Origin of the sequence: Vibrio coralliilyticus ATCC BAA-450 (assembly GCF_000176135.1) — a bacterium.
Classification (GTDB): Bacteria; Pseudomonadota; Gammaproteobacteria; order Enterobacterales; family Vibrionaceae; genus Vibrio; species Vibrio coralliilyticus.
Genome location: NZ_ACZN01000016.1, coordinates 692,058 through 919,232 on the forward strand (window position 1 = coordinate 692,058; position 227,175 = coordinate 919,232).

At 44.5% G+C, this 227,175-nt stretch carries 203 protein-coding genes, 3 tRNA genes, 3 pseudogenes and 1 riboswitch (1 of these 210 cut by a window edge); of the genes and pseudogenes, 116 read left to right on the top strand and 93 right to left on the bottom strand.

Annotated features, from left to right (window positions below; translation table 11 throughout):
• A protein-coding gene (locus VIC_RS14275; protein ID WP_006960688.1) for an aldo/keto reductase crosses the window boundary here: on the top strand, nucleotides 1-751 show its 3' portion. Its footprint begins 236 nt before the window's first position; the window shows 751 of its 987 coding nt (coding positions 237-987); its start codon lies beyond the left edge, outside the window; the stop codon is at nucleotides 749-751.
• Between the two features lie 37 nt (nucleotides 752-788).
• On the opposite strand, the gene VIC_RS14280 is transcribed toward VIC_RS14275, so the two are convergent.
• Nucleotides 789-1,604 carry a restriction endonuclease gene (locus tag VIC_RS14280; protein WP_006960689.1) on the bottom strand — a complete coding sequence of 272 codons (816 nt, stop codon included), beginning with the start codon at nucleotides 1,602-1,604 and terminating at the stop codon, nucleotides 789-791.
• A gap of 386 nt (nucleotides 1,605-1,990) precedes the next feature.
• Between VIC_RS14280 and VIC_RS14285 the strand changes: the two genes are divergently transcribed.
• Complete coding sequence (locus VIC_RS14285; protein ID WP_006960690.1) at nucleotides 1,991-2,911, top strand: DMT family transporter; 921 nt, start codon at nucleotides 1,991-1,993, stop codon at nucleotides 2,909-2,911.
• On the opposite strand, the gene VIC_RS14290 is transcribed toward VIC_RS14285, so the two are convergent.
• The 3 genes from VIC_RS14290 to VIC_RS14300 all read right to left on the bottom strand — a co-directional run bounded on the left by VIC_RS14290 (nucleotide 2,868) and on the right by VIC_RS14300 (nucleotide 7,187).
• Entirely contained in the window at nucleotides 2,868-4,181 is a 1,314-nt protein-coding gene (locus tag VIC_RS14290; RefSeq protein WP_006960691.1) for a sensor histidine kinase, read from the bottom strand. The two genes, VIC_RS14285 and VIC_RS14290, sit on opposite strands and share 44 nt — an antisense overlap.
• Nucleotides 4,178-4,861, bottom strand: a complete 684-nt coding sequence (locus VIC_RS14295) for a response regulator transcription factor (protein WP_006960692.1) — start codon at nucleotides 4,859-4,861, stop codon at nucleotides 4,178-4,180. The genes VIC_RS14290 and VIC_RS14295 overlap by 4 nt, the downstream gene beginning before the upstream one ends.
• Before the next feature lie 91 nt (nucleotides 4,862-4,952).
• Complete coding sequence (locus VIC_RS14300; protein ID WP_006960693.1) at nucleotides 4,953-7,187, bottom strand: cytochrome c peroxidase; 2,235 nt, start codon at nucleotides 7,185-7,187, stop codon at nucleotides 4,953-4,955.
• Nucleotides 7,188-7,652: 465 nt separating this feature from the next.
• Between VIC_RS14300 and VIC_RS14310 the strand changes: the two genes are divergently transcribed.
• From VIC_RS14310 to VIC_RS14325, 4 genes are all read left to right on the top strand, one after another.
• Complete coding sequence (locus tag VIC_RS14310) at nucleotides 7,653-8,342, top strand: response regulator (RefSeq protein WP_006960695.1); 690 nt, start codon at nucleotides 7,653-7,655, stop codon at nucleotides 8,340-8,342.
• Between the two features lie 2 nt (nucleotides 8,343-8,344).
• On the top strand, nucleotides 8,345-9,784 hold the full coding sequence (creC, locus tag VIC_RS14315; protein ID WP_006960696.1) for a two-component system sensor histidine kinase CreC: 1,440 nt from the start codon (nucleotides 8,345-8,347) through the stop codon (nucleotides 9,782-9,784).
• 73 nt (nucleotides 9,785-9,857) lie between these two features.
• The gene (gene creD, locus VIC_RS14320; RefSeq protein WP_006960697.1) at nucleotides 9,858-11,207 is read left to right on the top strand and encodes a cell envelope integrity protein CreD; all 1,350 of its coding nucleotides are present in this window, start codon (nucleotides 9,858-9,860) and stop codon (nucleotides 11,205-11,207) included.
• Nucleotides 11,200-11,685: a ribosomal maturation YjgA family protein gene (locus VIC_RS14325; RefSeq protein ID WP_236612181.1), complete on the top strand. Its 486-nt coding sequence runs from the start codon at nucleotides 11,200-11,202 to the stop codon at nucleotides 11,683-11,685. The genes creD and VIC_RS14325 overlap by 8 nt, the downstream gene beginning before the upstream one ends.
• Before the next feature lie 104 nt (nucleotides 11,686-11,789).
• On the opposite strand, the gene gloA2 is transcribed toward VIC_RS14325, so the two are convergent.
• Together gloA2 and VIC_RS14335 are read right to left on the bottom strand one after the other, a co-directional pair.
• A complete protein-coding gene (gene gloA2 / locus VIC_RS14330; RefSeq protein ID WP_006960699.1) occupies nucleotides 11,790-12,182 on the bottom strand; it encodes an SMU1112c/YaeR family gloxylase I-like metalloprotein in 393 nt (130 codons plus the stop codon).
• 11 nt (nucleotides 12,183-12,193) lie between these two features.
• Entirely contained in the window at nucleotides 12,194-13,120 is a 927-nt protein-coding gene (locus VIC_RS14335) for a LysR family transcriptional regulator (protein ID WP_039952063.1), read from the bottom strand.
• Between the two features lie 345 nt (nucleotides 13,121-13,465).
• On the opposite strand from VIC_RS14335, the gene VIC_RS14340 reads away from it, so the two are divergent.
• Entirely contained in the window at nucleotides 13,466-14,278 is an 813-nt protein-coding gene (locus tag VIC_RS14340; protein WP_006960701.1) for a helix-turn-helix domain-containing protein, read from the top strand.
• Here the strand turns inward: VIC_RS14340 and VIC_RS14345 are convergent.
• Together VIC_RS14345 and VIC_RS14350 are read right to left on the bottom strand one after the other, a co-directional pair.
• Nucleotides 14,268-15,875, bottom strand: a complete 1,608-nt coding sequence (locus VIC_RS14345; RefSeq protein WP_006960702.1) for a response regulator — start codon at nucleotides 15,873-15,875, stop codon at nucleotides 14,268-14,270. The two genes, VIC_RS14340 and VIC_RS14345, sit on opposite strands and share 11 nt — an antisense overlap.
• Nucleotides 15,872-16,606, bottom strand: coding sequence for an EAL domain-containing protein (locus tag VIC_RS14350; RefSeq protein WP_006960703.1), 735 nt, complete (start codon nucleotides 16,604-16,606; stop codon nucleotides 15,872-15,874). Before VIC_RS14350 ends, VIC_RS14345 begins: the two co-directional genes overlap by 4 nt.
• A gap of 315 nt (nucleotides 16,607-16,921) precedes the next feature.
• On the opposite strand from VIC_RS14350, the gene VIC_RS14355 reads away from it, so the two are divergent.
• The 5 genes from VIC_RS14355 (at nucleotide 16,922) to VIC_RS14375 (ending at nucleotide 22,263) form a co-directional block, all read left to right on the top strand.
• Nucleotides 16,922-18,118 (top strand): glycine C-acetyltransferase, encoded by a 1,197-nt coding sequence (locus tag VIC_RS14355; protein WP_006960704.1) that lies wholly within the window; start codon nucleotides 16,922-16,924, stop codon nucleotides 18,116-18,118.
• Complete coding sequence (tdh, locus tag VIC_RS14360; protein WP_006960706.1) at nucleotides 18,118-19,149, top strand: L-threonine 3-dehydrogenase; 1,032 nt, start codon at nucleotides 18,118-18,120, stop codon at nucleotides 19,147-19,149. Before VIC_RS14355 ends, tdh begins: the two co-directional genes overlap by 1 nt.
• Before the next feature lie 338 nt (nucleotides 19,150-19,487).
• Entirely contained in the window at nucleotides 19,488-19,919 is a 432-nt protein-coding gene (locus VIC_RS14365; RefSeq protein WP_039951967.1) for a BspA family leucine-rich repeat surface protein, read from the top strand.
• A gap of 26 nt (nucleotides 19,920-19,945) precedes the next feature.
• The gene (locus VIC_RS14370; protein WP_006960709.1) at nucleotides 19,946-21,286 is read left to right on the top strand and encodes a BspA family leucine-rich repeat surface protein; all 1,341 of its coding nucleotides are present in this window, start codon (nucleotides 19,946-19,948) and stop codon (nucleotides 21,284-21,286) included.
• Between the two features lie 254 nt (nucleotides 21,287-21,540).
• A complete protein-coding gene (locus VIC_RS14375) occupies nucleotides 21,541-22,263 on the top strand; it encodes a carbonic anhydrase (protein WP_006960710.1) in 723 nt (240 codons plus the stop codon).
• Nucleotides 22,264-22,291: 28 nt separating this feature from the next.
• Here the strand turns inward: VIC_RS14375 and VIC_RS14380 are convergent, their stop codons facing one another.
• Entirely contained in the window at nucleotides 22,292-23,176 is an 885-nt protein-coding gene (locus tag VIC_RS14380) for a hypothetical protein (RefSeq protein WP_253899455.1), read from the bottom strand.
• A gap of 170 nt (nucleotides 23,177-23,346) precedes the next feature.
• On the bottom strand, nucleotides 23,347-23,793 hold the full coding sequence (locus VIC_RS14385; RefSeq protein WP_019274394.1) for a hypothetical protein: 447 nt from the start codon (nucleotides 23,791-23,793) through the stop codon (nucleotides 23,347-23,349).
• A gap of 582 nt (nucleotides 23,794-24,375) precedes the next feature.
• On the opposite strand from VIC_RS14385, the gene VIC_RS14390 reads away from it, so the two are divergent.
• The 6 genes from VIC_RS14390 (at nucleotide 24,376) to VIC_RS26320 (ending at nucleotide 29,266) form a co-directional block, all read left to right on the top strand.
• On the top strand, nucleotides 24,376-25,584 hold the full coding sequence (locus VIC_RS14390; protein ID WP_006960713.1) for a NupC/NupG family nucleoside CNT transporter: 1,209 nt from the start codon (nucleotides 24,376-24,378) through the stop codon (nucleotides 25,582-25,584).
• A gap of 89 nt (nucleotides 25,585-25,673) precedes the next feature.
• The gene (locus tag VIC_RS14395; protein WP_006960714.1) at nucleotides 25,674-26,129 is read left to right on the top strand and encodes a DUF3429 domain-containing protein; all 456 of its coding nucleotides are present in this window, start codon (nucleotides 25,674-25,676) and stop codon (nucleotides 26,127-26,129) included.
• Between the two features lie 87 nt (nucleotides 26,130-26,216).
• Complete coding sequence (gene pepT / locus VIC_RS14400) at nucleotides 26,217-27,446, top strand: peptidase T (RefSeq protein ID WP_006960715.1); 1,230 nt, start codon at nucleotides 26,217-26,219, stop codon at nucleotides 27,444-27,446.
• Nucleotides 27,447-27,524: 78 nt separating this feature from the next.
• Complete coding sequence (locus VIC_RS14405; RefSeq protein ID WP_006960716.1) at nucleotides 27,525-27,992, top strand: DM13 domain-containing protein; 468 nt, start codon at nucleotides 27,525-27,527, stop codon at nucleotides 27,990-27,992.
• Nucleotides 27,993-28,134: 142 nt separating this feature from the next.
• Nucleotides 28,135-28,995: a mechanosensitive ion channel family protein gene (locus tag VIC_RS14410; protein ID WP_006960717.1), complete on the top strand. Its 861-nt coding sequence runs from the start codon at nucleotides 28,135-28,137 to the stop codon at nucleotides 28,993-28,995.
• Nucleotides 28,996-29,080: 85 nt separating this feature from the next.
• Nucleotides 29,081-29,266: a DUF1289 domain-containing protein gene (locus VIC_RS26320; RefSeq protein WP_006960718.1), complete on the top strand. Its 186-nt coding sequence runs from the start codon at nucleotides 29,081-29,083 to the stop codon at nucleotides 29,264-29,266.
• Nucleotides 29,267-29,295: 29 nt separating this feature from the next.
• On the opposite strand, the gene arsB is transcribed toward VIC_RS26320, so the two are convergent.
• Nucleotides 29,296-30,369 (bottom strand): ACR3 family arsenite efflux transporter, encoded by a 1,074-nt coding sequence (arsB, locus tag VIC_RS14415; RefSeq protein WP_006960719.1) that lies wholly within the window; start codon nucleotides 30,367-30,369, stop codon nucleotides 29,296-29,298.
• A gap of 88 nt (nucleotides 30,370-30,457) precedes the next feature.
• Nucleotides 30,458-30,799 carry an ArsR/SmtB family transcription factor gene (locus tag VIC_RS14420; protein WP_006960720.1) on the bottom strand — a complete coding sequence of 114 codons (342 nt, stop codon included), beginning with the start codon at nucleotides 30,797-30,799 and terminating at the stop codon, nucleotides 30,458-30,460.
• A 167-nt stretch (nucleotides 30,800-30,966) separates the two neighbouring features.
• Between VIC_RS14420 and VIC_RS14425 the strand changes: the two genes are divergently transcribed.
• Nucleotides 30,967-33,717, top strand: coding sequence for a M16 family metallopeptidase (locus VIC_RS14425; RefSeq protein ID WP_039951971.1), 2,751 nt, complete (start codon nucleotides 30,967-30,969; stop codon nucleotides 33,715-33,717).
• Nucleotides 33,718-33,747: 30 nt separating this feature from the next.
• On the opposite strand, the gene VIC_RS14430 is transcribed toward VIC_RS14425, so the two are convergent.
• The 5 genes from VIC_RS14430 to VIC_RS14450 all read right to left on the bottom strand — a co-directional run bounded on the left by VIC_RS14430 (nucleotide 33,748) and on the right by VIC_RS14450 (nucleotide 40,861).
• Nucleotides 33,748-34,449: a response regulator gene (locus VIC_RS14430; RefSeq protein ID WP_006960722.1), complete on the bottom strand. Its 702-nt coding sequence runs from the start codon at nucleotides 34,447-34,449 to the stop codon at nucleotides 33,748-33,750.
• A gap of 231 nt (nucleotides 34,450-34,680) precedes the next feature.
• Entirely contained in the window at nucleotides 34,681-35,388 is a 708-nt protein-coding gene (locus VIC_RS14435) for a response regulator (protein ID WP_006960723.1), read from the bottom strand.
• Nucleotides 35,381-38,692 carry an ATP-binding protein gene (locus VIC_RS14440; protein WP_006960724.1) on the bottom strand — a complete coding sequence of 1,104 codons (3,312 nt, stop codon included), beginning with the start codon at nucleotides 38,690-38,692 and terminating at the stop codon, nucleotides 35,381-35,383. The genes VIC_RS14435 and VIC_RS14440 overlap by 8 nt, the downstream gene beginning before the upstream one ends.
• A 167-nt stretch (nucleotides 38,693-38,859) precedes the next feature.
• Nucleotides 38,860-39,753 (bottom strand): cation diffusion facilitator family transporter, encoded by an 894-nt coding sequence (locus tag VIC_RS14445; protein WP_006960725.1) that lies wholly within the window; start codon nucleotides 39,751-39,753, stop codon nucleotides 38,860-38,862.
• Nucleotides 39,754-39,982: 229 nt separating this feature from the next.
• Nucleotides 39,983-40,861 carry a LysR family transcriptional regulator gene (locus VIC_RS14450; RefSeq protein ID WP_006960726.1) on the bottom strand — a complete coding sequence of 293 codons (879 nt, stop codon included), beginning with the start codon at nucleotides 40,859-40,861 and terminating at the stop codon, nucleotides 39,983-39,985.
• 150 nt (nucleotides 40,862-41,011) lie between these two features.
• Between VIC_RS14450 and VIC_RS14455 the strand changes: the two genes are divergently transcribed.
• Entirely contained in the window at nucleotides 41,012-41,590 is a 579-nt protein-coding gene (locus VIC_RS14455; protein WP_006960727.1) for a class I SAM-dependent DNA methyltransferase, read from the top strand.
• Between the two features lie 53 nt (nucleotides 41,591-41,643).
• Here the strand turns inward: VIC_RS14455 and VIC_RS14460 are convergent, their stop codons facing one another.
• Nucleotides 41,644-43,644 (bottom strand): acetoacetate--CoA ligase, encoded by a 2,001-nt coding sequence (locus VIC_RS14460; protein WP_006960728.1) that lies wholly within the window; start codon nucleotides 43,642-43,644, stop codon nucleotides 41,644-41,646.
• Nucleotides 43,645-43,870: 226 nt separating this feature from the next.
• Between VIC_RS14460 and phhA the strand changes: the two genes are divergently transcribed.
• The 6 genes from phhA (at nucleotide 43,871) to VIC_RS26750 (ending at nucleotide 48,917) form a co-directional block, all read left to right on the top strand.
• Nucleotides 43,871-44,662: a phenylalanine 4-monooxygenase gene (gene phhA / locus VIC_RS14465; RefSeq protein ID WP_006960729.1), complete on the top strand. Its 792-nt coding sequence runs from the start codon at nucleotides 43,871-43,873 to the stop codon at nucleotides 44,660-44,662.
• Nucleotides 44,655-44,987, top strand: coding sequence for a 4a-hydroxytetrahydrobiopterin dehydratase (locus VIC_RS14470; RefSeq protein ID WP_006960730.1), 333 nt, complete (start codon nucleotides 44,655-44,657; stop codon nucleotides 44,985-44,987). The genes phhA and VIC_RS14470 overlap by 8 nt, the downstream gene beginning before the upstream one ends.
• A 492-nt stretch (nucleotides 44,988-45,479) precedes the next feature.
• Nucleotides 45,480-45,938, top strand: a complete 459-nt coding sequence (locus VIC_RS14475; protein ID WP_039951973.1) for a cupin domain-containing protein — start codon at nucleotides 45,480-45,482, stop codon at nucleotides 45,936-45,938.
• 129 nt (nucleotides 45,939-46,067) lie between these two features.
• Nucleotides 46,068-46,132, top strand: a riboswitch (Fluoride riboswitch).
• A gap of 112 nt (nucleotides 46,133-46,244) precedes the next feature.
• Complete coding sequence (locus VIC_RS14480; RefSeq protein ID WP_006960732.1) at nucleotides 46,245-46,937, top strand: iron-sulfur cluster assembly scaffold protein; 693 nt, start codon at nucleotides 46,245-46,247, stop codon at nucleotides 46,935-46,937.
• Nucleotides 46,938-46,952: 15 nt separating this feature from the next.
• A complete protein-coding gene (locus tag VIC_RS14485; RefSeq protein ID WP_006960733.1) occupies nucleotides 46,953-47,927 on the top strand; it encodes a GGGtGRT protein in 975 nt (324 codons plus the stop codon).
• A 570-nt stretch (nucleotides 47,928-48,497) separates the two neighbouring features.
• Complete coding sequence (locus VIC_RS26750; protein WP_144397600.1) at nucleotides 48,498-48,917, top strand: hypothetical protein; 420 nt, start codon at nucleotides 48,498-48,500, stop codon at nucleotides 48,915-48,917.
• 14 nt (nucleotides 48,918-48,931) lie between these two features.
• Here VIC_RS26750 and VIC_RS14495 read toward each other — a convergent pair whose 3' ends face one another.
• Nucleotides 48,932-49,447 (bottom strand): hypothetical protein, encoded by a 516-nt coding sequence (locus VIC_RS14495; RefSeq protein WP_236612182.1) that lies wholly within the window; start codon nucleotides 49,445-49,447, stop codon nucleotides 48,932-48,934.
• Between the two features lie 95 nt (nucleotides 49,448-49,542).
• On the opposite strand from VIC_RS14495, the gene VIC_RS14500 reads away from it, so the two are divergent.
• From VIC_RS14500 to VIC_RS14520, 5 genes are all read left to right on the top strand, one after another.
• Nucleotides 49,543-50,211: a hypothetical protein gene (locus VIC_RS14500; RefSeq protein WP_171347296.1), complete on the top strand. Its 669-nt coding sequence runs from the start codon at nucleotides 49,543-49,545 to the stop codon at nucleotides 50,209-50,211.
• Between the two features lie 143 nt (nucleotides 50,212-50,354).
• Nucleotides 50,355-50,831: a hypothetical protein gene (locus VIC_RS14505; RefSeq protein ID WP_006960738.1), complete on the top strand. Its 477-nt coding sequence runs from the start codon at nucleotides 50,355-50,357 to the stop codon at nucleotides 50,829-50,831.
• Between the two features lie 235 nt (nucleotides 50,832-51,066).
• Nucleotides 51,067-52,905, top strand: a complete 1,839-nt coding sequence (secD, locus tag VIC_RS14510; protein ID WP_006960739.1) for a protein translocase subunit SecD — start codon at nucleotides 51,067-51,069, stop codon at nucleotides 52,903-52,905.
• 2 nt (nucleotides 52,906-52,907) lie between these two features.
• Nucleotides 52,908-53,810 carry a protein translocase subunit SecF gene (secF, locus tag VIC_RS14515; protein WP_006960740.1) on the top strand — a complete coding sequence of 301 codons (903 nt, stop codon included), beginning with the start codon at nucleotides 52,908-52,910 and terminating at the stop codon, nucleotides 53,808-53,810.
• A gap of 123 nt (nucleotides 53,811-53,933) precedes the next feature.
• Nucleotides 53,934-54,719 carry a phosphotransferase family protein gene (locus VIC_RS14520; RefSeq protein ID WP_039951975.1) on the top strand — a complete coding sequence of 262 codons (786 nt, stop codon included), beginning with the start codon at nucleotides 53,934-53,936 and terminating at the stop codon, nucleotides 54,717-54,719.
• A 6-nt stretch (nucleotides 54,720-54,725) separates the two neighbouring features.
• Here VIC_RS14520 and VIC_RS14525 read toward each other — a convergent pair whose 3' ends face one another.
• Nucleotides 54,726-55,457, bottom strand: a complete 732-nt coding sequence (locus VIC_RS14525; protein WP_006960742.1) for a dienelactone hydrolase family protein — start codon at nucleotides 55,455-55,457, stop codon at nucleotides 54,726-54,728.
• Nucleotides 55,458-55,996: 539 nt separating this feature from the next.
• Between VIC_RS14525 and VIC_RS14530 the strand changes: the two genes are divergently transcribed.
• Nucleotides 55,997-56,668 carry a winged helix-turn-helix domain-containing protein gene (locus tag VIC_RS14530; RefSeq protein ID WP_006960743.1) on the top strand — a complete coding sequence of 224 codons (672 nt, stop codon included), beginning with the start codon at nucleotides 55,997-55,999 and terminating at the stop codon, nucleotides 56,666-56,668.
• Nucleotides 56,661-57,119, top strand: a complete 459-nt coding sequence (locus VIC_RS14535) for a hypothetical protein (RefSeq protein WP_019274412.1) — start codon at nucleotides 56,661-56,663, stop codon at nucleotides 57,117-57,119. The genes VIC_RS14530 and VIC_RS14535 overlap by 8 nt, the downstream gene beginning before the upstream one ends.
• Before the next feature lie 116 nt (nucleotides 57,120-57,235).
• Here VIC_RS14535 and VIC_RS14540 read toward each other — a convergent pair whose 3' ends face one another.
• On the bottom strand, nucleotides 57,236-57,574 hold the full coding sequence (locus tag VIC_RS14540; protein WP_006960744.1) for a hypothetical protein: 339 nt from the start codon (nucleotides 57,572-57,574) through the stop codon (nucleotides 57,236-57,238).
• Between the two features lie 168 nt (nucleotides 57,575-57,742).
• On the opposite strand from VIC_RS14540, the gene VIC_RS14545 reads away from it, so the two are divergent.
• A complete protein-coding gene (locus tag VIC_RS14545) occupies nucleotides 57,743-58,657 on the top strand; it encodes a sugar ABC transporter substrate-binding protein (protein WP_006960745.1) in 915 nt (304 codons plus the stop codon).
• A gap of 63 nt (nucleotides 58,658-58,720) precedes the next feature.
• Here the strand turns inward: VIC_RS14545 and VIC_RS14550 are convergent, their stop codons facing one another.
• Nucleotides 58,721-59,632, bottom strand: coding sequence for a ketopantoate reductase family protein (locus VIC_RS14550; RefSeq protein ID WP_006960746.1), 912 nt, complete (start codon nucleotides 59,630-59,632; stop codon nucleotides 58,721-58,723).
• A gap of 287 nt (nucleotides 59,633-59,919) precedes the next feature.
• On the opposite strand from VIC_RS14550, the gene VIC_RS14555 reads away from it, so the two are divergent.
• Nucleotides 59,920-60,384, top strand: a complete 465-nt coding sequence (locus VIC_RS14555; protein ID WP_006960747.1) for a hypothetical protein — start codon at nucleotides 59,920-59,922, stop codon at nucleotides 60,382-60,384.
• Nucleotides 60,385-60,444: 60 nt separating this feature from the next.
• Here the strand turns inward: VIC_RS14555 and yiaY are convergent, their stop codons facing one another.
• The 4 genes from yiaY to VIC_RS14570 form a co-directional block, all read right to left on the bottom strand.
• Nucleotides 60,445-61,593: an L-threonine dehydrogenase gene (gene yiaY / locus VIC_RS14560; protein ID WP_006960748.1), complete on the bottom strand. Its 1,149-nt coding sequence runs from the start codon at nucleotides 61,591-61,593 to the stop codon at nucleotides 60,445-60,447.
• 298 nt (nucleotides 61,594-61,891) lie between these two features.
• On the bottom strand, nucleotides 61,892-62,542 hold the full coding sequence (gene elbB / locus VIC_RS14565) for an isoprenoid biosynthesis glyoxalase ElbB (protein WP_006960749.1): 651 nt from the start codon (nucleotides 62,540-62,542) through the stop codon (nucleotides 61,892-61,894).
• Nucleotides 62,543-62,612: 70 nt separating this feature from the next.
• Nucleotides 62,613-62,750 carry a hypothetical protein gene (locus VIC_RS26865; protein ID WP_006960750.1) on the bottom strand — a complete coding sequence of 46 codons (138 nt, stop codon included), beginning with the start codon at nucleotides 62,748-62,750 and terminating at the stop codon, nucleotides 62,613-62,615.
• A gap of 147 nt (nucleotides 62,751-62,897) precedes the next feature.
• Nucleotides 62,898-63,824: a LysR family transcriptional regulator gene (locus VIC_RS14570; protein WP_006960751.1), complete on the bottom strand. Its 927-nt coding sequence runs from the start codon at nucleotides 63,822-63,824 to the stop codon at nucleotides 62,898-62,900.
• Between the two features lie 95 nt (nucleotides 63,825-63,919).
• Here VIC_RS14570 and yjjG point away from each other — a divergent pair, with 95 nt between their 5' ends.
• Nucleotides 63,920-64,594, top strand: a complete 675-nt coding sequence (gene yjjG, locus VIC_RS14575; RefSeq protein WP_006960752.1) for a pyrimidine 5'-nucleotidase — start codon at nucleotides 63,920-63,922, stop codon at nucleotides 64,592-64,594.
• Nucleotides 64,595-64,884: 290 nt separating this feature from the next.
• Here yjjG and VIC_RS14585 read toward each other — a convergent pair whose 3' ends face one another.
• Nucleotides 64,885-65,571 carry a helix-turn-helix transcriptional regulator gene (locus VIC_RS14585; protein ID WP_006960753.1) on the bottom strand — a complete coding sequence of 229 codons (687 nt, stop codon included), beginning with the start codon at nucleotides 65,569-65,571 and terminating at the stop codon, nucleotides 64,885-64,887.
• A gap of 65 nt (nucleotides 65,572-65,636) precedes the next feature.
• On the bottom strand, nucleotides 65,637-65,957 hold the full coding sequence (locus VIC_RS14590; RefSeq protein WP_006960754.1) for an antibiotic biosynthesis monooxygenase family protein: 321 nt from the start codon (nucleotides 65,955-65,957) through the stop codon (nucleotides 65,637-65,639).
• Between the two features lie 236 nt (nucleotides 65,958-66,193).
• Between VIC_RS14590 and VIC_RS14595 the strand changes: the two genes are divergently transcribed.
• Nucleotides 66,194-66,796 carry a DUF1294 domain-containing protein gene (locus VIC_RS14595; RefSeq protein WP_006960755.1) on the top strand — a complete coding sequence of 201 codons (603 nt, stop codon included), beginning with the start codon at nucleotides 66,194-66,196 and terminating at the stop codon, nucleotides 66,794-66,796.
• A gap of 57 nt (nucleotides 66,797-66,853) precedes the next feature.
• Here VIC_RS14595 and phnX read toward each other — a convergent pair whose 3' ends face one another.
• Genes phnX through phnW form a run of 3 tightly spaced genes read right to left on the bottom strand, consistent with a single transcriptional unit; the run spans nucleotide 66,854 to nucleotide 70,192 of the window.
• Complete coding sequence (gene phnX / locus VIC_RS14600; protein ID WP_006960756.1) at nucleotides 66,854-67,675, bottom strand: phosphonoacetaldehyde hydrolase; 822 nt, start codon at nucleotides 67,673-67,675, stop codon at nucleotides 66,854-66,856.
• 16 nt (nucleotides 67,676-67,691) lie between these two features.
• Nucleotides 67,692-69,074: an aspartate aminotransferase family protein gene (locus VIC_RS14605; RefSeq protein ID WP_006960757.1), complete on the bottom strand. Its 1,383-nt coding sequence runs from the start codon at nucleotides 69,072-69,074 to the stop codon at nucleotides 67,692-67,694.
• Nucleotides 69,075-69,076: 2 nt separating this feature from the next.
• Nucleotides 69,077-70,192, bottom strand: coding sequence for a 2-aminoethylphosphonate--pyruvate transaminase (phnW, locus tag VIC_RS14610; protein WP_006960758.1), 1,116 nt, complete (start codon nucleotides 70,190-70,192; stop codon nucleotides 69,077-69,079).
• Nucleotides 70,193-70,491: 299 nt separating this feature from the next.
• On the opposite strand from phnW, the gene VIC_RS14615 reads away from it, so the two are divergent.
• From VIC_RS14615 to VIC_RS14645, 7 genes are all read left to right on the top strand, one after another.
• Nucleotides 70,492-71,502, top strand: a complete 1,011-nt coding sequence (locus VIC_RS14615; protein WP_006960759.1) for a putative 2-aminoethylphosphonate ABC transporter substrate-binding protein — start codon at nucleotides 70,492-70,494, stop codon at nucleotides 71,500-71,502.
• Nucleotides 71,503-71,626: 124 nt separating this feature from the next.
• Complete coding sequence (locus VIC_RS14620) at nucleotides 71,627-72,034, top strand: GNAT family N-acetyltransferase (RefSeq protein ID WP_006960760.1); 408 nt, start codon at nucleotides 71,627-71,629, stop codon at nucleotides 72,032-72,034.
• A gap of 127 nt (nucleotides 72,035-72,161) precedes the next feature.
• A complete protein-coding gene (locus tag VIC_RS14625) occupies nucleotides 72,162-73,274 on the top strand; it encodes a putative 2-aminoethylphosphonate ABC transporter ATP-binding protein (RefSeq protein ID WP_006960761.1) in 1,113 nt (370 codons plus the stop codon).
• A 25-nt stretch (nucleotides 73,275-73,299) separates the two neighbouring features.
• Entirely contained in the window at nucleotides 73,300-75,012 is a 1,713-nt protein-coding gene (locus VIC_RS14630) for a putative 2-aminoethylphosphonate ABC transporter permease subunit (protein ID WP_413788334.1), read from the top strand.
• A 9-nt stretch (nucleotides 75,013-75,021) separates the two neighbouring features.
• Entirely contained in the window at nucleotides 75,022-75,726 is a 705-nt protein-coding gene (gene phnR / locus VIC_RS14635) for a phosphonate utilization transcriptional regulator PhnR (protein WP_006960763.1), read from the top strand.
• A 60-nt stretch (nucleotides 75,727-75,786) separates the two neighbouring features.
• Complete coding sequence (locus VIC_RS14640; RefSeq protein WP_006960764.1) at nucleotides 75,787-76,689, top strand: EamA family transporter; 903 nt, start codon at nucleotides 75,787-75,789, stop codon at nucleotides 76,687-76,689.
• 358 nt (nucleotides 76,690-77,047) lie between these two features.
• On the top strand, nucleotides 77,048-77,398 hold the full coding sequence (locus VIC_RS14645) for a DUF3316 domain-containing protein (RefSeq protein WP_006960765.1): 351 nt from the start codon (nucleotides 77,048-77,050) through the stop codon (nucleotides 77,396-77,398).
• Between the two features lie 75 nt (nucleotides 77,399-77,473).
• On the opposite strand, the gene VIC_RS14650 is transcribed toward VIC_RS14645, so the two are convergent.
• Nucleotides 77,474-78,949: a peptide MFS transporter gene (locus VIC_RS14650; protein ID WP_006960766.1), complete on the bottom strand. Its 1,476-nt coding sequence runs from the start codon at nucleotides 78,947-78,949 to the stop codon at nucleotides 77,474-77,476.
• A 281-nt stretch (nucleotides 78,950-79,230) separates the two neighbouring features.
• Between VIC_RS14650 and VIC_RS14655 the strand changes: the two genes are divergently transcribed.
• The 3 genes from VIC_RS14655 to VIC_RS14665 all read left to right on the top strand — a co-directional run bounded on the left by VIC_RS14655 (nucleotide 79,231) and on the right by VIC_RS14665 (nucleotide 82,857).
• A complete protein-coding gene (locus VIC_RS14655) occupies nucleotides 79,231-80,355 on the top strand; it encodes a M14 family metallopeptidase (RefSeq protein WP_006960767.1) in 1,125 nt (374 codons plus the stop codon).
• A 148-nt stretch (nucleotides 80,356-80,503) separates the two neighbouring features.
• On the top strand, nucleotides 80,504-81,907 hold the full coding sequence (locus VIC_RS14660) for an FAD-dependent oxidoreductase (RefSeq protein WP_006960768.1): 1,404 nt from the start codon (nucleotides 80,504-80,506) through the stop codon (nucleotides 81,905-81,907).
• 56 nt (nucleotides 81,908-81,963) lie between these two features.
• Nucleotides 81,964-82,857 (top strand): LysR substrate-binding domain-containing protein, encoded by an 894-nt coding sequence (locus VIC_RS14665; protein WP_039952067.1) that lies wholly within the window; start codon nucleotides 81,964-81,966, stop codon nucleotides 82,855-82,857.
• Here VIC_RS14665 and VIC_RS14670 read toward each other — a convergent pair.
• Nucleotides 82,833-84,203: an L-serine ammonia-lyase gene (locus VIC_RS14670; protein WP_006960770.1), complete on the bottom strand. Its 1,371-nt coding sequence runs from the start codon at nucleotides 84,201-84,203 to the stop codon at nucleotides 82,833-82,835. The two genes, VIC_RS14665 and VIC_RS14670, sit on opposite strands and share 25 nt — an antisense overlap.
• Nucleotides 84,204-84,351: 148 nt before the next feature.
• On the opposite strand from VIC_RS14670, the gene VIC_RS14675 reads away from it, so the two are divergent.
• Complete coding sequence (locus VIC_RS14675) at nucleotides 84,352-85,203, top strand: YdcF family protein (RefSeq protein ID WP_006960771.1); 852 nt, start codon at nucleotides 84,352-84,354, stop codon at nucleotides 85,201-85,203.
• On the opposite strand, the gene VIC_RS14680 is transcribed toward VIC_RS14675, so the two are convergent.
• Both VIC_RS14680 and VIC_RS14685 read right to left on the bottom strand, forming a co-directional pair.
• Nucleotides 85,184-85,849, bottom strand: a complete 666-nt coding sequence (locus VIC_RS14680; RefSeq protein WP_050778625.1) for a hypothetical protein — start codon at nucleotides 85,847-85,849, stop codon at nucleotides 85,184-85,186. The two genes, VIC_RS14675 and VIC_RS14680, sit on opposite strands and share 20 nt — an antisense overlap.
• Before the next feature lie 224 nt (nucleotides 85,850-86,073).
• Complete coding sequence (locus tag VIC_RS14685) at nucleotides 86,074-86,331, bottom strand: putative hemolysin (RefSeq protein ID WP_006960773.1); 258 nt, start codon at nucleotides 86,329-86,331, stop codon at nucleotides 86,074-86,076.
• A gap of 201 nt (nucleotides 86,332-86,532) precedes the next feature.
• Here VIC_RS14685 and VIC_RS14690 point away from each other — a divergent pair, with 201 nt between their 5' ends.
• Nucleotides 86,533-87,465 (top strand): exopolyphosphatase, encoded by a 933-nt coding sequence (locus VIC_RS14690; protein ID WP_006960775.1) that lies wholly within the window; start codon nucleotides 86,533-86,535, stop codon nucleotides 87,463-87,465.
• A gap of 55 nt (nucleotides 87,466-87,520) precedes the next feature.
• Here the strand turns inward: VIC_RS14690 and VIC_RS14695 are convergent, their stop codons facing one another.
• Both VIC_RS14695 and VIC_RS14700 read right to left on the bottom strand, forming a co-directional pair.
• The gene (locus tag VIC_RS14695; RefSeq protein ID WP_006960776.1) at nucleotides 87,521-88,537 is read right to left on the bottom strand and encodes a GGDEF domain-containing protein; all 1,017 of its coding nucleotides are present in this window, start codon (nucleotides 88,535-88,537) and stop codon (nucleotides 87,521-87,523) included.
• 165 nt (nucleotides 88,538-88,702) lie between these two features.
• Complete coding sequence (locus VIC_RS14700) at nucleotides 88,703-89,638, bottom strand: chemotaxis protein (protein WP_006960778.1); 936 nt, start codon at nucleotides 89,636-89,638, stop codon at nucleotides 88,703-88,705.
• Nucleotides 89,639-89,832: 194 nt separating this feature from the next.
• Between VIC_RS14700 and ppiC the strand changes: the two genes are divergently transcribed.
• Nucleotides 89,833-90,111, top strand: a complete 279-nt coding sequence (gene ppiC, locus VIC_RS14705; protein ID WP_004745652.1) for a peptidylprolyl isomerase PpiC — start codon at nucleotides 89,833-89,835, stop codon at nucleotides 90,109-90,111.
• 396 nt (nucleotides 90,112-90,507) lie between these two features.
• Here the strand turns inward: ppiC and VIC_RS14710 are convergent, their stop codons facing one another.
• From VIC_RS14710 to VIC_RS14730, 5 genes are all read right to left on the bottom strand, one after another.
• Entirely contained in the window at nucleotides 90,508-91,050 is a 543-nt protein-coding gene (locus VIC_RS14710; RefSeq protein ID WP_006960780.1) for an outer membrane beta-barrel protein, read from the bottom strand.
• A 420-nt stretch (nucleotides 91,051-91,470) separates the two neighbouring features.
• Nucleotides 91,471-94,026, bottom strand: a complete 2,556-nt coding sequence (locus VIC_RS14715) for a glycosyl hydrolase family 18 protein (RefSeq protein ID WP_006960781.1) — start codon at nucleotides 94,024-94,026, stop codon at nucleotides 91,471-91,473.
• 598 nt (nucleotides 94,027-94,624) lie between these two features.
• Nucleotides 94,625-95,383, bottom strand: coding sequence for an SDR family oxidoreductase (locus tag VIC_RS14720; protein WP_006960782.1), 759 nt, complete (start codon nucleotides 95,381-95,383; stop codon nucleotides 94,625-94,627).
• A gap of 195 nt (nucleotides 95,384-95,578) precedes the next feature.
• A complete protein-coding gene (gene ltaE / locus VIC_RS14725) occupies nucleotides 95,579-96,583 on the bottom strand; it encodes a low-specificity L-threonine aldolase (protein ID WP_006960783.1) in 1,005 nt (334 codons plus the stop codon).
• 10 nt (nucleotides 96,584-96,593) lie between these two features.
• Entirely contained in the window at nucleotides 96,594-97,118 is a 525-nt protein-coding gene (locus VIC_RS14730) for an NUDIX hydrolase (protein ID WP_006960784.1), read from the bottom strand.
• A gap of 275 nt (nucleotides 97,119-97,393) precedes the next feature.
• On the opposite strand from VIC_RS14730, the gene VIC_RS14735 reads away from it, so the two are divergent.
• Nucleotides 97,394-99,058 carry an ATPase RavA domain-containing protein gene (locus VIC_RS14735; protein WP_006960785.1) on the top strand — a complete coding sequence of 555 codons (1,665 nt, stop codon included), beginning with the start codon at nucleotides 97,394-97,396 and terminating at the stop codon, nucleotides 99,056-99,058.
• 11 nt (nucleotides 99,059-99,069) lie between these two features.
• Nucleotides 99,070-100,515: an ATPase RavA stimulator ViaA gene (viaA, locus tag VIC_RS14740; RefSeq protein WP_006960786.1), complete on the top strand. Its 1,446-nt coding sequence runs from the start codon at nucleotides 99,070-99,072 to the stop codon at nucleotides 100,513-100,515.
• A gap of 69 nt (nucleotides 100,516-100,584) precedes the next feature.
• Here the strand turns inward: viaA and emrD are convergent, their stop codons facing one another.
• The gene (emrD, locus tag VIC_RS14745) at nucleotides 100,585-101,790 is read right to left on the bottom strand and encodes a multidrug efflux MFS transporter EmrD (RefSeq protein ID WP_006960787.1); all 1,206 of its coding nucleotides are present in this window, start codon (nucleotides 101,788-101,790) and stop codon (nucleotides 100,585-100,587) included.
• Between the two features lie 213 nt (nucleotides 101,791-102,003).
• Entirely contained in the window at nucleotides 102,004-102,312 is a 309-nt protein-coding gene (locus tag VIC_RS14750) for a cysteine-rich CWC family protein (RefSeq protein WP_080555938.1), read from the bottom strand.
• A 140-nt stretch (nucleotides 102,313-102,452) separates the two neighbouring features.
• Here VIC_RS14750 and VIC_RS14755 point away from each other — a divergent pair, with 140 nt between their 5' ends.
• Entirely contained in the window at nucleotides 102,453-102,713 is a 261-nt protein-coding gene (locus VIC_RS14755; RefSeq protein WP_019275165.1) for a hypothetical protein, read from the top strand.
• Here VIC_RS14755 and VIC_RS14760 read toward each other — a convergent pair.
• Nucleotides 102,706-103,629 carry a DMT family transporter gene (locus VIC_RS14760; RefSeq protein ID WP_201765499.1) on the bottom strand — a complete coding sequence of 308 codons (924 nt, stop codon included), beginning with the start codon at nucleotides 103,627-103,629 and terminating at the stop codon, nucleotides 102,706-102,708. The two genes, VIC_RS14755 and VIC_RS14760, sit on opposite strands and share 8 nt — an antisense overlap.
• A gap of 143 nt (nucleotides 103,630-103,772) precedes the next feature.
• On the opposite strand from VIC_RS14760, the gene VIC_RS14765 reads away from it, so the two are divergent.
• Nucleotides 103,773-104,228: an Lrp/AsnC family transcriptional regulator gene (locus VIC_RS14765; RefSeq protein ID WP_006960791.1), complete on the top strand. Its 456-nt coding sequence runs from the start codon at nucleotides 103,773-103,775 to the stop codon at nucleotides 104,226-104,228.
• Here VIC_RS14765 and VIC_RS14770 read toward each other — a convergent pair whose 3' ends face one another.
• Together VIC_RS14770 and VIC_RS14775 are read right to left on the bottom strand one after the other, a co-directional pair.
• Nucleotides 104,229-105,278 (bottom strand): GGDEF domain-containing protein, encoded by a 1,050-nt coding sequence (locus VIC_RS14770; RefSeq protein WP_006960792.1) that lies wholly within the window; start codon nucleotides 105,276-105,278, stop codon nucleotides 104,229-104,231.
• 78 nt (nucleotides 105,279-105,356) lie between these two features.
• Complete coding sequence (locus VIC_RS14775; protein ID WP_006960793.1) at nucleotides 105,357-105,833, bottom strand: MarR family winged helix-turn-helix transcriptional regulator; 477 nt, start codon at nucleotides 105,831-105,833, stop codon at nucleotides 105,357-105,359.
• A gap of 413 nt (nucleotides 105,834-106,246) precedes the next feature.
• On the opposite strand from VIC_RS14775, the gene VIC_RS14780 reads away from it, so the two are divergent.
• Nucleotides 106,247-107,824 (top strand): BCCT family transporter, encoded by a 1,578-nt coding sequence (locus tag VIC_RS14780; RefSeq protein WP_006960794.1) that lies wholly within the window; start codon nucleotides 106,247-106,249, stop codon nucleotides 107,822-107,824.
• Nucleotides 107,825-107,893: 69 nt separating this feature from the next.
• Here the strand turns inward: VIC_RS14780 and VIC_RS14785 are convergent, their stop codons facing one another.
• From VIC_RS14785 to VIC_RS14805, 5 genes are all read right to left on the bottom strand, one after another.
• Nucleotides 107,894-108,613, bottom strand: coding sequence for a 3'-5' exonuclease (locus VIC_RS14785; RefSeq protein WP_006960795.1), 720 nt, complete (start codon nucleotides 108,611-108,613; stop codon nucleotides 107,894-107,896).
• A gap of 7 nt (nucleotides 108,614-108,620) precedes the next feature.
• Entirely contained in the window at nucleotides 108,621-110,510 is a 1,890-nt protein-coding gene (locus tag VIC_RS14790) for a DUF294 nucleotidyltransferase-like domain-containing protein (protein WP_006960796.1), read from the bottom strand.
• Nucleotides 110,511-110,618: 108 nt separating this feature from the next.
• Nucleotides 110,619-111,005: a Cu(I)-responsive transcriptional regulator gene (cueR, locus tag VIC_RS14795; RefSeq protein ID WP_006960797.1), complete on the bottom strand. Its 387-nt coding sequence runs from the start codon at nucleotides 111,003-111,005 to the stop codon at nucleotides 110,619-110,621.
• A gap of 179 nt (nucleotides 111,006-111,184) precedes the next feature.
• The gene (locus VIC_RS14800; RefSeq protein WP_006960798.1) at nucleotides 111,185-112,219 is read right to left on the bottom strand and encodes a porin; all 1,035 of its coding nucleotides are present in this window, start codon (nucleotides 112,217-112,219) and stop codon (nucleotides 111,185-111,187) included.
• A 469-nt stretch (nucleotides 112,220-112,688) separates the two neighbouring features.
• Nucleotides 112,689-114,296, bottom strand: a complete 1,608-nt coding sequence (locus tag VIC_RS14805; protein WP_006960799.1) for a putative bifunctional diguanylate cyclase/phosphodiesterase — start codon at nucleotides 114,294-114,296, stop codon at nucleotides 112,689-112,691.
• 267 nt (nucleotides 114,297-114,563) lie between these two features.
• On the opposite strand from VIC_RS14805, the gene VIC_RS14810 reads away from it, so the two are divergent.
• Nucleotides 114,564-115,757, top strand: a complete 1,194-nt coding sequence (locus tag VIC_RS14810; protein WP_006960800.1) for an acetate/propionate family kinase — start codon at nucleotides 114,564-114,566, stop codon at nucleotides 115,755-115,757.
• A 71-nt stretch (nucleotides 115,758-115,828) separates the two neighbouring features.
• On the opposite strand, the gene VIC_RS14815 is transcribed toward VIC_RS14810, so the two are convergent.
• Nucleotides 115,829-116,704 (bottom strand): LysR family transcriptional regulator, encoded by an 876-nt coding sequence (locus VIC_RS14815; RefSeq protein WP_006960802.1) that lies wholly within the window; start codon nucleotides 116,702-116,704, stop codon nucleotides 115,829-115,831.
• A 112-nt stretch (nucleotides 116,705-116,816) separates the two neighbouring features.
• On the opposite strand from VIC_RS14815, the gene eamB reads away from it, so the two are divergent.
• From eamB to trpS, 3 genes are all read left to right on the top strand, one after another.
• Nucleotides 116,817-117,401: a cysteine/O-acetylserine transporter gene (gene eamB, locus VIC_RS14820; protein WP_006960804.1), complete on the top strand. Its 585-nt coding sequence runs from the start codon at nucleotides 116,817-116,819 to the stop codon at nucleotides 117,399-117,401.
• Between the two features lie 76 nt (nucleotides 117,402-117,477).
• Complete coding sequence (gene purU, locus VIC_RS14825) at nucleotides 117,478-118,410, top strand: formyltetrahydrofolate deformylase (protein ID WP_006960806.1); 933 nt, start codon at nucleotides 117,478-117,480, stop codon at nucleotides 118,408-118,410.
• Nucleotides 118,411-118,810: 400 nt separating this feature from the next.
• Nucleotides 118,811-119,836 (top strand): tryptophan--tRNA ligase, encoded by a 1,026-nt coding sequence (trpS, locus tag VIC_RS14830; protein ID WP_006960807.1) that lies wholly within the window; start codon nucleotides 118,811-118,813, stop codon nucleotides 119,834-119,836.
• A 91-nt stretch (nucleotides 119,837-119,927) separates the two neighbouring features.
• On the opposite strand, the gene VIC_RS14835 is transcribed toward trpS, so the two are convergent.
• From VIC_RS14835 to VIC_RS14845, 3 genes are read right to left on the bottom strand one after another with little or no spacing between them, the layout of a single operon-like run.
• The gene (locus VIC_RS14835; protein WP_006960808.1) at nucleotides 119,928-120,413 is read right to left on the bottom strand and encodes a hypothetical protein; all 486 of its coding nucleotides are present in this window, start codon (nucleotides 120,411-120,413) and stop codon (nucleotides 119,928-119,930) included.
• Complete coding sequence (locus VIC_RS14840; RefSeq protein ID WP_050778626.1) at nucleotides 120,410-121,528, bottom strand: cytochrome-c peroxidase; 1,119 nt, start codon at nucleotides 121,526-121,528, stop codon at nucleotides 120,410-120,412. The genes VIC_RS14835 and VIC_RS14840 overlap by 4 nt, the downstream gene beginning before the upstream one ends.
• A 52-nt stretch (nucleotides 121,529-121,580) precedes the next feature.
• The gene (locus VIC_RS14845) at nucleotides 121,581-123,083 is read right to left on the bottom strand and encodes a lytic polysaccharide monooxygenase (RefSeq protein ID WP_006960811.1); all 1,503 of its coding nucleotides are present in this window, start codon (nucleotides 123,081-123,083) and stop codon (nucleotides 121,581-121,583) included.
• Between the two features lie 1,180 nt (nucleotides 123,084-124,263).
• Here VIC_RS14845 and VIC_RS14850 point away from each other — a divergent pair.
• The 5 genes from VIC_RS14850 (at nucleotide 124,264) to VIC_RS14870 (ending at nucleotide 129,989) form a co-directional block, all read left to right on the top strand.
• Nucleotides 124,264-124,842: a hypothetical protein gene (locus VIC_RS14850; protein WP_006960813.1), complete on the top strand. Its 579-nt coding sequence runs from the start codon at nucleotides 124,264-124,266 to the stop codon at nucleotides 124,840-124,842.
• A gap of 232 nt (nucleotides 124,843-125,074) precedes the next feature.
• On the top strand, nucleotides 125,075-125,695 hold the full coding sequence (locus VIC_RS14855) for a substrate-binding periplasmic protein (protein ID WP_231115555.1): 621 nt from the start codon (nucleotides 125,075-125,077) through the stop codon (nucleotides 125,693-125,695).
• Between the two features lie 338 nt (nucleotides 125,696-126,033).
• Nucleotides 126,034-127,641 (top strand): EAL domain-containing protein, encoded by a 1,608-nt coding sequence (locus VIC_RS14860; RefSeq protein WP_006960815.1) that lies wholly within the window; start codon nucleotides 126,034-126,036, stop codon nucleotides 127,639-127,641.
• 188 nt (nucleotides 127,642-127,829) lie between these two features.
• Nucleotides 127,830-129,506: an LruC domain-containing protein gene (locus tag VIC_RS14865; protein ID WP_039951983.1), complete on the top strand. Its 1,677-nt coding sequence runs from the start codon at nucleotides 127,830-127,832 to the stop codon at nucleotides 129,504-129,506.
• A gap of 9 nt (nucleotides 129,507-129,515) precedes the next feature.
• Nucleotides 129,516-129,989, top strand: a complete 474-nt coding sequence (locus VIC_RS14870; protein WP_021455112.1) for a hypothetical protein — start codon at nucleotides 129,516-129,518, stop codon at nucleotides 129,987-129,989.
• A gap of 26 nt (nucleotides 129,990-130,015) precedes the next feature.
• On the opposite strand, the gene VIC_RS14875 is transcribed toward VIC_RS14870, so the two are convergent.
• Together VIC_RS14875 and VIC_RS14880 are read right to left on the bottom strand one after the other, a co-directional pair.
• Nucleotides 130,016-130,273, bottom strand: coding sequence for a hypothetical protein (locus VIC_RS14875; RefSeq protein WP_006960817.1), 258 nt, complete (start codon nucleotides 130,271-130,273; stop codon nucleotides 130,016-130,018).
• Between the two features lie 129 nt (nucleotides 130,274-130,402).
• Complete coding sequence (locus tag VIC_RS14880) at nucleotides 130,403-131,041, bottom strand: NAD(P)-dependent oxidoreductase (protein ID WP_006960818.1); 639 nt, start codon at nucleotides 131,039-131,041, stop codon at nucleotides 130,403-130,405.
• A gap of 128 nt (nucleotides 131,042-131,169) precedes the next feature.
• Here VIC_RS14880 and VIC_RS14885 point away from each other — a divergent pair, with 128 nt between their 5' ends.
• Nucleotides 131,170-132,060 (top strand): LysR family transcriptional regulator, encoded by an 891-nt coding sequence (locus VIC_RS14885; protein ID WP_006960819.1) that lies wholly within the window; start codon nucleotides 131,170-131,172, stop codon nucleotides 132,058-132,060.
• A gap of 49 nt (nucleotides 132,061-132,109) precedes the next feature.
• Here VIC_RS14885 and VIC_RS14890 read toward each other — a convergent pair whose 3' ends face one another.
• Nucleotides 132,110-133,660: an alanine/glycine:cation symporter family protein gene (locus VIC_RS14890; RefSeq protein WP_006960820.1), complete on the bottom strand. Its 1,551-nt coding sequence runs from the start codon at nucleotides 133,658-133,660 to the stop codon at nucleotides 132,110-132,112.
• Between the two features lie 482 nt (nucleotides 133,661-134,142).
• Between VIC_RS14890 and VIC_RS14895 the strand changes: the two genes are divergently transcribed.
• Both VIC_RS14895 and VIC_RS14900 read left to right on the top strand, forming a co-directional pair.
• Nucleotides 134,143-134,394, top strand: a complete 252-nt coding sequence (locus tag VIC_RS14895; protein WP_006960821.1) for a DUF6482 family protein — start codon at nucleotides 134,143-134,145, stop codon at nucleotides 134,392-134,394.
• A gap of 165 nt (nucleotides 134,395-134,559) precedes the next feature.
• The gene (locus tag VIC_RS14900) at nucleotides 134,560-134,811 is read left to right on the top strand and encodes a hypothetical protein (protein WP_006960822.1); all 252 of its coding nucleotides are present in this window, start codon (nucleotides 134,560-134,562) and stop codon (nucleotides 134,809-134,811) included.
• 64 nt (nucleotides 134,812-134,875) lie between these two features.
• Here VIC_RS14900 and VIC_RS14905 read toward each other — a convergent pair whose 3' ends face one another.
• Both VIC_RS14905 and VIC_RS14910 read right to left on the bottom strand, forming a co-directional pair.
• Entirely contained in the window at nucleotides 134,876-135,571 is a 696-nt protein-coding gene (locus VIC_RS14905) for a pirin family protein (protein ID WP_006960823.1), read from the bottom strand.
• 24 nt (nucleotides 135,572-135,595) lie between these two features.
• Entirely contained in the window at nucleotides 135,596-136,039 is a 444-nt protein-coding gene (locus VIC_RS14910; RefSeq protein ID WP_006960824.1) for a DoxX family protein, read from the bottom strand.
• A 334-nt stretch (nucleotides 136,040-136,373) separates the two neighbouring features.
• Here VIC_RS14910 and VIC_RS14915 point away from each other — a divergent pair, with 334 nt between their 5' ends.
• From VIC_RS14915 to VIC_RS14930, 4 genes are all read left to right on the top strand, one after another.
• On the top strand, nucleotides 136,374-136,967 hold the full coding sequence (locus tag VIC_RS14915; protein ID WP_039951988.1) for a LysE family translocator: 594 nt from the start codon (nucleotides 136,374-136,376) through the stop codon (nucleotides 136,965-136,967).
• 16 nt (nucleotides 136,968-136,983) lie between these two features.
• Complete coding sequence (locus tag VIC_RS14920; protein WP_006960825.1) at nucleotides 136,984-137,796, top strand: helix-turn-helix transcriptional regulator; 813 nt, start codon at nucleotides 136,984-136,986, stop codon at nucleotides 137,794-137,796.
• Between the two features lie 10 nt (nucleotides 137,797-137,806).
• On the top strand, nucleotides 137,807-138,517 hold the full coding sequence (locus tag VIC_RS14925) for an AraC family transcriptional regulator (RefSeq protein ID WP_006960826.1): 711 nt from the start codon (nucleotides 137,807-137,809) through the stop codon (nucleotides 138,515-138,517).
• Nucleotides 138,518-138,624: 107 nt separating this feature from the next.
• Nucleotides 138,625-139,566 (top strand): DMT family transporter, encoded by a 942-nt coding sequence (locus tag VIC_RS14930; RefSeq protein ID WP_006960827.1) that lies wholly within the window; start codon nucleotides 138,625-138,627, stop codon nucleotides 139,564-139,566.
• Here the strand turns inward: VIC_RS14930 and VIC_RS14935 are convergent.
• The 5 genes from VIC_RS14935 to VIC_RS14955 form a co-directional block, all read right to left on the bottom strand.
• Nucleotides 139,546-140,451, bottom strand: a complete 906-nt coding sequence (locus VIC_RS14935; RefSeq protein ID WP_006960828.1) for a hydroxymethylglutaryl-CoA lyase — start codon at nucleotides 140,449-140,451, stop codon at nucleotides 139,546-139,548. The genes VIC_RS14930 and VIC_RS14935 overlap by 21 nt on opposite strands.
• Nucleotides 140,448-141,260 carry an enoyl-CoA hydratase/isomerase family protein gene (locus VIC_RS14940; RefSeq protein ID WP_006960829.1) on the bottom strand — a complete coding sequence of 271 codons (813 nt, stop codon included), beginning with the start codon at nucleotides 141,258-141,260 and terminating at the stop codon, nucleotides 140,448-140,450. The genes VIC_RS14935 and VIC_RS14940 overlap by 4 nt, the downstream gene beginning before the upstream one ends.
• A 9-nt stretch (nucleotides 141,261-141,269) precedes the next feature.
• Nucleotides 141,270-142,874 carry a carboxyl transferase domain-containing protein gene (locus VIC_RS14945; RefSeq protein ID WP_006960830.1) on the bottom strand — a complete coding sequence of 535 codons (1,605 nt, stop codon included), beginning with the start codon at nucleotides 142,872-142,874 and terminating at the stop codon, nucleotides 141,270-141,272.
• 10 nt (nucleotides 142,875-142,884) lie between these two features.
• On the bottom strand, nucleotides 142,885-144,054 hold the full coding sequence (locus VIC_RS14950) for an isovaleryl-CoA dehydrogenase (RefSeq protein WP_039951991.1): 1,170 nt from the start codon (nucleotides 144,052-144,054) through the stop codon (nucleotides 142,885-142,887).
• Nucleotides 144,055-144,123: 69 nt separating this feature from the next.
• Nucleotides 144,124-144,501, bottom strand: coding sequence for a MerR family transcriptional regulator (locus VIC_RS14955; protein WP_006960832.1), 378 nt, complete (start codon nucleotides 144,499-144,501; stop codon nucleotides 144,124-144,126).
• Nucleotides 144,502-144,755: 254 nt separating this feature from the next.
• On the opposite strand from VIC_RS14955, the gene VIC_RS14960 reads away from it, so the two are divergent.
• From VIC_RS14960 to VIC_RS14990, 7 genes are read left to right on the top strand one after another with little or no spacing between them, the layout of a single operon-like run.
• The gene (locus VIC_RS14960) at nucleotides 144,756-145,967 is read left to right on the top strand and encodes an acetyl-CoA C-acyltransferase (protein WP_006960833.1); all 1,212 of its coding nucleotides are present in this window, start codon (nucleotides 144,756-144,758) and stop codon (nucleotides 145,965-145,967) included.
• 17 nt (nucleotides 145,968-145,984) lie between these two features.
• Nucleotides 145,985-147,478 (top strand): CoA-acylating methylmalonate-semialdehyde dehydrogenase, encoded by a 1,494-nt coding sequence (locus VIC_RS14965; protein ID WP_006960834.1) that lies wholly within the window; start codon nucleotides 145,985-145,987, stop codon nucleotides 147,476-147,478.
• A gap of 11 nt (nucleotides 147,479-147,489) precedes the next feature.
• Nucleotides 147,490-148,644 carry an acyl-CoA dehydrogenase family protein gene (locus VIC_RS14970; protein ID WP_006960835.1) on the top strand — a complete coding sequence of 385 codons (1,155 nt, stop codon included), beginning with the start codon at nucleotides 147,490-147,492 and terminating at the stop codon, nucleotides 148,642-148,644.
• An 18-nt stretch (nucleotides 148,645-148,662) separates the two neighbouring features.
• On the top strand, nucleotides 148,663-149,451 hold the full coding sequence (locus VIC_RS14975; RefSeq protein WP_006960836.1) for an enoyl-CoA hydratase: 789 nt from the start codon (nucleotides 148,663-148,665) through the stop codon (nucleotides 149,449-149,451).
• Nucleotides 149,452-149,459: 8 nt separating this feature from the next.
• A complete protein-coding gene (locus VIC_RS14980; protein WP_006960837.1) occupies nucleotides 149,460-150,590 on the top strand; it encodes an enoyl-CoA hydratase/isomerase family protein in 1,131 nt (376 codons plus the stop codon).
• A gap of 32 nt (nucleotides 150,591-150,622) precedes the next feature.
• Nucleotides 150,623-151,525: a 3-hydroxyisobutyrate dehydrogenase gene (gene mmsB / locus VIC_RS14985; protein WP_006960838.1), complete on the top strand. Its 903-nt coding sequence runs from the start codon at nucleotides 150,623-150,625 to the stop codon at nucleotides 151,523-151,525.
• A 12-nt stretch (nucleotides 151,526-151,537) separates the two neighbouring features.
• On the top strand, nucleotides 151,538-152,296 hold the full coding sequence (locus VIC_RS14990) for an SDR family oxidoreductase (protein ID WP_006960839.1): 759 nt from the start codon (nucleotides 151,538-151,540) through the stop codon (nucleotides 152,294-152,296).
• A gap of 64 nt (nucleotides 152,297-152,360) precedes the next feature.
• On the opposite strand, the gene azu is transcribed toward VIC_RS14990, so the two are convergent.
• Both azu and VIC_RS15000 read right to left on the bottom strand, forming a co-directional pair.
• A complete protein-coding gene (gene azu / locus VIC_RS14995) occupies nucleotides 152,361-152,816 on the bottom strand; it encodes an azurin (protein ID WP_006960840.1) in 456 nt (151 codons plus the stop codon).
• Between the two features lie 101 nt (nucleotides 152,817-152,917).
• A complete protein-coding gene (locus VIC_RS15000; protein ID WP_169312891.1) occupies nucleotides 152,918-154,585 on the bottom strand; it encodes an electron transfer flavoprotein-ubiquinone oxidoreductase in 1,668 nt (555 codons plus the stop codon).
• Nucleotides 154,586-154,802: 217 nt separating this feature from the next.
• Here VIC_RS15000 and VIC_RS15005 point away from each other — a divergent pair, with 217 nt between their 5' ends.
• From VIC_RS15005 to VIC_RS15015, 3 genes are all read left to right on the top strand, one after another.
• Nucleotides 154,803-155,552, top strand: a complete 750-nt coding sequence (locus VIC_RS15005; RefSeq protein WP_006960842.1) for an electron transfer flavoprotein subunit beta/FixA family protein — start codon at nucleotides 154,803-154,805, stop codon at nucleotides 155,550-155,552.
• Between the two features lie 10 nt (nucleotides 155,553-155,562).
• Nucleotides 155,563-156,501: an electron transfer flavoprotein subunit alpha/FixB family protein gene (locus VIC_RS15010; protein WP_006960843.1), complete on the top strand. Its 939-nt coding sequence runs from the start codon at nucleotides 155,563-155,565 to the stop codon at nucleotides 156,499-156,501.
• Between the two features lie 180 nt (nucleotides 156,502-156,681).
• Entirely contained in the window at nucleotides 156,682-157,761 is a 1,080-nt protein-coding gene (locus VIC_RS15015) for a GGDEF domain-containing protein (RefSeq protein WP_236612183.1), read from the top strand.
• Here VIC_RS15015 and VIC_RS15020 read toward each other — a convergent pair.
• The 3 genes from VIC_RS15020 to pdhA are packed head-to-tail and all read right to left on the bottom strand — an operon-like array spanning nucleotide 157,758 to nucleotide 160,961.
• Complete coding sequence (locus tag VIC_RS15020) at nucleotides 157,758-158,894, bottom strand: dihydrolipoamide acetyltransferase family protein (RefSeq protein WP_029236159.1); 1,137 nt, start codon at nucleotides 158,892-158,894, stop codon at nucleotides 157,758-157,760. The two genes, VIC_RS15015 and VIC_RS15020, sit on opposite strands and share 4 nt — an antisense overlap.
• On the bottom strand, nucleotides 158,891-159,874 hold the full coding sequence (locus VIC_RS15025) for an alpha-ketoacid dehydrogenase subunit beta (RefSeq protein ID WP_006960846.1): 984 nt from the start codon (nucleotides 159,872-159,874) through the stop codon (nucleotides 158,891-158,893). The genes VIC_RS15020 and VIC_RS15025 overlap by 4 nt, the downstream gene beginning before the upstream one ends.
• Nucleotides 159,867-160,961 (bottom strand): pyruvate dehydrogenase (acetyl-transferring) E1 component subunit alpha, encoded by a 1,095-nt coding sequence (gene pdhA, locus VIC_RS15030; RefSeq protein ID WP_006960847.1) that lies wholly within the window; start codon nucleotides 160,959-160,961, stop codon nucleotides 159,867-159,869. Before pdhA ends, VIC_RS15025 begins: the two co-directional genes overlap by 8 nt.
• Before the next feature lie 798 nt (nucleotides 160,962-161,759).
• On the opposite strand from pdhA, the gene VIC_RS15035 reads away from it, so the two are divergent.
• Nucleotides 161,760-164,072, top strand: a complete 2,313-nt coding sequence (locus tag VIC_RS15035) for a methyl-accepting chemotaxis protein (RefSeq protein WP_006960848.1) — start codon at nucleotides 161,760-161,762, stop codon at nucleotides 164,070-164,072.
• Between the two features lie 37 nt (nucleotides 164,073-164,109).
• Here VIC_RS15035 and VIC_RS15040 read toward each other — a convergent pair whose 3' ends face one another.
• Nucleotides 164,110-165,078 carry a sensor domain-containing diguanylate cyclase gene (locus VIC_RS15040; protein WP_006960849.1) on the bottom strand — a complete coding sequence of 323 codons (969 nt, stop codon included), beginning with the start codon at nucleotides 165,076-165,078 and terminating at the stop codon, nucleotides 164,110-164,112.
• 127 nt (nucleotides 165,079-165,205) lie between these two features.
• Here VIC_RS15040 and VIC_RS15045 point away from each other — a divergent pair, with 127 nt between their 5' ends.
• The 3 genes from VIC_RS15045 to VIC_RS15055 all read left to right on the top strand — a co-directional run bounded on the left by VIC_RS15045 (nucleotide 165,206) and on the right by VIC_RS15055 (nucleotide 166,188).
• Nucleotides 165,206-165,550, top strand: a complete 345-nt coding sequence (locus VIC_RS15045) for a HopJ type III effector protein (RefSeq protein ID WP_006960850.1) — start codon at nucleotides 165,206-165,208, stop codon at nucleotides 165,548-165,550.
• 44 nt (nucleotides 165,551-165,594) lie between these two features.
• Nucleotides 165,595-165,951: an MmcQ/YjbR family DNA-binding protein gene (locus tag VIC_RS15050; protein WP_006960851.1), complete on the top strand. Its 357-nt coding sequence runs from the start codon at nucleotides 165,595-165,597 to the stop codon at nucleotides 165,949-165,951.
• Between the two features lie 163 nt (nucleotides 165,952-166,114).
• Nucleotides 166,115-166,188: transfer RNA gene (locus VIC_RS15055), tRNA-Cys, on the top strand.
• Between the two features lie 86 nt (nucleotides 166,189-166,274).
• Here VIC_RS15055 and VIC_RS15060 read toward each other — a convergent pair.
• Together VIC_RS15060 and VIC_RS15065 are read right to left on the bottom strand one after the other, a co-directional pair.
• Complete coding sequence (locus tag VIC_RS15060) at nucleotides 166,275-166,814, bottom strand: hypothetical protein (protein WP_019276210.1); 540 nt, start codon at nucleotides 166,812-166,814, stop codon at nucleotides 166,275-166,277.
• Nucleotides 166,783-167,238, bottom strand: coding sequence for a hypothetical protein (locus VIC_RS15065; RefSeq protein ID WP_006960853.1), 456 nt, complete (start codon nucleotides 167,236-167,238; stop codon nucleotides 166,783-166,785). The genes VIC_RS15060 and VIC_RS15065 overlap by 32 nt, the downstream gene beginning before the upstream one ends.
• Nucleotides 167,239-167,952: 714 nt before the next feature.
• On the opposite strand from VIC_RS15065, the gene VIC_RS15070 reads away from it, so the two are divergent.
• Nucleotides 167,953-168,039 (top strand) — tRNA-Leu (locus VIC_RS15070).
• 12 nt (nucleotides 168,040-168,051) lie between these two features.
• Nucleotides 168,052-168,125: transfer RNA gene (locus VIC_RS15075), tRNA-Cys, on the top strand.
• Between the two features lie 104 nt (nucleotides 168,126-168,229).
• Here the strand turns inward: VIC_RS15075 and VIC_RS15080 are convergent.
• Nucleotides 168,230-170,629 (bottom strand): hypothetical protein, encoded by a 2,400-nt coding sequence (locus VIC_RS15080; protein ID WP_006960854.1) that lies wholly within the window; start codon nucleotides 170,627-170,629, stop codon nucleotides 168,230-168,232.
• A 127-nt stretch (nucleotides 170,630-170,756) separates the two neighbouring features.
• Nucleotides 170,757-171,992, bottom strand: coding sequence for an alpha-xenorhabdolysin family binary toxin subunit A (locus VIC_RS15085; RefSeq protein ID WP_006960855.1), 1,236 nt, complete (start codon nucleotides 171,990-171,992; stop codon nucleotides 170,757-170,759).
• Between the two features lie 825 nt (nucleotides 171,993-172,817).
• On the opposite strand from VIC_RS15085, the gene VIC_RS15090 reads away from it, so the two are divergent.
• From VIC_RS15090 to nirD, 9 genes are all read left to right on the top strand, one after another.
• The gene (locus tag VIC_RS15090) at nucleotides 172,818-175,415 is read left to right on the top strand and encodes a nitrate reductase (RefSeq protein ID WP_039951995.1); all 2,598 of its coding nucleotides are present in this window, start codon (nucleotides 172,818-172,820) and stop codon (nucleotides 175,413-175,415) included.
• An 11-nt stretch (nucleotides 175,416-175,426) separates the two neighbouring features.
• Nucleotides 175,427-176,308: a uroporphyrinogen-III C-methyltransferase gene (gene cobA / locus VIC_RS15095; RefSeq protein WP_006960857.1), complete on the top strand. Its 882-nt coding sequence runs from the start codon at nucleotides 175,427-175,429 to the stop codon at nucleotides 176,306-176,308.
• Entirely contained in the window at nucleotides 176,305-177,261 is a 957-nt protein-coding gene (locus VIC_RS15100) for a glycosyl transferase family protein (RefSeq protein ID WP_039951997.1), read from the top strand. Before cobA ends, VIC_RS15100 begins: the two co-directional genes overlap by 4 nt.
• A 93-nt stretch (nucleotides 177,262-177,354) precedes the next feature.
• Nucleotides 177,355-177,936, top strand: a complete 582-nt coding sequence (locus VIC_RS15105; protein WP_006960859.1) for an ANTAR domain-containing response regulator — start codon at nucleotides 177,355-177,357, stop codon at nucleotides 177,934-177,936.
• 261 nt (nucleotides 177,937-178,197) lie between these two features.
• On the top strand, nucleotides 178,198-179,571 hold the full coding sequence (locus VIC_RS15110) for a CmpA/NrtA family ABC transporter substrate-binding protein (protein ID WP_006960860.1): 1,374 nt from the start codon (nucleotides 178,198-178,200) through the stop codon (nucleotides 179,569-179,571).
• Nucleotides 179,572-179,633: 62 nt separating this feature from the next.
• Nucleotides 179,634-180,602: an ABC transporter permease gene (locus VIC_RS15115; RefSeq protein ID WP_006960862.1), complete on the top strand. Its 969-nt coding sequence runs from the start codon at nucleotides 179,634-179,636 to the stop codon at nucleotides 180,600-180,602.
• Between the two features lie 12 nt (nucleotides 180,603-180,614).
• Nucleotides 180,615-181,457 carry an ABC transporter ATP-binding protein gene (locus tag VIC_RS15120; RefSeq protein WP_006960864.1) on the top strand — a complete coding sequence of 281 codons (843 nt, stop codon included), beginning with the start codon at nucleotides 180,615-180,617 and terminating at the stop codon, nucleotides 181,455-181,457.
• 10 nt (nucleotides 181,458-181,467) lie between these two features.
• On the top strand, nucleotides 181,468-183,951 hold the full coding sequence (nirB, locus tag VIC_RS15125; RefSeq protein WP_006960866.1) for a nitrite reductase large subunit NirB: 2,484 nt from the start codon (nucleotides 181,468-181,470) through the stop codon (nucleotides 183,949-183,951).
• Nucleotides 183,948-184,274: a nitrite reductase small subunit NirD gene (gene nirD / locus VIC_RS15130; RefSeq protein ID WP_006960868.1), complete on the top strand. Its 327-nt coding sequence runs from the start codon at nucleotides 183,948-183,950 to the stop codon at nucleotides 184,272-184,274. Before nirB ends, nirD begins: the two co-directional genes overlap by 4 nt.
• Here nirD and VIC_RS15135 read toward each other — a convergent pair whose 3' ends face one another.
• Complete coding sequence (locus VIC_RS15135; RefSeq protein ID WP_021455888.1) at nucleotides 184,275-184,712, bottom strand: DUF4174 domain-containing protein; 438 nt, start codon at nucleotides 184,710-184,712, stop codon at nucleotides 184,275-184,277.
• Between the two features lie 108 nt (nucleotides 184,713-184,820).
• On the opposite strand from VIC_RS15135, the gene VIC_RS15140 reads away from it, so the two are divergent.
• Nucleotides 184,821-185,336: a GNAT family N-acetyltransferase gene (locus tag VIC_RS15140; protein ID WP_006960872.1), complete on the top strand. Its 516-nt coding sequence runs from the start codon at nucleotides 184,821-184,823 to the stop codon at nucleotides 185,334-185,336.
• The gene (locus tag VIC_RS15145; RefSeq protein ID WP_006960874.1) at nucleotides 185,336-185,728 is read left to right on the top strand and encodes a nitrous oxide-stimulated promoter family protein; all 393 of its coding nucleotides are present in this window, start codon (nucleotides 185,336-185,338) and stop codon (nucleotides 185,726-185,728) included. The genes VIC_RS15140 and VIC_RS15145 overlap by 1 nt, the downstream gene beginning before the upstream one ends.
• Nucleotide 185,729: 1 nt before the next feature.
• On the opposite strand, the gene VIC_RS15150 is transcribed toward VIC_RS15145, so the two are convergent.
• Together VIC_RS15150 and trxC are read right to left on the bottom strand one after the other, a co-directional pair.
• Entirely contained in the window at nucleotides 185,730-186,890 is a 1,161-nt protein-coding gene (locus VIC_RS15150) for an MFS transporter (protein WP_006960876.1), read from the bottom strand.
• A 200-nt stretch (nucleotides 186,891-187,090) separates the two neighbouring features.
• Nucleotides 187,091-187,524 (bottom strand): annotated as a pseudogene (gene trxC / locus VIC_RS15155) (thioredoxin TrxC).
• Nucleotides 187,525-187,699: 175 nt separating this feature from the next.
• Here trxC and VIC_RS15160 point away from each other — a divergent pair.
• From VIC_RS15160 to VIC_RS15175, 4 genes and pseudogenes are all read left to right on the top strand, one after another.
• A complete protein-coding gene (locus VIC_RS15160) occupies nucleotides 187,700-188,788 on the top strand; it encodes a ketoacyl-ACP synthase III (protein WP_006960878.1) in 1,089 nt (362 codons plus the stop codon).
• An 83-nt stretch (nucleotides 188,789-188,871) separates the two neighbouring features.
• Nucleotides 188,872-190,002, top strand: a complete 1,131-nt coding sequence (locus tag VIC_RS15165) for an exonuclease SbcCD subunit D (protein WP_006960880.1) — start codon at nucleotides 188,872-188,874, stop codon at nucleotides 190,000-190,002.
• A gap of 9 nt (nucleotides 190,003-190,011) precedes the next feature.
• A complete protein-coding gene (locus VIC_RS15170; protein ID WP_006960881.1) occupies nucleotides 190,012-193,053 on the top strand; it encodes an AAA family ATPase in 3,042 nt (1,013 codons plus the stop codon).
• Nucleotides 193,054-193,172: 119 nt separating this feature from the next.
• Nucleotides 193,173-195,229, top strand: a pseudogene (locus VIC_RS15175) (hybrid sensor histidine kinase/response regulator).
• A 34-nt stretch (nucleotides 195,230-195,263) separates the two neighbouring features.
• Here the strand turns inward: VIC_RS15175 and cqsA are convergent.
• From cqsA to VIC_RS15205, 6 genes and pseudogenes are all read right to left on the bottom strand, one after another.
• A complete protein-coding gene (gene cqsA / locus VIC_RS15180; protein ID WP_006960882.1) occupies nucleotides 195,264-196,445 on the bottom strand; it encodes an alpha-hydroxyketone-type quorum-sensing autoinducer synthase in 1,182 nt (393 codons plus the stop codon).
• A 216-nt stretch (nucleotides 196,446-196,661) separates the two neighbouring features.
• Nucleotides 196,662-197,636 (bottom strand): TDT family transporter, encoded by a 975-nt coding sequence (locus VIC_RS15185; protein ID WP_006960883.1) that lies wholly within the window; start codon nucleotides 197,634-197,636, stop codon nucleotides 196,662-196,664.
• Between the two features lie 118 nt (nucleotides 197,637-197,754).
• Nucleotides 197,755-199,157: pseudogene (gene clcA / locus VIC_RS15190) on the bottom strand (H(+)/Cl(-) exchange transporter ClcA).
• 407 nt (nucleotides 199,158-199,564) lie between these two features.
• Nucleotides 199,565-200,542, bottom strand: coding sequence for a CobW family GTP-binding protein (locus VIC_RS15195; RefSeq protein WP_006960887.1), 978 nt, complete (start codon nucleotides 200,540-200,542; stop codon nucleotides 199,565-199,567).
• A gap of 95 nt (nucleotides 200,543-200,637) precedes the next feature.
• Nucleotides 200,638-201,582 (bottom strand): ribosome biogenesis GTPase YlqF, encoded by a 945-nt coding sequence (gene ylqF, locus VIC_RS15200; RefSeq protein WP_006960888.1) that lies wholly within the window; start codon nucleotides 201,580-201,582, stop codon nucleotides 200,638-200,640.
• 413 nt (nucleotides 201,583-201,995) lie between these two features.
• Nucleotides 201,996-203,480 carry a lytic polysaccharide monooxygenase gene (locus VIC_RS15205; RefSeq protein ID WP_006960889.1) on the bottom strand — a complete coding sequence of 495 codons (1,485 nt, stop codon included), beginning with the start codon at nucleotides 203,478-203,480 and terminating at the stop codon, nucleotides 201,996-201,998.
• Nucleotides 203,481-204,016: 536 nt separating this feature from the next.
• On the opposite strand from VIC_RS15205, the gene VIC_RS15210 reads away from it, so the two are divergent.
• Both VIC_RS15210 and VIC_RS15215 read left to right on the top strand, forming a co-directional pair.
• The gene (locus VIC_RS15210) at nucleotides 204,017-204,484 is read left to right on the top strand and encodes a GrpB family protein (protein ID WP_039952017.1); all 468 of its coding nucleotides are present in this window, start codon (nucleotides 204,017-204,019) and stop codon (nucleotides 204,482-204,484) included.
• Between the two features lie 167 nt (nucleotides 204,485-204,651).
• On the top strand, nucleotides 204,652-205,104 hold the full coding sequence (locus VIC_RS15215) for a DUF302 domain-containing protein (RefSeq protein WP_006960891.1): 453 nt from the start codon (nucleotides 204,652-204,654) through the stop codon (nucleotides 205,102-205,104).
• Between the two features lie 255 nt (nucleotides 205,105-205,359).
• Here VIC_RS15215 and VIC_RS15220 read toward each other — a convergent pair whose 3' ends face one another.
• From VIC_RS15220 to VIC_RS15230, 3 genes are all read right to left on the bottom strand, one after another.
• Nucleotides 205,360-206,331, bottom strand: a complete 972-nt coding sequence (locus tag VIC_RS15220; RefSeq protein WP_006960892.1) for a sensor domain-containing diguanylate cyclase — start codon at nucleotides 206,329-206,331, stop codon at nucleotides 205,360-205,362.
• Between the two features lie 191 nt (nucleotides 206,332-206,522).
• Complete coding sequence (locus VIC_RS15225; RefSeq protein ID WP_006960893.1) at nucleotides 206,523-207,221, bottom strand: substrate-binding periplasmic protein; 699 nt, start codon at nucleotides 207,219-207,221, stop codon at nucleotides 206,523-206,525.
• 126 nt (nucleotides 207,222-207,347) lie between these two features.
• Nucleotides 207,348-208,877: a sensor domain-containing diguanylate cyclase gene (locus tag VIC_RS15230; RefSeq protein WP_006960894.1), complete on the bottom strand. Its 1,530-nt coding sequence runs from the start codon at nucleotides 208,875-208,877 to the stop codon at nucleotides 207,348-207,350.
• A gap of 246 nt (nucleotides 208,878-209,123) precedes the next feature.
• Here VIC_RS15230 and VIC_RS15235 point away from each other — a divergent pair, with 246 nt between their 5' ends.
• Nucleotides 209,124-210,686, top strand: a complete 1,563-nt coding sequence (locus VIC_RS15235) for a methyl-accepting chemotaxis protein (protein ID WP_006960895.1) — start codon at nucleotides 209,124-209,126, stop codon at nucleotides 210,684-210,686.
• 255 nt (nucleotides 210,687-210,941) lie between these two features.
• Nucleotides 210,942-212,135, top strand: coding sequence for a diaminopropionate ammonia-lyase (locus VIC_RS15240; protein WP_006960897.1), 1,194 nt, complete (start codon nucleotides 210,942-210,944; stop codon nucleotides 212,133-212,135).
• A gap of 58 nt (nucleotides 212,136-212,193) precedes the next feature.
• On the opposite strand, the gene VIC_RS15245 is transcribed toward VIC_RS15240, so the two are convergent.
• Nucleotides 212,194-212,685: an Lrp/AsnC family transcriptional regulator gene (locus VIC_RS15245; protein ID WP_006960898.1), complete on the bottom strand. Its 492-nt coding sequence runs from the start codon at nucleotides 212,683-212,685 to the stop codon at nucleotides 212,194-212,196.
• A 310-nt stretch (nucleotides 212,686-212,995) separates the two neighbouring features.
• Here VIC_RS15245 and VIC_RS15250 point away from each other — a divergent pair, with 310 nt between their 5' ends.
• The 6 genes from VIC_RS15250 to VIC_RS15275 all read left to right on the top strand — a co-directional run bounded on the left by VIC_RS15250 (nucleotide 212,996) and on the right by VIC_RS15275 (nucleotide 219,391).
• Nucleotides 212,996-213,778 (top strand): maleate cis-trans isomerase family protein, encoded by a 783-nt coding sequence (locus VIC_RS15250; protein WP_006960899.1) that lies wholly within the window; start codon nucleotides 212,996-212,998, stop codon nucleotides 213,776-213,778.
• Nucleotides 213,779-213,816: 38 nt separating this feature from the next.
• Nucleotides 213,817-215,013 carry a M20 aminoacylase family protein gene (locus VIC_RS15255; protein ID WP_006960900.1) on the top strand — a complete coding sequence of 399 codons (1,197 nt, stop codon included), beginning with the start codon at nucleotides 213,817-213,819 and terminating at the stop codon, nucleotides 215,011-215,013.
• Nucleotides 215,014-215,130: 117 nt separating this feature from the next.
• Entirely contained in the window at nucleotides 215,131-216,171 is a 1,041-nt protein-coding gene (locus tag VIC_RS15260; RefSeq protein ID WP_006960901.1) for a TRAP transporter substrate-binding protein, read from the top strand.
• Between the two features lie 117 nt (nucleotides 216,172-216,288).
• Nucleotides 216,289-216,831 (top strand): TRAP transporter small permease, encoded by a 543-nt coding sequence (locus tag VIC_RS15265; protein WP_006960902.1) that lies wholly within the window; start codon nucleotides 216,289-216,291, stop codon nucleotides 216,829-216,831.
• Entirely contained in the window at nucleotides 216,828-218,171 is a 1,344-nt protein-coding gene (locus VIC_RS15270) for a TRAP transporter large permease (RefSeq protein WP_006960903.1), read from the top strand. The genes VIC_RS15265 and VIC_RS15270 overlap by 4 nt, the downstream gene beginning before the upstream one ends.
• A 38-nt stretch (nucleotides 218,172-218,209) precedes the next feature.
• Nucleotides 218,210-219,391 (top strand): M24 family metallopeptidase, encoded by a 1,182-nt coding sequence (locus tag VIC_RS15275; protein WP_006960904.1) that lies wholly within the window; start codon nucleotides 218,210-218,212, stop codon nucleotides 219,389-219,391.
• A 34-nt stretch (nucleotides 219,392-219,425) separates the two neighbouring features.
• Here the strand turns inward: VIC_RS15275 and VIC_RS15280 are convergent, their stop codons facing one another.
• Complete coding sequence (locus tag VIC_RS15280) at nucleotides 219,426-220,391, bottom strand: hypothetical protein (RefSeq protein WP_006960905.1); 966 nt, start codon at nucleotides 220,389-220,391, stop codon at nucleotides 219,426-219,428.
• Between the two features lie 151 nt (nucleotides 220,392-220,542).
• On the opposite strand from VIC_RS15280, the gene VIC_RS15285 reads away from it, so the two are divergent.
• Complete coding sequence (locus VIC_RS15285) at nucleotides 220,543-221,013, top strand: Lrp/AsnC family transcriptional regulator (RefSeq protein WP_039952021.1); 471 nt, start codon at nucleotides 220,543-220,545, stop codon at nucleotides 221,011-221,013.
• A 48-nt stretch (nucleotides 221,014-221,061) separates the two neighbouring features.
• On the opposite strand, the gene tkt is transcribed toward VIC_RS15285, so the two are convergent.
• Together tkt and tal are read right to left on the bottom strand one after the other, a co-directional pair.
• A complete protein-coding gene (tkt, locus tag VIC_RS15290; protein ID WP_006960907.1) occupies nucleotides 221,062-223,053 on the bottom strand; it encodes a transketolase in 1,992 nt (663 codons plus the stop codon).
• An 83-nt stretch (nucleotides 223,054-223,136) separates the two neighbouring features.
• Nucleotides 223,137-224,087, bottom strand: a complete 951-nt coding sequence (gene tal / locus VIC_RS15295; RefSeq protein WP_006960908.1) for a transaldolase — start codon at nucleotides 224,085-224,087, stop codon at nucleotides 223,137-223,139.
• Between the two features lie 452 nt (nucleotides 224,088-224,539).
• Here tal and VIC_RS15300 point away from each other — a divergent pair, with 452 nt between their 5' ends.
• The gene (locus VIC_RS15300; protein ID WP_006960909.1) at nucleotides 224,540-225,520 is read left to right on the top strand and encodes a sugar-binding transcriptional regulator; all 981 of its coding nucleotides are present in this window, start codon (nucleotides 224,540-224,542) and stop codon (nucleotides 225,518-225,520) included.
• 50 nt (nucleotides 225,521-225,570) lie between these two features.
• Here VIC_RS15300 and VIC_RS15305 read toward each other — a convergent pair whose 3' ends face one another.
• Entirely contained in the window at nucleotides 225,571-226,470 is a 900-nt protein-coding gene (locus tag VIC_RS15305; RefSeq protein WP_006960910.1) for a LysR family transcriptional regulator, read from the bottom strand.
• Between the two features lie 117 nt (nucleotides 226,471-226,587).
• On the opposite strand from VIC_RS15305, the gene VIC_RS15310 reads away from it, so the two are divergent.
• Both VIC_RS15310 and VIC_RS15315 read left to right on the top strand, forming a co-directional pair.
• Nucleotides 226,588-226,878, top strand: coding sequence for an antibiotic biosynthesis monooxygenase family protein (locus VIC_RS15310; RefSeq protein ID WP_006960911.1), 291 nt, complete (start codon nucleotides 226,588-226,590; stop codon nucleotides 226,876-226,878).
• The coding region (locus VIC_RS15315) for a Rid family hydrolase (protein WP_039952023.1) at nucleotides 226,878-227,175 on the top strand (298 nt) is incomplete at its 3' end. The genes VIC_RS15310 and VIC_RS15315, both read left to right, overlap by 1 nt.

Below are 227,175 nucleotides of genomic sequence, written 5' to 3' on the forward strand. Positions count from 1 at the left end.
AACCAAGTGTGGCATTGTACGTGAGCCGGGAGAATACAAACGACGTATTGATAACAGCCCGGATTACATAAGAAAGGCCTGTGAAGGCTCACTGCGTCGGCTCGGCGTTGAGTGTATTGATCTCTATTACATTCACCGCTTAGATCCTAATGCATCTATTGAAACTACAATGGAGACGCTTAGTGATCTAGTTTCTGCTGGGAAAATCGCACATATTGGGCTCTCTGAAGTGAGCGCAAACACGCTGAGGCGAGCACATGCAATACATCCAGTAACGGCGGTTCAGACGGAATATTCACTTTGGACTCGAGATGTGGAAGCTGAAATTTTGCCCACTTGTCGTGAACTCGGTATTGGATTCGTGCCATATTCGCCGTTAGGACGCGGATTTCTGACTGGGAATATTCAGTCAGAAAAGGACTTCGCCCAGAGCGATGCTCGCAAAGCACTTCCACGCTTCACGTCTGAAAATTTAAAGGCTAATCAACCGCTATCCGACGCGGTAAAACAGTTGGCAGTTGAGAAGGAATGTTCTTCGGCCCAAATAGCTTTAGCTTGGTTGCTTGACCAAGGTAAAGACATAGTACCGATTCCGGGTACGAAGCGACTTAAATACTTGGAGGATAACTTTGGAGCCGTGAATATTGAGCTGACGACTCAGGACCATAAAATGCTGGAACGAGCCATCAACAATTTTAAACCTGTGGGTGATCGTTATACTTCTGAGGGTATGAAAGGAGTTAATGCCTAGCGCTACTCTTAATGCTATCAGCCACGTTTTTAATCGGTTAGGTGTTTAAAGTAAATCGACATTTAGGAAAAGAGGAGCAGCCATAAAATTGCTTGCCTGAATTCTTGCCTTTCCTTGCAGTCCGGAGTACTAATTCTGACTGGCATTTAGGACACAGGACGCTATCTTCGTCGTGTTTTGATGGTTCGGATGACGACCGGTCAATGAAGTAGCGTCCATCTTCTACCATGTTCACTAGTTCATCGCCGCATATTAACCAAAAGCGTTTGTCTGCGGCAAATCGGATGGCTTCAGAAGTGAAGTGGCCGGAGGTTACGATAATCATCTGTTTGCCCTGATTAGCCAGCATAACACCGTACATTTCTCTCAGTACCTGAACGCCAACCTTTCTACTTTTCCAATGTTTACACTGTACTAAGCTAACGTCTCCATTTTTGGTAAGCCATATATCGACTCCATCGTCGGGTGCCGAAGAGAGTGCTTGTTTTACGTGATAACCCTGGTGTTTAAAAAACTCTCCTATGTAACTCTCGAACTCAATCCAGCTCAAGTCATTTAATGCAGCAGTGGATCGTTGAGATTTAAGTTGTGCAGTGGTTCGGCTGTACCTCTGCTTTCTGTTACGTTGAGCAATCAATGAGATTGGAGCGGGTATCAGAAACAAAAAGCCAAACAAAGGCGCTAGATTTGGCAAGTTGGGTCCAATTGCATTCAGAATAAAGTTATCTGTGGATGCAAAGATTCTTGGTAAGACGCTGGCAAGTCCAAAATAGGTGATAAGAGACATTGTGACGCTGACCCACCAAGGTGCACTACACAAGTGAATCAGAATGCTGTCATTTCTTTTAGCCATAAGTTTATTAATGATTGTTGAAGCTTAAGAGTATATTCAACCACATGCACTATTGTGTGTCTGGCTATAGCACGCACAAAAGCGCGATACATTGTTTTTCACACGGTACTTTGAAGCTTGTATTGGATTGATTTATGTCTTTTGGTCGACATCTAAAGCAATGGTAATAATTAATATCCCTTTTAAAAATAATGATATTGCTGTGGTGTAATTATGTGGTATTTATTTCTAAATTATTCGATTATAAAAAATTAATTTCTCTATTTAAGACTATTTCTAGATTTAAAGGCAAAAAATTTCTCTGGTGAACTCCGTATACTGTGCTACGTCATTAATGCTCTACAAGCAGATGATTTACAACAATTATTAAATGAGTAGTAGTCACCATGAATTCGAAGTCTCTAACTTTTCTGCTTTTTGTTTCTGTTTGCTTGATATGGGGAACCACTTGGTTCGCTATGGAAGTGGCGTTGCACTCTATTCCGCCGATTTTTGCTACCGCGTTACGCTTTCTACTTGCCGCTCCACTGTTAGCTGTACTGGCTAAAGTGTTTGGTCAACCATTACTGTTTCCGAAAGGTAAGGGGCAGTGGGTGATCATTGTAGCGCTGATGTACTTTGCGATTCCTTTTACTTTGATGATTTACGGGGAGCAATATATCTCCTCCGGTTTGGCTTCGATCATCTTCGCTAACATGCCAGTTGCGGTGATGTTGATGTCTGGTCTATTCCTTGGGTTACGACTCGCAAAGCACCAAGTCTTTGGGCTTCTTGCGGCGGTGATCAGCTTATGCTTAATATTGGGTAATGAAATGCAGATGGGTGGTTCCGACTACCTGATTGGTACTGCATCTCTAGGGTTGGCAGTTGCGATTCATGCGGTTATGTACGTGCTTGTGCAAAAGCATTGTAAGGAGATCCAAGTACTTACCTACAATGCATTGCCGTGTTTGGTCGCTTCCATTTTATTGTTCGCCGTGTCTTCTGTGGGTGAGCATGTTGATGTGCAATCCTTTACTTGGGATTCGATCTATGCAGTTGTTTATTTAGGTTTGATAGCTAGCGTTGGCGGGATTGTCGCTTACTTTAAGCTTGGCCAGGTATCTACACCATTTCAGGCGTCAATCTGCTTTCTGATATTCCCTGTAGTTGCACTGTTTATTTCTGCATATATCAATGGTGAGATGTTGTCTCACCAATCACTGGCTCTGATGCTGCCCTTGCTGTGTGGCATTTTGTTGACGAAAGCACCTAAAACTTGGTTTAAAGTGCGCTTTGCTCGCAAAGAACGTCATCTAAACCTTTAGTCAACATAAGGTTTGGTTCCCCAATCGATAAAGATGCACGGCATTGGCCGTGTGTCTTTTCAAATCTGAAGCCCCACCTGAGTTGTCTACATAAGCGCTTAACAAGCATTAAACCAAGGCCAAAACCTGACTTGTCCGGATAGTGCTCGTAATAATCAGAGTACTCTTTGTTGATGATCTGAATGCTTCCTTGTTGCTGGATAATCGTAATTACACCTTCATGGGTGTGCTGTACGGCATTACGCAATAGATTGGCAGCTATCATCTGAATGGCTGCGTAAGGAAGGTTAGCTTTATAGCTATCGGTATGGATTTGAATTTCAATGTTTTTGGCTTGGGTTAAATAACTTAGGTTTTCTATTTCAGAATGCAGTACTGACGAGAGGGCAACAGATTGAGTGGTTAGCTGAGAATGCTCCGCTTTGTCGAGCCAAAGTAACGTGTCGCAGAGTTCAGCCATGCAGAGGCTCGCGTCCTTTATACGTTGCTTCGCATTGTGGCTCTTTTCTTCCCACTGTTTTTCGACTTTATCCATCAATTCTACACTGCTAAGAATAACCGCAATCGGTGTGCGCAGCTCATGGCTGGCGTAACGCACAAACTCCTGCTCACGTTTGAGCGAGGCTTCGGTTTTATGCAAGCTATCAAGAATAATCTGAGCAAGTGTATTTAACTCTTCATATTGGAAGTTTGGTGGTGCACTACTTATGTTGGCGGAATCCAGTTGTCTAGCCCACTGATAAAGGTGTTGAATGGGTTTAGTGGCTGAGTACATAAACATGAACAGCATCATTAGAAAGAAACTTAATGCGAAAGCACCGAAAAGAATGGCCTGAATTTCGGGTGTCTCAAACCAATTTTGCGGAGGAGCATTTGGTGGTTCTTTGAAATGATGAGCCACGTAATGCACTTTACCATCAGGTTTCGTAATCAACATCACATACACGGATTCGGTTGGTCTTGATAACGGACTAGTTCGATCTGATTTATGGTGGATCTGGTTTGGGGAGAGCAGGTCACGATCGAAGTGGCGGCGAATTTCTATGGGTAACTGATGCCACTTTGAGGTTTTTATGAAACGCGGGCTTTGCTCAACGCTTTCCGACTCACTTTTGTGGGCAACCTCAAGCAGAGCGCCTTTTATCATGTTGTCGTGACTATTAAAAAAGTGCAGCAACCATAGCGTAGACATTAGTGTCACGAGAATGAGCGCAGTGGCAAATAGCATGGCGATCATAGAGTGCTTTAAGCTCGATATTTTAAATTTCATTGGCTCTCACTATCTGTATCCTGCAACTTAAACCCTCTCTTGTTTACTGATACAACGCAGACGCTGCTACTGTGTTGAGATAATGCTTTGCGTAGATAGTGGATGTGGACTTTGAGAGAGTTACTGTTAGGTGCTCGGTCTTCCCAGATTGCTAGGTTAAGAGATTGACGTGTGATTGAGTGCGGATAAGCACGCATCAAGTGTTCTAGGATAATTAGGCTGGTGGGAAGAAGCTTGATTGGTTGGTTGTCGATATACGCTTGATTTTCTTGGGTGCAGAATACGATATTGCCCGCTTTGAATCGGATCAGTTGACCACTTTTTCTGGTCGCTAGTGCTTTGGTTCTGGCGACCAATTCTGCCATAGCAAAGGGCTTGGCGAGGTAATCATCAGTACCCACCTTGAAACCTGTCAGTTTGTCTTCGAGTAGATTTCGGGCGGTCAACATAATGATCGGAACTGCTACTCCTTGAGTGCGAAGTCGTTCACATACGCTAAAGCCATCGAGTCGAGGAAGATTGACGTCTAGGATGATGACCTGATACTGATTTTTTTCGATCAGGTTGAGTGCCGTTTCGCCATTATTGGCGTAATCGCATGTGATGTTTTCGAGCTCTAGAAAATCAATGATATTACCCGCTAAGCGTGAATCATCTTCAACTAGTATTGTGTTGATCATAAGTTTCCAAATTGAGATTAGTAGAATGAGTGAAAGCCAAGCCATTAAATGGCTTGGCTGTAGTTAACGTTACTGCCTACAAAGCAATGCTTTATTGTTGTGTGGATATATCAAGTTGCAGCGATGTGCCCTGATTGAGTCCATCTCCAGCCGCAAGAATGAAGTACCAGCCGGGTATGGGCGAATCTATTCTCAGGTATTCGCTACTGTCTGTGCTGCGAGATGAAAACTCGAACTGACTTGTACTTGGCCAATAAGGACCGACATATAAATCGGTATTACCTGAACCGTGTCTTGTTCTAATTTCCAGAGTGCTATTGGGCTCTGTAACCTTGATGAAATAGTAATTGTCACCTTGTGCAGTGCAGACTGGAGTACCGCTTTGTAATTCTCCAAGTGAAACAGGAGAAGAGGTCACACATTCATCTGAGATTGCTTTGGGATGCTCACCAGGCTCTTTACTGGCACGCCGTGTACCCAAAGCGATAGAAACCCCTTGATATCCTTGCTGTGAGATGGCGCTGACGTAGTGACGGCCCTGATTAAGTGTGATGATAAGAACTTGTTCTGTACCTTCACCAATCGACTCCGCTAACGCATTCTGTTTGGAGGCCCAACTTGTAGGGTGGTAATAGAGCTTGAGATCGCCTTGACCATCTCGGCTGCTCAGATAGACAGTAGTGTTATCTTGTTGAATATCAAAGTAAAAGTGTTCCATTGAGCCAGTAATGCACTCGCCTTGATCTCTTGTCAGCTTCCCACCAGACTGAAGGGTTTCACCTTCGGAACACTTGGATGGCAGGTAAAGAGGAACCCCTTGATAGTTAATTGCTGCCAGTTGCAGCCCATCAGGATCGGCTTCTTCTGGTTGAGGGAGCCAAGCTTGCAAGCACTCCGCGCTTTTCACACAGGGATCGGTAAGTGCTTTCATAAAATTAACCAGATCGGTCTTGGATTGAGCTGACAGGTTGAGCTTTTGCAAGACGGGTGCGCCATCTGCTATCTCATCGTCAATGATCTTCGCAGCTTTATCTGTGTTCTCTCTTGCGTCAGGAAACAAGCTGTTGCAATGTTCGATGTCTTTGAACTGAGGTTGTTCGCACCAGCCTAGCTCGTCAATATATTGGTCAAGTATTTGGTGGTAATCATCATAATGATCAATGACTTGTTCTAGAGTATCGTAGTTTCCTGCGTGCCCAAATGGGCCAGTGACTTCAATGTTTAGCAGGGTGCCTGAGCGAAAGCTATAGATATCGGCTTCACTTTCGTTTCGATGGGCTCGACCTAAGTCATTTGTTTCCATACCTGGCTCTCCGGTTCCGGGGCCGATTTGCGGGAAGGCTAGGCGGTGATAGTTTGAGTCTTTGGTTTGACTGAAAGTGTCTGTGTTGTGGCAGCCAATGCACTGTGTGGGTAAAAAGTCGGGCTCATTCCCTCCATCAGATGGGGGAGGTGGCATGTACAAATACAGGTAGGCTCCACGTTTCTGCGACGTCGTAAGTGCAGACGAGTCACCTTTCACGTACTGGTTCCATGCGTTGTCGGTAAAGTTCATCGACTCTTGGTACGCAGAGAGTGCTCGAGTAATGTTGGCAAAGGTTACAAGCTCCTGAGGTGACTTATCGTCTCCGTAAACAGAAGCGAATTTCTCCAGCCACTGGTTTCGAAACAATTCGCCTTTGGCGTCGCCATAATCGCCAATTCTTGCCGCTAGATGCGCTCTCACGGCCTCATTGGATGCATCCTGCATGAAATCAAAACCACGCATTTCAGATGCAGTAACTGGTGGAAAGCGAGCTTGAGCGGCTAAAAGGGTATCTCCAGAATTTGGGTCAGCTTCACCAAATGCAACATCGGGAGTACTGATCCCTTTTGATGGATCAAGCCAGTCAACAAACTCGACACGAGCATCACGGAACAAACTGCGTTTGTATAAACCAGCGTTGAAGATCGTTGGCGTGTTGCGTGCTACATAGAATTCACCGGTGGTTGTTTTTCGGCCAGGGCCAAGCACGTCTTCATTTTCAGCCAGTGTCCCTACTGCGAGTGATAATCCGTCGCCCCCACCAAGGTAAGGGTGATGACAACTGGCGCAAGCAACGTCTTTGTTACCACTCAGTGCTTTGGAGAAAAATAAGAGTTTTCCTAATTTCACTTCTTTTGAATCTACACTGGGTATTTCAAAGCCTTTGTTTGGCTCGCCTGAGAGACTGTGTTGCTCAATCAGTTTACGAAGTTCAGTATCCAGATCATCAGGGATTGGAATGGCCATCGCCTGGGATGCCAGCCCCAAAGTCAGGGTTAGTAGACAAGCATGTTTTCTCATTGTTCTCTTCCATGTGTGCAGTATTGGCCGGATGTTAGGAAAGGGAGGGTTAAAAAGGGGTTAAAATGGCTGGAACCGAGCGTCTTTTTGCTATGTGACTTTATTAAATGGGATGCATATCAAGGTTAAGCTATGCTGAATCCCGCTGGGAGTAGGAAAGTTTGTGGTGTTTGGTGCTCGAAATCTTAATGAGTAAAAGGTATAACGTGGTTCTTGTTTCTAGTTGTCTTATGAGCCGTTCTAGCGGCTATTATCCTGTTTAAGGAAGTACCTATGTTCATTGTTTATCGTCTTTTCAAACTGGCGGTTATTTGTGCCGTATTTTTCACCATTTATGATTTGATAGAAATGGGCAAAGTGACCTGGCCTATGCGCTTCTTTGGTTTTTAAACTATTCACAATAATGATTGTCTGTAATCATGTATCAGTCATAGTACGGAAACGTAGCTGCGCGGAGTTGAAACATTGAACGACAAAACAACGATCGTCATTATTGAGGATGAACCTGCCATTGCAGACAATTTAATTCATGTTCTCGAAATGGATGGCTATCAGCCGGCGTGGTTTTCAACGGCAGGTGAAGGGCTGACGTTCATGAAACAGAGTGAGCCCGCGCTGCTGGTACTTGATGTAGGCTTACCCGATGGCAATGGTTTCGAACTCTGCAAAACCATTCGTGAGTTTTCTGATGTACCCATTATTTTCCTGACGGCGCGAAATGACGAAATCGATCGCGTTGTGGGCTTAGAAATTGGCGCTGATGACTATGTCACTAAGCCTTTTAGCCCACGGGAAATGTTGGCGCGAATTAAACTACGTATAAAATCACGCCCAACCACAATCCAATCTGCGAATGAACAAGCGATTGAGGATGATTTAAAGGCAGACAACTTTGATTACAGCGTTGATGGTCAGCCACTGGGCTTGACCGCTGTCGAATTTAAGATCCTAAACAGACTCATTGCCGTATCCAGCTCTGTTTTAAGTCGTGAGCAATTGATGCTCGCCGCTGACATGACACCGCATGCATCTTACGAGCGTAATATCGATTCTCACATTAAAGCGATACGCAACAAGCTGAAGCCTTTCTCGATGGCTGATCGTATATGCACCAAGCGTGGCTTCGGTTACTACTTCGATAAAGCGGGTGAGTAACGATGCAATGGCCTAAAATCCCACTCGGATTAAGACTGTTTTTTCTGTATTTCGTTCTTGTCGGTATGACGGCCTACACCGTGAGTACCACTGTGATTCAGGAGCTTAAACCGACGGTTCGTCAAACGACTGAAGAAACGCTAGTGGACATGGCCAATCTCTTGGCTGTGCTTGCAGAAGAAGACGTGGCGAATGGTCAGATTTCAGAAAGTCGATTCTCTAAACTGCTTACTGCGTATGGCTTAAGAGAACCAGAAGCACGTATCTGGGAAATCGGCAAAAAGGCGATCAATCATCGTATTTACATCACAGACAAAGATGGGATTGTGATTGCAGACTCATGGCAACAAGATGTCGGAGAAGATTATTCGAGATGGAATGATGTTTATCTGACGCTGCGCGGCCAATATGGTGCGCGAAGCACTGCTGAAGACCCAGATGATCCTCTATCAACGGTGATGCATGTCGCGGCTCCCATCTATCACAAAGGCGAAATCATTGGCAGCGTGACAGTGGCAAAGTCCAACCGATCGGTTCAGCCATTTATTGACCTCTCAAAGCGAAACGTTTTGTTCTGGATGGTTTGGATGAGTGGCCTAGTGCTACTGGCCGGTGCTTTATTTGCTTGGCGCATTCACTCAGCACTGAATAAGTTGGAAAACTACGCAGTGAAAATGGGTCAGGGTGAGAAGGTCACTAAGCCAACATTTCGCGTGTTTTATGAATACGGCACCTTGAGTGATGCGTTAGAAAACATGCGTAATCAACTCGATGGCAAGCAGTATGTCGAAGAGTATGTGCAAACCTTAACCCATGAACTCAAGAGCCCGCTTTCTGCCATTAAGGGAGCCAGCGAAATATTGCAGATGCCTTTATCTGGCGAAAAAGTGGCACGATTTGCGACCAACATAGAGCGTGAAAGTGATCGGGTGCAGTCTTTGATCGACAAGCTACTGGAGCTGGCCCGACTGGAGAAGCAACCACATTTAGATAAGCAGGAATCAATCAACATCAAGGCTATGCTCGACGAGATCGTATCGGCTTCAGATGCGCGGCTCAATGCCAAAGGGGTGGCATGTGAAGCGTCAGTTAGCTCTGACTTTGAGCCTGTCGGTGATAGCTTTATGTTCCAACAGGCGCTGTTTAATCTCATGGACAATGCGCTTGATTTTGTTGAGTGCAACGGTTTGATTCTTTGGCAGTACTCACAGTCAGATGAACAAGTCGCTTTGTCGATATTTAACGCAGGCCCACCGATTCCCGATTACGCAATGCCTCGACTCACAGAACGGTTTTATTCGCTTGCGCGTCAAAATGGCGTGAAAAGCACCGGGCTTGGGCTCAATTTTGTTGAGCAGGTCGTCAAGCTACACAAAGGTTCGCTACTGATTGAGAACGTAGAACAAGGCGTCAAAGTGACCTTGAGCTTTCCTTCTCCATAAAAACTCCATAAACGCTCCATCTTTTCTCCAACTTGCTGTTTTACAGTTAAAACATCAGTTAAGGAGAAGAAAAATGAAGAAAATCCTCAATAATCAAATTGGCATGAAGTTTGGCTTTGTGCTGTTTTTGTTTGTCTTGCTACAAATTCCGATGTCTATGGTCAGTGGCCTTGTTTCTGAGCGCTCATATCGCCAACAAGAAGTTAGAGATGAGATCGCACGCAGCAGTAGTGGCGAACAACGCATTATTGGCCCCTTTATCGCGATTGATTTTACGGAAACCGTTCGTCGTGAAGACAGAACTTACAACGTTGAGCGTCAGGCTTACATTTTGCCAAACACTTTTGATATGTCTGCTCATCTGGAAAGTTTCGAGAAATATCGTGGTATCTACAAAGCGCGCTTGTACAAAGCGCAAAGTGCGCTCAAAGGATCCTTTGATTTGTCAGCATTGAACGAGTTTGAGCAATATAAAATCGAACAAATTAAAATGGTGGTTGGCGTAAAAGACAGCCGTGGGCTAGTGAAATTGGACGAAACGAAGCTTGGAGGCGAGGCATTTGGTGTTGTGCCGGGAACCGGTATCAAGCAACTAGCTCAAGGGTTTCATACTCAGCTAAATGTAGCGCATTTAGACCTTTCTCAGCCCCTCGATTTTGATCTTAACTTCTTATTGCAGGGGATGGGGAAGCTTCAGGTAACCCCTATCGGGAAAACCACAACCGTGGAATTGTCTTCAGAGTGGCCGCATCCGAGCTTCATCGGTGATTACCTGCCGATAGAATCCGCCGTGTCTGAATCTGGGTTCAGCGCACAATGGGCGAGCAATAACTTTTCATCCAATATCACGCAGCTGTTTAAAAACTGCATGGAAGAAGAATCGTCCTGCTATGAGTTGGAACAGCGTCAAATGGGTGTTGACCTGATTGATCCGGTCGATCATTACCTCAAGTCGCATCGTGCCATTAACTACTCGCTTCTTGTCATTACACTCGTGTTTGCCAGCTTCTTTTTGCTCGAATTGTTTCAGGCTCGCCCTGTCCATCCTGTTCAATACGGTTTTGTGGGTCTCGCTCTGGCACTGTTCTATCTATTGCTGATTTCACTCAGTGAACACACTGGGTTTAACTGGGCCTATGTTATCTCAGTATTGGCTTCTACCTGCCTACTGAGTGTCTATGTAGGCGGTATGTTGGACAGTACCAAGCACGGTACAGTATTTGGTGTGAGTTTATTGTGTCTATACGGACTACTCTTCGGGCTACTTCAGGCTGAAAGCTACGCACTCCTGATGGGGACGCTATTGTGCTTTGTGATTCTCAGTTTCGTGATGGTGATAACCAGAAACGTAGATTGGTATGAACGCAGTAAAAAAGCCGTAGATAGAGCGAACGACGAACAAGCGGGTAGTACAGATGCGTAACACGAAGTCGCATGAAATTAGTCAGAGCCGTAATTGCGGCTCTTCTTCCCGCATTAATGTCCGTTTTTCGAAATATCATGCTCTGGTGAGTTTGATGATGCTTGTCGTGCTGATTTTTATTGCTGGTTATGTTCGGGACAGTTTCATCAGGCCGACGTTTGGAGATATCCTGGTTGTGGTGTGGCTCTACTACACCATAGCGTTAGTGATTCGAATTGATCCTAAGGTTTTAGCAATGCTGGTGGTCGGGATTGCAACTTTGGTTGAGCTTAGTCAGTACTCTCAGTTGGCACAATGGTTGGGGGTTGACCCTACTTCTCCGCTTTACGTTGTTCTGGGAGCGACTTTTGACTGGAAGGACTTGTTTGCGTATGGCGTGGGAGGTGTTCTTTGTGTGATTTTGGAGAGCGGATTGTTCTACAGGGATGGCGCTCTATCATCTGACGTGAAAAGAGGGAAAGTTGATGAATCATCTTAAACCTCGCCGGATCGTCAAAAAGCGAGTCCGGCGCAGTTTGCTTGAGAAAGTGTTTATATGGTCTCGTAAGCAAGGGCATCGTGAGCGAGTAGTCGCTAATCGAGCTATTTAGTTTGTGCCTGATAAATCTCAAGCGGCAACCCGTCTGGATCTTGGAAAAAAGTAAAGGCTTTTCCGGTGAATTCATCAATGCGCACAGGCTCCACCTCAATCCCTTTGCTTTCGAGATAGCTTTTGACGTCTTCAACACTATCGACTTCAAAGGCGAGATGGCGAAGGCCTTGCGCTTCTGGGAAACTTGGCCTTTCTGGAGCGCCGGGAAAGCTGAACAGTTCAATTTGCGATCCATCTGGGAGCTCTAAATCGAGCTTGTAAGAACTTCTCGCCTCTCGGTAGTTTTCGGCTAGGATTTTTAACCCCAATACTTGGGTATAAAACTGCTTAGATACTGGGTAATCAGAGCAAATAATCGCAACGTGATGAATTTTATTAAACATTGGTATTCTCGTTAACTGTTGGCGAGTTTATCGCCTAATGCTTGGCTGATGTAGTCAATAAAGACACGTAGACGAGCGGGCATATATTTGGTTTGCGGGTACTGCATAGCGACTGCGCCATGGTAGTTACTTTTGATCGTCCAATCTGAAAGAACGGGTACAACTTGTTGCTTTTCGATGGCTTCCGCAATAACAAAATCATGAAAGATGCCAATACCGAGCGCATTTTTGACACCAGTGAGACGCATTTGTGAGTGGTTCACCGCATATCGACCTGAGACCGTCATCGAATGGAATTCGTCGTCTTTAAAGAAGTCCCAGATATTATCTCGCTCAGTTTCGGCCAAATAAAGGCAGTCATGATGTTGCAGATCAGTTGGGTGGGAAGGCATACCACGTTTATGTATGTATTCAGGGCTGGCACAAAGGACAAGGTTCGTTTTTCCAACTTCTTTAAGCACTAAGTTTTCATCAGGTTTGTCAGTAAGTTTGAACGCGACATCGATCCTGTCTTTGAGTAGATCGATCTCGCCATCAGCGACACGTAGCTTCAGCTGAATGTCTGGATATTGCTGCAAAAACGGAACAACAAAAGGCTGTAAAACGGAGTTGAGAAAAGCTTCTGGTGCTGCAATGGTAAGAGAGCCTGTCGCTTGTTTGTGATCGGTTGTTGATAGCTCCCAAGCTTGCTGGGCGGCGTTTACCATCACAATCGCCTGATCATAAACTTGCTGCCCAGTGGGCGTGATAACGAGTTTTCGTGTCGTGCGCTCAAACAGCTTTACGGACAGGGCAGACTCAAGTCGAGTGATCAATTTACTCAGTGCGGAAGGAGTTACATCGAGCTTTTTTGCGGCAGCAGTAAAGCTACCCTCATCAACGATCAAAATGAAGGATGCAAGATCTGGGAGCAAAGCGATAAGTTTTGAATTAACCAAATTGAAACCGTGATATGTCTTTAAATTGAGAATTAAATCGGTTGTTAATGAATTGTTGAATCGATAAGGTGGCGAAATGTTAAACAGCAAGAGGTACTCAAAATGCAAGAACCAGGCTTTCTTCTTGACTTGGGCTCAATGATGCAAGATATCTTGCTGGCCGCGTTCGCTGTCGTATTGCTCACCATAGTCACCTTAGTGTTAGAAAAGTAACACGCGCATTCTTTTATGTCACCAAAACAGGCGGATAGGTTAGATTAACCAGCGCCTGTTTTGTGTTTCTTCCATGTCTCCAATTCATTTCCAGTATAAACTACACTAAAAATAAACTTCGGTAAGTTGGCGATGAATAAAGAAAATTTCAGCGAGCGTTTGAAGCAGTTACGCGAAGAGCGACAATTGTCTCAAGAAGAATTAGCAGATCTACTTTCCAGTTCCCATCGCGCCTTTTCTGGTGTCAATCAGGTGATGATCAGTCAGTGGGAAAGGGGGAAAACCACACCGAGTTTCGTCCGTCGCGTCGGCTTAGCGAGTTTCTTTCAAGTTGAATATGACTTTTCCGTTGAAGAAATGTCTCAAGTAAAGTCGGCAACGAAACTGATGAATCGCCCCTTCAATTCAGACGTTGCCTATGACTACGAGATTACTCAGGTTGATACGTATAACTTTTCCTCTTTACCGGAAAAAGAACTGGCGTTGATACGCTCTATGCACGCAAAACTTTATGGTTTTGATTTTCTTGATACGACTCAGCGATTTGGGTTTTCTCGGGAAGGTATCGTCGTGATTTGTTTTCGAAGTGAAGGGTTGTTGGTCGGGCACTTTGCTTACACGACAGAGGCCAATATGTTTCTTAGTTTGGGCGCTTCTAGCATTATTATTCGCCGACAAATCTTCGATTATTTATCAAAGAATTTAGAAGATACGTTTGTCAGTTTCCCAACCATCGACCCTGCAATGAGCCAGTTTTTGTACGACTTGTACTTTGAGCCTTGCTGCCATCAGCACGGTTTTATCTTTTATCGTGCTGACATTAAGAAAGTCATTGAGAATCCTTTCTCTCAAACGATACAAAACAGACACGATGTCTACTTTAAGTACATTCGTTACCATGACCTGAAGCAAAAGAAGAAAAGTGTTGAGTTCCTTATAGGTTGATCTTAATTAATTCATACTCTGATCTTAGTCTCATCAGATCCGATGTAAGACCCAGCGATTCGTAGCTGTCTTTGAGAAAAGCAATACTCGACTCAATATGGGATATGATCTCTTTGGTTCTTTTCACTTTCCGTCGTTTCACTATGTCGGAGAGCTGAGATATGAACCCTTCATGATACCGAGTATTTAAAGGTGATGAGTGAGTCATTGACACCAATGCCGAGAGGTCGTCATCTCGATTGGTATCGTAATACAATTCCCTTTTGTCACTCATTTGAACTAATTGGCCAAGAATTTTTGAGGTTAAAATGGCCAGATAATCTTTCTCTATGAAACTCATCCTTTGCTGATAAAGCTTTTGGAGCTTCGAATATAAGCCTAATTGATAACAAGCAAGAGCCAAAAGTATCAGCACTAGATTATCTTTTGCATACAGCGCCTTATCAAAAAAGGCATCAATCCGTTGACCAGTCAGAAATAAGCTCTTCCTGTCGTAGTGTTTGAGAATATATACAAACAAAAAATAGAGCTGATGTTGCGATTCTTTGCTTGGCGCTATTTTGTTTAGATCGTTGACTTCCAAGACTTTGTTTTTATTTTCAAAAGTACTACTTAGAGAGACGAGCCCCTGTAGAAATACAAACAGACGCTTATCTAACAACGGGTTGGTTTTGTTACTGCGTAGAAAATGACCAAGTGAATCTAAAGTTGCATCGTAGTCTAGTGCTAGCAGGTGTACGAGAGCGGCTTTAACGGACTTCTCATGGTCGTCATTCACTTTAGAGTAATGTGATAGCAGATACTGGTAATCGTCACCTTCAAGCTGACTTTCATTTAATACCCAATGGACTCTGGGGTGGTCTTTGAGCGTCGTTGTGGTGTAAAGAATATCACTGATTTTTTGACTATCGTTTTGCAGGCTATAAAGCTCAATTAAGAGGACTGAAGGCCACTCCTGTTGAGCTCCAATAAATGGTTGGCAAAGCTCAACAGCTTCTTCAAAGCGGTCCAATTTAATGAGTGATAGGCAACGAAGACGAAGCATGTCGTTAGCGACTTTCGGGGGTAGGCATTCGTCTTGTGTTAGTTCCAGCACATCATGATAACGCTTTTGAAAGTAGGCATTTTTAAGCGATTTTAGCCGCAATGCTTTCTCCGTAATCTGCCCAAACTTAGATAGAAATTGATTGTGGTTGAAGGGCTTAGCAATGAATCCGTCAGGCAAAAATGCATCGATTTGACGAACTGTATCAATGTCTGTCGCGTTGTCAGTAATGATCAATGCGGTCAAGTGAGCGCGAACCTGCTCTTTCTCAAGGTATCGAAAGAATTCACGGCCTTGAGGTTGGCTCTTAAAATTGAATGAACAAATAATGACGTCAAAGTATGAACCTGAATCTTTGCTCTCTCTTAGGTATTTCGCTGCAAGTTTGGTGTCGGAGGCATGAGTAATGCTTTTGTCATCGACCTTTAGTTGCATCAACATCTTTTTGATGCTTTGCGCAAATAGAGTGCTTTCATCAACCACTAAAACTCGAAACTGAGCGATAACATTTTGGTGCTGCAGTGGCACTGGGTTTGATGCTCGAATTATCATGCTGCAATCTGCCTTAGTTCGTGGATTCGTACCGGTTTTGAGAAATGAAAGCCCTGATAGGTATCAAACCCCAGATTGCGAATGTAAATTCGAGTGTCAGAATCTTCCACACCCTCCGCCACAGAGGTGATGCCAAAGTCACGGCAAAATTGAAGAATGTTTTTGATGAGTGCCGCACTGCGCATCTCATTATTGTTGATAATGGAACGGTCGAACTTTATTTCATCGATGTTCAGACTTAGCACTTTATTGAAGTTTGAATAGCCAGCGCCAAAGTCGTCGATAGAGATTTTAATCCCCATGTTCTGGAATGCTTTCACTTGTGGCGAAACTTGCTCATCCAACTCTTCACTCTCACTCAGTTCAAAGGTCAGGCGTGCAGCCGGGATTGAATACTCCCAAAGTAGCTCTCGGACGCGCTCGATGTTTTCTGGGTTGATGAGCACCTGATGGCTGATATTGATCGCTAAGCCAATATTGGCACCAATGCCTTTCACGTCTTTCAGAGATTGCTCCAAGACGATGAAAAATATCGCTTCTTCATAACCAAGCTCAAAAGCTCTCTCAATGAAGTGCGAAGGCAGATAGATGCCTTGGCCCGGAATGTCGAGCCTGAACAGTGCTTCCACGCCTTGGATCTTTTCGAAGCTCGGTTCCACTTTTGGTTGATAAACGCATGTATGCCAACCGTTCGAAAAAGCGTCACGGATTAGCTGATCAGATAAGGTCATGTGCAATGCTCGTTAGTTAAAAGTTAAGGGCGGGCATTGTGAGGGCTTGTGATTTAGGGCTCCATATCGTTTTCAGATAGAAATTTTCTATTTGATATGAAGCGCGAAATTTCATCACACAAAACATGGATTGTGATTGCTATCATAAAAATTCTTTATTTGTGCCTGGAATTCACTAATGTTTTTCCATCTGGTGGGATAATGAAAATAGCGTGCTTGAATTACACTTAGGGCAACTTTTGACGCCTTCGAATTTGAAAACGAAGGTGATGAATAAGCAATGTGCTTAACATAATAACTAGGAAGGAATTTGAAATGTCTTCTGCATTCTACGAACAGATCAAACAACAGATTGAAGAAGTAAAGGCTGAAGGTCTTTACAAGTCAGAGCGCGTTATCACTTCTCAACAGCAAGCGGCTGTGAAAATTTCTACAGGCGAAGAAGTGCTTAACTTCTGTGCTAACAACTACCTTGGTCTTGCTAACCACCCAGAGCTAATTGAAGCGGGTAAAGCAGGCATGGATAAGCACGGCTTTGGTATGGCGTCTGTTCGTTTCATTTGTGGTACTCAAGATATCCACAAAGAGCTGGAGCAAAAGCTTTCTACGTTCCTTGGTAAAGAAGACACAATCCTATACACCTCTTGTTTTGACGCTAACGCTGGTTTGTTCGAAACGATTCTGGGTAAAGAAGACGCGATCATCTCTGACGCGCTTAACCACGCTTCAATCATCGATGGTGTTCGCCTATGTAAAGCAATGCGCTTCCGTTACTCAAACAACAACATGGAAGAGCTTGAGCAGCAGCTAATCGCAGCTAAAGAAGCGGGCGCTCGTAACATCCTTATCGTTACAGACGGCGTATTCTCAATGGACGGCGTAGTAGCTAACCTGCCAGCTATCTGTGACCTTGCTGACAAGTACGGCGCACTGACTATGGTCGATGACTCTCACGCGGTGGGTTTCATGGGCAAAACAGGCGCAGGTACTCACGAGTACCACGATGTGGTTGACCGTATCGACATCATCACAGGCACGCTAGGTAAAGCTATGGGCGGCGCTTCAGGTGGCTATACTTCAGGTAAAGCAGAAGTGATTGACTGGCTACGTCAGCGTTCTCGTCCATATCTGTTCTCAAACTCGGTAGCACCAGCCATCGTTAATGCTTCTATCCGAGTTCTTGATCTTCTAGAGCAAAGTGGTGACCTACGTGACCGTCTATGGGAAAACGCAGCACATTTCCGCACTCGTATGGAAGCCGCTGGTTTCACTATGGGTGGCGCTGACCACGCGATCATTCCAATCATGCTTGGCGATGCGAAAGTTGCGGCTGAGTTCGCAGAGCGTGCCCTAGAAAAAGGCATTTACGTTATTGGCTTCTCTTTCCCAGTAGTACCAAAAGGCCAAGCACGTATTCGTACACAAATGTCTGCGGCACACTCGCGTGAGCAACTTGATCGCGCCATCGACGCCTTCATCGAAGTGGGTCGTGACATGGAGATCATTAAGTAATGAAAATTAAAGCGCTATCTAAGCTAAAGCCTGAAGAAGGCATCTGGATGACTGAGGTTGAAAAACCGAAAGTTGGCCATAACGACATTCTGATCAAAATTAAGAAAACTGCGATTTGTGGTACAGACGTTCATATCTACAACTGGGATGAGTGGTCTCAGAACACGATTCCTGTTCCTATGGTTGTTGGTCATGAATACGTGGGTGAAGTGGTTGCTATTGGTCAGGAAGTTCGCGGATTCGAAATCGGTGACCGTGTCTCTGGCGAAGGCCACATCACTTGTGGTCACTGTCGTAACTGTCGCGGCGGCCGCACTCACCTATGCCGTAATACCATTGGTGTGGGTGTAAACCGTGAAGGTGCATTCGCTGAATATCTAGTGATTCCAGCGTTCAATGCATTCAAAATCCCTGAAGGCATCTCAGACGATCTAGCGTCAATCTTTGACCCGTTCGGCAATGCTGTACATACGGCGCTGTCTTTCGACCTTGTGGGTGAAGACGTACTGATCACAGGCGCTGGCCCAATCGGTATCATGGCGGCGGCAGTTGCTAAGCACGTAGGTGCTCGTCATGTTGTGATTACAGACGTGAATGAATACCGTCTTGAACTTGCGCGTAAAATGGGTGTGACGCGCGCAGTCAACGTTGCGGAAGAAAAGCTTGAAGACGTAATGGAAGAGCTGGGCATGACGGAAGGCTTTGATGTGGGCCTTGAAATGTCAGGTGTTCAGGCGGCATTTAGCACCATGCTGAAGACAATGAACCACGGTGGCCGAATTGCACTGCTGGGTATTCCGCCATCAGACATGGGTATCGACTGGAACCAAGTGATCTTCAAAGGTCTGGTGATTAAAGGTATCTACGGCCGTGAGATGTTCGAAACTTGGTACAAGATGGCATCATTGATTCAATCGGGCTTGGATTTGACACCAATCATCACTCACCACTTCAAGGTTGACGATTTCCAAAAAGGCTTTGACGCAATGCGCAGCGGCCAATCAGGTAAAGTGATTCTTGACTGGGAATAATGGAATCTAGATTACTGAATAGTAAAAGGCGACAGGTTAACCTGTCGCCTTTTTTGTTATTTGAGTCACCTAATACTTCTTAGCCAATGTTCAAGCTATATCAGTGAACTGTCTGGTTAGATAATGAGCATATAGCGGGAAGGGTTTAAATTAAATAAATGATAATAAAAACAATAGATGTCACTAATAATTATTTAAATCAATAATATCAAGGAATATTATATTGAATGTCTCAATTAAAATTATTGGTTTAAATAATAAAACAACCCTGACTTATATAATAATCAATTTATAAATATAATCTCACGCACTATTCATTGATAAGAAAAATATCTTAAATGCAATTAAAACTTATCGTGCTTGCGTGTGCGTTACTTGGCAGCGCCTGTTCCTTTGCTACAGAAAGTATCACCTGTGAATCGAACGCCCCGGGAACCGTGCTGATCGAAGAAGAAGAGTTGTTTGTGGTCGTGAATGACCAACTTATTCGCAACTCTGATTACTGGCAAAACTTCCTTGCTGGCAATATCCAACTCTGCACTAGCCATGTCACGGATATGAGCCATTTATTTGCTAAAGACGAGTTCTTTAACCAAGACATCAGCCGATGGGATACTCGCCGCGTCATCAATATGGACGGCATGTTTTTAGGTGCTAAGCGCTTTGACCAAGATTTAACCGTTTGGGATGTTAGTAAAGTCAAACGACATACGGACTTTTCTAAAGACAGCGGTCTGTCTGAAAACGACCTTCCACAGTTTCCTCAATAACGTCTATTCAATTCTAGGAAAATACAATGAAACGTACACTTACGTCACTTTTCGTCGGCGCGTTAGCGCTCGCTGGCAATTCCGCTTTTGCCGCTGATATCTCAGTAAAATGCCCAGACCAAGCTGTCAACTCTGTGATACTTGAGAACGGGCAGGTTTACGTTGTGGTCGACAACACACTTATCAGAGACAAGACCATGTTGGATTATCTTGAACGTGGCCAGATCCGCTTTTGTACCACGCAAGTTACAGATATGAATACGGTTTTTTATAATCGAAAATCCTTTAACGCCGATATCAGTGATTGGGATACTTCAAACGTAGTAAACATGAGAGGCACGTTCCTATGGGCCGAAAAATTTAACCAGGATATTGGCCATTGGGATGTGTCAAATGTAACTAACATGTCAGCCATGTTTAGTTATGCTAAAAATTTCAACCAAAATATTGGCGATTGGAATACTTCGAGCGTTACAGACATGGAGGACCTGTTTCGATTTGCCTTAGTATTTAATCAAGATATCAGCTATTGGGATGTGTCCAATGTAACAGACATGTCAGCCATGTTTTATAAGGCGGAAGAATTCAATCAAAATGTTGGCTATTGGGATGTATCAAATGTAACAGACATGTCAGAGGTGTTTGCTTTCGCAAAGTCTTTCGACCAAAATGTTGGCTATTGGGATGTGTCAAATGTAACAAGTATGTCGGGCATGTTTAGTTGTGCCTATGAATTTAACCAAGATATTGGCCGTTGGGATATGTCTAAAGTACGTAACATGGCATCCATGTTTCATACAGCAAAAGCTTTTGATCATGATATTTCTCAGTGGGATACCTCCCAAGTAACGAATATGTCCTGGATGTTTTCACAGGCATTCACGTTTAACCAAAGTATAGCTGATTGGAACACATCAAATGTAACAAATATGTCCTATATGTTTCGCGAAGCAAACGACTTTAATCAGGATATTGGCAATTGGGATACGTCCAAAGTGACCAATATGTCCCATATGTTTCGCGGTGCATCCAACTTTAATCAGGATATTGGCAATTGGGATACGTCCAAAGTGACCGATATGCAATGGATGTTTAACAAAGCATACGACTTTAATCAGGATATTGGCAATTGGGATACGTCCAAAGTAACCGGTATGAAATGGATGTTTCGCGAAGCATATGACTTTAACCAGGACATTAGTCACTGGGATACATCAAGCGTGAAAAACATGGAACTCATGTTTGGTTCGGCAAAGGCATTTTCACAAGACCTGACTAATTGGAATGTGAGCAGTGTGACGGAGCACGCTGTGTTTGCTGAGGGCAGTGCCTTAACAGAAGATCAACTGCCTTACTTCGTTGATTGATCTCTGATCTCTAGTGTTGCTCAAAAACCAGTGTTGGTGATTCAACACTGGTTTTTTGTTTTAGGGCAAGATCAAACTGGCAATGTTAGAAAGACAAAGGCAGCTTCCAGTGAAATTGATAAAACCATAATTTTCACTTCTTTTGTATCCGGTTCCAAAATTCGCAGGTAATCAAAGTTTTCCTACTACTCATGGATTTGTTCATGGACTTATGATGGTGGCCGATCAGTTGGTGACGATAATAAGGAAATAACATGAAAAAAACATTTATTGCCGCAAGTTTGATGATTGCGATGGCGGGTACGGTTCAGGCCGCTGAATGGGGATACAAAGGTGATAAGGGACCTGAACATTGGGGAGACGTTGCAAAAGAGTGTGCGACTGGCAAAAACCAAAGCCCGATTGATATCAAGGATGTGGTTGATGCGGAGCTGATGCCACTGAACATTGAGTATCAGGGCATGGTTACTGGGCTCACTAATAATGGACACACACTTCAAGCGGTTGTTGAGGGGAATAACGCCGTGACAGTAGATGGAGTTGAGTTTAATCTGGCGCAGTTCCACTTCCATACTCCTTCAGAAAACCACATTCGTGGTCAAAACTTTCCATTGGAAGCGCACTTTGTAAATGCGGATAAAGATGGCAACCTAGCGGTCGTCGCTGTGATGTATAACGCTGCACCAGGGGAAAATAACCAGATCACACAGTTGACAGCAACCATGCCTGAGCCAGGTGAAACGGTAAGGTTACAAACGCCTTTTGCTGTAAAAGATATGCTGCCTGCAACAGGGGAGTACTACCGCTTCAATGGTTCTCTGACGACGCCACCTTGCTCTGAAGGCGTACGCTGGTTTGTTCTTAAATCCGCTCAAACATTGACGACGGAACAGGCAAAACAAATGCAGATGGTGATGGGTAACAACAACCGACCAATTCAGAAACAGAACGCTCGTGTCGTTCTAACCAACGATTAAATAATGAGGCCGGGATATCCCGGCCTTTTCAGATGTTGTGGAACAACACTTCCAATCTCAACGTGGCTTTTGCTTCTCCTTCACGCTGAGTATCTTCTTCTCGATTCCAGTTGTACTCTGGTATCACTTCATAGAATAACCACGGCCGCCAGAAGCTCTGGCGATAAGTGATAGAAACATGGGTATTTGGGATGTAATGAAAGGGGCGATTGGTTCCGGTCGTGCTAATTTGATAACTCAGTGCCTGATGGTCTGAAATGTGCTGGTATAAGGTAAACCCAGTGCCTAATTCCCAACCTTTGATATCGTCTTCATAGCTTGCGAATGAACTCCAACGAAACAAAAAATCTGGACTAATGGAATAGTCTAAATCGACTTCTGTAGATTCACCTGTGACACGCTTTCTCTGATAAATCTTTTGTGTCGCTCTGAGGACTATGTCGTCGCTAATTGGGTAGGTGTAGCTAAAGCGACCTTCAATCCCCGGCTTAGCAGTAAGCTTTATATTGAAGCTGGTTCTGGCATTGCTTAGCCAGTCATATCTCATCGCAAGCGTGCTTTCCGCATCACTGGAGTTTTGTGGAAAGAGATCGCGCAGATCATCTTCATCATCGGACTCAAAAACTACCTTGAGGCGCTTTGTGACTTTAGGCAGGTGAAAGCGCGCCTTGAAACGTGTTTTGAACTCATAACCCTTCGCTTCAACATAGGCAAAGTCATTAGTCCAGCGAACGATACTACCCGCGTTAGCGTCTTCATCGGTACGGTCATCGACAAAGAAATTATCAAACCAAACAGCGGGCTCACAAAGACGGGCATTTACATAGCTGAATGCTGAGTCGAGTATGCCTGCGCTGTCTGGTTGACTGTGGCAGGACGAGTAATCAATTTCATCTTCGGCATATGCACTCAATGAAATGGTGCAAGCAAGTAGAAGGCAATAGCGCAATTAGGCTTAATTTATAGGTTAGTTAGTGTAACTTTGAGTATGTCTTGAATCGATAAATCTTGCCAATGTATCAGGCTCAAAAAATGAAAAATGCCAGACAACTCTGGCATTTAACTTAATCAATGATGAGCGCATTAGCTACTTTGGCTAATTTTCGCGTACTGGCGGAGTAAATCCGTTAAGGTTGTGACCCATTCTAGCGCATTAGTTGGTGCCTGTTTAAGGAGTACTTCTACATGTTGGCAATGGACCTCAAGTGGTATTGCCTGTTCGAGGTGAAAGGAAACCGAATAGAAATGCCAAAGGAGCAAGCGTTGCATGCGCAGCGTGTTTTGCTGTTGATTGTCTGATTCGCTGAAAAGGGCAGGCAGTTCACTCAGTGCGATAGCGCTCATCCTCAACATGGCATCAAACTGGGCTTCTTGCAGTTTGTCTTCGGATTCAGTCTCGTCTGCATCGAACGTAAACAGTTCAGTCATTGATTCTTCTGCGATCAGTCGATGGATCATTCGTAGACTCAGTTCTTCCAGCTCTTCTCTAGGGATACTTTGTAGGGAGGAGAGGGTGTAATCGCGTTGCATAGTGATCTCTGGCGTCTGTTTAAGGGCGGGTTATTTTATACCGCTAATGGCATAAATCTAGCTCAAAATAACGCAGATCTTGTTGTGTGCTTATGCGATGCGTCTTTTCAACAGGAGGATAAACAAAACAGCCCCACCAAATGGTGGGGCAATATGTAGTTGTGTTTGCGTTGTTAGCTGCTGACGTTGTTAGAGAATCTGTCTTTGTCACTAGTACGTTAGTTGACACTTTTATAAACCTAGATGCCAAATGGTAAGTTGCCAAACTTTTTGAGTAATTGAATTCGATTACATGTTTGAAAATGTGATCTTGGTTCATGGTTTTATAGCAATGAAGTGCATATATTGGGTTTCTGTACTCAATTTTCGTCTTCTCAATTTAGCCAGTTTCAGAAGAACCTGTTCATAGAGTGAACGTTTGAACGTTTGCGTTAAAATATGTGATGAATATCTCACTCTGTACGCTATACTCTCCGCCCGGTTAAGAGCACTCGCTCTGCCAATACAAGCCGTCACATGGAATGGTGAATGACCCCACGGACCGGACCAGCTATTTTCCAATGCTTGTAGAGGTTATCTTTAATGAATGTCCTATTCGGATTAATCGGTGTTGTGGCACTGTTATTGTGTGCTGTGTTGCTGTCAGAAAGTCGCAAAGCGATCAACTGGAAAACAGTATCTCGCGCGTTGTTACTTCAGGTTGGTTTTGCAGCCTTAGTGTTGTATTTCCCTTGGGGACAAACCGCACTAACCAGTTTAAGTAATGGTGTTTCCAGCCTGTTAGGCTTTGCTGATGAAGGCATTGGATTCTTGTTTGGTGATCTAGCCAATACAGGGTTTATCTTTGCGGTTCGTGTACTTCCTATCATCATTTTCTTTAGTGCGCTTATTTCTGCACTTTATTACCTTGGCATTATGCAAAAGGTTATCGAGTTTATCGGTGGTGGTATTCAAAAGTTCCTAGGAACCAGTAAAGCTGAGTCTCTGGTTGCCACAGGTAATATCTTCCTATCTCAAGGTGAGTCTCCACTTCTTGTTCGACCTTTCCTTTCGCGCATGACTCGCTCTGAACTGTTCGCTGTGATGGCTGGTGGTATGGCTTCTGTAGCCGGTAGTGTACTGGGTGGTTATGCTGGGTTGGGTGTTGAGCTGAAGTACTTGATTGCCGCAAGTTTTATGGCCGCACCAGGCAGCTTGATGATGGCTAAGATCATTGTGCCTGAGCGTGAAACGCCAATCGATCAGTCTGATATTGAAATGGACAAAGCGCAAGACAGCAACGTAATTGACGCCCTGGCAAGCGGTGCGATGAACGGTATGAAGGTCGCTGTCGCCGTCGGTACAATGCTGATCGCGTTCGTGAGTGTTATCGCCATGGTCAACACGGGTCTGGAGAGTTTGGGTGAAGTAGCAGGTTTTAGCGGAATTACTCTGCAAACCTTGTTTGGCTACCTATTTTCTCCTCTGGCATGGGTGATTGGTGTACCGGCAAATGAAATGCTGATGGCGGGTTCTTACATTGGCCAGAAAATTGTGATGAATGAGTTTGTTGCTTTCATCGACTTTGTTGAGCACAAAGCGCTGCTATCTGAACACACTCAAGTGATCGTCACATTTGCACTGTGTGGCTTTGCTAACATCGGTTCAATCGCCATTCAGCTTGGCTCTATCGGTGTGATTGCGCCAGAACGTCGCTCTGAAGTCGCCAATCTCGGTATCAAAGCGGTGCTTGCAGGTACGCTGGCGAACCTTATGAGTGCTTGTTTAGCGGGTATTTTCATCCTGCTTTAATGCTTGTTTAAGTTCCAGACTAAAAGCCCGAATAGGAAACTATTCGGGCTTTTTTGTCGTAGTAAACAAAAAACGCTTAAGGATGCATTATGAACAAAGCAACATCGTCAACTTCAATTATGTTTAGATTGGGTTACTTAGGGCTATTGCCGTTCGCGTTGAGCCTAATTTGTATCGTCACTGGTGCGAGTCTTTTCGGGCTCACAGGCGAAGAAATGTTTATCTCATACAGTGTGGTGATCTTGAGTTTCTTATCAGGGGTGCTCTGGGGTAATGGCATTGACCATTCTGTAGACAAAATCAGTCGCAACGCGCTTTTACTCAGTAACTTGTTTGCTGTTATGACATGGGGCGTCTTATTGCTTTCACGTCAGAATATCGCCTTGGCACTTATATTGTTGGCAATTGGCTATTTTCTGGTTTGGTTTTCAGAAAGAGCGGTCAGAATAGCGGAGAAAGAGCGCAAACCAGCAGGCTACAAGATTCTTAGAGCAAGGCTGACTACTAGTGTTGTTATTATGCACTGCATTGCTCTCATTGCTTAAAAACTGATTTACAGCAAAACCTCTTTGTTTGGAAGGCGTAGGATAAGCGCCAGTATTTTAAAAATCATAATACAAAGAGATACCGCTATGAATGAACTGGTTCAACGTTTTCTGCGCTACGTGACCTTTAACACGCAGTCCAACCCTTCCAACCCCGCATGCCCAAGTAGTGAAGGGCAGATCACTTTTGCCCAATTCCTGAAACAAGAATTGCTGGAACTGGGTTTGAGTGAGGTGTCACTTGATGATAACGGCTATTTGATGGCGAAACTGCCAAGCAATGTTGACTACGATGTCCCGGCTATTGGCTTTGTGGCTCATATGGACACTGCACCTGATGCGTCAGGAAAAAACGTCAAACCTCAGATTGTTGAGGATTATCAGGGTGGCGATATTGCATTAGGTAAGGGGGACGAAGTACTGTCCCCAGTTCAGTACCCTGATCTACGTAGGCTTCTTGGCCACAACCTGATCACGACGGATGGAACGACACTTCTCGGTGCGGATAACAAAGCCGGTATCGCGGAAATCATTTCCGCCATTGCTGAGTTGAAAACAAATCCAGACATTCCACATGGCGATATTTGTATCGGATTTACTCCGGATGAAGAAATTGGTCGCGGTGCAGATCTGTTTGATGTGGAGAAATTTGGTGCGAAATGGGCCTACACCATTGATGGCGGCCCTGTTGGCGAACTGGAATATGAGAACTTTAATGCAACCAGTGCTGATGTGATCTGCCATGGTGTGAATGTTCATCCTGGAACGGCTAAAAACAAAATGGTGAATGCGATGAATATCGCTGCCCAGTTCCAAATGATGATGCCTGCTGATGAAACACCGGAGGCGACGGAAGGCTATCAGGGTTTCTATCATTTGAAGTCTGCAGAAATGGCTGTAGCACGTTGTGAGCTAGGTTATATCATTCGAGATTTTGAGCGTGATGGGCTAGAGCAACGCAAGGCCTTCATGCAGAGCAAAGTGGACGAGCTTAATGATGCATTGACCAAAGGGCGTGTGGAACTGAAACTGTCAGACAGCTATTTCAATATGAAAGAAATGGTTGAGCCTCATCCACATATTATTGAGCTGGCAAAACAGGCGATGATTGCCTGCGATGTTGAGCCTAAAATTAAGCCAATCCGCGGTGGTACGGATGGAGCAAGATTGTCATTTATGGGCTTGCCTTGTCCGAATATCTTCACAGGCGGCTATAATTTTCATGGTATTCATGAGTTTATTAGCATTGAAGGTATGGAGCAGGCTGTGAAGGTTATTGTGACCTTGTCTGAGAAAACGGCACTTCACTACAGATAAAATTTCGATATGTCCCTGTTATCTCATTGATTATCGTGTACATTTACTATGTATGCTTGATAAACAGAGGTTTCGGGGATGAAAAGGATTTTTTTACTGTTTACACACCTTATTTGTGGTGCAATCGGCTTTGCTGTCGGGATATATGCATTGCCTATTCTTATCCAACCAGATTCTCCCTCAATGAGCTCTGTTGAGAGTGTGACCAATAACGCGGTTTACACTGCAACGTTCCAGCGTGACCGAAAAGACAGTGACTTCCTCCATTGGGGGGAGGGCTCTGTCTCTATTAGCAATGACCAGATTGCTTTTGTTGGTGAATTGGCACCAGGGCCTGATTATAAACTTTACCTATCGCCTCAGTTTATTGAAACTGAAGTCGATTTTAACCAGCAAAAACATACCATGGTAAAAGTAGGTGAGGTGAAAACGTTTGACCGCTTCGCCCTCAATTTGCCAACAGACGTTGATTTGGGTGAATACAATACCGTGATTGTCTGGTGTGAAACGTTTGGTGAGTTTATTACATCTGCTCGATTCAAGTAGTATATGAACGCTATCTAGTTTGCATTAATAGAAATGTAAACTAGATCCTTCTCAATAAGTATGGGAAGTTATTCTCGTTCAAAGCGAATTTCTTCAGAGGGGCGTTGGCCCCTTTTATTTATCATAACAACAGGAGCCGAGAATGGAGAAAGTACAAGCTGTAATCGATTTTCTTCTGACTCATAAGTTTATTTTTACGGCGTTGATTATCGTTCTGATAGCGATAATTCGCCGAATTGTTTTATCTAAAATTCGTGGTGATGTTGCTTTTGTATCAGAAGAACAGCGTAACTGGATGTCGCGCACTAAGAACGGTGCATTTGCTATTACCGTTCTGTTACTTTTCATTCTGTGGAAATCTGAGATCAATGAGTTTGCTCTGTCAGTGACAGCCATTGCTGTTGCGATTGTCGTTGCGTCGAAAGAGATCATCCTCTGTTTCACTGGCTCTATCCAAAGAGCGAGCTCACGTTCATTTCGAATTGGTGACTGGATTGAAGTCGGCAAATTGTGCGGTGAGGTAATTGAGCACAATATGATGGCAACCGTGATTCAGGAAATTGACCTTCATCACGGCCAATACCACTACACAGGAAAAACAGCGACGTTGCCAAACAGTATGTTTTTTACCTATCCGGTGAAAAACCTTAACTTTATGAAGCGCTACGTCTATCACAACTTCTCGATTGTCGTGAGCGAATTTGTCAATTTATACCCTCTGGTTCCTGTGATGATCGAAAAGATTGAAGGGCATTGTCACTACTTTAGTGATGTCGCAACTCGGTACAATGCAATGATCGAGAAGCACGCAGGCGTCGATTTACCTGGTGCAGAGCCTCACATCCACATTACCAGCGGTTCGACAGGTGAACAGGTCGTTCACTTTATGATTTTCTGTCCGACTGATAAGGCGACGCACCTTGAGCAGGAAATCAGGAAAGATTTTATGGAGCTATACGAAGATAGATTCCAGTCTGAGAAAGAAGAAACGAAAGAGAGCTGAGGCTCTCTTTTTTGTACCTTTTAAAGAGGTGTGTGAGTTCGACAGTTTGAGCCTCTACCGCTAGCTTTAAACTGAGAGGATGATGATGACAACAGATGTAGAAAAGGTGCCTGTTCCGTGTGTGAGAAACTGCTGTTTGGATGGTGAGGATGTTTGTTTAGGGTGCTTCCGTACCCTCAATGAGATTCTAGAATGGCGATCTTACACTGATGAGGAAAAACAAGCGGTATTGGTACGTTGTGAACGACGTAGAAAAGAGAAAGGGCAATAATGCCCGCCATTTTTGGCGGGCGAGAAACGCTATGCGTGTTGAGCTCTTAGCTTGTATTTTTGTTTCATTTTTAGGGCGACGTTAACCAAAGCGATAAGCACAGGCACTTCAATCAGTGGGCCAATTACTCCCGCGAACGCTTGGTCGGAATTAAGGCCAAATACTGCAATCGATACTGCAATCGCCAGCTCAAAGTTGTTGCCTGTAGCGGTGAAGGCAATCGAGGCATTTTTATCATATTCGATGCCCATTTTCTTACCAATAAAGAAACTGACAAAGAACATCAAGACAAAATAGATTGCCAGTGGAATGGCGACACGAACCACGTCCATCGGCAGTTCTAGAATCATCTCTCCCTTTAAACTGAACATCAGTACAATCGTCGCCAGTAGGGCAATCAGAGTGATAGGTGAAATGCGAGGAATAAACACTTCGTTGTACCATTGTTCGCCTTTAGCCGCGACTAACCATTTACGGCTGAGGTAACCTGCTAGAAATGGAATGCCAAGGTAAATCATTACGCTTTCTGCAATATCCAGCATTGAGATGTCGACTTCGAATCCCTGATAGCCGAATACTGGAGGCAGTACAGAGATAAATAGCCAAGCCATGAAGCTATAGGTCACGATCTGGAAAGCGCTGTTCAGTGCAACTAGAGCGGCACCATATTCTTTGTTACCACCACCGATATCATTCCAGACTAAAACCATGGCAATACAACGCGCTAAACCAATCAAAATGATGCCAACCATATAGCCTGGGTGATCACCAAGAAATGTCAGTGCCAGAATGAACATCAGAATAGGGCCAACAATCCAATTCATAACCAATGAGAGTGTGATGGCTTTCTTATCCTGACGAACTTTACCCAATAGACTGTAATTCACCTTCGCTAAAGGTGGATACATCATCAGTATCAAGCCAATGGCTAAAGGAATATTGGTACTGCCAACAGACATGGCTTCATTCCAATCAGCTACCTGAGGAAATAGGGCGCCTATGGCGACCCCAACGGCCATGGCAACAAAGATCCACACGGTAAGGTAGCGATCGAGGAAGCTCATGTTGTTTGCGGCGTTGTTTACTGCAGTTTCAGTTTTCATTGTTTGTCTCTCTTTCGTTTATCGTCGAAAGGCGATTGATGAAGGTATAAAAAATCTGAGTAGTAGCGTTACATACTCAGATGTCAGTTCAGTTAAAGATGGTATTAAATGCTTGGTTAAATTCGGAAATTGCTTCCCGGTTAACCTTGTAACAAACCTTAGGTGGGTTGGGTTCCGCGATGATGAACTCAGCCTGCTTTAGGATACGCAAGTGTTCAGACACTGTTGATTGAGCTAGACCTAACTGGGACACCAAATCACTGTTCAGACAGCCGCCAAGGTTATCCAATGTCACCAAAATCTTAAGGATTCTGACTCGGGCTGGATGTGAAAGCGCTTTTGCCTTTAAAGCAAAGGCCGTTTCTAATGCGATTTCAGCGTCTGTCGTCGAGAACGCCTGCTGGTTTGCGAGACTACATTGGTTTGTCATGAGATGTTTATTAATAGTTAATCGTCGAATTGCGATTAAATATACGCCTGCGATTTTAACGGTGCAACTAAAAAGTACCAATAAAAGAAAATGTGCTTGGTTTTATATATAAAACATAGCTTTGAAGTATAGTTTTATTAGGTTTCATACGAATAAGTAGCCTGATTATGCGAATCTTTCTGTTTTTCATTGCTGTTGTAATTTCTGGCTGTTCCTCATTTTCTAATGATCCACCGATTGAAGCGGATAAGGGATGGATTGAAGGAGCACTGGATAACGGGTTGAAATACCACATATATCCCGTTTCTGGCGCTCCTGTTTCTGTCCGATTATTCGTGCGAGTTGGATCATTACAAGAAACGGATCAGCAACGCGGCTATGCACATTTTCTTGAGCACATGGCGTTTAATGGCAGCCGCCATTTTTCTTCAAATGAAATGGTCAGCCTTTTTGAACAAGCGGGGCTCACTTTTGGTGCCGATATCAATGCCTATACGGCCTACTATGAGACAGTCTATCAACTCGATCTTCCCGACAATACACAGTTGAACAATGCGCTGTTGTGGATGCGAGATATTGGCGATGGCTTAACAATTGCGCCTGCAGAAGTTGAAAAAGAGAAAGGTGTCATACAGGGCGAAATACGCCGAACACGACCAGAGAATAAAAGTCTGGCCGACAAATATTATGATTATTTGCTAAAAGGTACCGCTTTAGAAGATTTGGACCCCGTAGGCGATTCGTTATCTGTTCAAAGCGCGACACCAGAGTCTATTATTGCCTTTTATCAAAAGTGGTATCACCCAGAAAATGCTGAGCTGATTGTCACAGGGAATATTGACACAACAACGATTGAAGCTTTGATTGAATCTCAGTTTGCTTCTTGGAAAGCTGGTGCTGGCATAAGTAAAACTCGCATTGACTATGTTCCTATTGAATTGAGTGATTTCGTCGATGAAGTTGGAGAGTATGAAGCGCCGAGTATCACTTTTATGGTTCAACGGGGCAAAACTGCGATTACAACGCAAGGCGAGCTGATGGAAAGCTGGTTGGATGAAGTCGCATTGCATCTGATCAATCAGCGCATGGAGCGTATGTACAGTGATGCGGCGATCCCACTTCATGATCTGTACATCTCAAATTACTACATTAACTTCAATCGCTATGGAATCTTGTCGGCTTCATTTCCTGCTACTGAACGCGACGATGCGCAAGGGATATTTCTTAGTACATTAGCGTCAATGCGAGACTACGGTGTCACTCAAGAAGAAGTGGATGTTTCACTTGCTTACTATCAGCAGTTGCTCAACGATGTGGACTATCACTGGCGACACAAAGAAGCACTAGATTTTGCTGAGTCTAAGGTAATGAGTTTATCTTTGCAGCAACCGATACAATCGCGTGAAGGCTATAGACAAAGCTTAGAACGCTTTTTGAATCTGGCGACGCTCGAAACGGTTAACGAACAGTTGCGTGATTTGCTTGCAGCGAAGTATTCGGTTGTTATTGGTGTTGAACCAGGTGACTCTATTGCAGCATGGCAGGCGAAGATACCAGAAATCAGAACACAATATGCGAAGCCGGGCACTCAACCGATGATATTGTCGGTGGCGGAAAACGAGCTGGCAGAGCCCAGTCAAAATGGTGCGATTTTGTCACAGGAAAAGAATGATCTGGGGTTTGAGGTCTGGACTCTGTCAAATGGCATTGAAGTCTGGTTTCAGCAAGACCCGAATGCAGGTGACTGGGTAAATGTAGTTTATGGTAGTCAGGGAGGAAAAGCGGCGCTTGATCCTTCACTTTACCCTGCCGTTGAGCTAACCATACCTGTCATAAGTCGCAGCGGGCTGGGGGACTTTAATGGGCCTCAATTGGACACCTTCTTACAGCGTAATAGCATTGAGGTTTACCCGTTTATCAGTTTCAGCCATCACGGTGTGGAAGTGGGTGTGCCCAAAAACAAACTCCAGCAAGGCTTTAAGGTATTGTTTAACTTTGCTAGCGATGTGAATGTCGAATCTCGCCACCTCAAAACAGTAAAACAAGAGTATCAACAAGAGCTGAAAACCTACCTATCTACGCCATTAGGTCAATGGAATCAGGCGATTAATCACAATAGTTATTTACCCTCTAGCCGACACTATATGTCGTCTGCTTCTGGTTATCAGTCTGTCTCTGAAGCCCAAATTCGCTCCGTACACGAACAGTTATTCGGTCAGTTTCGCGGTAATAAGGTTGTGATCATAGCGGACTTAGAGGCCAATGAGCTTAATGAGGTTTTGCGCCAATATTTAGCTTCGATCAACCTTGAAACGGCTGAGCCGATGGACTTCGAGGTCGGTTACAACCAGAACGTGGATAGTGTGATTGATCTTGATATATATAATGAACAGAACAGTTTCTACCTGATTCGGCTTACTAACCCTTCAGCCTCTCAATCAAGTGTTCGCAATGCCTACATTGACGATATGATTCAACGAATATTGTCGAAGCGTCTAACGGCGTATATTCGTGAAGAGTTGGGGCTGGACTATGCGCCAGAAGCATACTCTGCTCAGCAAGATCAGGAGCCGGTTACGGATTGGTTTGTTGAAGCACAAGTAGCGCCACAGGACATTGATCGCATCGAGCAGGCTATCGGTAAAGTATTAAATGACTTGCTGACGGATGTTAAGCAGTCAGATGTTGACGCAGCTGCTCGTCAGCTAGCCGTGGCTCTTCAAGCGTTGGAAAATCAACCAGTAGACCGCACTTGGTTTTATGCTCGTTACTTGGTGCATGGCTATGGTGTGGAATCGTTACTAGATGTAGATGCGATGACGAGTACCATCACACTTGATGATGTTCAGAAACGAATAGGTGAGTCGTTTGGCCACAAGGTCATAAGAAGCAAGTACACTCTGACACCGAAGCCTTAAGAGAGATAAATATCCTAGAAGCCTGAGCAATCAGGCTTCTTCCGCTTGGCTTTCTTCTAGGTGAACTTGTATCGGGTGATCGTCAATGATTGAACTGAGTTCTCTTAACCTTTTCACTAAGCGGTTATCGAGAAGAGTCCCTGCTTTTAACAGACAACCTCCATTATTCGCGAAGATATCACCGACCAGAGTCATACCTGCTTGTAGCTCATACAAGTTTTGCAGAGTGGTGATTTGACTGGCGTCTGGGATCGGTTTCGCCAGTGTGTCTGTTTCATTGCCACTGTTCAGTTCAGTATCGACGTCATTGTATAAGTGTTGCTGATACAACTCAGTGTGACCAGTGACGGCTTGCTCTATTTGCTCGCGAGCGTCTTTCACAGTGATTGGTTTAGGCAAAAAGGCGTCAATCTCAAAGCGCATACAAGTAGAAATAGTTTCTGTATCTGATAGGGCGGTAACCGCGATGACACTTGTTTCGGGTACTGCTTTGGTTTGGCCCATGCGCACGGACTTGATCAGCTCCAGACCATTAATGTGAGGCATATTGATATCTGTAATAATTAAATCGATATGATTATGTTCAATCTTCTCTATCGCGCTTCGACCATCTGGTGCACTCAGGATGTTCTCATAGCCACTTTTGAACAGCATGCCTATTAACGCTTTGCGAGACAAGTTGTTGTCTTCTACAACCAGAATCGTAAATTTGCTAGGTTCGAATGTTGCCATAAAGCTCTCCTTCACAACGAGATTAAGCTGAGAATAGTGTTGTCTAACAATAAAATAGCAAATATCGAACCAATTATTTATTTCGGATGGTACTTGAGTTATTTTTGTGTTAAATCAATATTTTATTGTCTTTTTGCAAAGCGCTTTCGTTACTAGAGAGTTATCATTTTTCTCTCAGAGTCGGAAATGTTTGCGAGTTCTCATTTTGATTCTCAATTTTAGAAAACAAGCTTAAACAGCCATTTGGGTCTTATCTTCTCGCACGACAATACTATTTGTATCGACAATCTTACTCAGTTCAAACAAACGTAAAATGAGCTTTTTGTTGAGTATTGTTCCTGCTCTTAGTAAGCAGCCTCCAGAAACCGCATTGATATCGTAGACCAGTGTCATTCCTTCTTTGAGTTCAGAAAGTTGTGACAACTCATGAACTCGACTATCAATGGAGCGAATACGTTTGGTTGTATCGGGCTCGTTTGGCTGAGGCGCTAAATTAATACTTGTACTGACATCACTATAAAAGTGCTGTTGGTACAAACATTTTGGTTCGGTGATCGCGCTCTGGATTTTTTCTTTGGCGGATTTGATATTAATAGGCTTCACGAGAAATGCATCGACTTCTAATGTCATGCAAGCGGAAATCGTCGCAGTATCTGATAGTGTTGTCACCGCGATTATCCTAGTGTCACAGGCGATTTGAGCCTCATTTGTTCGAATGGCCTTAATGAGCTCTAGCCCGTTGATGTTAGGCATGTTGATGTCGGTGATGATCAAATCTATCTTGTTTTCAGCGCATTTTGTCATGGCTTCCATACCATCTTTCGCGCAAAGCAAATTTTCGTAACCACCTCTCACTAGCATTCCAACGAGTGCTTGGCGAGAGAACTTGTGATCTTCTACGACTAAAATCGTAAAATTGGTCGGGTCATAGTTACTCATATATTACTTCCGTGTCTTCGATAATTGAGTGCTCAACTAGGTAACTCTGTAAGCGTTTCAGTTCTACCTTAGCGCTGCTTAGTGTGTCAGACAGTTCTGGCCAGTTTTTCAGGTGTGCCGTGTTTTGCAGCACTTCAAATTTGTCCGCGAGCTCTTCTGCTCCCGCAGAACGAGCGGCACCTTTGGCGGCGTGGGCGATCTGTTGGAGATCACCATCGTTCTTATCGGTGAGCGCAATCTCCGCTTTTTCAATGTCTTCGTTAACAGACTCCCAATACCCTTCGAGCAAAGGTCCCACGATAGACAGTTCTTTTGTGCCCAATATCTGCTCTAGAGTGGACATGCAGATTGGATCATGTGGAGGTTTTGCTGTCGGCACTTCAACGTCTTCAGGCTCTAAAGATGGATCTTCAGACGGTTTTTCTTCTAAGGGGATAGGGGAGAGCTGCATCCATTTCTCGATCGATTGATCAAGAGTTTTGAGTTCGACTGGCTTGGTTAAATAGTCGTCCATACCTGAAGCAATGCATTGCTCAGAGGCTTCAACCATTGCATTGGCGGTAATTGCGACGATTGGTGTATGGCCTAAGGTTTTGTCCTTCCTTTCGGATTCTCTGATTTGTTTTGTAAGTTCATACCCATCCATTACTGGCATGTGGCAGTCGGTGAGGACTAAATCAAACGAACCATTTCTCCATTTGTGTAATGCCTCCTGACCATGAACTGCCATTTCACATTGGTAGCCTAAGTGATTCAACTGCCTCTGTATTACATCACGGTTGGTGGGTTGATCATCGACAACTAAGATTAGCCCAGTTTTGTTTTCACGAATGTCTTGATTTGGTTCATTTACGATAGGCTTTATGTTCCTCTCACAACTAATGAGTTCTCGCATGACGCCTATCGCAGTGGTGAGCTCACTGGGTTTGAAAGGGCTGCATGGCATGACGTAATAGTTAGATTTTGTTAGGCCGGACTCAATGCTAGGGTCGCGAGAGAGAAAAATGAATTTTTGCTCTTCAAGTAGTGCTGAGTTGAACTGGGAGAGCGGCTTTTCCTCATAATAGTGATATAAGTCAGGGCCAACGATAATCAGGTCGATGGTTGCGCCGGCCTTCTTCGCGTAATCAAGTACCGCAATAGCTCTTTGCATATTAGCTACACAGTTGGTTTTGCAGCGGAAGTTAGCTAAGTTGATATCACAGAAAGTGGCTATGTTCTGATCATTGGTGACGAATAAAATTCTAGAACCGTTCACATAGTTTGGGGTTGGATCTTGAGGTGGCTCTTCCACCTCAATGAAAGGAAGTTCAACGGAGAAGCGGCTTCCAACACCAAAGCGACTATCAACATGGATATCACCTCCCATCATTTCTAGCAGAGAGCGGGTTATGGATAGACCTAAACCTGTCCCGCCATAAAGTCTGGTTGTACTGGTATCCGCTTGACTGAATGCTTTGAACAGCTTTTCGATCTGCTCTTCTGTCATACCGATACCATTATCCTCAATGATAATCTCGACGTAGGGGGCAATGTCGTGCTGGTTTAATGTGGCTGAGACCCACACCTTGCCTTTCATCTCATCGGTGCTGTCTGTGAACTTGACAGCATTGCCAACGAGGTTCAACAACACTTGGCTGAGCCTGACACTGTCACTCATTATGACTTTCGGCAGGCTAGCATCGTAAGTTAAATAGAGCTCTATACCTTTGTTGTTTGCTTGTAAACAGAGGACATCCAATGTTCTTTCTATAAGTTTTTGCAGTTCCACAGGGACACTTTCCAGTGACATTTGGCCGGCTTCGATTTTCGAAAAGTCTAAGATGTCGTTGATAATGTGCAGTAGAGTTAGAGCAGAATCTTTGATGGTTGTGACCATACTTTTCTGTTCACCATTGAGCTCTGATTCACTAAGGAGGCTTAGCATACCTACTACGCCGTTCATCGGTGTTCTTATCTCATGACTCATGTTGGCCAAAAACATGGATTTTGCTTCACTAGCCGCTAAGGCGATTTCACTTTCATGCCTTAGATTTGCCTGTGCATTTTTCTCTTTTGTTACGTCAATATTGATGCCGCCCATACCAATAGGGGTGGTTCCATCTTGATCAAATAAAACGTTTGCCGCGGCCTTTATCCAACGTATCTCCTTGTCGGGTAGTTGTATTCTGAATTCAGAGTTGAACTGAGTGAGGTTTTCTCTGGCTTTGTTGAGGGCTTCTTCAGCAGTAAATATATCTTCTTCCAATACTCTCTCTTGCCACATGGTGTAGTTGTTCTTGCAGTTGTCTGGGTCAACGCCATATATCTCGTACATGCGGTCATCCCAAGAAAGCTCATTGGTTGTAAAATCCCAACTCCATATACCGATGCCACCAGCTTGCGTAGCCAGATTCAAACTTCTGACGACTTCTTCTAGCTCACTCTGGCTTCTTCTCAGTTCGTTCTGAGCCATTTGTTCTTTGCTGATGTCTCGCAAAGTTAGAACAATATACTTCTGCGTTTTCATTGTGATGTATCGGACGGAACCTAGTAGGCTTAGCACATCGCTGGTTCGACTGACTTTAATCACTTCGTCCAGTGGTACTTCTTGATACATTTCGACACTTGAGAGCTTGTCTTCAATGTTGTTCTCTGTGAACTCATAGAGGAGTGACGTCAGTTCTAATCCAAGTAAGTCAGACTTGCTGTGCTCAAAAAGGGAAAGTGCCGAGTCATTAACGTCGAGAACTTTCAACTCAGCATTGAGAAGCAGCATATTATCGACTGCCTGTTCAAACATAACCCCCATTTGTACTTCTTGTTCATTAATTCGCTGGTTCTGATTGGATACTAACTGCTGAAGTTTTTGGTTGGATGTTTTCAGTTCTTGACGAACCTGCTTCATTTGGCTGATGTCGGCCTGATTGAGAATTAGGTAATGGTTGCCCCCTCCTTGTTTCCTCATTGCTTCTAAGTTGATACGCAGCCAGCCTTTCTTTGTTTCTTGATTGACACAAATTTCAGTGGTGTGAGACGTCGCCTCGTGAACGGCACTATGAAGCTCAGCAATATGATCATCATTCAGGTAGTGCGAATAGAACTCAATGATATTGCGACCAATAACTTGGTTGGACGGAAGACCGTAGTATTTGAGAAAGGCTGGGTTGGCGTAGAAAATAGCGTTGGAGCCGACTTGCCCATCGAAGATCACCATACCGTCAGACAGTAAATCTAACACACTGGTTTTTATACTGTCGTCTTGCTGAGGTGCTGTTTTCTTTGATTGTTTATCTGCCAGTAATGCTGTAAATGGGTTCTTCATAGGCGCCAACCTTGATGTATCTCGTGGTACTGCCTCTCCATCTTGGCGTGGAGATGTTCAATATGAAATCATATACATAATAATAGAACTAACTGGCGCTTTTTGTAGGGTTATAAATAAAAACGCCCTCTAAAGAGGGCGTTTAAGGTATATAAACAACAGCTTGATTAGCTGGCAATATTCAAATTAAGCCTTAGATCGAGTGGTAGCTTAGCCAGTTTATTTTTCAAAATACGGCGAGTTCGTTCGAGATCGGCCACAGCCACCTGTTTTTCTGTGGAGTGGACATCTAGGTTAACTCTAAGCTCACGGCCTACCTTAGTAACGGCGGTGAGCTCGATGTGCTGCTTAACTTCTTTATCTAGCGCTAACACTTCTTGATCAACGACATCGCAAATTTCATCACTTGGCGACATCATTAATAACTCTCTAATGGCTTCTTTCAGCATGTCGAAGGGTACTTTAATAAAGTAAAACGACATAAGAATCATCATCATAGGGTCGGCATAGACGGAGTACTCTGCTAGGGGGGATAGAGCGACACCCCATGCGACAATAAAGCCCAATGTGACTGCTACGCTGAGCAGGGTATCCATCTGCCATTGTTTGGCTTCCGCCTCGATCAGGCCTGACGAAAAGCGCTTTGACTTACGAGCAATGTGCCACCATGCATAGCCACAACCTAATATATTGACCACACCAAACAAAGTTGCGATTGAAGCATCAACCTCACGTCCTCCATTGAAAACGGCGATAAGTGCAGAGTAGAGTGAGTAACTGACGACTGCGAGGATGACACTGCCTTTAATGGCAATGACCACAGGTTCAAGTACGGCCTTACCAAACGGGAAGTGGCTTCGAGAAGGGCTCTGAATGTATTTAGAAGCGGCGAGCGACAATAAAGTTAGCAGCAGACTGACAGATGAATAAACACCATCAAATACAATAACCAGTGAACCAACAAGCATCCCGAGTACTAATCCACCACCTGCAAAGCCTGAAGCTAAAAGGGCTGAGAAAATCAGTATTCGTTTTTCATTTAAGCTTGTCCTGTCACACATAGAGTATTCTCTTCGCTATACATACTCTTATTCTTCTCGCACTGAACGTATTTGACAAACTTGATCTGTGCTAAAAATAGACGGAAATAGACGCGTTACATACCTTGTTCTTTAAATTCAATGAGATAGTGTTAAATTTCGGTGCCATTAAAATTGACACTGACTGTCGTATTGTAAAGCTGGAAGGAGTATAGTGCCACCGTAGCCGCAGAAAACGATGGCGAAACAGTTAGAAATCAAACAAGTATTCGTTAAGCTTATCCGCCAGCCACGACATGCCTGGGTGCTCTGCCATGCCAGCTGCAGTGAACATACAATAGTCTTCCTGTGTTAAGCCGTAAGTATGCTTGATGACGGCAAGTTCTTGTTTACGTAAATGATGACGGATCAGCGGTTCAGGCAATACGCCCCAAGCGTCTTCTGTGAGAATAGTACTTAGCATGTAATCAAAGCTGGAGAAACCAATATGGCGCAGGGAGAACGGCTGTAGTTCAGGGTTGTCTTTTTCGTTGAGATAGACCATAACCGCTTGCATCGCATTACGTAATTCATCATCCGAAACGCGTCGAAGCTGGCTGAGACGATGATCAGCCTTACATACCGACATGAGGCGGATTTTGCCTAAAGGGTGATAACTAATATGCGGGTCATCGATGCGTTCATAGTCAACGCCAAAAGCAAAGTCGACTTGTTGAGTGGCAACTAGGTTTGCTAGATCTCCACTAGACGCAAGGACGATGTTAAACGAAGTAGCAGGAAACTTATTATTGAGCCGGTGTGAAAGGTCCTGCCACATGTCATCTGGCAGTGAATCATCGCGAGCTATCCAGACTTCTGCGTTGAATTCACCGGAAACTTGAGCACAGGTCTGACGAATGCGTGAAACCGTGACTAACATATTCTGGCAGTCTTTATAGATGGCTTTACCCGCTTCAGAGAGAGAGACATGGTTGCCTGTTCGGACAAACAGTTCGATATTTAGGTCCTTTTCCAGGGCTTTAATCGACATGCTTAACTTTGTGCGGTTGCATTCGAGTTGTCTGGCAGCTTCAGATACTGACCCAGTGTCAGCAATGGTACAGAAGGCTTCAATCTGCGATAGGTTCATCTGGGGTATTCGCGTATTTGGTGCTTATATAAGCTAATGTTATAAGAATACACTACGCTTGTCTGTTTTCTGGCGCCAAAAGCTATGAATTTCATGTAGTTTTGATACTCTTGTTTGACGCCAAATGAATGAGGTAACAGGGAGATCATGATGGCTACTAATTGGGATGATTACGCAGCAGAGTGGGAAAACGAGCCTTCAGCAGTATTGTATGCACAGAAAGCGTTTGACTCTCTACAAGAAATTGTCGGTGTCCAAGGGAAGCGCATTCTCGATTTTGGTTGTGGTACAGGACTACTTAGCCAGAAGCTTTCTCCTTTCGCGAAAGATATCGTAGCATTAGATAGCTCAGAGGCTATGATCGAGCAATTAGATAAGAAAGAGCTCGACAACGTAGAGCCAGTCGTTGACCTTCTGTCACGGGGCTTAGTAGCAATGCACCCCGCATTCCGGAATCAATTTGACTTGGTGGTTGCATCGTCAGTATGTAGCTTTCTGCCCAACTATTCTGATGTCGTTGATATTGTCTATAGCCTGCTCAATAAAGGAAATCACTTTGTTCATTGGGACTGGCTATCGGATAAAGACGAAGAGGGTGGAATGACACCAACCCATGTATTGCAAGTACTCAGCAGTGTTGGGTTTGATGAAGTTGAAGTGACGACACCATTCAGTATCGATTCGCCTCAAGGGAAATTGACCGTATTGATGGCAGTGGCCAAAAAGTAATACTGGTTTAGCAGATTTGGAAAGCCCGAACTTAATCGTTCGGGCTTTTTATTTTAGGAAACCGTTTGTGTTGCATACTGAGCGATTTCGTCAAGAACCTGAGGGTTCGCGATAGCACCTTTATTCTGTACATCTTTACCATGCAACACTTGTTTTACGGCCAGCTCAACGAGCTTACCAGACTTGGTTTTCGGGACTTCACTGATGGCGTAAACTTCTGCAGGTACATGCCTTGGGGAGCATTGGGTTTTCAGTTGCAGCTTGATGGTTGAAATCAATTCATCACTCAGCGTCTTATCGCTATCGAGTTGAACAAAAAGTACGACTTTTTCATCCCCATCAAGCACACGGCCAACTGCAATAGAATCTTTAATCTCAGAGAGTTGATTTACTTGCTGATAAATCTCTGCAGTTCCGATTCTTACTCCGCCAGGGTTGAGTGTGGCATCGCTCCGCCCATAGAAAACCATGCCGCCGTTGTCGGTCATTTCTACGTCGTCGCCATGATGCCAGGTGTTGTCAAACTTGTCCCAATAGGCGTTGTGATAACGCTCGCCATCATCGTGCCAAAAACCGACTGGTTGATTCGGAAAGCTATTTAAACAGACCAATTCGCCCCGTTGATTAACAACGGATTGTCCTTTCTCGTCAAAAACGCGTACATCCAATCCAAGGCCGGGTGCCTGGCACTCGCCACGATAGACAGGAGAGATCGGGTTACCAATCACAAAGCAGCCACAGATATCTGTGCCGCCCGAGATAGAAGCCAGATGCAGATCTGCCTTGATGCGGCTGTAGACATAATCAAATTGCTGAGGGTACAGAACTGAACCAGTGGAGCAGAGGGTCTTAAGATTATCCAGATTGTAGTAATGACTCGGATTAAATTCGGCTTTTTGTAGAGCTTCAAGGTATTTGGCTGATGTCCCGAACAAACTGACTTGAGCTTCTTCCGCTAGCTCCCAAAGCACGCTTGGCATTGGATACATCGGACTGCCGTCGAAAATAACCAGTGTTGCACCGCTGGCAAGGGTTGAGACGTGCCAGTTCCACATCATCCAGCCGCAGGTGGTGTAGTAAAACACGCGATCACGTGGTTGGATATCGCAGTGGAGTTGATGTTCTTTTAAGTGGTTAAGTGTGGTGCCACCAACCGAGTGTACGATGCACTTCGGCTTGCCTGTTGTTCCTGACGAGTAAAGAACGAACAGCGGATCGTTGAAACCGATTCGCTGATATCGGAGGCCGCGAGGGATGTAACTAGCGAGAATGGATTCCCAGTCTGAAAATTGTTCATTGCCAAATGGGCTCTCTTGACCAATTTGCAGATAATCAATATGGCATGTGTTCTGGATGCTGGATATCGATTGCACAATCTGATTGTTTTTTTCATCCATTTTGAACGTTTTGCCATTGAAACTATAACCGTTACAGCAGAACAAAATCTTAGGCTGAACCTGACCAAAGCGCTCCTTCACGCTCTCAACACCAAAGTCTGGTGACGTCGACGTCCATATCGCACCTAAGCTGGTCGTCGCCAGCATCGCGACCACTGTCTCGGGCATGTGTGGAAGATAGCCAGCGACAACATCGCCTTTTTCGACACCATTTTGTTTTAGCCATTGCTGTAGTATGGAGACTTGATCGCACAGCTGTTGCCAGGTGAGCTTACGGCTCTGGCCTCTCTCGTTTTTGAACCAGATAGCGATACCTTCTGGCTCCTGAAACGCATAAGAGAGCAAGTTTTCAGCGTAATTGAGTTGAGATTGAGGAAACCATATTGTGTCGCGGCTAGATGAAAATTGCCCCCAACGTGCGACACCTTCGCCGTGAATGCAGTCGCCTTTAAAGCCGATAACATCACAAAATTGCCAGATTTCCAGCCAGAAATGCTTTTTGTTTTCTACAGACCATTGATGCAAATCGCTGTAGCTCTCAATGGCCTCACCCTGCATGTTGATATGCTGAATAAACTGGTACAGATTAGATGACGCCATTCTTTCTTCGCTGGGATCCCAAAGAGGGGACAGCTCAACTGACTCTTGAGTGGACATGACTTCCTCGTCTTACACACTTTTCCTTAACTATGGCTAAGTTTTGTTGCAAATACAGCCAAAGTCAAACAATCAGGGAAGAAACATATCGCTGATAAATAAGCAAAAAACAGTTAAATGTAAAAAATATGTTACAGGTGTTTGGCCGAGGATGTCCGTAGGTGAATTGTCACCAATTTCGTGAGGCGATAGGCTTAATGTAAAGGAGTTGTTAAAAGGAAAAGTGATGACTCAGTACGTATCTAAACCTATTAATAAACAAGGATTTGTCGACTGGAGTAGCGAGGAAGATCAGATCTGGCACGATTTGGTTTCTCGTCAGTTGGACTTAGTGAATGAACGTGCCTGTAAGGAATATTTGCGCGGTTTGGAGTTGCTTGATTTACCAATAGATCGAGTTCCACAACTGCCTGAAATCAATAAAGTTTTGTTAAAAGAAACTGGCTGGCAAGTTGAGCCTGTCCCAGCGTTAATCAATTTTGACCGTTTCTTTGCCCTATTAGCGGATAAAAAATTCCCGGTAGCGACCTTTTTGCGTTCTCGTGAGGAGTTTAATTATCTGCAAGAGCCGGACTTTTTCCACGAAATTTTTGGTCATTGCGCCATGCTTACCAACCCAGAGTTTGCCGAGTTCACTCACACTTATGGGCAACTCGGACAAAAGGCCAGCAGTAAAGAACGTGTTTATCTAGCAAGACTTTATTGGTTCACGGTTGAGTTTGGTTTGGTTAAAGAAGGCTCTGAAAGCAAAATTTACGGTGGTGGTATCCTGTCTTCTCCTGGCGAAACACTGTATGCATTGGACGATGAACGTCCATTGAGAGAAGGATTCGATATCCTGACGGTGCTACGTACCCCTTATCGCATCGATATAATGCAGCCCGCCTATTTTATTCTCAAAGATATCAAGCAGCTGTACAAACTGAGCAAGACAGATTTAATGTTTCATGTACACCAAGCGATGAAAGAGGGGTTGTTGCCTCCATTGTTTGAACCTAAGGAAATAACACATGCTTAATGAACTACGTTGTGAAGCTTGCAGCAGTGACGCTGTAGCACTAAATAAAGAAGAACAAAGACTCCTGCTTACTGAGCTTAACGACTGGCAGCTTATAGAACGTGATGGTATTCCTCAGTTGGAAAAAGAATACAGGTTTAAAAACTTTAAACTCGCGTGGGCGTTCGCTGACAAAATCGCTGAGTTGGCCGAGGATGAGTTCCACCATCCATCCATTTTATTGGAGTGGGGGAAAGTGACCGTAACGTGGTGGAGCCATTCTATAAAAGGCTTGCACCGCAATGATTTCATTTGCGCCGCTAAATGTGACAAATTGACGGACTAATTCTGAATAGGCCTGAAGCTCTCCCTCCCTATTTGGGGTTTCAGGCCGCTTTTGTTGTAATGAAAAGGTGTCATAGATTCTCACTATGGTTATCCTACTCAATAAAGCCTCTCCACACAGAGTAATCTTTGCTCAAATTATAATTAATATTAAGTAAGAGCGGAGTTTATTTTAATAAATTACATCGTCAATGTTGGTTCATAATACTGTCATATTTGCTTTTGATGCCGATTTTAACTATCCATTTGGCTATTTTTTGTATGATTGTGCTGATTTTGGTTTTATTTTTGGAGACCTTGTTTTGTGAATATTTGTAATTTAAAGTTATGATTTCAAATGTAAAAGTAAATTTTTGAGTTTAACGAATATTTGTTTGACAGGTTTTTGTTCTGAAATATATTCTGTCGCCGTTGCGAATAAATGGTATTTAATACGGCTGGTCGCAATCAATAGAATGCTAAATAACAAACAACTAATTCTCAGGATGAAATGATGAAAAAACTACTTGTAGCAGCGTGTCTTGTAGCCACTTTTTCTGGTCAGGCTTTGGCGAGCGAAGAGCCAAGCCTAAGTGATAAACTAGCGCCTAAAGTTGAACAGCTAGCAAAATCTACGTTGAGTTGGGAGGGCACGGAACTGCCTGCGTATGGCAAGGGAACACCTGAAATTACTGTCCTGAAGATTACTATCCCAGCCAAAGCACAGCTTCCATTACATGAGCACCCAGCAATCAACGCTGGTGTTTTAACCAAAGGTCAATTGACGGTTATTACTCAAGATAAGGTTGCAGGCAAGAAAGAACTGAAAATGAAAGCGGGTGATTCACTTATTGAAGTGGTGAACACCTGTCACTACGGTCGCAATGAAGGCGATGAGCCAGCTGAAATCATCGTATTTTATGCAGGTACCAAAGATCAGGTTGTCACCACGCCTAGTAAGCGATGTGTGTGATAAGAAAGGCTGCTTTTAAAGCAGCCTTTCTTTTTGTGTTAATTCTCGGGAAAATCTAAGGCGGCCTTTTTTAATATATAATTGTTCTAAGCGAGCGCTTGTCATCAAATGTGATAGAGATCTATTCTAATTACGCAAGGTGATGGGGTTCCACCTACTTAACCGCCACTCTGGCTGATGACTCCTACAGAATACGAAAACAAGTGATTCGTCGATAGACAGTCTGCTTATACGCAGGTCGTCGGTTCTGTAGCAGTTAAATACACAGCCAAATCTCGCTTGTTTTCCGAAATAAAGGAAAACGCCATGCAATACTCTTCTGAAATTCAATCCATGTGCCCGATTCAACGCGGGGAATTACATCCATCAGCTCCTATTCCCGTGGAAGGCAAGATGATTCGTCCGAAAGAAGTCATTGCTATCTCAGGCCTGAGTCATGGGGTTGGTACTTGCGCCCCGCAACAAGGGGCCGCAAAGCTAACGCTCAATGTGAAGCAAGGGATTATTGAAGAAGCGTTAATCGAAACTATTGGCTGCTCAGGCATGACGCATTCTGCTTCTATGGCAGCGGAAATTCTCACAGGCAAAACCATTCTGGAAGCACTGAATACTGACTTGGTGTGCGATGCCATTAACGTTGCAATGCGAGAAATTTTTCTTCAGTTTGTCTATGGACGGACACAGTCGGCTTTTTCTGAAGGCGGATTAGAAGTCGGAGCGGCACTTGAAGACTTAGGCAAATCACAGCGTAGCCAAGTAGGTACTAGCTACTCAACGATCGCTAAAGGGGTCCGCTATATGGAACTGGCTGAAGGTTATGTTACTAAACTTGCACTAGATGAAGGAAATGAGGTTATTGGGTACCAGTATCTGAACTTGGGCAAGATGATGGCAGACATTGAGCAGGGTCTGGATGCGCAAGAAGCCATGATACTGGCGATGGGCAGTTATGGCCGGTTTGAAGAGGCCAGTAAAGTCATCAACCCACGTACTGCTTAATAGGAGCTTGCCGTTATGAATGTTTCAATGACTCAATTACTTCAAGAGATGAACTTATCTTCCATCGAGCAAGCTCACGACTACTGCATGAGCTTTGGTATTGACCCTAAAAAAATCGTGTTGGAGACTCAGCCCATAGCCTTCGATAATGCTTGTGACGCCTATACTTTGGGGTCCGCACTTGCTATTAGCCGAAAAGCTCAGACAGCGGTAGAAGCAGCAAATATCATAGGAGAGGGTTTGCAGGCATATTGCAAACCAGGCAGTGTTGCAGCGCAGCGAGAAGTTGGGCTTGGGCATGGAGCGTTAGCTGCTCGCTTGCTCAGTGAAGAAACCCAGTGTTTTGCATTTTTGGCGGGGCATGAATCATTTGCCGCTGCAGAAGGGGCGATTAAAATAGCGCTCAATGCCAATAAATCTCGACAAACACCGCTGAAAGTTATCCTGAATGGCCTAGGTAAAGATGCAGCTTATCTTATTTCTCGTATCAACGGTTTTACCTATGTTCGAACAGAGTTTGATTACCAAACCAATCAACTGATCGAAGTTGAGCGTAAGCGTTTTTCTGAAGGCGCACGAGGCGATATCTTGTGCTTCGGTGCCGACGAAGTACGTGAAGGTGTTGCCATCATGCATCGAGAATTGGTAGATGTCAGTATCACGGGCAATTCAACCAACCCGACACGCTTCCAGCATCCTGTCGCTGGTATCTATAAATCGGAATGCAATGCTCTGGGTCGCCACTACTTTTCAGTCGCCTCGGGTGGTGGTACAGGTCGAACTCTTCACCCAGACAACGTTGCAGCAGGTCCTGCGTCGTATGGTATGACGGATACAATGGGAAGAATGCACGCAGACGCCCAGTTCGCTGGCAGTTCTTCAGTACCTGCCCACGTCGCAATGATGGGTTTTATCGGAATGGGTAATAACCCTATGGTGGGAGCAACCGTTGCATTAGCTGTGGCAGTGGAACACCAACTTCATCGTTAGGTTGAGCTCATGGTTGATCTGTTCTGAGGCTTTAGTGTTGATGCTGAGCTTACTTGTTTATATCCCAAGAGGTGTTCAACTTGAAGAATGTTTGTATTGGTTAAGCCAATCCGTGAGTTGTTCATAGGGCATAGGTTTAGCAAATAGAAACCCCTGTTGTTGATGTACATCTCTTGACAGTAGATACGCCGATTGCTCAGCAGTTTCTACTCCTTCAGCAGACTGGTGAGGTGATGTTTGTTGAACGGTGTCTAAGTCTTTGACGCATTTGATACCTGAACAAAAAATTGTGGTGAAAGGATTGAAGTCGGCAGTGGCGGCGAACCATTATTCACCAAACAGGTGTGATTTTCCTTAAAAGTGGTGTTCAGAAAACTTCATAATGTTCAGGGGTTATCATTGTTGGTTTTACTAAGGTACTGATATTAAGTGGAATTGTCTCTCATTGGTTCATTGTTGAGGTTTAATGTTAATTAATCATTTGTAATCTGATTGAAGTTTGTGGAATCTCGTCGCCCTTGTCACGTTTACGGTGGCAGCTTAATTGGTAGGAAATAGGGGCGATGAGCGTTGGATGTATTAATCATCAGTGAATATCCGCTGATATGTACGACAATACGAAATACGATAGTATCGATTTGCGAAGATCCAAAGATCTTGGCGTGTTCCCACCCTCAAGCCTCTAAACTTTACAGGCGCCATCAAGTAAAACATTTTTGGAGCCAAGGCGCGCCAGACTTAATCTTGTTGGATACTGATAGCAAACTTAGTTCAGAACGTGATATCGAAGTACTATGTTCTCAACTTTATACGGGTTCTTTGTTCGAAAAGGGTGGTCGGCTGGTACTGTTGGGTAACGACAGAAAACTAGGAGACGTCTTTGGCTTAGAGTGTTTGGATAAGCCTTTCTCTATCAATCAGCTTAGGGAATTTGTGAAGCCTCAACTTAAATATGTCCGTGAAGTTGACCTGCGTAAATTGGCGAGCTGATCATCCAGAATGTTTCATAGTTTGAGTTCTTCTATAACCTCGATTTCTCTTTGGTAAGTTTTAATCATCACATCAATTTTCTTTTGGAGGCTTTCGGTCTCTTTTTTCAGAGTAACATTTACGTTCATATAATGCTGACTGGAAGAGCTGTTTATCTTGAGTTCAGCTTGGTTGCAGTGAGTGTATATGTTTTTCCATTTGTCGTAAGCTCGATCTATGATCGAAGACTGTTTGTGAATGGCAACACTCTCTTCTCGAAGGCGTGCTACAACAATAGTGGCAGCCTGTGAATGATTGAGGATTCTCTTTTGGTGTAGCTCGTTTTTGGAGTCCCACAAAGCAGACAGTTCCTCTGTGCTAAATTCTTGATACAGAAAAGCTTGTTGTTTGTGGAAAGCTAGGAATTTATTGAATTTACTGGCTTTTTTGTTGTACCAGGACTCTACCTGCTTTTGAAAGTTGAGGGCTTGATTCCACGTATCTTCACGACAATGCTCACTTACACCTTTAATTGGTAAAGTGATCAGCATAAATGCCGCTACAGTGAGATATAGCCCGTGCCATTTCATATTAGCTATATTGTTCATGAAAGATGGCTTAAGTATAGATAAGACACTAACACGATATGAAAAAGATACTCATGGTTGTTCTTCTGCTGCTTGGCATTGCGTGTGCGGGTGGTGGTTATTACATCTTCTACTTAAAGCCGCAACAAGATGCGGCTGCTGCGGCTGCAATGATGGAAGAAAATAAAGAGCCACCACCAGAACCGGTAAAAGAGGAAGCGCCACCACCACCGAAACCCGAAGTGACGGACTTTTACGTCAGCCCTCCTAAACTCGGAATTAGAGAATATCCGAGGTATGACGCATTCGTCGAAAGTGTGGCCTATCGCGGAGATAAACTGCATATTCTTGAGAAAAAAGACGGCTGGGGAAGAATTTCTCCTTACTATGTCTATGAAGAGGGTGGTGAAGAAGTGGCTGAATGGGTGCCAATGGAAGCCCTGCTGGAAGTGGCCCCAACCATTACCAAAGAGGAGCGGGTTGAAACCGTCAGCAGCTATATAGAAAAATCAGACGATTTCAAACAGCACTTTGAAATGTTTGTGAAAAAGACAGATCAATTGCTCAAAGAAAAAACGTGTGAACCAGAGGACTTTGAAGAAACCAGTGGTTGGATTCGTTCTTTGACGTTTGAGCAAAGAGATGTCTACTTTGTATACTGCGGTGGGTTAAAGCAAGCAAACAAGATCTATCTGGACGCACAAACCGGAGAGATATTCTATCGCTAGCGACAGATAACTCAGGTGTTTTACTGATTTTAATCAGTTTGGTTTAGCGGTTAAATGTGCAATATTAGGTTTTAGAACATTTTAGTTGTTTGTAGACAGACTTGGACTTACCATCCAGTCGTCCTCTAGTATTGGTGTCGTGAATGGCTCAACGTTTAATCAAATTTTTCTGGCTTACTTTGCTTACGATGGTGTTACCAACGCAAGCATTGGCGTATTTTGCGCAAGCTGAAAATGAAGCCAGCGCACGCTTAAATCGCCATACAGCTCATGCTTTACCTCAATCCCAAGCGGATTATCAGACTCTGTTTGAAGAGTCACAACAAGAAGAAACATCTGAAAGTCCGGTGTCACAGTCTGAAATTGACACCGATGTTTTGGCCATTGTTCAGTTTAATCGCTGGAGCTTATCTGATCGTAATTCAGAGGAAGGAGAAGCTCCGGGAACCAGCGATGGCCATTATTCCAGTCAGGCGTCTCTGCCTCTAAATAGTCTTTACTCTTACCCACTGGGCCAGAATGGCTGCTGGGTCGAAAACTCTTTCACTTCAAATCATCGCATCTCGGGTTGGAAAGAATCCAACGCGCTGTATGTGGCCCTGAACGCTCAATTCGTCTAACGACTTCTATCAAATCTGTAAGACAGGTGTGGTTAGTTTTATCGGCTAGCTTTAAGCCCTTTGGCACCTCACTTATCACCTCTGCTGTTTAGCCATCTTACGCATTGGCACAAAGTAGTCACCTTCTTACAGATTCGATCCATTGTTTTACGACTGACCAAACTTAAGAGTCAGATGACTTTCTGTACCTATTCAGCTAAGACTTTGATTGGGTACTGCATGTAAAGATATAACTATGAAGAAAAATACGCCTAAAACGAAACATGCGAGAGTGATGAACCGCTACTCCGCATGGAAATACGCAGTTCTGATCGTGACAGTTATTGTGCTTGCACTCAGTGCGATCCCCACATGGTACGGTGAGCAACCTTCCATTCAGGTGACAACGTCACAAAAAAATAAAGTTATCGACAATCCAGTCGAACTAAACCGCTACTTGGAACAACGAAACATTCACGCTAACGAGATTACTCAGCAAGAGAACTCAACCACATTGGTGTTCGATAACGAAACCGATCAAACCCATGCACGCGAAGCACTGAATGGTTTATTGGGTAAGCAAGACGCCATTAGCTTCTCTTACGTGTCTGTCGCACCAAAATGGCTAAGTGATATGGGTTTCAGCCCAATCAAGCTCGGTTTGGATTTACGTGGTGGTGTGCAATTCTTATTGAATGTAGATGTAGACAAAGCCTTCGAAGAGCAGCGCAACACTATCGTTGATGAAATGCGAGACATGCTACGCCAAGAGCATATTCGAGGCGTTAAGTTTGCCCAAGTCGGCGTGGATGGGTTCGACCTGAAAAGTAATTCAGGTGAGGCTTTAACTAAGTCTGCGAACTATATTCGTCAAAACTATCCAGGTTGGGACATTAAGCGTCATTCAGACTACCTAGCAGTTAAGCCGACAGTGCAGAACAAATCTGAGTTTCAAACTGTCACTATCAAGCAAAACCTGAAAATCATGCGTGATCGTATTGAAGAGCTTGGGATCACGGAAGCTTTGGTACAGCGTCAGGGTGAGCACAGCATCCGCATTGAACTGCCGGGTGTGCAAGATCCCTCTCAGGCGAAGAACGTCATTGGCGCGACGGCGACATTAGCCTTCCATGAAGCGAAATCGCCATCCGAAGGTGTGTCCTATGGCGACATTGTGCTTAAGGACAACGATGGTCGTGATGTTGTGCTGTCAAAACGCCCTGTGTTAACCGGTGAACACATCGTTAATGCGCGTGCTGGCGTGGACAAAATGGGTTTCTCAGAAGTTAATATTTCGCTGGATCACTCGGGTGGTAAAACCATGAGCGACTTCTCCGGCAAGCATATTGGTAAGCCAATGGCGACCGTGTATCGAGAGTACACCACCAATGCTAATGGCGAGACAGAACGTAGCGAGAAGGTCATCAGTGTTGCAACCATTCAATCCCAGCTAGGTAGTCAGTTCCGAATCACAGGAGCGGGTTCTTTAGATGAGGCACAGAACTTAGCATTACTGCTGCGTGCAGGTTCATTAACTGCTCCTGTCACGATTGTTGAAGAGCGTACCATCGGTGCATCGCTAGGTGCAGAAAACATTGAAAATGGTTTTGCCGCGTTAGCCTTGGGCATGGCGATGACACTGACGTTCATGGCATTGTGGTACAGACGTTTGGGCTGGGTGGCCAATGTTGCACTTGTGGTCAACATGATTAGCCTGCTGGGCTTAATTGCTTTACTACCGGGCGCTGTATTAACACTACCGGGTATCGCTGGTTTGGTATTAACCGTGGGTATGGCGGTTGATACCAACGTCCTGATATTTGAAAGGATAAAAGATAAATTGGCGGAAGGGCGAACTTTTGCTCAATCCATCGATTTGGGCTTTGGGAGTGCGCTGAGCACCATTCTTGATGCCAATATCACAACGATGATCACCGCGGTGGTTCTGTATTCAATCGGTAACGGCCCAATTCAAGGCTTCGCTCTGACGTTAGGGCTTGGACTGCTAACCAGTATGTTCAGTGGCGTGTTTGCCTCTCGTGCAATTATCAATTTAGTTTGGGGACGCGATAGCCGTCGTGATGTAAGGGTTTAATTATGGTTGAATATCTAAAACAAAATATCCGTCGTATCCGTTACATCACCAGCTTTGTTTCGGTTGCACTCATGGTTATCTCTCTGGGGGCGTTCGCAGTAAAAGGCCTCAATATGGGGTTGGACTTCACCGGAGGCATGGTGACAGAAGTTCAGGTGGACAAGAACCTGAATAACAACGACTTACTTGAAGTTCTTCAGCCTTCATTAGGTGAATTTACTTCAGTGACGCATTCTGATCAGGATGGTCGTTGGATCATCCGTTACCCAATTCCAGAAGATGAGGCGACGGCACCAGACATCACATCTGTACTGTCTGGGGTCTCTCATCAGGTTGATGTAGTCAGCAATAGCATGGTGGGTTCGCAAGTCGGACAGGACTTGGTAGACCAAGGTGGACTGGCTTTGCTGATTTCGATGCTGTGTATTCTGGGCTATTTGTGTTTCCGATTTGAATGGAGGCTTGCGAGTGGCTCATTGCTTGCTCTACTGCATGATGTCGTATTGGTATTAGGTTTCTTTGCTGCGACACAAATGGAATTCAATTTGACCGTGTTTGCCGCGATTTTGGCGATACTGGGCTACTCATTGAATGACTCCATCATTATCGCAGACCGAATTCGAGAGTTATTGGTAGCAAAACAGAAGACGCCTACAGACGAAATTAACGACCAAGCGGTAATCGCGACGTTCTCTCGAACCATGGTGACTTCAGGCACAACCTTGCTAACGGTGTCCGCTTTATGGATTATGGGCGGCAATGCACTTGAAGGGTTTGCAATCGCGATGTTTATCGGCATTCTATCGGGCACTTGGTCTTCTATCTCTATTGGTACTGTGCTGCCAGAGTGGCTTAAACTTGAGCCTAAACACTACCTTCCAGTCGAAGTGGATTCAGCGCCTTAACACTCATTGAAAGTGAAACTTACACGCCCTGTAACAAAGTTATGGGGCGTTTTTGTTTTGGTCACTACTGAAAGTCAGGTAGTGTATGAATATAGATTAATAACGTTCTCGGCGATTGAGAGTATGGGTACAGACAACGAACTGTCACAAATGGGCAGCGCGAAAGTCCGTTTGATAGAAAGGCAAGGGCAGAGATACATTCAGAAACAAGGCGTTAACGAAATAGAGCGAGGTTTCTATTTTACTGCTGCTAAAGTGTTGAGTGAACGAGGAGTGCATTCACCTTCTCTTGTCCAAGCCGAAGGTGATTCCATCGTCATAGAGTACATTCCTCATGCTGTAACATTGGAAGAACTAACCCGTTCAAGCCAAGTGTTTAGTCAGATCGCGGCTATACACCAAACTCCAATTGATTCAGACTGGACGCTTAAACAGCATAGCTGGAGTGACGCGGCTCTACGTACAGCGTTTCGGCTCCTATCTCTCAACTCTCAAGAACAGAGCGTGCTGAAAAAGTTGCAGTCCCAAAGTGACATCATTTTTGATTACCCAACGCTCTTATCTGGCGATACCAACGATGGTAACTGGGGGCGCAGAGAGAATGGGGAATTGGTGTTGTTTGACTGGGAACGCTTCAGCACGGGTAGCCCAGCGATAGATCTCGTTCCTTTAATTAAAGGGTTAGGGGATGAAGAAGCCATGCTGCGTATTGTAGATAGGTATATGGATGTACATAAAGCGATGCCAATAGAGGAATTGTTCCGGCATGTGATCATTGCTAAAGCTTGGATAGTGGTAGAAGTCACGAATCTGCTGTATGAACGCCAAAAGCCTCAACTTCAAAAATATCTAGATTGGTTCAATGCGAATCTACCCAGATGGATTCGAGGCGTTGAGGCTCTGGTCTAATTGAGATTAGTTTGTTGAAGAGGCAAGGAACTCTGTAAAGCGCTGCCAAGATTTTTCATCTGCTTCTTTTCGATAACGTTCACTGCCAAATACAGTAAAGGCATGAGGAGCACCGCTGTAGGTGATCATCTCATGGGCTACGTTCTGGGCTTCTAACTCGCTTGCCAATGCTGCGAACTGTTCCATTGGGATCGCACTGTCAGCAGTACCATGCAAAACCAGTATCGGAGCGGTTGTCTCTTGGTAAGATTGACCTTGAGGTGTCTTTAACCCGCCATGAAAAGTTACAAAACCTTTGGCATTCATCCCAGCTCGTGCAGATTCCAATACTGCAGCGCCACCAAAGCAATAACCCATAACAACGGTATTATTGGCATTGCCGCCAAGAGTGGTAGCATAATCTAAACTACCTTGCATCAAAGCTCTTAGTTTGTCTCTATCTTTATACAGCTCACCTGTGTGCTGCTTTTTATCCTTTACTTCGGTTGGTCGAACGCCTTTCCCAAATAAGTCTGCAGCGAAAACGTTGTAGCCTAAATCATTGAGCATCTTAGCTCTCTTCATCTCGTAGTCGGTTAAACCGTCCCAGTCGTGAACGAGTAAGACTAATGGTGCATCGTCACTGACTTTTGCCCAGTAACCTTCATAATCATTACCATTTACATTGTAAATTTTATTTTCGCCCGCAGTAGCAAATACGCTGACAAGCGCGAGAATAACCGTTAACTGTATCTTCATAACTACCTCCGTTAGTTTAGGTAGTGTAGTCACAAAACGATGCATTGGTGTTTTTAATAAGTTTATTTTGTGATGATGTGTCAGCGCTTGTTTTGAAGCAGCTTAAAGTTAACTGACACTGCTTTATTGACTTGATGGCTTATAGAGTGTTTTACAATTAATATTAATTCTATTGCTTTTATCTCGATAGTTTATTTTTATAATATTTAATTTCCTATATTTATTATGTATGTTTGGTGGTTTTTTATACGGATATAATGCTTTTTTACGAATATTAAAGATATATAAACCTTAATTAGATTATTAACCATCGGTTTTTGCTCACGCTTTTAGTATTCTGTACAGTTGCTGTACTCATTGTTGTTATTGCCATGCTGTCGGCATCAATAAATGTTTAAAGTGAAGAAAAGGTCATAAAAACTCCGTTTTTATCCCTAACTTATGTGTAGAAAGAGGCATAAATATAAAGTGCCCATTATCGAAATTCTAAACTGATTTCGAAATTATAAATAAATACAGAAATAAAATTGGCAAGGATAATGATTACAATTAATGGATCTTTCGAGGTTGATCTTGAAAAAGGAATCGTAAAAAACACAGAAACAAATTACATCGTTAGCTTAGGAGTAAATGAAATTGAATTACTAAACTACTTTATAGATAACTCTAATACTTTACTGTCCAAGAAGGACTTGTTGGACCATGTATGGACGCGTAAAGGTGTGTTTGTCGAAGAAAGTAGTTTAATGAATGCGCTGTCTTATTGTAGGAAAGCGTTTGACGATAAATATGGTAAGGTCATTAAAACTGAGCGTGGTAAAGGCTATCGATTTGTTGGCGAAATTGATAGTGCCGAGCCTCAGCAAGTCATTGAGCATGAATGCTTGAAACCTATAGAGAAAGATACGAGCAGCTTTGTAGGAAAACTGAACGTTCGGTGGACCATATTTTATATCGCTCTCTCAGGTGTATGCTTCTCAGCGGGTATGTACGCCAGTGCAGCTTTCAAAGGGTTCAAAGGGCCAGATACCGCAAAAGATTACTCGTATCGGATATATGATTCGTGTGCGTACATCTCTAAATCTAGCGGCAACAGGAAAGACTTTGGTCGTTCTGCGGTGATAACAAATGATGGTATCTCTATCATCATAAATGAAGAGCTGGAATCACTGAGTTTTCCATCGAATATTGCTGAGGTGATCTGTGAATAAGGCGGTGCTCGCGTTGGTTTCAGCGCTGCCATTCATCACAGGCTGGTATTATCACTCAGAAAGTTACGGGCGTTTATCTGGTGTTTACTATTCAGATACTGAGTCTCATGTAGCGACCAAGAGTAAAACAGAAGATTTGATGCTGAGGCTGCGAACTGAGTTAGAGTTAAACTCGAATAGTATGTATGAGCTCAATCTGTATACAAGAAAGAAAAGTGGCTCTTTTACAAAAGGAGTCTACGTATATGACAATTATCGTTTATCGCTTTATGAACAAGAGCATGTTTCGTTTCAGCCGTCGGATCGAGACATTCCATTTAGTGAAAAAGTGGTCATTGGTCCAGGTACAATGGGCAGAGAAAATATGACTGTTGTTCCAATAGAACGAGCCAACAATGGTTTTATATTGTTCACAGAAAGAGCAGCGTATCTATACCACAAAGTCGACTAAAGGCTCAGGCTCTGGGTAATATGCCCAGAGCAGGCTGCTCACAATAAAAATCCCTTCTTCTGTAAACCTAATCTCACGAACAAATCACAACCTTTAATGACGTGTTGGGTTCGCTGCTAGAACTCTTGAGTTCTTTTCATGTATTTGTTTTTTAGACCGATGATGATCCTGTCGACAAAGAACGCAATCGGCATAACGAATGCTAAGAAGGCGATCCCACGAGTTGACGGCGATAAATGATGCTGGGCGAGGATTAGAGCCAGTAAAACGATAGAGCCCAAAAAGGATATGACTACCATAAAGCGATATTCGTTTTCTCTGCTAAACAGTAGAAGCAAGCCCAAGCACAGTGGGCTGAAAAGGATAGCTGCGGTTATCACTAGCTCTCGAATCTCGGGAACAAATAAAGACACTCCTGCGTAAATTGCCACCAAGTACAACACCCAAAAAATCATGACTACTCCTTATCTTAGATTGGGTGGATATTGTTTTAGTTTTAGACAGCTAAGACAATTTACATAAGATTAATTAAGTTTAAATGTCTTGATTAAACTTGAGTTTGTTGAACAGGTTGAAGAGCTTGATATGTTCTTGATATAAGTCATTAAATTAAATGGAAGAAAATGAAGCTACTCAAGTTATCTGCCTTGCTTGCACCTATGTTGCAACTGAGTAATATCGCCTATGCAAGTGATACAAAAGACATCCTTCTTTATACCCCTTGGATCGAAGAGCCCGGAACCAGAATTATGGTCGACAAGCTTAAGGAGGTGTCATGGGATAATCACTGGAACGTCAATCTTGTCTCGGACCCTGTTGAACTTGGTGAAAGTCTTTATGCTAAGTCCAAACCATCGGCCATTGTCGTTAACGCAGACCCAAGCTCAATCGAAGAATATTTAATGATAGCGAAAGAGCAAGGCGTTCCTGTCGTCGGTATGGACTCTGCTCAATCAAGGTATTTTGTCGCTAACATTACCAGTGACAATACCGCTATGGCACGTGAAACGGCGGCCTACCTAGCGAAAGATATGAACTTTCAAGGAGAGGTAGTGATGGTGAGTTATCGAGCCTACCCACCTGTTTACGAGCGCGAATTAGCGGCAAAGCAAGAGTTTGAAAACCATCATCAAATTCGAGTACACAGCACTATAGAGCCAGATGTTGCTAAATCTGATTACCAAGCTTTTAAACAAAAACTGGCAAAAGTTCTAACCGCTGATAGTGAAGGAAAAATCCGAGGAGTTTGGTCGGCGTGGGACAGACCGGCATTGGTTGCTGCCAAGGCGATAGACGAACTAGGCTACTCTGGCCGCATCAAAGTGGTGGGAATAGACGGAACAGCCCCTGCATTGGAAGCGCTACAATCGTCTAACTCGTTTATTGCAACATCTTCTCAAGACCTAGAAGGTATTGCTCAGCAAGTGGCTCAGACTGTTTTTCAGGCAATGGATGGAGAGATTATCGAGCAACAACGTATAGAACTGCCAGCGCAGTTGCGTACTAAGTCGGATTTGCTTGAAGATCTCAGCATCTAGAGACCTTTTCAAAATGATCGATGTAAGCGCTACGCACCTATTGCGATAGCGCTTCACGTCATTCTACTTCCTCAGCAAGTTCTCCAGCGTGTGACAAACTTGATTACCACGAGTGAACGACACGTGGTGAAGGGCGGCTAAGCTTCGCGTAGCTTGGAAAATGGTTTCAAACTCGACTTGTTTTCCACTGTCGAAATCTTCTTTCATGCTGAAATAGGCATCCTTGTAGCTGGGAGAATCCAGCAAAGAGATCAGCTCAGAAATAGTGAGCTTGGGATGCGGAATAGACAACGCATCAAACAGTGCCAAGAACTCTTGTTCAATTTCTAGCATTAATTCGCGACACTTGGCGTTATTGGCTAGGCCATACATGTCTGCATCAAAGATAAACGACGCAGCGTTAGCAGCGAAGCTGATCATAAGTTTTGGCAGCCTCGCATGGTAAGTGCTTGTTTCTCGTTTTACCTCATCAAAGGCGTGACTCAATATTGAGTCTAGATACGGGTTAGCTTGGCCTTGATGAACGGCGTAAACACAGTCCAGTAACTGATTGTGCAAAGTGACCTGATAAGGGGCGGTGGTGTAACTGGCTTTTAAATGAGTGATTGCGCTGATGATAGCGTTACTTGAATCGAGTGCTTGAGCGAGTTTTTCATCTTCCCCAATACCATTTTGGAGTAAAACGATCGTTTTGTTTGTCCAGCCTTTGGCTTGCTCGAATAGGGCTCTGTTATCGTGCGCCTTGGTTGTGATAAACACGACATCACCTGTCACCTGTTCTAACCCGTAGCTGGTGGCGTGTGCTTGACCGATTAGTGGCTCATCGGTTTCCGGATAGGTGAGTAACACCTGTTCGTCCTGCCTGATGGAACTCTTTCTATAAACCCATTGGATTTGAATATCGGGAAAAGAAGACAGTCGAGCGGCGAGAAATCCTCCAAGACTGCCTAAACCAACAATACTCACTTTCATCATTCCACACTCCTTGCTTGAATCGATAGCAGCATTCTACATTGCTTAAGAGTCTTTGCTAACCGCTTGGTTTTAATAAAGTAAGTATCAATAACCACATGAAATGATTACGTTCTTGGATGTTTTGTTCTCTTATATATTTGGCGTATTTTTCGATCAAATATTTTGGGTTGCTTTTATGAGATCTTAACTCGTTAATGAAGGCAAATTAACGTCTGATTGACAAATGTTAATAGGTGTTTCTTAAACTTGTGCGCCGCTGAATTTTAACAACACAATTAGGATACGTAATGCTAGCTCGCTATTTACTCATGGTAATCGCCTCAATAGGCTCTTTTTCTGTTTACGCTGCGGATAATGGTGATGACATTGGCCTGGGAGATATTAAAAACAGCATCGAAAAGTCTCAAGATACGATGCACTATGTTCGAACAATGGATGGCTCGGTTTATGTTCCAGAACCAAAGCAAAATCGCGATAAACCTGCACACAGCTATTTCAGTTTAGAATCTTACGACATTTATAGCAGTCAAGGTGGCAAGCGCATGGTACAAGCGATGGTGACGAACAACTCTGGTGGCGGGATCACTTTAAAGCCTAAGCAAATCAAAGCTTATTTTGGTAATGAGCACTATGTGTCACCAACGCGTATTGATCAAGATGCTAGTTTTGCACAAGGCGAGACCAAGTCGGTGACCTTGTATTTTGGTGAAACTGATGCCTCAATACTGGGTCTTTTAACCCGCGCATATTGAACTTTTCTCTGAATAAAAAAGCCTCCCGAGGGAGGCTTGAGTTAGGAAAAGAAAATGGTATTACATGGCGGCTTCGAAGATTGAAGAGATTTCTTCGTGAGTCGCCTGTTTCGGGTTAGTAAAGCCACACGCGTCTTTTAGCGCGTTATCAGCAAGTGTTGGGATGTCTTCAGATTTCGCCCCCAGTTCTTTGATACCTGCTGGAATGCCCACATCTTTCGCAAGCGCTACGATCGCATCGATTGCGGCTTCAGCGCCTTGTTCTGCCGTCATGCCCTCAACGTCAACACCCATTGCTTTAGCCACATCACGTAGGCGCTCAGGACACACTTGTGCGTTGTAGCGCTGTACATGTGGTAGAAGAATCGCATTACATACACCGTGTGGTAGATCGTAAAAGCCTCCTAATTGGTGAGCCATCGCGTGAACGTAGCCTAGAGAAGCGTTATTGAACGCCATGCCTGCCATAAATTGCGCGTAAGCCATTTGTTCGCGAGCTTCGATATCTTCACCGTTTTCGACAGCGGTGCGCAGATGAGCCTGAATAAGCTCAATAGCTTTGATGGCGACGGCGTCAGTGATTGGTGTTGCAGCGATAGAAACATACGCCTCAATAGCATGTGTTAGAGCATCCATACCTGTTGCTGCTGTCAATGAAGCGGGTTTTGCCAGCATCAGCTTTGGATCATTCACTGAAATCAGTGGAGTGGTGTGCTTGTCCACAATGGCCATCTTAATGTGACGCTCTTCGTCAGTAATGATACAGAAGCGAGTCATTTCAGACGCAGTACCGGCAGTTGTGTTGATGGCAATGAGTGGCAGCATTGGTTTTGCAGATTGATCAACACCTTCATAGTCACCGATCTTGCCACCGTTTGAAGCCACTAATGCAATACCTTTAGCGCAATCATGCGGTGAACCACCACCTAGAGAGATAACGAAATCGCAGTCATTATCTGTCAGTAAAGCCAGGCCGTCGTTTACATTGCTGATGGTTGGATTAGGCTGAGTCCCGTCAAAAACTACAGTTTGGACGTCACGTTCTGTCAGTAGATCTTGAACCTGTTTTACTACACCGATTTGGTTAAGAATCTTGTCTGTAACGATCAGACCTTTTTTGAAGCCCTGAGACTGCACGCTGTCTGCTGCGTCCTTTAAACAGCCAGCACCCATTAAGTTTACAGTAGGGATAAAAAATGCACTTGTCATCGACTTGCTCCGAATATATTTAGAATAAAAACTACAAATAGATTGGCATATCCAAGGTCGTAGCAATTTTGATCTCAAACAATTTGCCTACCCAAAAGTGGTAGGTGTGCACTGGATTTGTGAGCTTGGTCAGATGAGTATTCGGGTAGTGATAAAAATGTTAAATATTAGTGGGTTATCGCAACCGTTTGTTCAACAGGAATCGTGATTGTCGTAATATTCTTCAGCGATGGCTTTGTGTGGAAAATTAAAAAAAGCCCTCTGATTGAGCAGAGGGCTGTAGTGTTGAATGGAGAAATTAAGCAATTTCTACAAGTTTGCTTACTAGCTTTTCGATGCCACTGGCTGCCTGAGAAATATTGCCCGCTAACATATATGCAGGTGTTGAAAGCACTTTGTGTTCTTCATCGAAGACGATATCGTCCACCTCGCAAGTGATATGTTCGCCTCCCAATGCATTGAATGCAGAAGCAGTGGCGTCATCATTGCCGATTGTCCCTTTGACGCCATTGTCGTAAATCATCGGAATGATAGCTGGTGCAATGCACAGATAGCCGGCTGGCTTTCTGGCTTGGGCGAAAGCTCGACAAGCAGAAGCGACGTGAGTATTGATGCTGCATTCTGCTCCGTTGACTGCAAAATCAGTCAGGTTTTTTGCCGCACCAAACCCGCCGGGCAGGAGGATGGCGTCAAATTCTTCAGCATTGAGTTTCGCCACATCTTCAATGTTGCCCCTTGCTATACGAGCGGCTTCAGTCAAGACATTGCGTGTCTCCGCCATTTCTTCCCCAGTAATATGGTTTATCACATGAAGCTGCTCAATGTTTGGCGCGAAGCAATGCCAGCTTGCTCCTTGTTTTTCGATGGCATGTAGCGCAAGTACGGATTCATGAATTTCAGCACCATCAAATACGCCTGAGCCGCTGAGGATAACTGCAACTTTTTTCATTATTTGTTTCCTTATCGAACTGACGCCAATAGGTTAGATGAAAATATGCTACTTGGACCGGAAGTGGGTCTCATTCTTTCTCTTCCGATTCGCTGCAATCGTCAAAGTCATCACTGGGTTCAATATCTGTATCGTCTTGTTCTGGCTGAGAATAATGTTTTACCACGAAGGGGGTGAGCATCACACTGGAAGGAAAAAATCGTTTCATAAAGACCTCGGATACAACGGAACAATGAGTCGCTCGATTGTGTGCCTGTATGGTGTTCTCGCCTTTGTTTTAGGTCATGAAATCGAGTTAGAGTCGAGTAATTCACAGCTATATGAGGACAGAGTCACATCTTGATTGACTCATTGTTCAAGGTTTATGTGCTGGTGGAGTCAAATCCCAATAGGGGACATCTGACCCAAATTTCTCGGCGATAAAATCCACAAACACGCGGACTTTTAGTGGTAGGTGCTTTCTTTCTGGAAAAACAGCATAAACCGAGTGAGGAGGGAGTGTGTATGCCGTCATAATGGGTTTGAGCTTACCAGCGGCAATATCTTTTGCCACGATGAATGTGGGCAATTGACCAATCCCTAAGCCTTCCAACAGAGCTCTGCGGATTGCTTCACTGTTGTTTACGACCAGTTTACCTTTAGGCACCACACTAACTGGTCCTGTAGGGCTTTCAAAGGTCCATTCGCTACCGCCACGAAAATAGGCGTAACGTAGACAATTGTGAAGGCTCAGATCGCTGGGTTTTTCTGGCTCTCCATGTTCGTCTAAGTAAGATTGAGAGGCGCACAGAATACTACGACAAGTGGCTAGCCTTTTAGCAACTAGGTTAGAAAGTGGTAGATGACCAATGCGAATGCCTAAATCAAATCCGTCTTGAACCAAATCGACCATTTGATCTTCCAGTTGCAGGTCGATTTCTAAGTCTGGGTATAAAGCCAGAAATTCGGCAACTAAAGGAGCGACATGTAAAACACCAAATGACATTGGTGCCGTAATCTTGAGCTTACCCGTTGGCTTTCCTTGCAATTCGGTAACCGCATCAATGCCTTGTTGCGCAAGGCTAAGAGATTGAGCGACGTAATCGTAGTAGCGTTGCCCGGCTTCGGTAAGGCTTAATTTGCGAGTGGTACGATTAAGCAGGCGAATACCCAGCTCATCTTCCAGTTGGTTAATGCGCTTACTGACAGCGGATTTGGTGATATGAAGCTTCTCAGCTGCAGTGGAGAAGCTGCCACTTTCTACCACGGCGACAAAAACAGGTATCGATGAATAGGCTTGCATTGGTTGAGTAATAGTAAACAATCAGTTTCTTGATTAGTAGATTATCATCTTGAGGAAAACAATCTACACTAGCGACGAAAATTGAGGAGAGAAAAATGAAATACGATTGGATCTTATTCGATGCTGACGAAACCCTGTTCCATTTTGATGCCTTTAAAGGGATGCAGCTGATGTTCTCTCGCAAAGGGATTGAGTTTACCCAAGAAGACTATAGTCATTACCAAACAGTAAACAAACCACTTTGGGTGGATTACCAGAATGGCACCATCACTGCACATGAATTAAAGCACACCCGATTTAAAGGCTGGGCTGAGAAGCTTGAGACAACGACCTCAGAGTTGAACAGTGCCTTTCTCGAGGCAATGGCCGACATTTGTACTTTGCTACCCGGAGCAAAAGATCTCATGGAGGCTTTGCAAGGCAAAGCCAAGCTAGGGATCATTACCAATGGCTTTACTGAACTTCAGGCGATTCGATTAGAACGAACAGGAATGACAGATTACTTCGAGCATGTGATTATTTCTGAAGAAGTCGGTATTGCTAAGCCAGATGTGGGGATCTTTTCTCACGCACTAGAAAAGATGGGTAACCCTTGTAAGAGTAAAGTGTTGATGGTTGGAGATAACCCTCATTCTGACATCTTAGGTGGAATTAACTTTGGGATTGAGACGTGCTGGTTAAATACAACCCAAGAAGATGAAGTGGAAGGGATTGAACCAAACTACACGGTTGAATCACTACTTGAACTGAAGAGTATTCTACGCGCTTAATTACTGTGTGATCCATTATTCCCTGCAGTGAGTATCTATTATCAATATAGGCGGCAGATATGTGGCACGAATATGCAGGGAATAATCGTAAAGTATGATGCCAAACGTGGCTACGGTTTAATCTCTTTCAAGAGAAACTCACATCAGACAGTCTTCTTTCACGTCAGAGATATGAGTAGAGAGAACGGGCCCCCGTACATAATGGAATACGTTGAGTTTGACGTGGTTAATGACTTTAACGGGTGTATGATGGCGGTAAATATATCTCCTGTTATATTTAAGCTTGCTGGTTAATCTTTTGGTGAGTAAAGCGTAATAAAGTGCTCTAGAGACTTAGTTTTATTGGTCTCAAACTGCTGGTCTAGGATGCTCAGCTTTTTAATTCGATCCAACCTGAAATGACGATAATCGTCTCTTAGTTCGCACCATGCGACTAGCGTCCAGACTTTTCCCCAGAACATTTGTCCGAGAGGTTGCAGAGTACGCTGCGTTCTAGACTCACTTTCTGCGACGTAATCAATGTCTATCTTCAACTTTGCATCAATTGCATGCCTGAGCATTTGTCCGTGGCGAGAGGATTCTGTCTGCGTGTAAAAGTCAGGCACCAATATCGGAAAGCTCTCAACCTGCTGTTTGAGTTTGTCTGGCAAGACGGAGAGGATTTTGTTTGATGCGCTGATGGAAGCATCTGCTAGATCACTGTCTGACCAAGCTCGAACCATCCTCATTCCGAGTTCCAGTGCCATCATTTCTCGTTCTGAGAACATCAATGGTGGCAAATGCGCGCCCGCCTGTAAGATGTAACCAACGCCTGCTTCGCCCTGAATTGGAACCCCGGAATTCATGAGTGATTGAATATCCCGGTAGATAGTTCGTTCGCTCACTTCCATAGTTTGGGCTAGCTCAGAAGCTGTGACTGCATAACGTTTTGAGCGTAGCAAAGTCAGCAGCTCAAACAGTCGTTCAGATTTACTCATCTTGTTCCTTTCTCCTTACAGGAGGGCACATTATGCACCCTCCTTAAGCTAGCGTTAAGTCAATCCTACTGGTACTTAGCGGCCAGATCACTCATACGTAGAACTTGATGTTGCATGTTGACCGATTCAGAATCAATTAATGCCATTAACGGCTGACACTCTGCACAGTTTACAAACTGTTCGCCCGCCGACTTAGCGTCTTCCATTGAGTCCCAGTAAACCACATCGGTCCATGTATCGTTATCTGCATTATGGCTTAAAGAACGATATTGGAAGCCTTTTAATGTCGCAACGAATTTTTGGCTTTGATTAGCCGCTTCGATAAAGTCTTCAGATGTTGTTCCTGCCAGTAGCTTAAAGCTAACCATTTCAATAACGTTTTCCATTGTATTACTCCTTTTCTATTGGTGTTGAGTTCGAAACTGAGTTTATGGCAGGAGAGTGTCAGAACCTGTCAGTATTGATTTTTGATCTGAATATTAAGTGGAGGATGCATTATCGAGTGTTTTATTAGGCGACTTGTTGATTATGCAACTAAACTGGAACTAAAAAGTAAAACGAGAATACGTTGTGTTTGGCTAAGGAATCTTAGGCAGGGAGCCTGAGAGAGTGAGGGACCATAATGGCGATTCAAGGAACCATTAGTGAGTGGCACGATACTAAGGGCTACGGGTATATTTCGGTTGATGATCAGGAAGCACAAATCAAGTTTCATCTTTGTGACCTAGAAGCATACGGTCATCCTCCAAGAATCAGTGAGCGAGTTCAGTTTCGATTGGCGAAAGATGCCCAAGGTGGTATCCGTGCTGTCAATGTCGAAAGGCAAGTTGTGTTTAATTTCTCTTTGTCTATTGCGATTTGGTTTTTTACCACGCTAGTAGCAAGTGTGTTTCTTCTTGATTATCCACCGCTGTCGTTTGTCCTTTATATTGCGTTAAGCACGATTGCTTATATGGTTTATGCACTGGATAAACATGCACTTCACACTGGCGGGTGGCGTGTTCCTTCGTTGACTTTTCACGTTTTGAATATTGTCGGAGGCTGGCCGGGAGCTTTGCTTGCTCAATCTGTGTTGCACCATAAGTACAATGACATTGGCTATAAGAGTTTATTCTGGCTAACGCTGTTTGCCAACTTTGGCCTGTTTTGCTGGACACTCACTAAGGAAGGCACTGTGGTAATGGTTGAGTTCCTTGCTGAAATGCAACGCTTGTTGTCTTTTTAAAAACAAAAGCCAGTAGCAAAGGGCTACTGGCTTTTCTACTATGAACGAACTGCTGGGTTAAGGACGCTCACCCGCTTCCAGACGGCGTTCAATATCTTTAACCACGTCAGGTAGCTCAGAGATTGTGTCAATCAAGTAATGTGGCGCGCTCTTCATCAGTTTTACTTTCGCTTTTTCTCGAGCAGCATTTAATGTTGCTTCATCAGCTTTCTGATATTCTTCATACGTTAAACCTGCTTCATTGCCAGACAGCAGCAAACCTACCGTCCACATACCTGCATTGTGTCCTTCGTCGATGCCCGGTGCCGCGTCATCCACTTTAATGCATGCCTTTACATCCGTTACGTTCAGCTCGATGACGTTTTTTAGCGCCATATAAGGTGCAGGGCGACCGCCTTGAGGGAGGTCGTCAGTAGCAACAACATAATCAGGTTTATAACCATAGTCAGCAGCAACAGGGATTAACACATCCATGACTTCACGAGGGTAACCAGAGCAAGAACCAATCTTGATGCCTTGAGCTTTTAAATCATCGACGACTTGAATCGCGTTCAGGATGGGTTCTGCGTGGTCAGCGACTTTTGCTTTTTGCAGAGGCATAAAGGCTGCGTAAATGCGGTCAATGTCATCGCTATTCATGGAACGACCAAACTGCTCATTCCAACGTTTATCTACAGCAGGAAGGCGACCTACCGCCTGAATATGGTCCCATTTGCCAAGCCCCATTGGCTCGCGCGCTTCTGCTAAGTTGATATCAAAGTCAAAACCTTGTTTGAATGCTTCAACAAAGATGCTGGTTGGTGCGAATGAACCAAAATCTACAATGGTGCCAGCCCAGTCAAAGATGACAGCCTGAATCGGTGAGTGAGAGTGAGTCATAATTGATATCCTGTTATCAGTAGTTGTGTTCATTACATACATTGGCAATCGCTTCTTCAAAGATAGCCAGCGCTTCGGTAAGTTGTTGACGTGAAATAATTAATGGTGGGCTGAGCTGAATAACATTGCCTTGAGAAACTTTAAAGCTCAGGCCATTATTCAGACATTGATAAAGCACGGCTTCCGCTTCATCAAACGCTCTTTGTTTGGTTTGCCTATTTGTCACGAGTTCTACGCCCCAAAGTAAACCGATGCCGCGAACGTCTCCGATTACTGGGTATTTCTCTTTCATTTCCAGCAACTTTTCACGTACAAATTCGCTATCGTCTTTTACTTTTTCCAGTAAACCTTCTTGCTCTATAGCTTCCATAGTTGCGAGTGCAGCGGCGCAGCCTATTGGACTCTTCTCGTGGGTGTAATGACCCATAGAAATTTGCTCTGCAGTGTTATATTTGTCTTTGGTTACCATCGCGGCAATGGGAACCAATCCACCACCAAAACCTTTACCAATACACAATATGTCAGGTTCGATGTCATAGGCTTGATACGTGAACCATTCTCCGCTGCGCCCCATGCCGTTAGGAATGTCGTCAATAATGAGCATGACATTGTGCTTATCGCATATCTCACGAATACGTTTCCAGTAGGCTTTGCTTGGCACCTGAACATCGGTATTTCGCACAGCTTCGGCAATAAAAGCGCCAATGCCACCTTCTTTTTCAATCACATATTCCAGATAGTCGGCATAGTGAACATCGCTACCATCAGAAGAGACATTTTGGAAAGCACCGCGGTAGGATACAGCTGGCGGAATACGTTCTACTCCTGCCATTAAAGGGCCCATACCTTCACGGAAACAGGCTTCACCGCCAACAGAGATTGCGTCCAGAGAGGCACCGTGAAAAGAGTCCCACAAAGAGACCACTTTAAAGTTGCCAGTGACATGACGAGCTAACTTGAGTGCCATGCCTATTGCCGATGTGCCGCCCGGGGCGAATAAGACCCTGTTGAGCTCTCCACCACAGATCTGCGTGAGTTTTTCAGCACATTGAATCGCGGTATCGTTGGTGAAACGGCGAGGCGAAAATGGCAGATTCGCAATCTGTTCGGTGACACGCTTAATCACATGTGAATGACCGTAGCCGAGCTGGTGAACGTTGTTGCCATGAAAATCCATGTACTTTTTGCCTGTGGCATCTTGAAGATAGATTCCTTCGGCTGCTTCAAGTGCGTCCAGACACGGTGTAGACATGGCCTGATGCAGAAAGACGTCGCTATCGCGCTGTAGCAGTTCTTGCGTACGTTCGTCGTTTAGGGATGCGTTCCAAGCCTGTCGAGCAGGCGTGGTATTTACGTCTCCTTCACTGCGGAAGTGGGTTAGTTTTATCGACTGAGTCATGATTAAGCTACCGTTTGCGCTTCTTTCCAGTACATGGCGTTCTTGATTGCATCGATCAAACGCTCAATATCCTGCGGGTATACTTCGCCAATATTGCCAATTCGGAAACAATCTGCGTTAGATACCTTGCCCGGATAGATGACAAACCCTTGCTCTTTCAGGCGGTCATAAAACGCCTTAAATTGATAGTCCGGATGAGTCGGGGAGTAGAAAGAAGTAATAATTGGCGAGTGAAGATCATCGCTTAACAATGGTTCAAAGCCTAATGAACGCATGCCTGAGACTAAAGTTGTCTGGTTGGTATTATAACGAGAGTGACGTGCCTGAACCCCGCCTTCCTGTTCAAGTTCTAACAGAGCTTGGTAGAAAGCGCGTACGGTGTGCGTTGGAGACGTGAAACGCCATTTGCCATGGTTCACTTCCATACACTTCCACTGATCATACAGATCTAGGCTCAATGAACGGGCTTGTCCTTGGCATCTTTCCAGTTCGCTTTGCTTTGCTATGACAAAACCAAACCCTGGTACACCTTGAATACACTTGTTGGCAGAGCTGATCATAAAGTCGACGCCCATTTCGCCAATGTCCATCGGAATACCGCCAAAGCTAGACATCGCGTCTAGGATGACAACTTTACCGTGTTGTTTTGCCAATTGAGTAATAGCCTCAATTGGATTCAGCATGCCAGTGGTAGTTTCGCAATGAACAATGGCAACGTGAGTAATACTTGGATCCGTTGCCAATGCAGTTTCCACCTCGTTCAAGTGTGGCTGTGATGTTTCGCCTGGGGAAACTACATGGCAAGGGATATTCAGGTATTGCGCGATTTGTGCAATTCGAGCGCCGTAGGCACCGTTGTCAACAACAAGCAGTTTGCCTTCTTTTGCTATCGCACTGCCAATGGTTGCTTCAACTGACGCTGTTCCACTGCCTTGCATAAGTACACTCGTATAGCCCTGGTGTTGAGTCGCCAGCTTTGTCAATTTAATACGAATCACTTCTACGATGTCTTTGTTGTATTCATCATCCCAAGTACACCAGTCTTTTAACATAGCTTCACGGACCGTTTCTGATGTCGAAAGTGGTCCAGGAGTTAGCAGTAAGTATTCGTTTTTCATCCTAATATCCATGATTGTTGTTCTTGGTATACACCAGAATTTGAGCTCACTCTAACAGGGCAGAAAACGATGAGTAAATAGACAAAAACTCAAATTCATAAAACTTTAACATCACATTGTTGTGGGATTTTAACTTGGTCAAATTTTTGGATAGGTTTCTAAAAAGTGCCATTTTTTATTCATAGAATCGTCACAAAGCCATTTTAGGGTGTATATCGTCAACTGGTACAGACCAATCGATTTTTGCAAAGAGGATGCAATGTCAATCGGTCTCAAACAAATAGTCTTAATTGGAGAAAATGATGAAAAACCGTTTGATGAAAGGATCGCTGGCTGCGCTTGTCTCTCTGCTAGCAACGAATGCAATGGCGTCTCAGGAAGTAACGGTTTACACCGCTTTCGAAACAGACATTCTTGCAAAGTACAAGTCTGCGTTTGAGAAAGAAAACCCAGACATCAAGATCGAGTGGGTTCGCGATTCTACAGGTATTATGACTGCTAAGTTACTGGCAGAAAAAAACAACCCACGTGCAGAAGTTGTATGGGGCCTGGCAGGTTCTTCAATGGCATTATTGAAAGACCAAGGTTTGCTTAAGCCATACACGCCTAATGGTGTAGAGTCCCTACATGCGAACCTTAACGACCCGCAATCGAATCAAGCTTGGTTTGGTAATGATGCATTTTTCAACGCAGTTTGTTTCAATGAAGCGGTGGCGAAACAGTTGAACCTACCTAAACCTACGTCGTGGGAAGACCTGACAGATCCGGTTTACAAAGGTCATATTGCTATGCCAAACCCTGCGTCTTCAGGTACAGGTTACATGCAGGTTTCTGCATGGCTACAAAACATGGGTGAAGACAAAGGTTGGAACTACATGAAGGCGCTGGATAAAAACATCGCACATTATACGCACTCAGGTTCTAAGCCATGTGTACAAGCGGGTATGGGCGAAGTAGCGATTGGTATTTCTATGGCTAGTCGTGGGGCTAAGCTGAAGACTCAGGGCGCCCCTTTGGCTGTGATCACACCTAAGGGCATTGGCTGGGAGTCAGAAGCAGTAGGCTTGGTCAAAGAGTCTGAAGCAGCAAAACGTGTTGTTGATTGGTCTATTTCTAAAGCAGCGAACGAGCTGTATGTAGAAATGTATCCGGTTGTTGCTCATAAAGATGTCAAAGCGACCGTCTCTAACTTCCCTAATGTACAAGAGAACATGGCAGAGATGGACTTTGCTCAAATGGGTAGTAAGCGAGCAGGCATTCTTGCAACTTGGTCTGCGAAATTTGATGCTAAATCAGAGCCAAAATCATAAGGTCTAGATAACCTTACTGGTTTTTTACGACTGAGTATTTGAGGGAGAGCATAGGCTCTCCCTTTTGCATTTTGGCTTCATCACAGGCAAATTTGTTCAAAGGTTATTCGAGGTAGAAGAAGTCATGGACGTTAGAGAAATATCAGCAGAAGAAACGCTTGCTTTACGGCATCGGGTACTCTGGCCAGAAAAGAGTATCGATTTTTGCCGTGTAGAAGAAGATGACGTGGGTTTACATTTTGGTGCGTTTGTCGACGATGAGTTAGTCTGTGTCGCTTCTGTATTTGTCTCTGACAATGTCGCTCGATTGAGAAAGTTTGCTACCTCTCCGGAGTATCAAGGGCAGGGAATAGGTTCAAGCGTACTCAAGGCTATAATTAGTGAATTGCAAAATACTGGCGTTATCATTTTTTGGTGTGATGCTCGCGAAAGTGCATTAACGCTGTATAAAAGATTTGGTATGACAGAAGAGGGTGAGCGCTTTTACAAAGGGGATATCCCATATTATAAAATGTCTGTCGCTTGGGATTAGTCCGAGTCGGTCCTTGTGGCTAAATCATCCTGCCTTTCATGCTTTTGTCATCTTTGGTCTATAAATTTGTAATGCGTCTGAAATAAACCAGATTTAGAGTTGGTATATACCATTTGGAGAGTGTGTTATGCCAACTAACCAACCTTATCTACAGATTGAAAACGTTGTGAAGCAATTCGGGCAATTTACAGCGCTTAAAAATATCTCACTTGCCATTGAAAAAGGCGAGTTTGTTTGTTTCCTTGGGCCATCTGGCTGCGGTAAAACGACGTTACTGAGAGCCATTGCTGGGCTCGATCTTCCAACTTCAGGTACAATTTCTCAACACGGTGAAGAGACGACTTTCCTGCCGCCTGAAAAGCGCGATTTTGGCATTGTATTCCAATCGTATGCTCTGTTTCCCAATCTGACTGTGCAGGAAAACATTGCTATTGGCCTGAAGAACCAAGGCATGTCGAACCAAGAAGCACTGGAGAAAGTCGATTACTGGCTGGAGATGATTGGACTTCCTACATCTGGGCAAAAGTATCCAAATCAGTTATCTGGTGGTCAGCAGCAGCGTGTCGCACTTGCTCGTGCTTTAGCCCTTTCTCCAGGCCTACTATTACTTGATGAACCTTTATCTGCACTTGACGCCAAAGTACGTGTTCACTTGCGTGATGAGATTTGTAAACTACAACGTAAGCTGGGTATTACAACCATTATGGTGACGCATGATCAGGATGAAGCCCTGTCGATGGCAGATCGCATTGTGGTGATGAATCACGGCGTAATTGAGCAAGTTGGCACGCCACAGGAAATCTATCAACAACCAGCAACCCGATTTGTTGCTGAGTTTGTTGGTAGCATGAATTTTATTGGTGCTTCGGTGGCAACTGACAGTCAGCTACGCATTGCAGAGTCCCTCATTCAAGCCCCGGTGTTGGAAAACAGAAATCTGGTCCGTGGTGATCGTTTTGACTTAGCAATCCGTCCAGAGAATATTCGCTTTTCCGAAGAAGTAAAGGATGCGTTGCCAGTCCGTATTCGTACCTATGAATTTTTAGGGTCGTTCTGCCGATATGAGTGTGAGTTGCAGCACGACAAGCTCGCCGCTCCTATCTTTGTTGACGTTTCCGGTGAACAAGCGCAAAACATGAAGTTGCGTGTTGGTGACATTCGCTACATTCAGTTTGCCGAGCGAGGAGCCAGAGCCTACCCAGCGTTGAGCGCAAATGGCGACAAAGCGATTGCGGCTTAGGATGAATGCAATGGACAGTAATACAATGAATAGTTCGACGCTGATTGCTCTGAAGAATCATTCTACCAGCCACTTAAAACGTATCAGCCGCGATAACATCGTCTTGTTTAGCTTACTTGCGCTTCTATTTTCGTTGCTGGTGATTTTTATCGTCATGCCTCTATGGGCGATGTTGGCGAAAAGCGTGCAGGGTACGGAAGGTGAATTTGTTGGTTTAGCCAATTTTGCCAGCTATTTTTCACAGGCGAGCCTGTGGCAGTCTCTCGGGAATACATTGACGGTTGCATTGTTGGTAACCGCTATTGTTGGTGTACTGGCGTTTGGCTATGCCTACGCATTGACTCGCTCTTGTATGCCGATGAAGGGCTTGTTCCATGTGTTGGGTGCAGCGCCTATTCTTGCACCTTCGCTGTTACCTGCGATCAGCCTGATTTTTTTGTTTGGTAATCAGGGAATAGCGAAAGAAGTGCTGGGCGGTCATTCTGTGTATGGTCTAATTGGTATTTCGTTAGGTTTGATTTTCTGGACCTTCCCCCATGCGTTGATGATACTGACTACCTCGCTTCGTACGTCTGACGCGCGTTTGTATGAAGCCGCTCGCGCGTTGAAAACATCTCCACTGAAAACGTTCTTTATGGTGACTTTACCCGCAGCGAAATACGGATTGATCAGCACGCTGATCGTTGTCTTCACTTTAGTTGTGTGTGATTTTGGTGTGCCAAAAGTCATCGGTGGAAGCTATAACGTTCTTGCTACGGATATCTTTAAGCAGGTTGTCGGGCAGCAAAACTTCTCTATGGGTGCAGTGACCAGTATTCTGTTGTTGATTCCCGCTTTGTTAGCATTCGCGGCAGACCGTTGGGTGCAGAAAAAACAAAAGAGCTTGTTTGATACGCGCTCCGTACCTTATCAACCTGAACCGAACAAAGTTCGAGATGGCGCTTGCTTCCTGTATTGTTCACTGATCTCATTAGCGGTCATTACGGTATTGGGCATGGCGGTTTATGGTTCCTTGGTGACCTTCTGGCCTTGGAATAAAGCACTAACGCTGAATAACTATAACTTCGCCGAGATGAGTACTTATGGTTGGCAACCGTACTTCAACTCATTATCGCTGGCGACATGGACTGCCATTATTGGTACCGCATTGATTTTTGTCGGAGCATATTGCATCGAGAAAGGACGCGCCTTTGCTCCTGTAAGGCAGGCAATGCAAATGCTGAGTGTGGTACCCATGGCCGTGCCGGGCATGGTGTTAGGCTTGGGCTATATTTTCTACTTTAACGATGCCAATAACCCACTGAGCTTCCTCTATGGCACGATGGCCTTTCTGGTAATCAATACAGTGGTTCACTATTACACTGTCGGTCATATGACAGCCGTGACGGCGCTGAAGCAGATCCCAGCAGAAATCGAGGCAACAGCAGCTTCCGTCAAGTTGCCTCAATATAAGCTGTTCTTTAAAGTAACTTTGCCCGTCTGTGTCCCTGCGACATTGGATATCGCAGCGTATCTGTTTATTAATGCATTAACCACCACTTCTGCGGTAGTATTCATCTATTCAACTGAAACCATCCCGGCTTCTGTTTCTGTATTGAATATGGACGATGCAGGTCAGACGGGCGCTGCAGCAGCGATGGCGGTGATGATCATGATTTCAGCTGCGGTCGCAAAGCTAGTGCACATGACGCTAGGGAAATGGTTGGAAAACAGAACGCAAGCGTGGCGTAAAAGGTAAGGACAACGGGTGCAGTACGTAAAAATTAAAGATTCTATTGTCGAGCAGATTGAATCCGGTTTACTTTCACCGCGGCAAAAATTGCCAGCGGAGCGTAAACTGTCAGAATCGTTTGATACCACTCGTGTGACATTACGTGAAGCCTTGTCATTGCTGGAAGCAGAAGGTCGTATCTATCGCGAAGACCGCCGTGGTTGGTTCATTTCTCCAGAGCCTTTGAAGTATGACCCTACGCAGACGTTGAATTTTACCAATATGGCGCTGGCGCAAAACCGTTCCCCACAGACTGAACTGATTGCGGCAAAGGGCATTCTCGCCAATAAGCAGGCTGCTAGCCTTCTTGGGCTTCAACCATTCTCCGATGTGTATAAGGTGGATAGGGTGAGGTATCTGGAAGATCGCCCTGTGGTGTTTGTCACTAACTATATTCGCCCTGAGCTGTTTCCTAATCTATTGGACTTCGATTTATCTAAATCGCTCACCGATATCTATCGTGACCATTTCGGTATGGTCTATCAGAAAATTCGATATCGCATCAGTACCAGTAGTTTGCTCGGAGACACCGCTCAGGCGTTAAGAGCCACGTCTGGCACTCCAGCTATGGTCGTCGAGCGTATTAACTACAACCAGCATGGTGAGCTTATCGATTGTGATATCGAGTATTGGCGCCACGATGCAATCAGCATCGAATCTATCGCTGTACTAAACCACTAATCTCTTCTCTTAATTTGATGGGCTTCCGTTTGTGGGAGCCCTTTTTTACAAGGATTTTCTATGTCTGTTTGGGCTATGTTTCTGGTTGTTATTTCTGCTTTTCTTCATGCAGGATGGAACTTGCTCAGCAAAAGCAATAAAGCTTCGGGACCAGCTTTCTTTCTCGCCAGTAGTTCAGCGGCGGCGTTGCTGCTCACTCCTTATATCGTCTGGTACATTGATCAAGTTGGTGTCGATTCATTCCCTCAAACCTTCTGGTGGATTCTATTGGCAAGTGGTATTGCCCAGATGGTTTACATGCTGGGTCTTGGGTTCGCATACAAGCAAGCGGATATTGGCGTGATTTATCCTATTGCTCGGGCACTACCTGTATTGATGGTAGGCGCAGGTACGGTTGCTCTTGGTTATGATCTGTCAACGCTTAGTTGGGTTGGCTTCTCTCTGATCACACTCGGTTGTCTATTTGTTCCGTTAGAATCATTCAGGCAGTTTAATTTGCAGGGCTACCTCAATGCTGGTGTGTTGTTTGCTCTTATAGCTGCACTTGGAACCACGGGTTATTCGATTCTTGATAAAGAAGCTCTAGTAATTTTGGGTGATGCTTTTAAACAAGTAGTGAGTGATAAAGCCTCTGCGGTTTTCTATTTGGGGATACAGTTTTGGTCAATTGCGTTGTGTATCGCGAGCTATCTAGTAGTTGCTAAGCGATTTGATGACTTTAAAGATGCTTGGGCTATCAAGAAGCCTTCAGCCATCGCAGGCACAATGATGTCAACCACTTATGGGCTGGTGCTTTACGCAATGACAATGACGGAGAATGTGAGTTATGTGGTCGCGCTGCGTCAGCTTAGTATTGTGTTTGGGATGATATTTGGAATTATTTGGCTATCTGAAAAGTTTTTAGTTACTCGCCTATCAGGGACGATGTTGATCTTAGGTGGCTTAGTTTTGACCGTGCTTTGACAGGCTACAACTCATGTATTGGGTGGTTTGTTCTCAATAGTTGAGTAATTTTGTCAGCTTTTATTATGACATTTATTACTTATTTTATGAGAAATGATTATAAATAGTAAAAGTCTTCCGCTTTCTTCGTTCTAGACTCGAAATAATAAGTGATTGAAGTCACATAAATTTTTATTACTAGCATATCTTAGACCACTAAAACCCTAATTTTTATACAACAATCAGTTTTAAATAATCGTCGAATTTGTTGAATAACAAGTGCAAGATTTTCTAATCCCTATCGGTCTTCTTTTACGTACCATTTAGGTATTCGAGCAAGGTAATAAGGCTCGATTTTAAGGTAACTAAGGAGTCAGTTATGATTAAAGTAGTAAGTATTGCAACCATCTTAATGATCGCCTCAACTGCAGCTACAGCTGGTGGTTATCGTATGTATTCAGATACAAAAGTAGTTAACGGTGATTCAGCGATTTCGAAAGAAGCGGCTTATGCTCAAGGTCGAGATATCATTAGCGATATTGATTCAATGTCCTCGCAAGAGTTAACTCGTCATTTAAGTCTAGGATTATGGCACCCAGAAGTAACGCGCTCACTCGAAATTAAAGATTCAACTGTCACTTTGACAGAAAAAATGGGTGCAGATGGTCAGATTACTTATCAACCAGTTGTCCATGTTGATTATAACTACCGAGCATTCGATAGAGATTAAGTTCCTAAATTTATCTCGCTAGCACCTAATAAAAAGCCCCGGATATAAACCGGGGCTTTCTGTTTCATGAATCTATTAGCTTTCAGCTTCAACTAACTCAGGCTGCTCATCTGCACGAGCTGCATCTAGCATCTTACGAATGATGACAGAAGAAATCAGAGCAATTGCAACCATGACTACGGCTAGTACAGTTAGCAACTGGAAGTAATCACCGTAAACGTTTTGTACGATCTCTTGCGTTATTTCCTGGCCTTTTTCGAGTGCGATTGAGGTTGAGAATACCGCGCCCACGATACCACTCAATGCCATCGCCACTGAGAAGAGCGACACCGAGAAACCTTCAATGTGTTTTGGAGCGACTGAAAGGATAAAGGCGACTACCAAGCTACCAACGATAACTTCGGCAAATGCTTGGAAGAAGTGAATCGCTAAGAAGACTTCAGGACGAATCACAACGTCTTCACCAATGTTCATTACAGCCATTGTCAGAATACCAAAGGCGATAGCGGTGAAGATAAACGCAAAGCCGATCTTTGTCGCAGTGGAGAAGTTGATGCCTTTTTTCTCCAGAGAAGAAAACGTCATGGCAATCACAGGGCCCGCAACAATACACCAAAGTGGGTTCATTGCCATTGATGCTTCCGGAGCGATAGGGATGATGTTGAACAGGTCACCACGCATGGTGTTGATGGTTACCATGGTCATAGAGGTCATCATTTGACCGTAGTACACGAAGAAGCAGGTCGTGAGTACAGTCATGATAAGGATTGTGCCCATTTTCAACGCGTCTGACTTACCTGACTTGATCATTAATGTGATGAAATACAGGATAGCTGCAGCACCGATGGCGTAGACAATGTTCTGGCCAATATCCATGTTTGAGAACATGAAGAACACTAAGCCAACCATTGCTGCCGAAAGGGCAAAGAACGACAGCCAGTTTTTAAGACTCACAGAGTTCTTGTCGATATCTGCACCCACACCAACTAACTGTTTGTTGAAGATGACTAGAGTAACAAAAGCGAAACCAGCCATTACCGCAGACAGCATGAAGCTACCATGGAACCCGATTGCCAGGACAAACATTGGGAACAGATATTGGCCGAGAAGTGCACCGACATTGTTGACTGAGTAGTTGACGGGATAGCCGTTTTCGAAGTCTTCTTCAGTAGAAAAAGTGCGTTTGTATAGACTTGGGTAAGAAGGAGACATCAAACCACGCGCGTAGCTCGCCAGTGCGATACCGACAAGGCTCATTGGCACGTTCGTTGTTGATGCACCTAGCACGAGTAGCGTATAGCCAGTTGCAAAAGTGCCGTAAGCAATAGTGAGTGAACGGTAGGCTCCAAGGAATTTATCTGCTATGAAGCCACCCGCGATAGCGAACAGTGGACCGATAGAAGAGAAAGCCCCGACAACCATCATGGTGTCCGCTTCACTATACCCCAGATCTTCTAAGAAGAAGCGGGTCAGGATAACCATCACACCGTAGAATGATAAACCAAACATTGCTTGGCAGAACATCATTGATTTGTTGAGTTTATTCCACATAATAGTCTCATATAGTTGGTATAACACAGAATTAACATCTGATAATAATATCATCTGTGGCATGTTATAAATTGAAACAATTATCGCAGAAAATGCATTCGATGCACGAGTTTTTCTAAATCTCGCATAACTTTTTATAATGAAGTTGATCCAAAACGTTTGCGTCGGATAAGTATCACTTGCAAACCTTTTGTCAGGAGTCTGCATTTTCATTTTGGTGCACTAACCTTTGTGTTAGCCTGTCTGGCAATCTCGCTCTTATTGATAAGGAAAGTAATTCAATGAAGATCTTCAGCAATTTCGAAAGTGGCAGTATTGAAGTCGTCAATGCAGATGACAAAGATGCAATTCAACTTAAGATTCCTAATGACAACCAATCTGAATTTTATCAGTGGTTCCACTTTCGACTGGAGACAGAAGCCGAGCAGTCACATTCCATTCAGATTGTTGACCTGAAAAACTCTGCGTATCCAGAGGGTTGGAAGGATTATGACGTAGTGGCCTCTTATGACCGAGAAGAGTGGTTCCGAATTCCTGCCGAATTTGACGGAGATACGCTCAGTTTCACCGTGATTCCAGAGCATGGCTCAGTTTACTTCGCCTATTTTGCGCCTTATAGCTATGACCGACACCAAGATCTGTTGCATGCGGCGCAAAGCGCTCATCACTGCAAATTGGAAACTCTAGGTCATACTCTTGATGGTAATGACATGAGCTTACTGACTTTTGGTGAACCGGAAGAAGGTAAGAAGAAAATCTGGGTCATCGCCAGACAGCACCCAGGTGAAACCATGGCCGAATGGTTTATGGAAGGGATGATTCAGCGCCTGATTGATGATGAAGACACAGGTGCACGTGCGCTACTGGATAAAGCGGTACTTTATGTTGTGCCAAACATGAACCCTGATGGCAGTATCCGTGGCCATCTACGTTGCAACGCGATTGGTGTAAACCTTAACCGTGAATGGCAATCTCCAAGTATGGAGAAAAGCCCAGAAGTCTTTTTGGTAAGAGAGAAGATGCTTGAAACTGGTGTGGACATGTTCCTTGATATTCACGGCGATGAAGCGATTCCTTACAACTTTGTTGCGGGTTCAGAAGGCATTCCTTCTTATGATGAGCGACTAGCTTCACTTGAGACTGCATTTAAACAGGCACTGCATACTGTGACACCTGAATTCCAAGATGAGTTTGGTTATGACAAAGATGAGCCGGGTAAAGCTAACCTGACAGTAGGTTCAAATTGGGTAGCGGAGCAATTCAAGTGCTTGTCTTACACGATTGAAATGCCGTTTAAAGACAACAACGATTATCCCGATCCTCTTTATGGATGGTCGCCAGAAAGAAGTCTTCAGTTTGGTGCCGATACCTTGTCTGCAACGTTAGCGGTTTCTGACAAAATCTAGTTAGAAATCATTTGATTTAAAAAGCGCAGCCTGTCTGCGCTTTTTTGTTCGCGTTAGTAATACTATCGCTGAGCGAAAGATATCCTCGCTGGGCGATTGACACCGATATGCGTACCTTTTGAGTATCGATAACATAAGGTATTCAGCTATGTCACAGCATCCCTCATTTTGGTTTAAACAGGCTCTAGAGAGAGAGCATCCCCTTGATACGCAATCTTTGTCACAGGACATTACGGTTGATGTGGCTATTGTTGGCGGTGGTTATACCGGTTTATGGACTGCCATCATGCTCAAAGAGCAGCAACCTGAACTTGAGATCATCGTGATTGACAAAGGGCTGTGTGGCAGCGGGGCATCTGGTGCGAATGGTGGCTGTATGCTGACTTGGTCTACCAAATACCCAACGATGAAACGTTTATTTGGTGAGGATGAGGCGAAAAGACTCGTTAAATCATCTGAAGCTGCGGTATACGAAATCGAGCAATTTTGCCAACAGCATGGGATAGACGCAGAACTGCGCCGACAGGGCACTTACTACACCGCAACCAACACCGCTCAACGGGGCGCGATGCAGCCAGTGGTCGATGAACTTAGGCGACTAAATATCAGCAGTTGGCAAAAATGCAACGATGACGCTATCGCTCGGTTAGCGGGTTCTACGAAGCATATTGAAGGGTACTATTCGCCTGCGGCAGGGAGTGTTCAGCCAGCTTTATTGGTTCGTGGCCTTCGCCGAGTTGCTATCAAGAAAGGCATCAAAGTGTTTGAGAATACGCCAATGACGCAGCTTAACTTTGGCGCTCCTGCAACCGTTATAACTCCAAACGGCAACATCACAGCGGACAAAGTGGTCTTGGGCTTAAACGCTTGGATGGTTGAACACTTTAAACAGTTTAAGCGCAGTATTGTGGTGGTATCTTCCGATATGGTCATTACTGAACCGCTTGAAAATGCTCTTGAAAAGAGTGAGTTTGACCGGGGTGCAGCGGTAGTAGACTCTCGTATCTTTGTTCATTACTACCGAGACACCAAAGACGGAAGGCTCATGCTAGGTAAGGGCGGTAATCGGTTTTCGTTTGGTAATCGGGTTGAAAATATGTTTAACCAACCCACTCGATATTTCTCCATTTTGAATAAGTCGTTTAAGAAGCTATTTCCCCAGTTTAAAGAGGCCAAATTTGCCTACAACTGGACAGGTGGATCTGACCGTTCGGTAACGGGATTGCCCTTCTTTGGTCGTCTTCAGGAGCAGAAAAACATCTTTTATGGATTCGGTTATTCAGGCAATGGCGTAGTGCAGACCCGCATGGGCGGAAAGATATTGTCTTCTCTTGTACTTGGGAAAAATAATGATTGGACTCGAAGTGGGTTAGCACAAGGGCCGTTAGGGTCTTTTCCACCAGAGCCGATAAGGTGGCTAGGCGCCATGATGGTGAGAAATGCGGTACGAAGAAAAGAAGAAGCTGAAGATAATGAGCAATCGCCAATAGCCTGGGATAAATGGTTAGCAAAACTTGCAGGAGCTGCGGGTAAAGCAGATAAGGTTGAATAATACGTTTGTCATATAGTCTTGGCATGCTGAACGTTTTAACGGTCAAACTGCCTACCATGCGTTTCATCCCTCCTCTTAACGCTTTAAAAGCTTTCGAATCCGCAGCTCGGTTACAGAGCTTAACCAGAGCTGCGGAAGAACTTAATGTGACTCGGGCTGCTGTAAGTCAGCAAGTTAAGCAACTGGAAACTTATCTTGATGCGACCTTGTTTGAGCGTAAAGGCGCCAAGCTACTGCTAACGCAAGATGCTCAATACTACTTACCGCTACTGACCCAAATGTTTGAATCACTGTCGGTCGGAACAGAGCAACTTTTTCAACGCAAACACCGCCAAATGCTGAAGCTGAGCATTGCGCAAAGCTTCTGTTTTCAATGGTTAATTCCACGTCTCGAAGACTTTCGCCGCGAATATCCCAATGTAGAGCTTAAGGTATTCACCACATCCAACGCTTATCCGAATGGGAGTAACGTAGCGGACATTGAAATCATTAACGGACCTTTACCTCATGATGAAGTGAAGACAAAGCTACTGATGGAAGAAAGCTGGGTTCTGGTTGCGGCTCCGCGACTCGTTACATCCAAGCCGTTGAACACGCTGGAAGAACTTGCCGGGTGTGACAAAATTGCCACAACGGGTTACAAAGAAGACTGGCAATTCTGGTTCGATTACCACCAGTATATGGGAGCTGTAAAAGAGCCTTCGTTACAGTTTGATCACTCCCTTCTTTCTATTGAGTCAGCTGTTGCGGGGTTGGGTGTGCTGTTAGTGAAAGAGTTGTTGGTCGAAGAGCAGCTTATTCAGGGCAGTCTAGTGAAAGTAGGCGATAAAAAAGTGCCCAGTCGAGATGGGCACTATTTATTGCAGCGTGATCTTCACAATCCACTGGCTACTCAATTCTCTGAGTGGATCACCAAGAGTTTAGATTACTCACACGGTGGGGCCATATGAATAACCGCTAACCCGCCAAGTGACGTTTCACGATATTTCTTGATCATATCCTTACCCGTTTGATACATAGTAGCGATGACTTTATCTAGAGAGATTAAGCACTTGCTGGTTCGTTTCAGAGCCATGCGCGATGCATTAATCGCTTTCATTGCTCCCATCGCATTACGCTCGATACACGGCACTTGCACTAGGCCACCAATTGGGTCACAAGTCATACCCAATGAATGCTCCATAGCAATCTCTGCTGCAATACAGATCTGTTCATTGCTACCGCCTCTAAGTGCTGTCAAGCCTGCCGCAGCCATAGACGATGAAACACCAACTTCACCCTGACAGCCAACTTCAGCACCAGAAATGGACGCATTGGTTTTATAAAGAATACCAATCGCTCCAGCGACCGCGAGGAAATCTTTAATCTGCTTAAGGTCGAGTTCTTTGATAAATCGATGGTAATACATCAATACTGCTGGAATCACACCTGCGGCGCCATTGGTAGGCGAGGTGACTACCTGGCCACCTGCAGCGTTTTCCTCACTGACGGCAAAGGCAAATAAGTTAATCCAATCCATGATTTCCATTGGATCGTTTTCGATTGATTCGTTGGCTTCCAGTTTTTTGAGCAAGTTAGGCGCACGTCGGGTAACATTCAAGCCACCTTCTAGAATCCCTTCGGTTTCAAAGCCGCGTTGCATGCAGAGTGACATGACTTTCCATATCTGTTCTGCTTTGCGGTCAATTTCATCGGCGTCGAAAAAGCACACTTCGTTTTGCAGAATCATACCGCCAAGGCTGAATCCATTTTCCTCTGCCATGTTGAGCATTTCGTCTGCAGAGGTAAATGGATAGGGCACGTCGACCGATTGCTCACTGCCACCATTCTCCAGCTCTGCCGCTGTGGCAATGAAGCCGCCGCCGATAGAGTAGTAGGTTTCAAATGCGAGCTGTGTCCCAAACGAATCATAAGCTGTTATCGTCATACCGTTTTCATGTAACGGCAGGTTGTCGCTATGGAATACAATGTCACTCTCGTAGCCGAATGCAATGGTATGTGCGTCAGCTAATAGCAGCGAACCTTCGTCCAGCGTCTGTTCGAGTGCCTGTTTAGCACTGGTCATCTTGATGGTGTCTGGCCTGTTACCCATAAGCCCGAGTATCACTGCACGATCCGTGTGGTGACCTATCCCTGTCAAAGACAGAGAACCATACAGATCAACCTGTACTCTATGCACTTTCGACAGAGACTCGTTGAGCAGGCGCGTAAAGTGGTAACCGGCCAGCATAGGCCCGTTGGTGTGGGAACTGGATGGTCCAACTCCGACTTTAAAAATATCGAAAATCGACAGCATAAACTAACTTCCTGTTGATATGGCCTGTTGATCAGACTCTATTTAAATATAGTTAACAAAATATTAACCTTGCTAACGCTATCTACAAAGAAGATGTTTGTACAGTACTTCAGCAAGTTAGTATTAATAATTGAGAAGTGAGTAAATAATGAACATTCGTAATGTGGTTATTGTTCTTGGCAAGCGACTTGTTGGCAATGCTCTGACCGCTGAAGGGAAGTCACGTGTTGAAGCTTTGCCAAAGTTACTCAGTTCTTATGACCTGAATGAAACGGCATTGTTGTTTTGTGGTGGTGTGACGCCAGGTCAAACCACATCAGAAGCGATGGCAATGAGAGATTACTTCAAGCAATTACCGTCGGCGAAGATGTTCCATGACTTGAACATTATTCTAGAAAGTGATTCTCAGAATACGGTACAAAACATCCACAATGCTGCATTGAAGTTAAAGCAACTCGGCATAGAAGATCAACGTGTTGATGTGACACTCGTGTCCAATGATTACCATCTCAAGCGTATTTTTGAAATCCAGTCATTGATGGATGAACAGGGCTTGTTGCGTACCCTTAAACAGCACTGTGCAAGTTCTGGATTAAATCTGCATATTGACCAAGACATAGATCAGCATTGCAGTGTTATGTATCCGCATCAAGGTTTGTATGCTCAAGCGTTTTTATTGGTAGATGAGTTGACGACGTATCGAGTTTATTTAGAAGGGGTGGTGAACAGAGCGTTTGATAGGCCGTTAGATGATGTCAGGTGTTTGCCCGAAAAGTTGGCTTTGCGCGCTTTGTCATTACTGGAAGTGTTAAATCTGCCGGTGGAAATACAGGATAAGTTACAGTCCATGAAAGAGGTTGTCCTCACAACAACCTCAGAACTCGACTGTCACGCAATGGAATCGCGGTTGATGTATTTCCACCAAACGTTGACGTGGCTAAACAGGCAACTTGATCCAGAAAATCAGCGAAACTATAGCGTTAACGAACTCTCATGCTAATGCGAGTTTTCACAGCGGCGAGCGCAATGAGGCAGTAACAAAGTAGCTCCATGCTTTCCTCGGACACGTTCTTAACTTGTCGAATGTAGTGCTCGCCCATGACTGAGTGCCAGAAATGTCCCATACCGTACAGACGAGAAAATACGATCAGTAAAACGACGCCGCCAATCAAGAAATTCATGTGACGAGCGTTTAAAATCGTCGCCATTTCGTTGACAGTGTTCTTTCCTCCTCGATAAGCATAAATGCACGCAACAGCAGTGACGGCTAATGCTGGAAGCACCCAAGCACCGTGGAAAATCATATCAAACCAGACATCCATTTCACGTATCGCTAAAACAGTGAAAAAGCCACTAATTAAAGCCGCAGCATGAGTTATGTCTTTTCGCTCTCGCATCAGGCTGTAAAAAGCCCAGACTGAAATCACCAACATCATCAGTTGTAATGACTCCGTAATGGACGCTTCACCAAATCCGGCGTTTAGGTAGCTGAAATCAGCGCGAATCGATAAGTTAACCAAAATGCTGATTGCTACGATAATGAGCGCATTGAGTGCTGATTTATAAATAACTTTTTTGGATTGAAGCGAAATAGATTCGGAGGTAGTTGCTTGTTCCTCGTGCAGTGAGGGAGTTTTTTGCTTCATAATAACATCCAGTGTAGAACGGTATAAATGTGATGTGCGACACATTCTATTCCTCACTTTCACTGTTTTGTCAGTAAAATGTCATAAATAAAACACCGTTCATTAGTTGCATATTGTTACAGATTGAACTGATTGGTAAAGGAGTTATTGGCTGAATTGTCCCGAGACCACTCGAATTAGATGCTTCAAGTGGCTGGGGTGATTAATCGCGGTGGGTGTACGTATTAGCTCTCTGAAGATTTCTGGTGTTGGCGATAGTATTCCCACTGCTCGATTCGGTTGTCCGAAGAAAGGACACAGTAGGTAACACGTTTTTCATTTTCGCTCACGGTTTCTAGTTTCCCGCCTTGCTGCGCACAGTAGACGGAAGCCGGATTGGCAATAGAGGTGTAGCCTTTCACTTCATATTCATCAGGTTCACTAGCGCAGCCAGCGAGTGCTATTGCTGCTGCCGAGGTCAAAACCCAAGTCGCTTTTTTCATTCTCGTTCTCCAATCGAATCAATCAGTCGCATATCGAGTATAGAAGAGTAGATAAAAAACATTGCCTTAAGTTTGTTAAAAGATCGAAGGTGTCTAAAATTAAAATGTACTCATAGTACTTATCTATGAAACAAGTATTGAAGCAAAAGTACCAGTTATTCGAAATGTGTGCATTGTGCTGTGAAAGATAAGGATATAAAGATGTCGGAGCAGAAACATCGTTTAGTGACACGGAGTGATTTTGACGGACTAGTCTGTGCCGTTCTTTTGAAGCAACTTGAACTTATCGACGACATCAAGTTTGTTCATCCAAAAGACATGCAAGATGGCATCATAGAGATAACGCCGCAAGATATTGTCACCAACCTCCCATACGTCGCACAAGCTCATCTTGTGTTTGACCACCATCTATCTGAAATGATTCGAAATCCAGGTGAGAGACCTAATCATATTATTGACCCGAATGCGCCTTCAGCAGCGCGTGTGGTTTGGGAGCATTATGGGGGAGAGCAAACCTTCCCGACGGATTGGCGCGGTATGATGGAAGCGGTTGATAAAGGAGATTCAGCTCAGTTTTCGCGAGATGAAGTGTTGGATTCCACAGGCTGGAACCTGCTTAACTTTCTTATGGATGCCAGAACAGGGTTGGGGCGCTTCAAAAACTTTAGGATCTCCAACTACAACCTGATGATGGACCTGATTGAGTACTGCACGTCACACTCGATCGAAGAGATATTAGATCACCCTGATGTCAGGGAGCGTATCGATCTTTACAAAGAGCATGAGAATTTGTTCAAAGAGCAGATACAACGCTGTGCGACTGTCTACGACAATCTGGTGTTTCTCGATCTTACGGGAGAGGATGTCATCTTTGCCGGTAACCGGTTTATGATTTACGCCCTATACCCTCAATGCAATATTTCGATTCATAAGATGTGGGGATTTCAGAAGCAGAACACTGTGTTTGCGACAGGAAAATCGATATTTGATCGAAGCTCAAAAACTAATGTAGGTGAGCTGATGCTGAAATACGGTGGAGGTGGGCATAAAGCTGCTGGAACCTGCCAGATTGATAATGATAACGCGGAAAGCGTAGAGCGGGAACTCATCGAAGCCATTACTGCAGATGGCTAATAATTAGTGAAAGATTAAAAAAGAGCTCCTAATTGTTAGGAGCTCTTTTTATAGGTTAAAGTGGCATTACTCGGTTGCGCCCGAGTTGTTTTGCTTCATAGAGAAGCTTATCCGCTCGCTCAATGATCGAGTTAGGCATTTCACCCGGTTGCAATTCGGCTACACCAAATGAAGCGGTGATATTACCCACTTGCTTGCCAGAGCGTCTGTCTTTAATCGACAGTTTTTCTACTGAACGACGTAGACTCTCTGCAAATTGACGGGCGATTCTCAATTGCTTGTTGGGCATAATCAATGCGAACTCTTCACCGCCGAAGCGGTAGGCATGGATACCATCACGGCTACTAATCTGAAGGCGCTTAGCGATGCCTTTAATCACAGCATCCCCAAATAGATGACCATAAGTGTCGTTGTAGCTCTTGAAGTGATCGATATCGGCTAGAATCAGGCAAATTTTCTGTTCTGAGCGGCACAGCGTGTCCAAATCATTATCGAATGAACGACGGTTATATAGGCTAGTTAATCCATCAAACAAGGCGTCTTGTTGGACTTCAGCAAGTTGCGTTTTGAGTCGCTGAATTTCTTCGGTTGCCGTTTCGAGCTGGTTATTCAAAAAGTTAGTTGAGTGTCGGATCTCTTTAGATTCAGCCACTAACTGACGAATGACTTTCATCACTTCGTCGATAGACATGGCTTCATCGTCAACTTTTTCAAGGTTTTCAAAACTTTTGTCTATTACCTTAGAAAAGTGAGATGTATCGGCCAATGTATCTGTCATCGAAGAGGCTACTTGCCCAACCAGCACTTCAATGTTGGCCCGCAGATCTTTGATGTCAGTTTCTGCTCTGGCAGCGACATAATTATTATAAAGTTGCTCACCTGCTGCTGGTGGGCATATGCCGTAGTTCTCCAGAATGGTCTCGAGCTCACGGTTCATTTGAGGAATGGCATTCTCCACGTAGGTATACCACAACGCGTAATTGGCTGGCGTTGCGGCTACGTGGTTTTGCATCATAAGTGGGACAGCTTTTTTTAAGTTAGCGGTCGATTTTTTAAAATCGTCTTCTGTCATCTGATTATAAGAATTCTACGTTAACTACCGATTAACTTAAGATTAGCGGATTTACACCTGAGATGCTTGAGTTAATGTCAATAAAATTTGAATATTTAATAGAATTGATGAACTTACCGCAACAAAGTTCATCATACTAAAGTCCAGAACGCTTAACTTTCGGTATTACACTGCGACTTCAATTCGTTCTTTTGTGCTTCCTGATTCGAGCATGGCCGCACCTCTCAGCATAGCCTTAATTAAGTCACCTGCATTAAACTTCTCAAGAGCCTCATGTGCGCCAACCTGACGAGCTCTGTCGACACAAATTTCACTCGATAATGAAGTGTGAAGAATGATGTAGGTATTACTGAGTTGCTGTTCACTCTGGGTTTCAAACGCCAACTCATAACCGTCCAATCCAGGCATTTCAATATCGCTAACAAGAAGTTGAATTGGCTTGCCTCGTTCCGCTTCTTCTCGCATCAGTTCAAGCGCTTCAATGCCATTGTTTCGGATCTGATAAGAAATATTAATACTATCGAGTGCATCGGCGAGTTGTTTTCTTGCAATAGAGGAGTCATCAACGAGTAAAATACTCAGTGCTTTGAGCCGCTCTCGTTCGATATCGGTCAACATCGGAATCTTAGTAGATTCATATTGAGGGTAAATTTTCGACAAAAGGAGCTCTACATCGAGCATCTGTACAATCTGTTCTTCGAATCGCGTGATACCCGTAACGAAAACATTGCTACCTGCTGATTGAGGGGAAGGCTCAATAGAGCGCCAGTCACATTCGATGATTTTCTCAATCGAACGCACCATGAAGGCAACAACGGTTCTCAGACAATCGGTGACGATTAGATAGCAAGAATCGTATTCTTCTGGCTGGATTGGTCTAAAACCAATAGCGGCAGGCATATTAATCACAGGGATGGTTTTATCACGAATGGTGACTGTACCAATTACATGGTGATGTGAGTAAGGAATTTGAGTTGTCGGTTGATAAGGGACAATCTCACGAACCTTTAGTGTACCAATCGCAAATAGCTGTTCACTGCGAGTTAGCGTGAACATCAACATGCCTTGAGACTGATTTGCTTTACTGATTGTTTTTGCCATGACGGGCGTTTCTCAAATTTGATACTTTATAATATGAGATGGTAACGCATCTACGGTTCGAATCAATTAAGATAGGTCAATTAAGTCAGATTCTTTGATAGTTTGTGTGGATATTTAGTTAATAGGATGGTGATTCCGTGCTATTTCGTTACAATATGCGCCCTCAGATAGGCCCAATACATTGAGATTTTGACATGGCAAATACAGCGGCAGCTTTACACATTTTGGTAAAGCATAAAGAACAGGCTGAAGACATCATCAAGCAGTTGAAGAAAGGTGCGAAGTTTCAGACTCTGGCAAAAAAATACTCCACATGTCCATCTGGTAAAAAGGGTGGTGATTTAGGTGAGTTTCGCAAAGGTCAGATGGTTCCTCAGTTCGATAAAGTCTGCTTTAGCGGAGAAACGCTAGTACCACACTTAGTGAAAACCAAATTTGGTTGGCATGTAGTAAAGGTGCTATATCGAACTTAGCATAACTTTTATTCCTCTCAAAAAAGTAAGTACATAACCGTGTAACCTCCAGATTATTAAGGGGGGGGCATGGTGAAAGCTCTAACTGTTTAAGCTTTACAAATCCGTTGATTGGCTCATGTAGCCATACGGTGTTACTGTCAGTTTCGCCAGAAACAAACCTATTGATTGGATTTGTTTCTGGCTTAGTTACGTCAGTAATTGGAGTATGCTCAATAATACCGTAACCATTATCTTATTGATCTACGTAAGGAATATCCTTAATACCAATGTCTGGAAGGTTGTCTTTATCCAGATCATCTTTATCAGTGGTTGAACTATCGGTTGAGCTAATGTTTAGCCATACACAGACAGTAGGGCGAGTAATACTAGTGATTTCTTCATCATTGCTATCGTTTAGAACCGGAAACCGAAGCTAAGGCTAACTTGTGTAGGATCTGCGTATACAACGCTACCGTGTATACCGTGTTCGTAGTCGTACCTTAGAAACTCAAGGTTGAAATACACTTCATCCTTAACAATAACTGAAGTACCCAGACCGTAGTATGGAATTACGCTATTTGCTGATTGTGTGTAGCCGTTAGATAAAACATCACCGGTTGAGTACATCATGCCAAGAGGTAAGAATGGTTCTACTGATAAATACTCATTTACTTGGAAAGCCGTTTTTAGGCGAATACCACCTGTGTAATTAAATAGGTCTGCATTGTAACCGACACCATTAATGTTCTCGCTAGAGCTTGCGTGGTAGAACGCAGCGATGAAATCAACGTTCTTATGAAGACCAGTACCACCTTTGATGTTAAGGCCATTACCATCGGCTGTACCAGCGTCAATATTTGTGTAGCCAAACTCAATAAAAGACTTAGTTTCATCAGCAGTTGTGCCAAAAGAGAGTGAAAGAATAGATACTGCCAGAGCTGATTTTAGTTTAGACATAACTTCTTACTTAAAAAGCTTCCCTCTGAATAAATCTAGCGATCTCCATGCGCCAGATACACAATAAAACGGTGTTCAATATAGTGGGTGTGATTATATAGAGCAATTGCTCAATCGATAAAAAACCATTAAAAAGTATTGCAAAATGTGTGGATATAATTGGAGATGAATATAACCTTCAACACCATCAATTATTGATATGTTTTCAGTTATCATTCAGGAATCATTGGTTCTTTCTAAAGGGGGCGGCGGAGGCTCGCACTCGGTGTATTGAATGGCAAAGTAAGATTAGAGAGTTGTCCGATGCGTAATATAGGAGTAGCTTCTAAACTGTGGTCTAAAATTAGGTATAATAGGACTCAGGTTTTTACCGCACTTAAAAAACACCCCGCACTGGCGGGGTGTTTTGGATCTAGTGAATTATAGTTCGGTCCAGGCTTGGTCCCAGTAAAGCCCTGTACCCGGTGCGTAGGCCCATGCTTCTCCTGCACACCATCCTGTGTATGGGTGAGGTTTACACTCGTAGCTGTTTCCTGCGTTAGTTACGCGGTCACCAGCCTCATATGCAGTACCTTCAACATATTGAGGGTATTCTCCCGGGTTACCACCATCACCTTTGGCTTTGACAAGAATTGAGAGACTTGCAGTGTCAGAGTCAGTTCCATCAGAAACAGTCACTGAAACTAGAACATTGGTATCTTGCGTAAACTCAGGGGCAATAAAGCTTGCACTGTTGCCATTCTCATTAAGCGTAACGTCAGAGGAAGACCAGCTATAGGTTAAGTTGTCACCGTCTGCATCAGAGCTACCTGATGCATCTAAAACAACATTGTCGCCAGCTTCCGCTTGAGTAGGACCACTGATATCAGCGACAGGTGGTGTGTTTTCTGGCTCGCTGCCAAATTCGGCTTTGACGTTAACTGTGTCATATGAGGTTGCATTTTCATCATCCTTCACAGTTAGTTTAAAGCTATAGGTGTCATTTGCGCCTGTATCCGGAATAGAAACAGTTGCAACAGCTTTGTCTGCATCGCCGATGTTAAGATCATTGCCGGCAATCTGTTCCCATTTGTAGGAAACGATACTGCCATCATTGTCACGCGAGCCTGAACCATCAAGCTGAACAACTTGAGCAGTGTTGACAACGATGTCATCACCCGCGTCGGCGACTGGCGGTTGGTTGCCCGGCTCTCCACCTTCAAGTAGCCCACGTTGCATGGCATTGAGGATATCGCCGTTGTCTCCATCGATCTCCCATGAGAACAAGCCCGCAAACCCTTGAGAGCGCACATAAGCTGCTTTTGCTTCAACAGAACGAGCATCATCATAGGTGATCACTTCACCGGTAGACTCTTTATAGAGGTAAGGAGCTTTTGCTGGCTCGTCGTAGAATTGTTCAACACCAGATTTACCTAGGTAGTCCGTGACGATGTCTTTGTAGTCGATCACGCCAGCCTCCCAGCTGCCAACAATTGGGCCGTTGCCAACGCCAGTAATAGGATTGGATGTATCCGTCATACTATCTCGAGTGACACCGCTCCAGCCGCGACCATACATTGCAGCACCTAATACGAGCTTGCTTGGAGATACACCTTGCTTGAGCAGTTCTTTTACGCCGTTATCCGTAGTGTATTCTGGGCCGTCATCAGGTGTTAATGTTCCTTCACACTGAGCTGCTGTGATGTGCGAACCACAGTATAGAGCAGCTTGATGACCAAGGTTGTTATCCCACGCCCCGTAGAAGTCATAAGTCATGACAAAGAGGTAATCCATGTACTGAGTTGCATCTGGGTAGTGTACGTCTTCGATTTTATCCCATCCCGCCCCAATAGCTGAGGTCAGCTCATACGTTCTCCCAGTTTCAGCGGACAGAGTATCAAGCATTTGGCGTAGCTCTTTCATCAAATCAACGTACGCTTGGCCATCTTTTTCTGGGTCACCTAAGTCTGGGTTTGCTCCTGTACCACCAGGGTATTCCCAGTCAATGTCAACGCCGTCATAGAACTTCCAAGTAAGAAGGAATTCTTTGACAGATGCGACGAAGGTATCGCGATTCTTTTTGTCGGTGAATCCGAAGAAGGGGTCGGACAGCGTCCAACCACCGATAGACGGGAGAATTTTCAGATCAGGGTAGCGTTGTTTTAATGCCATCATCTGACCGTATGTTCCTTTAATCGAAGAATCGGCAGTGCCTGGTAGGCTAGAGCCAAAAGCGCCCCATTGATCATGAACGACGACTTCGTAGTCTTGAGAATCGCCACAAGCTAGTTGAAGTGCTCTTTGCGAGTTTTGATCGGTTAATGATTCATTTGGACCACAGATAGGCACAAATCCGTAGATGATGTGTGTCAGATTGTCGGCTGGAATGTTATCAACCGTGAATTTGCGATCATACTGGCTCCATTCGACAAAATAGGTACCCACAACTGTGCCGTCTGGTTGTGGAGGGAAAGATTGGTTATTGCTGTCGACATTCATAACCAGCGGTGCCATGCCTTTGCCGTCAGTATCCGTCACCGTAATTTGGTGCACGGGAGAAGTCGAACACTCCCCGTCAGCATCACATATGTTGACAGTCATATCATATTGGCCTGCTTCATCTATCTGTACTTGCGTATCTCCAGAAAAAGCAGATCCTGTAGGACCATTAATTGGGGCAGAAAAGATCACTTCATTGTTAAGCCTGACTTGCCACTCGGTTGCTGGCGTCCCACCGTTGTACCAAACATCCCACTCAACAGGAAAGGTAACTTGTTCATGCCTCACCACGGTTTTCTTGTATGACTGTTGGCCTGCTTCTCCGTTAATCTCAACAAATGATTGGCTTTTTACACTGGTCATGTTCCAGTCTAATGCTGCTGCAGAGGGAGCCGCCTGCACATTGACACTGGCCGTACCTAGACTGAGTGCAATCACTAAAGATAGAGGTTTCAGTATGCCTCTCTTACCAAACTGACGACTTTTATTCTTATCCATTGTTCTTTTCCTTTAATTCAACCCTATGTTCAAGCCTGAAAATAATTTCAATGGGAACTTATTTAGCAGACTAATTTAATCTAGAAGGGCTTTAAAAAAGGTTAAAAAGGCAATTTTTCAATATGGAACTAATGGTGGCAATTAATATTATTTCATAATTGATTATTGGACTTTCCCTAAACTAGGTGGCAGTCCGAAATAGAATTAAAGCTCTATTATTCTCGCTAATATTGTTAAAAATGGATGGTGGAGTTTTGACGGCTTTGGCGGAGTGGTTATATAGCTTAATAGACATCAAAGAAATAGGTCTATTTAACTTTAAACTTATTAATAGCTTAATGGTGTTGCTAAATGACTGTATTAAACTGCTTGTAGTTTGATTTGTTCGACGGTTCTTGGCCAGTCATTAACTGTAAATCATCATAAAATAACATGGCATAGTGGCAGTTTTATTTAATTTGAGTAGGGCACATCATGACGTGTTCGTCCTTCTTGTGGATTAAGCAAGCTTGAAGTGTGAGTCAGCGAGAACGATTTATGTTTCTCGCTGATTTGAATAGTTGAGTAACTCGAAGCCTATGGAACGATATTGAAGGGGTCAATAAGCTCGATTAAAACCGCCGTCCAGCACGATGTTTTGACCTGTCATGTGGTTAGCGATGGGCCCGAGCAGCGCTAAAATACCATCAATGACATCTGTTACCGATGCGTATTTTCTAAGTGGGATATTAGACACTTCGTTCTCCATCAGTTCTTCAAACGATAGATTCTGGTCGAGAGCTTTTTGCTCCATCTTCTGCGTATAGCTTTGAGTCATTACACCACCAAGGGAGAGGGTATTAACGGATATACCTTTCTCGGCCAGTGACAACGCCATGGTTTTCGCTTGTCCGACCCAAGCGCTGCGTAAGCAATTGTTTATTGAGTAGTGTGGAAGTGCGGCTTTGGAGCTGATTCCTGAAACGAAAACGATGGAAGCTCTCTCCTTCAACTTATCTTGCTCGACAATCTGACGAAGCAAACGCAGGGGCGAAATAAAGTAGTTATTGAAATACTTTTGCCACTTTTCATCGTCAGGAAACACTTCTTTGGAAGGTGGGATTCTTGGGATAAAGAACACCACACCATCAAACTTATCAGAGTCTTTGATTGCTAAAGCACATTCATCAATGGAACTGGGACTGAAGAAATCGAGTGCACTCGTTTGTACGGGGTGCTGAAACTCATGGCTAGAGACAATATCATCTAGTTTAGAAATATTTCTTGCGGCCAAAAAAAGTGAATGCTCTTGAGCGAGCTCGAGAGCTAAGCTAGATGCGATTCCGCCTGTCGCACAAGTGATAAGATAATTTTTCATATAAGATGTTCTTCGTACTAGCAGGTTTGTTTTCAGGATATGTTGATAAACACTATTCTTTTTATTGCTTACTGAGAATCCGACACAATAATATCGTTCGGTACTTTACGGAAAGCAATCTTATTTGTATGTTCTCACCTATAGAAAAAGCCAGCCACTTATGTGACTGGCTTCTAAATTGAGTAGTGCCTAAAACTACAAATACGCTTTCAGCTTTTCAACAAGCAACTTAATGTCAGTCTCAGAAACGTCTTTATGAGTCACAAAGCGTATTGGGTTTCCTGGCGAAACGGTAATGCCATCTTCGCTCAATTTATTTGCAATAGCGTGGATATCAACGTTGTCGTCCAGCTTAGCAAATACAATATTAGTCTGAACGAACTCAGGGTTGACGTGGAAACCTGGAAGTTGACTCAGTTCTGTGGCTAGCAGTTTTGCGTTGGCATGGTCAACTTTCAGCTGTTCGACTTGTTCGGTCAACGCCAGTTTACCTGCAGCAGCCAGAATGCCAGCCTGACGCATACCACCACCGACCATTTTGCGTAATCGGCGAGCCTTAGCGATATAAGCTTTGCTGCCAAGAAGTAATGAGCCGATAGGTGCAGAAAGGCCTTTTGACAGGCAGATTGTCATCGAGTCAAAGTGCTTTGCGATTTCTCGAATATCAACATTGAGTGCAACAGCTGCATTGTATGCACGAGCTCCGTCTAGATGGAGTGATAGGCCGTGTTGATCAACAAACTCTCGGGCTTGTGCGAGGTAAGACAGTGGAAGCACTTTACCATTGATGGTGTTCTCTAAGCTTAATAGTTTAGTTCGAGCAAAATGGCTATCATCTGGTTTGATTGCTGCTCTTAGTTTGTCGAAATCAAGGGTACCATCTGGGTTATTTTCGATGGGTTGCGGTTGAATAGATCCTAACACGGCGGCACCGCCAGCTTCGTATTTGTAGTTGTGGGCCTGCTGGCCACACAGGTATTCGTCACCACGGTCGCAATGTGACATCAAACCAAGCAAATTTGCCTGTGTGCCCGATGTGGTAAAAAGCGCTGCTTCAAACCCGTGGCGCTCTGCAACCCACGCTTCTAATTCATTAACGGTCGGGTCGTCACCGTATACGTCATCACCGACTAACGCGTCAGCCATGGCTTGTCTCATTGCTTGGGTGGGTTTGGTGACGGTATCCGAACGGAAATCCATGTGCTTTCTCCTATATGTATCCACACAGTTTTGCTTTACTTAAACATGCGATCGTTTTGGCATCGGTGATTTCGCCTTCGATAATCTTTTGTTCGATTTCGCTAACAGGCAGAGACAACACCTCAATGACTTCATCATCGTCGCAATTAAATCTTGTTACCTCGGACAGGCCTTTTGCGACAAACAGATATTGAATCTCGTCGCAAAACCCAGCCAAAGGTGTGACTTGCCCTAGAGATATCATGGTTTCTGCGCTGTAACCAGTCTCTTCTGCTAATTCTCTTACTGCACAGAGCTCAACAGGTTCGTTAGGTTCAATCGTACCAGCCGGTAATTCAAGTAGCCATTTTTTGAGAGAAGGGCGGTACTGATTAATTACAATAATATTGCCATTATTTTCTATCGGTAATATGACGGCTGCGCCAGGGTGAGAAATCGTGGTGTGAGTAATGGTTTTACCATTAGGTAGTGTGGTTTGCTCTTCCTGAAGGGAGATACCCTTCCAAGTGTGTAGAATATTCAAAGGTGTGTCCATAGTATTCTTAACGTGACTCATTAATTGAGATGCGGCCTTACATTACAGCCTACAAATAGTGAATAAAAGGTTAATAAGGGGTGTGACTCAAATATGAGACACTCTCCCAGTGACTTGTCTCCCAAAATTGCAAACTTTGATTTCAACAAGTTACGTGAAACTGGCTTCTGTTATAAAGATGGGTCAAAACTAAAAAATGCACTTGTAACAAAATGATAACAAATGTATAAAAGTATACATATATTCAGTTCTGGTCGAAGTCAGAGGAGCGCAGAATGATTAGCCCTACCAGAGTCTCCCACTCGCAAAAAGCGTTGCTCTCTGAACGAATTAACAAACTGGCTCATGCCTTATCCGATGGTGTCTACGAGCGTGAAGATACCATCAAAATGTGTTTGCTCGCGGCTTTGGCGGGTGAAAGTGTTTTCCTCTTAGGCCCTCCGGGCATCGCAAAAAGCCTCATTGCGAAACGCCTTATCCAAGCATTCGACAATTCTTCCTATTTTGAATACTTGATGACTCGTTTTTCAACACCTGAAGAGGTGTTCGGACCTCTGAGCATTCAAGAACTTAAGGATAATGGACGCTATTTACGCCTGACAGAAGGGTATTTGCCGACGGCTCAAGTCGTCTTCTTGGATGAGATTTGGAAGGCTGGCCCTGCGATTCTCAACACGCTTTTGACGGTGGTGAATGAAAAGACCTTCAAAAATGGTAGTGATGTAGAGCGTGTTCCAATGCGTCTGTTGGTGTCAGCATCTAATGAACTGCCGGATGAAGACAGTGGTCTGGAAGCGCTATATGACCGAATGTTAGTCCGCATCTTTGTTAATCGCATTCAGAACAAACAAAACTTTAAATCGATGCTGACAGTAGGTACGCCGCAGGAAGCACAAATCCCTGAAGGCTTGGCAATTACTGATGAAGAGTATCATTTGTGGCAATCTGAGCTTGAAAAACTTGAACTGAGCGACGAAGTATTTGAAAAACTTTATGAGCTCAAAGAAATGCTAGAGCAATCAGCGACCGAAGGGATGGGTGTTGATGTCTCTGATACCGATATGTATGTCTCAGACCGCCGTTGGAAAAAAGCCGTTAAGTTGCTTAAAGCAAGTGCCTATTTTAATGGTCGCGATAGCGTCAATCCACTCGATCTCTTGCTGTTGCAAGACTGCTTATGGAACAGCCCTGAGTCAAGAGAAGTGGTGCAGCGAGTCGTGAAAGAGTTTGCTCTTAAACAGGCTTTTGACCAACAAGAAGTGGAGCAACAGATCAGCTTATGCCGTGAGGAGTTAGCGGAAGTTCAGGAAGAATTAGAGTCTGAATTTGGTATTATGTTGTCTATGGAATCGACCACGGGCTTGTTAAAGAAACAAATCCATAGCTATGACATATCGGATGCAAAAAGCTATAAAGTGGGTAGCGCCTTTGATCTAGTCAAACTGGTGCTACTGCAAAGCAATATGTCAGTGTCTGAATCTGAGAAAGGCGACAGCCGCTGGGTTTACGTTCCGAAGAATGAACTGGAGCGCGTGATTAAAGAAGGCCATGGAGATGTGTACGGGTATGTGAATCAGAACACCAATATGTGCCGTTTACGTTTTGATATTGATGCTGGCAATAATCTCGTCATTAAAGACATCGCTAATCGCGCGGTATTGGTTTCTGTTGTTACGCGGAAAGGTCTCGACGACGGTCTGTATCAAAGTTGGCTGACTAAGTCAGAGCAGGCTTTGGCTCAGCTTGAACACGCCGAGCATCATCTGCTTAAAGTACGTTCTAACTTTCATGGCGCTCTCCCACATAGTTTTATTGACCAAGACTTACCTCGCGCGATGGAAGCCAGCCTCCAGCACATTCAGCATGTTCTGGAATCGACAAAAACCGAATGCGAGCGCACGGTTCTCCGTTTTAGAAACCTAAATCAATTCTTCTCTTAAAGGAGCGATGAATGTTAGGAGCTGACGGTTTAAACCTAGCGTTAATGATTGCAGACTCAGGGATCATAGACTCTGCGGTCAACGACCTAATGGCTCGTTCTCAAGTCATGGCGATCACTGAAAACAGAGGGATGAAAACGAAAGTTAAAAACCATCTGCTTAAGTGGCGAGGTAGCGTAAAAAAACGCATAACCAAGGTTTGTGAAACAGAGCGATTTCAGCAAGAACTTGCACTTTATCAAGAAGTCATTCATTGGGATGAAGCAACATTCTTTGAACAGATCCCCGATATTATCAAGAAGCTTGAATGGCACTCAGCATTCTATCTCCAAGCTCGCCGCTTGATGGAAAAGAACAAAGGGGTGAACAACCCGATGTTCCCACATTACTTCTGTGATCAGTGGTATCAAAGCCTATCTGAGGCGATTCGTCAGGCTCAGGTAACAGAGCTAGAAGCAAGCAAAGAAAAGGCTTTGAAAGATCTCTATCAGCGAATGGAAACCATGAAAAACATGGATAAAGTCACTGAAGAAGGGGATGAAAACAGCGTTGGCCGCTTATGGGACATGGCAGCGGCTAAGCTGAGTAAAACAGATTTGTCCGTGATGAAGCGCCATGCTGAGTTTCTGAAAAAGAATCAAGGGCTGCAGGAAATCGCGGAAAAGCTGGGCCGCATGGCAGGTCAGGTTGATGACCCAGATTTAAATCGTGCGCCAGCTGAAGAGCTACAAATGGTCGAGGAAAAGTCAGACGAAGCGACAGACGACATTGTTGGTATTCATGAAAGCGATGATCTTAACAAGCTGCTACCTAACGAAACCATGTTTTTGGCTTACCCTGAGTTGGAAGTCGTGTTCTATAAGCATTTAGTTGATAAACGTTTAATGAATTATCGTATGCAGGGTAAGTCTCGTACGTTGCGCAAGGTCAAGGCGCATAGGCCAGATAACAAACAAGTCGATGTTGAAAAGGGGCCTTTTATTGTTTGTGTGGATGCTTCAGGCTCGATGAGCGGCTTCCCTGAACAATGCGCGAAAGCAATGGCGTATGCGCTAATGCAGATTGCACTGGCGGAAGATCGCGACTGCTTTGTTATTTTGTTCTCTACGGAACAAATCACCTATGAGCTGACGAGACAAGATGGTTTACGAGAAGCGAGTGACTTTCTCACATACAGTTTTCATGGCGGAACAGACTTAGAGCCAGTGCTAATGAAGTCTATCGACTTAATGGGTGGCGATAGATACAAAAATGCCGATATGGTAGTGATTTCTGACTTTATCGCGCCCAAGCAATCGGATGAAATGCTGGCGAAAGTCGCTAAGCTTAAAAAGCGTAAGAACCGTTTTCATGCTATTAGCTTATCCAAATATGGCAATCCTGATCTGATGTCTATGTTTGACCACAGCTGGGCTTATCATCCTAATCTGGTCGGCAGGATAATGAAAAAATGGTAACGGCTAATTGGTCTTAACCGAATCAGACTAAATAAAAAAGGAGCAGTTCATGCTCCTTTTTTATGCTGGTTAGACTGCCAAAGGCATTTCATTGGAAGGATCGCGCTTGTGATATACACGAATCAGCCCGAGCAACGCCAGCAATGACATGAGTAACATTAATGCACCCACTGGCATCTGGTCATGCGATGGGATGACTGAGGCGGCTAGGGTGGCTAAGCCTGCACCTAAATTCTGCATACCGCCCAGAATGGCTCCTCCGGTTCCCGCATGGTATGGAAAAGGTGACAAGGCACCCGTGGTTGCAGCAGGGAATAGAACGCCAGCCCCCAAAAAATAGATAGTCGCCCCGCCAACCAACGTCATCGCGGAGGTTTGTCCCATTAGTCCTGGCACAAGTACAATGAGTGAGCCAAGTACGATGGCTAGCAAACCAAACATCATCGAAAGTTTCTCGCTTCTTCTAGATGCAATGACGCTAGACAGCGCAGCGCCGACGAGGTAACCAGGAATAGGCAAAACAAATAACATACTCACCGTCGTTGCTGGTAGCTTTAACACACCACCAAGTAGAACGCCTGCGGCGGCTTCAAAGATGGCCACACCAGAGAATGTTGCCACGAGGCACATTAAATAACCCTGAAACCTTTTGTTGGAGAGCACAAAGCCATAGCTACGTAGTGCAGACTCATTGCGTCGACTCGCTTTAGGCAAGGTTTCTTCGAATCGGGTCATCATGGTGATCACCACTGCGATGCTAAACAATGCCAAGAACATGTAGCTAGAGCGCCAGCCTAAGGTTTCGGTCAGATATCCCCCAAGAACAGGGGCTAATAGTGGAGAAAAAATCACGCACATACTGATCAAGCTGTTCACTTGATGAAGCTCTCTGCCCGAAAAGACATCTCGTGTTAGGGTTCTCGACATAGCGCCACCGCTGCCAATTCCCAGTCCCTGGATAAAGCTGCCAGCAAGAAACCACTCGAATTGTTGTGCAAACAGAGCAACGATTGCACCGACAATATAGATCAGCAAACCAGCAATAATAATCGGTTTCCGGCCTAAACGATCGGATAGCGGGCCATAGAAAAATTGAGAAAAACCGTATGGTATTAGATAACACGCCATGACTGCCTGAAGTGCAGCGGGTGACACAAGAAACTCATCTGCCATATGACCGATAGACGGCACATACATGGTTTGAGTCATCTGACCTACCGCGGTCAGTATTGCAATTAAAAATGTCAGTTTGATAACTTGAGATGATGCGGACATTTTCAGACATACCTAAATTTAAAGCGCACGAAACCACAGGTGCTGTGTAATGCAACCCTAACTAAATAAAGAAAAAATGGATGGTTTAGGCGCAGAATATTAGAAGGAGATTGGTTTGCGTGCAATTGAAAAGTGTGATCTTAAGCAAGATTAATTTCTATGATTTGGATTAGATAAACTAATCCAAATTTTGAGAGGCTACTGAACGAATAATTATTCTAGAGGTAGTTGGTTGAGGCACTTTCTACACAAGCAAGATTCATTGGACGGGAGAGAAGATGTATCTCGCTTTTCGAGAGAAAAACACCAGCAGGTGTTTTTACCCGCGCTGATGTCGCATTGGGCTGGCTCACCACAGGAAGGGCAGGTATGGCTTGTGGTGCTTCCTTGAAGCGCATCCATAACGGTGTCTCTTTCATCATCTGAAAGGTGACGCCAGTTGACGATTTCATCAATGGTTCGATGGCAACCGCTACATATTCCACCATTATTTTTGCATGCAGCGATACATGGGGTTTTCAAAATGGTCATCCGAGCAAAGAAATTTCGCTGCAGACTATACCGGACTCTGCGTGTAACAACAAAAAATCAGTTGTTTTTGATAATGATTCCCACTAGTATTTGTTGCAAATGATAATTAATATCAAAAAGTAGTTTTGTTGATGATTTCTTCGCTTGCAGCGTCAGTCTTTATAGTAGGGCTAGGAATTAAAATTCGTATCTCCCGCCTACAGATCGGGATTTGGTTGCTGTTTACGCTCATACTCGAACAGTTTGTCACTAATATGGCACTGCACGTTCTAGTTTCTATGTTTATCGCTTCTCCCTTCCTTATCAAAATGGAGAACAAAGCTCTTGCGCGCCAGATTTACGTTCTGTGTGTTCTCGTTCCCAGTTTAACGCTGATCCCTCGAATCATTTAAATTTTGGCGGCTGATACAGCAGAGAAGTGTCTTGCTTCATAAATATATTACTGGCGATCAAGCTGCCAACACACACCATTCCAAGCGCAAACCATCCCAATAAGGTGGGCTGTTCATTGAACACAGGGATAGCAAGTAACGTCGCTATCGCGGGCGTTGCAGCACCAAACGCAGCGGTGCGTTCAGCGCCCAATACTGAAATCGCATGTAAATAGGTAAATGCAGCAACCAGACCCGCACCAATGCCTTGTAGGGTGATATGACCAGCGAGTTCTTTCCATGGCCAGTCGGCCACACTGGTCGCGATTAAATGACTCTTGAGCATGCCACTGGCGATAAGGGTGATTAATCCAAGTGTCGAGAGTAACGAAATAACTCCCGCAGCAACTAAAGGGTTCAGATTAGAAACTCGCGCGCTAATAGTAAACGTTGCCCACATCATGCTCCCCAACAGGAACAGAACGTATCCGGTCAATAAGCCATTGCCAGAGTGTCCAAAGCCCTGAAAGAGAAAAGCGGCGATGCCACCGAGCACTAGCATAAGTCCCAAAATACGGTGAGAGCTTAACGGTTGTCGAAATAGCACTACCGCAATGCCTGACACGAAAAGTGGCAGTGTGCCCGGTATTAACGCGCTGCCGTCGGAAACTGGCGCCAGCTGCATGCCTGTCCCAGCAACAAACAAATAAGGCAAACCACAGCCAACAAACATCCCTAGCATGTAGCGCTTCGGTACTTTTTGAATGAGTTTTATTGATTTAAGTACCAAAGGGAGCAGCACGATACAAGGGATGAGAAATCGAGCCAATGCGATATCTGCTGTCGTGAGCTCCGAATGTGCGCCACCACGAAGTGAAAGAAAAAAGCCAGACCAGAGCAGCAGTGTAGCAGCCATTGCCAAGTAACCTGAGATCATAACGTTGTTAGTATATTAATTTGGTGTTAGTAATTATGAGTCGTTTCTTAAGACCAAATATGGCAAAGTTAACTAATAACAATATGAGTATTAGCTGAATCAGCTAACTTATAAATGAAAGTTGCTATTTAGAGGCGTGAACCATGGATAGGATCGATCAACACATCTTGATGTTGTTACAAAAGGATGCCCGTCAGTCGACAGCAGATATTGCCGACAAAGTCGGTTTGTCACCTTCCCCTTGTGCTCGAAGGATTAAACGGCTTGAAGAAGAGGGAGTGATCGCCAGTTACCGTGCAAGCTTAAGTAAAGATAAGGTTGGGGTTGGGATGACGGTATTTGTCGAGGTCAGCCTAAGTAACCACCAAGCCTCTTCTATCGATGACTTCGAGCAAGCTGTTCGGGATATGGAGGAAGTGGTGAGTTGCCACGTTGTGTCTGGTGCTTATGATTACCTTTTGGAAGTTGTCAGTCATGATCTGGCTGGGTACGAAGCCTTTACACGTAAAATCCAGCGCTTAGAAAATGTTAAGGATATCCATACACACTTGGCAATTCGACAGGTCAAAGAAGCTCGACAACTGCCCATATTCAACTAATTAGCGAGACGCGCGCTGATAAGTGCTCTGATTGTCATTGTCCACACGATCTGGTTGGGAAAACAGTGAAACACGGTCGCGCCCCAGGCTTTTTGATTGGTAAAGTGCAATGTCAGCGCGTTTGACCCAATCTTCGATAGTTTCAAAGGGTTGGGACTCCGCCACTCCTGAACTGAGGGTCACTTTGGCTTCTTGTGGATAATCGCTCTCTTTGACGGCGCGGTTGATTGCTTCCATTGAAGATTCAACGGCATATTGATCGGCTTGAGGGAACAACAAAAGAAACTCATCGCCCCCTAAACGAAACAACATGGTTGAGTGTTCGGTTTCGGCATCAATAATTTTTACCACCTGCGTAATGACTTGGTCACCGACATCGTGCCCATAGAGGTCATTAATCGTTTTAAATTTGTCGATATCAATAAGCGCTATTGACGAGGTTGTATAGAGCTGGCGAATGTTCTCAAGTGAGCTCTGTAATTGGTGTCTGTTGTAAGCGCCGGTCATAGGATCCCTTACTAACAAGTAGCGAAGGTCGGTTTGTAGCTGTCTGACCGCTTTCACAACCACATGGACAATGACCGCGGTCGCGAGTAAGGAAAATGCATAGCGAGAGGTTTCCGATAATTCCTGATGAGGTAATACGGCAATGGTGCAACCCAGACATACCACGATATTAGCAATAGTGGCAGTGCGAGCTGGCAGAAGAAATACAATGCTAATGATGATGGGAAACACCCAGTAAGTGGCCAATGTGCCAAAGATGTTCACTGCCATAATGATTGAGGTAACGAGAAGAGCCAAAGGGATAAAATGCCCGAAGAGGCCGACCTTGTTATAGATAATGGCAGCAATTTCAAGAAGCAAGGTAATCTCAAACGCTAGCAATACAGCGCCGAGCATGGTTTCACCTATGAGAAGATTTTTGATTCCGAGTGGAACAAAGAAAATGAGCGTGATAGCGGCGATGAACTTCAGAACTTGTTTCTGTTGTCTGATGTCGAGGATAGCATCACTCTGTCGGGTCTGAAGCGTCTCGTTTTTCACCATGCAACACCTTTGGCTGTCCTTTACGCCTTTATAAAAAGTAAGCCTAAAGTGTTGCTAAATCAATTCTGGTGCGGGTGGTTATTCTGGCTTAGTAATACTTCCTAGCTCAAGTACAGGTGCTACATCGATATCCTCAGCATTCATCATTGAGGAGATACGTTGCACCGAAGAAAGAAGCAGTGATTGTTCCCATTCTTCCAGTCGCTGAAACTTATTGATGAAGTTTTGCTGCAAAGGCATTGGCGCTTGGTCGAGGACTGCCAGCCCTTTTTCAGTAAGGTGTGCGTGAACCTTTCGCTTATCTTGAACGCTGCGTACACGCTTGACCAGCTCTTGGCGCTCTAAGCGATCCAATATTGTCGTTGCAGTCGCTTGACTCATATTAGTATGGTTAGAAAGCTCTCGAATCGTCACTTCTCCAAGCTCTCTTATTGAGCGCATTAGAATCAGTTGCGGGCCTGTTAACCCAGACTCTTTACTTAGTCTTTTCGAGTGCAGATCGATGGCGCGGATAATCTGTCGAATAGAGATAAGAACTTCTTCGTGCTTTTCCAATGTTAATCCTTAATGAGCGAAGCGTTTGGAGGCGAGAAAATACATGAAAATTCCCTCGAAATGAAGCCTGAAAACTCATAAATATCATACTTATTTCTCATATTAGTGAGGGAATGAATAGTTATGAGATTTGAGAAGAAACTTTTTTGTGTAAATGTGATGTTCTCAAATGTTTAGAAGTCAAAATGAATATGGGGTGAGAGATAGTTGATTGTTGTGTGAATAGTAGGCTCTTGAATTCGTATTCGTCCAAAAAGTGGTCAAATAATAGTGATTTACTGGAATGATCTGTATCTAGGCGTACAATGGTGTTGAGTCGATCAAGTCTTGATATAGATTAAATTGTTTTTATCACTAACGATTTTTCTATCTGAAGACTTGATTAGGGAAGAATATTCATCAAGAGAGGAAAGATGACTAAAGGTATAGACAAGTACAGTATCGATAGTACCGATTACACCATCGGACAAGATAATGTACAGAAGTGGGGGTTTGATGTTCATAACCCCGTATTTGGCGTGAGTGCCGGATTCATCGGATTATTCCTATTTGCAGTGCTGGTTATGGATGCGCAGTCTGCAAAATCGTTGCTGGATGGCTTGAAGTTTCAAATTATCGGGAGCTTTGACTGGCTATTTATCTGGTCTGGAAACATTTTTGTTGTTTTTTGTCTCGCGTTAATCGTAAGCCCATTGGGTAAAATACGTCTTGGTGGTCAAGATGCGACGGCTGATTACTCATTCATCTCTTGGCTATCGATGCTTTTTGCTGCGGGCATGGGTATCGGTCTGATGTTCTGGAGTGTTGCTGAGCCAGTTGCTTACTACACAGGCTGGTTTGAAACACCGTTAGGTGTTGAAGCCAACACACCCGAAGCTGCGAAACTGGCGATGGGCGCAACGATGTACCACTGGGGCCTTCACCCTTGGGCTATTTATGGTGTAGTTGCTCTGTCTCTAGCGTTCTTTGCTTACAACAAAGGTTTGCCGCTTTCTATCCGTTCTATTTTCTATCCAATTCTTGGTGACCGTGCTTGGGGTTGGGCTGGCCATATTGTTGATATCTTAGCGGTATTAGCGACGTTGTTTGGTCTTGCTACTTCCCTTGGCTTGGGCGCACAGCAGGCAGCGAGCGGCATCCATCATGTATTTGGCCTAGATGCAGGTATGGGTCTACAGATCGTTGTCATTACGGTTGTAACTTTACTGGCTGTCGTATCAGTAGTTCGTGGTATTGATGGTGGTGTAAAGGTTATCAGTAACATCAACATGATCGTAGCATTCTTGCTACTGATTCTGGTTGCTCTGATTGGTTATGCGGTGGCGTTTGGCAATATTGGCACAACACTAATGGCTTACGTCGAGAATATCATCCCGCTAAGTAACCCTCATGGACGTCAAGATGAAGCTTGGTTCCAAGGCTGGACAGTATTCTACTGGGCGTGGTGGATCTCATGGTCGCCATTCGTGGGTATGTTCATCGCACGCGTATCTAAAGGTCGTACAGTACGTGAATTTATGACAGCGGTTCTGTTGGTACCAACTGCGGTAACGCTACTTTGGATGTCAGTATTCGGCGGTATTGCGATTGACCAAGTGGTTAACAACATCGGTGAGCTGGGTGCAAACGGGCTGACGGATGTTTCGCTAGCAATGTTCCAGATGTTTGACGTACTGCCTTTTGGTACTGTTCTATCAATCATCGCGGTGATTCTGGTTTTGGTGTTCTTTATCACGTCATCTGACTCGGGCTCACTGGTTATCGATAGCATTACTGCTGGTGGTAAAGTCGATGCACCTGTACTTCAGCGTGTATTCTGGGCCTTTATGGAAGGTGCAATTGCAGTTGCTCTTTTATGGGTTGGCGGTACTGAAGCGGTTCAGGCGCTTCAGGCGGGTGCCATTTCAACTGCCTTACCGTTCACCTTTGTATTGTTGATGATGTGTGTCAGTCTATTGATGGGTATGCGCACTGAAAAATACGATCGTTAGTCGAAACGGTAAAATTGAAAAAAAGGGACGAATTTTCGTCCCTTTTTTGTATCCGCGATTTACTTCTTATCAGACCCAAATCTGATTGAGTTTTGTAGACCGTTCATAATGATAGGCGATTTGCGCCTGTAACAACTCCGCCGTGGCGACCGCATCAGTTAAGGCATGATGTGGCGTGTACGGAGGAAGACCATAGCGCGCTCGGCTTGCGCCTAACCGGACTGAATCCGGCTTCTTACCTAACACTTTATTTAGTATTCCGCCGTGTAGGCGCTGTTGGTAGAGGGTTTCAAGGTGCATGGTATCGACGACAGGAAACTCAATCCCTTCATTAATTCGATCCTTGAGTGCTCGATCAAAAAACTCTCGCTCAATTCTCTGATAGTGCACCACCATGATTTTGCCTGCCATCTGCTCCAAGACTTGATCATAAACTTCCGATAAGTCCGGTGCATCGAGAATATCACTGTGGGTGATACCATGAATGATCACTGATTCTTCAGCCAGTTGCTGACGAGGTCGTACCGTCCAGTGATGAGCTTGATTAATAAAGATCCTGTTGAGATTAAACGGCACAGTTCCAATGGTGATGATGTCATCTTGCTCTGAATCTAAACCAGTGGTTTCAAAATCCATGGCTAGAAAGGTCACATCTTCCAGATTGGTATCGGCACTTGGAACTCCAGCGCTGTAGTAACGCTTGAGTGAGTCATTTCGGCTAGTCTGTTGTTTCGCCTGAAACTTCTTTTCCCAATCAATCGCTGGTGCACGCATCATATTTTTGAACATCGTTCACCTACTTAAAGTTGTTGCTGGCTTGGTAACGGAATTTAAGGAAATTCTGTGCGTTACTCAGGATTTGGAAAGCATCTTTCAAGTTGCGTCGTTCGAAATCAGATAAGTTCTCCGGTTCGATATTGTTATCCGGTTCGATCTGATTCTCTACATCGAGTGCTTGGTGACGAATTCGCACCATGGAAATAAACTCAAGCGCGTCTCGTAAGTCGCGTGCTTTGCCTTTAGGTAAAATGCCGGCTTCGTGAATATCATCTAAGCGTTCAAAGGAGTTGGTAGAACGAGATCCTACCGCTAATGCGTGAACGCGAATTAAGTCGGCAAGTGGTGCAGTGCCGCGACGCTTGAGGTTAATAGAGTTTTTATGTTGACCATCTTTCTCCATCACAAAATCTTTGAAGAAACCGAGTGGTGGAGTTCGATTCATGGCGTTACGAGCCAGACAGGCTAGGAAGCGATTATTTTTGCGTGAACGTCTGACAATAAACCCATTGAGTTGTTCTGCCCATTTCAGGCGTCCGTATACACCTACTAGGTCAAAGAAGATGGAGGCATTTAATAGGGCCTTCGGGTTCGGGTCGTCAATCCAGTCGGCAAAACACTCTTCCCATTCGCTTCGGGTCATTCGCCATTCTGGATTGGTGGCCATGATATCACCTGTACAATAGGTGTAACCGCATTCGTTTAATCCATCACAGATTTTCTTTGCCAGCGCTGAGAAATAGTCGTCGTGCTCTTCCTTGACATAGGAGTTATCGAGAATGATGGCGTTATCCTGATCGGTGACCAGAATTTGCTCGTCTCGGCCCATAGAGCCTAAAGCGAGAAAGCAGTATGGGATAGGGGGTTCGCCCAGTTCTTCTTCGGCCAGTTCAATAATTCGTTGTTTAAAGCTCTTACCAATCACCGACATGGCACTGCCGACCATGTGAGAGTTCGCATCTTCGTTGACCAATCGTACGAAGCTGTCTTTTACCTGTTCTGACAATGACGCAAGCTCTTCAATCGATTGCTGCTGGAAGATACTGCTTACCAAGAGTAGAGAGTTTTGGGATTCGTAGCGGACGATGTCCGTTGCTTCGATGATGCCAATAGGCTTCTTGTCTTTTAAAACAGGAAGGTGATGTACGTTGTAACGCAGCATGGTAAGCATCGCTTCGTAAACGTACGCATTATGGTCAAGGGAAATGACCTCAGTTGTCATCACGCTGGACACTTCATCGTTAGCATCAAGACCTTCAGCCAACACTCGGGTGCACAGATCTCGGTCGGTGATGATGCCGACAAGTGGTGAGTTGTCTTCTTCGTTGTCTTCAAGAATGTCGGGATCGATGATCAATAGTGAAGAGACATTCTCCTCAGCCATTTTGATCGCTGCATTCTGAATGGTTTCTGTCTTTTCCAAAAATGGAGCGTCACCGGTGAGGAGCGTGCGTACTTTGGATGTGGTCAGATCATTTTGCTCATTGGTGCTTGAAACGGCTTGGCGAAGTCGTGCGGTATCTTCAACTTCAACAAAATCTGCAAAGGTCTCGTGATTGTCGTAGAGCTCCTGGAAAACCGCTTCAGGAATGCAGTACACCAACGTATCTTTGGTCGCTTTGGCTGGAAAGCGTACTTTGTTATTGGTGAGCAGGCCCATTTGCCCGAACAGCGCACCTTCATCCAGCCGGTTGTAGAGTTCACCTTTGCGCCGATAAACTTCAACAACACCACTGCGAACCATGTACAAATCGTGGATTTCGTCGCCAAAGTGGATGACTGGCGTATCCTCACGAAAATAAGAAATTTCAACATGCTTGGTAACGAAGTTGAGCACTTCATCTTCGAGCTCATCAAAAGGTGGGTGCTGAGAGAGGAAATTCTTTATTTCCAGTAATTCTGCTTCCATGAAGACATCCGAAGTAACTGTGTAGTCTTTCAATGTTACATGATCTGAGGATGTACTTCATGATGGGTTGTTGAAAAGGTTAAGAAAAACAACAGCCGTTTGTGAGCTTTACTTGGTCAGGTCTTCTATGATCGGACAATCGCTATTTTCATCACCGGGGCAGGCATTAACCCAACCTTTTAGTTGTTTCTCTATTTCACGTAGCTCTCGAATTTTTAATTCAACTTCTTTGAGCTTCTCCTGAGCTTTGGCTTTTACTTCGCTGCTTTTGCGTTTTGGGTTATGAGCTAACTCCACAAACTCTTTGCATTCTGCTAATGAAAACCCGGCATTTTTTGCTCGGGAAACCAGATTAAGCTCCTGAACGTGCTGCTCGCCATATTCGCGATAACCCGCATCACTGCGAGTTGGGGGAGTAATGACGCCTTTTTCTTCATACAAACGAATGGATTTACTGGATAATCCGGTGAGCTTTGCCACGGAGCCTATATTCATGGTGTACCTCTGCCACAGATAGCGTTGCGAGCGCTGAAACATCTCTATTCAGTTGTACTACTTTATGATCCTTACGCCAAACTTTTTAGCGTCAGAAACGGAAAAAGCTCACTCCGACGGGAGTGAGCAAAAACTGGCATGCGTATTCTACGCCAGGAATAGGACAGTTTTTCTAAGAGTTACAGGTAGTAACGAGCACCGATAACCCATTTGTCATCAGAGTTGTAGCCTGTTTCGTCTTTCAGGTCGAATTGGTACGCCGTGTAACCAATGAACTTAGGTGTGAAGTTGTATTCAGCTTGTAGCGCCATTTCTTCACGTGCAGTCACCGTTGAACCACCTTTAGTTTCTTTACCTTCAACTTGTTCGTAGTTCACGATTAGGTTAAGGCTGTTTTCGAATGCGTAAGATGCCAGTGCTTCGTATGCGTCACTTTCTACAAGCGGAGTTGAGCCGTTGTAGTTCATGTATTCATTTGAACCGTAAACACCCGCTAGGTATAGGCCGTTACCGTAAGTACCGTACTTAACAGAAACTAGGTGAGATTCTGCCGTTTCTTTTGTTGAAGTGCCTGTGGTGAAATCACCAGTGTTAAATGTGTAACCTAAGCCGAAATCAGCGATAGCGTAAGTCAAAGCAATCTGACCACGGTCATCGTATACCGTCTTTACGCTAGTTTCTTCGTTAGTCTCGTCTTTTGAACCCTGCCAACCTAGACCGAATGACAGGCTACCCATCTCGCCGAAATCAAAACCGTTACGGTAGCTCACCATCTTGTCAGCACGGCCAGTACCAAGGATTCCGTGATCGTCGTAGATAAATTCGTTAGCGAACGCGATTGGCATATCAGCCACACCAGCGACGTCATAGTACGGCGCCCACTGAGTACCTACAACACCACGACCTAGTTCTTCATGAGTGATACCCACATAGCCAAGACGAGTAGTAAATGTCTGATCGCCACCATCTAGGTAGTTAAGCGCCCATTCACCTTTTGCGTCTGCTGTGAAGCCGTGGCCGATGTCCTGAGTAGCGTTAAAGTTGATACGTGGAGAGTTTGTGCCTACGTCAGTGTGACCTTGCTCAGAGCCGTTAACGTTCACAGAAACGTGACCGCCAATAGCGAAAGTGGTGCCATCGTTGTTGTATAGCTCAACAGCGTAAGACGTGGCAGATAGGGAAGCGATTGCAACAGCTAAAATCGTTTTTTTCATAATAAAGTCCATATTATTTAGCCAGTTAGTTGGCTTGATGTTTGCTCGTGAATACACGATGCGAAAGACTCTACTGTGAAAGTTCCTTGGTTCTTCAAAAAATAAAATAAAAAGTTAGAGGGAAAGAAAAACCTTAAATAACAATAAATTGATACCGTTATATTTTTTTATATTTGTATTTTTTATAGATACATTTTGTTACTCATGGATGGGGGTTATTGGTCGTAATTTGGTGATATCGAGTGGAAATTGCTCAGTGATAAATTCGACGATTCAATCATGAAAATGATACCTAATAGCCATAAGCTGTTTACTTAGTAAATAAGTCATCACAAAGCGCAACAGTATGAAGATACTACTTATCCATTAGTATCTAAGACTTAACCTCTGCTGTTGGGAAGCCAACGTCTTTTTGGAGGCATTGGTAGTTGGCAAGGTGTCTATGTTCTACTTCAGCTCGAATGGTTTGTTAAGGCTGTTTAGCCAATTCGACAATTTGGGGGGGATTATGCTTCTGTGTCCAACGGATAGCTTCATCAATCTTCAGTGCAGGGCTGTAGAAAAAGCCTTGAATATAGTCGCAGCCATAATGTCTAAGCATGTTCAATACTCGCTCATCTTCAACACCCTCAGCAACGACGGTATAGCCTAAACCATGTGCCAGCGCGATGGCATTAGAGACAATAGAGCCATTACGCTGATTCGTTTCCAATTGATATAGGAATGAACGGTCAATCTTGATTTGATCAACAGGCAAATCACGTAACAGTGACAGAGAAGAGTAACCAGTACCAAAATCATCTAAGCTGATTTTAAATCCAAGATTTTTCAGGCTTTCTAGCAATTTTTCTGGGCTTCTCAATCGATTAATCGCCGTGCTTTCTGTGATTTCTAAGATGAGTGTTTCGGTAATATCAGGATAAATCTGAATCAGCTTTTCCAACTGACGCTTGAGGTTGTTCCCCATTAAGTCTTTGGCTGATAGATTGACGTGAACAGGGCAGTCAATTCCATTCTTTTTGAGTTTTTCAATATCCGCCGAGACTTGATCAAGCACCCAACTGGTAATAGATGTGATTTTGTTGCTTTGTTCGGCAACGGGAATGAATTCTACAGGGCTGACTAGCGTGCCATCTGGCTTTAGCCAGCGTATCAAGGCTTCATAACCGCAGACAAACGCATTCGTTCCACATAGGATTGGCTGATAATAAACGCAAAACTCATCGTGTAGCAGAGCGGCATCTATTTCCCTCGCAATACGTAACTTACGTTTTGCCCCCTGACTCATTTTATCGTCGTAGCATGCCACTAAATGGCCTGATTTTTTCGCCCAATACATCGCTACGTCTGCGGCATGGATGACTTGTTCTGCATCGTCTCCGTGCCGTGGAAATTCGCTCAAACCTATGACGGCACCTGTACTAAGTTCAAATCCGTCAATGGCGAATGGTTTGCGCAGTTCGACGTCAATCTCCTTTGCGAGTGCTTTTGCGCTGGCTTCATTACTATCAAGGCATATGATGACAAATTCATCGCCACCAATACGAGCAATAAAGTCTTCCTTTTTAAGCAGCGAGGAAATTCGTTGGCCAATCTGAATGAGTAGCTGGTCCCCGCAAAAATGACCCATCCCGTCGTTAACTTGCTTGAAGTTGACGATATCAAGCAGCATCAGATCAAAGGGCTTGTTTGATTCGATAAGTAGTTCGATGGTTTCAATACAGTGCTTTCGGTTTGGTAGGGCGGTCAACGAGTCATGCAGTGCATTGTGTTTTTCCTCATCAGCAAGTAAGTGAAGTTGCTCAATACTTTGCAAGCTATAAGTGGTGACCATGTACACGAATACGCTGCCGCTAAACAGAATAATACATAAGCTAAACAAGACGGGTGTGACGTCTGGATTGGCGAAAATTGAACCTAAAACAAAGGTATAGCCGACAACAAACCCGATGATAAGGTAACTCAGTACCTGCCAGCCTACGTGTTTTATCTTTCGACAAATTTTGTTAGCTGGAATGTATCCCGCTAATAAAATGATGATGCCTGATATAACCAGAAAAATTGCTAACGCCGACACGATTTAAACCATAGAAACACAGTTCGCTTATTTCATAACGTTTATTTGTTAGAGTTTAGTGTAGGTCTGGATCGCATATTTATAAAACTGACAATAAATTCATTGCTCGAATTAAATCGCAGATTGCGTTAGATCAACAAAAAATCGTTTCGATTGAGGTTGTGACTAAAATAAAGTTGAATCATTAAAAAAATATTGAATAATGTAAAGCACACAACAAAAAGCATTTTGCTTTCAAAATTCGGTCTGAAACAGGATATACACTCCATGTCTAACTCGTTTGTGCTGGTTATCAACTCTGGTAGTTCTTCTCTTAAATTCGCGGTTATCGATTCCGTCACTGGTGAGGCTGTCATAACTGGATTAGGGGAATGCTTTGGCCTCTCCGAAGCGGTAATCGGCTGGAAATATAAGGGTGAGAAAACAGAGGAGGCCATCACTGCTCCAGACAACCACCATCAACACGCGATTAACCGAATTGTTGGCCTGATGGAGTCATTAGGTTTTACTCAGGATCTGGTTGCTGTGGGACATCGTATCGTGCACGGTGGCGAAAAGTTCACTTCAACAGTTCGTATCGACGACGAAGTCTTGGCTGAAATTGAAACCTTGTCTGACTTGGCACCGCTCCACAACCCAGCAGGCGCAAAGGGAATCAGAGCTTCAATGCAAGCGTTCCCGAGCCTTCCTCAGTTTGCTGTCTTTGACACAGCGTTTCACCAAACAATGCCTCAAAAGGCGTTTACTGGTGCGATTTCAAACGAACTGTACAAGGAATACGGCATCCGCCGATATGGTTTCCACGGCACCAGTCATTACTTCGTCAGTCGTGAAGCGGCTAAAATGTTAGGTAAACCTGTTGAGCAATCCAGCTTTATCTCTGTGCATTTAGGTAATGGTGCATCTGTTTGTGCAATCAGTAATGGACAATCTGTCGATACATCGATGGGCTTTACGCCACTGGCTGGCTTGATGATGGGTACACGCTCTGGTGACCTAGATCCAGGTATTATCGAGTTTTTGATGAAGAAGGGCTGGAGTCAGGAAAAAGTCTTCGAAACGTTGAATAAGAAGTCTGGTTTCCTTGGTGTGTCTGGCTTAACTTCTGACGCTCGCGGCATTTTGGAAGCAATGGAAAATGGCCACGAAGGCGCCAAACTGGCTTTTGAAGTCTTCACTTATCGCGTCGCTAAGTACATCGGCTCTTATCTTATTCCTCTTGAATCGTTAGATGCGATCATCTTTACTGGCGGCATAGGTGAAAACTCGTTACCTATCCGTCGAGAAATCCTGAATAACCTCAAGCTACTTGGTTTCATTGAAGACGAAAAAGGGAATGAAGATGCACGCTTCGGCAGCGCTGGCATCATCGCTAAGTCTGACATACTCGACGGTGTGGCTATGGTGATTCCTACCAACGAAGAATTTGTTATCGCCCAGCAGTCTGTAGAGTTACTGTAATAGACGTTGCTGTTAATATTAAAAAAGCGAGCTTAGTGCTCGCTTTTTGGTTTTTGGGAGCGGGGTAATATTTAGTATTCATTACGCATACAGTCAATGAAGACATCCATCGCAGGTGTTACACATTTTCCCGCATGATACCCGCACCTAGGCTCAATCATTTGTGGTTCGTTGGTAAAGGAAATCTCTTGTAAGCGACCATTTTGCAGCTCTTCTTCAACAGTAAAGCGAGGAAGATATGAAATTCCAATGTTGCTCTCAACGCAGTTTTTTATGGTGTTAATGCTACTCAACTCAATCATGTTATCGATGGTTATTGCTCGCTCTCGGATGATACGTTCAAAGGTCTGGCGAAAAAGGCACTGAGGGCCATTACTGATGAATCCTAACTCAACGTGTTGGCCTTGTTTTTGTAAATCCAACCCTTTTAAAAGCGGTGATCCGATCAGCACTAATGGTTCTTGCTCAAATTCATGAACTTCTAGCGCATCGTCATTGCCGACCTGATAAAACACGCCCAAATCGGCTTTATCAGCAATCAGCTCATCTCGAATTTGATAGCAGTTTTGTGATTGCAAAGAGAGCCTGACTTTTGGGGCTCTTATTCGAAATTCTTTTAAAACCTTGGCCATTTTATATGCGAGTTGAGTTTCGGCGACCAATACTTTCAGCTCTCCTGTTGGCTCAGAACTTTCTTGTTGTGCCGTTCCCTCTATGTTTTCCATCACTCGTGCGAGCTCGTAAACATAAGGAAGAATTTTTTCTCCCGCTTGAGTGAGCACCATCTTACGGCCGATTTTTTCAAACAATTGTAGTGAAAGATCTTGTTCTAACTGCTTGATTTGAAAGGTCACTGTCGACTGAGTGCAATAAAGCTTTTGTGAAGCTTTTAGAAATGATCCTTCCTCAACAATGGTTTTAAACGTAAGGAGGCGTTTTAGATTCATGGCCAAACTCCCAACTTTATAGTTCGAAAAATTCAAACTCAAGGTTCAAATACATTCAATTTTTTAATTAATTGTGGCGGAGTATAGTGCACGAAAAACAGGAGAGATAGAGATGAGTGCCATCTACACTGCATTTTTCACCTACGTTATCATTACTTCCATCACGCCGGGGCCAAACAACATCTTGTCGCTCAGTGTTGCGACACAATACGGACTAAAGCGTTCAACAAAAGTCATTTGTGGAATGTTCTGTGGTTATATTGTGCTAATGCTTCTGTGTGGCTTGTTTACTTACCACATGGTTAACGTTTTGCCCGTAATTACACCTTGGCTGACATGGGTGGGTGCGGTTTACATCGTGTGGCTAGCCTGGGGAATTGCGATGAGTGATATCGACACTGATTCAAAAAACTCACAAGGTATCACTTTCCTTACTGGCTTTGGTTTACAGTTCGTGAACGTAAAAATTATTCTGTATGGAGTAACATCAATATCAACATTCGTGCTGCCTTACACACAAAACATCTATTGGATCTTAGCGACGAGCCTGTTACTTGCACTTATCGCGCTTGTCAGTAACTTGGTCTGGGCTGTCGCAGGTAAGCTGCTTCAATCGCAATTTCAGAAATATGGTAAGGCTATCAATATGGTCTTAGCGATAACATTGCTCTACTGCGCCGTACAGCTATTTGCCTAGTTAATGGATGCCGGTCAAGAATATGGAGTCGTATTAAAGCTTTAGCGCCAAATCTCTTTAAAATAAGGTGACACTCATGTTGCGTAATCTAGGGCGCTGCATGAAAAATGAGAAACAAAAGCTGGTTAATACGGCGTTAGGAAAAGAGATGAAAACTTATATTTTAACCGCTAGTTGCCCGAGTAGAGCAGGGACCGTCGATGTAGTTACACGATTTTTACTAGAATTTGAATGTTACATCAAAGAGTTAAACTCATTTGACGACACTCTAAACGAACGTTTCTTCATTCGCGCAGTGTTCAGTGTACAAAACGGCCAAGAGCTAAACCGAGCATCCTTTGAGGCGGCATTTTCAGCGCGCGCTTCAGAGTTTGATATGGACTGGGAATTAACACCTTCCGATTATCGACCAAAAGTCGTGATTATGGTTTCTAAGTATGATCACTGCCTAAATGATCTGCTTTACCGCTACCGAACGGGTAATCTTAAAGTCGACATCAAGGCGGTAATTTCCAATCACCCGGACCTACAATCTCTGGTCGAGTGGCATGATATTCCATACCACCATTTTCCTATTTCGGCGGAGACCAAGCCTCAACAGGAAGCATTAGTACAATCAGTGTTGGACGAAACAGACTGTGAACTGCTGGTACTTGCACGCTACATGCAGGTTCTTTCGCACGATATGTGCAGCCGCTGGTCTGGCAGAGCGATCAATATTCATCACTCGCTATTGCCTGGCTTCAAAGGGGCTAAACCTTATCATCAGGCATACAACAAGGGCGTTAAACTGGTTGGTGCAACTGCGCACTATGTAAGTGATGATCTTGATGAAGGGCCAATTATCACTCAAGGGTTAGAGACGGTTGATCATACTTATTACCCAGAAGATTTGGCACGAAAAGGGCTGGATGTTGAATCACTCACACTAGGCCGAGCTATTCAATATCACGTTGAGAAACGCGTGTTCATGTATAACGACAAAACGATTGTATTTGAGCGTTCGTAGTGCATATTTATAATCGTAGCTCTTCTGATGAATACATCAGAAGGGCTGCATGTTGTTCATCGTGTACTTTTGAGCTTACTTTGGTCATAGCGCGCCTTATTTAAATCGCACATTCTTTCTCACACGAACAAAAATAAGACAACCGATGGTTAAAAGTCCGGATTTAATCACAAGAGAATTAAACCTTAAATTGCTCTTGAGAGAGAGTTGAGTCCCAATCGGATTATTGTTAGATTGTCTCAATGAAAATTAATTCAACGTCTACATCATTCTTCTTCTGGTGGCGCTCTAATTAGAGCGGCTCAGGATTCTTACATTCTTAAGCTGCTGGTAGGTAGCTAAGACTGTAATCTCTTTTATATCTCCAGTAGCGATCTGTTTTAACTAAGGGGATATTCTCATGAACACAAAAAATCACTGTACTGATAAACGCGAAGTCATTTTAACTGGTGATAGAGCGACAGGCCCTTTGCATCTGGGTCATTATGTTGGCTCTTTAAAGCAGCGCGTAGCTTTACAGGAAACTCATGACCAAACGATCCTTGTTGCTGATATGCAAGGGCTTACCGATAACGCTCATAACCCCAAAAAAGTTTCGTCCAACATTCTAAATGTCGTTGCAGATTATCTGGCTGTTGGTATTGATCCTTCTAAAACAACTATCTGTCTTCAATCTCAGTTGCCCGCTCTTGCTGAGCTGACTATGTATTACAGTAATCTTGTCTCTATCAGTCGCTTAGAACGTAATCCGACAGTGAAAAATGAAATCCAAAACAAAGGGTTCGAACGATCAATTCCAGCTGGATTTCTAACCTATCCAATCTCACAAGCTGCGGATATAACGGGATTTAATGCATCTCTAGTCCCTGTTGGTGATGACCAGTTGCCAATGCTTGAACAAACTAACGAAATAGTGAGAAAGATTAACTCTCTGGCAGGGTTAACTGTTTTGAATGAGTGTCGGCCTTTGTTAAGTAATGCACCACGTTTACCGAGTACAGATGGCAAAAATAAGATGTCTAAGACGATGGGGAATACTATTAATCTTAGTTCTACTGAAAAGGAAATTAAAACTGCAGTAAATTCAATGTACACGGATCCTAACCATCTAAGAGTTGAAGACCCAGGCAATATCGAAGGTAATATTGTATTTACCTATCTTGATGCTTTTCATCCAGATGAGGATTATGTTGACCAATTAAAAGAGCATTATAGACGTGGTGGCCTTGGTGACGGTCAAACAAAAAAAGTACTAGAGGAATGCTTACAAGATTTGCTACGACCGATAAGAGAGAGGAGAGCCGATTATTTAAACGACAAGGCGCAACTAATTGATATATTAAAGAAAGGAAGTCAAATCTCTAGAAGCAAAACGGAAAAAGTACTCTTTGATATTAAAGGTGTCTTTGGGCTAAATATTTTCTGAAGCGTCTTTAATTGCTTTGTCGTCAACTTAACGACTCACAATTACCGGCAATTTACGAGTTAATAGCGAGCCTGATGGCTCGCTATTAAGCTTAACGATTTTGTTCACGGTAAAACTTAATCGTAATACGTTGATTAGGCTTGCCTGAAACCTTAACCGGATAGCTACCCCATTCATGGGTATTGATATGGCTGATGATCATATCCGGTTTATCGCAATGTTGGTTGGTAATATTTTTGCCCGTCACATCGGCGTCTTTAATTTCAATGTTGGCTTGTTTGCTATGGAATAACACTAACTTTTCGTCCCAGTTTTCTATCGACAAATTCAGGTAGGCAAGTCCTTGTTCATTTAGCGTCAGTGTTTTTGCAAATGGTTTGGAAACGCGGAGGCTTTGCTGAGCTGCCTCATCGGGGGAATTGGCCGTTTCGAAAGGTTCTGCTGTGGTTTCACATAAGGTGCGATATTCTCGCGCAAAATGTTGGTTTCGAGCAGAATTCATATCCGCATAGGTTTGTGCGATGGGCAGTATTACTGTGGCCAACAAGCTGACCTTGGTAAGTTGTGTTAGGTTCATTTCGGTTGCTCTTGGGTAGGTTTAATGAGTGAACAAGTGCTGCCTGGACGGGTGTGAGTTTGCTTATCATTCGAAACGCAAAATGGAGAATTGAATGGGTAGCGCCTCCAATCGTCTTCAACGGACAGTGAATGCAGGAATGCGATGAGCGCTGTCTTCTCGCTGCGAGTCAGGCTAAATCCGTTGATTAAGAAGCTTTTGTTAGGGTGGTGGAAGCCGTCTCCCTGATTTGGGCCATAGCTTGTTTTTCTGCCGCCTCTGGCATAGTTATCAATCACAGACGCTAAAGATTGCACGCTGCCATCATGCGCCCATGGGCCTGTATTTGCGACATTAATTAACGAGGGAACCCGAAACTTGCCGTCATCTTGATGATCGCTGGTGTGACGGCGCAACCCCGGCTCTGTAGCAGGGTAATGTGGGGGTTCTCCTTGTCGGCTGATTCCGTAAAGGCCAGTATTTTGGTATTGGCTAATTGTGGCCTCAGGTTGATTGAGTAAAGCTCCGCCATGACATCGTGAACACTGTAATCGTACGCTATTAAACAATCGAAAGCCTTCCTGTTCCTCGCTTGTCAGAGCTTGTTCTTCTCCGCCAAGATACCGATGAAATCTCGTATTTCGACTTTCAATCAGTGTGAGGTAATGTTTAAGCGCATGAACGACACGCTCTAAGGTAATGTCACTGTCTTCATAGGCTTGTTCAAACAATTCAGAGTAGGAAACGCTTTTCTTTAATCGAGAAAGAAGCAAGTCAGGCGTCAGCCCCATTTCCAATGGATCAATTGAAAACATAGGGGTTGTGATGGCCATTTCAACTTTGGTCCGACTAGGGTTGGTAAGGGAAAACACGGTTTGCTGAGAAATGTTCAACAAAGAGGGAGTGTTTAACGTGTCGGGTTCGCCGTGAATGTTTATCGTTTGTGTAAACGTGTTGCTCCAGCCATGAGTTGGGGAATGGCAAAGCGCACAACTTCGATTGCCCTTAAGTGATAACTGGGTATCGAAGAACAGGTGACGGCCAAGCTCTTGAATAGCACTAATGCTCTCCGCAAGGGCTGATCCTGTCAGCAGCCACAGTAATAATGGCAATAACGCCTTGATAAATAAGTTCATGGAAGAGGGCTTAGAAGGAGTAAGCCACCTGCAAGCAGGTGGCTTTCATCGCTTAGTCTAATTTTCTCCACTGTTGATCAACCCAGCCAGGGTCAATCGCAACACCAGGTAAGAACTGTTCGTCATTACAGTTTGCTGCCCAGTCTCCATAACATTCGTAGATGCCTTCTCCATCAAACTTGACGACATCACCTGCCACGTAGCTGCCGAAGCCTTCAGGGTAATGGTAGTCATATTCGATCTCGCCTTGCTCTTCAACAACAGAGAACTCGTAGGTAGCTTGCTCATGCGAGCCATCAACTTGGCTGTGAATACGAACGCTGTAGTCTCCTAACACACTGATTTCGAAAGAGGCTGGGTTTTCAGTTGTGCCCTCAATGATTTGCTCAGGTTTTTCACCGCCTACAGTTCTTAGTATCGCAGTGTAGGAGTAAACGTCCTGTTTACCATTAATTACTTGTATTTCAACGGGAATAGACAGTGTTTCTCCAGGTGTCAGCACATATTCAGCTTCCTTGTTTGACCATTCGATGGACGTATCTTGATCGACTTTTTCAATCAAGTGAGACCAATTTTCACTGGTGTAGTAGATGTTATTCTCTGACGGATCATCACTAAGTATGATTTCATCTTCGTCGTTTAATACACCGACTTGAACGTATTGTGAGATTGTAGCGTTGTTGTTGATAGACTCTGCTAAGTCAATCTTCCACTGTTCGTTATTCACGTTCTCCGCAGTGATATCTTGCAGGACTTCGAAGTCCTCGTAGCCCTTATACATCAAGCGAGCTTTGACTTGGTCGCCAGGAGAGACTTCGATAGTTTCAGTCGCAAAGTCTTCATTTTTCACCCACGGTGATTCATCTGGGCCTGGTTCGTGATCACCGACGATAACGTTGGCACAGCTATAAAACGCTTCTGCGCTATCCCAAACATCTTGTGGTGGCGGGCCTAATTCATCATGCGGTTTGTGGGTAGGATGGGGGCGCTGCCAAACTTGATAGATAATGTGTTTGCCCGACTTCCCTTCTGGCCACTTCACTTTATAAGTTATGTAGTCATCCGCTTCTTTACCTTCACCATCTATGACAGTAAGACGCTCTAAATCTCCCCAGGTTAGTTTGTCTGTGTCTGGGTTAAAGCCGTTGCGAGTAACAAATAGGTCCCAATACCAAGTTTTGTGTTTGGCTGTATGCTTATAGGTGACTTCAAATTCGCCGTTAGTATCCAACTCAATTGTTGTGGAGTAGCGATTAGCACTTGGAATATCAAGTACTGCATATTCACCGCCTTTAGAAGCTGAACAAAGTTCTTCATTGTTAATGACGGCTTGATGATCGCCAGCTGCGTTGCCTTGGTTAATCTCGTTCTTTTGATTCTTAACCGTGTCACTACATAGCGTAGGGTCACTTGTTGTCCCTTCATAACAGCTATAGGCATAGTCTTGGGGTGAGACCATATATCCGTGTGCTGCAACTGGGGTAACATAAACACTGCTCAGTGCTGCAGTGAGTAAACTCAGCTGCAATACTGCCTTTTTCTTATTTAATTGCATTAGATGCGTCCTCATTATTCTTAATGAACTAGAACTGAGCTAATAGACTGATTTTTAGATGCTTATCTGTTTTAACTTAAAAAATTTAAATATTTATTTAAAGTAATTAAACCTTAGATTGGTAATTAACGTAATTTAAATGTACACGCAATTTAAATTAATGTGTTGGCTAATTATATATTTTTGTAATGATTTATGGGCTGGTTTTAATTTGTACATGATTGAGGTATATGATAAATCTATTAGTTATTGTTATCCTATTTTTTATTCTACTGGTTATGTAAATCAAGATGGTTTTGAAAATTGATTTGAAGAATGATTTTGCTTCGTGAAGGTGAGGGTAAAGCTTCAACTCTTTTGTGACTTCCTTAAGGTCAATGATGACGTTATTGATAGTGACTTTCGATTGTCTGCAAAGGTGGGCTGATATTTTCATTACGGAACGATATATTATTATTTTGACGTTTTTGACGTAAGTAACTTAATAATTGCAACGATGGTTATTTTATAGATTGCGGTTAGTTATGTTAAAGGCGAATGGTTTTCAATTTTTTTGGTTTTATCTTGAGGCCTGTGATAAATAAAAGTGTGCTATTTAAAAGAGCAATTATGGAAAAACTTTCGCTAGCGAAAGTTTATATTTTTAGATTTTAATATCCACATGGAGGAGTGTTGGCATCACAGTTTTATATTTCTCCTTGTATTCAAGCTGTAGTCCAAATAATAAACTTTGAATAAAGATCTAATTTTTATTCCGTTAGTACTGAGTGGATGTCTTCAACTTGATTTTATGAGCCGCATAGAGTGTGCATATGAATGCTTTTACTAAACACTATTTACAGACACAGCCCTGAACAACGGTTGATATTTCAACTTTACCTGGACGTTGAAAGGTGGGCCAGTGAACTTTGATACTCATTGAGATGGTAACGGAAACTCAATCAGCTACGAGAAAGGTCGAAGCGTTCCTGAAGATGAAGGGGAGCTGGTGGCTGCTTTTACCGGTAATCACGGCTGGTTTTTCCGTAATCGTAATGACAGCACCGTAATGGTGATTTTACGAACGAGTGGTGAATACGGGCAGATGAAACGTGTACTTTAATTAAGTAACAGCCTCTGTGGTGGAATATGCCATGTAGGCTGTATCATCCCGTCTATTGATTCGCATAAAGAAAACATTATGAACGTTAAAATTATCTACCTTGTTATTGCATTGCTACTTGGTTCTGTTTTTATACCAGCTGGAGCCACCAACGACGATAGCACTGAGCAAGAGCAGGTCACTCGTGAGCTGGAATCAATGCTCAACGCTGCTAAACAGTATCAGTTAGATACCGGGAGAGCGCTTGAAATCACGCCAGATACGAATGTCGAATACGGTTATTTGGCGATTGACAATTTAATTGAAGACCCCGGTATAGAAGGTTGGAATGGGCCGTACTTACCATACAGCAATGATTGGTTTGGGTTTGAGCAGTACGTCAGCCATCCCGAATACATTGCTGCTCAATTACTGGCTAAAGAAGATACTGAATGGAACAAAGGGAGTACGCCTGAAGGTTGTAATGAAAACTCGACATCATGCAAAATCGCTGCGTGTATCTGGAGTGTGCCTGAGGAAGTGGCGAAAGGCATCAACGAAGAGATTGACGGCATTCAGAGTGTAAAAGACGTCGACTCGACAGGTGTTATCAGATACAACGGCGGAAGTCTGGTTTGGATTGTATGCATGACAGGTGACGATTATAAGCTACCATAGCCTTCTAGTTACATAAGTTATCTGTCTATTTGCTCCTTACATTGGCGATGAAGCGCAAACTTCAGTTTGAGCTTCATCACTGTATAATCTATCGAAATAACAAAGAGAGATTCTCTACCTATACTTAGATAAAATTATAAAGAGACGCTTAAACTCAATGATGATAAAGCCGTTAATTATTTCCGTTTTGGTTTTAATTTGTGCAAGTGCAAAGGTCCATGCTGCATATAATATGCACTTCTTCCTTCCAGATTTCCCACCTTATACGACCATAGACGAGCAGGGTAAACCAACGGGTATTGGGATAGATAAAGTTCTACCTATTTTATCGTCAATCGGTGTTGAGTACACCGTGACCGTGTCATCAAACCATGGCAGAGCTCTGTCTGAACTGAGAAAACAGCGTTCGGATGGCTTCTTTATGGCATCACAGAATGAAGAACGTGATAAGTATGCGGTGTTTTCAGAGCCAGTAATGAGCAATCGTTGGGTTTGGATTGTTCGTAGTGAAGATGTCGAAAAGTTTGCCCCCCATGATTCTGCTTTTAGGAGCCAAGCGAAAGTCACCAGTCTACTGAATACAAATACTGCTTATTGGTTAAAAAACCAGGGTTATCAAATGGTCCCTCCAGCGACCCATATCTACGGTTTGATTGAAAAGTTGGACATTAAAGTGGTGGATGCAATCTTGGTGGCTGAAGTCGTGTTCCTTCATAATTTCAGTAATTTGAGCGGTTATGGAGTTATCCTTGAAGAGGAAAAAGAGTTCGGTCTGTATATCTCTAAACGCTTTCTCGAAGAGCACCCAGAATTTATGGAACGACTAAATCAAGCAATTAGACGATTACGCTGATCTCTTGATGAGTAACTACAATCTTCAACCAAAAGAGTCACATACACTGTTTAAACAAGGAGCTGGAACACTCTAGCTAACGTGAACAAAACGATCTTTCTGGTTTTCAAATCGAGCGAAGTCGAAATCCATAATGAGACTATTATCACGTAACTAAGATGTTAGAGTGTCTGGACGTCTTACTTTTGTTACATTTCGAAATTATTCTTAATATTAATTCATAAAAAAGATACATAGCCATCTTGAATGCTTTTGTGTGGCGCCGCATGACAGCGCCTCGAAGAATAATATTAATAAAGATATCAACATTAATTGGAGCAATATAGGGTGTTTGAAAAATGAGTGCGCTGGCATTGTTGGATAGTATTAATGTACCTCGTAAGCATTTGTTTTCAATGTTATTGCTTTGCCTATTTAATGTAATATTGATTTTGGTTCTTATCGGTTGCGCCAATCTTCACTTAGATTCCTCTACTAAACAAGCAGCCAGAGAAATTGAAACACACTTCGATAGAATTAAAGATGACTTTAATTACTTAGCGAAAGACAACAAGCTGGCTGAGAGCTGTGACGTGCTGTTAGTTGAGATGCGACAGTCTGTGTTTGAAACACATATGGCGAAGGAGGTCGCGGTCTTTAGGGAAGGAGGGCAGTTTTTCTGTGCGACTAATAAAGGAAAAGTATCATTTAATCTTTACCCTCATATCTATCAAGAGCTTAAATCCTTACCGCTTCATCAAACAGTGGCCTATTTTAAAGCAGCGATAAACCGTCTTAACTCAATCGGCTTATTGTTCTTAGATGATCAGCAGCGTGGTGTCAGTATTTTGATTCCTCCTGGCTATCTTTTCGAATTAATTGAGCAGAAGTTTGCTCCTCAAGGAATTGATTTTGATCTTTGGATAAGTGGTCAACTTGTAGACAATAAGTCTTCGATGAACTCATCGAATTCAGAGGTTTTAAGGTTTAGTGAGTATCAGGGGGAGCGTTTCCCTTTTGCTCTAAAATCCCAAGCCGGTCATGTGTACTACCTGTCTTACATCTTCGATAAATATTGGGTGTTTCTGTTAGTTTCTAGCATTGTTATCGTGTCTTATTCCTTTTCTAGCAAACGACGCATTGCTAAAAACAGTTTGGAGTTTTCGCTTGTAGATGCACTGAATCGAGGGTACTTCGAATGTTATTATCAACCTATCATTGACGCGAGTAGCCATAGGGCTATTGGATGTGAAGCATTACTGCGTTGGAATGACCCTAAGCGAGGGTTTGTATCTCCCGGTATATTTATCCCTTTGGCTGAAAAGTTAAATCTGATCAATCGCTTGACCTATTATGTGTTTAATCAGGTTGTTGATTTTATAGCTAAAAATGAAAGCGTTTTGATTGGAAAATACGTTAGCATTAACATAAGCCGTAAAACACTAATCGCGCCGAGGTTACTCCGTATTGTTAAGCAATTCCAAAAAGCTCACCCCCATATCCTCAAAAAGCTTGTCTTCGAGATCACAGAGAATGGTGAATACACCGATGAAGAGTTGGAAATAGCAAAAAAACATATTCAAGAGCTGTGTCGAACGGGAATTAGAATAGCGGTTGATGACTTTGGAACAGGTTACTCTGGTTTAAACTTTGTTAGTCAGCTTCCTTTTGAAATCATGAAGATAGATCGAGTGTTCGTTAAGAACCTTGATAAGCAGCAGAGTACGAAGCCTGTTCTGGAATCGATGGTCAATCTTGCAAGGAGCCGTAATATGACGGTTATTGTTGAGGGAGTAGAGACTGACATTCAGTTGCAGATTCTCTTTGACATGGGCTTCGTCTATATACAGGGATTTCTATTTGCCCGCCCGATGCCAGAAGAAGAAGTCATCGAATATCTTAAGCATATCAATAAGATAAATACTATCAATACACAATGCAGAGAAACACCTGCTTTGGAGAGTTAACAGGTAACCATAGGGGGCAACTGCAGTGCCTAGTGTGACTTGGTACTTTAACATTCATCTTTATTCTCAAAATGAGAATAAGCTAGGTAACTTTTATAAGTTGTTGTAAATTAGATAAAAAATATCAGGTATTATTTTTGCTGCGTCTCTTTCTAGTGCGATTCGTTCTAGATAAGGGGCCAGACTTTATGAAACTCCAAAGTATCATTTTCCTTGCTACTACCTCTATCCCATTTTTCTCGGGAGCTTTAACAACCAGTGACTTAACATTTGAGTCCGGATCAGATGCTTCCAATTATTCCGCGAAAGGGAAGCCAAACAACACATATTCTGTTGCTGATTCTCTCCCGAGTGATGTTCTTCAGAATGTTTATTCAATGCTTCCTGAGGGCACTGTGGTAAACAGTGATTTTATTGCGCCTGAGCGTTATTCCAGTATAGATATCGATGACCAGTTGAATGGTGCAGCTTACGCGACAGCAACCGTTACTTTTCTAAATGAAGGGGCTGGGTATCGAAATAGTCTAGGGTATTTTGTTTTCGACACTGATAACCCTCCGACTTCTAAAGATGAAATTGACGCTCATGTGATCATATTTCCAAATACCTCAAAGCCACGAGAAGGTGAGATGCAGGAAGGTGATTCGATTGATTTGAGCGTTCAACTGACCGAAGGACAAACCTTGGCTTTTTTCATCATTCCCAATGGCTGGGGGTGGAGCGGTTCCTACAATAATATTTCTAGCCTAGGTAACTGGGGTACACCATTTTATAGTTACCCGTCGTTGAACCCAGAAAGCACGTCAGAATATCGTAGGCACAACGTGGCATTTATTGATACCGCTAACGAGTTTCTAGTGCTAGGTTTTGAGGATATTCGCCGGCCTCAAGGTGATAACGATTTTAATGATCTGATTTTCACTGTAAGTATCTCCCCATTTTCGGCTGTGGACGGAGTGAATACTGATGGCTCAACGGATTCAAAATATGAAACGTTGACTCAAAACAATGACCCAGACATTACCGTGACTTCGGTTTACCCAAGTTCAGACAGTTTCGCGACAATAGCGTTTGAAGACCGGTGGCCATTGATGGGAGATTACGACTTTAATGATGTAGTTTTGCAGTATAGGGTCACAGAAACCCTAAATGGGGTCAGAGAGCTAAAGGGTATCACGATAGATTATACCCTTCAGGCTATGGGAGCCGGTTATTCGAACGGATTTGCAGTTCAATTGCCAAATGTTGATCCCTCTAATGTCTCTTCCGCATCCGTGACACGTAACGGTGTAGAGGTTGAGCATACTGTACTTGAATCAGACAACGGCGAAACGGTGCTGATAGTCTCGGAAAGTGTCAAAGACGATCTGCAGGATTTAGGGGTGTTTTCAGGAGGCTGTATGTTTTATCGGACCGAAAGTGCATGTTTGGATCAGCAAGCAGCTGGTGTGCTTGGATACCAATTGAACGTTGAATTGACGACTCCAATCTCTCGGGAGCTTATTGGCTACCCTCCTTATGACTCGTTCATATTTGCAGCAGAGAATACCTACCACGGCGACTTCTTTACTTCTTTTCCAGGGATGCAGTGGCAGACCCATTTCAAACAGTTTCCAGGCACTAGTAACATGGATAGTAGCTTGTTAAACCAGCATGATGACCATTCTGGTGGAGGGCTATGCTTCTTAACTGAAAACAATATGCCTTGGGTGATTAACATTCGGGATGATTGGCAGCACCCAGTCGAATATATGGACATAAGTAAAGCGTATACGAACTTCCCGACTTGGGTAGAAAGTAATGGTGACACAGATGGAGAATGGTACAAGTCTCCGGAAGCCGATCGTGTCATTTCAGCGCAATAGGAGAGGATTATGAAGCATTCAAATCGTATTACTTTAAGTTTACTGGTTTCGCTTTCCCTTGTTGCTTGTGGTGGTGGGGGAGGTGGCGACGCAGGTTCTGCTGGAGGAGGAGCATCTGCAACGACTCCAGCTGCAGCGAGTACCCAAATAGATAACACCGCCGACATCGTTGCCTCAAGAGATTTCTCATTCGATGTAGGGCAGATCATCACGTTTACCGTGGACTATAACGGATCCAGTGATGGGGCCGTTCATCTCTATTCAGAAGCAGCCTTTACCAGCGATAGTGGGGAGGTCATAGCAGATCCGACATCCCGCATCACAACCATTTATCCAGACAGAACCTCAACAGTTACATTGGAAGTCAATAGTAACTGGCAGCAGATATATGCTCGTTGGGTTCCGATGGTGAGTAACGAAACCGAACTGAGCTGGGTTGTATCACTTGATCAGGCGAGTAACAGCTACCAAATATCCTTTTAATACTTAGCTTGTTAAATCTAGTTTGATCAACTTAGCAAAAGCGAGACTTCTAAGATGTGTGTTGATTTATCGGAAAATTGGGTGAAATCCTTATCAATGCGCAGATATTTCTCATCGAGTGAAGAAAAGGTTGTAATCGTTTTTAATAAGTCGATAACTTCTGAGCTGTGGTTGTGAAGATATTGCTTAAAGCTGTCCAGTCGTACTTTATGTATGTTCTCGACTTTAGTGACTGCTTTTAGGATCGATTCTTCTGTTATATTTGTTGTTTCTATGTGGTTCATAGATTTGTTGCTTCCGTAGTGTGATCGCAGAAAGCTAACATCTTCATTATTCGGGAGATATGACCTAGATCAGTAGATAGTCGATTAATGTTTAGAAATCAGAAAGGAGCCATTTAGGCTCCTTTGTGTTTAGTAAGCGACACCAATACGTTGGTTGGTGTGCTTAGCAGACTCAAGTTCATCAATCATGGCAACGGCGTAGTCAGCGACTGAGATACGACTGTTACCTTCACTATCGGTCAACAACATGTCACCACCTACACGGTAAGGTGCTTGTTTCTCGCCAGGGAAGATATCTGCAGCGGGACTAACGAAGGTCCAGTTGACATCACTTTCTAGAGAGCGAAATACCTGTAACGCTTCTCCCATAGCTACAGCTTCAGGCTTATACTCATCAGGGAACTCAGGAACAGTAATAAGCTTAATACCCGGTGCCACTTCCAAAGAGCCTGCCCCCCCTACCCAAAGTAGTCGAGAAGCAGTAGATTGAGGCAACTGAGTCAACAGCATTTCTGCGGTTTTCGCGACGATGTCATGATTGCCTGCCGAGCGGCCGCCAATCGCTGAGATCACTACTTCTGCACCATCAACTGCGGCGGTGATATCAGAATTTTGGTCCAGTAAATCAAACTGTCGTGCTTCAACATTCTCTGTTTCGAAGCTAGCGGGGTTTCTTACTAAAGCGATAACCTCATGCCCGCGCGCTTTTGCTTCATTTACGATGTGGCTACCAATCCAACCTGATGCACCTAACACTGCAATTTTCATCTTCATATCTCCTGTTTGTGATTCAGTATTTCGTAACAACAAATGCAGTCTAATGGATAGCTATCTAGCGATAAATGAGCGTATGTGATACACATTGTATCAATATGGTTTACTAATGGTGACGTGTTATGGATCGCTTAATCGCAATAAGAAGTTTTGTTGAAGTCGCGAATGCTAAGAGCTTTACCAAGGCAGCAGAATCGCTAGATATTAGTCGACTGCAGGTATCTCGACACGTGCAGGAGGTTGAACACTGGCTACAACAGCGTTTGTTGCACCGCACGACGAGAAAGGTGAGTTTAACCCATGCTGGTGAACAGGCGTTTGTTCGATGTCAGCGCATTTTAGATGAAGCCGCTGCGTTAGAATTAGACTCAATGTGTGGCAAAGATGCTTTAGTGGGAACAATTAGGGTGGCTGCACCAATTGGGTTTGCACAGAACCTGCTAATCGATAGAGTCCAAAATTTTGTGTCACTCCATCCAAAAGTTGTCATCGATATATTGGCTTCGGATCAAAACTCAGAGCTGGTGGATGAGAGAGTGGACGTTGCATTACGCTTCACTGATAAACCAGCGGATAACCTAATTGCTCGAAGGTTAATGGCAATTGATACAGCTATATGTGCATCGCGCGACTATCTATCCGAATTTGGAGAACCTAAACACGCCGAGGAGTTAGTAGACCACAACTGTTTAACACATTTAAACGTCAAAAATTGGTTGTTCGTTAAGGACAATCAAACGGTGGATGTTGAGGTATCGGGCAATATTAGAGCGAATGATTTGAGTACTTTAGTGAGAGTCGCCGTTAATGGAAAGGGAGTAATTCGGTTACCGTGCGACTTAGCGAATCCACTAATAGAGAAAGGGGAGTTGCTCTCCATTCTAAATGACTATCACTATCCAAGTTATGCCCTATGGGCTGTGTATTTATCTCGCAGCTATCAGCAACCTATTGTCAGGCAGTTTATCGACTATCTGGTTGAATGTTGGCAAGAGGACATAAAACGAAAATAAAAAGCCCGGCGAAAATGCCGGGCTGTAGATTCTTAGAGGCTGAAATTACTTACTGCTCAACCGCTTCAGTCTGAGACTGCTTCTGCTGAACTTTGTACACTTTACCTGCATTGAATCGTTCTAGGTAATCAGCTAGATCGCGTTTCACTTCTGGAACCAGAATATACAGACCAATAATGTTGACTAGTGCCATCGCGAAGATCATAGCATCAGAGAAGTCGATAACAGGGCCAAGGTTCATTGCTGCACCAATCACTACAAAGATACAGAATTTAACTTTGAAGATAAGCTCCGCTGTTTTGCTCTCACCGAATAGGTAAGTCCAAGCTTTAAGACCGTAGTAAGACCAAGAGATCATTGTAGAGAAAGCAAACAGAACAACGGCAATAGCAAGAATGTATGGGAACCAGCTGATCGCACTACCGAATGCCGCTGAAGTCAGTTCAACACCTGCCAGGCCTGTGTCTGTATCTAGGTAACCTGTGATGATGATAACTAGGGCTGTCATGGTACAAATTACAACGGTATCGATGAACGGTTCTAGCAGAGACACGAAACCTTCTGACATTGGTTCTTTTGTTTTAACTGCTGAGTGAGCAATAGCCGCAGAACCCACACCCGCTTCGTTCGAGAATGCTGCACGTTTGAAGCCTTGGATAAGTACGCCAATTACACCACCAGCGATACCTTCACCCGTGAATGCTCCGTTAAAGATAGCGCCAAATGCGTCATCAATGCGGTCGAAGTTCATTAGGATGATGATAAGTGCCGCACCGACATAAATGGTCGCCATGAAAGGAACCACTTTCTCTGTCACTTTAGCGATAGACTTGATACCACCGATGATAACAATACCAACGATGACAGCTAGGATAAGACCAAACAACCAGCCTTTATCAGCAAAGAACGAAGCGTCGCCACCTGTTACACCTACTACCTGCTTGAACGCTTGGTTAGCTTGGAACATGTTACCGCCACCAAGAGAACCACCGATCGCGAACACAGAGAACAGAACAGCTAGGGTACGGCCAAATGCAGCGTTACCGCGTTTAGCTAGACCTTTGCTTAGGTAGTACATAGGACCACCAGAAACTGAACCGTCTGGGTTGGTGTTACGATATTTCACACCAAGAGCACATTCTACAAACTTACTAGACATACCAAGTAGGCCTGCAAGGATCATCCAGAATGTTGCACCTGCGCCACCGATAGAAACTGCGACCGCCACACCAGCGATGTTACCAAGACCAACAGTACCAGATAGCGCCGTAGTCAGTGCTTGGAAGTGAGATACCTCGCCATCTTCTTTGGCTTTTGGATCTGAGAACTTACCGGAGACTAATTGAACTGCGTGTTTGAACCCACGGAAGTTGATAAAGCCAAGGTAAAAGGTAAAGAAGCTTGCTGCAACAACCAACCAAAGAACGATCCAAGGCACCTGCACGTCTGTAAAAGGGAAAGGAATGGTCGAGAAGATCATACCTACAAATGGGTTGACGATAGGTGCAACGACTTCGTTGATTTTGTCATCCAAGTTGGATGCCGCAGCGCTACCCGCAAAAAGACTTGCCAAAACGGCAAGCGATATACGCTTTGTCATGCTTTTCCTGCCTATGCATTATGGTTTATATGAATATTATTTATATAGATGTTGTGTTTGTTACATGTGTGTAACAAATGGTTATTATTCATTTTATAAATAGGTCCGCAACATCTTTGGCGGAAAACTTGATCCAGCAAACAATTCTGATATTCGCTAACTCTAGACAGGTAAATTGAACTTCTTCACTGCTTTTTCTTTGAAAAGTGGAATTATTGATGATAATTCGGTTTTCAATATAGTTGTTAATACTGTATTCGCGGCTGAAATATAAAACTGTGTGATTAAAGTTTGAACAGCAGACAAATTTGCGTTAAGGCTCATAAGAAGTGATTTGTGATGATTTATATTCTTTAGGTGAATATTGATTCACGGTGTTTAACTCGCCACTTGTGAGTATTCACGAGCCTAATTCACAATGTGGTAATCAAAATTACTGTATCTCTCGTATAGGTTCCTAACACACGAGAGGAGAATAAGGTATGGAACTTCAAATTGAATCATTGGAAGGCGGCATTTACTTGGCTTATTCGATTGATGAAGGCGATAGATTGCTTTTGCGCGATACCAATCAAAATCCGCTGAAATTTTGCAGTTTATCTCAAGCAAAAGAACACTTTAAGGACCAGCATTACCACAGTGCGTCATTGGTTCATCAAAGTGCTTACGATGAAATGTGCGGAGAGGATATAGGTTCCAGTCACTCTCTTAAAACTGACCTAATGTGGTTCTAGAGAGGCTTTGCAAGTGGCGGGCAGCGAGTAAAATGTGCCCGCTCTAGAGCTTATAGAACGCTGTCACTTTCTTGTCATACTCTGAGAGTATTTTTCCGACGGAAAATCACCTTTAGCATGTTTTTTAGAATGGTGTACGAGTGTTGTGGCCAGAAGTAGAAGAAAATGACAAGAAAGTTGAGTGAGCTAGATGATGTGATTATCAAGAACCTTCAGGATAATGGATTTATCAAAAGCGAAGCTGAAGCGTATTTAAAGCGCAATGTGTATAAGTTGGAAAAGCACGAAGTGGATACGATTAAGAATTATGCGGAACATTTTGGTCTCAATGCAAAAGAGCGAATCATTGAAGATATTCTTGAGCTTCGCAGAGAGGCACTTATGCTAAAGCTCATATCGCAACCAGCTGCAATATAAGCCTAGATATCCAAAGCTTTTTAAGCCTCAGAGATCATACTCGCTCCGAGGCTTGATTACATAACTAGGGGAGATCAAAGATTAGAGCAGTAACTGGTGCATCTCCTGAGTTTTCGAAAGAAACCGATGTCGTTGCCTCAACTTTTGCTCCATCACCTGAGTGCAGTACGGTACTGTCGACGGTCAATTGTCCTTCTACTTGGTGTATGTAGAGATTTCTGCCTTGTGCAATCTCATAAGTAATGCGCTGACCAGCAGCCAAAATCAACTGTTGAAGAGAGGCATCTTGCTTTATATGCAGAGTGCCATTGCGACCATCGGGTGTTGCGATAGGCGTTAACCCTTCCGATTTACCAAAGTCCTTCTGTTGATAGCCAGGTTCATTACCAAACGTGTTTGGTTGAATCCAAATCTGTAGAAATCGCAGAGTATCAGAGTCGGATGCATTGTATTCGCTGTGATAAATTCCACGGCCAGCGGACATTAGTTGGAACTCTCCAGCCGGCAAGGTTTGAATATTACCTTCGCTATCTTTATGTTCGATGGCGCCTTCCAAAACATAGCTGATGATCTCCATGTCTCTGTGACCGTGTGTAGCAAAACCAGCACTTGGCTGAACAATGTCATCATTAATCACTCGTAAGGCAGAAAACCCCATGTGCTTTGGATCATAGTAATCTCCAAAGGAAAACGTATGTTTACTGTCAAGCCAGCCAAAACTAGCACCGCCACGATCCTCTGAGTGTCTAACTGTAATCATAATATTGCCCTCCAGTGTTCGATATTAAGCGAATTTCTTTGCGATAAATTGATCAACTGCTGCTTTGCCTGAACCTGATAATGCCAGTGATACACTCGCAGCCATAAGGGCTAGGCCAAACTCATAGCCGTTGTTAGACATGAAAAGTCCGTTCTCAAAGTGAACTGAGAAAATGGCGACAAGCATAGTAAATGCAAGAGCAATGGAAGCTGGACGTGTAAGAAGGCCAAGCAAAATGAAAAGACCACCAAAGAACTCAGCACTACCTGCTAAAAATGCCATTAGAATACCAGGCCCTAGACCGATAGATGCCATCCACTGACCAGTCCCTTCCAGCCCGTAACCACCAAACCAGCCAAACAGTTTTTGTGCTCCATGCGCCATAAAAATGATCCCAACTGGAATACGTAGCGCCAGAGCGCTGTAACCTGCTTTTGATTCTGTCAGTGTTTTCAGTAGAGCTTTCATAGTGTCATCCTCAAATTTTTCAAATTCATTGGTAGAGGGTTTATATCTTTCCCTCATTGGTTAAAACTGAGTTTAGGCGCTGATGAGGTGAGAAAAAATCGTAGAAAATTAACATACTCGTTCGAAATATTTGAATAACCGCGTTTTGGGAAAGGAGAGGCCAAGTTCTTAGGGGCTTTGGCAAGATTGGGTTGGCTACCGCAATGGTAAAGGTAATAGATGTTCTGGCGCCTTGTTGCTACTTAGCCTGTTTCCAATGAGTGATGCTCTGCAATATCGTTCAATACTGTCTCTCTCCTAGTCGTTATCTTGGTGAAAAAGAGGAGATAACGAGATGGAAAATTTGATATTGGCGATGGTGGTGTTTGCATTTGTTGGAGCCGTGACACCTGGCCCGGTGAATCTGTTAGCGACAACCACTGCGGTAAATGATGGGCCAAGGGCGGCGTCCAAGCACGTTCTGGGCGCATCGATAGCATATGCGGTTGTTGTATTTGGTACCGGACAGATGATGCAAACGCTGGCTTTCACGTTACCAAAGCTTGAGTTTTGGATGCAGTTAATAGGCAGTAGCTTCTTGTTTTATCTTGCTTACCAAATCTTTGCAGCGCCGGTACAAGGTGTCACTGTTCAACAAGGAAAGAGTTCCGGCTGGGTGACTGGAAGTTTGACTCAAATACTCAACCCTAAGGCATGGTTGGTTGCGATGTCCGGCGTAAGTCTTTACGTAATAGGGCAGGAAAATGAACAATATTCCTTGTGGCTCTTTACTCTGGTTTCATTATTAGTCTGTGTGATCGGGGTTGGCATATGGGCGATGATTGGCCGTGTTTTAGCGAATCGACTTGCAAATCCAAGAGCTCACCGCCAATTTAATAGATTCATGGCAATGATGTTATGCGTGTCTGTCGTGATGATTTGGCTCTGAATGCAATGGTGAGTGAATGAAGAAAGATAAAAGTGCGAGCTTCAAGCTGAGTACGGTTCTTCCATGGATCGAGTTACGTGTCGCCAATCAGTCGACGGCATGTTATGACGCTCACTCCCATGATGAATTTTCATTTGGCATTATCAATCAGGGCTGTGCAGATTATCGAAATCGGCGCAATACACATCAGATTGGACAGGGGGATATCGTTACTATTAACCCAGCAGATATTCATTCGTGTAACCCACACCAAGGTACTTGGTCCTATAGTATGTTGTTTGTTGACGCACTGGAGATGGGAGAAATCCAGCAAGAAATGAGTTCTAATCAACGATATGACTACCTAGCTTTTGATAGTGATTTAGAGCGTCATCCGGAATTTCAGCAACGATATTTGGCACTTTTTTCTGCGCTTCAGAGCGAAGAAAATGTGTTGTTAGCTCAATCTTGTTTGTATGATTTTATTGAGCTTACTTCTCGACAGAGAGTTAAACCGATGGCAAAGACCGGCTTGTCTAGTCTTGCGGTGGTGCGCGAGAAGTTAATGGATGAACTGAGTAACTCTCATTCCTTAGAAGCGTTAGCAGAGGAAGCGGGAATGAGCCGATATCAGCTTTTACGTGCTTTCAAGGACCAGTATGGGTTACCACCATACGCTTATCTTATGGATGAAAAGATAAAGCGTGCGAAAGTGATGCTCAAGTCTGGAGAAGATATTGTTGATGTTGCCAACAACCTGGGCTTCTCAGATCAAGCGCATTTTCAGCGACATTTTAAAAAGAAACTTGCTGTGACACCTAAGTTTTATCAGTCTCACTTTGTGGAGTGAATCCAGTCCGATGTTGGAAAACAATCTCACTATTCGAGCCTATACCCGCCAACGTAGAGGCCATGCTCATGAACATCATCAACTTGTGCTTCCTATTTTGGGTACCATCATTATTGAGCTGGAAGGCTATCAAGGAAAAGTGTCGGTCGGTGAGTGCGTGGTGATAAAAGCCACCACTTTTCACCATTTTCGCGCTAATGAGGCTGCGCGTTTCATTGTCGCTGATTTAAACACTTTGCCAGAGAATTTGTTGAATATGGACACTCTGGTTTTTCCGATTTCTTCACCACTTCAGTCCTACCTAACATTTGTTGAATCTCAGCTCCAGCATCGGGTAACCCCTACCATCGAAGAGCCAATGGTCGACATGTTTATGAAGCTATTGGCGCAGCAACAGGCCGGGCAGCAACTTGATCATAGGGTTAGAGCCGTGCTGCATCATATCGAGGAAGACCTAGCCAGAGAGATTACGGTAGATAACTTAGCTAAGGTTGCCTGTTTGAGCCCGACGCAGTTTAAAAAGATTTTTAAACAATCCACTGGATTAAGTGTTCTGCAATACGTGACCAAGCAAAGAATGGAAAAAGCCAAGGCACTACTTACGCATACAGATATCCCAGTTCAGTTAATAGCAGAGAGAGTCGGGTACGCTGACCTGTCAGCCTTTAGCCGACGTTTTTCATTATCATTTGGGCTGTCTCCCCGAGAGCTACGTGGTTGATGAAATTGAGTCTATAAAATCAAGTAAAGTGTCTTTTCTGCAAAGTCTTATGCTCTTTGCTTGTTTAAGCTGTGCTTATCAAAATGATAAATACAAAGAGTACAGCTATGAGTCAGACGCTAAAAACACACAATGAACATCTTGGAGTTCTGGTTATCCTGTTTGCTTCTTTATTGTGGGGGACGACTGGTACCGCAGCTACGTATGCGCCTGATATAAGCCCGTTGGCTATTGGTGCTTTTTCTATGGGTGTGGGTGGACTTCTCCTGGCTCTGTTTGCTTGCAACACGATCAGAAAAGATCGGCGCATATTGAAATCCAATAAAGCTATTTTGTTGACTGGAGCACTTGCTTTGGCCGTTTACCCTCTCGCGTTTTATAGCTCTATGAGAATGGCCGGTGTGGCGATTGGGACGGTAGTCTCTATCGCGAGTGCGCCATTCTTCGTTGCATTTCTGGAGTGCCTGTTTGGCAAAGAGAAAACAATCGATACCCGCTGGGTGATAAGCCTCATCGTGGGCGCAACTGGTATCCTTTTACTGACTCTATCAGAGACATCAACTTCCACACAAGCTGATATTCAACACATGAAATTCATAGGAATAGCGCTCGGATTGCTTGCGGGTTTCACCTATGCCACTTACGCGTGGGCAGCCAAAATGCTCATCACTGAAGGCATACATTCCAAATCTGCGATGGGGAGTATTTTCGGGCTGGGTTCACTATTGTTGTTACCTTCATTGTTTTTTACTGGTGGTAATTTGTTTGCGACACCAATAAATACATCCGTCGCTTTGTACATGGCGTTTGTTCCAATGTTTCTTGGCTATGTCTGCTTTGGTTATGGGTTAAAAACGGTGTCTGCCAGCAAAGCGAGTTTGTTGACGTTGTTTGAGCCTGCTGTGGCAGCAGTATTTGCCGTAGTTGTAGTCGGAGAGCATATTGGCGTGTCAGGGTGGGGAGGAATTGGGCTGATAATGGTTTGCTTGTTACTTCAATCCTACCAGCCCAAAAATAGAGAGAGTTTGTTAGCTACGCAAAGCCAGTGAAACTTTGGAAGTCGGCTGGCGCCCTAAGGCGTCGCTGATTTCCCATCCAGCCTGAGCGAGACGGTTTAGATCTACGCCTGTTTCAATCCCTAAACCTTGGCAAAGGTAAACCACATCTTCTGTCGCTACGTTACCAGAAGCGCCTGCGGCATAAGGGCACCCCCCTAAACCTGCTACGCTGCTATCTACAACACGTACGCCCATTTGAAGGGCTTGGTATATATTGGCAAGCGCTTGTCCCCAAGTGTCATGGAAATGAACAGCGACCTGTTGTGAAGGCACTCGCTCAAAAACCGCGTTGAGCATGTTCGCAACTCGTACTGGCGTACCCGTGCCAATTGTGTCTCCAAGAGAAACTTCATAGCAACCAAGATCAAGCAGTGCTTGAGCAACCTTGGCGACCTGACTGGGCTCAGTTGGGCCGTCATAAGGGCAATCGACGATGCAGGATAAGTACCCTCTAACCGGAATGCCTTTGTCTTTTGCTAGAGCCACCACTGGGTGAAATCTTTCCAGGCTTTCTTCAATAGAACAGTTGATGTTTTTCTGGCAAAAGCCTTCTGAAGAGGATGTGAATACCGCGACTTCGTTAGCGTTGGCGTCGAGTGCCTGCTCAAACCCTCTTATGTTGGGTGTTAAAGCGGCGTACGTAACATTCGGCGCGCGAGTAATTTTGGACATGACTTCTAACGAGTCCGCCATTTGTGGCACCCACTTTGGTGAGACGAACGATCCGGCTTCGATGTGGTTGAGCCCACAGGAAGAGAGTTGATTGATCAGCGCGACTTTTGCCTCGGTTGAAACGGCTTGCTCATTTTGCAAACCGTCGCGAGGACCTACTTCAACTATCTTGACTGACTCTGGTAGTAACGAGGTCGTCGTCATTCACGGCCTCCCATTGCCCAATTTGGTGGTCGCTTATCAAAGAAAGCTCTAAGACCTTCTTGCCCTTGCTCAGACACCCTGACTCTTGCGATTAATTGACTGGTGTACTCAATTAAAGCATCGTCAAGTGCCTGAGAATCACATTCTCGAATCAGAGCTTTGGTTTGCGTAAGCGCAGCAGGGCTATTAAGCTGCAACTGATTTACCATTTCAGTGACGGCTTTCTCCAGTTCGCTGGCTTCAACAGCTTCATGAATCAAACCAATCTCAAGCGCTTTGTTAGCGTCAAAACGTTCAGCAGTCAGCATGTAACGCCTAGACTGGCGAGCACCAATCGCGCGGTTCACATAGGGCCCGATGGTCGCTGGAACCAGCCCTAGCTTTACTTCGCTGAAGCAGAACAAGGCGCTATGATCAGCAATCGCGACATCACAGCAGCAGATGAGCCCCAGAGCCCCACCAAACGCACAGCCATGAACAACAGCGAGAGTAGGGTGAGGGAAGTTATCCAAACAGCGCATCAACTGAGCAAGTCTTGACGCATCTTCCTGATTTTCCTGTTCGCTTTTATCTGCCATTGACTGCATCCAGCCAAGATCAGCGCCTGCAGAAAAGTGTTTTCCGTTACCACGTAACACTAAGCATCTAACGTCCAACCGCTGTGCCAGTGAGTTAATCGATTCTATCAACTGTTCGATAACCTGCGCGTTGAACGCATTGTGCTTATCTGGCCGGTTAAGTGACAGACTGGCAACGCCGAACGTATCGACGCTGCAAGTGAGATAGTTGGTATCTTTCAGAGTGGTCATGTCAGGCTCCTACATTCTAAAGATACCGAAATGGCTATCTGGCATCGGAGCATGTTCTGTCGCGGTGAGCGCTTGGGCGAGAACATGTCGGGTTTCTTTCGGATCGATGATGCCATCATCCCAGAGGTGAGCACTTGCGTAGTATGGATGGCCTTGTTCTTCATACTGATCAACGATGGTTTGCCTGAACTGGCCTTCTTCCACCTCTGACCAAGGTTCGCCTTGGCGTTTCAGGACCTCACGTTTCACTTGCGTTAGTACGCCAGCGGCTTGTTCGCCGCCCATTACTGAGATGCGAGCGTTAGGCCACATCCACATCATCGTTGGCTCGTAAGCGCGCCCACACATACCGTAGTTGCCCGCTCCGTATGAGCCGCCAATGATGATGGTGAATTTAGGCACATCAGCACAAGCCACTGCCATGACGAGTTTGGCGCCATGTTTGGCTATGCCACCTTCCTCAACTTTTTTTCCGACCATGAACCCCGTAATGTTCTGTAGGAACAGCAATGGAATTTTTCGCTTAGCACACAGTTCGATAAAGTGGGCGCCTTTCTGGGCTGACTCCGCAAACAAGATGCCGTTGTTGGCGACAATACCAATCAGTTTGCCCTCGATACGAGCAAAGCCACACACTAGTGTTGTGCCAAACAGGGCTTTAAATTCATCGAAATCGGAATCATCAACAATGCGCGCAATCACTTCTCTCACGTCGAAAGACAAGCGCAGATCGGCATTGACGATACCGTAGATATCTTCAGCGGGTAGACGTGGTGGCAACACCTTTTCCGTCTGCGGTATTACTGGCTCTTGGTTGCTGCTTGCAAGTGCTTCTCTTGCCATATGGAAAGCTTGTTGCTCGTTTTCCGCGTAGTAGTCTGCAACCCCTGATTTACGGCAGTGAACATCCGCACCGCCAAGTTCCTCGTCCGTCACGATTTCACCTGTGGCCGCTTTAACTAAAGGAGGCCCGGCAAGGAAAATGGTGCCTTGTTTTTTCACGATAACAGAAACATCTGCCATCGCAGGAATATAAGCGCCACCCGCGGTACAAGGCCCAAGAACAACCGCTATTTGTGGTATGCCTTTGGCGGACATGCGTGCTTGATTAAAGAAAATACGTCCGAAATGGTCTTTGTCTGGGAACACCTCAGCTTGGTGAGGTAAGTTCGCACCGCCCGAGTCGACCAGATAAACACATGGCAAGTGGCAGCGTTCAGCGATTTCTTGTGCTCTGAGGTGTTTTTTGACTGTCAGTGGGTAGTAGGTACCGCCTTTGACTGATGGGTCGTTGGCGAGCACCATACAGGTAACCCCTTTTATTTTGCCGATACCTGCAACGACACCTGCACAAGGGATTGATTCTTCATAAACATTCCATGCTGCGAACTGACCGACTTCTAAAAAGTCTGAACCTTGATCAAGCAGAAGATCAATACGTTCGCGTACCGGAAGTTTGCCTTTCTTTCGCTGTCTTTCGACAGCCCTAGCGCCACCACCTTGTTTGATGGATTCAACATCTGCGTTCAATTTTTCGACCAGTCCACTCATTGCTTGCTGATTTTTAGTGAACAGGGGAGAGTCGGTTTTGATTTTAGTTTTTATGATTGCCATAACATCCTCGTTAGCGTGACTCTTCAAACAGTTCACGCCCGATAAGCATCCTGCGAATTTCGGAAGTACCCGCGCCAATTTCATAGAGTTTGGCGTCTCTTAATAAACGACCTGCAGGGAATTCATTGATATATCCATTACCGCCTAGCAGCTGGATGGCATCGAGTGCAAGCTGTGTTGCTAATTCGGCACTGTAAAGAATCGCGCCAGCGGCATCTTTTCTTGTTGTTTCACCGCGGTCACAGGCAGCGGCAACGGTATAGACATAAGCGCGTGCCGCGTTGGCACGGGTGTACATATCCGCCACCTTGGCTTGAACTAACTGGAACTCACCAATGGACTGGCCAAATTGCTTACGGTCATGAACGTAAGGCACAACAAGGTCTAAGCAAGCCTGCATGATACCCAGTGGGCCAGCAGCCAGTACCACGCGCTCGTAATCTAAGCCACTCATTAAGACTTTGACGCCTTGGTTTACTTCACCAAGTACGTTTTCAACGGGTACTTTGCAGTTGTTGAAAACCAGCTCACAGGTGTTCGAGCCTCGCATACCGAGTTTGTCGAGCTTTTGAGCGTGACTGAATCCTTCAAAATCACGTTCGATGATGAAAGCGGTGATACCTCGTGAAGCCGCGCTAGGGTCGGTTTTGGCATAAACGACGAGTACGTCTGCATCAGGGCCGTTGGTGATCCACATTTTGGTGCCATTCAGCACATAATGATCACCGCTTAATTCGGCTTTGAGCTGCATGCTTACAACGTCTGAACCTGCATTGGGTTCACTCATTGCTAGCGCACCAATGTAGGAGCCATCAATTAATTTGGGTAGGTATTTTTCTCGTTGCTCAGCGTTTCCGTTACGGAAAATCTGATTCACACATAGGTTAGAATGAGCACCGTAACTAAGTGCTACAGAAGCAGACGCACGGCTTATCTCTTCCATGGCTACCACGTGTGCTAAATAGCCCATTGCAGCGCCACCATATTGTTCGTCTATGGTCACGCCAAGCAAGCCCATTTCACCCATCAATGACCACAAGTGGTTCGGGAATTGATTTTCCTCGTCCACTTTGGCCGCGATAGGTGCAATGTGCTCGCGGGCAAAAGCATTCACGTGTTCCCGCAACATGTTCACAGACTCATCGAGCCCAAAGTTGAGGGGGGTGTACTGAGATATCATATCGCCTCCGATTCAGCGGTTTTTGCTGGTTACGATCCCTGGCGGATTAATGATGTCTCGAGAAGCGCTTTAGCTGGCTTTTGAACGCTGCAACGCTTCTTCACATCGCTGGCGAGCGGTATTCAAATCGTCAAGGACAATGGTGATGTCCTCAAGTTGACGTTTGAGTACAGCTTCCTTCTCATCAATGATTTTGAGCATCTTAATCAACTGGGTATCTATTTGATTAGTATCGTAAAGCTCTAACAAGTCGCGTATCTCGGCCAATGAAAAACCAAGTCGCTTCCCTCGTAAAATCAACTTAAGACGAACCCTGTCTCTACGCTGATAAATCCGCATACTGCCTTTGCGCTCAGGTTGAATTAGGCCCATATCTTCGTAAAAGCGGATACTTCTTGTTGTGATATCAAACTCTTTAGCGAGCTCGCTGATTTTGTATGTTTCCACCAGATGAAACTCCCCAACTGCTAGGTGATAGACAATCACACTTTCCACTACGACGGTAAAAAAGATTTTACAGGTTGTGAATGTGTTTCTTTACGTTAACGTAAATGTTAGTGCTATGCTTACGTAAACGTCAAGAAAATAACCGTGCAAAAAACAAATGGCTTTGAAAAGTGAAAGCGGCGTCGTGAATTAAGCTGCTTTGTGGTCGCTGAGGTAGTAAAGCCGTTACTCAACAATCTTGTGAGGAGCAGGCAATGCAAGAGAAAGAGATTTGGATAGTTGCAGCGAAGAGAACGCCAATGGGGCGTTTTCAGGGCATGCTTTCTGAATATTCTTCACCCAAGCTAGGGGCGGTCGCGATAAAGGCGGCAATGGAAGAGCAATCTTTATCGCCAGATTTAGTCGATGAAGTGTATATGGGCTGTGTGTTGCCCGCAGGTTGTGGGCAAGCGCCAGCGAGACAAGCGGCTCTAGGGGCTGATTTACCGAAAGCGGTAGGTTGTACGACCATCAATAAAGTTTGTGGCTCCGGTATGAAAGCGGTGATGCTGGCAAACGACCTTATTCGAGCGGGCAGTGCCAATTGCATTGTTGCTGGAGGTATGGAGAGCATGACTAATGCGCCGTATCTGCTTAAAGAGTCACGCTCTGGGATGCGCATGGGTCACAAATCGACCTACGATCATATGTTCTTAGATGGTCTGCAGGATGCGTATGAAGGTGAACTCATGGGCGTCTTCGGTCAGCAAATTGCCGATAAGCTTGAATTTACCCGAGAGCAAATGGATGAGTGGGCAACCTTGTCGGTGAACCGAGCGATTGAAGCACAGCAGCAGGATTTGTTTGCCGATGAAATCGTCCCTGTTACCCTCAAGAAAGATCCTCCGCTTGATTATGATGAGCAACCACGCTCAATCAAGCCCGAAAAAATACCTCAGTTAAGGCCCGCATTCGCCAAAGATGGCTCTATTACTGCGGCCAACTCCAGCGCAATATCCGACGGGGCTGCCGCTCTTGTGGTTATGGACGCTCAGACGGCTAAGCAACAGGGTTTGGAACCACTGGCCATTATCAAAGGTCATGCAACGCATGCCCGAATTCCAGCTGAATTCACATTAGCACCTGTTTACGCCATTGAGCAGCTTCTATCGCAGTTAGATTGGGCGGTGGACGAAGTGGATTTATGGGAAATCAACGAAGCTTTTGCTGTGGTGACGCAGATAGCGGTTAAACAGCTCAGCCTCGATAGCGAGAAAGTTAACGTGAAAGGCGGTGCGTGCGCATTAGGCCATCCCATTGGTGCCAGTGGTGCAAGGATTCTTGTCACGCTGATTCATAGCCTTCGTCAGTTGCAGGCTTTGGGCACAGATGGCAATCAGAACAACAAACGCGTGGTGCGAGGTGTTGCATCACTCTGTATTGGTGGCGGTGAAGCAACCGCAATGGGTATTGAGATCCCACTATAAAAGAAAAGGACATCATTATGACTCAGTCAGTTCCCTTATTTATTGGCGGTGAGTTCTGCCAGTCACAGACCAATGAATGGGTCGAGGTGACCAACCCGGCAACCAGTGAAGTGATTGCCAAACTTCCTTGTGCGACCGAGCAAGAAATGGAGCAAGCGATTCAAAATGCCGATGAAGTGTTTAAATCTTGGAAGGAAGTTGCGGTATCGGAGCGAGCTCGCTTGATGTTGCGTTATCAGCACTTACTTAAAGAACACCATGATGAGCTAGCGGAGCTTCTTTCAAAAGAGACCGGAAAAATCACCATTGATGCGAAAGGTGACGTCTGGCGAGGTATTGAAGTGGTTGAACAAGCTGCAAACATCGCAAGCAACATGATGGGCGAAACCGTCGAGAATGTTGCGACAGAAATTGATACTTACTCGATGATTCAACCGCTGGGGGTATGCTGTGGTATTACACCGTTTAACTTCCCAGCCATGATTCCCTTGTGGATGTTCCCACTGGCAATCGCCGCAGGGAATACCTTTGTTCTTAAACCTTCTGAGCAAGTACCGCTTACTGCGATGCGTTTGGCTGAGCTATTTGAACAGGCTGGCGCGCCAAAAGGCGTTCTTCAGGTTGTTCATGGCCGTAAGAATCAGGTCGATAAACTGCTCGTTCATCCTTTGATTCGTGCTGTGTCATTCGTAGGCTCTGTGCCAGTTGCTCAGTACATCTATCAGACGGGCACCAACTTCAATAAACGTGTTCAGGCGTTTGCTGGTGCGAAAAACCATATGGTTGTGATGCCAGACGCCAATAAAGCGCAGGTGATAAATAACTTAGTTGGAAGCTCAGTTGGCGCGGCTGGGCAACGATGTATGGCTATTTCAGTTGCGGTGTTCGTTGGAAGTTCGAAAGAGTGGGTCGATGATCTAAAAACTGAAATGGCGAAGATGACTCCGGGGGCATGGGATGATGGCAACGCGGCGTACGGGCCATTGATCAGTAAAGAAGCTAAGAATCGTGTAGTGAGTTTGATTGAAGAAGGCAAAGCGCAAGGGGCTGTGTGTGAACTAGACGGTACTCAGTGCCATGTTGAAGGTATGTCGGAAGGTAACTGGCTGGGCCCGACCTTGTTCACAGGTGTAACGACTGATATGTCGGTCTATGAGCAGGAAATCTTTGGTCCTGTTTTAGTTTGCCTGGAAGTCGAGACGCTAGAAGAGGCGATTGAACTGATCAATAACAACCCATACGGCAACGGAACATCGATCTTCACTGCAAACGGTGCGGCTGCACGTAAATACCAACACGAAATTCAGGTTGGTCAGGTGGGTATCAATGTCCCGATTCCAGTGCCTTTGCCGTTTTTCTCATTCACTGGATGGCGTGGCAGCTTCTATGGCGACCTGCACGCTTATGGCAAGCAGGCAGTTCGATTCTATACCGAAACCAAAACCGTTACATCGCGCTGGTTTGATGATGATATCCCAACAGGGCCAAACTTAACCATTCAACTGCGATAAGAGGAGGACAAATGGATTTTGAACTTAATGAAGACCAACGTGCATTTGCTGAAACCGCTCAGCAGTTTGCGATGGATGAGTTAGCGCCGATGGCCGCAGAGTGGGATGAAAAGCAGCTGTTTCCAAAAGATGTACTTAAAGCTGCAGGTGAATTAGGTTTTCTCAGCCTGTATACGCCGGAAGATCAGGGGGGCTTGCAGCTGAGCCGTCTTGATTCCTCAATCATCTTCGAGCAACTGGCGATGGGGTGCACTTCCACCACAGCATTCATGACCATTCACAACATGGTGACTTGGATGATTGCCAGTTTTGCAACTGAAGAAGCCAAAGAAGAGTTTTGTCCAAAACTGATCACTGGCGATTGGCTTGGTTCATATTGTTTAACTGAGCCGAACGCGGGCTCCGATGCCGCTTCATTGACAACCTCTGCGAAAAAGCAGGGGGATGAGTACATCATCAATGGCGGTAAAACCTTTATCTCCGGCGCTGGTGACACGGAAGTGTTAGTCGTGATGGCGCGTACAGGCGATAGCTCAGCAAAAGGTATTTCTGCTTTTGTCATTCCTGCGGATGCGGAAGGTATCAGCTACGGGCGTAAAGAACCCAAAATGGGGTGGAACAGCCAACCAACACGTGCCATCACGTTTGACAACGTTGTAGTACCTGAAAAGTACTTGTTAGGGAAAGAAGGGGAAGGCTTTACTTTCGCAATGAAAGGGCTAGATGGAGGGCGTATTAATATCGCGACTTGTTCAATAGGTACTGCGCAGCAGGCATTGAATGAGGTGATGCAATACGTCAAAGAGCGCAAACAGTTTGGTAAAGAACTGGCTCAGTTTCAGGGGCTACAGTTCAGGTTAGCTGACATGGTGACTGAGCTGGTCGCGGCCAGACAAATGGTGCGTCTCGCAGCAAGCAAATTGGACAATCAGGACCCAGAAGCCACGGCATATTGTGCGATGGCAAAACGATTTGCAACCGATGTCGGTTTTAAGATTTGTGACCAGGCACTTCAGCTATACGGAGGCTACGGCTATATCAAAGAGTACCCGATGGAGCGTCATTTCCGCGATGTGCGTGTTCACCAGATCCTTGAAGGTACCAATGAAATCATGCGATTGATCATCGCGCGTCGAACGCTAGCTGAAGGCTCTCAACTACTCTAATCGAAAGGATGCTCAACGATGAATCATTCAGAAGGAAGTACCATTCAACATACGATTCGCAACCATGTCGCAGTCGTTACCATGAACAACCCTCCAGCGAATACGTGGACGGCACAAAGTCTGGCTCAATTGAAACAACTCGTCTTAGATCTTAATGAGAACAAAGACGTTTACGCCTTAGTCATTACCGGACAGGGTGAGAAGTTCTTCTCTGCCGGTGCTGATTTAAAATTGTTTGCAGATGGTGATAAATCTGTCGCGGTGGATATGTCGCGCTTGTTTGGTGAAGCATTTGAAACCTTATCTGCATTCCGTGGTGTTTCCATTGCGGCCATTAATGGCTATGCGATGGGGGGCGGTCTGGAAGTGGCATTAGCTTGTGATATTCGAATTGCGGAAGAACAAGCGGTTATGGCGCTTCCAGAAGCCAAAGTTGGTCTATTGCCTTGTGCTGGTGGTACGCAAAACCTAACGGCGCTTGTTGGTGAAGGCTGGGCGAAACGCGTCATCTTGTGCGGTGAACAGCTTGATGCGGCAAAAGCACTTAACATCAAGCTGGTTGAAGAGGTTGTCAGCAAAGGGAATGCCCTTGATGCGGCAATTAGCCTTGCAGAAATGGTGGCAAATCAATCTCCGTCTTCGGTAACGGCTTGTAAATCATTGATACAAAACACAAGGACGAGCCCACTAGCACACGGTTTGATGAAGGAGCGTGAACTGTTTATTCAGTTGTTTGACACTCAAGATCAAACAGAAGGTGTCAACGCGTTCCTAGAAAAACGTCAACCTCAATGGAAAAATGGCTAGGAGGCAATATGACAGCAACCGTTCATTTTAAAGAGCTGCCTTGCCAAGACGGGATTACCAAGATTGGTGTGGCGACTCTTGATAATGCGCCCTCACTGAATGCCTTGACCTATGACATGTTAGCTTTGCTCACAGAGAAACTCGAAAGCTGGCAAGAAGACGACAGTATCGCTTGTGTCTTATTGGAAGGCCAAGGCGAGAAAGCGTTCTGTGCTGGTGGTGACGTACGCACCATGCATGATGTCATGCGAGATAAATCCAGTCAGGAAATCGAAGCGTTCTGTACCACTTTTTTTAAACTTGAGTACGAATGTGACTATCTGATCCACACCTACTGTAAGCCAATTATCGCGTGGGGTGAAGGCATCATCATGGGCGGCGGAATGGGACTTTATATGGGCTCTAGCCACAAAGTGGTGACGCCATCAACACGCTTGGCCATGCCCGAAGTGAGTATTGGTCTGTATCCCGATGTCGGGGCCACGTGGTTCCTGAATAGGCTTGAACCTGGGGTGGGGCTATTCCTCGGTTTAACGGGAGTGATGATCAACGGTAGCGATGCGCTTGATGTAAATTTAGCTGACCACATGGTGCTTTCAGAAGAGAAAGAGTCGCTGGTTGAGCGCTTGTTGTCTTTACTTTGGGACGAGCAGGAAGACGCTTATGAAGCGGTGACAGACTTGCTCATTGAATTCGGTGACAAAGTTAACGGCCACAAGCCAGACCCGCAAATGCAACCCTTTATGCAGGATATCCAACGCGCGTGCAGCGCTAGTGATGTTGTAGAAGTAAGTAAAAACATTCTGGATCTGGAAGGCCAAAGTAAGTGGCTCGACGTTGCGAAGAGAAATCATGCCTCAGGCAGCCCGATCACATCCCATATTTGTTTCAGGCAGTTGAATCGATACAAAGATCTGTCATTAGCCGATTGTTTTCGTCTTGAATTGAATCTCTCGGTACGTTCTGGGCTGTTAGGGGAATTCCGAGAGGGCGTCAGAGCCAGACTGATTGATAAAGATGGTGAGCCTAAATGGCAGTTCAGCCGTGTCGATAATGTCGATGAAGCCGTGATTGATACCTTGTTTACATCTCTTTGGGATGAAAAGTCGCACCCGTTGGCACAACTGGGCCATTACTAAGCTCTACGAGCAGGGAAAGAAGGAAATAATTCATGAGTACCATAGCGTTTATAGGTTTAGGTAATATGGGCGGCCCGATGGCCGAAAACTTACTTGCTGCAGGTTTGAAAGTGCAGGTGTTCGATTTAATGCCTGAAGCAGTAAAAAAACTGGAGTCCGCGGGTGCTGTTGCTGCTCCCACAGTGGAAGATGCCGTCAAAGGCGCAGATACGGTGGTAACGATGTTACCTGCTGGCGAGCATGTACGAGCGGTATATCTTGGCGACCATAGCGGTGGTGTTGGCTTATTAAATATGGTTGAAGATGGCACTTTTCTTATCGACTCTTCAACTATTGATCCCCAGTCAGCTCGCATTGTTGCGCAGTGTGCGGCAGATAAGGGGCTTGATTTTGTTGATGCCCCCGTCTCTGGCGGTGTGGCAGGGGCAAAAGCGGGTACGCTGACCTTTATTGTTGGAGGTTCAGACGGTGCCTTTGAAAAAGCAGAGTCTGTGCTTAAACATATGGGCAAAAACATCTTCCATGCTGGTAAAGCAGGTGATGGACAGATGGGTAAAATCTGCAACAACCTGATGTTGGGTATTCTTATGTCAGGGACGTGTGAAGCACTTAACCTAGGCATTGATAATGGATTGGACCCGAAAGTCCTTTCTAACATCATGCTGCAGAGCTCTGGCCGAAACTGGGCACTTGAATTATATAACCCTTGCCCAGGTGTGATGGAAACAGCACCTGCTAGCAACGAATTTAAGCCAGGTTTTATGAGTAAACTGATGCTTAAAGACTTGGGGTTAGGGCTGGATGCTGCTGCGCAGAGTCAATCTTCCGTGCCGATGGGTTCTTTAGCCCGAAATCTGTATGCTTTTCACAACGCAAATGGCAATGAAGAGCTAGACTTTTCAAGTTTGTTCGAGTTTTATCAATCTAAAAAGTAACGGAGTTCGCCGATGGATCTAAAACAGAGCGTAATAGCGATTACTGGTGCAGGGCAAGGCTTAGGCCAGATGATGGCTATCACACTAGCGCAAGCTGGCGCAGAACTGGCCCTACTGGATGTTAACGAAGAAGCCCTGATGGATACCAAAGAACAGTGCAATATGCTCGGGGTTAAAGCACTGACTTACAAAGTTAATGTGACGGACGAGCAGGAAGTGGAGCAGGTCTTTAGTGACATTGTCACTGATTTCGGACAGTTAGACGGCCTTATAAACAACGCTGGTATTCTTCGTGATGGTTTACTGGTAAAAGTCAAAGATGGTGAGATGACTAAAATGTCACTCGAGCAATTCAACTCCGTGATTGACGTGAACCTTACCGGAACGTTTTTGTGTGGACGAGAAGCCGCGGTTCAGATGATCAATTCCAAGCGAAAAGGGGTCATCATCAACATTTCTAGCGTTGCTCGTGCTGGGAACATCGGTCAGACAAACTATGCGGCGTCTAAAGCAGCTGTGGCGACTCTGGCGGCGACTTGGGGTAAAGAGCTGGCAAGGTATGGTATTCGAGCGGCCGCTATTGCACCTGGTGTGATTGAGACATCGATGACGGGAGCGATGAAACCAGAAGCGCGCGAGCGTCTGGAAAGAATGGTACCCGTGGGTCGGATGGGCGATCCCAAAGAAATTGCGAATACCGCTAAGTTTATCTTTGAGAATGACTACGTGAATGCGCGTGTATTTGAAGTCGACGGCGGGATATTCATGTAAAGCTTAAGCTTTCAAACGTTAAAAAGGCACGTGAGTTACGTGCCTTTCTTGTTTTAGAAATGAGTTATTTCAACTCGAATTTCCCTTTCATAATTGCCCAGTGGCCAGGGAAAGAACAGAAGAAGGTGTAATCACCACCTGCTTTCATTTTCTCTGTGCTGAATGTCACTGAAGTGCTTTCACCGCCACCGATGATTTTGGTGAACGCGTAAACGCGCGCATCATCTGGTTTGACGTAGTTGTTCGCCGCGCCCGCCGACATACCTTCCGTACCTACAGCCTGAACATTCGCTGTGTCGGCAATAACCACGTTGTGTCCCATAGAGGTCGCTGCGAGCTTACCTGTATGGTTCAACGTTAGTGTGACTTCTTTACAACTAGAAGGGACGCTAATGCTGTTAGTCGAGAATTGCATCATGTCGTTTGCATCAACAGAAACAGAACATTCTGCGCTTGCTTGAGCTCCGAAGCTGATTGCACCAAAAACAACAGCAAGAATTCCAACACTACGTTTAATCATATTTATTCCTCACGGTTTGTAGTTGAGAGACATTCTCATATACGTAAGAAATAGAAACTTTGATCACTTTCACTAAGTGCTGGATTTCTTGAGAAAAGCAGTTACATATTCTGATAATTGGGACCACCGCCACCTTCTGGCGGGAGCCAAGTGATATTTTGCGAAGGATCTTTTATGTCGCAGGTTTTGCAATGCAAACAGTTAGCGGCATTGATCTGTAGCTTCCGCGTATTATCAACCGTGACAATTTCGTACACGCCTGCAGGGCAGTATCGCTGACTAGGCTCATCAAAAAGAGGAAGATGATTTTCGATAGGAATACTTTCACTGGCGATAATCAGATGACAAGGCTGGTCTTCTTCATGTTGTGTGCCGGAAAGGTAAACAGAAGAGGGCTTGTCAAAACTCAGTTTGCCATCGGGTTTAGGGTAATCAATCGCGTTGCATTGGGAAATCTCTTTCATCGACAGGTAATCTGCTTGCGGATCGGAAATCGTCCATGGTGCTTCCTTGTGAAACAGAGATTGCCAGATGTTTTGTTCGAATGTGGCCAAAGCGCCTCCCATAATCGCACCATATTTGTGGATTGAAGAAGCAAAGTTTCGGCTCTGTTTTAGCTCGTCAAACAGCCAAGATGACTCAAACAGACTTTGATAATCGGCTTCTCTCTGGCCTCCGTCTGCTTGGAGTGCGTCAAATATCGCTTCGGCAGCGAGCATGCCGGATTTCATAGCAGTATGACTGCCTTTGATTTTTCCTGAATTCAGCGTTCCAGCGTCACAGCCAATCAACAGCCCACCCGGAAATTGCTGTTTAGGTAATGAGTCAAAACCGCCTTTAGCAATCGCTCTTGCACCATACGAAATCCGTTCACCGCCTTCGAGGTATTGTCGAATCACAGGGTGATGCTTAAAACGTTGAAACTCATCGAATGGGCTGAGGTATGGGTTCGAGTAGTTTAAATCAATGATCAACCCGACGACGACTTGGTTATCTTCTAGATGGTAAAGAAAACTACCACCGCTAGAGTCTGTTTCGTTAAGAGGCCAACCTGCGCCATGAAGCACACTACCTGCCTTATGGATCTCGCTGTCCGGAGGGAGTTGCCAGATTTCTTTTAATCCAAGGGCGTAGTGTTGCGGTTGTCGACCCTCATTGAGGTTGAACTTGCTAATGAGCTGTTTGCCCAAGTGACCGCGTGCACCTTCAGCAAACACAGTGTATTTGGCTTTCAGTTCTATCCCAGCTTCAAAGGTTGGCTTTTGTTCTCCTGATTTATTCAGACCCATATCGGATGTGTTGATTCCCGTTACGGCACCTGATTCATCATAATTCACGCTAGCGGCGGCAAAACCTGGATAGACCTCAATCTCGAGTTCTTCGGCTTTCTGACCAAGCCAGCGACACAAGTTCGCCAGACTGATGACGTGATTGTCGGAACTGTTGTGCATTAGCTTGGGAGTAACAAATGCAGGCATCTTGATGTGATTGCTTTCCGTCGTCATATACATGAACTCATCGCGGGTGACGGGATTATTGATTGGCGCACCAAGTTCTTTCCAGTCAGGGAAAAGTTCATCTAATGCTTTGGTTTCAAAAATCGCACCTGAAAGTATATGTGCACCGACTTCAGCCCCTTTTTCAACAACACAGATTGATAGAGGTATTTCGTTGATTTTGCTGAGTTGGGCGAGTTTGATTGCGGTCGACAACCCCGCAGGCCCGGCCCCGACGACGACGACATCAAACTCCATACATTCTCTTTCCATGGTGTAAACCTACCTTGCCAATTAATTCTTATAGATAAATATAGTGCAGTTGACGTAAACGTAAACTTTACTAAGCTGAGTATAGGCAAAAAATCCGACATGAAACATGTTTAATGAGATCTTAAGCCGTTAAGTAAAAAGATTGGGCTAATCATAAAACTATGATTTATCAACTTGTTATCGTTCTGAAAAATGCTTTTAGCACCAAGGAGGAGATGTGAAAGTACTAGTAGCCATAAAGCGAGTGATTGATCCTTATGTCAAAGTGAGGGTGAAGAGTGATGGCAGTGGTGTTGAAACCAACAACGTCAAAATGTCGATGAATCCATTCTGTGAAATTGCCGTGGAAGAAGCGGTTCGTCTAAAAGAATCCGGTGTCGCAGAAGAGGTGATCGTAGTCTCGATTGGCGATGCAGCAAGCCAGGAAAGCCTGAGAGGTGCGCTTGCGTTAGGTGCTGACCGAGCCATTCATGTGGAAGCAGATGGTTCACCAGAACCACTGGTTGTGGCGAAGTTGCTGAAAGCACTAATGGAACAAGAGCAACCGGGTATTGTTCTCCTGGGTAAACAATCAATTGATACAGATAATAACCAGGTTGCGCAAATGCTTGGCGCATTAACTGGTCGCCCACAGGGGACATTTGCCTCGGAAGTAATTGTTGAAGGTGAGCAAGTTAGTGTGACAAGAGAAGTCGATGGCGGTTTGGAAACAGTGAAACTTATATTACCTGCCATTATCAGCACTGATCTACGTCTTAATGAGCCGCGTTATGCTTCGTTGCCTAACATCATGAAAGCAAAGAAAAAGCCGCTGGATGTTATATCCGCCGATGACTTAGGGATCGCGCTAGTACGTAGTCAGGAAATCATCGAAATCATGGCGCCAGCAGAGCGCTCTGCTGGAGAAATGGTGACCAGCGTGAGTGAACTGGTCGACAAGCTTAAGAATGAAGCCAAGGTGCTGTGAGGAAATGAGTATGAATGCGAAAACGTTAGTTATTGTCGAGCACGATAATCAGACCTTGATTGCAGACACGCAGAAAGCCCTGTCTGCTGCCGCCTCTTTACGTAATGAAGTCAGTGCACTAGTGGTGGGGTGTGGGTGTCAGGCTGTTGTTGATCAGGTTGCCAAAGTCGAGATTGTCAAAGAGGTATTGGTGGCCGATTCAGAAATCTACCAAAACCAACTGGTTGAAAACTGTGCAGAGTTAGTGCAACAGGTTGGGGCGGACTTTTCTCATGTGTTTGCTCCTGCAACGACGTTCGGCAAAAACCTTATGCCAAGAGTTGCGGCATTGCTTGACGTGGGACAATTGTCAGATGTGATTGAAATTGTATCTGACGATACGGTAATCAGACCAGTTTATGCGGGCAATGCACTGGCTAAAGTTAAGTCATCAGACCGAATTAAAGTCATCACGGTGCGCAGTTCTGCATTTGAATCAGTAAAAATGGACGATAGCTCATCAGCTGAAATCAAGCCGGTTGATATCAACATAGGCAACGATCTGTCGGAGCTGGTGGAGCGTCAGAAAACAGAAAGTGCTCGTCCTGATTTACCAGCGGCAAGAGTCGTTGTTTCTGGTGGGCGAGGGCTTGGTAGTAAAGAAAACTTTGTTATGGTTGAGCAACTTGCTGACAAGTTAGGTGGTGCTATTGGCGCGTCACGTGCTGCTGTCGATGCAGGGTTTGTTTCTAATGATCTTCAGGTCGGTCAGACAGGCAAAATCGTCGCACCTGAGCTTTATATTGCAGTCGGGATTTCAGGGGCGATTCAGCACTTGGCAGGGATGAAAGATTCTAAGGTGATTGTGGCTATCAATAGTGACCCAGAGGCTCCGATCTTTCAGATTGCTGACTACGGATTGGTCGGTGACTTGTTTGAAATCCTACCAGAGCTAACCAATTCTATCTAAAGCCAAAACAGAACGTCCGCTAATTTAGCGGGCGTTTTTATGAGTAAACTATCAATAAGTCTCCTAAACTAAATCTACTAGGTGCATAGTGGAGGAGGCTCTATGGGCATACACTTAGATATAACCACGTTGTCTATCATCTGTGTATTATTGTCTTTGTGCTATTGCATAGGATTGTTGTTGATTCAACAACTACAACCCAGCGTCAGTGGCATCAGTACGATAGCTTCTGCGTTGCTACTTCTCTCGGTTAGTTTCTTTCTCCTTAGCTTCGGTAATCAAATCACACACTGGGTATCTAAGATACTCGCTAACTCCTTAATGGCGTTTAGCTATATTATTTTGCTATTGGGAGTATGCCAGTTTAGAAGGTTCCCCAGGATCATTGCCAATATAGGCTTCTACAGTTTTCCGATACTGATAGTCGGGCTAACCTATTTCACGTTCTTTATGCCGTCCACTAATGCGCGCGTAATTCTGATGACTGTCTATGTGTCGAGTTTGTGTTTCATTGCTATCCTCGCTAATCAAAAGGGTAAAAGTACGGACATTACGCCTTCTAAGTTTTTGCTTTCTTTGGGGTTGGCGACGCAGGGAGGATATAACCTGTTCCGCTTTATCTGGACGCTATTTGAGGAACGGATTGACGACTTCATGATTTCAGGGATGGCTCATCAATTGGCGTTTGTCAGTACACTCCTTATGGTCATCTTTATTGGATTTTCAGTGACATGGATGCTAACAGGGCGGCTGGTCGCGACTATCTATGATACTTCGATCAAAGACGAGTTGACTCAGCTCTACAATCGTCGTGCATTAGAAGAATTACTGCCAAAAGAAATAGCCAGATCGAGTCGACATAAGCAGCCTTTATCTGTGTTGCTGCTTGATATTGATCACTTTAAAAAAGTCAATGACACCTATGGCCACCAAGCGGGAGATCGCGTGCTTCGAACGACAGGAAAGCTACTAATTCTTCAAACGCGAAAAGATGACTTAAGTTTTCGTTATGGTGGTGAAGAATTTCTGGTTTTGCTCCCTAACACTGATGTCGAGAAAGCGGTCATTGTGGCAGAGAAACTAAGAGAAGCGATCAAAAGAGCAAGGATGCTGCCTACCAACGTTGACTCTTGCACAGCGAGCTTTGGAGTGACTCAATTTAATGGGGAGGATGATTGGCAAACCGCTATAGAGCGCGCAGATCAGGCACTCTATAGCGCTAAGGAAAATGGCCGCAACCAAGTTACGGCGAGAACTTAATCAAGTTTCATTTCTAAGTGTTCTACAAGAAGTTTGGTAAAGCGAGCAGCTTCACCACCAGTACACGCTCTATGGTCAAAGGTTACTGACAGTGGCATTGCTTTCACTGCGACGGCTTCGTTGTTTCGCATCACCACTTTCTCGATGATACGACCGGCGCCGACAATCGCGACCTGAGGTGGAGAAACAACCGGAGTAGCATAGATACCTGCGATGGCCCCGAAGTTAGACAGTGTGATCGTCGCATGTTGCAATTGTTCACGACCAATCTTTCTATCACGAATGCCTGTCACGGTCTCATTTAGCCAAGAACGGATGTCTTCTGTTTTCACTTCGTTCGCGTTACGCAAGACAGGGACATACAAGCCATGACTACTGTCAACTGCGATACCGATGTTCACGGCACTGTGCACACAGCGTGTCATAGTTTCTGCGTCAAACCATGCGTTGAGCGCAGGTTCTTTTTCACAAGCATGAACTACTGCCTGAATCAGGCGACCTGAAATGTCTTCGCCCTTGTTCCAGTTTTCAAGTAAAGCTTCTTCGGTAATGGTGACAGAGGCAACATTGTGGTGTGACTCTGCCATGGTTCCTACCATAGTTCGACGAGCACCCTTAAGCACTTCTGTTCCAGGTTGTTGTTTACCCGCTTCTTCGTAGATATCCGCATCAGTGATCATGCCATCGTGACCACTGCCTTTAACATGCAGTAAATCTACACCCAGCTTTTTCGCCAATAAACGTGCAGAGGGCATTGCGGTAAGCGGTGAGTCTTCACCAGTATTATGAGAGGCACCAATCCAGAAGTCGTCTACATCAACTTGATGGGTTTTACTGGACACGTTGCCAACAACAGTAGCAGCATCCTTTTGTTTTGATTCGACTTTATTCGTAGCACCTTCTTCTTCAATTTCTAGAAGCAAGCTACCAATATTGATAACGTCGCCTTCTTCTCCATGACGACTGACTATTTTACCACTGTATGGTGCAGGTACTTCTACCACGGCTTTCGCAGTCTCAACGGTCAAAATAATCTGATCGACTTTAACCATATCACCGACGTTTACATGCCACTGTACAATCTCCGATTCCGCAAGCCCTTCACCAAGATCTGGCAGTAAAAATGATCTCATTTCCATCCCTCCACGAGTTCTTTAGCTGCGATAACAATGTCTTCTTCCTGAATCATAAAATAGTCTTCATTTCTGTAATAAGGCATGACCGTATCCATACCAGTGACACGCTTTGGTGGCGCTTTTAAGGTACACATCGCGTGCTCAGCAGTTCTAGCGATGATTTCCGCACCGACACCACAGGTTTTACTCGCTTCATGAACGACGAGTAAGCGACCTGTTTTGTCGAGTGACTTCAAGATGGTGTCCATGTCGATAGGCTTGATGCTAGCAAGATCAATCACTTCCGCTTCAATACCCTGTTCTGACAAGGTTTGCGCTGCCTGCAGTGACTCAACCACGCATGCGCCCCATGTGACAAGCGTCAGATCTCGACCTTTTCGAAGAGTGAAACAGCTGTCTAGTGGCAGTGCTTCGCCATTATCTACTACGTTAGATTTGACGGTGCGGTAGATACGCTTAGGTTCAAAGAACATAACAGGATCGTTGCTACGAATAGCCGCGAGCAATAAGCCGTAAGCTCGTTGAGGTGACGATGGAATCACGACTCTGAAACCGGGAATGTGAGCAAACAGTGCTTCGACACTTTCTGAATGATGCTCAGGAGCGTGGATACCACCGCCAAATGGCGCTCGAAAAACGGCAGGGCAGGTTAGTCGGCCACGTGTACGATTTCGCATTCGTGCCGCATGACACATCAGATGCTCCATAGCAGGAAAAACGAAGCCTTGGAATTGAAACTCTGCCACAGGTCTCAAGCCCTGGGTTGCCATGCCAACGCTGACACCGCCAATTAATGCTTCTGCTAGCGGTGTATCGATCACTCGTTTCAGGCCGAATTTTTCTTTCAGGCCTACAGTTGCACGAAACACACCGCCGTTATCGCCGACGTCTTCACCTAGGACAACTACTTTAGCGTCTTTGCTCATTTCATGATGCAAGGCGAGGTTGACTGCCTCAACCAGTGTAATCTCAGACATGTTTGCCTCCCTGCATTCGCATCGCTTTGTTGATCAGTTCATCCCTTTGTTTATTGAGTTCTGTAACAGGAGATTCATACAGGTAATCAAAGGCAGATTCTGGAGCTTGAGGTGGAAGGTTAAGGTAGCGTTCAACGGCTTTTTCGACTTCGACTCTAGCTTGTTCTAGTAGAGCTTGCTCTTCTTCTTCGGACCAGTGGCCCTGTTGAATCAAGTAGTTTTTGAGGCGGAGAATGGGCTCAAATTGCCAGGCCTGATTGAGCTCATCTGTGCTGCGATAGCGACTAGCGTCATCCGCAGTGGTGTGGTCACTGAGTCGATAACTTACTGCTTCAATCAAGGTCGCACCTTTCCCTTTTCTTGCTCTGTCTAACGCTGTTGCAACCGCGTCGAACATGGCAACAACGTCATTGCCGTCAACTGTGATACCAGGTATGCCAGCGCCTTTCGCTTTCTCCGAAAGAAAGTCAGCAGCACATTGTAGGGCACGCGGTACTGAAATCGCCCACTGATTGTTGTTGACGACAAACACTAGCGGAATATTCCAAGCACCTGCACAGTTGATGGACTCAAGGAAATCACCTTTAGACGTTGCACCGTCACCACAAGTAACAAGTGCTGCATTGTGGTTACCATCAATTTTCAATGCCGCCGCCACGCCGACAGCGTGTGTACATTGAGTCGCAATAGGTACGCAGAAAGGTAAGTCTCGGCATGATATATGGCTATCTTCTGGGCAGAAGTCACTACCGCGCTCGTCACCGCCCCAGTATTGGAGGTTTTTCTCCATGCCAATACCGCGAACCCACATAGCGGGCATATCGCGATAATAGGGGACGAAGACGTCTTGCACACGCAATGCGTGACCTATGGCAATACCAAAGGCCTCTGCACCCAAGTGTGAAGGGTAGGTTCCTAGCTTTCCGGTTCTTTGTAAGGCGACAGCTTTATTGTCGTAGGTGCGTGCGACAACCATGTCGCAATAGAACTTTTTCAGTGTCGCAGCATCAGCCCACTCTGGGAGTGGTTTAACGACTTGTCCATGGTGATCGATAAATCGACTCATGGGTAAGGCCTGAACGTTCATCTCAAGCTCCTTGTTGCGCTGCATTCTTTGGCAGCAATTAATTAACATCCTCCGGGCAAAACCACTTTAATGGCATTCTGACTTTGTTCTCAATTCGAAATACTATTCTAGAGAATTGGTTAGATGCATTCTTTCACACTGATATAAGTAATATATCCAGTGATGAATCTTGGTTGTGCCAGTTAATTTAAGTGTAACCAAAATGTTAAATAACGCCTGATTTGAGTCGATTTTCTAGAGTAAACTAATCCTTACAAACGTTAAAAAACAGATGAAAGTGCTGGTTTTTTTGAGTCGGAATGTCGAAATCTGAAAATATTCACTATCGATTTAAGGAATTTTACAAGAATATTATCCGGAATTTTTTGCAAAAATTGTCTAAAAACTTTCTTTTGGGCGACAAAATCAGTGCCAAAGTTGTTCGAAAGGTATCGATATTTGGCATTCACACAACCACGTAATCATATTGCTCATCATTAAATGATTGATGGGTGTGTATCGAGTGGTTATAAGGTCAATTTCAATATTTTTGCGGTAAATATCACAGGTCAAACCAGTATTCCTTACCACTTAGTGGGTAAGGTTGAGGTTTGCTTTAGCCTTATATATCAGGTAGTTAGTGATTTAAGTCGACTTTTACCTTTCTCAACCTGCGGATAAACCGTTGAGGGCTCATCGAAAAGTTCATTTTTTGTGCTTACACTTATATCACTAAATGCATATAAATAGTACGTCAGCTGGCAAGACTCTTCTGAATAAACAGAGGCGGAGATGGATTTTCCGCAAAGAGGTTCGGTTATGAAGATTGCCACTAAAATAGTGTTGGCTTCGACTTTGTTATGCAGTATTGCCGTTGTCGCGACAGGGACTTTCGTTGGGTGGAGAGCATCTGAGCTATCAGAACAAGCACTCTACCAGCGTGCAATTAGTCAACTTACTTCCATTCGGGAAAACAAAAAAAGCGAAATAGAGAACTACTTTCAGCATATTCGCGGTCAGATTGTTACCACTGCAAACTCAATTGGAGTTAGAGATGCCATGGTGGCTTTTAAAGACACTTTCGAGCGTTATCCGGTAGAGTCCGTCAGTTCAAGCGATCTATCGAGCCTTTCCAATTATTATACCTCCAATTTTGGCACTACCTACCGAACAGCGAATGGCGGTAACTCCGCTAATGAACTGCAAAAGTTAAACATGTTGTCGCCAAGGGCCAAGGCACTGCAGGCACGTTACATCGGTGTTAACCCGAATCCGTTGGGTGAGAAACATCAGATGATGGCTGACTCGCTAGGTACTGAATACGACAAAGTGCACAATAAGTATCATCCAAGCATTAAAGGCTTTCTGGAAGAGTTTGGCTATTACGATATTTTCTTAGTCGACCCCAGCGGAAACGTTGTTTACTCGGTTTTCAAAGAACTGGATTATGCGACCAACTTGAACTCTGGTCCTTACGCCGGGAGTGGTATCGCCAAGGCGTTTAAAAATGCACTGAATAAAGGCGCGTCTCAGTACCATCTTGAAGACTTTGCCCCTTATTTCCCTTCCTATGAAGCCGCCGCTTCTTTTATCGCCACACCAGTAAAAGTCGACAATAAAACCATTGGCGTTCTTATCTTCCAGATGCCCGTTGATAAGATTAATAGCATTATGACTTTCGGAGAAAACTGGAGTTATGCGGGGTTGGGTAATTCTGGTGAAACTTATCTTGTGGGCCCAGACAGCTTGTTACGTAGTGAATCGCGTTTTCTCCTCGAAGAGCCAGAACTCTATTTCGAAGAGCTTAAAGCATCTGGTGTCTCGAAAAACATTATGGATCAGATACAAGGTAAGTCTTCGGCAATTGGTCGACAGATGGTAGATACGGCAAGCGTAAAAGCTGCTTTTCGCGGTCAAAGCGGTTCTGAAGTGGTTGATGATTACCGCGGTATAGAAGTGCTATCGGTTTATTCACCTCTGGATGCAGCAGGATTACAGTGGGCAATTGTGACCGAGATAGACAAAGCAGAGGCATTAGCTGATCTCGACGCGTTGGTGCAATCTAAATTCACGACCGTTCTTACCAGTATTGTTGTGGGGGTAACCGCTGCTGTACTTGTCTCTTATTTCCTTGGTAGCAGTATTTCGAAGCCAATCCGCGTGGCAAGCGAGAAAATCCAGAGAATCAGTCGCGACAATGATCTGACAGAAAGGTTAGATGTAGAGGGTAAAGATGAAATGACAGATTTAGCCGTTTCACTTAACTCCTTGTTTACGCATTTGCAGGACATTATTAGGAAATTCGCCGAAGCTACAGAGAATCTGAATAACAATACGCAAAGCATGGCAGGTAACATGAATAGTACCCGTGATGCAGTGCAAGATCAGAACCACCGTACGGAATCTGTTGCTACTGCCGTCAACGAAATGAGTGCTTCGATTGCCGAGGTAGCTCAGTTTGCAAGTCGAGCAGCGGAGTTTGTGAAAAATGCCAACGATACTGGTAGTGAAGGTGTTGGAATCGGTCGTAACCTTGGTAGTGAAATTTCACGTCTTAACGAAGAAATGAAAACTGCCGTCGATGCGATAGGGCGTCTGCATCATGAGAGCAATTCAATTGCTGAAGTTTTGGATGTGATTCAAGGTATCGCAGAACAAACTAACCTACTGGCGCTCAATGCAGCCATTGAGGCGGCGCGAGCGGGTGAACAAGGGCGCGGTTTTGCGGTTGTGGCTGATGAGGTTCGCTCACTTGCTGGTCGAACTCAGTCGTCAACAGAAGAAATTCGCGAAAAGATCGAATCCTTGCAACGAGAAACCAACGAAGTATCAAAGAGTATTGAAAATGCAAACAATACGGTATCGCAAGGCGTGGATACGTGTGATCAGAACGCGGGTATGCTTGAGCAGATAGTTACCATGCTCAACGATCTGAATGAAATGAATGTGCAGATTGCAGCAGCAACCGAAGAGCAAAAAGCGGTAACTGACGAAATTAGTGGCAGTATTACTTCGATTGCGGACGCATCTTCTGCAGTGTCTAGTCAGGTCAGTGATGTAGATCATGTGCTGCAAGGTCTATCTTCTCAAGCCGAGCAGCTTAATGCGGAAGTATCGCAGTTTAAGTATTAAGACTACACAAATGGCCGACTCACTGAGAGTCGGCTTTTTACTTCTTACTCTGTTTATTTTGATACATAGCTTTGTCTGACTGAGCGATAAGATCTTCAAGGCAGGGTGCGCCAAAACAGTCTTCGATATGAGATCCAATACTTAAACTAGTCAAACTCAGCGATTCTTTGTCTTTGGTCTGGGCTAGGTATTCAGCCGAAACCCGAGCCGCGAGTTGTTTTAGCTCTCTTCGTGTATTGAGCAGCGAAAGTACAACGAATTCATCTCCGCCTAAGCGAGCGATAACGTCACTTTGTCTACACGCCTCTCTTAAAGTTTGAGCTAGTATGAGTATGCATTGGTCTCCTGACTCATGACCACCTTTATCATTGACCTGCTTTAAGTTGTCAATATCGATATAGAGCATTCCGATAGCTTGCTGATATCTCGGCGCATCTTTTATTTTCTGCTCTCCGAGCAAAGTTAACCCTCGCCGGTTAAATGTGTTAGTTAAATCATCTTTTAAGGCTAGTTCTTCAGCTTCTTGGAGCCGACAAGCGGTATCTAAATCTAATGTGACCAATCGAGCGAGCTGGCACAACATTCTAATTAGGGTTTTGTCATACGAAGTTGCATTGGTATCGATAACGCAAATGGAACCAAAAGGCTTACCATTTGGCCAAAAAATAGGTATTCCGCAGTAAGAACGAACGGCACCCTCTGCGACAGGGGGCGCAGCAGACCAAACTTCATGGGTTGCTGCACTTGGTACGTATAGATCTTGTCGTGTTTCGACCATATGGCGACAGAAGCTTTTCATGTTCCATGGCCAGTTCATTTGCGCTTCTAAGTAGTGATCTGGATTCTGGCTCGATACAACCACATTAAACTCGTCATTTCTAAGTTGGACGATTGCTCCGGTTGCCGCTCCAAATAAATCAGCCAGCAGATTAACCATTTCCTGCCACTTTGATAGGTCAATCAGTTGTGCGTCCGGATTGGTTAAACATTGCTGTGTATCTACCATTTGTTCTTCCCTAAATGCTGTACTGTTAGTTTATTATAGAGCGCCATTATAGAGTTTTTGAGGAATAAACACCTTTTTAATTATGAATCAATATCATAGACTTAATCTGTTTTAACAGGAGTGAAAAATGGAATTAAGTGTATTTATTGAACAATTGAATCAAAGCCCAGCGACGGTCCAGTTTGAACAGTCAATGGCAGTGATTGACGCAAATTACGAGTTTACGCCAACGGCCTTCATCAATGGCGAAACGAAGAATGAAGCCAACCAAAACAATGGATCGTGCAAAATATTCGCGTTCGCTCAGTTGAATCAGCTAACTGAGCAGGACACCTTAGCGTGCTTTGGTCGCTTTTATCGTGAAGATGTCCTTCAGAATCCAGACGGCGACGATCACGCCAATATCCGTAATTTTATTAAGTTTGGTTGGCAAGGTATTCAATTCGAATCAGATGCACTTGTTAGTAAATGATGGATCTAGGAGCGTTATCGCTCCTTTTTTATAGGTGAATGAATATGAATAACAAACAGCTTGCTGAGTATCTGGACACCTTTATGAGCGCAGAATCTGATTATCCTTTTGGCCCTGAGGCGTTAGTCTACAAAGTGAAAGGAAAAATGTTCGCCATTTTGTCGATGAGAGAAGGGCGCGAATACGTAACTGTAAAAGTAAAGCCTGAAGATGGTGAAGTGCTAACCTCCCAATTCGCAGACATTACACCGGGATACCATACAAATAAAAGGCACTGGGTGACGGTTTACTATCCCGGCGACGTCGAAGATGGACTGATTCAGGACCTTTGTGAACGCTCATATGAACTGATTGTGAGTAAATTACCCAAAGCACAAAGGGCAGTGTTGGGATACGATTAGAGTTGAGTTGTGCAAAAACTCGCAGGTTAGATCAAATAAGCAACCATTTGATTTAAATGTCAGCAATCAAACAGGAAAAAGATATTTTTGTTTGACTCTCATCGCTCAATCCGTAAAGTATGCATCGAACGCAGCGGTGGGTAACTAAAGCGTTAAAAGAAAAGGCGCGTTGGCAGAGTGGCTATGCAGCGGATTGCAAATCCGTGGACCTCGGTTCGACTCCGGGACGCGCCTCCATTCTTTTGCTCTTCTCATTACATATCACATAAAATCACTTTCTCAATACTAAATAGAAAACCACATCCTTGTAGTTTATTAGCTGATTACAAATCGTTTGACGTTAAGAAGACAGATTTGTCGACTTTAGAAAAGATATCTTGATAAGTTTTGGCACTATAAACAGGTTGAGACCACGACGTGCCGCCAGTATTGGTCAGTGCTTTAGCAACGATGTTCAAACGAACACGAACTGACTGGGATTTTTCCTGTACAGTTGCTGAAACTTCTACACGTCTAACCGTTTGATAGGTACCAGAGCCAGGCCCATAGAAGAAATCATTAAAGCTTTTTGTACCGTTATCAAGCTCATCCAATTCCATCGCCGCAGTAACTAACCCGAGTTCTGGCTCGACAACAGTGAGGATGTAGCCTTCGTCTTGAAGAGCCCCTATCACTGCGCGAAGCACGTTTCGCTCCGATTGTTCAGAGTATTCACGGGTTTGCATCTGACGTACTTGAAGTTGAGTCATTTCTGGTTGCTGGGGACGTGTCGATGACGCGCATCCGGCTAATAGCGTCAAAACAAGCAGCGCGAATAGCCAGCGATGGTGACTAGAACGTAGACGAGTGATACTTAAAGTCATCTACTATCCCTTCTTTAAAGTTGATGATTACTGTAAGTGTCTTCTGAGTAGTTGAAGTCACGCCAGTTTGCTCTTCATAGCCTGCGGACGCACCTCCGAGAAGTGGATATTTCCCGCCTTTGCCACCGAGAATGAGCGCAGAAACGCCACCGGAACTGGTTGAGTACGCTGTTTGTGTGCTTATTTTGTCGTAGATCCAGCTTTCTTTGTCTGTACCACCACCAGTAACGATGTTTGGCGAGCCAAGCACTGAAGCCACATCTGCTTGCGTCATGCCCTGACGAATCTCTTTCTGTACTGTTCCCACTGTTGTCGTTGATTCGACATTGTTCGGCAGCGAGTTCGCGTGCTCAGATGTACTTTTGCAGCCTACGAGTAGTAGGCTTCCCGCAGCAAGAGCGATAAGTGTATTGATGTTTTTCACTTGAATATCTCTTTGTTAAATTCCGGTTGGATATTGTTGTAATTATTAGACTTTCAGGAGCTTGCACAATGCGCTGTCTGAAATTGAAAACAATAACGCAAGATTAATGAGCGTTTAGTTTGCTTCCTGCGATAGGCTAACGAATATTTATAAAATATCCTCTAATAAATTAGGGAATTTAGATTTCGGTTCATTTATGAGACGGATAAAGTGATGGTTTAAAAATTGATAAGAACTTTAGCTACAGCTTAATAGCGAATTTATCAAAGCGAGAATTGGCTATGTGACTCAACAACATGGTGAGTATGTTGCCAAAACCATATTGACCCAGCGGAGAAACAAAAACCAAAGGTTACAATCGAAACCCACTTAGGGCTTTGTTACCTACGGGGCAGAGAACAGGCGTTGCGGATCTGCTTTTTGCGGTCACCACATTAAAGCCTCTCGTTAATATTAAGCAGAAAGATTTGTTTATCAGCAAAGTGTATAAAGCTTTCAGCGCCTGACATTTTTGTATGCCAACGAGTGGAAAAAGAATTTGGCGGGCATCTTTTGCGCAAAGTGATCGTCAATTGCTCTGCAAAGTGTGGTTTTTAACCATTTGAATCAAAAAGACAAAATTTTTATTGATCTCAAATCTCAATCCGTTAAAGTACGCCTCGTTCTCACGGCACAGGCCAGTGAGAGATGGTGTTACCATCGCATGATTGCGTTGCCCTGGTGGTGGAATTGGTAGACACAAGGGATTTAAAATCCCTCGGCGTTCGCGCTGTGCCGGTTCAAGTCCGGCCCGGGGCACCATCTAAAAAATGAGGCGCGTTGGCAGAGTGGCTATGCAGCGGATTGCAAATCCGTGGACCTCGGTTCGACTCCGGGACGCGCCTCCATTCTCTACGAGAATACAGTAACCAGCTTTGGCTGGTTTTTTTGTATCTGCGTATCGAAAAAATCATTTTAGATAGTGGTTTATTATTGTTTGATTGTACTCTCCTCAGTTTGAACAACCTCTTCCGTTCGGTATTCCATTACCAGAAAACTCAACTCTTAAACGCTCGACCGAGTTCAGATACTGATTATTATCTACATTGTTATGATCAAAATTGTTAAGTGTGACGTTCCAGTTAGTGAACGGTGTTGGTTCGAAGTAGGCGTATGCGAATTTATCTGATAATGCCCCATCGGTTATGATGCTGACCTGATTGCTTAAAGCGTCGTCAAGACGGTAGTAGAAGGCACGTGTCAGCGGATTCGCGCTGAACTTAAAGTCTTCACGTTCAAATCGGTCGTAATAGATACCACCATTTGAGATGCTCAGGTTGAACTGCTTGCCATAAGGAAGATTTTCACCCTCAAAGAAGACACGGATCTTATCGAGTCTAACTCGGTCAAACGCACAGAACTGAGATTGTTCGAGTGGCACATTGAAATTAAATTCTCCCGTTTTCACCAAAGCTGCGATTTGTTCCGGGTCATCAACGATGAAGTTGTCGATGTTGAAATCCTGTGGTGCTGGCTGGAATCGATTCAGAGCATTGACGTACTCGTTTTCAATGGCTGCTAAATCAAACTGATAGTCAAGATAGGTTTTGTTCAGGCTTGGTTTAATGTCGCTGTCTTTAAGTGCCCAATATTCATAGGCTGCGACGTAGTTTGAAAGTGCTACAAACATAGGTCGTTTGAAGTGGAGCGAAACACGTGCCAATTCCTGCTCAACTTTCTCTAGTGCATTGCTGTCATCAGAGGCATTCGCAATGAGCTGATTCAGACGCTCTTTCTGATTAATGGTCACTTTACGTGTTAAAAGGAGATCAACCAGCTTGGCTTGTTCCTGAACAAGATTGAGCTGTGAAGCGTTAATTGCTTTACCAAGCAAAACCTGTTTTTCCAACTCAAGCAGGTAGACTCGTGCCCCTTTAATGCCAAGAGAATCCGCGTAGCGTAGGTTACTTCTAACCTCTGCTATCATAAGGTCCCAGGCCAAGTTACTTTCATTCAAAGAAGGCACCGCGAAATCGAAAGAATCCATCGTTTCCGAGATACGCTGCATCTTAATTGTGGATTTCACTTCAGTTGTCAGAGACGCGATACCCGCGACTGTTTTTGTAATGCTATCGATAATACCTGTCACATTCTTTACGTTAGTCACGAGGTTTTTAGCTTTATCAAGAGCTTCTGGTGTTTTAGCCAATTGTTCGGTGACATCGTTTATGCCTGACAAGTTACCCGTAAACACGCCGCTGACCGCGCTACCAATTTCTGCGATGGCTTTGAATATTGCTAACGCCGCGTTAAGCTGCTGCTGAGTTTTCCATACTTCAACGCCATAGAGGTAATCACTGCGAGCACTTAAAGCGGTGAGTTCTTGAGTTTTGTACTGGCTTTCCACCTCAGTGACACTATCAAGCAGCTTGGCAATGTTTTGTTCTGACTGTTCAACAACAGCGTTCTGAGATTGTAAAACATCTTCGATATTGCCTAGTGCGAGTTGAGCGTTTTCAATCTTATCTTCAACCCGAGTATTTCGGTCCGCAACGACATCGCGTTTTTGCTCAAAAGCGATCATCGCATCAAGATATGCTTTGTATTTGTCCTGATAGAGTGAACGATCAAGGTAAGGAACGAAGTTGTCAGAACGACTGCTCAAATCAGTAAACTGTTTGAACGCAACGGTTTGTAAGTACAGATCAGTCAGTATTGGATCATCAGATACTGTCGTGCCTGCATTACGCATACTACGCTCTACCCAGTTCAGCAAGGCTAGGCTAGTCTGAGGCTGTTCATCATACAGGCTGATGGCCATATCGAATGAACGGTTCACAATGTCTGAAAACTGCGATTTTGCAAGCTGGAAGTTGGCGGCAAGGTCATCGGCAAGCTGTTGTTTGATGTAATGCTCGCCAGAGAGAATAATGGAAGTACCCGTACTTTCGCTGATTCCAATTGTGTCGGCAGTTACGCCTCCTTCTGGGGTGAAAGCGAGTACATTAAATGGCGTTTCCATTTCTTCTGCGATAACGGTAATTGAAGCCGCCGCACCTTGCTGACCCAGGACGAAAGTAGGGACGCCAGAACCAACAATTTTACGTGCAAAGATAACAATGTTCTGGTTATTCATCACCAGGTTGAAGTTATCGGTGACTTCAAGAGTATCGGCAAAGATATACACTTTAGTGGGTTTAGTTTGATACAGATTTTGCTGTGTTACCCATTCTTTAAGATTAACGTACAGATCAGAAGTTGAACGAGTGATTGGGTCCGTTTTTGAGTATGGGCTATCAAGCCACTCCGGGTACTGTGTGTTTGCAGGCAGGTTATTGATGTCTAGCCAGTCAGAGGCCATAACCCCATTCGATACTGCTGCGGTAACAGCAAGTGCAAGGATTGTTTTCATTTTTATTTCCTTATGAGGTGCTACCCAAGCAAAATTTTGAGTAGCCTTTCCCGCACCCGGCGCGTAAGCGCGGGTGGGGAAGGTATTTAGGGACTGAATCCCGTTATTGGTTTACGCCGGAATTGGGTTATTCGGCTTTTTGTATGTATGCGTTGTTAGCGAATGTTTTGGCTTTTTCGCTGATACTGTTCCAGTTTTGCTCTGCAACTGCGGTGTTTGCCATCGCTCCCGCTGCGGCAAGAACAGCATTAGATTGTAGAATTTCAGTATTTGACTCAGCAGCTTCAAGTGCAACGATCAGTGAGTCGAAGTCGGTATTCATCTTCTGCCAGTGCAGCTTTAGCTTGTTGACATAAGGGATCGCATTCTCGATTTTGCTTGAAATTATGTTGATGCTTTCCGTTGAACGAGAGTACGAGTTGTAGATCTTCTGAGTAGTAGACAGTTGAGCCTCAAGCACCTTTGCTTCGTCTTGAAGCTGATTACGAAGCTTTCTTGCTTTCTCTGCTTTGTCACCGTAAACACCCATGATAGGAACCGCCACCGCCGGGAACCAAGCATAAGTGACGGCTGTCGCAGCAACAGTCACATAGTGATCGTAATCTTTATTAAGTTGGTCGATGCGGTTGTTCAGGTCATTTACTCGCTGCTGCAGTGCACTGCCATCATCTTCCAGATAGCCGCTATGAGTGCTCTTCAACACATCCAGTTGTAACTTCTGCTCTTCAATCTTGGTAGCGAAAGTCAGCAAGTCTTCACTGGCTTTTTCTACCTTCTGTTGATTATTCACTGAGAAGTTCTTCAGCGCGCTTAAGTACGCGATAGAAAGCTGGCGTGCTTGCTCTACAGCCTGAACATCTGCCGGCAGTGGCGAAATAGACTTGGTGAGGATGACAGTCAGTTGATCGCTCAATGGATCGATCATGTACTTTTGAATGTCATTGTAATTGGATAGCGACAATGCCAAATCGACGATGTCAGGATAAAGGTCCTCTTTCCAGTAAAAGGCCTCTGCGTGGACTTTGCCGTATTGTTCCATCAACGCTTTAAAGTTTGAGAACGGGACATCATCAGCGATATCGAACGCTGATTTCATGCTCGCTTCTGTGATCGGTAAAGAGAGAGCGCCTTCGACGTATGTTTGAATCTGGAACCATTCTTTCTGATTAAGAACAAACTCGTCTGTATCCAAGTCAATAAACGCACCGTTTTCACCCATAATGGTGTCGTAACTGATCTGGCCGATTTGCTGCTCAGCAGAGTTTGGAGTCAGTGCCTGATTTGACGTAGAAGCCTGTACACCAGCGGCGATTAAGCTTAAACAAAGTGTTGATAGCAGAAGTGGCTTTTTTATGTGTTTCATTCTAATACCTTATTCTTATTTGTACTCGACCCTGCCATTTAAAGCATTTTATATAGCAAAAAGAGTTGAGTTTTATATTTCTAGCAAGCTGTGTTGTTTTAATATGGTTTTTTATAAGTTTGTTTTTTATTACCTCCGTCAAGCATTTTGGCTAAATCTATAGCAATGATATCGATTAGAATGCGTTATTGATCACATAAAATATAATTTTCTGATCAATGTTTGTTCGCACTATTTTTAGTAATATTTAAATTAGTAAAAGTTAAATAAATGGCAGGCCAGATAAATAAAGGTCTCAATAGTTATTAACTCATAAAAACAAAAGCTTAAGTGATAGATTTGTTATTCTAAATTTTTTAATAATTTATTTTACAAACGCATGTTTTAAATAACTGTATATCTGTAAAATATTTGTGGTTAATTGTTTGGTGATTTATTTAAATAAATCATTGTTGGAACAAATTGCCCAAATAAATCTCCAATAATTAGATAAAAGAGTTAATAGTTAATTTTCGGAAGAGAGGAGAATAATTTAACAACGTTAGCCTGTGTACGTTCGTACTCAAATTCCGAAAGTAGTGCGCATGTTTAGTTGATGAAGATACCGATGAAGCGAACCACTATGGTATTGCGATGCACAGAGTTGGTGCGACTGAGAAGTGGTTGAAATGGTAACTTATTGAATTATTTAAAATCCTAGTATGGCACTGGTTTTGCTCGTGTTCAAAGTCGCGAGTTAGAAAAGAATGTACAACAACGTCACGGGCAATGGAGCCTCCTTCACTAAAGCAGTGGAGGAGGCTTTTTTATTTCAAGGAGTGAGTGATGACAACGGAATGTATAAAGACAGCCTGTCCATATTGCGGAGTTGGCTGTGGGGTGAAAGTCGATAAAGGGAAGATTGTAGGTGACGATGCGCATCCTGCGAACAAAGGGGCGCTTTGTGTGAAAGGTTCAGCGTTAGCTGAGAGCCTCAATATGCCGTCTCGTTTGCTTTACCCTAAGTTCAATGGCAAAGAAATCAGTTGGGATGAAGCGACAGATGTGATTGCAGAAGCCATGAACAACTCAATACAAACGGAGGGTCCTGATTCTGTAGCGATGTATGTATCGGGCCAGCTTCTGACTGAAGATTATTATGTCGCAAACAAGCTGATGAAAGGCTTCGTTGGCAGTGCAAACATTGATACCAATTCACGGCTTTGCATGTCTTCCGCGGTAGTGGCACATAATCGTGCGTTTGGGGAAGATGTGGTGCCGGTCAACTATAGCGACCTAGATAAAGCTGAGCTCATTGTTATATGCGGCGCGAATACCGCATGGACGCACCCAGTTATCTTTAGACGTATCCAACAAGCAAGAGAAAAGAACCCAAAGCTGAAACTCGTGGTGATTGATCCTCGAAAAACGGTAACGGCTCAACAAGCGGATCTTCATCTTTCTATCCCCAACGATGCTGATATCGCGCTTTTCGACGGACTTATAAGGCATTGTATTGACACTGGTTGCTTGGATACTGAATTTATTGAGCGGAACACTTCAGGCTTCAACCAGTTAGCGGAAAAGCTGAAAAACTCCAAATTCACTCTCGCTCAACTGAGCGATACGCTCGGTATTGATAAACAATCACTGCTGACATTTTATCGCTGGTTCAGCGAAACGCGTAAAGTAGTTACGGTGTTTTGTCAGGGTGTAAACCAGTCACAAACTGGTTCAGACAAAGGTAATGCGATCATTAATGCGCATTTAGCCACTGGCTCTATTGGTATGGAAGGCGCAGGACCGTTTTCGATTACTGGCCAGCCCAATGCCATGGGTGGGCGTGAAGTTGGCGGGCTGGCCAATCAGCTGGCGATTCATCGCGGCTTCGACCAAGAATCGATTGACGTTATCAAAGCGTTTTGGCGCTCACCTGATATTGCGACCAAACCGGGATTGAAAGCAGTAGAGATGTTTGAAGCAGTTGAACGTGGTGATATCAAGGTTATCTGGATCATGGCGACGAATCCCGTGGTATCCATGCCGGATCATGACTACGTCCGTCGAGCATTGGAACGCTGCCCAACGGTCATTGTTTCTGACATCACGCCTGATTCGGATGTTGCGAAATACGCCAATCTCCTTTTGCCGGCCGCTGGCTGGGGAGAAAAGCAGGGCATGGTCACCAATTCAGAAAGACGCATAACTCGGCAACGTCGATTTATTCAACCACCTGGGTGTGCTAAGCCAGACTGGCAAGCGATTTGTGAAGTGGGCAAGAAGCTTTGTGAGCGAATGGAAATAGCAAACGGATTTGGTTTCTCCAATGAGGTGGAAGTATTTAGAGAGTTCTCCGCCATGACAGGATTAAATCAAGACTCATCGCTGATGCTTGATCTCTCTGAACATGCAGATATCTCCGAACAAGAATATGACGACTGGCGGCCGCAACAGTGGGGTAAAGACCAGCCATTTTCAGATGGAAAATTTAGCTTTCCTGATGGCAAGGCAAAATTTGTTGTCAGTGACCAGCTGCCAGAAGCTCAAGATCCGCACTGGTGGCTCAATACAGGTAGGCAGCGAGACCAGTGGCATACAATGACACGAACAGGGCACATTGCTCATCTGGCTGCCAGCGAATTGGAGCCTACAGTTTATATGAGCCAATTATCCGCCGATCTATTAGGTGCTAAAAAGGGTGAGTTGGTTAGGGTCGTGAACGGTGACAACAGCATACTGGCTAAAGCCACGATTGAAGACACCCTGCCGATAAAACAGCTGTATATGTCGATGCATTGGGCTGGAGATTATGCTGGAAATAGTCAAGTTAATGCGGTGGTAAGCCGCTTAGTCGACCCTCATTCTGGGCAGCCAGCTTTTAAGTCCAGTCGTGTTGAAGTATTGCCAGAGAAGATTGCTAGCTACGGTTTGTACATTGGTGCTCAGTTCTCTAAAGAGTCTTTTGCTTACTGTGCATTTCAGGCGGAAAAGCAGTCTGGCATTTGGCGATTTGCTAATACAAAACGCGTATCCAAGTCTTATGGTCAGAAATCTAACCAACAGAGGATCATGCTTGATCTGCCAGTAGGCTGGCTGGCTTTTGATTATGAAGAGACCTCAAGTTGCCGTATTGTCACTTCTATCCTTGTTGTCTCCCCTAAGCCTGTTGAAATTGACTACACCAAACTGATTGATTTGATGGGTAAACCACTGTCATTTGCTGAGCTAATTGCGGTTGCTTCGAGTGAGAAGTCCAGCCAACTGGTATGTAGCTGTTTTCGAGTTAGCGACAAACAGATTACTTCTGCTTTGGAGAGCGGTCGTTGTCACAATGTTTCCCAATTACAAAATCAGCTCAAATGCGGCACTAATTGCGGCTCGTGTATTCCTCAGGTTGAAGCGTTAGTGAATAAGCATAGTGCTAAGACAGCAGTGATGAAATAAAGGGGCATAAGATGAAATACGATATCAATCTAAGGGAAGGTTCATATTCAGATTTGAATGGTGCAAGCTTCAGCGAACACCGTCAACTGTATAACGATTCTTGTAAGCTACACAAACTTGACCGCTATCGAACAAAAGGAAAAGTCTATCTAGTTGGCGCTGGCCCAAATGACCCTGACTTACTGACCGTCAAAGCGTTAAAACTAATTAAGCAGGCTGATGTGGTGGTTTACGACCGCTTAGTCAATCGAGAGATCTTAGATCTAGCAGAAAAGGCCGAGAAACTGATCTATGTAGGTAAACGCTGTGGTCAGCCTAGTTTAAAACAGGAAGAAATCAGTCAGATTTTGGTGGATTTAGCAGAGTCTGGTTACATGATCGTGAGGCTTAAAGGAGGCGATCCTTTTATTTTTGGTCGTGGTGGTGAAGAAGGGCTACTGCTGGCGCAAAACAACATTGATTATGAAGTAGTACCTGGCATCACCGCCGCAATTGGTTGTGCAGCGGCGTCCTACATACCATTGACGCACAGAGCGTTGGCCCGAAGCGTGACGTTTGTGACGGGGCAAGTCGTATCAGGCGCGCTACCTGCTTGGGCTCAACTCGTATCGTCTGGGCAAACGTTGGTGTTTTATATGGGATTGGAAAAGGCCAGTGAGATACAAGATGGATTGCTCTGTCACGGTATGAGAGATGACTTTCCTTTAGCGGTAGTAACACACGGGTGTAGCTCTCAGCAGAAAGTCCATGTATCAAGCTTAAGCCGCCTAGCAAGTCTGTCAGAAGCGCTGAAAGGTGTGAGTCCGGCATTGATTATCTTGGGGGAAGTCGTCACACTTCGTGAACAACTTAACGCGACCGTAGAGTCGGTGATTTCTCAAGAGGTAACATGAGCATAATTCAGGAATGTATTCGAACGGTGGGTCGAGGTGAACGAGGCCGTAAGCCACTGACGTTTGATCAAGCTTTTCACGTCATGGATGATTACCTTGATGGACGATGCGACGATGATCAGATGGCTATGCTGCTGATGCTGATTCGAGTGCAAAATGAAACTCGTCAGGAAATTGCTGGCTTCGTAAAAGCATTTCAATCTCGCGTGCCTAACATTGGCGCCGATATTGATTGGCCATGTTACGCAGGTAAAAGAAAAGCCGCGGGTAAACCATGGCATCTGTTGGCAGCGAAAATACTGGCTGATAGTGGCAGAAAAGTGCTCTTGCACGGATATCATGATAGGCCCGCTGGGCGAGAGCATGCAGAAGATTACCTGAGTGTGCTGGATGTCAAAAAGGTTGAGTCCGCTGAGCACGCCAAGAATGTGCTCCAAGAAAGCAACATTGCATACTTACCACTCAAGTATTTCGCGCCTCAAGCTGAAACCATGATTGGTTGGAAAAATCGCTATGGTTTACGTACCCCGATTAACACCGTGGTGAGAGCGCTAAACCCAGGTGGTGCCAAGATTGGCATTCGTGGCAGCTTTCACCCCGGATTCCAGCAGTTGCATGCCGAGGTAGAGAGTGAAATCGGGCTGACTCGTCATGCGGTTGTGTCCTTCAAAGGCCAATCTGGGGAGTCCGAATATAACCCTAAGGTCAGTCAAACGGTTTGGATGAGTACGCCTTCCGGTGTGGAATCGCACTATTGGACGGAACAAATGCTCACAGACATTCCATTGCCTGATGAGTGCCCGTTATGTACGCCAGAGGAAGAGCTGAATATGATGGCAAACACCGTTGTTACCACAATGGCTAGCATTCTGTTTGCTGAAACGGGCGATAAAGACAAATCCTTTGAACAAGCGTATCAGCTATGGTCAAAACATTGTGAGTCTCGCTCATAAGCATTTTTTGAGTCCCTACCTAAGTTGACTTAATCACTCTGGCACATTCCTTGTTATGTCTCTTACAAGCAAAGAGATAAAACAAGGAATGTTATGCAAAAGAAAATCTCTAAAACTCCCACCATTGTTTGCTGCGATTCGCTGGAAGAACAAGCAAGGCTGACCACCTTATTGGCTCAGGATTATGACGATGTCATTGGATGTCAGCTAAGCCAATTTGAAGCCTTGTTGCAACGTGAGCCGGGTGCCAATGTTGTCGCGGGTTGGAAACAGCCCAGTGCGGAACTTCGTTTAATCATTGATGTTTGTCGCGAGAAACAGCGGCCATTACTCGTCGTGATTAAGCAGTTTTTATCCAATGATATTAATCGTTTACCAGAGCGTATGGATTACGTTTTGTTACCTGCCGATTCTGATCTTAGCCTTAAACCTTGGCTCGAACATGCCGCTATTGCGAGGGCATCATTGCTGGCGATGGAGTCTGAAATTGAATCCTTAGCAGGGAAACTGGAAGAGCGAAAAATGATAGAAAAAGCCAAAGGGTTGCTGATGAAAATGCATAATGTGGATGAAGAGTCTGCCTATAAAGCGATGCGAAAATCTGCAATGCAGTCGAGCCAGACTTTGGCTCAAGTGGCGAAAAACATATTGATCACTTTAGAAACCTTGAAATAGCGAACTACCTCTTTGGGGTTAGGCATAAATTTCCGTAATGGTGCAGTATGCACAACTTAATAGCATCAATCATTTTGACTAAATGCTTCAGGTTTGTAAGGTTATGAAATAAAAAGAAAAATAGTATTGGCACGTAACTTGGAATACATATTTTAGAAATTTGGTTCACACGCGATTCAACGTTACCAACGGCGGTAATGAAGGAATGCAACGGCGCTACTGCTCGAAAGAGCAGTAGCGCTTTTTATTTGGAGAAAGCGAATGAAATGGACGTCAACTTTTAAACAATCACTATTGGCTCTTCCCCTAGCATTATCGGTCTCTGTACCGTCTGCTTGGGCTGAACTCGGCGAGCCTGAACTGGAAGATCTCAAGTTTGGCTTTATCAAGCTCACTGATATGGCACCGCTTGCGGTTGCTTACGAGAAAGGCTTTTTTGAAGATGAAGGTCTGTATGTCACGTTGGAAGCGCAAGCTAACTGGAAGGTTCTGCTTGACCGTGTCATTGACGGTGAGCTTGACGGTGCGCATATGTTATCCGGTCAACCTTTGGGGGCAACGATCGGTATTGGAACGCAGGCAGAGGTCATTACAGCGTTCAGCATGGACCTAAATGGAAACGCGATCACGGTCTCTAATGATACTTGGGAAGAGATGAAGCCACACATCCCCAAACAGGCTGATGGAAAACCTGTTCACCCAATCAAAGCGGATGCACTCAAACCAGTTGTCGAAAGCTACCTTGATGAAGGTAAGCCCTTCAACATGGGGATGGTGTTTCCAGTCTCGACACATAACTACGAACTACGTTACTGGTTAGCTGCAGGCGGGATACACCCCGGCTACTACGCACCTGAAACGGGTGATAACAGCGGACAGGTCAATGCAGATGTATTGCTGAGCGTAACACCACCACCACAGATGCCAGCAACTATGGAAGCAGGAACCATTAAAGGTTACTGCGTAGGTGAACCTTGGAATCAACAGGCGGTGTTTAAAGGGATTGGCGCACCAGTGGTTACGGACTATGAAATCTGGAAAAACAATCCGGAGAAAGTATTCGGCGTGTCGAAGTCATGGGCAGAGAAATACCCAAATACCCACATACGGGTTGTGAAAGCCTTAATTCGAGCGGCACATTGGTTGGATGAAAATAACAACGCGAACCGAGACGAAGCAGTCAAACTGCTGGCGAAAAGCGAGTACGTTGGTGCAGATGCGGAAGTGATCGCGAATTCAATGACGGGCACGTTTGAATACGAAAAAGGCGACAAGCGAGCTGTGCCGGATTTCAACGTCTTTTTCCGTTACAACGCAACGTATCCTTACTACAGCGACGCCATTTGGTATCTGACGCAAATGCGCCGCTGGGGTCAAATCTCTCAGGAACAATCAGATGACTGGTACATGGATATCGCGAAAAAAGTCTACCGACCAGATATCTACCAGCAAGCAGCCGATGCGCTAATAGAGGACGGTGTTTTGGCAACGAAAGATTTCCCGGATTTCGCTAAGGAAGATGGCTTTCGAGCACCTCAAACCCATTTCATCGACAACATTGTTTACGACGGCCGCGAGCCTAATGCCTACCTCAAGAAATTCAGTATTGGTTTGAAAGGTAAAGACAAGGTTTAGAGGCAATGAAGGGGAGCAATCTGCTCTCCTTTAAAAGGAATTAAGAAGTAAAAGGAGTAACTATGCCTAGCAATGTCATATCGCTGGTTTCCAGCCCTAAGCTGGTGGCTAATAAAAGTAAACTGATTCTGTTCCCTCTGATTGGCATTCTGATGTTTCTCATGTTTTGGCACTTAAGCGCCCGTCAGGTCGAAACATCGCTCGGTACATTACCGGGGCCAGTTCAGACATATCATCAGTTTAGTAATCTGGTTAACGAACATTGGCAAGAGAGAGACAAAGAACAAGCTTTTATTGAACGTCAGGAAAAGCGCAACGCAGCAAAGTTGGCAAAGAATCCTGAAGCAAAAGTGAAGATAAGGCCTTATACAGGAAAGCCGACATTCTTTGACCAGATCATCACCAGCCTAATTACGGTGGCAGCCGGATTTTTGTTGGCGACACTGCTTGCCATCCCACTCGGGATAATGCTAGGTCTCAACCAAGGGCTTTATCAAGCATTTAACCCCATCATTCAATTACTAAAACCAGTGTCGCCATTGGCTTGGTTACCTATTGTCACCATGGTAGTGAGCGCGACCTATGTGAGTGACGATCCTTTGTTTGCGAAGTCTTTTATTAACTCACTACTGACGGTTGCTTTGTGTAGCTTATGGCCGACTTTAATTAATACTGCTGTAGGTGTTACGAGTGTCGACAAAGATCTGATTAACGTCAGCAAGGTACTGCAGCTCTCTTGGTGGCAGCATATCCGAACCATTGTTCTGCCTTCAGCTATTCCTATGATCTTCACCGGCCTAAGGTTATCGCTAGGTATTGCATGGATGGTACTCATTGCGGCCGAGATGTTGGCGCAAAACCCTGGGCTAGGGAAATTTGTCTGGGATGAATTTCAAAACGGCAGTTCAGCATCACTAGGGCGGATTATGGTCGCTGTTATTACGATTGGCTTTATTGGACTAATGCTCGACAGAGGAATGTTGCAGCTTCAGAAATGGCTTTCATGGAACAAACAGCAAGCGTTGCGATAAAAGGAATTAATGATGTCAAAACCACTATTAGATTTGACGCAACTTGGAATGCGATTCCCGACACCCAATGGTGAGTTTATCGCGCTGAAAAACGTCAACCTCCAAATTAATAAAGGCGAATTTGTGTCGCTGATTGGCCACTCTGGCTGTGGTAAATCAACGGTCCTCAACCTTGTCGCAGGGCTACATCTACCCACTGATGGTGGCGTGATTGTCGATAGCCGTGAAGTGAGCGGGCCAGGGCCTGATAGGGCTGTTGTGTTCCAGAATCACTCCTTACTCCCTTGGCTAACGGTATATCAAAACGTTGAGCTGGCGGTAAAGCAGGTGGCGGGTGGTAAAGGTAAGCACTGGATTCGCGAGCAAGTTGAGCACTACCTTGACCTGATTCAGATGACTCAAGCTGCAGATAAAAAACCGGATGAAATCTCTGGAGGGATGAAACAACGTGTTGGGATCGCTAGAGCACTGGCACTCAAGCCAAAAGTCTTGCTTATGGATGAGCCGTTTGGTGCGTTGGATGCACTAACACGCGCACGCCTTCAGGACTCATTAATGAGTATTCAGGCGGAGCTAAACAATACCGTGATCATGATTACTCACGATGTCGATGAAGCTGTGCTGCTTTCAGACAAGATAGTCATGATGACCAACGGGCCCGCGGCAACCATTGGTGAAGTTCTGGAAATTGAACTTCCTCGCCCACGAAATCGCGTGGAACTCGCTGAAAACCCTGTTTATCAGCGCTATCGTCAATCTGTTTTGAAATTCCTGTACGAAAAACAATCGAAACAAGAGTCACCAGCAGATAAGAAAAAAGTAAACAGCAAACCTGCACCTGCGAAGACAGCATAAGGAAGTGAGTATGGAACATGTAGTGATTGTCGGTAATGGCATGGTCGGCCACCACCTTGTCGCACAGCTCGTCGAGCGTGGGGCGCATTTGGAAAAGAAGATCACCGTGATTGGTGAAGAGAGGTTTATAGCCTACGACCGAGTTCAATTGTCGTCTTTGTTTTCGGGAAAGTCTCATCAGGATCTAATGCTGAGTAGTGAGGAGTGGTATCAGAGACACGGGATTGAGTTGGTTTTGGGTAGTCAGGTGACTTCTATCGATAAGCAGGCTAAACGTATCGTACTGGATGGCGAAGATATTCTTGGCTACGACCAGTTGGTGCTTGCGACAGGTTCGTATCCTTTTGTTCCACCAATTGAAGGCAAAGACAGAGAAGACATCTTTGTTTATCGTACCTTGGAAGATCTTTCTCAGATCAAACAAGCGTGCCAAGGGGCGAAAACAGGTGCAGTTATTGGCGGTGGATTGCTAGGTCTGGAAGCCGCAAATGCGCTAAAACTGCTTGGAGTTAAGACCCACGTTGTGGAATTTGCACCACGCTTGATGCCAGTCCAGCTCGATGACGGAGCGGGCACCGTGCTAAAAGAAAAAATCGAAGCCATGGGGCTGAGCGTTCACAACTCAATGATCACAGAAAAGATCTGCGATGGCGAAACCGCTCGGCATCGTTTGGTGTTCAAAGATGCTGAACCATTGGAAGTGGATGTCATTGTGTTTTCCGCAGGCATACGGCCACAAGACGCACTTGGTCGGGAAGCTGGGCTCACATTGGGGGAGCGAGGTGGCATTGTGATTGATGATGAATGTCAGACAAGCGACGCAAGCATCTACGCCATTGGCGAGTGTGCATTGTGGCAACAAAAGATTTATGGGCTGGTTGCCCCCGGATACGCCATGGCGCGGGTAGTGGCAGACAAGCTCACAGCACGAGAAACGACAGGATTTACGGGCGCTGACATGAGCACCAAGCTCAAACTGCTTGGTGTCGATGTGGCGTCGATTGGTGATGCTCATAAGACGACGGAAGGCGCACAGGAGATGATCCTGCAAGACACGGTGTCCGGTGTTTACAAAAAGCTAGTTGTCGATGAAACGGGTAAATTTTTGCTCGGGGCTATCTTGGTGGGTGACAACTCAGACTACGATGCGCTACTGCAATGCTATCTCAATCAAACTGAACTCCCTGATCACGCTGCCAACCTCCTGTTTGATACCAGTATGCTGCAAGGAGAAATGAACGATACAGCGATCATATGTTCCTGCCACAACGTTTCCAAAGGCGATCTAGTGTCAGCCATTCAGGCTGGTGCACATGATTTAGATACTCTGAAAACTCAAACCAAGGCAGGGACAGGCTGTGGTGGCTGTAGCAATATGGTTAAGACAGTACTGGATGCTGAGCTGATGGCGATGGGTGTTGAAGTCAATAACCATGTCTGCGAACACTTTGAAATGTCTCGACAAGAGATGTTTCATATTTGTCAGGTCGAGCAAATCAAAGACTTTGACACTTTATTGAGAAAGCATGGCAAAGGCTTAGGATGTGATCTGTGCAAACCAACCGCAGCATCAGTCTTTGCCTCGCTCTGGAACGAACACATAATGGAGCCTCAACACAGTGCGCTTCAAGACTCGAATGACGCTTTCATGGCAAACCTACAGAAAGACGGCTCATATTCGGTCGTCCCTCGGGTTGCGGGTGGTGAGATTACACCGGAGAAGCTCATTGTACTGGGTGAAGTTGCGCAGAAGTTCGATTTGTACACCAAGATCACTGGCGGTCAACGAGTCGACCTTTTTGGTGCACAAGTGGAGCAGCTACCGGAGATCTGGCAAACACTGATCGATGCAGGCTTTGAAACGGGTCACGCCTATGGGAAGTCACTTCGCACAGTAAAATCTTGTGTAGGATCAACATGGTGTCGCTATGGCGTTGATGACTCTGTAGGGTTAGCTATCGAATTGGAGAACCGATACAAAGGCTTGCGAGCGCCACATAAGATCAAGTTCGCAGTTTCAGGGTGTACGCGAGAATGTGCAGAAGCGCAAAGCAAAGACATTGGCGTTATCGCTACAGAAAAAGGTTGGAACCTTTATGTGTGTGGTAATGGGGGGATGCGCCCAAGACATGCTGATATATTGGCTTCAGACCTGACTAAAGAGCAGTTAGTACAACTCATTGATCGGGTGCTGATGTTTTATGTCAGTACTGCTGACCGATTACAACGAACCTCAGTGTGGATGGAAAACCTTGAAGGTGGCCTTGAGTATCTGAAACAAGTGGTAATCGAGGACTCATTAGGCTTGTGTGACTCACTCGAAAGCCAAATGCAGCATATTGTCGAAACCTACCAATGTGAGTGGAAGAGTACACTGGAAAATCCGGATAAGCTCAGCAAGTTCCGTCCGTTCATCAATGATGATTCTACGAGCCAAGCGCTCCCTTACCAGCGAATCAGAGGACAGCGAATTCCAGTTAAGGAGGAGCTATGATTACCGAACAGAAACTAAAAATATGCCGATTGGATGACCTAGTACCCTACGAAGGTAGGGCTGCATTAATTGATGGCGAACAAGTGGCGCTTTTCCGAATTCCTGATAAAGGCGTTTTTGCGATACAAAACTGGGACCCGATAGGTAAGGCTTACGTCATGAATCGAGGCATAGTCGGTGATGTTAAAGGAGAGCTGTGTGTGGCTTCTCCCCTTTATAAGCAGCATTTCAGCCTAAAAACAGGTGAATGTATTGAACAACCAGACGTAAAGATTAAATGTTGGCCGGTGGAAGTTGACGAAGGAGCTGTGGTTTTATTTTAGCTAAGCAGAGCAGGGGCTCGGCCTCTGCTCCATTTCATATTGGCGCATCGGCATTAAGTCAATGGTCTGCTTGATGTTTTCCCAATCCGTTTCTTTGCCCCAACGCAACTTTTCTGAACCGTCTTTGCCAATCAATACTGCAGTATGTGTACCCGGCTCAACATCATAGACTCTGAACATACTTAGCAAGTTAAACTCGTTCTTAACCCAAGATGGAATGGTAAACCCATCTTGAGTAACGACTAAAGTAATAACGTCGCGGTCGGATAGTTCGCATTCATTGATTAGGGTCTCAAGCAAAAACTGCTTCACATGTTCGTCGTTGGTTGGCGCAAAGTAAATTACGCTTCTGTGGGCCCATTTCGGTGAGTAGGCGGGGTAACTCCACGCAAGTCCAATACTCTGAATAAGCAATAGAGTGATAATCAAACAGCGCATAGTTGGCCTCCGTGAAACAAGAGTTGAGCTTCTAAACCTCAATCACTTTCTACGTTAAGTGTAGGTGGTAAGCTCACCATTTACCTGAGTAATATGTAAGTAACTGATATGGAAAACCTAGAAACTGACCGTTTGAAACTGCGCTTACCAACCGAGGGGGATGCAGTCTTTATTCAGTCACTCTACAACACGGAAGGCTTCCTTCGCTTTGTGGGTGACAAACACATTAGAAGCCGCGGCGATGCTGTCGAATATATTCGTAACAATATGCTTGCGATGAGAGAGGCGAAAAGTGTTTGCTTGCTTGTCGTTGAAAGTAAATCAGACAGTAAACAGCTCGGTGTTTGTGGTTTGATTAAGCGCGACGAGCTGGATGCCTATGACATTGGTTATGGTTTTATGCCAGATTCATTTGGTCAGGGCTATGGCTTAGAAGCTGGACAAGCGGTTGTAGAGTACGCAAGACAACGCAGCGATATTGAAGAATTAGTAGCGATAACATCTTCGGACAATGAAGCCAGCAAAAGTCTGCTAAATCGACTCGGCTTTACCTATGTCAAAGTCCAAGGCCAAATAAGCGATAAAATTGACTTACTTTTATATCAATTGTCATTCGCAGATTAATGAAGTTTACCCATTCGGATGTATTACAAGGCAAGTTACTGACAGAGTTTAAGACGGTCAGTGCGATGATTGCGATTTATTGTCGCGATCACCATGGATTGCCAGACGGTTGTTTGTGTCACTCGTGCCTAGAGCTGAAAGACTACGCTGAGGCGAGGCTTGATCGCTGCCAGTATGGTCAAGACAAGCCCACCTGCAATAAGTGTCCGATTCATTGCTATAAGCCTGAACCTAAAGAACAAATGCGCCAAGTTATGCGCTATGCCGGGCCGCGCATGTTGTTATCTCATCCTATTCTTGCGATTCGTCATTTGATTCACGAGCGCAGAGCAGTGCCCGAAAAGCCGGCTAGAGGGGCGTCTAACCGGCATAAAAGGAAAAGAAGTGATTGAATTATTCACCAGCGACAGCTTGGTGTTTTGTCTTGATGCTAGCAACAAGCATATATAGGCAAGTTGCCAGCAGTATCGCAAACAGGTAGCCCATCAATCCATGATCTCCAGACATGTACCAATCCGCAATGATTGGCCCGAAAACAGACCCCAAACTATAGCTGAACAGCATGACTTGTGTTGCTGAAACAATATACTCTGACTCCAATTTATCGCAGCCTAGATTGATTGCGATGGGGTACAGAGCAAAAGCAGCGACGCCTAGCAAGAATATTCCGACCGCTAAAACTCTGATGTTTTCGTCTAGTACAATCAGGCTAATGGCCGCTGCGCCAAGTAAGCAGAAGAAAGCCATCAATAAAGTTCGACCAAAGTACTTTGACATCCATGGCACAATCGGTTGAACTGCCATGCCACCAAGAATGACAAGAGCCATCAATCCACCTAAGTCATCATGATCAATACCTTGCTGCGCGAGTTCCAATGGCATTAATCCGTAAATAGCGCCAAGAATCAGGCCAGAAACAATGCAACCAATAATCGCGGCATGGCTTAATCTAGTGATCTGCTTGAACGATAGATTGGTCGTATGTGCAGACTCTGGTTGATCGGTTTCTCCAAACAGCAATACCACGATAGCGAGTAGCAGCAGAGTCAAGATGGCAATAAAAGGCACGCCACCGTTAACCCCCAATACACCAATTCCTAATTGGCCAACCGCACTGCCACCGTAAAGTGCCGCCATATAGAGACCAAGACGTTTTGCTCTGGCTGCTTCATCACCATGTAGCAACCATGACTCGACAATAACGAATACGCCAGCGACAGAGATACCTGCCAAAAAGCGTGCACACATCCATGCTAATGAGTTGGTAAATACTGGCAACGCGAAAATTGTCGCGATGAAAAGACTTAAACAAAGAACAAATGCGTTCTTATGACCTAATCGAGTGACTAACGGTTCAATCGCAATCGCACCAACTAAAAGACCTGCATAGAAAACACTGGCTAGCCAACTGGCCAACGAGCTGTCCAGCCCGTAATCCGGTAGCATAAGTGGGATCAAGCTCATTAAGTAGCCTGATGCTACCGCATAAAGAGCCAGCGCGATAACAGGTACTGAGATGCGAGCTTTTGGTGCAGGAGCAAGGATGTTTTCCAACGTCGTAGCCTCTTGAGTTAGTTAATAAAATGGAACGTCTTTTGGCGCGACTATGGAGCGATTTTTATATTTGGTAAAACGAATAATTTTAGTCGTGTCGATAAAAATCATTTTTCGACACAAGTTTTCGCTATAGATAAAAGAAAAGGCCGCTAGCGATGAATGCTAGCGGCCTTTTAGAGCGGAAATTTTTGTTTCTGCTACTTAGTTAAAGCTTCATTAAGCCACTGATCAAATTGGCCTTTAGGTAGAGCTCCGTTGACAACATCAACTCTTTTGCCATCTTTGAATACCATGACAGTAGGAATGCTTCTAATTTGGTACTTAGCTGCAAGGTTTTGCTGGCTTTCCGTGTCTATTTTTACAAATCGAACATTATTTACTCGCTCTTTGGCGACATCAGAAATACAGGTGCGAAACCGACACATGGGTTACACCATGGCGCCCAAAAGTCAACGACGACGGGTTGGTTGCTGTTCAAAATAGCATCAAAGTTGAGTTCGGTTCCTTCAACCGGCGCACCGTCCAGTAAATCCGATTGGCATTTACCGCATTTCGGGCTTTCAGATACTCGTTCATTAGGAACACGATTTACGCCAGAGCAAGAAGGGCAACGTGTGTTGAATGTAGACATGACTTTTCTCTTGTTTGTGTTTTTCTACGCAAGTGTGACGTCTATTTTACCAATTAGGTGACACCACAGATAATCGCTAGTTATACTCTGAAAATAGTATTTACCCAAGAGTTCTATCAGTCTTACTGAACAGATCGAATGGGCCGCTAACTCAAATAAGAATAAAAGGCTTCGAATGACAACATTCTACGCAGAAATAACAGGTTGGGGTAAATGCGTGCCGCCAACCACGCTCTCCAACGATGATTTAAGTACATTCCTTGACACTTCAGATGAATGGATTCGCACGCGTACAGGCATTGAGAATCGCCGTATCAGCCATGTTAATACGTCTGATATGTCGACGGTAGCTGCCAAACATGCGTTAGCATGCGCTGGTCTTGAAGCGAGTGATATTGATTTACTTATCGTCGCAACCTGTTCTCCAGACTCTCTTATTCCGAACATCGCGTCAAAGGTATCTCAGAACCTTGGCATGATAGGGACCACGGCGTTTGACTTAAATGCTGCGTGTACAGGTTTTCTCTACAGCCTAGAGACAGCTACACGTATGATTCAGGCGGGTAACTATAACAACGCTTTGGTCATAGGTGCCGAGCGTCTATCTTTCTTTATCGACTGGACCATGCGTGATACCGCGGTATTGTTCGGCGATGGCGCCGGTGCTGTCGTGCTGAGCAAAACAGATAAGCCTGTTGGATTACAGCAAGCTCAGTTAGGTTGTGATTCGAAAGGGCGTGATATTCTCTCTGTACCCAAATTTGGTACTTCGATGGATCGCTTTGCAGCAGATAACGGCTATTGGGAATTCAACTTCGTAGGAAAAGAAATCTTTAAGCGTGCCGTTAAAGGCATGGGTTCAGCGGCTCAAAACGTGCTTGCGCGTAGCCAGCTCTCTACCGAAGATGTCGACGTAGTGATCCCGCATCAGGCAAACATTCGCATCATTCAAACATTGTGTGACTTGTCTGGTATTAGCCAAGAAAAAGCGTTTGTGAACATCCACAAATATGGCAACACGTCAGCGGCTACGGTACCACTGGCGTTGTGTGAAGCCATGGAGGAAGGATTTGTTAAACCTGGCGATAACTTGCTACTGGCCGCATTTGGTGCTGGACTGACGTGGGGGGCAGGTCATATTAAATGGGGTGACCGCGTAACGCCTTTGGGTAGTAGTGACGCGGCGCTACCCGAATGTGATAAATCTGCACTTGAATTGCTTGATGAAGCGATCAAGTTCTGTAAAGAGCATGCGCCAAGCTAGTTAAAATCAATACCATTCTGGATAGTAGACGGTTCAGAATGGTATTATCCTGCCCTAGACGATAAGAATAATGCAGGGCTTAAATGAAGTTTCTTCACACCTCTGACTGGCACCTCGGACGCCAATTCCACAATGTTTCTCTTCTGGATGATCAAAAAGCTGTTTTGGCTCAATTGATAGATTATCTGCAATCTAACTCCGTTGACGCTCTGGTAATTGCTGGAGATATCTATGACCGCTCGGTTCCACCAACGGCTGCGATTGAATTGATGAACGAATTTGTCCATCAGGTGTGCAATGAACTTAAGCTACCCATCATTTTGATACCTGGTAATCATGATGGTGCCCAGCGATTAGGCTTTGGGTCCTCGCAAATGAAAGGGGCGGGTTTGCACATTATCTCGAATTTTAAAGAGATGCTGGAACCTGTTGTCTTGAATACGGATGTCGGAGAAGTGGCTTTTTATGGCATGCCCTACAACGACCCGGAATTAGTTCGTCACCATTTTGACCAGCCTGTATCAACGCACGATGACGCTCATCGACTGCTGAGTGAAGAGATTAAGTCTCAGTTTAAACCGGGTCAAAAGAATGTCTTGATCAGTCACTGCTTTGTTGACGGTGCGATTGAGTCCGAGTCCGAACGTCCTTTATCAATTGGCGGCTCAGACAGAGTCAGCCATGAACATTTTGTCGATTTTGACTATGTAGCTCTGGGCCATCTGCACCAGCCGCAAAAAAAGGGTGAAGACTATATCCGTTACTCGGGCTCACTGATGAAATACAGTTTTTCTGAGCAGCATCAGAAGAAAGGAATGACGTTGGTTGAGCTAAATGAACAAGGCTTTGTGTCAGCAACTCACATTGATCTCACTGCTCCTCACCAAATGCGGATCATCGAAGGGGAGTTAGACGAAGTTATCGCCGCTGGTAAAACAGATCCGAATAATCACGATTACTTGTTGGTTCGTTTGCTGGATAAACACGCCATTCTTAATCCCATGGAAAAGCTTCGCGCGGTTTACCCAAATGTTCTGCATATCGAAAAGCCAGGTATGTTAGTGGGCATTGAACAGGAAATGGCTCAGGCTAAGCTTGCTCGTAGTGAAGTGGATATGTTCAAAGATTTTTTCCTTGAAGCACAAAATAGTGAGCTAAATGAAGATCAAAACCACGCAATAACCGACATCATTAAACAACTGGTAAAGCAGTAAGGGCAAGCGATGAAACCATTATCACTGACAATGCAGGCATTTGGCCCTTTTGCTAACACTGAAAACATCGACTTTACACTGCTTGGTTCCAATCCGCTGTTTTTGATTAACGGCCCAACAGGTTCAGGTAAGACTTCTATTCTAGATGCCATTTGTTTTGCTTTGTACGGCCAAACAACAGGTAATGAAAGAGAAGGGACGCAGATGCGCTGTGATATGGCAGCAGTTTCGTTACCGACCGAAGTGGTGTTCGAGTTCGCACTTAAGTATAAGCGCTACAGAGTCACGAGATCACCCGATCAACTCGCGCCTAAAGCCCGAGGTGAAGGCACAACAACACGGAAGCACACTGCCTCTTTGTATGAGATTACGAATGAAGAGCAGCTGATAACCAGCAAGACAGCGCAGGTTAAAGTTGAGGTCGCAGAACTGATTGGTCTGAATGAAACTCAGTTTCGTCAGGTGATGGTGTTACCACAGGGCAAGTTTCGTGAACTCTTGCTTGCAAGCTCCAAAGAGAGGGAAGAGATCTTCGGTCAATTGTTCCAGACTGATATTTACAAGAAAATCGAGTTTGCGCTGAAAGACAAAGCGAGCGCGATCAGCAAATCAAAGGATGAGTTTGATAACCAGATTCGCGGTGCCCTGCAAGTGGCAGAAGCCAGCACTGAACAAGAGTTAACGGAGCAACTTGATGTTGTCGCCAAGCTGCTTGAAGAGGTGAGCTTGAGTGAAAAGGTTGCCCTTGAAAAGTTGAATAAAAACAAAGAAGCACAACAGAAAGCTAACCAATTACAAGGTGAATTTGAAAAGCTGCAAAGCGCAGAGAAAGCGCTGTCAGAGCATAGTGAGAAAAGCGATAGCAACGCTCAAATTCAACAAAAATTGGCCATCGCTCAGCAAGCTTCCAAGCTAGACGTGCCTTATACCAACTGGACTTCACTCTCAAAACAGGTCCATGATCTAACTGAAAAAGGCAGTTCTCTTGAGAAAGCGTTGCAACTTTCAAATGTTGCGATAGAAGAGCACAAACAGCAGTTGGATACGTTTACGCTGCAAGCTCAATCAATTCCGACATTGACAGATAAGGTTTACCAATTAGAAGGCATTAAAGTTAAGTTAAACGAAAAGTTGGAGTTGGATAAAAGCCTGAAAGATTCTGTCACCAAGAAACAAGAGTTCAACGCGACCTTAATCAAATATCGGGCGCATAAAGAAAAGCTATTACAAGAAGCATCTAAAGCTCAACAAGAACTCGAGAATGCGAAGCTAGCCATTGCAGGTAAAGCAACGGTAGAGTCTGAACTTGCACGCTTACAGCGTCTTACTGCCGATCTCAATAAACTTCAGTTGTTGTCTAAGGAATTGGCTACTTTAGAGCAAGGTCTTCAGCCCATTCAAGCTCGTGTACAACAGTTGAAGGTCGATTGGCAAGAGCATAGCAAGCAAGCGGATGAATATGAAATGCGCTGGCATAATGCTCAGGCAGCGGTTCTTGCTAGTAAGCTTCAACAAGGTATGCCTTGTCCGGTGTGCGGCAGTGATGAGCACCCGAACCCTGCTTCGTTTGATGGTCAAGAAGTGACTAAAGAGCAAGTGGAGTTTTATCGTAACCAAGAGCGTCAGTCCCTGAACTCTTTAAACGAACAAACTCGCATTGAGGAACAACAGAATGCCCTTATCTCTCGTCAAAAAACTCAAATTGAAGCGTTTCAGGAAGAGTTGGGGGAACATAGAGACCTCTCTTTAGATCTCGTACAGAACCAGTACTCTGAATGTCAGGCTAAGTTAGCTGGATTGGTTTCAATTAACCTTGAGCAGATGGAGTCGGAGGTTGCAACGCTCAATCAACGCTGTGAAAAAGGTGACAATGAAATTAATCGCCTGAGAGAGGAGATGTCTGCTCATGATGCAACAATTCAGGCGCTTCAACAGCGCTTAGACATGCTCGTTCAGTCCATTGGTGAACAACATCAATCTGTGGAATCTGTCGACAATGAATATAAGCAAACCAAAGCGTCAATCGATACTTTGCAAAAGCAACTAGAACACGCCAATGAACAGCAACAGCGACTTGCTAAGCATCATGCTGAGCTTGAAGGGCAAAGACAGAGCAACACACAGCTTTTAGCGGAAGCAAAACGTAACTTAGATAAAGCAGAAACGAAATGGCATGTCTCAATTGAAGAAGCACAGTTTGCTGATGAGCAGGCTTACCTCAACAGTAAGGCGACGGATGAACAAATAGAGCGTTGGAAAGCAGCGGTCGAAGCTCACGCGAAAACCGAAGTTAAACTGAAACAGACGTTAGAGGATTTGAGACATACGCTTAAGGACCAGCAAGTGCCAGATTTGGTTGAGCTAGGAAAACTTGTTGAATTGAGCAGCCAAGAGTACGTTGAAGCGAGAAATGCACTAGATACTACTCGTTCGAAGTTTGAACGATTTGAGAAAGTTCGTCGTGATATTGTCTTACTGCACGAAAAGAATGCGAAGTTGGAAGCTGAGTACAGGGTGTATGGAACCCTGTATGACGTCGCTAGTGGTAAGACTGGAAGTCGGGTTAGCTTGCATCGATTTGTCCTTGGCGTATTGCTGGATGATGTTCTAATCCAAGCATCTCAGAGGCTCAGCCTGATGAGTAAGGGGCGCTACATTCTTGCGCGTAAAACCGAAGGCTTCAAAGGTGCGGCAGGACGAGGCTTGGATCTGATGGTAGAAGATAGTTACACAGGCAAAAATAGGGACGTTGCAACCTTATCAGGGGGGGAATCTTTCATGGCAGCGCTGTCTTTAGCTCTTGGTTTATCTGATGTTGTTCAATCGTACAGCGGCGGTATCAGGTTGGATACGCTGTTTATCGATGAAGGTTTTGGCAGCTTAGATCCAGAGTCATTAGATCTCGCCATCCAGACGCTAATTGACCTGCAGCAAAGTGGTAGAACCATCGGTTTAATTTCCCATGTTAGCGAGCTTAAAGAACAGATGTCATTGCGTATTGATGTGAAGTCCAGCCGAGTGGGAAGCGAATTGAAAGTCAATGTCGCATAAAGTAGTTAATAGGGCCGATATTCTGGTCGGAAGTGGCTAAATGTGCTAGTTATTAGTTAAAAGCTATAAAAGTCGAGCGGCCTTTAAAACAGCTCTTTTAGTTGGCATCAGGATCATTCATGACAGCAGTTCTGGAATCAGTTCGCAAAGTATACCAGTATGCAGAACCAAACCTCACGCTCGTAGGTTGGATGGGGTTGCTTGGCTTTCCAACTTACTACTACGTCTGGTCCTACTTATTCCCTCAGCCATACGAAAGCCTGACGCTCAGGCTCTTCTGTTCATTCCTATTCGCAATAATTGCTTTTCGGCATGCGCTCCCTAAATACATACAGCGTTATATGCCGCAATATTATCTCATCTCGATAGCGATCTGCCTGCCGTACTTCTTTAGCTATATGATGTTTATGAACGAATGGTCGACGATATGGGCGATGTCGTTTATGGCTTCAGTTTTTCTCCATGTTCTGCTTGTTCATCAAACACGAATTATGCTTCTGCAAGCCGCGATTTCGTTGTTGTTTGCTTTTATTACCGTCTACGGATTTAACTTTAGTTTGGCCATGGAGAAGATTGTGTGGCCATATTTGCCGATTTTTCTCTTCACATATGTGTTTGGGAACCTGTTTTACTTCCGTAATCAGGTTGAACATGAGAGTAAAGTATCTATAGCTAAGTCCTTTGGCGCAGGAATCGCTCATGAAATGCGTAACCCGCTAAGTGCACTGAAAGCATCGTTTGACGTGCTAAGTTCCTTGTTACCTGATGAAAAGTCCAAAACTGCTGAATTTTACTCAATGTCTCATCAGGAATTAACCATTGCGAGAGAAGTACTCAGTGATGCGGATGAAGTGATTCAGAATGGTAATGAGACCATTGATCTTCTGTTAACTTCTATTGATGAAAACCGTGTATCAACGTCGACATTCAGAAAGCATTCTTTGAAACGTGTGACGGAAGATTCTCTATCCAGCTTTGCTTACAAAAGCTCAAAGGACAAACAGGCTGTTCAGTTCAAATGTGAACAGGATGCCGAAGTTTTTGGTAGTGATACGCTCATCAAGTATGCCTTGTATAACCTTCTCAAAAATGCCTTTTATATCAGAATGGCAATCACTTCCAAATTACTGTTGAAATAAAGTGCTCCGATAAAAACAGTACCATCGTATTTCGGGATAACGGCGTTGGTATCGCCCCTGAAGTGCTTGAAAACATTTTTAAAGATTTCTATACCTTCGGTAAGTCAGGCAGTTATGGCCTCGGTTTACCATTTTGTCGAAAAGTGATGCAAGCTTTAGGTGGCAGAATCAGCTGTCGGTCTGAGTTGAATGAATGGACTGAATTCACGCTGACGTTCCCTCATTATCATTCTGCGAGAGTCGATTATATAAAACTGGATCTAATGAAATCTAAATCAGCCCTCTATGTTGGGGAAACAAGTGTTATTGCACGGCTCCTCAATGAACAGTCTTTCTACAAAGGCTTTACCCTTAACACCGTTGACCTTGAGCTGGCAAACAATAGGGAAGAATACGAATTTGAATACGACTTGATATTCATCGATTTAGATGCAGTGATAACCTCACCTGATCAACTAGCAGCATTAGAGAATAAGCTTCACTTTACTGAAGCGAGAATCGTGTTTCTCTACGATGAGAACAACCGCTATCACAACGATATAGAAAGGCACCTCACCATTTATCCTGTTGAGAAGCATCGAATGTCGCTAGAGCCAGGGCGTGTTTTGGACGAATTGTTCTTTGAGTCTCCTGAGCCTGACCGAAACTTACTCCCAAGAAAAGAAGTCCGCGTGGGCAAAACGATTGTCATTGCAGACGACAATCATTCACTCCGTACTTACACGTCGATACTTTTAGAACAGCAGGGGTTTGAGGTGATTCAAGCTCAGAACGGGCAAGAAGTGTTAGATAAACTGCAGAACAACCTTGTCGATTTAGTGCTAATGGATATTGAGATGCCACAACTGAATGGCCTTGATGCAGCGAATGCTATTCGTTCATCAGATAGTGAGTACGCCAATATCCCGATTTTAGGCCATACTGGTGACTCTACATCTGTAGCTATCGATAAGATTCATCAGTCAGGGATGAATGATTATATTATTAAGCCTGCCGGTACAGAAGCACTACTGGATAAAATATCGAACTGGATTTAAAAAGGCCCATGATGTTTGGGCCTTTGAAATTTATTTAAATAAAATACATATCTGGAAGTTCGTAAGCCGTCTGACAAGCGCGAATGATTTTATTTACTTCTTCTTTAGTGGTAGAGCTATTAAGTGAAAAACGTATTATGTTTTTATTAGGTGTCGTTGCGGGTCTACAAAATACCGCACCAAATATTCCTTGTGATTCAAAAAAGTCTCTCACTTTTTCGGTGTTACGTTCATCTCCCGTTTCAACCGCTATTATTTGCGATTGACTTCGAATAGTTAGCCCGATATTTGCTAGGTTAGTTTTTAAATACTCGCTTAACTCCTGTAAGTAAGCTCTTTCTTTATCTTGTTCTTTTATTATATCCAGTGTCTTATCGAGCCTATCCAACTCATGTGGTAACATTGTAGAGCTAAATATCGCGGGGTAAGCCACAAATGGTACACAATCATTAGCGCGATTGTTGCACCAAATAGCACCAGCTCGATAGGCAAACGTTTTTGCTAAACTGGCGGTCATAAAGTCGACTTGATGACTTAGTTTTAAGCTTTGTAACAAACCAGCACCATGTTTACCGTGTGTACCTAGGGAGTGTGATTCATCGACTAATATCGCACAGCCATATTCCTTCGCGAGTAACACGAGCTCGACTAAGGGGGCAATGGTGCCTATGGTACTGTAAACCGAATCGACAAGAACGATTCCAGGGCCATGTCTGTTTATCAATTTATTCAAATGCTTGACGTTATTATGCATAAAGGGATGGATGTTAGCTCCGGCGATACGCGCACCTTCCCATAAAGACATATGAGCAAAAAAGTCGATGTAGACATTTGTTTCACTGTCACAAATGGTTTGTAGCAAGGCAGTATTGGCCGCCCAACCAGATTGAGAAAGTAAACAAGATTGAAACCCGACATACTTGGCGAGTTTTTCTTCTACTTCAGGCTTGGAGCTTTCATCCTGCAAAAATATACCTGACATAAATGGGCTATTTTTACGTGCCATAATAGAATTAATATGGTGATCAATGATATCGGGGTTATTGGATAAATCGAGGTAATCATTACTTTGTAAAACGAGGTCGCCACTTTGCGGCCTTTTTCCAAGAACTAAATGCTTACCGTTCTTATTGGTATTAATTAAGCCATCCAGATAGAAATTTATTTTATTATTAATAAAATCTGGCAAAGGAGGGTAATGGTTAAGCGTATTCATGATAAATATATCCTTTTTGTTAAAACCATGTGCCAGCTGACAAAATGATATATGAACCAAAATGGATATAAGTTCGAGTGCTAATATTTATTATTTTGTGGTCTGTTACAAATAAAAATATCAACTATAATAGTATATGAATTCTTTCCCTACGCTGACCCGAGCCTAACTAAAGCTAATTATTATATTTCCCCATTATTTATTCGGTACGTAGTGTTATTTATAAGAGTTACCTTTCTTGCAAGAGATAAAGATTTCTGGCCAGTACATTTTGATATAGCCAACGAATACCCAAGCTACCAGTCCGGTAGCAACACTCAGCTCAAAAAATCCAAATTTGTGAAGCCAGTGCCAATGTGGATGATATTGCTCGAAAAAACTCGTAAGGCGGTGCATCGCGATCGCACTAATGACGGAAGGGAAGGTGACGGCCGCAATCGAAGGTTGGAATTTAAGCCGCATTAGACGGAAATAACAGAGGTAGATCGTTAACGTCATGGTGATAGCAATTCCAGCCAAAGCGCCGGTAAGAATAGGGTCTGGCTTTTGGAAATTAACCAGATAGGTCGCTAACGATAGGTTGATCGGTGCCGCCATGATGGCCAGAGTCGGTCTTGCCCTACGTGGAAGTCGGCCCTCAAACATCAGCCTATAGAGCACGAGTGGCAGCATAAAGAAGTAAATCGTAATACAAATGCTGACTAAGGTTTCAGAGAATACCGTATGACCGAACTTGGTCCCTGCCAGCGAGCTACTGATTAATCCCACCGGATACAAGAACCAACTAGGGACAATATTCGACACTTTGAAACGTGTGATCTGAAAGAAGAAAAACAGCACCATCATAGTGATGTGGAGCAACAGCGCTGCAAACCATAATGGGTAGGCGATCAAGGGCGAGATCACGGCGAGGTAATCACACAAAATCAACAATGCCATGCTCATGGGAGCCATCAAGCTGCCGCTCAGTGGGTGTCTAATATCGTTGATGAAAGTGGAGTAACTGCTGAAGTATTTTATTAGCACTGGTAGCAGCAGAATAGCACCGCCTGCCGCAAGATAAGGGCGGATAAAAACGCCAATGTCAGGAATATATAACGCCCATGCGTGCCCCAGTCCTATCATGCCTAGCGCTAATGCTGCTTGTGATGGTGGTACACTCTGAAATTGTGTAAAGCGTCTCCAGTTCAACGGCTTAATCCTGACTAGCTTGAAACAAATGATTGGGGACTAAATGAGTAAGCAAATCCGTGCTACCGATCATTTAGGGCAAGGGATCATATCAAGCTCATCGGTTGCTGTGCAATTGTCATTTTGACTCGCAAGGAAGGTCTTCTTGTCTCAACTTCTCATTTTTTAATGTTCGATGTAACAGTTGGCTATAAATTGGTTGTCCTCCAAGTAATTGAGCGAAAATAACCGCGCCGAGACAGGTAATGATCAGTGGCAATATCAGGTAGTAATTGTTGGTCATTTCGATCACCAATAATATGCCCGTAATTGGAGCGCGAACGGTAGCCGCGAACAATGCCCCCATTCCTGCAATGGCGAACATGCCCGGAGAAATCATCAGTTCAGGCATCAACCCATGGGCGATTAATCCAAACGCATATCCAAACAGTGTACCTAAAGCCAACATCGGTGCGAAGATGCCACCAGGTGCTCCAGAGCCAAAACAAATCAGTGTGGTGAGAATTCTTGCAACAAACAAAAGCAGCAACACTGTGGCTCCGTAGCCACCGTTAGTGATGGTAGGGATTAAGCCAATGCCGCCGCCCGGTTATTTCCCGGTAGATAAAGCAGCATCAAACCAAAAAAACCGCCGATACAGCTTCCGGTGATCAGGTAGCGTCTACGATCGTTCTTATGTAGTTTGACAAACAAGTCCTGAGACAGGGTAACTAGGCGATTAAATACGACTCCAAACACGCCAAACATCGCACCTAACAGTAAGAAAAGCCATAAGGCGGCAAGCTCTGGCGGGTGATATTGCGGCATAGTGATAACCGCGTCTTGACCATTAATGTAACGAAAGACAATGTTGGCGGAGATAGCTGAAATGATAACCGCACGAATAGAAATGAGTGAGTATCGAAATTGGGGGCGCATTTCTTCAACTACAAACATGATGCCGGCTAACGGAGCGTTAAACGCTGCAGCTAAACCTCCTGCCGCACCCGATGCAAGCAGTGAGTGTTTGGTATCATCATTTTTTACCTGAAAGAGATCCGTCACCATGCGGCCAATGGCTCCCCCCATTTGAACCGTTGGCCCTTCACGTCCAAGAACCATACCTGAGCCTAGTGCACCCATACCACCGAAGAACTTTACAGGTAGAACACGCCACCAACGAACAGGGCGTATGCCATCCATCGCGCCTTCTATTTCTGGAATGCCAGATCCCGCAGCTTCAGGAGCAAAACGGTGAACGAGGTAATAGCCAACAAATGCCAATGCGGCACTGATTAAAAATGCAGCGAGCCACAGCGGTAATGCGCTACCAATCGCTTGTTTGAGCCAGTCAGTCCGAGTCTCAGAGACAAAATGAACCGCAATTTCGAAGAAGGTTCCAACGATGCCCGCAAGAATACCGACAAGTAAAGAAAGCATGAGAACAGAGACGGGCGTTTTATCTTTAGAGAGAAACTGGTTAATAGCATCCTTTGGCATACTGGCTAAAAGGGACTGCTTAATTTTCTCTCTTTTGGTCATAAAAAGATCAACCTCGTTTTATCTATTTTCTTATTAGAAATGGTGATGTCTCTAGCAAGAATTATACGCTGGTATAGGCTTAACTATAGCGTCAAGATTGAAATATTGATTTTCAAATATGGAGATTCAGAGATATCGACAAATAGCCTGAGAATTGGCAAGAGATCACGTTTATTCCCTTGCACTTTGGGAGTTTTGAACCATATTTAAATGGTAAGGCAATCTGAACCGACCCGCATGGAGGATTTTCTGCCTTACCTACAATTTGGATGGATTCAACAAGTCATTTCGAGATCCTCGTATTAAGATCAGGACGCATCAACAGACGGTTCTGATTCGCAGACTCACGATTGAGTAACGAGGGATAGGGCGCACTGTATGGTGCGCCTTTTGTCTTTTATAGGGTGCTAGTCAATTGAAGCAATTTGCTTAAGTACCTTTTCCAATTGATCCCATGGTAGAAGTTGGCTATCGATGACTTCCATACGGCTTTCAAAGCCTTCTAATGACATCTCATTAACAGAGACAACACCGTGGCTTACATTGAACGCATAGCAGCCTCTATCGGTGTTCATCACGCCTTTGACACGTTCGGCAGTTAAGTCAGATAACATAGAAAATAGGTCATCAAAATTGAACGTGACTTCTGCACCAAATAACCAGCCGCAACTAAAGTAACCTTGGCCTTTGTTTTCTTTGCGAACCATTATCTGATCTGGCGCTAGCGCAAATTGAGGTTCTGCCTCAGCATGTTCATGATAGTGCTGTGCAATATCCGTTGAAACCGATGGATTCCTTCTCTGGTTGTCCAGAAGCTCGATAGGGAAACGCCCTTGCTTGACGAGTTGACTGTAAATCTTGGGTGGATTTTGGTCAGAAACCCAGTCGTTAAACGCATCGACGTCACTGACATGACATTCGTCTACTTTATTACCAATCACAATATCTGCGATATTGAGTTGGTCGTTAAAGTTCTGATTCTCCAGATACTTAGGGTTGGATAAGTTACGTGGGTCGACTAAGCCGATGGTGGCTCGAAGATCGATGTAATCTCGAAACTGAGCAGAGGTTAAGGTTGCGAGAATCTTGTGGGCGTGACCCAAGCCAGTAGGTTCGACAATCAGGCGGTCGGGTTGCGTGCGAAGCAAAGCAGTAAGAGCAACGGAAGTTGGGACTCCAGCAGCACAACACATGCAGCCACCGGGCACTTCTTTGATCATCGCGCCTTGTCCTGTCAGCATTGCGCCATCAATACCAATTTCACCAAATTCGTTGACCAGAACTGCCCAATTTTCGTCAGCAGGTTTTTCTTTCAGTAGGTTTAGGATTGTCGTGGTTTTTCCGGTACCCAGAAAACCAGTAATGATATTGGTTGGGATTTTCATTGTACAAAACTCGTCGATAACAATGCTTTGACTATATCAAAGGTTAGCGTGGAAGCTAGAATAAAAAACGGCGGTAGATACCGCCGTTTTTGTGGTTAGCGTTTGTTCTTTAAGTAGCGTTTACGACGCTCTTCTTTTTTCTTGGCCTTCTCTTCAGCTTTGCGTGTCGCTTCGATCTCTACTTCGACCAACTCTTTGGTGATCATTTCTGGCAACTCAAGTGTTATTTGACCTAAGGTACCATTACGTAGTTCGTGAAGTAAGATTTCCGAACATTTATGCAGATCGACTCGTCCGCCAGAACGTAGCGCGCCTCTTCGACGACCAATCTCTTCCATTAGTTCTATGTCGCTTTCTGGCATTTCTTCGATCTGATAGCGCTCTTTCAAACGCTCAGGGTACGCTTTTGCAAGGTACTCAACTGTATAGAAAGCCACTTCTTCGTATTCCATGGCCGTGTCTTTAACGGCACCGGTTGCAGCGAGGCGGAATCCGCTGTGTGGGTTTTCTACTTTAGGCCACAAAATGCCGGGAGTATCCGATAAAACAATACCGTTTTGTAGGTTGATACGTTGTTGACGACGCGTAACGGCTGGCTGGTTACCAGTAACTGCGATAGTACGGCCTGCAAGAGTATTGATAATGGTTGATTTGCCCACATTGGGAATACCCATGATCATGGTGCGAATATTCTTACCAATCTCTTCACGATGTGGCGCAAGTTTACGGCACAGTTCGAGGATTTTGTTAACTTCCTGAGTGTTGGAAGTCGTAATCGCCATCGCTTTTACATTGTGTTCTTTCTCGAAGTGTTCAATCCATAGTTGAGTTAACTCTGGATCGGCAAGGTCACGTTTATTCAGTACCTTAACGACTGGCTTTTCACCACGGATTTCAGAGATCATTGGGTTTTCACTACTGAATGGAATGCGAGCATCCAATACTTCAATAATGACATCTACTTGAGGGATCGCTTCTTCAATCTCTTTACGGGCTTTGTGCATGTGGCCCGGAAACCATTGAATTGTATTGTTAACCATTTGAAAATATTGCCTTCTAATTTAATGGTTTAATCTGCCGTGCAACTTTAAACATAACAAAGCGTTCGCTTATCACAAGTTTTTGAAGCCCAATAAGGCAGGGCAGATTGACTTGGGCGCAATATTAACACCGACTTTAGTAATCTCATAACGAAGGGCAGGAGAAAAGCGACTAAGCACATCAATCGTTTACGTTGTAGCCAGTTAGTGATGTCCGGTAAGAGTCGAACTTCAATCGTTGCGTGAGCTCCATTGGTTTGGCTGACGTTATCGCTGCGTGTATCGGCTTCAAAAGATCAAAGGGGTGATCATTTGAAGCTAAGCAAAAAATAGCCAACGCGTTGTAAAGACGCGATGGCTATTTCATAGAAATCCATCAACTAATTTAGATGATGGGATGAACACTACGAGAATTAGTTGGCTGGTCGCCAAACGCCCCATTTGTCCTTACTGTATGTCGTTTCAGGATCATCACCGCCTTGTGTCCACCATTGTGCTTTCCACTCCTTACCGGCATATGACACAACTTCACCGCCGACGTAAGTCGTTGAGGAGCTCCAAGCATTCCCTGTATCTGGGTCCGGTTCTGGAGTTGGTGGAGGAGTGACACCGCCATCATCAACAACCACCTCAAACGTAAAGGTCTCAGTTCGATCGCTGTTGGTCGCGCTCGCTGAGAAAATTAACGTTTCATTCTGAGTAATAGACTGGGTGTCGATAATGATCGAAGAAGAGCCGTTATTCTGAATCTGTACAGGCGTGCCCTGAGTTTGAGTCAACGTTGCATTTTCTTCTGTTACGATGACGACTTTATCACCCGCATTTATGACATTATCACTTTGGGATAGCTCATAGAGTTGTCCTGCTAACGGATCAACATTGCCATTGTCGTCTCGGGAAACGGTCATTAGCCCTGAAGCACGGCTGTCCTTAGAGTTAAAGAAATTGCGTGACGGATCATTCTGGAAATACATGTAGTGCTGCATTTCTTCATGCCAATCACCGATAAAGACAGCCCCATCTTTGAATTCTGCGTGCCAACCATTAATCTCAGAAGCAAGGAGACGATCCCAGTCACCAACGTTGTTTGAATCTACTCTGATATCAAAGCTACGCGCAACCGCGCCATCCTTGTTGATGATGTCATATTTTACTACATCGCCAATTTCAGGTGCTTCCAATCCACTAGGGATAAAGGACCCTCCACGATGCAAATCTGGTTCTGGTGCTGGCTCAGGAGGTGGAGTGTTACCATTCTTAATCGTAATATCAGAACAGTTGTAGAAGCCTTCACCCGCGGCATCATCTCGTTGCCAACGTACAAAGAGAATGGCGTCTCCAGATCTATCAGATGGGATAGTTACGTTGATTCGGTATTTTCCGTTCTCTACAGGTACATTGCCCGTTTCTTGAATCAAATCTAGATCGCCCCAAGCTAGCCCTTTAGACAGGTCAGCATTTGGTTTGGTTAAGTAAAATTCCCAGAAAGAAGGATTGTGCGGTGCCGTGGCATTAAACACATATTCGAATGTACCCGTGTTCATTTCTGTACGAGTCCAGGCCGTATGCGGGGCTCCCATGCCACGTTTCTGAGGATCGTTTGCGTAGCATAAAGTGCCATCTGGAATAGCGGCTCTTACTGCACTCTGGTTGTTAAAGTCGGTAATGTTCTTTGCGTATTCGTTTCGCTGTACGAACGGGTAAGATCCCGAAATGTCTTTGGCATTTGAACAAGCGGCGTTGGGTGGACTGCCAGACCAGATACCGCCTTGTTCGTAACAAATGTTTTGTCGAGCATTTGGATATTCAGACCAACCATGTGCGTAGACATCGGCTGGTAGGGCAGATAGCAAGGCGCTACCTACCGCAAGTTTTAAAATGTGTTTATTCGCTGTCATTTTCTTACTCTATTCCGTTTTATAATTAATATACCCAATCAATAGTTTTGATTTATTGACTGGAGTTTTCCTATTATTTTTATTTCTATTAGAAACGGTTGAAAGATAAGCCAAGATTATTTTTATGAAAGTTTTAATATTCGTTATATGAATTAAGATCGCAATTGTCGAACTTCTTACAAATCTGTCTTAATTTTTGCTATGTAACTTAATCTACTGATAAGTAAAAGATATTTAATGGCCTCTTTAAGGTTTCAAACAACGTAATGCAAAAGTTTTTAATATGTGAATCCGATTCAATAAATAAAGTTACTGTATATATCATGTCATTATAACTGAGATGATGACGTTAGCATGACATTTGGTTTTATTTTTTATGGCTATTGGTTTTTGATTTATTATGCTTACTGGTAATTATATAATTGATCAGGATTTATTTTGTGAATGAATATGTGTTAATTAATTATTCTGCTTGATGGTTTTTAAGTGTACTAACGTAGCTTACAAATAGGCTCACTGATTTGCTTGAGGATAGTATGAAGTTTTATTTACCAGAAGAGTATCAGGATTTGTGTTATACACAATTTCAAACTTATAAGAGAAGAATAAGTTTGTTGCTCCCTGATGCGGTTGTCGAGCATGTCGGCTCTTCGGCAATCCCTGGTGCCATATCAAAAGGTGATCTGGACATCTATGTCGGAGTTGAGCCACGAGAATTGGAAGGGGCGGTTCAACAGTTGTACAAGTTAGGGTTTTCGGTAAAGCAAAATACCTTGCGAACCCCTGAATTATGTATGCTCGAATCAGAGACAGAAGATGTCGCATTTCAAGTCGTTGCCAATGGTTCTCAGTATGAGTGTTTTCTTAAATTCAGGGAGCAACTACGTTCAAGCCCTGACTTAGTTAATTGTTACAATAAACTTAAACAGTCTTGCGAAGGTTATTCACCTGAAGACTACCGCAGGATTAAGTCTGAATTCATCGAACAAGTCTTAAGTAAGTAACCAATTTGAGAACATAATGTAAATGGGACGGTGTACTTAAGATGTTGATTCAGCATACAACATTTTTAATTTGTTGTATTTTGTCTGCCTACGGCAGAATGAACGTTTGATGTGAGCTAATTTCTGACTTCAAGGGATGGCTCTATTAACATTTCAGGAGATTCTACATGTTAAAGTTTGCCTCTTTAGGTGCCATTCTACTGTCTGCATCTATGTCGGTTATTGCTGCACAGGGTGTTGTCATGTATGAGAGCCCGTATTCTGTAAAAGAAACAGCAGATCGATTTGAAGCGATTGCTAAGAAGAAAGGACTTAATATTTTTGCCCGAGTTGATCATCAAGCTAATGCTCAAGGTGTGGGCCTAGATCTCAGACCAACTGAACTGATCATTTTTGGTAATCCGAAAGTAGGCACGCCACTTATGCAGTGCGCACAGAGTGTTGCGATTGACCTACCGCAGAAGGTTTTGGTGACTCAAGATGAAGAGCAGAAAGTCTGGCTGTCTTACAATGATCCCAATTACATTAAGCAGCGACACGATGTTAAAGGCTGCGACGAAGTAATCACCAAGGTAACTAATGTATTGAGTGGCTTATCAAAGTCTACAACCAGTCAATAGCCTATATGTAGTAGGTGTTATAATTGACAAACAAGCAGCAAACTAAGCTGCTTGTTTTCGTTTGCAATGTAGTTCTAACTGCTGATTCATCTTCTCAGGTCTGAATATCAGAGAAGTATTACATCTCAGGAGCAGACTCAGTTATCTTCGAAACAACACTAATTAGTTGCACAATTTAAGCAGTAGCTTTGTAAGTTGTTAATGAAAGCTCCAGAGACATAAGTTTTTTGGGGTTTTATGCATTAGGAGCAAAGATTAACGCTTCGTTTTATTGAGTGACTTGTTGTCATACATAGCGGCATCTGCTTTACAGAGAAAGTCTGTCAACTTGCTTGGATCTGTACCACTAGCCAATTCTACGCTACCGATAGAGTACTGAGGGATATGCTCCTGACATGAAGTTTTAAGGCTTTCATCCAGCCTTTCAACAAAGCGAGATTTATCCACCTCTTGTTCACTATCGAGTAAGACGACAAATTCATCACCACCCCAGCGGGCGACTAAGTCGCTCTTTCTGACGCTCTTGAGAAGGGCGGTAGCAAAATCTTTAAGTATTTGGTCTCCAACAGAGTGGCCCCATTGGTCGTTAATGGCTTTGAACCCGTCAATATCGAGATACATTAACATGCTCGAACGGTTGAATGAGTTTGAAAGGCTGATATGACGCTCAAAAGACTCCGTAAAGCCCCGGCGGTTTAGAGCTTTTGTTAGTTCATCAAAACGACTTTCTACTTTGAGTTGATTAGCTTTATACAGGTAGGCCAAATCACTGTTGATGGTGTCTCTAAGAAAACTAAGTACGGTCATGAGTTTATCGGAATAATCCGTTGGCCGTTGGTCCATCACGCACAATGTGCCAAAGCTATTCCCATCCGGCCACTGAATGGGGTATCCAAGATAGCTTGAAAATTGATCTTCTGTATACTCAGGGTTATCAGACCATTTTTCATCTTCACTGGCATCCGCTACATACATCATCTGGTTGCTCTGAACGACTTGATGACAGTAAACATTGGTATTTTTATCAGAATAAGCACCTGGACAATATTGCGAAGGGGCCTGCTCTGAAGCAACTAATACCTCAATGCCATTGGTTGTTGCCTGGGTAACAAATGCGGCGGGGGCGTCAAATAATAGGGCAATCATATCCACTAATTTCTGCCATCGCTCCCAGTCAACATCCTCAATTTTTCCGTAATAGCATGAGCCGTATTTATAACCAGACATTGAGTTTCAGACTCCTTACTTCAATTTTCTTCTTATCAACAAGAGATAGACTCCAAGCTTAGCTTTAATTATAGAAGTATTGATAGCTGCATGGGGTTAGGTGTTGATAAATTTGCAATTACCACGCTTACATTGTGAAACCACATCTTACCGATGGTCAATTTAGTTAGATGATCGAGCAGTAGGTTAGCTTACCTGAGAGATATTTCTGGATTAGGGCGGCTGGCGACGAGCTCTCTAACGGCTTGTTCCAATTGTGGCAGTAAATGTTTATTGGAAACGTGAATATAATGATAAAGAGGCTCATGCAATATCTCCTTGCTAACGGGTTTGATATTAGGGAACTGACCCTTCAAAATTTCATAAACCACCTTAGGAGCGAGCCATAGATCAGCGCGCCCTTTACTGACCATTAATGCCGCCTGTTCAGACTTTTCAACCAGGTAGAGCTGTTTGTAGTCTGAGATTTTCTCTGTAAACTTCATCCCCAATTGTGAAACGAGTACTTTTTCTGACACTTCACTGAGCTCTTCGTAAAATTGCCCTTCAAAGCCATACATAAAAATACTGACGTAATAGAGAGGAACATCGACTTTGAGCATGTTCTCATCTTTCGCAAGCCTTGATATTCGTAAATCTAGTCCTTGATAACGGCCTTGGCTAACCGCACGAATTGCTCTCGCATTAGGCAAATAAACAAAATCGACCTCAATACCGGATTTTTGGTATATAAACTCGAGATCTTCTCTCAAAGTAAAGCCAGCGAGCTTGTTTAATTCAGGGTTTTGATAAATTTCGCCTATAGCAATAACAGCAGGTTCGGCAACGGCCGACCGAATAGAATAGATGAACAAAACTAGCCAGAAGATTCTGGCAGTTTGGATGTGCATTATTGAGGCCACTCTCCACAGGACATATCACTTGGTATAGTCTATCTAAGGGAGATGGTAAACCTCGAGCGTATTGGTCTAGGTGTTTAGTGGAATATGGAAAACCACTTTTCCTATTGAGGAAACTTAATTGGCAAGAATGATTCGGTAGCCGTTTCTGCCATCTTGTTTGACCATATAAAGTGCTTGGTCCGCGAACTGGAACAAGCTTGTTAGATGTTCATATGAAGTAATGCGTTTTGATGTTGCTCCAGCACTCACTGTTATGAACGGATGAGTTGGTGAATATGCGTGTTCAAGTGCCATTTCGCTGATTGCTCCAACCAGCATTTGTAGGTAAGCATCTAAATTGAGCTCTATGTCGCTGGCGAGGATGACGCAAAACTCTTCCCCCCCGTAACGGCATACTAAGTGTTCATATGGCGATTCGACGTCACGCAATGCTTCAGCCACACGCCTCAAGGCTTGATCTCCAGCTACATGACCATAGTTATCGTTGTATTGTTTAAAGTGATCGACATCGACCAGAATGACACCTATATGGTTGTAACCCAGCTCCTCAATGAAATGACGGGCTGTTTCATATAGATGCCTACGATTGGCAATACCGGTAAGTGGGTCGACAATAGATTGCTTTTTGAGGATTTCGCGCTTTTCATCCAGTTCGGTGATTAAATTGTTGATGTCGCGGGCAAAGCTTTTCATTTCTTTTGAGATAAATGTTGCTTCATTTGGCAGTTTGTCACCGGATTTCTGAAACTGGCGCAAGGCTTTTTGAGCCTGCCCCAGTGGCTTGATCAGCTTGGACACTACAGACAAGTTAAGAGCAAACATTACCAGAGAAAAACAAGCCAGTACGCTTGCTTCTGAAAAAGTCAGGAAATCTGGCAGCTTTTCGTTGTGAGTAATTTCAATTGCAATGTTATCGCCATCAAGGAAATCATCACGGTAAATGACGGAGACATCAATCGGCAAAGCGCCATGTAGGGAGTCATGTTCACTGTATGGGTGGACGTTGATCTCTACACCTGTTGCAGCTTCAATTTCAGAGATAAAGTCTTTGCGAATTTTACGAATAAATACGATGTAACCGAAATCGCAGGATTTGCCGTCGCTCAAGCAAATTCTGGCGGATGCAACCATATAAGGCTCACTTTGATAAACCGCATATTTGATGTGTGAAGATACCTTAGCGCTCGAAGCATTGATCGATTGTTCAAGAAGTTTGTTCACGACAGCAGGGTCATTCAGCGCAATGAACTGTGCAGAGTGGACTTGGCCATCTTTATATAAAGCGCTCCATTTTACTTGTAGCTGCTTGTCAAAAATGATCATGCCGTCGACAAGCTTGGACTCGAATGCGTGTGGTCCAATACTGTCCCTGATGAACGCCTCCGTGGGGTGCTGAACGAATTTCGTCAGCGTTGTCCAAGCAGCGTAATCTTCTAAAGATGCTCTCAGTTCAAGCTCTTCCATTTTCAGGACAGTTTGTACGCGCTCTATTTCAAACTGTTGTCTCTTCTTAGACGCCTCAATCGCCAGCTCATGGCTCCATAACGCTTTAAATGAAAAGTAAAACATTAGAAACAGGAGAACGACAGAGAAAGAAACCAGAATGGTGAGCTGTTTGAGACTGAAGTGTTTTAACTTATACACTAATAACGGACTACCTGAACAATGAGTAACTGAGCAAAATTGCATCGCTATTGTAGAGATCATTTTCAACCGGAGCCAGCAATTAACGTGCTAGATCGTCGCCATATGGAGGAAGATCTTGTGTTTAAAGCAAAAAAAACCTCAAATAATCCAAAAGTGTTACATGGGACGACTTTAATATTTTGTCATAATTCAAATTATTGTTTATATTTCCGTGCCACATAATTACTACAAAAGTTTATCCACATGACTGCTAGCCAAATTTCGTCGGAACGTGAAACCCTACTAGATACCAACGAACAGTTAGTATCAACTACAGACTTAAAAGGTGTTATTACCTACAGTAACGATGCCTTTTGCCGTATTGCTGAATTCACTCAGGAAGAACTTCTGGGACAGAACCACAATATTGTTCGCCATAACGGAATGCCAAAGGCGGCATTTGCAGACATGTGGGCGAACCTGAAGCAAGGTAAAGCTTGGCGTGGAATTGTGAAAAACCGAACGAAGTCGGGCGGTTATTATTGGGTAGATGCGTATGTAACGCCGATTTATGAACGTGGAGAAATGACGGGCTATCAATCTGTTCGTGTTAAGCCAAAACGTGAATGGGTTACCGTTGCTGATGCAGCTTACAAATCGTTGCTTAAAGCTGAAAAATCTGGCCGGACCTGGTCACTACAGATCAGTGATTCACTTCGCTATGCGATTTTGCTTGGATCTTTGTCTGCGCCAGTGTTGGCTAACATGATGGATTTGGAAGGAGCGGCAAATTGGATCTCAAGTTTGTTACCACTGTCTGTCGTCGCACTTTTGTTCAGACAAGAATTGATTGATACACCAAAGCAGCTTAAGAAGCTGCAATCTAAGTACGACAGTGTCAGTCGCCTAATCTACTCTGGTAGTAGTAAGTTTTCTGTTGCTGATTTCCATATCAAGCTTCTTTCAGCGCGTATTCGTACAGTCTTGGGTCGTATGACGGATTCTGCTAAGCCGCTTCAAGATCTGTCTGATGGTCTAAGCGCAACGACCTTGCAGGTAACTCAAGCCCTTGAGCAGCAAACCAAAGATATTCGCCAAGTTCGTGAAGCTACCGAAGAAGTGGAAGCATCTGCTAACGAAGTGTCCACCAGTACGCATGAAGCGCATGAGTTGATTGATGTGACGCTCAAAACCTGTCTGCTTGCGAAAGATACCATCGATCAAACTCATGTGAATTTGGAGCAACTCAGCGTTCAGGCTGAGAAAGCGACTAATACCACTTACCAACTGAGTGAACAGGCGCAAAACGTCAGTCAGATGATGGAAGAAATCGGTGGGATCGCAGAACAAACCAACTTGCTTGCTTTAAACGCCGCGATTGAGGCTGCTCGTGCTGGCGAACAGGGCCGTGGTTTTGCTGTTGTTGCGGACGAGGTTCGTGCATTGTCGGGCAGAACGTCGAATGCAACAGTACAAATTAAAGACAGTATTGAAACCATGTTAACGACGATTGAAGGCTGGCAACGCGACATCATTGCTAACCGCGAACAAACAGACGCATGTGGTGAAGTGGCAGAAGAAAGCGCGAAACGTTTATCTGAAGTCGAAACCATGATGCAATCAATGAACGATTTGATGACTACGGTTGAAGATGCGGCAACTAAACAGCGCCAGCTTTCCGGCGATGTGAACCTGCACATTCAGTCAATTGCGTCAGCCGCTGAGCAAAACCTTGCGGCGACCCATTCCGTTAATCAGCACTCGCAAGAGTTACGCAATCAGGTCAACGAGTTTTATCAGTTAGCTCAGCGATTTGAAGAAAAATAACACTAGGCCCTGCAAACGCGGGGCCTTTTCCTTTCGCACCCTGATGTTATAAATTCAGCTGTTTTTCTCTTCAACTCGCGCTAACGCGTTAATCCCGCAAATCTCCGTCTCATAGCCGTTAATTTCCTCACCAATGTCATTCATAAAGCATAATGTCTGCGTGTTATGTCGATAGACTTTACCTATACCCATTCTGCACATACGTTTCATTAACGACATGTGTGATAAGCCAATGCATTGATAAGGATACTCTCTATGCCGTTATTGACAGGTACACTGACTCACTTTTCAAATCCGAAGTCCGACCCAACGTTGGAGTATTCGAATGCTCAGCGAGAAATTTTGAGCGTTGCAGCTTCAAAACAAGCGATTGCGGATATTTCACAGTGGCCAGGATATAAAGAAACGCCTCTTCACGCGTTTACAAGCATAGCGGCGAAGGTAGGAATCGCGCAGCTCTGGTATAAGGACGAATCTCAACGTTTTGGATTAAAGAGTTTTAAAGCCTTGGGCGGCGCTTATGCCGTGGCACGCCAGCTCCAAATAGAGATCTTCAATCGGTTCGGCAAAACTCCTTCAATCACCGAACTGCTCGATGGAAAATGGAAATCTGAAGTAGCCGAAATAGTTGTTAGCTGTGCAACAGACGGAAACCATGGGCGTTCAGTTGCTTGGGGCGCGCAGATGTTTGGCTGCGGTTGCGTCATCTATATCCACCGAGATGTATCCGAAGGGCGCAAAACTGCGATGGAAGCTTTTGGCGCCCAGGTCATTCGTATTTCGGGTAACTATGACGAGTCGGTAAGAACTGCAGATAGTGAAGCCAAAGCTCACAATCGTGTGATTGTGTCTGATACTTCCTATGAAGGCTATATGGATATTCCCAAAGATGTGGCACTTGGTTACACCGCAATGTTGGCTGAAATTGTCGAACAACTCGATGGCACAATTCCAAGTCACGTTTTCGTGCAAGGAGGAGTAGGTGGACTGGCTTCAGCCGTGTGTGGTTACTTCTGGGATCTGTGGGGAGAAAAGCGACCACGATTTGTGATTGTCGAGCCTGAACAAGCCAACTGCTTGCAGAAAAGTGCGAAAGCAGGAGAGCCCGTTGTCGTTGAAGGTGACCTTGATACACTCATGGCGGGACTAGCGTGTGGGGAAGTTTCTACGCTAGCTTGGGAAATACTAAAGAACGGTGCCGATGATTTTATGACGCTCAGCGAAGGAGCTGTTCCGCAAGCAATGAGACTGCTTGCTGGTGGATATCAATCCGATGCAGCGGTTGAAGCTGGGGAGTCTGCTGTTCCGGGTTTAGCTGCGGCCATTATCGCTTCTGAAGATGCGGATTTTTCGCAAGCTCTTGGGCTAAATAGTGAAAGCAGAGTATTGGTGATTGGTACAGAAGGAGCAACGGATCCTGATCTTTACCACCAAATCATAAACGAATAACAACAAAGAAAAGCTCAAGAGAAGTGTTCGGCGTGTAATGTTAGGTTACACGCCGTTTTTATTCGTTAGAAGTATCGATCGGAATTGTCATGCCAGTCTTGACGTTGTCCATCACGACATTGGTCTGGAAGCTTTTGATATTGGCATTATCGAAAAAGGCTTCACGAGTGAAATTGTCATAGCCTTCCATATCTGCCGCGGTCACGATCAAGATAAAATCGGAACTGCCCGTTACGTAGTAACACTGCTGAACAGAACGATTTGCCGTCATTTCTTTCTTGAAGTTATGCATTAGGTCGACACGCTCACGCTCCAAAGTAACCTGCACAACGAACGTCATTGCTTGTCCTACCGCCTTAGGGTTGATGATAGAAACATCGGCTTGGATGACACCCTGCTCACGCATTTTTTTAAGCCTACGTTGAACCGCTGCAGGGGAGAGGCCGACTTGCTCTGCAATGTTGTCTGATGTCACTCGGTTTGATTCCTGAACGATATTTAAAATCTTTCGGTCAAAGCTATCGACTGTAAGTTCTGCTTGTTGTGGCATCTCAGATCTTCCTGATTGTCATGTGTAATTGAATTGTTAAATAACTCTGTGTTCTGTGACCTACGTAAAGGTATTTTTCTATCGAATTGAACCATATCCAATGGAGAACAAAAAACTAATATAACTCAATAAAAATGCGGAATAACTGCACAATGATATGGCTTTTTGATGAAATTCATTAAAGTGCTCGGGGCATTATTGATCTTGTGAACAGAATGTAAAGTCATTATTGATTGGCTTGTAGGTAATGTAGATACAAGTTTTTAACAATGATAGCGCTTGATAATGATTCCCGAGAGAAAGGATTGTCATGAAATCTGAAACCATCGCTCCCCAATTTGAACTGGATCAGCTTGCGTCAGCCGGGCGTGTTGGGGTTATTACTCTGGCAACGGATTTCAATATTGAGCGAGATCTGAAACAGTTTTATCCGGTGGACGTCGAGTCGTTTACCGGGAGGGTTAGAAACTATAACCCTTTAACTATGGATAATTTGCGTAAAATGGAGCCGGGAATTAGCGCATGTGCCGATTCAATCCTTCCAGGGACTGACCTTGATGTGATCATTTATGCTTGCACATCGGGCACTATCGCTATCGGATCGGAGCGTATTACCGAGTTAGTTCATCAAACAAGGCCCGAAACACCCGTCACTAACCCTGTGACTTCGGCTTTAGCAGCATTTAAGAGTCTCAATGCTAAGCGTATTTCCATTCTTACTCCCTATACCGATTCGGTGAACAAGGAAGTGGCTGACTTTTTCTTATCTCAAGGTCTCGAAGTGATGAACATCGCTGGATTCGGCTTTGAAGACGACACCGCGATGAGTTTTATTTCACCTGAAGATATTCGCCGCGCTGCGAGTCAAGTGTGTGACCCTGACGCTGACTTACTGTTCATCTCCTGTACTGCTCTTAGAACAGGCAGCGTCATTGAGTGTATTGAAGAAGACCTGAACAAACCTGTGTTAACCAGCAATCAGGTTTTGGCTTGGCATTCGCTTAAGCTGATGCGTTATTCCCGACCTGTTAATGGTTATGGGGTGCTGCTTAAACAACACCTTATTAGCAGTTCCAACTCAGATATAGCCTAACGTAACCCCTAATTCATGTGATTTACGGAGTAAAAAGTATGTCATCAACTTTCTCGATTAATCCTGAACAGCTGTCAAACACGCTCATAGAAAGTATGACGGAGTGGCGTCAGCATCTACACCGCTTCCCAGAGTGCGGTTTTGAGGTTGATCTTACCGCCAACTTTATTGCTGAGAAATTGGAAGAGTTTGGTATCGAGGTGGTACGCCACATTGGCAAAACTGGTTTAGTTGGGATTCTTCATAGCGGTAAACATGGCAAAAGCATCGGCCTCCGCGCTGATATGGATGCGTTGCACATTCATGAACAAAACACCTTTGACCACTGCTCGCAACATGATGGAAAAATGCATGCGTGTGGCCATGATGGACATTCTGCAATGTTGCTAGGCGCCGCGTGTTATTTGGCAGAGAACAGAACGTTTGACGGAACCGTTTATTTTATTTTTCAACCAGATGAAGAACATGGATGCGGGGCTCAGGCCATGATCGATGATGGTCTTTTTGAACGATTTAATATCGATGAAGTGTATGGCATTCATAACTTTCCAGGACTCGCTGAAGGTGAGCTCATGGTTAAATCTGGTTCGCTGATGGCCAGTGAAAGTAGCTTTGAAATCACTATTAATGGAGTCGGTGGCCACGCGGCGCTGCCTCACCAAGGTGTCGATCCTCTTGTGATAGGTGCGCAGGTTGTTCTTGGGCTGCAGACGATCGTGTCCCGAAACCTCAGCGCCATCTATGACACAGCTGTGGTATCGGCGACTGAATTTATTACTGACGGCACGGTCAATGTGATCCCAACGCAAGTCACTATAAAAGGGGACTGCCGCTGTTTTACGGAAGAAACGCTCATACGTATTGAACAAAGCATGGAAAGGATCGTAGCTGGTATTTGCCAATCAGCGGGAGCAAGTTATCAGTTCGAGTTCATCAACACATTCTATCCAACCATTAATAGCGAAGCGCAGACTCAATATGCGGTAGAAGCGGCAAAACAAGTGTTAGGTGGTGAACACGTTAATGATGCTTGCGATCCACTGACTATCTCAGAGGACTTTTCTAGCATGCTTCGCGTTAAGCCGGGTTGTTATGTCTTGCTAGGCAACGGCGTAGATTCCGTTGGGGGATGCGCTTTACACAACCCGGAATACGATTTTAACGACCGGATATTGAAGCTTGGCGCAAGCTATTGGATTCAATTGGTTAATAACAGATTAGGCCTTGGCCAATAAAAAGGAACTGTATGGCTGATTTTGCAATGCGGTATCTGTAAACGAAGTCATCATTGCCGATCGTTAAACTGCACCAAGCGTTTAGCGTGACATTAGAACGGAAAAAGGAAAGACAGGATGAAACGATTAAGCGTAGCCTTGCTGAGTTTAGGGGTGGTTTTGAGTGCTCATGCCGAAACATGGAAGTTTGCTTCAGAAGAAGACAAAACTGACGTTCAGGATATTTATGCACAAAAATTTGCTGAAGTGATCAAAAAAGAGTCCGATGGTGATATTCGCGTTCGTATCTATTATTACGGCCAACTGGGTACCGAAAACGACATTGTTGAACTGGCAGCGAAAGGCACTATTCAGTTTGTATCTGTGGGGGCTGGCCATCTAGGTTCGTATGTACCTGAAGTTCAGGCGGTAAGCTTGCCGTACGTGCTTGGTACCGACGAGGAAGTGACGCACAAAGTACTGACTGAAAGCCCAACTATTTACAATGAGCTCGCGCCTAAATTCGAAAGTGTGAATCTTAAGCTACTTTCCATGATGTCTGAAGGCGAGATGGTGTGGGGAGGTAACAAGCCAATCCGTACACCAGAAGATTTCGCTGATCAAAAAATCCGCACCTTTACCTCAACAATCCCAGTGGAAACCTACAAAGCCTTTGGCGCGACACCGACACCTCTGTCTTGGGGAGAGGTGTATGGTTCTCTGCAACTGAAAACAATCGACAGCATGGTTAACCCTATCTACTTCATCTACAACGCGAAATGGCATGAAGTACAGGACTACTTAATGTTCCCAGGTCAGCAACCTTACGTCAGTACCGTTTCAACAAACAGCAAGTGGTACAACGGACTCTCTAAAGAGAAACAAGCGATGGTTAATAAGGCAATCAAAGCGGCGGATAAGGCAGCTTATGATTACCAAATCAAAATCAACAAAGAGAATATGGAGAAGATTCTTAAAGAGCGACCAAACATGCAAGTGGTTGTGCTTAATGACCAAGAACGCGAGCGCTTCAAGGTACTCAGTGAACAATTACACGACACCTATTTTGATGTGGTCGCTAATGCCTATCCAGCCGACCAGCAAAGTGAAGCGCGTGCAAGTGCCAAAGTCATCCTTGAGAACATTTTGGATGAAGTCAAAGTGGCGTCATCGCAGTAGAAGCGGTATCTCGAATGGAAACCAGCTATCCGTTGCAAGGAGTGACGGATAGCACCTTTCCAGTCAGACAAGGTCTGTGTGGAAAGTTGCTGACTGAAGTATGGAGTTCAGCGTGTTATGAAAGACCTTTTACTTAAGATAAGTGTGGTGACTGAAAAGCTGGAACGCTTTTTAATTATGACAGCCATCCTCGTGATGATGGCGAATTCGACAGCAAACGCCATTGGGCGGTATGCGTTCAACAAGAGTTTATTCTTTTCTGAAGAACTGAATCAATTCCTCATCGTGATCGTCACTTTTGTCGGCTTCGCTTACGCGGTTCGACAGGGACGTAACATACGAATGACGGCTGTTTACGACTCACTCAGTTTCCGCTCACAGAAAATCCTGACGACTATTATTGCACTTCTTACGTCGGCACTTATGTTTTATCTTGCCTACCATTCGTTGCTCTATGTTGAAGAGCTCAAATCCATTAACCGCTTGAGTCCGGCACTACAGTTTCCCGTTTATTGGGTCTACGCCATCATCCCGATTGGATTTTCCATCGCTGGGCTTCAATACAGTATGAGTTTCGTTATGAATCTTTTGCACAAAGAGATTTACGTGTCTTTCGATGTGACTGAAAACAAAAACAATGAAGTAGGTGAGTTGTCATGAATGAGATTGCTCAGTTTCTATCGGATGTGATTGCAGGTGAGCTCGATATATACGTGATCACATTTACTTTAGTGACCGTTATGGTGGTGCTGTTGTTTTTGAGCTTCCCGATGATAGTGCCTTTGGCGGTTGGTGCTCTTATTGGCTTGATTCATTTTTCTCAAGTTGAGCCAGGAGTGCTCATACAGCAAATGGTGACCGGAATATCACCAAACGCGCTAATTGCGGTACCAATGTTCATACTTGCTGCGGATATCATGACACGCGGTCACACGGCTTATAACTTACTGGGCCTTATTCAGGCGTTTGTTGGTCATTTACGTGGCGGCTTGCCCATTACTACGTGCATCAGTTGTACCTTATTTGGTTCAGTTTCAGGTTCGACTCAGGCAACGGTGGTATCGGTAGGGCAGATTATGCGACCGAAGTTACTCCAAGCGGGGTACAAAGATAGCTTTGTTATGGCGCTCATCATCAACGCCAGTGACATTGCTTTTCTGATTCCACCCAGTATCGGTTTGATTCTTTACGGTACGTTGGCGAATGCCAGTGTTGGAGAATTGTTTATCGCGGGTATCGGCCCGGGGCTTGTGCTGGCAGGCTTGTTCTCACTGTATAGCTATGCCTACAGTGTGAAGCATAGTGATAGTCTAACGTTGGTTGATAAAGCAAATGCCGCAGAACGTATTGAGGCGGTTAAGAAGGCAATTCTGCCTTTGGGGTTCCCAGCTTTAATTATCGGTGGTATTTACTCTGGTATTGTTACTCCGACCGAAGCGGCTTCGTTCGCTGTTTTATATGCGATCATCGTTGAATGTGTCTTTTACCGTAAGCTCGGCGTCAAAGACATTTGTGACGCTGCGTTAAATACCGGTTTGATCACCGCGGTAGTTTTTGTACTGGTTGGTGTTGGTCAGGCATTTTCGTGGTACATCTCGTTTGAACAAATCCCTCAAGAGTTATTGGCTCCGCTTGATCTGGGGAGTGCTTCTCCAGAATACATTTTGTTTGTTATCGCGCTGACGTTTTTCATTGGTTGCATGTTTGTCGATTCGTTAGTCGTGCTGCTGATTTTAACGCCTATCTTTATGCCTATTGTTGATGCCGCTGGAATTGACCCGATTCTTGTTGGTGTGATGGTGACGTTGCAAATGGCAATTGGATCGGCAACACCACCTTTTGGCTGCGATATATTCACTGCGATTGCTATCTTTGAGCGGCCTTATATGGAAGTGATTCGCGGCACTCTGCCTTTCTTCATTATTTTGATTTTTATGTCTGCACTGCTGATCTTTTTTCCCGGCATTGCATTGCTGCCGAGAGATTTACTGTTCAGCTAATCCATTTGCATGGTACAGACAAACTAAGGATAGAACGTATGAATACGACTCAACTAGTCGCCCCGAATCGAGGTTTTGAGACCGTTGAATTTGAGCACCGTACGGTGGAATTACAAAAACGGATGCGAGCTCAGAATATTGGAGCTGCATTTTTTACCACAGAACCTGAATTCCGTTATTTTAGCGGCTTTAAATCGCAGTTTTGGGAAAGCCCAACTCGACCTTGGTTCTTGGTAGTACCTGCGGTTGGTAAGCCGATTGCTGTTGTGCCCGAAATTGGTGTCGCTGGGTTCGAGAGTACTTGGATTGAAGATGTTCGCAGTTGGCCATCGCCAAGGCCAGAAGATGATGGTGTTTCGCTGTTGGCTTCGACATTAAAGGAGGTCAGTAAAGGCATTCACAAAATTGGCAGCATGGTTGGCCCAGAAACCCATCTACGTATGCCAGCAAATAACTATGCACTATTGCAACATTCCCTAAGCCAGTACCAATTCGTCGATATGTCTTTGATCGTTCGCGATCTTCGCAGCATCAAATCAAAAGCTGAGATAGAAAAGATTCGCTTCGCCTGTCAGGTGACAGTGCAGGGGTTTGAATTTTTACGCAGCCACTTATCGATTGGAATGACCGAACGAGAAGCGTGTAAGGCGATGCACCTTGAGATGTTACGTCTTGGCGCTGATGCTTGTCCGTATTTGATTTCAGCGTCAGGAAAGGGTGGTTATGACAACATCATTATGGGCCCTACAGATCGTGTTTTAGAACAAGGCGATGTATTGATCATTGATACAGGAGCCAACTTCGACGGCTATTTTAGTGACTTCGACAGAAACTATGCCTTTGGTTTTGCTCAGCCAGACACCGTCTCGGCTTATGAGGCAGTTTATCAGTCTACGGAAGCGGGTCTGATGAAAGCAGGGCCGGGCATTACAACGGGCGAAGTATGGCAAGCTATGTGGTCCGTGCTGGAAAGCAACGGCGCTCTTGGCAATGATGTAGGAAGGATGGGGCATGGGTTAGGGATGCAGCTTACTGAATGGCCATCCAATGTACCCGGGGGGGATGTTGTACTCAAACCAGGTATGATTTTGACCCTAGAGCCGGGTATGGCATTTGCCAAAAATAGAATGATGGTGCACGAAGAGAACATCGTTATTACTGAAAACGGCTGTGAAATGCTGCATGAGAGAACATGGAAGACGCTTCCGGTGATTAGCTGATAATAAAAGCCCAATCACTTGGGCTTTGAGTTGATCATTGCTGCTGAACGCTTTTATACAAATATCTCTGACAGGTGGGCTCGCTTATGCGTTTAAGGATCTGTGACATAACAGCGATGACGACAAAAGCAAATACCAGCCTTCCCCAAAATATCGTCACGAAGTCGGCACCAATCAACAATACGAGAATGGTGTCTTCAATCATGCTGTGAGCTAAGTTAAGCAGCATGACGGCGGTAAACACATCTCGTGCTGGTATGTGGCCTCGTTTGGCTTCGTTGATCAGCAGGCCGCCACCGAAAGAAATACCTAACGTAATACCGACGATGGTTAGGTTAGTCGCCTCTCTGCTGATACCTAGCACAGAAAGAACAGGCTTGAGTGCCATCGCCATTAACTTTTCCACACCTAGCAGCTTTAGCATCTTTAACGTAATTAGTAAGACTGCAATGATGACAAGTATCGCTATCAAGTTTTCGACTTGCGACCACGCCCATTGAAGATAAGTTTGCTCTGGAGGTATTTCCGGATTCCAAACGATCTGGGCAGGCGTATTCAGCAAATCGCCGAACTGATAAATCTGGTGGAGAAGCCACGCAAACACGAGTCCACCCCCAACTCTGACTAATGTCGTCATGGCAATACTCACACCAGCACGCTTCGCAATAGCTGCTTCAATCGGGATAGAGTGTGCGATGAGCATTAATGAACCCAGAATTGATACCTGAGCAACGGTGAGTTCACTGTTGGTGCTCATAAAGATCAATAATCCCGCGTACATATTAGTAAGCAGAGTTGTCGCCCAAACTAAGCCCATTTCATCGGGTAAACCAACAAAATTCATCAAAGGACTCAGCCATTCGCTCAGTAACGCAACGCCTCCTAGCTCTTCAACAACTTTAATGACGATGATGATAGGAATCATCACTTTATACAGAGTCCAGGTGACATCGATTATTTCTTTAAAAAGATCATTAAAGAAACTTTGTAACTTTTCCATGTTGAATTCCACACTTAATGATTCGATAGCAAAAATATTAATAAAAGCATGAGAAATATGGATGTATGATTTACATGCTTCCTGCGCTTGATATTTCTTTATTGAATTAATGTTGTGTTAAAGTTTCTTAAAAGAGTGCTCTGGAGAAATTATGGAAATTAATCGCTTAGACAGGAAGATTTTGTCGATACTGCAAAAGAATAATCGTATTCCGAATGTAGAGTTGGCGGAAGAAGTGGGGTTGTCGCCGCCAGCTTGTTTGAAGAGGGTAAAACGGCTTAGGGAAGACAACGTGATAACGGGTGATGTCTCAATCATTAATCCCGAACTGGCCGGTAATAAGATGAACTTGATTGTTTCAGTCGAAATGGAGCGGGATAGACCTGATATATACAGCGTGTTTCGCCAATCGATAACAAAAGCCCCAGAAGTCACTCAATGTTATCAGATCACGGGAGGCTACGATTTCATGCTGGTGGTGAGCGTTCCAGATATCAAAGCATATGAAAAATTTATTGAGCGCGTATTGCATCAGGATAAGAACATTCGCAAATTTCAGACTTCGGTCTCTACTCGCACAGTAAAGTTCAGTACTGAAGTGAATGTAGAAGAGATTCAATAAAAAACGCCCCGCTAGTGTAGCGGGGTGTTTTCTATCAAGGTTCAGTGATTAAGCTAAAAGCTCTTTCGCTGTGTTCACAACGTTTTCAGTTGTGAAACCAAACATCTTGAATAGCTCACCTGCTGGTGCAGATTCACCGAAGGTGGTCATACCGATGATACGGCCGTCGAAACCAACGTACTTGTACCAGAAGTCAGCAATACCCGCTTCTACCGCGATACGTGCCGTCACGTCAGATGGTAGAACCGCTTCACGGTAGGCTGCATCTTGCTTGTCGAATGCGTCCGTTGATGGCATTGAAACAACACGTACTTGCTTGCCTTCAGCTGTCAGTTCAGCCGCAGCGTTTACTGCTAGCTCAACTTCAGAGCCCGTTGCGATAAGGATAAGCTCTGGCTTACCTGAGCAATCTTTCAGGATGTAACCACCCTTAGCAATGTTCGCTACTTGCTCAGCGTCACGCTCTTGCTGCGCAAGGTTCTGACGAGAGAAGATAAGTGAAGTCGGTGCATCTTTACGTTCGATAGCCAGTTTCCAAGCCACTGCTGATTCCACTTGGTCACATGGGCGCCATGTGCTCATGTTTGGCGTTAGACGTAGAGAAGCCATTTGCTCAACCGGTTGGTGAGTTGGACCATCTTCGCCAAGACCGATAGAGTCGTGCGTGTAAACCTGGATGTTCTGAACTTTCATCAGAGCCGCCATACGCATTGCGTTACGTGCGTATTCCATGAACATTAGGAAGGTTGCGCCGTATGGTACGAAACCACCGTGCAGAGCAATACCGTTCATGATAGCCGTCATACCGAACTCACGTACACCGTAGTGGATGTAGTTGCCCGACGCATCTTCAGCCGATACTGACTTAGAACCAGACCACATAGTTAGGTTAGAAGGGGCAAGGTCAGCAGAGCCGCCTAGGAATTCAGGTAGCATTTGACCAAACGCTTCTAGTGCGTTTTGAGACGCTTTACGTGATGCGATGTTTGCAGGGTTTGCTTGAAGGTCAGCAATGATTTGTGTTGCTTTCTCTTCCCACTCAGCTGGCAATTCACCGTTTAGACGACGTTTAAGCTCTGCGGCTTCTGCAGGGTAAGCTGCCACGTATGCGTCAAACTTCGCATTCCACGCTGCTTCTTTCGCTGCGCCCGCTTCTTTTGCATCCCACTCAGCGTAAACGTCAGCTGGGATTTCAAAAGGACCGTGTTCCCAACCTAGCGCTTTACGAGTTGCTGCAATTTCGTCAGCGCCTAGTGGAGCACCGTGACAGTCGTGTGAGCCAGATTTGTTTGGAGAACCAAAACCGATGATGGTCTTAGTACAGATTAGCGTAGGGCGTGGGTCCGCTTTCGCAGCGATAATCGCTGCGTTGATCGCTTCTGGATCGTGACCGTCTACTGCTGGAATTACGTGCCAGCCGTACGCTTCGAAACGCTTAGGTGTATCGTCAGAGAACCAACCTTCTACTTCACCATCAATAGAGATACCGTTGTCATCCCAGAAAGCGATTAGTTTACCAAGGCCTAGCGTACCTGCTAGAGAACACGCTTCGTGAGAGATACCTTCCATCAGACAGCCGTCACCCATGAATGCATAAGTGAAGTGGTCAACGATGTCGTGGCCTTCTTTGTTGAATTGTGCTGCTAGAGTTTTCTCAGCCAGCGCCATACCTACCGCGTTAGTGATACCTTGACCTAGTGGGCCAGTCGTCGTTTCGATACCCGGTGCGTAACCGTACTCTGGGTGACCTGGAGTCTTAGAGTGCAGCTGACGGAAGTTTTTCAGGTCATCAATAGACAGCTCGTAACCCGCAAGGTGAAGCAGAGAGTAAATCAGCATAGAGCCGTGGCCGTTTGATAGGACGAAACGGTCGCGGTCAGCCCATTCTGGGTTTGCTGGGTTGTGGTTTAGGTGAGAGCGCCAAAGAACTTCAGCGATGTCAGCCATACCCATAGGTGCGCCTGGGTGACCAGAGTTGGCTTGTTGTACGCCGTCCATGCTAAGAGCACGGATAGCATTAGCTAAATGTTTACGATCCATAATAAATACCGAATATTATTAAATTCAAGAAAGGAAAATTAAGAGGGGAACGCAAACGTTCCCCTTATTAAAATAATTTGAGATTAAAGCTTAGCTTCAATCATCGCTTCAAGTTTGCCTTGGTCAACAGCGAAGTTGCGGATACCTTCAGCCAGTTTCTCAACTGCCATTGCATCTTGGTTGTGATCCCATAGGAACTCAGCGTGAGTCATCGCTGATGGACGCTCTGCTGTACCTTTAGAGTCAACTAGCTTCTCTACTACTTCACCTTCCGCTGCTTCTAGTTCAGCAAGAAGAGCAGGAGCGATAGTTAGACGGTCACAGCCAGCAAGTTCTAGGATCTCGCCGATGTTACGGAAGCTTGCACCCATAACCACTGTGTTGTAGCCGTATTCTTTGTAGTAGTTGTAGATCTTAGTTACTGATAGTACGCCTGGATCTTCTGAAGCTTCGAAGTCACGGCCTTCTTTCGCTTTGTACCAGTCCATGATACGACCAACGAATGGAGAAATTAGGAACACGCCAGCTTCAGCACAAGCACGAGCCTGAGCAAATGAGAAAAGAAGCGTTAGATTACAGTTGATGCCTTCTTTTTCTAGGATCTCAGCTGCGCGGATACCTTCCCAAGTAGAAGCAAGCTTGATTAGGATGCGGTCGTTAGTGATGCCTGCATCGTTGTACATTTTCACAAGTTGGCGAGCTTTCGCTACGCTGCCTTCCATATCGTAAGAAAGACGAGCGTCAACTTCTGTAGAAATACGACCTGGGATAGTCTTTAGGATTTCTTTACCGATGTTTACAGCAAGCATGTCGCAAGTGTCTTGTACTTGCTGAGCTTTGTCGCTGCTTTGAGATTTTGCGTATTCGATAGAAGCGTCGATAAGTGGCGCATATTCTTCGATTTGAGCGGCTTTAAGAATCAGAGAAGGGTTAGTAGTTGCGTCTTCTGGCTGGTATTTTTTAATCGCATCGATTTCACCAGTGTCCGCTACGACTGTCGTTAGTTTACGAAGTTGCTCTAATTTGTTGCTCATTTCGATCATCCTATTTAATGGGCGTTCACATCAAAACAGTTAATGTGAGTGGTGCAATTGCAAGCGAGTTAGCTAATCGTTTTTAACCCTTTCCGAGTTCATTAAATCAACTAACCGGAATAAATTTCAGCGAGAGATCATTTGTTGTGAACATTTGCTCTCTCGATGAGTAAATGATGGGTTCATATTTATCTCATCCACACAGAATGTCAATCGCTAATTAAAGGTTATGGTGATGTTCATCAAGTATTTTTCCAATTGCCTCCGCAGGCAATTTGAATTAATCGTTTGCCAAGGCATGACAAGGGTTGAGGAGAATATGAAGAGCATAATAAATAGCCTGAGAATTTGTCATGGCGATGAGCAAATGTTGCAAATGTCTATAGCGATGACATATGCTACAACACTGAGCACATGTCATAGGTACTTTCCCCTTTAGGAGTCCAAGAAAAATGAGCAAGTCACAACAAGATATGTCTGATGACAGCGCTGATCTACTTACCGAAATCTCCGTTGCCTACTATCAGGACGGGGCAACCCAGGAAGAAATATCCAAGAAGTTTTCTGTGTCGCGAGCGAAAGTAGGGCGAATGCTAAAGCAGGCCCGTGATGAAGGGATCGTAGAGATTACCGTTAAATATCACCCCGTATTCAGTGCCAAGATTGAGCAAAGGCTAATTGAAAGGTTTGGTGTTAAGCGTGCTTTGGTTGCGCTTGATCAGCCGAGCGAAGAACAGCAACGTTTGCAAGTGGCAGGTTTAGTATCCAAATACATGGCCAGCTCTATTCAAAATGGATCAGTTGTGACTGTCGGTCAGGGAAGGAATGTCTCAGCGGTTGCCCATCATATAGGCGTTATCCCTCAACGAGATGTGAAGTTTGTGTGTGGCATCGGCGGTATTCACCCTAGAGGAGGTATGTTTAACGCTGACCATATCTGCCGACAATTTGCGAAAAGCTATGGTGGTACATCAGAAACGCTTTACGCCCCTGCATACGCAGAAAACCCAGAACAGAAACACGCATTTATGCAGAATGCGACAGTAAAGCAAACTCTGGATCTCGCTCGTAAGGCAGATGTCGCCTTGGTCGGTATTGGCGATATGAGTGAGAACAGTTATATGGTCGACTTGGGATGGTTCACCGCAGATGAAGTGGTTCAATCACGAATGCTTCAAGGGGTCGTGGGGGACTTTGCCGGCTATGATTTCTTCGATATTCAGGGGCAGTCTGCCAAAACAGTGATGAGTGATCGTGTTATAGGTTTAAGCATTGAAGAGTTTCGACCCATTTCAGAGGTCATCGCGATTGCGGCGGAAAACAGTAAGCCATTGGCGATGCTCGGGGCGCTTAGAACAGGAGTGATTGATGTTATTGCCACCAGCGTAAGTAACGCACTCACTGTGCTTAACTTAGATGAACAAATGAAATAACCCCGAGAGATTGCTCGCTAAAAAGCACGAGTCATGTCCTCTTGCTTCTCTTATAGTTTGTCCTTTGCTTTCTCTTTTACAAAATCGATAAAAGCCCGAATTCTGGCGGGCATCTGTAAGCCGTAGTTGTGCACCGCCCAGACTGATGCCTTAAGACTCATTCCATCCGCTGTTATTCGAATCAACCTGCCTTCCTTCAAGTCATCTTCAACGGCGAGAATAGGTAAGCACGCAATTCCTAAGCCTGAGAGTGTCATCATACGGATTGTGGGTACGCTATCTCCAAGACGAGTGGAGTGGAATCGATAAGTGATGCTTTGCTTCCCCACGGAGAATTTGCGTTCAACGTTTATACCCTCCCACTGATTAGCAATATAGTCGTAGTCGATGAGCTCGGTCGAGGTCACTGGAAGGGTAATATTGTTCTTCGTGAGATATTCAGGAGAGCTGCACAGCACTTGCTCTAGTTCGCCTATCTTGGTGGCTCGTGAACTGGAGTCGGGTAACTCACCCACTGTTATTGAAAGGTCGATGTATTTATCAATCAAGTTGAGCCGCATATCATTGGCCAATAATCGTGGCTCAATACCAGAATGGTTCTTTACAAACTCACACATCGAAGGCCCAATCAAATGAGTCATCAGCGTATGAGGTGAGGTGACAGTCACTGTGCCTGCAAGTCCGGTATTGGAATCACGCACTTCTTCTTCCGCCAAGGACATCAACTTTTTCATTTCAAGGCAACGTTGATAGTAACGTTGCCCCGCTTCAGTAAGAGACTGACGACGCGTTGTTCTGGTTAACAGTTTTACGCCGAGGTGTTGCTCTAAACCTTGAAGGTGATGGCTTAGAACAGACTTAGACACGTCCAGCTTATCGGCGGCTTTGGTTATCGACCCAGATTCAACAATTTGGGCGAATACCTGCATGCGGTGTAGGTCTGATTTCATAAAATTTTATTGTTCTATATAATCTAACTATTTGTGAAACTGTACCTTATTTATCACGAATTATAAACAATTAAACTCTCTCACGAACTCAAAAAACGAGACCAAAGGAGAGGAAAAATGAGCATTCTGGTTCAATTTAAACTAAGCCACTCATCGGAAAATACTCAGGTAATCAAAGACTTTTTTACTGAAATTTTGCCAGATACAAGGACTTTTGAAGGGAATATCTCTGCCCATCTGTTTGAGAAAGTACAAGGGCAGCACGAGTTAGTGTTACTGGAAGAGTGGCAAACTCCTCAGCATTTCGATAAGTACATCGCGTGGCGCAAAGAAATAGGGGACTTTGATCAGCTTGGTACGATGTTATCGGAAGCGCCTAAAATTGTGATGTTATCTAAGGAAGTCTAATGAATATTATCTGGAGCCCTGCAACGGTTCCACCGCCAGCGGCTAACTACCACCAATGTGCGATGATTCCATCAGGTTCGACACGACTTCATATTGCAGGGCAATTGGGTATCAATGAGCTTAGCGAAGTACCGGAGAGTGCTGAGGATCAGATTGTACTGGCTTGGCAAAATGTACGTGGAGTGTTGCAAGCCAATAGAATGGACATACAGGACCTGATTAGCGTTCGGATTTACATGGTAAATCGTGAAGATCTTGAAGGTTATCAGAGAGCTAAGGAGCGCATTCCATTTGATG

Coding starts and splice junctions, on each gene's coding strand:
- VIC_RS14815 (WP_006960802.1), bottom strand. CDS start 116,704: ATGAATCTAAAACGCCTCCTTACGTTTAAAACCATTGTTGAGGAAGGA.
- VIC_RS15010 (WP_006960843.1), top strand. CDS start 155,563: ATGAATGCGAAAACGTTAGTTATTGTCGAGCACGATAATCAGACCTTG.
- VIC_RS15080 (WP_006960854.1), bottom strand. CDS start 170,629: ATGAAAACAATCCTTGCACTTGCTGTTACCGCAGCAGTATCGAATGGG.
- pdhA (WP_006960847.1), bottom strand. CDS start 160,961: ATGAACGTTCAGGCCTTACCCATGAGTCGATTTATCGATCACCATGGA.
- VIC_RS15050 (WP_006960851.1), top strand. CDS start 165,595: ATGAATAACAAACAGCTTGCTGAGTATCTGGACACCTTTATGAGCGCA.
- VIC_RS14710 (WP_006960780.1), bottom strand. CDS start 91,050: ATGTCTAAACTAAAATCAGCTCTGGCAGTATCTATTCTTTCACTCTCT.
- arsB (WP_006960719.1), bottom strand. CDS start 30,369: ATGAAAACTGAAACTGCAGTAAACAACGCCGCAAACAACATGAGCTTC.
- VIC_RS14590 (WP_006960754.1), bottom strand. CDS start 65,957: ATGGAAAACGTTATTGAAATGGTTAGCTTTAAGCTACTGGCAGGAACA.
- VIC_RS14540 (WP_006960744.1), bottom strand. CDS start 57,574: ATGATTTTTTGGGTGTTGTACTTGGTGGCAATTTACGCAGGAGTGTCT.
- VIC_RS15120 (WP_006960864.1), top strand. CDS start 180,615: ATGTCAAAACCACTATTAGATTTGACGCAACTTGGAATGCGATTCCCG.
- VIC_RS14425 (WP_039951971.1), top strand. CDS start 30,967: ATGCGAATCTTTCTGTTTTTCATTGCTGTTGTAATTTCTGGCTGTTCC.
- VIC_RS14865 (WP_039951983.1), top strand. CDS start 127,830: ATGAAACTCCAAAGTATCATTTTCCTTGCTACTACCTCTATCCCATTT.
- VIC_RS15060 (WP_019276210.1), bottom strand. CDS start 166,814: ATGACTTTAAGTATCACTCGTCTACGTTCTAGTCACCATCGCTGGCTA.
- VIC_RS14890 (WP_006960820.1), bottom strand. CDS start 133,660: ATGACAAAGCGTATATCGCTTGCCGTTTTGGCAAGTCTTTTTGCGGGT.
- VIC_RS14390 (WP_006960713.1), top strand. CDS start 24,376: ATGAATGTCCTATTCGGATTAATCGGTGTTGTGGCACTGTTATTGTGT.
- VIC_RS14685 (WP_006960773.1), bottom strand. CDS start 86,331: ATGAAAAAAGCGACTTGGGTTTTGACCTCGGCAGCAGCAATAGCACTC.
- VIC_RS14300 (WP_006960693.1), bottom strand. CDS start 7,187: ATGAGAAAACATGCTTGTCTACTAACCCTGACTTTGGGGCTGGCATCC.
- VIC_RS15195 (WP_006960887.1), bottom strand. CDS start 200,542: ATGAAAATCCCAACCAATATCATTACTGGTTTTCTGGGTACCGGAAAA.
- VIC_RS15240 (WP_006960897.1), top strand. CDS start 210,942: ATGCCGTTATTGACAGGTACACTGACTCACTTTTCAAATCCGAAGTCC.
- ltaE (WP_006960783.1), bottom strand. CDS start 96,583: ATGGATTTCCGTTCGGATACCGTCACCAAACCCACCCAAGCAATGAGA.
- VIC_RS15305 (WP_006960910.1), bottom strand. CDS start 226,470: ATGAAATCAGACCTACACCGCATGCAGGTATTCGCCCAAATTGTTGAA.
- VIC_RS15255 (WP_006960900.1), top strand. CDS start 213,817: ATGTCATCAACTTTCTCGATTAATCCTGAACAGCTGTCAAACACGCTC.
- VIC_RS14455 (WP_006960727.1), top strand. CDS start 41,012: ATGGCTACTAATTGGGATGATTACGCAGCAGAGTGGGAAAACGAGCCT.
- VIC_RS14780 (WP_006960794.1), top strand. CDS start 106,247: ATGACTAAAGGTATAGACAAGTACAGTATCGATAGTACCGATTACACC.
- VIC_RS14765 (WP_006960791.1), top strand. CDS start 103,773: ATGGATAGGATCGATCAACACATCTTGATGTTGTTACAAAAGGATGCC.
- VIC_RS15135 (WP_021455888.1), bottom strand. CDS start 184,712: ATGCGCTGTTTGATTATCACTCTATTGCTTATTCAGAGTATTGGACTT.
- phhA (WP_006960729.1), top strand. CDS start 43,871: ATGACTCAGTACGTATCTAAACCTATTAATAAACAAGGATTTGTCGAC.
- VIC_RS14690 (WP_006960775.1), top strand. CDS start 86,533: ATGTCGGAGCAGAAACATCGTTTAGTGACACGGAGTGATTTTGACGGA.
- VIC_RS14915 (WP_039951988.1), top strand. CDS start 136,374: ATGGAAAATTTGATATTGGCGATGGTGGTGTTTGCATTTGTTGGAGCC.
- VIC_RS14965 (WP_006960834.1), top strand. CDS start 145,985: ATGACTCAGTCAGTTCCCTTATTTATTGGCGGTGAGTTCTGCCAGTCA.
- pepT (WP_006960715.1), top strand. CDS start 26,217: ATGAATGAACTGGTTCAACGTTTTCTGCGCTACGTGACCTTTAACACG.
- ylqF (WP_006960888.1), bottom strand. CDS start 201,582: ATGGTTAACAATACAATTCAATGGTTTCCGGGCCACATGCACAAAGCC.
- VIC_RS15165 (WP_006960880.1), top strand. CDS start 188,872: ATGAAGTTTCTTCACACCTCTGACTGGCACCTCGGACGCCAATTCCAC.
- VIC_RS15220 (WP_006960892.1), bottom strand. CDS start 206,331: ATGTCTGGTTATAAATACGGCTCATGCTATTACGGAAAAATTGAGGAT.
- VIC_RS14545 (WP_006960745.1), top strand. CDS start 57,743: ATGAAGCTACTCAAGTTATCTGCCTTGCTTGCACCTATGTTGCAACTG.
- VIC_RS14340 (WP_006960701.1), top strand. CDS start 13,466: ATGAATAAAGAAAATTTCAGCGAGCGTTTGAAGCAGTTACGCGAAGAG.
- VIC_RS14385 (WP_019274394.1), bottom strand. CDS start 23,793: ATGCAACGCGATTACACCCTCTCCTCCCTACAAAGTATCCCTAGAGAA.
- VIC_RS15235 (WP_006960895.1), top strand. CDS start 209,124: ATGACTGCTAGCCAAATTTCGTCGGAACGTGAAACCCTACTAGATACC.
- VIC_RS14790 (WP_006960796.1), bottom strand. CDS start 110,510: ATGGAAGCAGAATTACTGGAAATAAAGAATTTCCTCTCTCAGCACCCA.
- VIC_RS14550 (WP_006960746.1), bottom strand. CDS start 59,632: ATGATGAAAGTGAGTATTGTTGGTTTAGGCAGTCTTGGAGGATTTCTC.
- VIC_RS14440 (WP_006960724.1), bottom strand. CDS start 38,692: ATGAAGAACCCATTTACAGCATTACTGGCAGATAAACAATCAAAGAAA.
- VIC_RS26320 (WP_006960718.1), top strand. CDS start 29,081: ATGACAACAGATGTAGAAAAGGTGCCTGTTCCGTGTGTGAGAAACTGC.
- cueR (WP_006960797.1), bottom strand. CDS start 111,005: ATGAATATAGGCTCCGTGGCAAAGCTCACCGGATTATCCAGTAAATCC.
- VIC_RS14630 (WP_413788334.1), top strand. CDS start 73,300: ATGAATAGTTCGACGCTGATTGCTCTGAAGAATCATTCTACCAGCCAC.
- VIC_RS15270 (WP_006960903.1), top strand. CDS start 216,828: ATGAATGAGATTGCTCAGTTTCTATCGGATGTGATTGCAGGTGAGCTC.
- VIC_RS14520 (WP_039951975.1), top strand. CDS start 53,934: ATGGGTACAGACAACGAACTGTCACAAATGGGCAGCGCGAAAGTCCGT.
- VIC_RS15310 (WP_006960911.1), top strand. CDS start 226,588: ATGAGCATTCTGGTTCAATTTAAACTAAGCCACTCATCGGAAAATACT.
- VIC_RS14810 (WP_006960800.1), top strand. CDS start 114,564: ATGTCTAACTCGTTTGTGCTGGTTATCAACTCTGGTAGTTCTTCTCTT.
- VIC_RS15140 (WP_006960872.1), top strand. CDS start 184,821: ATGGAAAACCTAGAAACTGACCGTTTGAAACTGCGCTTACCAACCGAG.
- VIC_RS14785 (WP_006960795.1), bottom strand. CDS start 108,613: ATGTTCAAAAATATGATGCGTGCACCAGCGATTGATTGGGAAAAGAAG.
- VIC_RS14760 (WP_201765499.1), bottom strand. CDS start 103,629: ATGATCTCAGGTTACTTGGCAATGGCTGCTACACTGCTGCTCTGGTCT.
- VIC_RS14605 (WP_006960757.1), bottom strand. CDS start 69,074: ATGACTCAGTCGATAAAACTAACCCACTTCCGCAGTGAAGGAGACGTA.
- VIC_RS14500 (WP_171347296.1), top strand. CDS start 49,543: ATGAAAAAGATACTCATGGTTGTTCTTCTGCTGCTTGGCATTGCGTGT.
- VIC_RS15245 (WP_006960898.1), bottom strand. CDS start 212,685: ATGCCACAACAAGCAGAACTTACAGTCGATAGCTTTGACCGAAAGATT.
- VIC_RS14940 (WP_006960829.1), bottom strand. CDS start 141,260: ATGACCACTCTGAAAGATACCAACTATCTCACTTGCAGCGTCGATACG.
- secD (WP_006960739.1), top strand. CDS start 51,067: ATGAAGAAAAATACGCCTAAAACGAAACATGCGAGAGTGATGAACCGC.
- VIC_RS14885 (WP_006960819.1), top strand. CDS start 131,170: ATGGATCGCTTAATCGCAATAAGAAGTTTTGTTGAAGTCGCGAATGCT.
- VIC_RS15000 (WP_169312891.1), bottom strand. CDS start 154,585: ATGGAAAGAGAATGTATGGAGTTTGATGTCGTCGTCGTCGGGGCCGGG.
- VIC_RS15040 (WP_006960849.1), bottom strand. CDS start 165,078: ATGGTAGATACACAGCAATGTTTAACCAATCCGGACGCACAACTGATT.
- VIC_RS14905 (WP_006960823.1), bottom strand. CDS start 135,571: ATGATTACAGTTAGACACTCAGAGGATCGTGGCGGTGCTAGTTTTGGC.
- VIC_RS15275 (WP_006960904.1), top strand. CDS start 218,210: ATGAATACGACTCAACTAGTCGCCCCGAATCGAGGTTTTGAGACCGTT.
- VIC_RS14585 (WP_006960753.1), bottom strand. CDS start 65,571: ATGAGTAAATCTGAACGACTGTTTGAGCTGCTGACTTTGCTACGCTCA.
- VIC_RS14295 (WP_006960692.1), bottom strand. CDS start 4,861: ATGATCAACACAATACTAGTTGAAGATGATTCACGCTTAGCGGGTAAT.
- VIC_RS15090 (WP_039951995.1), top strand. CDS start 172,818: ATGACAACGGAATGTATAAAGACAGCCTGTCCATATTGCGGAGTTGGC.
- VIC_RS14285 (WP_006960690.1), top strand. CDS start 1,991: ATGAATTCGAAGTCTCTAACTTTTCTGCTTTTTGTTTCTGTTTGCTTG.
- VIC_RS15045 (WP_006960850.1), top strand. CDS start 165,206: ATGGAATTAAGTGTATTTATTGAACAATTGAATCAAAGCCCAGCGACG.
- VIC_RS14950 (WP_039951991.1), bottom strand. CDS start 144,054: ATGATATCTCAGTACACCCCCCTCAACTTTGGGCTCGATGAGTCTGTG.
- VIC_RS15265 (WP_006960902.1), top strand. CDS start 216,289: ATGAAAGACCTTTTACTTAAGATAAGTGTGGTGACTGAAAAGCTGGAA.
- VIC_RS14720 (WP_006960782.1), bottom strand. CDS start 95,383: ATGAAAAATTATCTTATCACTTGTGCGACAGGCGGAATCGCATCTAGC.
- VIC_RS14485 (WP_006960733.1), top strand. CDS start 46,953: ATGAATGTTTCAATGACTCAATTACTTCAAGAGATGAACTTATCTTCC.
- VIC_RS14640 (WP_006960764.1), top strand. CDS start 75,787: ATGTCTGTTTGGGCTATGTTTCTGGTTGTTATTTCTGCTTTTCTTCAT.
- VIC_RS15025 (WP_006960846.1), bottom strand. CDS start 159,874: ATGTCTGAGATTACACTGGTTGAGGCAGTCAACCTCGCCTTGCATCAT.
- VIC_RS14980 (WP_006960837.1), top strand. CDS start 149,460: ATGACAGCAACCGTTCATTTTAAAGAGCTGCCTTGCCAAGACGGGATT.
- VIC_RS14375 (WP_006960710.1), top strand. CDS start 21,541: ATGAAAAAAACATTTATTGCCGCAAGTTTGATGATTGCGATGGCGGGT.
- VIC_RS14875 (WP_006960817.1), bottom strand. CDS start 130,273: ATGAACCACATAGAAACAACAAATATAACAGAAGAATCGATCCTAAAA.
- VIC_RS14935 (WP_006960828.1), bottom strand. CDS start 140,451: ATGACGACGACCTCGTTACTACCAGAGTCAGTCAAGATAGTTGAAGTA.
- VIC_RS14855 (WP_231115555.1), top strand. CDS start 125,075: ATGCACTTCTTCCTTCCAGATTTCCCACCTTATACGACCATAGACGAG.
- VIC_RS14460 (WP_006960728.1), bottom strand. CDS start 43,644: ATGTCCACTCAAGAGTCAGTTGAGCTGTCCCCTCTTTGGGATCCCAGC.
- VIC_RS14880 (WP_006960818.1), bottom strand. CDS start 131,041: ATGAAAATTGCAGTGTTAGGTGCATCAGGTTGGATTGGTAGCCACATC.
- VIC_RS14700 (WP_006960778.1), bottom strand. CDS start 89,638: ATGGCAAAAACAATCAGTAAAGCAAATCAGTCTCAAGGCATGTTGATG.
- VIC_RS15115 (WP_006960862.1), top strand. CDS start 179,634: ATGCCTAGCAATGTCATATCGCTGGTTTCCAGCCCTAAGCTGGTGGCT.
- VIC_RS14975 (WP_006960836.1), top strand. CDS start 148,663: ATGAATCATTCAGAAGGAAGTACCATTCAACATACGATTCGCAACCAT.
- VIC_RS15215 (WP_006960891.1), top strand. CDS start 204,652: ATGTTAAAGTTTGCCTCTTTAGGTGCCATTCTACTGTCTGCATCTATG.
- VIC_RS14695 (WP_006960776.1), bottom strand. CDS start 88,537: ATGACAGAAGACGATTTTAAAAAATCGACCGCTAACTTAAAAAAAGCT.
- VIC_RS14870 (WP_021455112.1), top strand. CDS start 129,516: ATGAAGCATTCAAATCGTATTACTTTAAGTTTACTGGTTTCGCTTTCC.
- VIC_RS15280 (WP_006960905.1), bottom strand. CDS start 220,391: ATGGAAAAGTTACAAAGTTTCTTTAATGATCTTTTTAAAGAAATAATC.
- VIC_RS14675 (WP_006960771.1), top strand. CDS start 84,352: ATGAACATTCGTAATGTGGTTATTGTTCTTGGCAAGCGACTTGTTGGC.
- VIC_RS14655 (WP_006960767.1), top strand. CDS start 79,231: ATGAAGATCTTCAGCAATTTCGAAAGTGGCAGTATTGAAGTCGTCAAT.
- VIC_RS15085 (WP_006960855.1), bottom strand. CDS start 171,992: ATGAAACACATAAAAAAGCCACTTCTGCTATCAACACTTTGTTTAAGC.
- VIC_RS14625 (WP_006960761.1), top strand. CDS start 72,162: ATGCCAACTAACCAACCTTATCTACAGATTGAAAACGTTGTGAAGCAA.
- VIC_RS14325 (WP_236612181.1), top strand. CDS start 11,200: ATGCGTAACACGAAGTCGCATGAAATTAGTCAGAGCCGTAATTGCGGC.
- VIC_RS14895 (WP_006960821.1), top strand. CDS start 134,143: ATGGAACTTCAAATTGAATCATTGGAAGGCGGCATTTACTTGGCTTAT.
- VIC_RS14475 (WP_039951973.1), top strand. CDS start 45,480: ATGAAAAAACTACTTGTAGCAGCGTGTCTTGTAGCCACTTTTTCTGGT.
- VIC_RS14970 (WP_006960835.1), top strand. CDS start 147,490: ATGGATTTTGAACTTAATGAAGACCAACGTGCATTTGCTGAAACCGCT.
- VIC_RS14420 (WP_006960720.1), bottom strand. CDS start 30,799: ATGACAAACCAATGTAGTCTCGCAAACCAGCAGGCGTTCTCGACGACA.
- VIC_RS15285 (WP_039952021.1), top strand. CDS start 220,543: ATGGAAATTAATCGCTTAGACAGGAAGATTTTGTCGATACTGCAAAAG.
- VIC_RS14615 (WP_006960759.1), top strand. CDS start 70,492: ATGATGAAAAACCGTTTGATGAAAGGATCGCTGGCTGCGCTTGTCTCT.
- VIC_RS14840 (WP_050778626.1), bottom strand. CDS start 121,528: ATGAACTTATTTATCAAGGCGTTATTGCCATTATTACTGTGGCTGCTG.
- VIC_RS15210 (WP_039952017.1), top strand. CDS start 204,017: ATGAAGTTTTATTTACCAGAAGAGTATCAGGATTTGTGTTATACACAA.
- VIC_RS15300 (WP_006960909.1), top strand. CDS start 224,540: ATGAGCAAGTCACAACAAGATATGTCTGATGACAGCGCTGATCTACTT.
- VIC_RS14350 (WP_006960703.1), bottom strand. CDS start 16,606: ATGACCTTATCTGATCAGCTAATCCGTGACGCTTTTTCGAACGGTTGG.
- VIC_RS14670 (WP_006960770.1), bottom strand. CDS start 84,203: ATGCTGTCGATTTTCGATATTTTTAAAGTCGGAGTTGGACCATCCAGT.
- VIC_RS14370 (WP_006960709.1), top strand. CDS start 19,946: ATGAAACGTACACTTACGTCACTTTTCGTCGGCGCGTTAGCGCTCGCT.
- VIC_RS14450 (WP_006960726.1), bottom strand. CDS start 40,861: ATGAACCTATCGCAGATTGAAGCCTTCTGTACCATTGCTGACACTGGG.
- VIC_RS15160 (WP_006960878.1), top strand. CDS start 187,700: ATGACAACATTCTACGCAGAAATAACAGGTTGGGGTAAATGCGTGCCG.
- tal (WP_006960908.1), bottom strand. CDS start 224,087: ATGAGCAACAAATTAGAGCAACTTCGTAAACTAACGACAGTCGTAGCG.
- VIC_RS14660 (WP_006960768.1), top strand. CDS start 80,504: ATGTCACAGCATCCCTCATTTTGGTTTAAACAGGCTCTAGAGAGAGAG.
- tdh (WP_006960706.1), top strand. CDS start 18,118: ATGAAAATTAAAGCGCTATCTAAGCTAAAGCCTGAAGAAGGCATCTGG.
- VIC_RS14555 (WP_006960747.1), top strand. CDS start 59,920: ATGCTAGCTCGCTATTTACTCATGGTAATCGCCTCAATAGGCTCTTTT.
- cqsA (WP_006960882.1), bottom strand. CDS start 196,445: ATGAATACGCTTAACCATTACCCTCCTTTGCCAGATTTTATTAATAAT.
- VIC_RS15250 (WP_006960899.1), top strand. CDS start 212,996: ATGAAATCTGAAACCATCGCTCCCCAATTTGAACTGGATCAGCTTGCG.
- creC (WP_006960696.1), top strand. CDS start 8,345: ATGCAATGGCCTAAAATCCCACTCGGATTAAGACTGTTTTTTCTGTAT.
- VIC_RS14920 (WP_006960825.1), top strand. CDS start 136,984: ATGAAGAAAGATAAAAGTGCGAGCTTCAAGCTGAGTACGGTTCTTCCA.
- secF (WP_006960740.1), top strand. CDS start 52,908: ATGGTTGAATATCTAAAACAAAATATCCGTCGTATCCGTTACATCACC.
- VIC_RS14445 (WP_006960725.1), bottom strand. CDS start 39,753: ATGTGTGACAGGACAAGCTTAAATGAAAAACGAATACTGATTTTCTCA.
- nirB (WP_006960866.1), top strand. CDS start 181,468: ATGGAACATGTAGTGATTGTCGGTAATGGCATGGTCGGCCACCACCTT.
- VIC_RS14925 (WP_006960826.1), top strand. CDS start 137,807: ATGTTGGAAAACAATCTCACTATTCGAGCCTATACCCGCCAACGTAGA.
- VIC_RS14505 (WP_006960738.1), top strand. CDS start 50,355: ATGGCTCAACGTTTAATCAAATTTTTCTGGCTTACTTTGCTTACGATG.
- VIC_RS14755 (WP_019275165.1), top strand. CDS start 102,453: ATGATTTCTTCGCTTGCAGCGTCAGTCTTTATAGTAGGGCTAGGAATT.
- VIC_RS14525 (WP_006960742.1), bottom strand. CDS start 55,457: ATGAAGATACAGTTAACGGTTATTCTCGCGCTTGTCAGCGTATTTGCT.
- yjjG (WP_006960752.1), top strand. CDS start 63,920: ATGAAATACGATTGGATCTTATTCGATGCTGACGAAACCCTGTTCCAT.
- VIC_RS14910 (WP_006960824.1), bottom strand. CDS start 136,039: ATGAAAGCTCTACTGAAAACACTGACAGAATCAAAAGCAGGTTACAGC.
- nirD (WP_006960868.1), top strand. CDS start 183,948: ATGATTACCGAACAGAAACTAAAAATATGCCGATTGGATGACCTAGTA.
- phnX (WP_006960756.1), bottom strand. CDS start 67,675: ATGACTCACTCTCACTCACCGATTCAGGCTGTCATCTTTGACTGGGCT.
- VIC_RS14650 (WP_006960766.1), bottom strand. CDS start 78,949: ATGTGGAATAAACTCAACAAATCAATGATGTTCTGCCAAGCAATGTTT.
- VIC_RS14410 (WP_006960717.1), top strand. CDS start 28,135: ATGGAGAAAGTACAAGCTGTAATCGATTTTCTTCTGACTCATAAGTTT.
- creD (WP_006960697.1), top strand. CDS start 9,858: ATGAAGAAAATCCTCAATAATCAAATTGGCATGAAGTTTGGCTTTGTG.
- VIC_RS14430 (WP_006960722.1), bottom strand. CDS start 34,449: ATGGCAACATTCGAACCTAGCAAATTTACGATTCTGGTTGTAGAAGAC.
- mmsB (WP_006960838.1), top strand. CDS start 150,623: ATGAGTACCATAGCGTTTATAGGTTTAGGTAATATGGGCGGCCCGATG.
- VIC_RS15170 (WP_006960881.1), top strand. CDS start 190,012: ATGAAACCATTATCACTGACAATGCAGGCATTTGGCCCTTTTGCTAAC.
- VIC_RS15105 (WP_006960859.1), top strand. CDS start 177,355: ATGCAAAAGAAAATCTCTAAAACTCCCACCATTGTTTGCTGCGATTCG.
- phnW (WP_006960758.1), bottom strand. CDS start 70,192: ATGAAAAACGAATACTTACTGCTAACTCCTGGACCACTTTCGACATCA.
- VIC_RS15035 (WP_006960848.1), top strand. CDS start 161,760: ATGAAGATTGCCACTAAAATAGTGTTGGCTTCGACTTTGTTATGCAGT.
- VIC_RS14280 (WP_006960689.1), bottom strand. CDS start 1,604: ATGGCTAAAAGAAATGACAGCATTCTGATTCACTTGTGTAGTGCACCT.
- VIC_RS14405 (WP_006960716.1), top strand. CDS start 27,525: ATGAAAAGGATTTTTTTACTGTTTACACACCTTATTTGTGGTGCAATC.
- VIC_RS14850 (WP_006960813.1), top strand. CDS start 124,264: ATGAACGTTAAAATTATCTACCTTGTTATTGCATTGCTACTTGGTTCT.
- VIC_RS14480 (WP_006960732.1), top strand. CDS start 46,245: ATGCAATACTCTTCTGAAATTCAATCCATGTGCCCGATTCAACGCGGG.
- emrD (WP_006960787.1), bottom strand. CDS start 101,790: ATGTCCGCATCATCTCAAGTTATCAAACTGACATTTTTAATTGCAATA.
- eamB (WP_006960804.1), top strand. CDS start 116,817: ATGAGTGCCATCTACACTGCATTTTTCACCTACGTTATCATTACTTCC.
- VIC_RS14730 (WP_006960784.1), bottom strand. CDS start 97,118: ATGGACACACCTTTGAATATTCTACACACTTGGAAGGGTATCTCCCTT.
- VIC_RS14715 (WP_006960781.1), bottom strand. CDS start 94,026: ATGGATAAGAATAAAAGTCGTCAGTTTGGTAAGAGAGGCATACTGAAA.
- VIC_RS14645 (WP_006960765.1), top strand. CDS start 77,048: ATGATTAAAGTAGTAAGTATTGCAACCATCTTAATGATCGCCTCAACT.
- VIC_RS26865 (WP_006960750.1), bottom strand. CDS start 62,750: ATGAAACGATTTTTTCCTTCCAGTGTGATGCTCACCCCCTTCGTGGTA.
- VIC_RS14620 (WP_006960760.1), top strand. CDS start 71,627: ATGGACGTTAGAGAAATATCAGCAGAAGAAACGCTTGCTTTACGGCAT.
- VIC_RS14990 (WP_006960839.1), top strand. CDS start 151,538: ATGGATCTAAAACAGAGCGTAATAGCGATTACTGGTGCAGGGCAAGGC.
- VIC_RS14845 (WP_006960811.1), bottom strand. CDS start 123,083: ATGCAATTAAATAAGAAAAAGGCAGTATTGCAGCTGAGTTTACTCACT.
- VIC_RS14945 (WP_006960830.1), bottom strand. CDS start 142,874: ATGGCAATCATAAAAACTAAAATCAAAACCGACTCTCCCCTGTTCACT.
- VIC_RS15205 (WP_006960889.1), bottom strand. CDS start 203,480: ATGACAGCGAATAAACACATTTTAAAACTTGCGGTAGGTAGCGCCTTG.
- VIC_RS15020 (WP_029236159.1), bottom strand. CDS start 158,894: ATGAGATCATTTTTACTGCCAGATCTTGGTGAAGGGCTTGCGGAATCG.
- VIC_RS15110 (WP_006960860.1), top strand. CDS start 178,198: ATGAAATGGACGTCAACTTTTAAACAATCACTATTGGCTCTTCCCCTA.
- cobA (WP_006960857.1), top strand. CDS start 175,427: ATGAAATACGATATCAATCTAAGGGAAGGTTCATATTCAGATTTGAAT.
- VIC_RS14735 (WP_006960785.1), top strand. CDS start 97,394: ATGATTAGCCCTACCAGAGTCTCCCACTCGCAAAAAGCGTTGCTCTCT.
- azu (WP_006960840.1), bottom strand. CDS start 152,816: ATGATTAAACGTAGTGTTGGAATTCTTGCTGTTGTTTTTGGTGCAATC.
- VIC_RS14900 (WP_006960822.1), top strand. CDS start 134,560: ATGACAAGAAAGTTGAGTGAGCTAGATGATGTGATTATCAAGAACCTT.
- gloA2 (WP_006960699.1), bottom strand. CDS start 12,182: ATGTTTAATAAAATTCATCACGTTGCGATTATTTGCTCTGATTACCCA.
- yiaY (WP_006960748.1), bottom strand. CDS start 61,593: ATGACAAGTGCATTTTTTATCCCTACTGTAAACTTAATGGGTGCTGGC.
- VIC_RS14860 (WP_006960815.1), top strand. CDS start 126,034: ATGAGTGCGCTGGCATTGTTGGATAGTATTAATGTACCTCGTAAGCAT.
- VIC_RS14365 (WP_039951967.1), top strand. CDS start 19,488: ATGCAATTAAAACTTATCGTGCTTGCGTGTGCGTTACTTGGCAGCGCC.
- VIC_RS14835 (WP_006960808.1), bottom strand. CDS start 120,413: ATGAACCTAACACAACTTACCAAGGTCAGCTTGTTGGCCACAGTAATA.
- VIC_RS14770 (WP_006960792.1), bottom strand. CDS start 105,278: ATGGTGAAAAACGAGACGCTTCAGACCCGACAGAGTGATGCTATCCTC.
- VIC_RS14395 (WP_006960714.1), top strand. CDS start 25,674: ATGAACAAAGCAACATCGTCAACTTCAATTATGTTTAGATTGGGTTAC.
- VIC_RS15100 (WP_039951997.1), top strand. CDS start 176,305: ATGAGCATAATTCAGGAATGTATTCGAACGGTGGGTCGAGGTGAACGA.
- ppiC (WP_004745652.1), top strand. CDS start 89,833: ATGGCAAATACAGCGGCAGCTTTACACATTTTGGTAAAGCATAAAGAA.
- VIC_RS14495 (WP_236612182.1), bottom strand. CDS start 49,447: ATGCTGATCACTTTACCAATTAAAGGTGTAAGTGAGCATTGTCGTGAA.
- VIC_RS15225 (WP_006960893.1), bottom strand. CDS start 207,221: ATGCACATCCAAACTGCCAGAATCTTCTGGCTAGTTTTGTTCATCTAT.
- VIC_RS14960 (WP_006960833.1), top strand. CDS start 144,756: ATGCAAGAGAAAGAGATTTGGATAGTTGCAGCGAAGAGAACGCCAATG.
- VIC_RS15260 (WP_006960901.1), top strand. CDS start 215,131: ATGAAACGATTAAGCGTAGCCTTGCTGAGTTTAGGGGTGGTTTTGAGT.
- VIC_RS14800 (WP_006960798.1), bottom strand. CDS start 112,219: ATGAAAAAAACGATTTTAGCTGTTGCAATCGCTTCCCTATCTGCCACG.
- VIC_RS14665 (WP_039952067.1), top strand. CDS start 81,964: ATGCGTTTCATCCCTCCTCTTAACGCTTTAAAAGCTTTCGAATCCGCA.
- tkt (WP_006960907.1), bottom strand. CDS start 223,053: ATGGATCGTAAACATTTAGCTAATGCTATCCGTGCTCTTAGCATGGAC.
- VIC_RS14290 (WP_006960691.1), bottom strand. CDS start 4,181: ATGAAATTTAAAATATCGAGCTTAAAGCACTCTATGATCGCCATGCTA.
- VIC_RS14680 (WP_050778625.1), bottom strand. CDS start 85,849: ATGAAGCAAAAAACTCCCTCACTGCACGAGGAACAAGCAACTACCTCC.
- elbB (WP_006960749.1), bottom strand. CDS start 62,542: ATGAAAAAAGTTGCAGTTATCCTCAGCGGCTCAGGCGTATTTGATGGT.
- VIC_RS14570 (WP_006960751.1), bottom strand. CDS start 63,824: ATGCAAGCCTATTCATCGATACCTGTTTTTGTCGCCGTGGTAGAAAGT.
- trpS (WP_006960807.1), top strand. CDS start 118,811: ATGAACACAAAAAATCACTGTACTGATAAACGCGAAGTCATTTTAACT.
- VIC_RS14930 (WP_006960827.1), top strand. CDS start 138,625: ATGAGTCAGACGCTAAAAACACACAATGAACATCTTGGAGTTCTGGTT.
- VIC_RS14435 (WP_006960723.1), bottom strand. CDS start 35,388: ATGAGTAACTATGACCCGACCAATTTTACGATTTTAGTCGTAGAAGAT.
- VIC_RS14355 (WP_006960704.1), top strand. CDS start 16,922: ATGTCTTCTGCATTCTACGAACAGATCAAACAACAGATTGAAGAAGTA.
- VIC_RS14530 (WP_006960743.1), top strand. CDS start 55,997: ATGATTACAATTAATGGATCTTTCGAGGTTGATCTTGAAAAAGGAATC.
- VIC_RS15145 (WP_006960874.1), top strand. CDS start 185,336: ATGAAGTTTACCCATTCGGATGTATTACAAGGCAAGTTACTGACAGAG.
- purU (WP_006960806.1), top strand. CDS start 117,478: ATGTTGCGTAATCTAGGGCGCTGCATGAAAAATGAGAAACAAAAGCTG.
- VIC_RS14470 (WP_006960730.1), top strand. CDS start 44,655: ATGCTTAATGAACTACGTTGTGAAGCTTGCAGCAGTGACGCTGTAGCA.
- viaA (WP_006960786.1), top strand. CDS start 99,070: ATGTTAGGAGCTGACGGTTTAAACCTAGCGTTAATGATTGCAGACTCA.
- VIC_RS14595 (WP_006960755.1), top strand. CDS start 66,194: ATGGCGATTCAAGGAACCATTAGTGAGTGGCACGATACTAAGGGCTAC.
- VIC_RS14345 (WP_006960702.1), bottom strand. CDS start 15,875: ATGATAATTCGAGCATCAAACCCAGTGCCACTGCAGCACCAAAATGTT.